The 228513-nt window shown below is 68.1% G+C and carries 191 protein-coding genes, 3 tRNA genes, 3 rRNA genes and 1 pseudogene (2 of these 198 cut by a window edge); 98 read left to right on the top strand and 100 right to left on the bottom strand.

Annotated elements, in window-relative coordinates:
- The 3 genes in view from ACZ5PP_RS19610 to ACZ5PP_RS19620 are tightly spaced (at most 23 nt apart) and all read left to right on the top strand, a layout consistent with a single transcriptional unit that may run on beyond the window.
- A protein-coding gene (locus tag ACZ5PP_RS19610) for a methionine ABC transporter ATP-binding protein (RefSeq protein ID WP_004308711.1) crosses the window boundary here: on the top strand, positions 1–736 show its 3' portion. The gene continues 293 nt to the left of window position 1, outside the view; the window shows 736 of its 1029 coding nt (coding positions 294–1029); the start codon falls outside the window, past its left edge; the stop codon is at positions 734–736.
- Positions 736–1395 carry a methionine ABC transporter permease gene (locus tag ACZ5PP_RS19615; RefSeq protein ID WP_004308713.1) on the top strand — a complete coding sequence of 220 codons (660 nt, stop codon included), beginning with the start codon at positions 736–738 and terminating at the stop codon, positions 1393–1395. The genes ACZ5PP_RS19610 and ACZ5PP_RS19615 overlap by 1 nt, the downstream gene beginning before the upstream one ends.
- Before the next feature lie 23 nt (positions 1396–1418).
- Positions 1419–2219 (top strand): MetQ/NlpA family ABC transporter substrate-binding protein, encoded by an 801-nt coding sequence (locus ACZ5PP_RS19620; protein WP_043742872.1) that lies wholly within the window; start codon positions 1419–1421, stop codon positions 2217–2219.
- A 241-nt stretch (positions 2220–2460) separates the two neighbouring features.
- Here ACZ5PP_RS19620 and ACZ5PP_RS19625 read toward each other — a convergent pair whose 3' ends face one another.
- The 6 genes from ACZ5PP_RS19625 to ACZ5PP_RS19650 all read right to left on the bottom strand — a co-directional run bounded on the left by ACZ5PP_RS19625 (position 2461) and on the right by ACZ5PP_RS19650 (position 10785).
- On the bottom strand, positions 2461–3672 hold the full coding sequence (locus ACZ5PP_RS19625; protein WP_464826495.1) for an FAD-dependent monooxygenase: 1212 nt from the start codon (positions 3670–3672) through the stop codon (positions 2461–2463).
- Complete coding sequence (locus tag ACZ5PP_RS19630; protein WP_043742870.1) at positions 3665–5008, bottom strand: aminopeptidase P N-terminal domain-containing protein; 1344 nt, start codon at positions 5006–5008, stop codon at positions 3665–3667. The genes ACZ5PP_RS19625 and ACZ5PP_RS19630 overlap by 8 nt, the downstream gene beginning before the upstream one ends.
- Positions 5009–5051: 43 nt before the next feature.
- The gene (locus tag ACZ5PP_RS19635) at positions 5052–6398 is read right to left on the bottom strand and encodes a virulence factor family protein (protein WP_043742869.1); all 1347 of its coding nucleotides are present in this window, start codon (positions 6396–6398) and stop codon (positions 5052–5054) included.
- Positions 6395–8980, bottom strand: a complete 2586-nt coding sequence (gene mprF / locus ACZ5PP_RS19640) for a bifunctional lysylphosphatidylglycerol flippase/synthetase MprF (protein WP_052484382.1) — start codon at positions 8978–8980, stop codon at positions 6395–6397. The genes ACZ5PP_RS19635 and mprF overlap by 4 nt, the downstream gene beginning before the upstream one ends.
- Positions 8977–9663 (bottom strand): N-acetylmuramate alpha-1-phosphate uridylyltransferase MurU, encoded by a 687-nt coding sequence (murU, locus tag ACZ5PP_RS19645; protein ID WP_464827070.1) that lies wholly within the window; start codon positions 9661–9663, stop codon positions 8977–8979. Before murU ends, mprF begins: the two co-directional genes overlap by 4 nt.
- 81 nt (positions 9664–9744) lie before the next feature.
- Positions 9745–10785: an aminoglycoside phosphotransferase family protein gene (locus ACZ5PP_RS19650; RefSeq protein WP_464826496.1), complete on the bottom strand. Its 1041-nt coding sequence runs from the start codon at positions 10783–10785 to the stop codon at positions 9745–9747.
- 102 nt (positions 10786–10887) lie between these two features.
- On the opposite strand from ACZ5PP_RS19650, the gene ACZ5PP_RS19655 reads away from it, so the two are divergent.
- From ACZ5PP_RS19655 to rsmA, 4 genes are read left to right on the top strand one after another with little or no spacing between them, the layout of a single operon-like run.
- Positions 10888–13422, top strand: a complete 2535-nt coding sequence (locus tag ACZ5PP_RS19655) for an LPS-assembly protein LptD (RefSeq protein WP_464826497.1) — start codon at positions 10888–10890, stop codon at positions 13420–13422.
- Between the two features lie 30 nt (positions 13423–13452).
- Positions 13453–14769, top strand: a complete 1317-nt coding sequence (locus tag ACZ5PP_RS19660) for a peptidylprolyl isomerase (RefSeq protein WP_004299811.1) — start codon at positions 13453–13455, stop codon at positions 14767–14769.
- Positions 14766–15782, top strand: coding sequence for a 4-hydroxythreonine-4-phosphate dehydrogenase PdxA (pdxA, locus tag ACZ5PP_RS19665; protein WP_464826498.1), 1017 nt, complete (start codon positions 14766–14768; stop codon positions 15780–15782). The genes ACZ5PP_RS19660 and pdxA overlap by 4 nt, the downstream gene beginning before the upstream one ends.
- 43 nt (positions 15783–15825) lie before the next feature.
- Positions 15826–16644 (top strand): 16S rRNA (adenine(1518)-N(6)/adenine(1519)-N(6))-dimethyltransferase RsmA, encoded by an 819-nt coding sequence (rsmA, locus tag ACZ5PP_RS19670; protein WP_012585021.1) that lies wholly within the window; start codon positions 15826–15828, stop codon positions 16642–16644.
- 67 nt (positions 16645–16711) lie between these two features.
- Here rsmA and ACZ5PP_RS19675 read toward each other — a convergent pair whose 3' ends face one another.
- From ACZ5PP_RS19675 to ACZ5PP_RS19700, 6 genes are all read right to left on the bottom strand, one after another.
- Positions 16712–16903, bottom strand: coding sequence for a YgaP family membrane protein (locus tag ACZ5PP_RS19675; RefSeq protein ID WP_004299818.1), 192 nt, complete (start codon positions 16901–16903; stop codon positions 16712–16714).
- Positions 16904–17050: 147 nt separating this feature from the next.
- Positions 17051–17737 carry a Crp/Fnr family transcriptional regulator gene (locus ACZ5PP_RS19680; RefSeq protein WP_464826499.1) on the bottom strand — a complete coding sequence of 229 codons (687 nt, stop codon included), beginning with the start codon at positions 17735–17737 and terminating at the stop codon, positions 17051–17053.
- 4 nt (positions 17738–17741) lie between these two features.
- Positions 17742–18506, bottom strand: a complete 765-nt coding sequence (gene xth, locus ACZ5PP_RS19685; protein WP_464826500.1) for an exodeoxyribonuclease III — start codon at positions 18504–18506, stop codon at positions 17742–17744.
- Positions 18507–18575: 69 nt separating this feature from the next.
- Positions 18576–18953: a hypothetical protein gene (locus tag ACZ5PP_RS19690; protein WP_464826501.1), complete on the bottom strand. Its 378-nt coding sequence runs from the start codon at positions 18951–18953 to the stop codon at positions 18576–18578.
- A gap of 34 nt (positions 18954–18987) precedes the next feature.
- Complete coding sequence (locus ACZ5PP_RS19695; protein ID WP_464826502.1) at positions 18988–19722, bottom strand: hypothetical protein; 735 nt, start codon at positions 19720–19722, stop codon at positions 18988–18990.
- Positions 19723–19730: 8 nt separating this feature from the next.
- Positions 19731–20291 (bottom strand): YidH family protein, encoded by a 561-nt coding sequence (locus tag ACZ5PP_RS19700; RefSeq protein WP_464826503.1) that lies wholly within the window; start codon positions 20289–20291, stop codon positions 19731–19733.
- A gap of 254 nt (positions 20292–20545) precedes the next feature.
- Here ACZ5PP_RS19700 and ACZ5PP_RS19705 point away from each other — a divergent pair, with 254 nt between their 5' ends.
- The 12 genes from ACZ5PP_RS19705 (at position 20546) to ACZ5PP_RS19760 (ending at position 34608) form a co-directional block, all read left to right on the top strand.
- Positions 20546–22813: a GAF domain-containing sensor histidine kinase gene (locus ACZ5PP_RS19705; protein ID WP_464826504.1), complete on the top strand. Its 2268-nt coding sequence runs from the start codon at positions 20546–20548 to the stop codon at positions 22811–22813.
- A gap of 34 nt (positions 22814–22847) precedes the next feature.
- Positions 22848–23591 (top strand): response regulator transcription factor, encoded by a 744-nt coding sequence (locus ACZ5PP_RS19710; RefSeq protein WP_276661010.1) that lies wholly within the window; start codon positions 22848–22850, stop codon positions 23589–23591.
- Between the two features lie 135 nt (positions 23592–23726).
- Positions 23727–24122 (top strand): response regulator transcription factor, encoded by a 396-nt coding sequence (locus ACZ5PP_RS19715; protein WP_276661006.1) that lies wholly within the window; start codon positions 23727–23729, stop codon positions 24120–24122.
- A gap of 122 nt (positions 24123–24244) precedes the next feature.
- Entirely contained in the window at positions 24245–24880 is a 636-nt protein-coding gene (locus ACZ5PP_RS19720) for a DUF3313 domain-containing protein (protein ID WP_043742852.1), read from the top strand.
- A gap of 99 nt (positions 24881–24979) precedes the next feature.
- Positions 24980–25816, top strand: coding sequence for a DUF2092 domain-containing protein (locus ACZ5PP_RS19725; RefSeq protein ID WP_012585029.1), 837 nt, complete (start codon positions 24980–24982; stop codon positions 25814–25816).
- Positions 25813–26742 carry a hypothetical protein gene (locus tag ACZ5PP_RS19730; RefSeq protein WP_043742851.1) on the top strand — a complete coding sequence of 310 codons (930 nt, stop codon included), beginning with the start codon at positions 25813–25815 and terminating at the stop codon, positions 26740–26742. The genes ACZ5PP_RS19725 and ACZ5PP_RS19730 overlap by 4 nt, the downstream gene beginning before the upstream one ends.
- 89 nt (positions 26743–26831) lie before the next feature.
- Positions 26832–27665, top strand: a complete 834-nt coding sequence (locus ACZ5PP_RS19735) for a hypothetical protein (RefSeq protein ID WP_043742849.1) — start codon at positions 26832–26834, stop codon at positions 27663–27665.
- 72 nt (positions 27666–27737) lie between these two features.
- Positions 27738–28316: a lipid-binding SYLF domain-containing protein gene (locus ACZ5PP_RS19740; RefSeq protein ID WP_052484379.1), complete on the top strand. Its 579-nt coding sequence runs from the start codon at positions 27738–27740 to the stop codon at positions 28314–28316.
- A 225-nt stretch (positions 28317–28541) separates the two neighbouring features.
- The gene (locus ACZ5PP_RS19745; protein ID WP_231570640.1) at positions 28542–29354 is read left to right on the top strand and encodes an Lnb N-terminal periplasmic domain-containing protein; all 813 of its coding nucleotides are present in this window, start codon (positions 28542–28544) and stop codon (positions 29352–29354) included.
- Positions 29355–29473: 119 nt separating this feature from the next.
- Positions 29474–31660, top strand: a complete 2187-nt coding sequence (locus ACZ5PP_RS19750; RefSeq protein ID WP_052484378.1) for a patatin-like phospholipase family protein — start codon at positions 29474–29476, stop codon at positions 31658–31660.
- Positions 31661–31723: 63 nt separating this feature from the next.
- On the top strand, positions 31724–33403 hold the full coding sequence (locus ACZ5PP_RS19755; protein WP_052484377.1) for a mechanosensitive ion channel family protein: 1680 nt from the start codon (positions 31724–31726) through the stop codon (positions 33401–33403).
- Entirely contained in the window at positions 33400–34608 is a 1209-nt protein-coding gene (locus tag ACZ5PP_RS19760; protein WP_043742845.1) for a hypothetical protein, read from the top strand. The genes ACZ5PP_RS19755 and ACZ5PP_RS19760 overlap by 4 nt, the downstream gene beginning before the upstream one ends.
- A 211-nt stretch (positions 34609–34819) precedes the next feature.
- On the opposite strand, the gene tnpC (ACZ5PP_RS19765) is transcribed toward ACZ5PP_RS19760, so the two are convergent.
- From tnpC (ACZ5PP_RS19765) to ACZ5PP_RS19790, 6 genes are all read right to left on the bottom strand, one after another.
- A complete protein-coding gene (gene tnpC / locus ACZ5PP_RS19765; RefSeq protein WP_012584783.1) occupies positions 34820–36565 on the bottom strand; it encodes an IS66 family transposase in 1746 nt (581 codons plus the stop codon).
- Positions 36566–36587: 22 nt separating this feature from the next.
- The gene (gene tnpB / locus ACZ5PP_RS19770) at positions 36588–36947 is read right to left on the bottom strand and encodes an IS66 family insertion sequence element accessory protein TnpB (RefSeq protein ID WP_012584784.1); all 360 of its coding nucleotides are present in this window, start codon (positions 36945–36947) and stop codon (positions 36588–36590) included.
- The gene (gene tnpA, locus ACZ5PP_RS19775) at positions 36947–37264 is read right to left on the bottom strand and encodes an IS66 family insertion sequence element accessory protein TnpA (protein ID WP_012584785.1); all 318 of its coding nucleotides are present in this window, start codon (positions 37262–37264) and stop codon (positions 36947–36949) included. Before tnpA ends, tnpB begins: the two co-directional genes overlap by 1 nt.
- Positions 37265–37314: 50 nt before the next feature.
- A complete protein-coding gene (locus tag ACZ5PP_RS19780) occupies positions 37315–38253 on the bottom strand; it encodes a DUF1214 domain-containing protein (protein ID WP_464826505.1) in 939 nt (312 codons plus the stop codon).
- A 47-nt stretch (positions 38254–38300) separates the two neighbouring features.
- On the bottom strand, positions 38301–39689 hold the full coding sequence (locus tag ACZ5PP_RS19785; protein ID WP_464826506.1) for a carbohydrate porin: 1389 nt from the start codon (positions 39687–39689) through the stop codon (positions 38301–38303).
- Positions 39690–39772: 83 nt separating this feature from the next.
- A complete protein-coding gene (locus ACZ5PP_RS19790; protein WP_464826507.1) occupies positions 39773–41443 on the bottom strand; it encodes a sulfatase-like hydrolase/transferase in 1671 nt (556 codons plus the stop codon).
- A 200-nt stretch (positions 41444–41643) separates the two neighbouring features.
- Here ACZ5PP_RS19790 and ACZ5PP_RS19795 point away from each other — a divergent pair, with 200 nt between their 5' ends.
- Together ACZ5PP_RS19795 and ACZ5PP_RS19800 are read left to right on the top strand one after the other, a co-directional pair.
- The gene (locus ACZ5PP_RS19795) at positions 41644–42888 is read left to right on the top strand and encodes an anaerobic sulfatase maturase (protein ID WP_464826508.1); all 1245 of its coding nucleotides are present in this window, start codon (positions 41644–41646) and stop codon (positions 42886–42888) included.
- A 145-nt stretch (positions 42889–43033) separates the two neighbouring features.
- Positions 43034–45403, top strand: a complete 2370-nt coding sequence (locus tag ACZ5PP_RS19800; protein WP_464826509.1) for an arylsulfatase — start codon at positions 43034–43036, stop codon at positions 45401–45403.
- 95 nt (positions 45404–45498) lie between these two features.
- Here the strand turns inward: ACZ5PP_RS19800 and ACZ5PP_RS19805 are convergent, their stop codons facing one another.
- The 3 genes from ACZ5PP_RS19805 to ACZ5PP_RS19815 form a co-directional block, all read right to left on the bottom strand.
- A complete protein-coding gene (locus ACZ5PP_RS19805) occupies positions 45499–47607 on the bottom strand; it encodes a M3 family metallopeptidase (RefSeq protein WP_464826510.1) in 2109 nt (702 codons plus the stop codon).
- Between the two features lie 110 nt (positions 47608–47717).
- Positions 47718–48491, bottom strand: coding sequence for a DUF2189 domain-containing protein (locus ACZ5PP_RS19810; RefSeq protein WP_464826511.1), 774 nt, complete (start codon positions 48489–48491; stop codon positions 47718–47720).
- Between the two features lie 301 nt (positions 48492–48792).
- Entirely contained in the window at positions 48793–49728 is a 936-nt protein-coding gene (locus tag ACZ5PP_RS19815) for a phosphoribosylaminoimidazolesuccinocarboxamide synthase (protein WP_464826512.1), read from the bottom strand.
- 342 nt (positions 49729–50070) lie between these two features.
- Between ACZ5PP_RS19815 and ACZ5PP_RS19820 the strand changes: the two genes are divergently transcribed.
- A complete protein-coding gene (locus ACZ5PP_RS19820; RefSeq protein WP_464827071.1) occupies positions 50071–50517 on the top strand; it encodes a YbhB/YbcL family Raf kinase inhibitor-like protein in 447 nt (148 codons plus the stop codon).
- Between the two features lie 320 nt (positions 50518–50837).
- Here the strand turns inward: ACZ5PP_RS19820 and ACZ5PP_RS19825 are convergent, their stop codons facing one another.
- On the bottom strand, positions 50838–51956 hold the full coding sequence (locus ACZ5PP_RS19825) for an ISAs1-like element ISTha1 family transposase (protein WP_464826513.1): 1119 nt from the start codon (positions 51954–51956) through the stop codon (positions 50838–50840).
- Positions 51957–52056: 100 nt separating this feature from the next.
- Here ACZ5PP_RS19825 and ACZ5PP_RS19830 point away from each other — a divergent pair, with 100 nt between their 5' ends.
- Together ACZ5PP_RS19830 and ACZ5PP_RS19835 are read left to right on the top strand one after the other, a co-directional pair.
- Positions 52057–52488 (top strand): rhodanese-like domain-containing protein, encoded by a 432-nt coding sequence (locus ACZ5PP_RS19830; RefSeq protein WP_464826514.1) that lies wholly within the window; start codon positions 52057–52059, stop codon positions 52486–52488.
- Between the two features lie 175 nt (positions 52489–52663).
- Positions 52664–53209 (top strand): hypothetical protein, encoded by a 546-nt coding sequence (locus ACZ5PP_RS19835; RefSeq protein WP_004299838.1) that lies wholly within the window; start codon positions 52664–52666, stop codon positions 53207–53209.
- A gap of 115 nt (positions 53210–53324) precedes the next feature.
- Here ACZ5PP_RS19835 and ACZ5PP_RS19840 read toward each other — a convergent pair whose 3' ends face one another.
- Positions 53325–53987 carry a dioxygenase family protein gene (locus ACZ5PP_RS19840; protein WP_004299840.1) on the bottom strand — a complete coding sequence of 221 codons (663 nt, stop codon included), beginning with the start codon at positions 53985–53987 and terminating at the stop codon, positions 53325–53327.
- Positions 53988–54172: 185 nt separating this feature from the next.
- On the opposite strand from ACZ5PP_RS19840, the gene ACZ5PP_RS19845 reads away from it, so the two are divergent.
- Positions 54173–55279: an Acg family FMN-binding oxidoreductase gene (locus ACZ5PP_RS19845; protein ID WP_464826515.1), complete on the top strand. Its 1107-nt coding sequence runs from the start codon at positions 54173–54175 to the stop codon at positions 55277–55279.
- Positions 55280–55304: 25 nt separating this feature from the next.
- Here ACZ5PP_RS19845 and ACZ5PP_RS19850 read toward each other — a convergent pair whose 3' ends face one another.
- The 3 genes from ACZ5PP_RS19850 to pyk form a co-directional block, all read right to left on the bottom strand.
- Positions 55305–56606: a DUF3422 family protein gene (locus tag ACZ5PP_RS19850; protein ID WP_464826516.1), complete on the bottom strand. Its 1302-nt coding sequence runs from the start codon at positions 56604–56606 to the stop codon at positions 55305–55307.
- A gap of 133 nt (positions 56607–56739) precedes the next feature.
- Positions 56740–57804 carry a class II fructose-bisphosphate aldolase gene (fba, locus tag ACZ5PP_RS19855; protein ID WP_004299846.1) on the bottom strand — a complete coding sequence of 355 codons (1065 nt, stop codon included), beginning with the start codon at positions 57802–57804 and terminating at the stop codon, positions 56740–56742.
- 107 nt (positions 57805–57911) lie between these two features.
- Complete coding sequence (gene pyk / locus ACZ5PP_RS19860; protein WP_004299849.1) at positions 57912–59366, bottom strand: pyruvate kinase; 1455 nt, start codon at positions 59364–59366, stop codon at positions 57912–57914.
- A 177-nt stretch (positions 59367–59543) separates the two neighbouring features.
- Here pyk and ACZ5PP_RS19865 point away from each other — a divergent pair, with 177 nt between their 5' ends.
- From ACZ5PP_RS19865 to ACZ5PP_RS19880, 4 genes are all read left to right on the top strand, one after another.
- On the top strand, positions 59544–60662 hold the full coding sequence (locus ACZ5PP_RS19865; protein WP_464826517.1) for an SGNH/GDSL hydrolase family protein: 1119 nt from the start codon (positions 59544–59546) through the stop codon (positions 60660–60662).
- A gap of 186 nt (positions 60663–60848) precedes the next feature.
- Positions 60849–61613, top strand: coding sequence for a fumarate reductase cytochrome b subunit (locus ACZ5PP_RS19870; protein WP_012585047.1), 765 nt, complete (start codon positions 60849–60851; stop codon positions 61611–61613).
- A complete protein-coding gene (locus ACZ5PP_RS19875; protein ID WP_464826518.1) occupies positions 61610–63613 on the top strand; it encodes a fumarate reductase flavoprotein subunit in 2004 nt (667 codons plus the stop codon). Before ACZ5PP_RS19870 ends, ACZ5PP_RS19875 begins: the two co-directional genes overlap by 4 nt.
- Positions 63610–64347 carry a fumarate reductase iron-sulfur subunit gene (locus ACZ5PP_RS19880; RefSeq protein ID WP_464826519.1) on the top strand — a complete coding sequence of 246 codons (738 nt, stop codon included), beginning with the start codon at positions 63610–63612 and terminating at the stop codon, positions 64345–64347. Before ACZ5PP_RS19875 ends, ACZ5PP_RS19880 begins: the two co-directional genes overlap by 4 nt.
- 353 nt (positions 64348–64700) lie before the next feature.
- Here ACZ5PP_RS19880 and ACZ5PP_RS19885 read toward each other — a convergent pair whose 3' ends face one another.
- From ACZ5PP_RS19885 to ACZ5PP_RS19905, 5 genes are all read right to left on the bottom strand, one after another.
- Positions 64701–65885 carry a phosphoglycerate kinase gene (locus ACZ5PP_RS19885; protein WP_464826520.1) on the bottom strand — a complete coding sequence of 395 codons (1185 nt, stop codon included), beginning with the start codon at positions 65883–65885 and terminating at the stop codon, positions 64701–64703.
- A 76-nt stretch (positions 65886–65961) separates the two neighbouring features.
- Positions 65962–66990: a type I glyceraldehyde-3-phosphate dehydrogenase gene (gene gap / locus ACZ5PP_RS19890; RefSeq protein ID WP_004299859.1), complete on the bottom strand. Its 1029-nt coding sequence runs from the start codon at positions 66988–66990 to the stop codon at positions 65962–65964.
- Positions 66991–67127: 137 nt separating this feature from the next.
- Entirely contained in the window at positions 67128–69155 is a 2028-nt protein-coding gene (gene tkt / locus ACZ5PP_RS19895) for a transketolase (protein WP_464826521.1), read from the bottom strand.
- Positions 69156–69600: 445 nt separating this feature from the next.
- Positions 69601–70476 (bottom strand): phosphoribulokinase, encoded by an 876-nt coding sequence (locus tag ACZ5PP_RS19900; RefSeq protein WP_004299865.1) that lies wholly within the window; start codon positions 70474–70476, stop codon positions 69601–69603.
- Between the two features lie 70 nt (positions 70477–70546).
- Positions 70547–71356: an inositol monophosphatase family protein gene (locus ACZ5PP_RS19905; protein WP_004299867.1), complete on the bottom strand. Its 810-nt coding sequence runs from the start codon at positions 71354–71356 to the stop codon at positions 70547–70549.
- Positions 71357–71426: 70 nt separating this feature from the next.
- On the opposite strand from ACZ5PP_RS19905, the gene ACZ5PP_RS19910 reads away from it, so the two are divergent.
- A complete protein-coding gene (locus ACZ5PP_RS19910) occupies positions 71427–72149 on the top strand; it encodes a 16S rRNA (uracil(1498)-N(3))-methyltransferase (protein ID WP_043742833.1) in 723 nt (240 codons plus the stop codon).
- Positions 72150–72176: 27 nt separating this feature from the next.
- Here the strand turns inward: ACZ5PP_RS19910 and ACZ5PP_RS19915 are convergent, their stop codons facing one another.
- The 13 genes from ACZ5PP_RS19915 to paaN form a co-directional block, all read right to left on the bottom strand.
- Positions 72177–74837 carry a bifunctional acetate--CoA ligase family protein/GNAT family N-acetyltransferase gene (locus ACZ5PP_RS19915; protein ID WP_004299871.1) on the bottom strand — a complete coding sequence of 887 codons (2661 nt, stop codon included), beginning with the start codon at positions 74835–74837 and terminating at the stop codon, positions 72177–72179.
- Positions 74838–75010: 173 nt separating this feature from the next.
- Positions 75011–76108 (bottom strand): 2Fe-2S iron-sulfur cluster-binding protein, encoded by a 1098-nt coding sequence (locus ACZ5PP_RS19920; RefSeq protein ID WP_012585051.1) that lies wholly within the window; start codon positions 76106–76108, stop codon positions 75011–75013.
- Positions 76109–76127: 19 nt separating this feature from the next.
- On the bottom strand, positions 76128–76640 hold the full coding sequence (gene paaD / locus ACZ5PP_RS19925) for a 1,2-phenylacetyl-CoA epoxidase subunit PaaD (RefSeq protein WP_004299873.1): 513 nt from the start codon (positions 76638–76640) through the stop codon (positions 76128–76130).
- A gap of 11 nt (positions 76641–76651) precedes the next feature.
- Positions 76652–77434: a 1,2-phenylacetyl-CoA epoxidase subunit PaaC gene (paaC, locus tag ACZ5PP_RS19930; protein WP_004299874.1), complete on the bottom strand. Its 783-nt coding sequence runs from the start codon at positions 77432–77434 to the stop codon at positions 76652–76654.
- Entirely contained in the window at positions 77434–77730 is a 297-nt protein-coding gene (gene paaB / locus ACZ5PP_RS19935) for a 1,2-phenylacetyl-CoA epoxidase subunit PaaB (protein ID WP_004299876.1), read from the bottom strand. The genes paaC and paaB overlap by 1 nt, the downstream gene beginning before the upstream one ends.
- Positions 77727–78734 carry a 1,2-phenylacetyl-CoA epoxidase subunit PaaA gene (paaA, locus tag ACZ5PP_RS19940; protein WP_004299878.1) on the bottom strand — a complete coding sequence of 336 codons (1008 nt, stop codon included), beginning with the start codon at positions 78732–78734 and terminating at the stop codon, positions 77727–77729. Before paaA ends, paaB begins: the two co-directional genes overlap by 4 nt.
- Positions 78735–78850: 116 nt before the next feature.
- Positions 78851–79636, bottom strand: coding sequence for an enoyl-CoA hydratase/isomerase family protein (locus tag ACZ5PP_RS19945; RefSeq protein ID WP_004299879.1), 786 nt, complete (start codon positions 79634–79636; stop codon positions 78851–78853).
- Between the two features lie 15 nt (positions 79637–79651).
- Complete coding sequence (gene pcaF, locus ACZ5PP_RS19950) at positions 79652–80857, bottom strand: 3-oxoadipyl-CoA thiolase (RefSeq protein WP_004299880.1); 1206 nt, start codon at positions 80855–80857, stop codon at positions 79652–79654.
- A gap of 10 nt (positions 80858–80867) precedes the next feature.
- Positions 80868–82193 (bottom strand): phenylacetate--CoA ligase PaaK, encoded by a 1326-nt coding sequence (gene paaK / locus ACZ5PP_RS19955; protein WP_004299881.1) that lies wholly within the window; start codon positions 82191–82193, stop codon positions 80868–80870.
- 51 nt (positions 82194–82244) lie between these two features.
- Positions 82245–82712 carry a hydroxyphenylacetyl-CoA thioesterase PaaI gene (paaI, locus tag ACZ5PP_RS19960; RefSeq protein ID WP_004299883.1) on the bottom strand — a complete coding sequence of 156 codons (468 nt, stop codon included), beginning with the start codon at positions 82710–82712 and terminating at the stop codon, positions 82245–82247.
- Positions 82705–84264, bottom strand: a complete 1560-nt coding sequence (paaH, locus tag ACZ5PP_RS19965; RefSeq protein WP_004299885.1) for a 3-hydroxyacyl-CoA dehydrogenase PaaH — start codon at positions 84262–84264, stop codon at positions 82705–82707. The genes paaI and paaH overlap by 8 nt, the downstream gene beginning before the upstream one ends.
- On the bottom strand, positions 84261–85055 hold the full coding sequence (gene paaG, locus ACZ5PP_RS19970) for a 2-(1,2-epoxy-1,2-dihydrophenyl)acetyl-CoA isomerase PaaG (protein ID WP_004299887.1): 795 nt from the start codon (positions 85053–85055) through the stop codon (positions 84261–84263). Before paaG ends, paaH begins: the two co-directional genes overlap by 4 nt.
- A 10-nt stretch (positions 85056–85065) precedes the next feature.
- The gene (gene paaN, locus ACZ5PP_RS19975) at positions 85066–86733 is read right to left on the bottom strand and encodes a phenylacetic acid degradation protein PaaN (RefSeq protein WP_004299889.1); all 1668 of its coding nucleotides are present in this window, start codon (positions 86731–86733) and stop codon (positions 85066–85068) included.
- A gap of 473 nt (positions 86734–87206) precedes the next feature.
- On the opposite strand from paaN, the gene paaX reads away from it, so the two are divergent.
- The gene (gene paaX / locus ACZ5PP_RS19980) at positions 87207–88157 is read left to right on the top strand and encodes a phenylacetic acid degradation operon negative regulatory protein PaaX (RefSeq protein WP_197068745.1); all 951 of its coding nucleotides are present in this window, start codon (positions 87207–87209) and stop codon (positions 88155–88157) included.
- Positions 88158–88255: 98 nt separating this feature from the next.
- Here the strand turns inward: paaX and paaY are convergent, their stop codons facing one another.
- Positions 88256–88873 carry a phenylacetic acid degradation protein PaaY gene (paaY, locus tag ACZ5PP_RS19985; RefSeq protein ID WP_464826522.1) on the bottom strand — a complete coding sequence of 206 codons (618 nt, stop codon included), beginning with the start codon at positions 88871–88873 and terminating at the stop codon, positions 88256–88258.
- A gap of 83 nt (positions 88874–88956) precedes the next feature.
- On the opposite strand from paaY, the gene ACZ5PP_RS19990 reads away from it, so the two are divergent.
- The 9 genes from ACZ5PP_RS19990 to ACZ5PP_RS20030 all read left to right on the top strand — a co-directional run bounded on the left by ACZ5PP_RS19990 (position 88957) and on the right by ACZ5PP_RS20030 (position 98688).
- Positions 88957–89772 (top strand): IclR family transcriptional regulator, encoded by an 816-nt coding sequence (locus ACZ5PP_RS19990; protein ID WP_012585059.1) that lies wholly within the window; start codon positions 88957–88959, stop codon positions 89770–89772.
- A 198-nt stretch (positions 89773–89970) separates the two neighbouring features.
- Entirely contained in the window at positions 89971–91119 is a 1149-nt protein-coding gene (locus ACZ5PP_RS19995; RefSeq protein ID WP_004313989.1) for an ABC transporter substrate-binding protein, read from the top strand.
- A gap of 114 nt (positions 91120–91233) precedes the next feature.
- The gene (locus ACZ5PP_RS20000) at positions 91234–92271 is read left to right on the top strand and encodes a branched-chain amino acid ABC transporter permease (protein WP_012585060.1); all 1038 of its coding nucleotides are present in this window, start codon (positions 91234–91236) and stop codon (positions 92269–92271) included.
- Positions 92268–94061: a branched-chain amino acid ABC transporter ATP-binding protein/permease gene (locus ACZ5PP_RS20005; RefSeq protein ID WP_004313986.1), complete on the top strand. Its 1794-nt coding sequence runs from the start codon at positions 92268–92270 to the stop codon at positions 94059–94061. The genes ACZ5PP_RS20000 and ACZ5PP_RS20005 overlap by 4 nt, the downstream gene beginning before the upstream one ends.
- A gap of 14 nt (positions 94062–94075) precedes the next feature.
- Positions 94076–94870 (top strand): ABC transporter ATP-binding protein, encoded by a 795-nt coding sequence (locus ACZ5PP_RS20010; RefSeq protein ID WP_040829257.1) that lies wholly within the window; start codon positions 94076–94078, stop codon positions 94868–94870.
- Positions 94871–94909: 39 nt separating this feature from the next.
- Positions 94910–95509 (top strand): hemerythrin domain-containing protein, encoded by a 600-nt coding sequence (locus ACZ5PP_RS20015; RefSeq protein WP_004313984.1) that lies wholly within the window; start codon positions 94910–94912, stop codon positions 95507–95509.
- A gap of 171 nt (positions 95510–95680) precedes the next feature.
- The gene (gene argA / locus ACZ5PP_RS20020; RefSeq protein WP_004313983.1) at positions 95681–96997 is read left to right on the top strand and encodes an amino-acid N-acetyltransferase; all 1317 of its coding nucleotides are present in this window, start codon (positions 95681–95683) and stop codon (positions 96995–96997) included.
- Positions 96994–98412, top strand: a complete 1419-nt coding sequence (locus tag ACZ5PP_RS20025) for a diguanylate cyclase (protein WP_004313982.1) — start codon at positions 96994–96996, stop codon at positions 98410–98412. The genes argA and ACZ5PP_RS20025 overlap by 4 nt, the downstream gene beginning before the upstream one ends.
- A 3-nt stretch (positions 98413–98415) precedes the next feature.
- The gene (locus ACZ5PP_RS20030; RefSeq protein WP_004313981.1) at positions 98416–98688 is read left to right on the top strand and encodes an oxidative damage protection protein; all 273 of its coding nucleotides are present in this window, start codon (positions 98416–98418) and stop codon (positions 98686–98688) included.
- A gap of 60 nt (positions 98689–98748) precedes the next feature.
- Here the strand turns inward: ACZ5PP_RS20030 and phoU are convergent, their stop codons facing one another.
- The 6 genes from phoU to ACZ5PP_RS20060 form a co-directional block, all read right to left on the bottom strand.
- Positions 98749–99441 (bottom strand): phosphate signaling complex protein PhoU, encoded by a 693-nt coding sequence (gene phoU / locus ACZ5PP_RS20035; RefSeq protein ID WP_004313978.1) that lies wholly within the window; start codon positions 99439–99441, stop codon positions 98749–98751.
- A gap of 89 nt (positions 99442–99530) precedes the next feature.
- Positions 99531–100193 (bottom strand): ribose-5-phosphate isomerase RpiA, encoded by a 663-nt coding sequence (rpiA, locus tag ACZ5PP_RS20040; protein WP_004313976.1) that lies wholly within the window; start codon positions 100191–100193, stop codon positions 99531–99533.
- A 56-nt stretch (positions 100194–100249) separates the two neighbouring features.
- The gene (moeA, locus tag ACZ5PP_RS20045) at positions 100250–101497 is read right to left on the bottom strand and encodes a molybdopterin molybdotransferase MoeA (protein WP_464826523.1); all 1248 of its coding nucleotides are present in this window, start codon (positions 101495–101497) and stop codon (positions 100250–100252) included.
- Positions 101498–101546: 49 nt separating this feature from the next.
- Positions 101547–102731 (bottom strand): c-type cytochrome biogenesis protein CcsB, encoded by a 1185-nt coding sequence (ccsB, locus tag ACZ5PP_RS20050; RefSeq protein ID WP_012585063.1) that lies wholly within the window; start codon positions 102729–102731, stop codon positions 101547–101549.
- The gene (locus tag ACZ5PP_RS20055; protein ID WP_043742825.1) at positions 102728–104812 is read right to left on the bottom strand and encodes a cytochrome c biogenesis protein ResB; all 2085 of its coding nucleotides are present in this window, start codon (positions 104810–104812) and stop codon (positions 102728–102730) included. Before ACZ5PP_RS20055 ends, ccsB begins: the two co-directional genes overlap by 4 nt.
- Positions 104813–104938: 126 nt before the next feature.
- Positions 104939–105568 carry a c-type cytochrome gene (locus ACZ5PP_RS20060; protein ID WP_012585065.1) on the bottom strand — a complete coding sequence of 210 codons (630 nt, stop codon included), beginning with the start codon at positions 105566–105568 and terminating at the stop codon, positions 104939–104941.
- Positions 105569–105691: 123 nt separating this feature from the next.
- On the opposite strand from ACZ5PP_RS20060, the gene yihA reads away from it, so the two are divergent.
- From yihA to ACZ5PP_RS20075, 3 genes are all read left to right on the top strand, one after another.
- The gene (gene yihA / locus ACZ5PP_RS20065) at positions 105692–106351 is read left to right on the top strand and encodes a ribosome biogenesis GTP-binding protein YihA/YsxC (RefSeq protein ID WP_012585066.1); all 660 of its coding nucleotides are present in this window, start codon (positions 105692–105694) and stop codon (positions 106349–106351) included.
- A 286-nt stretch (positions 106352–106637) separates the two neighbouring features.
- The gene (gene hemB / locus ACZ5PP_RS20070) at positions 106638–107654 is read left to right on the top strand and encodes a porphobilinogen synthase (protein WP_004326638.1); all 1017 of its coding nucleotides are present in this window, start codon (positions 106638–106640) and stop codon (positions 107652–107654) included.
- Positions 107654–108151, top strand: a complete 498-nt coding sequence (locus ACZ5PP_RS20075) for a GNAT family N-acetyltransferase (protein ID WP_012585067.1) — start codon at positions 107654–107656, stop codon at positions 108149–108151. Before hemB ends, ACZ5PP_RS20075 begins: the two co-directional genes overlap by 1 nt.
- Before the next feature lie 69 nt (positions 108152–108220).
- Here ACZ5PP_RS20075 and ACZ5PP_RS20080 read toward each other — a convergent pair whose 3' ends face one another.
- Genes ACZ5PP_RS20080 through bioB form a run of 3 tightly spaced genes read right to left on the bottom strand, consistent with a single transcriptional unit; the run spans position 108221 to position 110865 of the window.
- Positions 108221–108871: a pyrimidine 5'-nucleotidase gene (locus ACZ5PP_RS20080; RefSeq protein ID WP_012585068.1), complete on the bottom strand. Its 651-nt coding sequence runs from the start codon at positions 108869–108871 to the stop codon at positions 108221–108223.
- 39 nt (positions 108872–108910) lie between these two features.
- On the bottom strand, positions 108911–109873 hold the full coding sequence (locus ACZ5PP_RS20085; RefSeq protein ID WP_012585069.1) for a methyltransferase domain-containing protein: 963 nt from the start codon (positions 109871–109873) through the stop codon (positions 108911–108913).
- 11 nt (positions 109874–109884) lie between these two features.
- Complete coding sequence (gene bioB, locus ACZ5PP_RS20090) at positions 109885–110865, bottom strand: biotin synthase BioB (RefSeq protein WP_004329059.1); 981 nt, start codon at positions 110863–110865, stop codon at positions 109885–109887.
- Positions 110866–110929: 64 nt separating this feature from the next.
- Here bioB and ACZ5PP_RS20095 point away from each other — a divergent pair, with 64 nt between their 5' ends.
- Positions 110930–111661 (top strand): ComF family protein, encoded by a 732-nt coding sequence (locus tag ACZ5PP_RS20095; protein ID WP_041589632.1) that lies wholly within the window; start codon positions 110930–110932, stop codon positions 111659–111661.
- Positions 111662–111798: 137 nt separating this feature from the next.
- Positions 111799–112275, top strand: a complete 477-nt coding sequence (locus tag ACZ5PP_RS20100; protein WP_004326033.1) for a tRNA (cytidine(34)-2'-O)-methyltransferase — start codon at positions 111799–111801, stop codon at positions 112273–112275.
- Between the two features lie 26 nt (positions 112276–112301).
- Here ACZ5PP_RS20100 and ACZ5PP_RS20105 read toward each other — a convergent pair whose 3' ends face one another.
- The 6 genes from ACZ5PP_RS20105 to ACZ5PP_RS20130 all read right to left on the bottom strand — a co-directional run bounded on the left by ACZ5PP_RS20105 (position 112302) and on the right by ACZ5PP_RS20130 (position 115438).
- Positions 112302–113303, bottom strand: coding sequence for an NAD(P)H-dependent glycerol-3-phosphate dehydrogenase (locus ACZ5PP_RS20105; protein WP_012585072.1), 1002 nt, complete (start codon positions 113301–113303; stop codon positions 112302–112304).
- Complete coding sequence (locus ACZ5PP_RS20110) at positions 113291–113788, bottom strand: SH3 domain-containing protein (protein ID WP_012585073.1); 498 nt, start codon at positions 113786–113788, stop codon at positions 113291–113293. The genes ACZ5PP_RS20105 and ACZ5PP_RS20110 overlap by 13 nt, the downstream gene beginning before the upstream one ends.
- 10 nt (positions 113789–113798) lie before the next feature.
- Positions 113799–114263: a protein-export chaperone SecB gene (gene secB / locus ACZ5PP_RS20115; protein ID WP_004326030.1), complete on the bottom strand. Its 465-nt coding sequence runs from the start codon at positions 114261–114263 to the stop codon at positions 113799–113801.
- Between the two features lie 124 nt (positions 114264–114387).
- The gene (gene grxC, locus ACZ5PP_RS20120; RefSeq protein ID WP_004326029.1) at positions 114388–114657 is read right to left on the bottom strand and encodes a glutaredoxin 3; all 270 of its coding nucleotides are present in this window, start codon (positions 114655–114657) and stop codon (positions 114388–114390) included.
- 2 nt (positions 114658–114659) lie between these two features.
- Positions 114660–115076 (bottom strand): rhodanese-like domain-containing protein, encoded by a 417-nt coding sequence (locus ACZ5PP_RS20125; protein ID WP_004326028.1) that lies wholly within the window; start codon positions 115074–115076, stop codon positions 114660–114662.
- Between the two features lie 32 nt (positions 115077–115108).
- On the bottom strand, positions 115109–115438 hold the full coding sequence (locus tag ACZ5PP_RS20130; protein WP_004326027.1) for an ArsR/SmtB family transcription factor: 330 nt from the start codon (positions 115436–115438) through the stop codon (positions 115109–115111).
- A gap of 207 nt (positions 115439–115645) precedes the next feature.
- Between ACZ5PP_RS20130 and ACZ5PP_RS20135 the strand changes: the two genes are divergently transcribed.
- The 4 genes from ACZ5PP_RS20135 to ACZ5PP_RS20150 are packed head-to-tail and all read left to right on the top strand — an operon-like array spanning position 115646 to position 119854.
- Complete coding sequence (locus ACZ5PP_RS20135; RefSeq protein ID WP_012585074.1) at positions 115646–117091, top strand: murein hydrolase activator EnvC family protein; 1446 nt, start codon at positions 115646–115648, stop codon at positions 117089–117091.
- A 44-nt stretch (positions 117092–117135) separates the two neighbouring features.
- Positions 117136–118587: a S41 family peptidase gene (locus ACZ5PP_RS20140; RefSeq protein WP_004313510.1), complete on the top strand. Its 1452-nt coding sequence runs from the start codon at positions 117136–117138 to the stop codon at positions 118585–118587.
- Positions 118588–118614: 27 nt separating this feature from the next.
- The gene (locus tag ACZ5PP_RS20145; RefSeq protein ID WP_004313512.1) at positions 118615–119064 is read left to right on the top strand and encodes a hypothetical protein; all 450 of its coding nucleotides are present in this window, start codon (positions 118615–118617) and stop codon (positions 119062–119064) included.
- A gap of 7 nt (positions 119065–119071) precedes the next feature.
- Positions 119072–119854, top strand: a complete 783-nt coding sequence (locus ACZ5PP_RS20150) for a HesA/MoeB/ThiF family protein (RefSeq protein ID WP_004313514.1) — start codon at positions 119072–119074, stop codon at positions 119852–119854.
- Here ACZ5PP_RS20150 and ribD read toward each other — a convergent pair.
- The 7 genes from ribD to ACZ5PP_RS20185 form a co-directional block, all read right to left on the bottom strand.
- Positions 119840–120937, bottom strand: coding sequence for a bifunctional diaminohydroxyphosphoribosylaminopyrimidine deaminase/5-amino-6-(5-phosphoribosylamino)uracil reductase RibD (gene ribD / locus ACZ5PP_RS20155; protein WP_276656908.1), 1098 nt, complete (start codon positions 120935–120937; stop codon positions 119840–119842). The two genes, ACZ5PP_RS20150 and ribD, sit on opposite strands and share 15 nt — an antisense overlap.
- Positions 120918–121430 carry a transcriptional regulator NrdR gene (gene nrdR / locus ACZ5PP_RS20160; protein ID WP_004313518.1) on the bottom strand — a complete coding sequence of 171 codons (513 nt, stop codon included), beginning with the start codon at positions 121428–121430 and terminating at the stop codon, positions 120918–120920. Before nrdR ends, ribD begins: the two co-directional genes overlap by 20 nt.
- A gap of 60 nt (positions 121431–121490) precedes the next feature.
- Complete coding sequence (glyA, locus tag ACZ5PP_RS20165) at positions 121491–122741, bottom strand: serine hydroxymethyltransferase (RefSeq protein WP_012585076.1); 1251 nt, start codon at positions 122739–122741, stop codon at positions 121491–121493.
- 150 nt (positions 122742–122891) lie between these two features.
- Entirely contained in the window at positions 122892–124679 is a 1788-nt protein-coding gene (locus ACZ5PP_RS20170) for a TRAP transporter large permease (protein WP_464826524.1), read from the bottom strand.
- Positions 124676–125278, bottom strand: a complete 603-nt coding sequence (locus ACZ5PP_RS20175) for a TRAP transporter small permease subunit (protein ID WP_464826525.1) — start codon at positions 125276–125278, stop codon at positions 124676–124678. The genes ACZ5PP_RS20170 and ACZ5PP_RS20175 overlap by 4 nt, the downstream gene beginning before the upstream one ends.
- Positions 125279–125408: 130 nt before the next feature.
- Positions 125409–126491, bottom strand: coding sequence for a TRAP transporter substrate-binding protein (locus ACZ5PP_RS20180; RefSeq protein ID WP_464826526.1), 1083 nt, complete (start codon positions 126489–126491; stop codon positions 125409–125411).
- Positions 126492–126625: 134 nt separating this feature from the next.
- Positions 126626–127300, bottom strand: coding sequence for a histidine phosphatase family protein (locus ACZ5PP_RS20185; protein ID WP_012585080.1), 675 nt, complete (start codon positions 127298–127300; stop codon positions 126626–126628).
- A 120-nt stretch (positions 127301–127420) separates the two neighbouring features.
- Between ACZ5PP_RS20185 and ACZ5PP_RS20190 the strand changes: the two genes are divergently transcribed.
- Positions 127421–128017, top strand: a complete 597-nt coding sequence (locus ACZ5PP_RS20190) for a TRAP transporter small permease subunit (protein WP_012585081.1) — start codon at positions 127421–127423, stop codon at positions 128015–128017.
- Positions 128014–129657, top strand: coding sequence for a TRAP transporter large permease (locus ACZ5PP_RS20195; protein ID WP_043742818.1), 1644 nt, complete (start codon positions 128014–128016; stop codon positions 129655–129657). Before ACZ5PP_RS20190 ends, ACZ5PP_RS20195 begins: the two co-directional genes overlap by 4 nt.
- Positions 129658–129721: 64 nt before the next feature.
- Here the strand turns inward: ACZ5PP_RS20195 and ACZ5PP_RS20200 are convergent, their stop codons facing one another.
- Both ACZ5PP_RS20200 and pmbA read right to left on the bottom strand, forming a co-directional pair.
- Positions 129722–130828, bottom strand: coding sequence for a TRAP transporter substrate-binding protein (locus ACZ5PP_RS20200; protein WP_043742816.1), 1107 nt, complete (start codon positions 130826–130828; stop codon positions 129722–129724).
- Positions 130829–130944: 116 nt separating this feature from the next.
- Positions 130945–132291, bottom strand: coding sequence for a metalloprotease PmbA (gene pmbA, locus ACZ5PP_RS20205; RefSeq protein WP_012585083.1), 1347 nt, complete (start codon positions 132289–132291; stop codon positions 130945–130947).
- A gap of 65 nt (positions 132292–132356) precedes the next feature.
- Between pmbA and yjgA the strand changes: the two genes are divergently transcribed.
- The 3 genes from yjgA to ACZ5PP_RS20220 are packed head-to-tail and all read left to right on the top strand — an operon-like array spanning position 132357 to position 134802.
- On the top strand, positions 132357–132941 hold the full coding sequence (gene yjgA / locus ACZ5PP_RS20210; RefSeq protein WP_004313537.1) for a ribosome biogenesis factor YjgA: 585 nt from the start codon (positions 132357–132359) through the stop codon (positions 132939–132941).
- Positions 132938–133528 carry a molybdopterin adenylyltransferase gene (gene mog, locus ACZ5PP_RS20215; protein ID WP_004313539.1) on the top strand — a complete coding sequence of 197 codons (591 nt, stop codon included), beginning with the start codon at positions 132938–132940 and terminating at the stop codon, positions 133526–133528. The genes yjgA and mog overlap by 4 nt, the downstream gene beginning before the upstream one ends.
- A gap of 23 nt (positions 133529–133551) precedes the next feature.
- Positions 133552–134802 (top strand): methyltransferase domain-containing protein, encoded by a 1251-nt coding sequence (locus ACZ5PP_RS20220; RefSeq protein ID WP_464827072.1) that lies wholly within the window; start codon positions 133552–133554, stop codon positions 134800–134802.
- 39 nt (positions 134803–134841) lie between these two features.
- Here the strand turns inward: ACZ5PP_RS20220 and ACZ5PP_RS20225 are convergent, their stop codons facing one another.
- Together ACZ5PP_RS20225 and msrP are read right to left on the bottom strand one after the other, a co-directional pair.
- Positions 134842–135525 (bottom strand): protein-methionine-sulfoxide reductase heme-binding subunit MsrQ, encoded by a 684-nt coding sequence (locus ACZ5PP_RS20225; RefSeq protein ID WP_004325147.1) that lies wholly within the window; start codon positions 135523–135525, stop codon positions 134842–134844.
- 25 nt (positions 135526–135550) lie between these two features.
- Complete coding sequence (gene msrP / locus ACZ5PP_RS20230; protein WP_004325145.1) at positions 135551–136486, bottom strand: protein-methionine-sulfoxide reductase catalytic subunit MsrP; 936 nt, start codon at positions 136484–136486, stop codon at positions 135551–135553.
- A 180-nt stretch (positions 136487–136666) separates the two neighbouring features.
- On the opposite strand from msrP, the gene aroG reads away from it, so the two are divergent.
- From aroG to ACZ5PP_RS20245, 3 genes are all read left to right on the top strand, one after another.
- The gene (gene aroG / locus ACZ5PP_RS20235) at positions 136667–137749 is read left to right on the top strand and encodes a 3-deoxy-7-phosphoheptulonate synthase AroG (RefSeq protein WP_004325143.1); all 1083 of its coding nucleotides are present in this window, start codon (positions 136667–136669) and stop codon (positions 137747–137749) included.
- A gap of 85 nt (positions 137750–137834) precedes the next feature.
- Positions 137835–138944 (top strand): DNA polymerase IV, encoded by a 1110-nt coding sequence (gene dinB / locus ACZ5PP_RS20240; RefSeq protein ID WP_004325141.1) that lies wholly within the window; start codon positions 137835–137837, stop codon positions 138942–138944.
- 13 nt (positions 138945–138957) lie between these two features.
- Positions 138958–140919: an ABC transporter ATP-binding protein gene (locus ACZ5PP_RS20245; RefSeq protein ID WP_464826527.1), complete on the top strand. Its 1962-nt coding sequence runs from the start codon at positions 138958–138960 to the stop codon at positions 140917–140919.
- 159 nt (positions 140920–141078) lie between these two features.
- Here the strand turns inward: ACZ5PP_RS20245 and ACZ5PP_RS20250 are convergent, their stop codons facing one another.
- Positions 141079–141630 (bottom strand): cob(I)yrinic acid a,c-diamide adenosyltransferase, encoded by a 552-nt coding sequence (locus tag ACZ5PP_RS20250; protein ID WP_004324319.1) that lies wholly within the window; start codon positions 141628–141630, stop codon positions 141079–141081.
- 122 nt (positions 141631–141752) lie between these two features.
- On the opposite strand from ACZ5PP_RS20250, the gene ACZ5PP_RS20255 reads away from it, so the two are divergent.
- From ACZ5PP_RS20255 to ACZ5PP_RS20280, 6 genes are all read left to right on the top strand, one after another.
- Positions 141753–142016 carry a ribbon-helix-helix protein, CopG family gene (locus tag ACZ5PP_RS20255; RefSeq protein WP_004324317.1) on the top strand — a complete coding sequence of 88 codons (264 nt, stop codon included), beginning with the start codon at positions 141753–141755 and terminating at the stop codon, positions 142014–142016.
- Entirely contained in the window at positions 141997–142413 is a 417-nt protein-coding gene (locus tag ACZ5PP_RS20260; RefSeq protein WP_287470620.1) for a type II toxin-antitoxin system VapC family toxin, read from the top strand. Before ACZ5PP_RS20255 ends, ACZ5PP_RS20260 begins: the two co-directional genes overlap by 20 nt.
- 1 nt (position 142414) lies before the next feature.
- Positions 142415–145036: an alanine--tRNA ligase gene (alaS, locus tag ACZ5PP_RS20265; protein ID WP_464826528.1), complete on the top strand. Its 2622-nt coding sequence runs from the start codon at positions 142415–142417 to the stop codon at positions 145034–145036.
- A 208-nt stretch (positions 145037–145244) separates the two neighbouring features.
- Positions 145245–145487, top strand: coding sequence for a type II toxin-antitoxin system Phd/YefM family antitoxin (locus tag ACZ5PP_RS20270; protein WP_004324311.1), 243 nt, complete (start codon positions 145245–145247; stop codon positions 145485–145487).
- A gap of 2 nt (positions 145488–145489) precedes the next feature.
- Entirely contained in the window at positions 145490–145876 is a 387-nt protein-coding gene (locus ACZ5PP_RS20275) for a type II toxin-antitoxin system VapC family toxin (RefSeq protein ID WP_004324309.1), read from the top strand.
- Between the two features lie 16 nt (positions 145877–145892).
- On the top strand, positions 145893–146297 hold the full coding sequence (locus ACZ5PP_RS20280) for an FKBP-type peptidyl-prolyl cis-trans isomerase (RefSeq protein WP_004324307.1): 405 nt from the start codon (positions 145893–145895) through the stop codon (positions 146295–146297).
- 16 nt (positions 146298–146313) lie between these two features.
- Here the strand turns inward: ACZ5PP_RS20280 and ACZ5PP_RS20285 are convergent, their stop codons facing one another.
- The gene (locus tag ACZ5PP_RS20285; protein ID WP_043742805.1) at positions 146314–147120 is read right to left on the bottom strand and encodes an ion transporter; all 807 of its coding nucleotides are present in this window, start codon (positions 147118–147120) and stop codon (positions 146314–146316) included.
- Positions 147121–147325: 205 nt separating this feature from the next.
- Positions 147326–148303, bottom strand: a complete 978-nt coding sequence (locus ACZ5PP_RS20290) for a TerC family protein (protein ID WP_012585088.1) — start codon at positions 148301–148303, stop codon at positions 147326–147328.
- Positions 148304–148725: 422 nt separating this feature from the next.
- Here ACZ5PP_RS20290 and ACZ5PP_RS20295 point away from each other — a divergent pair, with 422 nt between their 5' ends.
- Both ACZ5PP_RS20295 and ACZ5PP_RS20300 read left to right on the top strand, forming a co-directional pair.
- Positions 148726–150069 carry a hemolysin family protein gene (locus ACZ5PP_RS20295; protein WP_004323555.1) on the top strand — a complete coding sequence of 448 codons (1344 nt, stop codon included), beginning with the start codon at positions 148726–148728 and terminating at the stop codon, positions 150067–150069.
- Positions 150066–151187, top strand: a complete 1122-nt coding sequence (locus ACZ5PP_RS20300; RefSeq protein WP_012585089.1) for an AI-2E family transporter — start codon at positions 150066–150068, stop codon at positions 151185–151187. Before ACZ5PP_RS20295 ends, ACZ5PP_RS20300 begins: the two co-directional genes overlap by 4 nt.
- A 387-nt stretch (positions 151188–151574) precedes the next feature.
- Here the strand turns inward: ACZ5PP_RS20300 and ACZ5PP_RS20305 are convergent, their stop codons facing one another.
- Positions 151575–152354: a ParA family protein gene (locus tag ACZ5PP_RS20305; RefSeq protein ID WP_004323553.1), complete on the bottom strand. Its 780-nt coding sequence runs from the start codon at positions 152352–152354 to the stop codon at positions 151575–151577.
- A 350-nt stretch (positions 152355–152704) separates the two neighbouring features.
- On the opposite strand from ACZ5PP_RS20305, the gene ACZ5PP_RS20310 reads away from it, so the two are divergent.
- The 4 genes from ACZ5PP_RS20310 (at position 152705) to dnaE (ending at position 160957) form a co-directional block, all read left to right on the top strand.
- Positions 152705–154999 (top strand): NADP-dependent malic enzyme, encoded by a 2295-nt coding sequence (locus ACZ5PP_RS20310; RefSeq protein WP_004323552.1) that lies wholly within the window; start codon positions 152705–152707, stop codon positions 154997–154999.
- A 124-nt stretch (positions 155000–155123) separates the two neighbouring features.
- Positions 155124–156347: a phospholipase A gene (locus ACZ5PP_RS20315; protein WP_464826529.1), complete on the top strand. Its 1224-nt coding sequence runs from the start codon at positions 155124–155126 to the stop codon at positions 156345–156347.
- Between the two features lie 67 nt (positions 156348–156414).
- The gene (locus tag ACZ5PP_RS20320; RefSeq protein ID WP_043742800.1) at positions 156415–157389 is read left to right on the top strand and encodes a quinone oxidoreductase family protein; all 975 of its coding nucleotides are present in this window, start codon (positions 156415–156417) and stop codon (positions 157387–157389) included.
- A 43-nt stretch (positions 157390–157432) separates the two neighbouring features.
- Positions 157433–160957 (top strand): DNA polymerase III subunit alpha, encoded by a 3525-nt coding sequence (gene dnaE, locus ACZ5PP_RS20325; protein WP_012585092.1) that lies wholly within the window; start codon positions 157433–157435, stop codon positions 160955–160957.
- A 219-nt stretch (positions 160958–161176) separates the two neighbouring features.
- Here the strand turns inward: dnaE and ACZ5PP_RS20330 are convergent, their stop codons facing one another.
- The 4 genes from ACZ5PP_RS20330 to ACZ5PP_RS20345 all read right to left on the bottom strand — a co-directional run bounded on the left by ACZ5PP_RS20330 (position 161177) and on the right by ACZ5PP_RS20345 (position 166283).
- The gene (locus ACZ5PP_RS20330) at positions 161177–161545 is read right to left on the bottom strand and encodes an acylphosphatase (RefSeq protein WP_370695913.1); all 369 of its coding nucleotides are present in this window, start codon (positions 161543–161545) and stop codon (positions 161177–161179) included.
- Positions 161538–163229, bottom strand: coding sequence for a SulP family inorganic anion transporter (locus tag ACZ5PP_RS20335; protein WP_004312333.1), 1692 nt, complete (start codon positions 163227–163229; stop codon positions 161538–161540). The genes ACZ5PP_RS20330 and ACZ5PP_RS20335 overlap by 8 nt, the downstream gene beginning before the upstream one ends.
- Positions 163230–163401: 172 nt before the next feature.
- Positions 163402–165603 carry a methionine--tRNA ligase gene (gene metG / locus ACZ5PP_RS20340; RefSeq protein WP_012585093.1) on the bottom strand — a complete coding sequence of 734 codons (2202 nt, stop codon included), beginning with the start codon at positions 165601–165603 and terminating at the stop codon, positions 163402–163404.
- Positions 165604–165680: 77 nt separating this feature from the next.
- A complete protein-coding gene (locus ACZ5PP_RS20345; protein WP_004312330.1) occupies positions 165681–166283 on the bottom strand; it encodes an OmpA family protein in 603 nt (200 codons plus the stop codon).
- Positions 166284–166445: 162 nt separating this feature from the next.
- Between ACZ5PP_RS20345 and apbC the strand changes: the two genes are divergently transcribed.
- From apbC to ACZ5PP_RS20360, 3 genes are all read left to right on the top strand, one after another.
- Positions 166446–167537, top strand: coding sequence for an iron-sulfur cluster carrier protein ApbC (apbC, locus tag ACZ5PP_RS20350; RefSeq protein ID WP_004312329.1), 1092 nt, complete (start codon positions 166446–166448; stop codon positions 167535–167537).
- A gap of 191 nt (positions 167538–167728) precedes the next feature.
- Positions 167729–168295 (top strand): dCTP deaminase, encoded by a 567-nt coding sequence (dcd, locus tag ACZ5PP_RS20355; protein WP_004312328.1) that lies wholly within the window; start codon positions 167729–167731, stop codon positions 168293–168295.
- A gap of 149 nt (positions 168296–168444) precedes the next feature.
- Positions 168445–170688, top strand: coding sequence for an arginine/lysine/ornithine decarboxylase (locus ACZ5PP_RS20360; RefSeq protein ID WP_004312326.1), 2244 nt, complete (start codon positions 168445–168447; stop codon positions 170686–170688).
- Between the two features lie 93 nt (positions 170689–170781).
- Here the strand turns inward: ACZ5PP_RS20360 and ACZ5PP_RS20365 are convergent, their stop codons facing one another.
- Both ACZ5PP_RS20365 and ACZ5PP_RS20370 read right to left on the bottom strand, forming a co-directional pair.
- Positions 170782–171276 (bottom strand): dihydrofolate reductase, encoded by a 495-nt coding sequence (locus tag ACZ5PP_RS20365; protein WP_004312324.1) that lies wholly within the window; start codon positions 171274–171276, stop codon positions 170782–170784.
- The gene (locus ACZ5PP_RS20370; protein ID WP_004312322.1) at positions 171273–172067 is read right to left on the bottom strand and encodes a thymidylate synthase; all 795 of its coding nucleotides are present in this window, start codon (positions 172065–172067) and stop codon (positions 171273–171275) included. The genes ACZ5PP_RS20365 and ACZ5PP_RS20370 overlap by 4 nt, the downstream gene beginning before the upstream one ends.
- A gap of 200 nt (positions 172068–172267) precedes the next feature.
- On the opposite strand from ACZ5PP_RS20370, the gene ACZ5PP_RS20375 reads away from it, so the two are divergent.
- From ACZ5PP_RS20375 to rrf, 6 genes are all read left to right on the top strand, one after another.
- Complete coding sequence (locus ACZ5PP_RS20375; protein WP_012585094.1) at positions 172268–173668, top strand: hypothetical protein; 1401 nt, start codon at positions 172268–172270, stop codon at positions 173666–173668.
- A gap of 567 nt (positions 173669–174235) precedes the next feature.
- Positions 174236–175774: ribosomal RNA gene (locus ACZ5PP_RS20380) — 16S ribosomal RNA — on the top strand.
- 71 nt (positions 175775–175845) lie between these two features.
- Positions 175846–175922 (top strand) — tRNA-Ile (locus tag ACZ5PP_RS20385).
- Between the two features lie 22 nt (positions 175923–175944).
- Positions 175945–176020 (top strand) — tRNA-Ala (locus tag ACZ5PP_RS20390).
- 289 nt (positions 176021–176309) lie between these two features.
- Positions 176310–179196 (top strand): 23S ribosomal RNA (locus tag ACZ5PP_RS20395).
- A 117-nt stretch (positions 179197–179313) separates the two neighbouring features.
- A 5S ribosomal RNA gene (gene rrf / locus ACZ5PP_RS20400) occupies positions 179314–179427 on the top strand.
- Together the 16S, 23S and 5S rRNA genes with 2 tRNA genes alongside form the textbook arrangement of a ribosomal RNA operon.
- A 129-nt stretch (positions 179428–179556) precedes the next feature.
- Here the strand turns inward: rrf and tnpC (ACZ5PP_RS20405) are convergent.
- Both tnpC (ACZ5PP_RS20405) and ACZ5PP_RS20410 read right to left on the bottom strand, forming a co-directional pair.
- Positions 179557–180879, bottom strand: a pseudogene (tnpC, locus tag ACZ5PP_RS20405) (IS66 family transposase).
- Positions 180880–181362: 483 nt separating this feature from the next.
- Positions 181363–181812, bottom strand: coding sequence for a MaoC family dehydratase (locus ACZ5PP_RS20410; RefSeq protein WP_004313762.1), 450 nt, complete (start codon positions 181810–181812; stop codon positions 181363–181365).
- A 304-nt stretch (positions 181813–182116) separates the two neighbouring features.
- Between ACZ5PP_RS20410 and ACZ5PP_RS20415 the strand changes: the two genes are divergently transcribed.
- From ACZ5PP_RS20415 to ACZ5PP_RS20440, 6 genes are all read left to right on the top strand, one after another.
- Positions 182117–183502: a TIGR03013 family XrtA/PEP-CTERM system glycosyltransferase gene (locus tag ACZ5PP_RS20415; protein WP_004313763.1), complete on the top strand. Its 1386-nt coding sequence runs from the start codon at positions 182117–182119 to the stop codon at positions 183500–183502.
- A gap of 78 nt (positions 183503–183580) precedes the next feature.
- Positions 183581–185650 (top strand): XrtA/PEP-CTERM system histidine kinase PrsK, encoded by a 2070-nt coding sequence (gene prsK / locus ACZ5PP_RS20420; RefSeq protein ID WP_012585095.1) that lies wholly within the window; start codon positions 183581–183583, stop codon positions 185648–185650.
- A 3-nt stretch (positions 185651–185653) separates the two neighbouring features.
- Positions 185654–187027 carry a PEP-CTERM-box response regulator transcription factor gene (gene prsR / locus ACZ5PP_RS20425; RefSeq protein WP_004313767.1) on the top strand — a complete coding sequence of 458 codons (1374 nt, stop codon included), beginning with the start codon at positions 185654–185656 and terminating at the stop codon, positions 187025–187027.
- Positions 187024–189828 carry an XrtA/PEP-CTERM system TPR-repeat protein PrsT gene (gene prsT, locus ACZ5PP_RS20430; RefSeq protein WP_004313769.1) on the top strand — a complete coding sequence of 935 codons (2805 nt, stop codon included), beginning with the start codon at positions 187024–187026 and terminating at the stop codon, positions 189826–189828. The genes prsR and prsT (ACZ5PP_RS20430) overlap by 4 nt, the downstream gene beginning before the upstream one ends.
- A 51-nt stretch (positions 189829–189879) precedes the next feature.
- Positions 189880–190845 (top strand): lytic transglycosylase domain-containing protein, encoded by a 966-nt coding sequence (locus ACZ5PP_RS20435; protein ID WP_012585096.1) that lies wholly within the window; start codon positions 189880–189882, stop codon positions 190843–190845.
- Positions 190842–191639 (top strand): S1 family peptidase, encoded by a 798-nt coding sequence (locus ACZ5PP_RS20440; RefSeq protein WP_004313772.1) that lies wholly within the window; start codon positions 190842–190844, stop codon positions 191637–191639. Before ACZ5PP_RS20435 ends, ACZ5PP_RS20440 begins: the two co-directional genes overlap by 4 nt.
- A gap of 25 nt (positions 191640–191664) precedes the next feature.
- On the opposite strand, the gene ACZ5PP_RS20445 is transcribed toward ACZ5PP_RS20440, so the two are convergent.
- The 3 genes from ACZ5PP_RS20445 to ACZ5PP_RS20455 form a co-directional block, all read right to left on the bottom strand.
- Entirely contained in the window at positions 191665–192324 is a 660-nt protein-coding gene (locus tag ACZ5PP_RS20445; protein ID WP_004313774.1) for an HAD family hydrolase, read from the bottom strand.
- 99 nt (positions 192325–192423) lie between these two features.
- Positions 192424–192498: transfer RNA gene (locus ACZ5PP_RS20450), tRNA-Arg, on the bottom strand.
- 18 nt (positions 192499–192516) lie between these two features.
- Complete coding sequence (locus tag ACZ5PP_RS20455; protein ID WP_464826530.1) at positions 192517–194556, bottom strand: site-specific recombinase; 2040 nt, start codon at positions 194554–194556, stop codon at positions 192517–192519.
- Positions 194557–194737: 181 nt separating this feature from the next.
- On the opposite strand from ACZ5PP_RS20455, the gene ACZ5PP_RS20460 reads away from it, so the two are divergent.
- Together ACZ5PP_RS20460 and ACZ5PP_RS20465 are read left to right on the top strand one after the other, a co-directional pair.
- Positions 194738–196672, top strand: coding sequence for an ATP-binding cassette domain-containing protein (locus ACZ5PP_RS20460; protein ID WP_374617220.1), 1935 nt, complete (start codon positions 194738–194740; stop codon positions 196670–196672).
- Between the two features lie 46 nt (positions 196673–196718).
- Entirely contained in the window at positions 196719–197153 is a 435-nt protein-coding gene (locus tag ACZ5PP_RS20465) for a hypothetical protein (RefSeq protein WP_464826531.1), read from the top strand.
- 50 nt (positions 197154–197203) lie between these two features.
- On the opposite strand, the gene ACZ5PP_RS20470 is transcribed toward ACZ5PP_RS20465, so the two are convergent.
- Positions 197204–198106, bottom strand: a complete 903-nt coding sequence (locus tag ACZ5PP_RS20470) for a hypothetical protein (RefSeq protein WP_273424136.1) — start codon at positions 198104–198106, stop codon at positions 197204–197206.
- A 142-nt stretch (positions 198107–198248) separates the two neighbouring features.
- Positions 198249–198824 carry a LemA family protein gene (locus ACZ5PP_RS20475; RefSeq protein WP_004308960.1) on the bottom strand — a complete coding sequence of 192 codons (576 nt, stop codon included), beginning with the start codon at positions 198822–198824 and terminating at the stop codon, positions 198249–198251.
- Between the two features lie 110 nt (positions 198825–198934).
- On the opposite strand from ACZ5PP_RS20475, the gene ACZ5PP_RS20480 reads away from it, so the two are divergent.
- The gene (locus tag ACZ5PP_RS20480; RefSeq protein WP_004308961.1) at positions 198935–200152 is read left to right on the top strand and encodes an MFS transporter; all 1218 of its coding nucleotides are present in this window, start codon (positions 198935–198937) and stop codon (positions 200150–200152) included.
- Positions 200149–200277: a hypothetical protein gene (locus tag ACZ5PP_RS20485; protein ID WP_012585101.1), complete on the top strand. Its 129-nt coding sequence runs from the start codon at positions 200149–200151 to the stop codon at positions 200275–200277. Before ACZ5PP_RS20480 ends, ACZ5PP_RS20485 begins: the two co-directional genes overlap by 4 nt.
- Positions 200278–200786: 509 nt before the next feature.
- Here ACZ5PP_RS20485 and ACZ5PP_RS20490 read toward each other — a convergent pair.
- On the bottom strand, positions 200787–201650 hold the full coding sequence (locus ACZ5PP_RS20490) for an HDOD domain-containing protein (protein WP_273423474.1): 864 nt from the start codon (positions 201648–201650) through the stop codon (positions 200787–200789).
- Between the two features lie 183 nt (positions 201651–201833).
- Here ACZ5PP_RS20490 and ACZ5PP_RS20495 point away from each other — a divergent pair, with 183 nt between their 5' ends.
- From ACZ5PP_RS20495 to ACZ5PP_RS20505, 3 genes are all read left to right on the top strand, one after another.
- A complete protein-coding gene (locus ACZ5PP_RS20495; protein WP_004308963.1) occupies positions 201834–202829 on the top strand; it encodes an oxidoreductase in 996 nt (331 codons plus the stop codon).
- A 13-nt stretch (positions 202830–202842) separates the two neighbouring features.
- Complete coding sequence (locus ACZ5PP_RS20500; RefSeq protein ID WP_464826532.1) at positions 202843–204018, top strand: GGDEF domain-containing response regulator; 1176 nt, start codon at positions 202843–202845, stop codon at positions 204016–204018.
- Between the two features lie 136 nt (positions 204019–204154).
- Positions 204155–206047 (top strand): propionate--CoA ligase, encoded by a 1893-nt coding sequence (locus ACZ5PP_RS20505; protein ID WP_287477740.1) that lies wholly within the window; start codon positions 204155–204157, stop codon positions 206045–206047.
- 118 nt (positions 206048–206165) lie between these two features.
- On the opposite strand, the gene ACZ5PP_RS20510 is transcribed toward ACZ5PP_RS20505, so the two are convergent.
- The 3 genes from ACZ5PP_RS20510 to ACZ5PP_RS20520 are packed head-to-tail and all read right to left on the bottom strand — an operon-like array spanning position 206166 to position 209524.
- A complete protein-coding gene (locus ACZ5PP_RS20510; RefSeq protein ID WP_273423479.1) occupies positions 206166–206957 on the bottom strand; it encodes a PEP-CTERM/exosortase system-associated acyltransferase in 792 nt (263 codons plus the stop codon).
- A gap of 21 nt (positions 206958–206978) precedes the next feature.
- Complete coding sequence (locus ACZ5PP_RS20515; protein WP_464826533.1) at positions 206979–208193, bottom strand: ABC transporter permease; 1215 nt, start codon at positions 208191–208193, stop codon at positions 206979–206981.
- Positions 208194–208198: 5 nt separating this feature from the next.
- Entirely contained in the window at positions 208199–209524 is a 1326-nt protein-coding gene (locus tag ACZ5PP_RS20520) for an ABC transporter permease (protein WP_287477742.1), read from the bottom strand.
- On the opposite strand from ACZ5PP_RS20520, the gene ACZ5PP_RS20525 reads away from it, so the two are divergent.
- From ACZ5PP_RS20525 to ltrA (ACZ5PP_RS20550), 6 genes are all read left to right on the top strand, one after another.
- Positions 209510–210406 carry a ThiF family adenylyltransferase gene (locus ACZ5PP_RS20525; protein WP_004308972.1) on the top strand — a complete coding sequence of 299 codons (897 nt, stop codon included), beginning with the start codon at positions 209510–209512 and terminating at the stop codon, positions 210404–210406. The genes ACZ5PP_RS20520 and ACZ5PP_RS20525 overlap by 15 nt on opposite strands.
- Positions 210393–211487, top strand: a complete 1095-nt coding sequence (locus ACZ5PP_RS20530; protein WP_004308973.1) for a nitroreductase family protein — start codon at positions 210393–210395, stop codon at positions 211485–211487. The genes ACZ5PP_RS20525 and ACZ5PP_RS20530 overlap by 14 nt, the downstream gene beginning before the upstream one ends.
- A gap of 18 nt (positions 211488–211505) precedes the next feature.
- Complete coding sequence (locus ACZ5PP_RS20535) at positions 211506–212162, top strand: DapH/DapD/GlmU-related protein (protein ID WP_004308974.1); 657 nt, start codon at positions 211506–211508, stop codon at positions 212160–212162.
- A gap of 209 nt (positions 212163–212371) precedes the next feature.
- A complete protein-coding gene (locus ACZ5PP_RS20540; RefSeq protein WP_273423514.1) occupies positions 212372–213367 on the top strand; it encodes a PEP-CTERM sorting domain-containing protein in 996 nt (331 codons plus the stop codon).
- Between the two features lie 613 nt (positions 213368–213980).
- The gene (ltrA, locus tag ACZ5PP_RS20545) at positions 213981–215237 is read left to right on the top strand and encodes a group II intron reverse transcriptase/maturase (RefSeq protein WP_464826108.1); all 1257 of its coding nucleotides are present in this window, start codon (positions 213981–213983) and stop codon (positions 215235–215237) included.
- A 630-nt stretch (positions 215238–215867) separates the two neighbouring features.
- Positions 215868–217124 (top strand): group II intron reverse transcriptase/maturase, encoded by a 1257-nt coding sequence (gene ltrA / locus ACZ5PP_RS20550; RefSeq protein WP_464826108.1) that lies wholly within the window; start codon positions 215868–215870, stop codon positions 217122–217124.
- Positions 217125–217344: 220 nt separating this feature from the next.
- Here ltrA (ACZ5PP_RS20550) and prsT (ACZ5PP_RS20555) read toward each other — a convergent pair whose 3' ends face one another.
- From prsT (ACZ5PP_RS20555) to ACZ5PP_RS20590, 8 genes are all read right to left on the bottom strand, one after another.
- Positions 217345–220140, bottom strand: a complete 2796-nt coding sequence (gene prsT, locus ACZ5PP_RS20555) for an XrtA/PEP-CTERM system TPR-repeat protein PrsT (RefSeq protein WP_273423515.1) — start codon at positions 220138–220140, stop codon at positions 217345–217347.
- Positions 220141–220160: 20 nt separating this feature from the next.
- Positions 220161–221285 (bottom strand): glycosyltransferase, encoded by a 1125-nt coding sequence (locus ACZ5PP_RS20560; RefSeq protein WP_276661037.1) that lies wholly within the window; start codon positions 221283–221285, stop codon positions 220161–220163.
- A 206-nt stretch (positions 221286–221491) separates the two neighbouring features.
- Complete coding sequence (gene proB, locus ACZ5PP_RS20565) at positions 221492–222607, bottom strand: glutamate 5-kinase (protein WP_464826534.1); 1116 nt, start codon at positions 222605–222607, stop codon at positions 221492–221494.
- 44 nt (positions 222608–222651) lie between these two features.
- Entirely contained in the window at positions 222652–223845 is a 1194-nt protein-coding gene (cgtA, locus tag ACZ5PP_RS20570) for an Obg family GTPase CgtA (RefSeq protein ID WP_043745143.1), read from the bottom strand.
- A 110-nt stretch (positions 223846–223955) separates the two neighbouring features.
- Positions 223956–224219, bottom strand: coding sequence for a 50S ribosomal protein L27 (gene rpmA / locus ACZ5PP_RS20575; protein WP_004322888.1), 264 nt, complete (start codon positions 224217–224219; stop codon positions 223956–223958).
- A 20-nt stretch (positions 224220–224239) separates the two neighbouring features.
- Positions 224240–224551: a 50S ribosomal protein L21 gene (gene rplU / locus ACZ5PP_RS20580; RefSeq protein ID WP_004322886.1), complete on the bottom strand. Its 312-nt coding sequence runs from the start codon at positions 224549–224551 to the stop codon at positions 224240–224242.
- A gap of 129 nt (positions 224552–224680) precedes the next feature.
- Positions 224681–226396 carry a SulP family inorganic anion transporter gene (locus ACZ5PP_RS20585; protein WP_287472764.1) on the bottom strand — a complete coding sequence of 572 codons (1716 nt, stop codon included), beginning with the start codon at positions 226394–226396 and terminating at the stop codon, positions 224681–224683.
- 207 nt (positions 226397–226603) lie between these two features.
- Positions 226604–227758 (bottom strand): PEP-CTERM sorting domain-containing protein, encoded by a 1155-nt coding sequence (locus tag ACZ5PP_RS20590; RefSeq protein WP_464826535.1) that lies wholly within the window; start codon positions 227756–227758, stop codon positions 226604–226606.
- A 487-nt stretch (positions 227759–228245) separates the two neighbouring features.
- Between ACZ5PP_RS20590 and ACZ5PP_RS20595 the strand changes: the two genes are divergently transcribed.
- Positions 228246–228513 carry the beginning of a LysR substrate-binding domain-containing protein gene (locus tag ACZ5PP_RS20595; protein WP_004322881.1) on the top strand. Its footprint extends 614 nt past the window's final position, so the window shows 268 of its 882 coding nt (coding positions 1–268); it begins with the start codon at positions 228246–228248; its stop codon lies off the right edge, out of view.

The following is a 228513-nucleotide window of genomic DNA, read 5'->3' on the forward strand; positions in this document are numbered from 1 at the left end:
GACCGTCGCCGACAACATCGACTGGCCCCTGAAGGCGACCGGGCACACGAATGCCGCCGAGCGTGCGGAGAGGGTGAAGGAGCTGCTCGCGCTGGTCGGACTGTCCGAGCAGGGGCACAAGTATCCGTCGCAACTGTCGGGCGGGCAGAAGCAGCGCGTGGGCATCGCGCGCGCGCTCGCCAACCGGCCGCAGATCCTGCTGTGCGACGAGGCGACCTCGGCGCTCGACCCCGAGACCACCCAGTCCATCCTGCGCCTGCTGCTCGACATCAACCGCCAGCTCGGCCTCACGATCGTGCTGATCACCCACGAGATGCAGGTCATCCGCACCATCTGCGACCGCGTCGCGGTGATCGACGGCGGGCGCATCGTCGAGTCGGGCAGGGTGGCCGACGTCTTCCTGCACCCGCGGCATCCGGTCACGCGCAGCATGGTGGCGCAGAGCGACGCGCTCGCCGCGGCGAGCTTCGATCCGGCGCACGCCTACATGAAGGACAAGCTGCGCGGCACGCTGGTGCGCCTGACCTACATCGGCGACGTCACCTACCAGCCCATCCTGAGCCGCATCATGGCGGGCGCGAAGGTGCAGATCACGATCCTGCAGGGCGAGGTCTCGAGCATCAAGGACGTCCCTTTCGGCCAGCTGCTGCTCGAGCTCGAGGGCAGCGAGGACGACATCCGCGAGGTGTTCGCCGAGCTCGACCGCCACCAGATCCACCACGAGGTGCTGCAGTAATGGACCTGTCCGTCATCGACTGGAGCGACATCTGGATCGCGACCTGGGAGACCCTGGTCATGACCGGGGTGTCGCTGCTCTTCACCATCCTGCTCGGCCTGCCGCTGGGCATCCTGCTGTTCGTCACCGCCAGGCGCCAGCTGCTGGAGCAGGGCTTCGTCTATACGGTGCTGTCCTTCGTGGTCAACGTGCTGCGCTCGGTGCCCTTCCTGATCCTCTTGATCGTGATGATCCCGGTCACGGTGATCCTGATCGGCACCTCGCTCGGGGTCGAGGGCGCGATCCCGCCGCTGGTGGTGGGCACCGCGCCCTTCTTCGCGCGCCTGGTCGAGAACGTGCTGCGCGAGGTCGACCGCGGCGTCATCGAGGCCTGCCAGGCGATGGGCATCCGCACGCATCGCATCATCTTCGGTGCGCTGCTGCCCGAGGCCCTGCCCGGGCTGATCGCCGCGGTCACCGTGACGGCGATCACCTTGATGTCCTATGCTGCGATGTCCGGCGTGATCGGCGGCGGCGGCCTCGGCGACCTCGCGATCCGTTTCGGCTATCAGCGCTTCCAGACCGAGGTGATGGTGATCACCGTCGCCCTGCTGGTCGTGCTCGTCCAGATCATCCAGTACTCGGGCGACCGCCTGGTGCTGTATTTCACCCGCAAGTGATCCCCACGAAGGAGACTTCAACGATGTCGTTTACCCTGCGCAAACTCCTGGCGGCCGCCCTCGGCACGCTCACCCTGGCCGCCGGCACCGCCGCCGTGGCCGCCGACCGCCTGGTCATCGCCGCCACCCCGGTGCCGCACGCCGAGATCCTCGAGTTCGTCAAGCCGATGCTGGCCAAGGAGGGCGTGGAACTCGAGATCAAGGTGTTCACCGACTACGTCCAGCCCTCGATGCAGACCAACGAGAAGCGCGTCGACGGCAACTTCTTCCTGCACCAGCCCTACCTCGACGCGTTCAAGCAGAAGCAGAAGAACGACATCCAGACCGTGGTCGCCAAGGTCCACGTCGAGCCGCTGGGCGCCTACTCGGCCAAGCACAAGTCGGTGGCCGCCATCCCCGAGGGCGCGACGGTGGCGATCCCGAACGATCCGTCCAACTCGGGCCGCGCGCTGCTGCTGATGGCCAGGAACGGCCTCATCACGCTGAAGGACCTGAACAACATCTCGGCCACCCAGAAGGACATCGCCGACAACCCGAAGAAGCTCAAGATCCGCGAGCTCGAGGCTGCGACCCTGCCGCGCGTGCTCAACCAGGTCGACCTGGCGGTGATCAACACCAACTACGCGATCGAGGCCAAGCTCAACCCGGTCAAGGACTCGCTGTTCATCGAGGACGCCACCTCGCCCTACGCCAACCTGCTGGTGGCGCGCGAGGACAACGCGACCAGCCCGGCGATCAAGAAGCTCGCCGCCGCGCTGAACTCGCCCGAGGTCAGGCAGTTCCTCGCCGACAAATACCAGGGCGCGGTGGTGCCGGCGTTCTGATCGGTCGAGCCGCGGCGGTCTTGCAGGAGCGACGCGCGTCGCGACCGGCGGTGCCGGATGCGACCGGCGTTGGCGGGCGCGCAGCGGCTGCAATCGCGACTCGCGTCGCTCCCACGATCGCGACTCGCGTCGCTCCCACGATCGACATCTGTCCGCGCGCCAAGTTGCGGTGGTTCTCGTAGGAGCGACGCAAGTCGCGATTCGGGCGGCGCGTGAACCGCGGTGCTGCGGCCGCCCGGCATCACGGCCAGGCGCGCGCCCCGAACATCATGCGGCGTGCGACGAAGTTGCGCAGCGGTGGAATCAGGTCGAGGGCGAACAGCGCCGCGCCGCGCGCATGCCGCAGCGGTGCGAAGTCGTTGCTGAACACCCGCACCAGGGTGTCGGTGAAACGCATCGTGCCGAGGCGGTCCAGGGCGCGGGCGTTCGCATAGCCTGCGAGGATGGAAGTGGCGCCGGCGTCGAATAGGCTCGCAGCCGGGTCGTCGGAACGCTGTCGAGCCGCCTCGCTTGCGCGCAGCAGCGCGTCGGCAAGCGCCCACACATCCCGCAGCGCGAGGTTGAAGCCCTGTCCGGCGACCGGGTGCAGGGTCTGCGCGGCGTTGCCGAGCCACACCGTGCGCTGGGCGATGGTCGAGCGCCGGTAGCGCAGCACGAGCGGGTAGCGCAGGCGCGGACCGACGCCGGTGAGGCGCGCGCGGCCGCCGATGTGGGCCTGCAGGCGGGCGAGGTAGGCGGCATCGTCGAGCGCCAGCAGTTCGTCGGCCGTCGCGGGGCGGGCGACATGCACCAGCGCGTAGCCCTCGCCCTTGGGCAGCAGCGCCACCGGGCCCTGCGGGGTGAAGCGCTCGAAGGCGGTGTGGCGATGTCCGCCCGCGACCTGCACGTCGGCGATGAGCGCGTGCTGGCCGTAGTCGTGCTCGACCACGTTGGGGTCGCCCGCGCGCAGGCCACCCTCGGCGCAGGCCGCCAGGCGGGCGCGCAGGGTGGGGGCGGGCCGGCCGGCACCGGCCAGGCTGGCGATCACGTCGTCCTCGCCCGCGGCCAGGTTGGTGATCTCGGTCTCGTCGAACACCGGGATGCCCGCTGCATCGACCGCCTTGCGCAGGGCCGCGGCGAGCGCGCCGGCCGAGGCGACGTAGCCGAGCGCGGGCAGTTCGTGCTCGGCGGCGTCGATCAGGGTGCGGCCGAGCCCGCCCTGGTGCGAGATGTGGATGTGCTCGATCGCCGTGCTCGGCAGCCCATTCCACACGCCCAGTCGCTGCAGCGTGAGCCGGGTGCCGTGGGCGAGCGCGAGGTCGCGCGGGTCGCGCGCCACCGCCTCGCGCGTGCGCGCGTCGGCGAGCACGATGTCGAGGCCGGCGTACTTCAAGGTGAGCGCCAACGCCAGGCCGACCGGGCCGGCGCCGACGATCAGCAGGTCATGGATGCGGTCGGGAGCGTTGTCAGCCATGACGGAGGTCCCGCATCAAGGCCTCGATGTCCGCGACCGCCTTGGGCGCGTCCCCGGTGATCAGCTCGCAGCCGCCGGCGGTGACGACCGCGTCGTCCTCGATGCGGATGCCGATGTTCCAGAAGGCCTCGGGCACGTCGTCGGCGGGACGGATGTAGCAGCCCGGCTCGATGGTCAGCACCATTCCTTCGACCAGCGGCCGCCACTCGCCGCCGAGCTTGTATTCGCCGGCGTCGTGCACGTCCATGCCCAGCCAGTGGCCGGTGCGGTGCATGTAGAAGCGGCGATAGTCGCCGTTCTCGAGCACGCCGTCCAGGCTGCCCTGGAGGAGGCCGAGGTCGAGCATGCCCTGGGCGAGCACCTTCACCGCGGCGTCGTGCGGCTGGTTCCAGTGCGCGCCGGGGCGGGTGGCCTCGCGCGCGGCGGCCTGGGCGGCGAGCACGAGCTCGTAGACCTCGCGCTGCGGGCCGGAGAAGCGGCCGTTCACCGGGAAGGTCCGGGTGATGTCGGAGGCGTAGCCGTCGAGCTCGCAGCCGGCGTCGATCAGCAACAGGTCGCCGTCGCGCAGGATCTGGTCGTTGTCGACGTAGTGCAGCACGCAGGCGTTGGCGCCGCCGGCGACGATGCTGGTGTAGGCGGGGGCCTGGCTGCCGGCGGCGCGGAAGGCGTGCAGCAGCTCGGCCTCGATCTCGTATTCGAAGCGCCGCGGGCGGGTGGCGCGCATGGCGCGGCAGTGGGCGTCGGCCGAGATGCGGGCGGCGCGGCGCATCGTGGCGAGCTCGGAAGCGTCCTTGACGAGGCGCATCTCGTCGAGTTCGGCGCGCAGGTCGCGCACGGAATGCGGCGGGGTGAGGCCGCTGCGGGCCTTGTCGCGCACGGCGTTGAGCGCGCCGAGTACGCGCGCGTCCCAGTCGTTGTCGTAGCCGAGGCTGGTCCACAGCAGGGGCTGGTCGGCGAGGTAGTCGGGGAGGCGCCTTTCGAGGTCGCCGATGGTCCACGCCTCGTCGAAGCCGAAGGCCGCGCGCGCCGCGTCGGGGCCCCAGCGGTAGCCGTCCCAGATCTCGCGTTCCTCGTTCTTCTCGCGGCAGAACAGGATCTGCTTCGCCTCCTTGCCCGCCACCAGCACGACCACGGCCTCGGGTTCGCGGAAGGCGGTGAGGTAGTAGAAGTAGCTGTCGTGGCGGTAGGCGTAGTGGGCGTCGCGGTTGCGCACGCGCTCGGGGGCGGTGGGCAGGATGGCGACGCCGCCGCCGGCGGTCTGCATGCGCTGCAGCAGGCGGGCGCGGCGGGCGCGGAAGGGAGTGGTGTCCATGGGGGCGGTGCCGGGTGCGTTCATGGGCGGAATTATGTCACGCGGCGACGCTGCGGGCCGCTTGCGCCTAATGCGGCGAACGCCGCTCCACGCCGTGCAGGATGCGGCGGGCGAGGGCTTCGTAGTCGCCGTCGAAATGGTGTCCGCCGCTGGTGCGGATGATCTCTGCCCCGGCGCCCAGGCCCGTGCAGGCGGCCTCGTCGTCTTCGTCGCCCTGGAAGCACTGCAGCAGGCGCTGATCGATGCGCAGCGCTTCGGGCAGGGTCGGCACGCTGTCCTCGCGCGCGTGGCCGAGCCATTCGGAGACCGTGACCTCGAAGCTCGCGCGGGTTGCGAACCCGAGCAGCGAGATCTGCACGACGCGACCCTTCATGTCGGCCGGCAGGCGGTTGTAGAGCGCGGGAAGGACGTCCGCGCCGAAGGAGTAGCCGATCAGCACGACGCGCGTGGCCTTCCACCGCCTGGCGTAGGCGTCGATGATGCGGGCGAGATCGCGCGCGCCCTGTTCGGGCGAGCGCTGCGACCAGAAGTAGCGCAGCACGTCCACGCCTACCACCGGCAAGCCCTCGCGTTGCAGCAGCGCGGCGACGTCCTTGTCGAGGTCCCGCCAGCCGCCGTCGCCCGAGTAGAGGATGGCGAAGGCGCCCGTGCCCGGGCCGGGCGCGGGGAGTTCGACCAGCGGCAGGTCGCCGAGCGCGTCGTCCTGGCGTGGATGCCCGGCGCGACCGACTCCGGCCAGCAGCGCGGCGGCGGGCTTTTCGGGGCTGTCGGTGACCTGCACGTCGTGCCGCCCCGCCGCGAGCCGGGCGACGAGCGTGTGTGTGGCCTGGCCCGCGTCCGTGCTGGCGATCAATTCCACCGAGAAGGGCAGGGGCGGCGGCATCAGCCTTGCGGTGCCGTCGGTCGGCCGGCCGTCGTGGCCGCATAGCGCCCGGCGCAGTGCGGCTGCGGGCAGCGGGTCGACCGCGACCGCTCCGGCGAGGGTCGCGGCCGCAGCCTGGTCGGCGACCGCGAGCGCCATCGTCCCGCCTTCGCCGACCCCCGCCAGCACCGGGAAATGGTAGGCATGGGCGCCCGTCTGGCGCTGGAGTTCGTGGCTGACCGCCTCGATCTCGCCGATCAGGATGCTGCAGTCGTCGTGGCGCGCCCGCATGCGTCGCATCACGCCTGCCAGGTCGATGCCGATCACCACGAAGCCCTGCTTCGCCAGCGCCTCCGCCGCGCCGCGCTCGGGGCCGTCCCAGCCGTCCGCGTCCGAGAACAGCACCACGGCGCCGGTGGGCGGCGTGGCGGGGAGGATCTTCAGCGGCGCGCCGATCGTCATCTCGGGATCCGCGGCGGACGTGCCCGGCGCGCCTGCGGACAGCATGGCGGCCAGGGCGAGGGACGCGAGGAATCGATGGGGCAGGTTCATTTGCCGATCACTCCCTTGAGCCCGCCGCTGATCAGCACGGTGATGTCCGCCAGCGCGAGCATGGGGTTGATGCCACCCGCCACCGCAAGGTAGCGGGGCTGCCACTCGGGCAGGAACTTGGCCTTGAAGGCGCGCAGGCCGCTGAAGTTGTAGAAGCGTTCGCCGTGCTCGAACACCGTCCTGCCGACGCGGTGCCAGATCGGCGCGGCCGCGCTCGCCGACAGGCCGGACAGCGGTGCCATGCCGAGCAGGAACCATTCGTAGCCTTCGCGCTGGAAGTGCAGGATCAGGTGCAGCAGCAGCGCCTCCATCGCGCCGTTGGGCGCGTCGGCGGAAAAGCGCATCATGTCGACGGTGGCCTCCTGCTTGAGGTCGGTGAGCAGCACGTTGGCGAAGGCCACGACGCGCCCTTCCTGGCGCAGCAGGGCGACGGGCTGGCGGCGCACGTAGGCCGGGTCGAAGGCGCCGAGCGAGAAGCGCTTCTCGCGCGCCTTGTGCTGCGCGAGCCATGCACCCGAGAGTGCGGAGAGCTCGTCCATGCAGGCGTCCAGCGCCGGTCCGGAAAGGATCTCGAAGCTCAGGCCCATGCGCTCGGCGCGGTTGAGCGATTGTCGCAGGCTGGCGCGCTTGCCGCCCTTGAGGTCGAACTCGGAGAGTCGGACGCGCGCCTCCTCGCCGAGCTTGAACGCCATCAGGCCGGCATCCGCGTAGAGGCCGAGCGATTCGGGGGCGACCTGGTAGAAGACCGCACGACCGCCGGCATGACGGGCCAGTTCGGCGAAGTTCCACACCAGCTCCGGCCAGGTCTCGCGCGGGCCGATCGGATCGGACAGGGCGACCCAGGAACGCCCCTGGATCGCGTACATGATGAAGGCGCGGCCATCCTCGGAAAACAGCAGGCGCTTGTCGCCCATGGCGACCAGGCCCGCGTCGACGTGGGCCTGGGCGGCGACGATCCGGCGGGCGCGCTCGAGCGCTTCTTCATCCGGCAGGGCCGAGCGCACCCCGACCGGCTTCATCAGCGTCCACCATGCGCCCAGGCCGGCGGTGAGTGTGATGCCGATCAGCGCCCGCAGGCTGCGCGGTGCCTCGCTGTAGAACTCGAACTGCCACCACAGCGAGTGGCTGTAATCCACGTCCTTGTAGACGAACAGCAGGATCGCGACCGCCGTCACCAGCAGCACGCCCATCGCGGCGAGCCAGCCCGGCGCCATCGCCTGATGGAGTAGCGAGGCGTGGCGCGAGAAGGCGCGCCGCGAGGCGAGCAGGGCCGCGAACAGGGCCGTCAACATCAGCGCCTCGCCGAGGGCCAGGCCCTTGAAGAAGGCCAAGATGGCCGACAGCGGAACGACGATCACGGCCAGCCACCAGGCGCCGTCGAGGCGGTACACCAGCCCGCGCGCGATGATCAGCAAGGCCATGCCGAGCACGCTGCCGAGGAAGTGGGCGCCTTCGAGCAGCGGCAGCGGCACCACGTCGCTCAGCACGTCCAGGGCCTCCTCGCTCGCCGGGGTGACCCCCGAGAACACCAGCACTGCGCCGAGCACCAGGGTGAATGCGCCGATCAAGGGGGGCGCCAGGCGGTGCCCGGCCTTCAGGGCCGCGGCCATCAGCGGCGTCCGGGCCGCCTTGCGCAGCTCCAGCGCGGTGATCAGCAGCACCGCCAGGATCAGCGGCGCCAGGTGGTAGATCACGCGGTAGAGGATGAGTGCGCTCAGGATCTGGTCGATCGGCAGGCGTCCGTTCAGCGCGGCGACGATCACCGTCTCGAACACCCCCAGGCCGGCCGGCACGTGGCTCACCACGCCGAGGCCGACGGCGACCGTGTAGATCGCGACGAAGGCCGGCAGGTCGATGCTGCCGGCGGGCAGCAGCACCCACAGCACGGTGGCCGAGGCGCCGATGTCGACGATGGTCGCGACCAGCTGGCGGACCATCTGGCGCCACGAGGGCAGGCGTGCAGGAGAGCCGAACAGGCTCACCGTCCTGCCCTCTCCAGCGGCCAGGCAGAGCGCCACGAAGGCGGCCAGCATGCCGCCGCCGATCAGCTGCAGCACGAACGGCGCGACCGACAGCATGGCCAGTTCATCGGCGGCGACGAGCAGACCGATGGCCGCCGTCGCCGCCAGCCCGATCGCGAAGGCGGCGGTGACGAAGGCGACGATGCGGGCGACCTCGTCGGGCTCCAGGCCGTAGGGCGTGTAGAAGCGGTAGCGGATCGCGCCGGCGGTCAGCGGCCCGAAGCCGACCGTGTTGCCCACCGAGTAGGCGCAGAACGAGGTCAGCGCGACGACGTTGCGCGGGACCTTGCGGTCGATGAAGTCGAGCGCGCCGAGGTCGTACACCATCAGGGCGACGAAGCTGAGCAGGGTGCAGCCGAGCGCGATGGCGAGCGCCCGGTCCGGCGTCGCGGCGAGTGCCGCCTCGACCTCGGCATACGACACCTCGCCGACGAGGTGGCTGACGGCCGTCCAGGCGAGCGCGAGGACGAGCACGGCCAGGGCGGGGACCACGGCCGGGCGGATGCGTCTGGCTTGATCGAGCACGGTCTCGATCAGGCGCTTGGCTTTATCGGTGTTCAAGAGGGCCTCTTGTGTTGGAGCTCGCGGTCGAGTTCGGCCAGGCGCTGCGGCGTGCCGACGTCGATCCAGCGTCCGCCGTGGCGCCGGCCGGTGACCTTGTGTGCGGCCATCGCTGCGCGCAGCAGGGGGGCGAGTTTGGCGGGGGTGTCGTCGGCGAGGCCGGTGAACAGCGCGGGGTGGTAGGCGCCGAGGCCGGAGAAGGTCAGCCGCGGCGGGCCGTCGGCGTGGACCAGGCCGTCCGGGTCGAGGCGGAAGTCACCTTCGGGGTGGTGCGCGGGGTTGTCCACCAGCAGCAGGTGGGCGAGCGCGCCGTCGGCGCGCAGGTCCGCGGCGGCAACGCGCAGGGCGGCGAAGTCGGCGTCACAGAACACGTCGCCATTGACCACGACGAAGGGGGCGTCACCGAGCAGCGGCAGGGCGTGGCGGATGCCACCGGCGGTCTCCAGCGCGCTGGCCTCGGGCGACCACGCGATGCGCACGCCGAAGGCCGCGCCGTCACCGAGCGCTCCTTCGAGCCGGTGGCCGAGGTGGGCGTGGTTGATGACGAGCTCGCGGAAGCCGGCGGCGCGCAGGCGTTCGATGTGCCACACGATCAGCGGCTTGCCGCCCGCCTCGAGCAGCGGCTTGGGGGTGTGGTCGGTGAGCGGGCGCATGCGCTCTCCGCGACCGGCGGCGAGGATCATCGCTCGGGTCATGGTGTCTCGGCTGAAGGGGCGCGTGGGCAGGCGCAGGCTGGCACCGCGGTAGGGGCCGCGGCGCGTCGTTCAGAAGGTGTAGCCGACCTGGGTGTCCTCGGGCTCGAGGCGGTCGAGCAGCTTCAACAGCGGAGCGAGGTCGCGCCAGCGCTTGCAGGCGCGGCGCAGGTAATCCATGACCAGCGGCATGTCGGCGAGGTAGCCGTCCTTGCCGTCGCGGTGGTACAGGCGCGCGAAGATGCCGAGCACCTTGATGTGGCGCTGCACGCCCATCCACTCGAAGTCGCGGTGGAAGTCGGAGAACTCCGCCCGCACCGGCAGGCCGAGCTTCTTCGCGGTCTCCCAGTAGCGGATCAGCAGGTCGAGGATGAACTCCTCGTCCCCGCGGATGTAGGCGTCCTTGAACAGCGACACCAGGTCGTAGCTGATCGGGCCGTAGACCGCGTCCTGAAAGTCGATGATCCCGGGGTTGGCGCCGCGGCCTTCGGCGGGGTCGAGCAGCATCAGGTTGCGCGAGTGGTAGTCGCGATGCACGAAGACCTGCGGCTCGGCGAGGTTGACCGCGAGGATGCGCTCGAACGCCGTGTTCAGCATCGCCGTCTCGGCCTCGGTGAGCGCGACGCCCTTGTGGCGGGCGATGTACCACTCGGGGAAGAGCTGCAGCTCGCGCAGCAGCAGGGCGCGGTCGTACTCGGGCAGCACGCCGGGGCGGCTGGCGCACTGGATGGCGGCGAGCGCGCCGAGGGCGTCGGCGTACAGGTGATGTGCGGTTCGGACGGCTTGCGGCGCATCGTCCTGCGTCTTCAGGGCTTGCAGGTAGGTCGTCGAGCCGAGGTCGGAGAGCAGCAGGAAGCCCTGCTCGAGATCGTGCGCGAGCACGTCCGGCACGTGGGCGCCGGCGGCGCGGAAAAGCTCCGCGACGTGCAGCCAGGGGCGCACGTCCTCCTTCTCGGGCGGGGCGTCCATGACGACGCGCGAGGGACTGCCGTCGGCGAAGGTGGCGCGGAAGTAGCGCCGGAAGCTGGCGTCGGCCGAGGCCGGGGCGAGTTCGAAGGACTGGCCGGGCAGGACACTGGCGAGCCAGGTCCGGAGTTGTTCGAGGCGATGCAAGCCGGATCTCCGCGGGGGTTCGTGTACAATCCGCGAGTTTATCAACACGGTGGTTCGGGTGGGCAGTCGCGCACCGCGAACGACGGCAAGGGCTTGATCCGCATGCTTCCGAATACGCGCATTCGACTGATTCCACTGCTCCTGCTGGGCCTGTCGGGCGCTGCATTCGCGCAAACCATGCCCGCGCTTCGGGTGGCGCCCGAGCTGCTGCGCCAGGCGTCGCCGGCCACGCCGGAGCGACCCGCGACGCCGGTGCAGGCCTCCCCCGCGGCGGCCTCTGCCACGCCACCCCCGGCTGCACCCGCTCCGACCCCGGCGCCCGTCTCCGCACCCGCGGCCGTCGCACCCGCACCGGCACCCGCACCGGCACCCGCACCGGCACCCGCACCGGCACCCGCGGCCGTCGCCAAGCCGCCGGTGGTCGCCGCGCCTGCCCCCGCCGTCGAGCGACCCGCGCTCGCCCCGGGCGAGACCGCGGTCAGCGCGCTGCGCATCCATGGCGAGCGCGGGATCGAGCTGGTCGCCGAGGGCGAGGCCGAGCTGCAGCGCGACGACACCCTGCTCACCGCCGACCGCGTCACCTATCGCGAGCCGACCGACGAGGTGCTCGCCGAGGGACACGTGGTGCTGAGCCGCGGTGGCGACACGATCCGCGGGCCGAAGGCCACGCTGGTGGTGGGCGACCGTGTCGGCAGCTTCGAGACGCCGACCTACGAGCTCTCGCGTGCGCGTCCGCCCGCGCTCGCCGGCGACGCGCCGCGCACCGTGGCCGGCAGCGGCGAGGCCGATCTGCTGCGCCTGGAGGGCGAGAACCAGTACCGCCTCGCCAACGCGACCTGGACCACCTGCAGCCCGCAGGACCCGGACTGGTACATCAAGGCGCGCGAGCTCGAGCTCGACTACGACCGCGAGGTCGGCACCGCCCACGCCAGCTCGATCGTGTTCATGGACACGCCGATCTTCTGGATGCCCTGGGCCGAATTCCCGCTCAGCGGCCAGCGCCAGTCGGGGCTGCTGCCGCCCACCTTCGGCTCGTCGAACAAGACCGGGGTGGACTTCACCCAGCCGTACTACTGGAATATCGCACCCAACTACGACGCGACCCTGGCGCCGCGCATCATGACCCGGCGCGGCGTCCAGTTCGGCGGCGAGTTGCGCTATCTCGGCGAGGACTCCCAGGGCACCACGCGCCTCGAGTGGATGCCGAACGACAAGGTGACCGGCGAGGAGCGCAGGCTCGGCTCGATCCAGCACCAGCAGCGCTTCGCCCCCAACTTCTACGGCACGCTCGACCTCAACGCGGTGTCCGACGACGGCTACTTCGAGGACCTGTCCTCCAACATCGGCGTGGCCTCGCGGGTCAACCTGCTGCGCGAGGGGCGGCTGATCTACACGGGCGGCTGGTGGACCGCCTCCGCGCTGGCGCAGCGCTACCAGACGCTGAACCCGGATCCGGACGTGCGCAACGTCGAGCCCTATCGCCGCCTGCCGCAGTTGCGCCTCGACGCCGTGCGCGCCGACCTCGCCGGCGGCATGGCCGGCCTGCTCGAGACCGAGTTCGTCCGTTTCGCCCATCGAGAGAGGGATCGCGACGAGGCCGCGCGCGTCGTCGCCTATCCGCAGCTGTCGTTGCCGATGCAGGGCGCGGCCTGGTTCGTCACGCCCAAGGCGGGCGTGCATTACACCAGCTACGACATCGACCGCGTCGCGGCGACTTCCGGCAAGCCCGAATCGATCACGCGCTCGGTCCCGATCGTCTCGCTCGACTCCGGCCTGTTCTTCGAGCGCGAGACGAACTATTTCGGCAGCGACTACCTGCAGACGCTCGAGCCGCGGCTGTTCTACCTGCGCGTGCCGAGCCGCGAGCAGTCGGACATCCCGCTCTTCGACACCAACCGCTTCGACGTCGGTTTCGCGCAGATCTTCGCCGAGAACCGCTACTCGGGCAGCGACCGCATCGGCGACGCCAACGACCTCACCGCGGCGCTTACCACCCGCTTCATCGATGCGGAGACCGGGGTCGAGCGCCTGCGCGCGCTGATCGGCCAGCGCTACTACTTCTCCGACCAGAAAGTCTATCTGTACGACGAGGACGAACTGCGCCGCGCCGGCACCGGCAACGAAATCCTCGCCGGTCTCGGCGGACGCATCACCAGCACGGTGACGGTGGATTCCTACGCCCAGTACAACACCGAGACCAGCCGCACCGAGCGCCTCAACGCGAGCGTGCGCTACCAGCCCGGCTTCGCGCGCACCCTCAACCTGAGCTACCGCTACGCGCCCAACCTGCGTGTCGATCAAGACATCGTCGGCCTCGAGGACATCGACGTCTCCGGCCAGTGGCCGCTCGCGCGCCAGTGGTACGGCGTCGGTCGAGTCACCCACTCGCTCAAGGACGACCGCATCACCGAGGCGGTCGCGGGTATCGAGTACGACGGCGGCTGCTGGGTGTTCCGCACCGCGGTGCATCGCTTCGCGATCGACGAGGACGACGTGACCAACGCCATCTTCATCCAGCTCGAACTGAACGACCTCGCCGGGATCGGCTCGAATCCGCTCAGCCTGATCAAGCGCAGCGTCCCCGGCTATGGCAAGATCAACGACTCCTCGGCCAACCGCGTGTTCGGCAACAACTGAAGCCGGTTCCGCGCTTCCACCTCCAAACACATGAAACGACTCCTTTTCCGCTCCCGCGTCGCAATCGCCATCGGCCTCGCGGCCACCACGCTCGCGCTGCCGGTGCATTCCGCGCCGCGCGCGGTCGAGGTCGACCGCATCGTCGCGGTCGTCAACAACGAGGTCATCACCGGCCTCGAGCTGCGCGCGCGCATCGAGCAGACCCGCCGCCAGCTCGCCCGCCAGGGCGCCCAGCTTCCCCCCGAGGAAGTCCTGCAGCGCCAGCTGCTCGAGCGCCTGATCGTCGAGCGTGCCCAGCTCCAGCTCGCGCGCGAGTCCTCGCTGCGCGTGGACGACGTCACGCTCGACCGCGCGATCGAGCGCATCGCCTCGAACAACAAGCTCTCGATCGACCAGTTGCGCGCCACGCTGGAGAAGGATGGCGTCACGTGGAGCCGCTTCCGCGACGAGATCCGCAGCGAGATCCTGCTCACCCGCCTGCGCGAACGCGAGGTCGACAGCCGCATCGTCGTCACCGACGCCGAGATCGACAACTTCATCGCCAACAACCCGGACGCCTTCTCCGGCCAGGAGTTCGCCGTCGCCCACATCCTGCTGCGCACGCCCGAGGGCGCCTCGCCGCAGCAGGTCGAGGCGGTGGCCAGGCGCGCCGAGCAGGTGATGGCGCGGCTGCGCTCGGGCGAGGACTTCGCCCGCGTCGCCGCCGAGGTCTCCGACGCGCCCGACGGCCTGCAGGGCGGCAGCCTGGGCTGGCGCCCGCTCGATCGCCTGCCGGCCCTGTTCGCCGACGCCGTGCGCCGCATGCGCCCGGGCGAGACTTCGCCGGTGCTGCGCAGCGCCGCCGGCCTGCACATCGTGCGCCTGGTCGACGCGCGCGGCGGCGGTGCGGCGGCGGTGCAGAAGCTCGAGCAGACGCGCGCGCGCCACATCCTGATCAAGACCTCCGAGGTCCTCTCCGACGCCGATGCGGAGGCCCGCCTGCTGGCGATCCGCGAACGCGTGGTCAATGGCGCCGACTTCGCCGAGCTGGCCAAGGCGAGTTCGGCCGACCTCTCCGCCGCCCGCGGCGGCGATCTCGGCTGGCTCAACCCGGGCGACACCGTGCCCGAGTTCGAGCGCGCGATGAACGCGCTGCGGCCGGGTGAGGTCAGCGCGCCGGTGCGCTCGCCTTTCGGCTGGCATCTGATCCAGCTCGTGGAGCGCCGCATGCAGGACGTCACCGACGAGCGCAAGCGCGCCGCCGCGCGTCAGGCCCTGCGCGAACGCAAGGCCGAGCAGGCCTACGAGGACTGGTTGCGCCAGCTGCGCGACAGCACCTACGTCGACTACCGCATCGAGCGCGAATGAGTGTCGCCGCGGAAGCGGGGCGCAGGCTCGTCGCCATCACCAGCGGCGAGCCCGCGGGGGTCGGCCCCGAGCTGTGCCTGCGCCTGGCCGAGCGCGCCTGGCCGCTGCGCCCGGTGGTGCTCGCCGACATCGGGTTGATGCGTGCGCGAGCCGTGGCGCTCGACAGCGCTGTGGGCGTGGTCGAATTCGACGCCGCGCGGCCCGCGCCCGAGGGCGCGGTCGAGGTGCTGCATCTGCCGCTCGCGGCGCCTTCCCGGGCCGGCGTGCTCGATCCGGCCAACGGCGCCTACGTGTTGCGCTTGCTCGACCGCGCGATCGCCGGCTGCCTGCAGGGCGAGTTCACCGCCATGGTCACCGCGCCGGTGCACAAGGGTGTGATCTGCGAGGGTCTCGGCGCCCACGAGACCATGCCCTTCACCGGCCACACCGAATACCTCGCCGAGCACACCGGCACGCCGCGGGTGGTGATGATGCTGGTGGGCGGCGGCCTGCGCGTCGCGCTGGCGACCACCCACCTGCCGCTCGCCGCGGTGCCGGCGGCGATCACGCCGCAGGTGCTCGAAGAGACCCTGCGCATCCTGCACGCCGACCTGCGCCGCCACTTCGGCCTCGCCGCGCCGCGCATCCTGGTCGCCGGGCTCAACCCGCACGCGGGCGAGGGCGGCCACATGGGGCGCGAGGAGATCGACGTCATCATCCCGGTGCTCGAGCGCCTGCGTGCCGAGGGCATGCAGCTGGTCGGCCCGTTGCCCGCCGACACCCTGTTCGTGCCGCACACGCTGGCGCAGGGCGATGCGGTGCTGGCGATGTACCACGACCAGGGCCTGCCGGTGCTCAAGCACGCCAGCTTCGGCGGCGGCGTCAACGTCACGCTCGGCCTGCCGATCATCCGCACTTCCGTAGACCACGGCACCGCGCTCGACCTCGCCGGCAGCGGCCGCGCCGATCCGGGCAGCCTGTTCGCCGCGCTCGAGCTGGCGATCGCGATGACGCAGGCGCGCGCCGCCGCCTGAGCGCGGCGCAGCCAGGCCGGGCTGCCCCGGCGAAAGGAAATCCATGCACGACTTCGACACCGACGGCCATCGCGCGCGCAAGCGCTTCGGCCAGAACTTCCTCTCCGACCCCAACATCATCCGCAAGATCATCGACGGCATCCGCCCGCAGCCGGGCGAGCTGATGGTCGAGATCGGCCCCGGCCTGGGGGCGATGACCGACCCGCTGATCGAGCGTCTCGGCCACCTGCACGTGGTCGAGATCGACCGCGACCTCATCGCCCGCCTGCACGAGCGCTACACGCCGGCGCAGCTCACGGTGCACGAGGGCGACGCGCTGAAGTTCGACTTCGGCAGCCTTTGCGCTGGCGAGGAGGGGGGCGTCGGGCCCAGGCTGCGCATCGTCGGCAACCTGCCCTACAACATCTCCACCCCCATCCTGTTCCACCTCGCCGGCTTTGCCGACCAGGTCAAGGACATGACCTTCATGCTGCAGAAGGAGGTGGTGATGCGCATGGTGGCCGAGCCCGGCACCGAGGAGTACGGACGGCTGTCGGTGATGCTGCAGTACCGCTTCCGCATGGGGCGGCTGTTCGACGTGCCGCCGGGCGCCTTCCGTCCGGCGCCCAAGGTGATGTCCAGCATCGTGCGCATGGCGCCGCTGCCGGCGGAGCAGCTCGGCGCGCGCGACGAGGCCTTGCTCGGGCGCATCGTCGCCGCCGCCTTCGGCCAGCGCCGCAAGACCCTGCGCAACACCTTGCGCGAGTTCATCGACGACGCCGGGCTGCAGGCGCTCGGGATCGACCCCGGGCTGCGTGGCGAGAAGCTGTCGGTGGAGCAGTACGTCGCGATCGCGAATGCGTGCGCGGGGCGAGAGGGGTGAGGCGCCAAGTCGAGAGGCGCGTGAAAAAGCCGGCGGTGCGCCGGCTTTTTCGTGGGGTGGGGCGTGCTTACTTCTTGCCGAGCGGGCAGGTGTTCATGCCCAGCATCGTATAGGCGGGGCACCAGCCGAGCAGGCCGGTGGCGAGCGGGACGATGCCGATCCAGGCCCACACCGGGCCGCCGAACACCGCCCAGGCGAGCAGCGCGATACCGGCCACGATGCGAAGGATCTTGTCGGCGCCACCAACGTTCGTTTTCATGTGTGTTCTCCTTGGATCGGATGAGGTGAGTGGCCGGATTGGACCACGCCCGGCCGGCTGCGGTCTGTAACCGAGGTTACACAGCCCGTACCCGATCCGGGATGCTACGCCGGTCCGCCCGGGAGCGGGATCCCGGAGGTAGGTGGCTCAGGCCGCGCCCTTGCCCTCGGCGGCCATGCGGCGCAGTCCCGGCGGGTCGATGATCTCGACCTGCTCGCGCGCGAGCTTGACCAGGCCTTGTTCGGCGAAGCTCTTGAGCAGCCGGCTGACGATCTCGCGCACGCTGCCGAGCTCGTCGGCGAGCTGCTGGTGGGTGACGTGCAGCACCCGGCCCTTGCCGAGCAGCAGCGCCGCGAGGCGCTGGTCGAGCTTGCGGAAGGCGACCTCCTCGATGAGCTGCATCAGGTCGGCGATGCGCTCGGCAAACAGGTGGAAGACGAAGTCGCGGAAGGGGCGTTCGCCCATCAGCTCGTCGAACACCGCCTTCGGCAGCAGCATCAGCAGGGTGTCGGACTCGGTGACGCCGCGCGCGTTGTAGTCCTCGTGGCCGAGCAGGCAGGATGAGGAGATGATGCAGGTCTCGCCCGGGCCGACGCGGTAGAGCGGCAGCTCGCGCCCGCTCGGCGCGCACTTGCTCACCCGCACCGTGCCCTCGACCACGAAGGGAAAGCCCTCGCAGGCCTGGCGGTCGTCGAATAGCATCGCGCCCGCGGGCACGTGCATCCAGTGCGCGCTTTGCAGCAGGCGGGTGCGCGCCGGTGCCGACAGCTCGGCCAGCACCGGGTAGCGGGCTTCGAGGCGCCCGGCGTCGGTCGGGGAGGTGCTGGCGCTCATCGCTTCAGGCCAGTTCCAGCACCACCGGCGCGTGGTCCGACGGCCGCTCGAGGCGGCGCGGTTCCTTGTCGACCACGCAGCTGCGGCAGGCCGCGCGCAACGCCGGAGACACCAGCAGGTGGTCGATGCGCAGGCCGAAGTTGCGCCGGAAGGCCATCATCCGGTAGTCCCACCACGAGAACGCGCGCTCGGGCTGCTCGAAGAGGCGGAAGGCGTCGATCAGGCCGAGGTCCTGCAGCGCGCGGAAGGCGGCGCGTTCGGGCGCGGAGACGTGGATCTCGTCCTTCCAGTCGGGGTGGGCGTCGCGGTCCTCGGGCGCGATGTTGAAATCGCCGGCCAGCACCAGGCGTTCGTGCGTCTTCAGCTCCTCGCGCAGCCAGTCGGTCAGCGCCGCGAGCCAGCGCAGCTTGTACTCGAACTTGTCCGAACCCACCGCCTGGCCGTTGGGGAAGTAGCCGCACACCACACGCACGCCCGCGATGGTGGCGGCGATGATGCGCTTCTGCTCGTCCTCGAAGCCGGGGATGTTGCGCACCACGCTGGCCTCGGCGATCGGCTGCGGGCTCAGGATGGCGACGCCGTTGTAGGTCTTCTGGCCGATGAAGACGGCGTGGTAGCCGGCGGCTTCAAGCTCGGCGACCGGGAAGGCCTTGTCCTCGAGCTTCAGTTCCTGCAGGCACAGCGCATCAGGGCGGTTGGTGGCGAGCCAGTCGAGGACCTGGGGCAGGCGGACCTTGAGCGAGTTGACGTTCCAGGTGGCGATCTTCATCTGTGGCATCGGCAATTGAAGCAAGGCCCGCCATTGTAAGCCGCCGCTTCATAAGTCGCCGGTTCGTGATCAGTGCTTTCTGGCAATGCGGGTGACCAGCCCGCGCAGAAGCAGGTAGGGCAGGATCGCCAGCGTGAAGGCGACGAGGATGACTTCGGCCGGATACACGAAGCGCAGCACGATGATCTGGTACACGACGTCGAGCACGACGGCGAGGATGAACACCTTGCCGACGCTCTTCCAGCCATCCTTCAACATGTCTACCCGGTGCTCCGGGCTGGTCGCCAGTGCCCAGAAGTAGGGCGGCTTGCCGGTTCGGGCATCAAGCAGCCCGGCCTTGATGGCGAAGATCGCCGCCATGAGCGGTTGCAGCAGCAGGCGGAACTTCAGCGGGCCGCTCACGCGATCGCTCATGTTGTCGAGGATGCGCATCCAGATGTCGTCCATTGCTGGTTTCTCCGTAAAAAGAGGAAGGTCGCCGTCAGCCCAGCGGCAGCAGGATGAGGCCGTAGAGGAGGCCGCCCGTGATGAAGGGCCAGAAGCGGCCATCCTTTTCCGTCGGCAGTTCCAGGATCAGGCTGTTCATGATCACGGCGCCCGACAGAAAGGCGAGCAGCAGCGGGATCAGGCTCGCCGGCAGGTCGAGCAGCGCCGCGCTTGCCCAGCCGGCGAGGGCCATGCCCGCGAGGATGAAGCGACCGCTGCGGTAGTAGTCGTCACCGTATTCGTGGCTCAGTTCGCGGTTGATCGCGACACAGTGGAAGCCCATGGCCACCGCGTACAGCTCGATGGCGGCGTGATGCGCTTCGAGTCCGCGCAGCAGCAGATAGCCCATCAGCCAGGCGTAGGCGGCGAAGCCCCCGATCTGGATCTGGAAGTCCAGGCGATCCGGCTTGCCCTCGCGCGCGCTCAACTGGCGCGTATGGAAGTGCCGGATGCCGTAGAAGCTCAGGAATCCGGCCAGGGCCAGGTAGTAGATCGCCTTGCCTTCGTACGGCAGCGCCATGGCGGCAGCTTCCGTGAACGCATGGCGTGCGCCGTGGAGTTCCGGCATGACGTGAAGAAAGACGTAGGCGGCCGCCATTCCTCCGCCGAACGAGGTGAGGCTGCGCGGCGTGAGCAGCCGGCCGAGAATGTGCGTGCGCTCGCCGACGACGAAGGTGGCTGCCAGCAGCACCGCCGCGAAACCCGTTTCGAGAAGGCTGTGGGCTTCCATGCCGCCGCTCAGAGCAGGTGCGCGATGATGCTCACGAACACGCCCAGGCCCACGAAGGAGATGATCAGCGCCATGATGAACGACGGGCGCTTCCAGATGGCGATCGAGGCGACGGGCCGCATGCCCTTGATTGAAAACCAGTACTCGACGGTGCCCATGACCATCGCCAGGGTGCCGAGCCCGACGAGGAAGAGGCCTACGTTGCGCGGGTCATATTGCTGGGCGACCAAATTGACGTCGCCGCCCTTGAGCCCCTCGAGCACCTTGTAGATGGTGAAGCCGAAGCTGATCATCGACAATGCGGTGCGCAGCCACGCCATCAGCGTGCGATCGGCGCCCATCACCGTGCGCTTGATGGCGAGGACGGTGCGGTCTTCGGCAAGCTCGTTGGACGACTTGAGCTCGTGTGCGAGCGCCTTGGCCGCCTTGGTCTCGCTGGCCTGGGGGCGTCCGGGGCCTGCACCCGAGAACACGCCCTTCAGCTTTCCGGTCAGGGACGGGTGGGATGGCGGCGTTTTGCGGCTCGAGGCCAGTGCGCCGTCCGCTGCTCGCTTGTCGTCGTCTGTCACATCGGACTCCTGCACAGAGGGCCATCTGCTTGTGATAAAAGCGGGTCGGGGGGTGATCGGGGGATTAGCGAACCCGCCATGCTGCGCCCGGCGCGCGCTCGAGAGGCCCGCAGATCGGATTGCTCGCACCTTACGCGCAGCGCTTCGTCGAGGGCATTGGACCTTGGGCTTAGTCGGGCCGGGGTGCCCGACGATCACCGCTGTTTGCGCTGGGCTCGTCAGTCGAGTCGGTTTCTAACGGAGTCTTGGCATCGATGTTGAACGCGACGGAAGCCGGCTCGCCGGACAACCAGGGCGCCAATGCGTGCGCCGACGCGCAAGGGCGCACAAGTGCTGCCGCCGCGGACAATTTCAGCTTCCTGGCGCTGGCGTCGGCGCTCTCCTCCAGCCTCGTTCGCGCCCAGTCCGCGGAGCTCGATGAACAGGTCCGTAATGCCTTGCAGCGCATCGTCGAGTTCTTCGATGCGGATCGGGGCATCCTGTGCGTCGTGGCGCATGCCGACCGCCGTGTGCTGATCCGCGACTGCGTGCAGCGGGGCGGCGCGAACCTGCCGTTGAGCACGCCGGATGCGGGGGCGATCTTCCCGTGGCTTTTCGACGAAGTCGTTGTCCGGGGGCGCGTGGTGAGCATTCCGTCGATCGATCGACTGCCGCCCGCAGCAGCGCTCGATCGCGCCGGCCTGAGCGGCTGGCAAGTCCGGTCTGCCCTGTTCGTTCCCATCTCGCATGCAGGCGGGGTCGAGTTCGTGCTCGGGCTGGGCTGCAGTCGTGACGACCCGGGCTGGACCGACGAGACGATCGGCCGCCTGTGTCTGCTCGGGGAAACGCTTGCCGGTGCGCTGCGGCATCAGGCCCTCGAACAGAAGCAGGCCGACTCGCTGCGCTTCGAGCGGGTGATCGCCGATGCGTGCGCGCGCTTCGCAGGAGCGTGGTCGGATCAGATCGACACGGAGATCGAGCGCGCCCTGAAGGACGTGCTCGATTTCACCGGGGCCGATCAGGCCGGATTTTTCGCCACGGTGGAGACCCCCGGGCATCTCCGGCTGACCCATCTGAATCATGCGGAGGGCATCGTTCCGGCTGAAAAGCAGGTGGTGCCCTATGATCGCATCTGCCCTTGGTTGTATGACATGGTCGTGAATCAGCGCCGCCTTTATTGCTTTCACCGCTGGGACGAGATCCCCATCGAGGCCGAGGTCGATCGTCGCTATCTCGAGATGAAGGGGACGCGCTCGGGCCTCTACATTCCCTACGTCGTCGGCGGTGAGGTGCGGCACGTCTTTGCGCTGATCAGCAACACCGCCGAAATGCGCTGGGCGCCGGTGCTCGTCGAGCGCATTCAGGCATTGGGGGGCGCTTTTGTGAGTGCGCTGGCGCGCAAAAGCGTCTTCGACGCCCTGCGGCGCAACGAAGAAGGCCTGCGCGAGGCGCAGCGCATCGCGGGGCTCGGCAGTTGGGAGTGGGACGTGCAGACCGATGCGGTGTGGACCTCGCCGCAGACCGATCTGATCCTCGGCTCGAAAGCGGGGTCGTTCAAGGCCTTCATGAACAGGGTCCCCGAAGACGAGAGGCCTGCACTGACGCAGGCCGTCGAGGCCTGCCTGTCGGGGGTGCCTGTCCGCCAGCGCATCCAGCACCGCATCCTCGCTGCGGGTGGGGAAGAGCGTTTCGTCGAGAACCATTTCGAGCGGATCGCGGGCGGCCCGGCCTCCGGGCCGCGTGTCTTCGGCACGCTGCAGGACATCACGCTTCGCCGCCGCGACGAACTCGAGCTCGAGGGCCTGCGCGCGGAACGCTGGCATGCCGATCGCGTCGCGCAGATCGCGGTGATGACCTCGTCGCTGGCGCACGAGCTGAGCCAGCCGCTCACTGCCATCCTCAGCAATGCGCAGGCCGGGCTGCGAATGCTCAGGGCCGGTGCCTTGCCCGCCGAGGAAGGCGAGGCGATCCTCGAGGACATCGTGGCCGACGACAAGCGTGCCGCTCAGGTCATCGAATCCCTGCGTGCGATGCTGCGCCGCCGGCCCACCGAGCGCCAGCGCGTGGAGATCGCGCAACTGGTGCGGGACGTCATGGGCCTGATGCATAGCGAACTGGTCATGAACGATGTGCGGTTCGAGCTCGATTTGCTTGCCGAGGGCTGCATCGAGGTCGATCGGGCGCAGATCCAGCAGGTCCTCATCAACCTGATCATGAACGGCATCGAGGCCATGCACGAGCTTCCGCCCGGCGGCCGCCTGCTGAGCCTGACGGTGACGCGAGACGAGCGTGGGGGAGTGAAGTTTTCCGTCGCGGACGTCGGCCATGGGCTGGACGTCGAGGACCCGGGCGAGTTGTTCCAGCCCTACTGGACGACCAAGGCGACGGGCATCGGCATGGGGCTTGCGATCTGCCGGTCGATCGTCGAGGCGCAGGGCGGGAAAATCCGGGGCGAGAACAACGCGGGCCCGGGGGCGACCTTCAGCTTCACCTTGCCCGCGCGCGCTGATCGATCGGGGATCGCGCATTCATTCTCCGGCTAAGATGCAGCCTTGCCCTGTGTCAGGAACTTTGCAGATGCTGCGGTCCGACCCCGACGCGCCGGTGATCGCCGGTGAGCCCACGATCTTCGTCGTCGATGACGATGACAGCCTGCGCCGAGGCCTTGTGCGGCTCTTGCGTGCGGCCGGTTTCAAGGTCGAGGCTTTCGGTTCGGCGCCCGAATTCCTGCAACGCCTGCCCATCATCGAGCATGGATGCATGCTGCTCGACGTGCAGATGCCCGTCGTGACGGGGCCGGACCTGCACGGCGAACTGCTGGCGCGCGGCATCGCCTTACCGGTCGTGTACCTCACGGCACATGGCGATCTGCCCACCGGCATCCGGGCAATGAAGAACGGCGCGGTCGATTTTCTGCAAAAGCCGGTAGACGAGTCCGTGCTGGTCGAGACCCTGCGCGAGGCGCTTGCACGCCACGCCGTGCTGCAATCCAGGGACCAGCAGGTCGACGAGATCGCCGACCGTCTCGCGGCGCTCTCGGGCAGGGAGCGCGAGGTGCTCAAGCTCGTCATCGACGGCCGCCTCAACAAGCAGATCGCCGATGACCTGGGGATCTCGATCAAGACCGTCAAGGTCCATCGCGCCAATATGATGAAGACCATGGCCGTGCGTTCGGTGGCCGAGCTCGTGCATCTGTGCGAGCTGGCCTCGAGCGGATCGGGCGAGTGTCTCTTCGGCGCTCGCACGGGGCCGCACTGCGCGCGCCGTGCCTGCCTGAATTCGGGCGGCCGTTGCGAAAGGGCGCCTCGCCCGCGGGCTTGACCCAGCCCAGGCCTGTGGCCCAGGCCGTGTCGAGGGATCTTGCCCAGGCTGGGGATAGGACCAAGGTCCAATGGCGCGGTTTCGCCTCTGCCAATACCGTCCTGATACTCCATCAACCGGTGCCCAGGGGCTGTCATGGCGGCTGCGTTCTGCGTGTATGTCGTCGACGATGACGAATCCGTCCGCAAGGCGCTGTCCAGGCTGTTGTGCGCCAGCGGATATCAGGTCAAGGCCTATGCCCAGGGCGAGCAGTTCCTCGCCGAGCTGGCGCCCGATGCGGTGGGCTGTCTTCTGCTCGACATGACGATGCCCAGGCTCTCCGGGCTGCAGACGCAGATCCGGATGCGCGAGTTGGGGCGCGATCTTCCGGTCGTCGCCGTGTCGGCACTCGACGACAACCAGGTCCGCGAGCGCGCCCGCGAGCTGGGCGCCCGTTTCTTCCTGCGCAAGCCGGTCGATGACCAGGCGCTGATGGACGCCATCGCCTGGGTCAGCGCCGGCGACGCCGGCACCCCGCGCGCCCTGCGCTAGGACCAAGGTCTAATGGCATGCGGGTGGGCCGGTCCGTAGAGTGGCAGCGAGCATTGCCGCGGGTGGGGCCTCGGCGCTCCAGAGCCCCCGCGGTGTCCGATTCCGCAACTTCAGGAGGCAGCATGTTCGCCAAGCGCGCACTTTTCATTGCAGGGCTTCTTTTCGTGTCGGCGCAGCAGGCGTTTGCTGCCGACACCCGATTCATCGACAACATGCCCGAGCTGGTCAAGGACGCCGATCGGCCGGGAGCGATGATCTGGACGAAGCCGGGTCTCGACCGTTCGGCCTATACCAGGGTGATGATGGCGCCCGTGCAGATCTTCATCAGCCCGGATTCACCCTATCAGGGGATCGATCCGAACGAGATGAAGGTGCTGGCCGACAGTTTTCACGAGGCTCTGGTCAGGACGCTCGAGCCCGAGATCCCGGTGTTGAGTCAGGGCGGTCCGGGCGTGATCTACCTCCGTTCGGCGATCACCAACGTGAAGCTGAGCGAGCCCAAGCGCGGCCTGCTGAGCTACACGCCGGTGGGCTTCGTCGTGCATGCGGTCGCCAGTGCGACGGGCGCACGGGTGTCCATGAACGAGGCCGCACTCGAGGTCGAGATGCTCGACGCGGTCAGCGGCGAGCGCCTGGGCGTGCTCATCGACAAGGCCCCCAAGGCGCCTGAAGGTGACGCCCTGTCGTGGGACACGATCAAGAGCAACTTCACCTTCTACGCCGAGCGCTTCAAGGCGCGCATGCTGGCGGGCAAGTGAGGCAGGCGGGGCGAGCGGGCGCCCCGTGCCGTTCGAGCCTGGTTCGTGCGGCGCAGGTGCCCTTTTCCCCAGTGTCGGTTTTCAATTCGAGGACGCGTGATGTTGCGATCCAGTTTGGTGTTGGCGGCGTCGCTGTTTGCGGCGGGCGCCGTGCATGCGCAGGGGGCGCCTTCCGGCCAGGAGCCGGGCGGCGTGATGGTTGCCGAGAGCGTCGGGCAGCAGTTCGCACGCGATCGCCTGCTCGAGATGGCCAGGACGCTCGGCGCTGCCGAGCGCTTCAGCGTCTCGCTGAACGTCGCGTACGACGTCGTTCAGGACAATGGGCAAAAGATCGAGTTCGGTGAAATCCGCGAGCTCGAGGTTCAGCGCCCGGACAAGGTCCGCATCGCGGAGTCGGCGGGTGATGGCAGCCAGGATCTGATCCTGTTCGACGGCAAGTCGATCACGGTGCTGGACGGCGCGACGAGCGTGTTCGCGCAGGCGCCGCAGCCGGGCGACATCGATGCCTCGGTCAGGTATTTCGTCCGCGACCTGCAGATGCGCATGCCGCTCGCGCCCTTGCTGTTGACGGATTTTGCCGGCGAACTGCAGCGCCGGGTTCGCAGCATCGACTATGTGGGCCTGACCGACATTCTCGGCAAACCGGCCCACCACATTGCGGCCCGCACCGCGCAGGCCGATTTCCAGGTGTGGATCGCCGACGGCGAGCAGCCCACGCCCCTGCGCATCGTGATGACCTATCCGGCGTCGGAGGGACATCCGCAGTTCCGGGCCGATTTCTCCAAGTGGGATCTGGCGCCGAGCTTCGCCGCAGACCGCTTTGAATTCAAGCCGAGTGCGGATGCGCGGCAGATCATCTTCGCCGTCCAGCTCGTCGCGCCGCCTGACGCCGGCGAGTCCGCGGAAGGTGCCGTCACAGAAGGAGTCAAGCCATGAAAGCAGGCAAACAGGCGCGCGTGATGTCGATGGCGGTGCTTGCGCTCCTCGTCTCGGGCATGTTTGTGGTGCAGGACGTGCAAGCCCGCGAGACCAGGGCGGCCGGTGCATCCGCCCGGACTGCCGGCGCGCCGCAGGCGAGCAAGAGCTTTTCGCGTCAGGGAACTGCATCGGCAGGCAGCTTCGCCGGAAGCCGTTCGGCGACGGCCACGGTGTCCACACAGCCTCGCCAGGCACGACCGGCCGGCACGACCTCGGCCAATCAGGCTTCGCGCCAGAGCGCGGCCTCGAGCACCAGTTCGGCCAACCAGGCCGCGCGCCAAAGTGCGGCCTCGGGCACGAGTTCGGCGAACCAGGCGCAGCGCCAGAGTGCGGCGGCGGAAAACCAGCAGCAGCGCCAGTCGACCAGTTCGGCGAACCAGGCGCAACGCCAGCAGGCGTCGAACGAGAACGTCGAGACGCGCCAGGCCGGCGCGACGGCGCGGCAGCAGGCACGACCCGCATATCCGGCCGCCGCCTATCCGCCGGGCTACCGTCCGCCGGCAGCCGGCTACTATCCGCCCCCGCCGCCGGGCTACTACTACGACAACGACGATGACGACTGGGATGCCGGGTCGGCCGCCGTCGGCTTCATCGGGGGCGCTGTCGTTGGCGCGGTGGTGACGGACGCAGCGCACAGCAGCACGTCGACCTCCAGTGCGCCCCCGCCGCCGGCAAGCTCCGCCCCCGCGCCTGCGCCTGCGCCCGCTCCGGCGCCTGCGCCCGCCCCGGTGGCGGCGGCCGGGCTGCCATGTGCGCCCGACGTGAGCTCGGTCAATGGCGTCACCTACTACCGTTGCGGCGAGTCCTACTACATGCAGGCCTACGGGCCTTCGGGGCCGGTCTACATGCCGGTGCAGCCACCCGAGCAGGCGCCGGCGAAGTAGGTGTGCAGGTGTGAGTCCGGGACGGTGCGCCCACACGGGTGCCGTCCCGGACTGATCCACTGAATGTTGAAGATTCAGGAATCATGTGCATGAACGAATGCAAGGCGTACGCAGGCGCCGCGCGTGCGGTGCTGCCGACCCTGCTGGCGGTGCTTGGCCTGGCGATGAGCCCGGCTGCCAGCGCGGACTCTGATGCCGAACTGGCCATGAAAGCGCAAAACCCGATTTCCGCCATGATCAGCTTTCCTCTGCAGCTCAACTACGACGAGGGCTACGGCGCGACGGGAGACGGCAAGAAGTGGGTGCTCAATCTCCGGCCGGTGGTTCCCTTCGATCTCAACGAGGACTGGAACCTGATTTCGCGCACCATCGTGCCGCTGATCGATCAGGAGGACTTCGCCGCTGGCGGCACACTCGATGAGTCCGGTTTGGGCGACGTGCAGCAGAACCTTTTCTTTTCACCCAAGGCGCCGACCGCGGGCGGCTGGATCTGGGGCGTCGGCCCGGCGCTCCTGTTGCCGACCGCGAGTGACAAGGTGCTCGGAGGCGAGAAATGGGCGCTCGGGCCGACCGCGGTCGTGGTCAAGCAGGCGAACGGCTGGACCTACGGCGTGCTCGGCAACCACCTTTGGTCGGTGGCGGGTGAGGATGATCGGGACGACATCAGCGCGAGCCTGATTCAGCCTTTCTTCGGCTACACGACGCGCACCTCCACCACCTTCATGATCAACACCGAGTCGACCTACGACTGGAAGACCGAGACCTGGTCGGTGCCGGTCAACCTGATGGCGACGCAGATGCTGCGCGTCGGCGGGCAGCCGCTGACGCTGCAGGCGGGCGCGCGCTACTGGGCAGACAGCCCGGATGGCGGCCCGGACGGCTGGGGCTTCCGCTTTGCCGTGACCTTCCTGTTTCCGAAGTGATGGGCGCCTGTTCCATTTTTCAGCGGCCTGATGCCGCGCCAAACCAACCGATTACCTGAAGGAGCTCAATCCATGTACGCGAGAACCATTCCGACGACCATTCCCGCAGCCGGCAAGCTGATCCGGCTCGCCATGACGCTGCTGGCCTTCCTGGCGGTCGGCGCGGCTCACGCCGATTCCGCTCGCGAGATCGATGCCCATGCCGATGCAGCGCTGTCCGAGTTTCGCAGGACGGTGAAGGGGGCCGACGAGTATCTGGCCGCGGCGAAGGGGGTGCTGGTGATTCCCGAGGTCAAGAAGGTCGGCCTCGTGGTCGGCGGCCAGTGGGGCGACGGCGCCCTGCGAATCGGTGGGAAGACGGTCGATTACTACCGCCTGGCGGCCGCATCGGTGGGCTTCCAGGCCGGCGTCCAGCAGGCGAACTACCTGTTCATTTTCCTGACCGAGGCGGCCTTGAACGACTTCCGCACCGGCAAGGGCTGGGATGCCGGGATCGACGCGGGTGTAACGCTGATCGACGAGAGCGTGGGCGCATCGGTCGATACGCTCAAGGCCAAGTCGTCGGTCGTGGCCTTCATCTTCGGCAAGGAAGGCCTGATGGGCGGCTACTCGCTCAAAGGCCAGAAGCTGACCAAGTTCAAGCCGGAGTGATCGGCGGTCGATAGGGGCGCGCAGATGCCGCGGAGAGCTCTTTGCATTGCGGGGCGCGTCCTGCTCGTATTGCTGGTGTCGGGTGTAACGGCCTGGGGTGCCTTGGCCTTGTTGTATTCGAGTACCACCAACGCCCTGGCTAGCGCCGTGCTGGCCGGAGCGTTCCTTCTCTGCGGGCTGCTCACCGCCCTTGCCGTGGGCGCGCGGCGCCGGGCAAGGGCGGCCGTGACCGGCTTTGCCCTGCTGTTCGCCGTGCTGCTCGGATGGTGGAGCGGCATCGAGCCCGCCAACGATCGCGACTGGCAGCCTGACGTCGCCCGGCTCGCACATGCCGAGATCAATGGCGATCTGGTTACCGTGCGCAACGTGCGCAATTTCGCCTACCGCAGCGAGACCGACTACACGCCGCATTATTACGACCGGACCTACGACCTCGGCAAGCTGCGCTCGGTGGACCTGATCGCGGTGTACTGGATGGGGCCGGCCATTGCGCACACGATCCTGAGCTTCGGTTTCGAAGGTGGTGAACAGCTCGCCATCTCGATCGAGACGCGCAAGGAACGAGGCGAGACCTACTCCACCACGCGCGGCTTCTTCAAGCAGTACGAGCTCCATTACGTCGTGGCCGACGAGCGTGACGTGGTCCGCCTGCGTACCAGCTACCGCAAGGACCCGCCGGAGGATGTGTACGTTTATCGCCTGCACGGCCCGCTCGAGAATGGGCGGCGGGTGTTCCTGCAGTACATGCAGCGCATCAACGACCTCCAGGCGAAGCCCGAGTTCTACAACACCCTGATCGACAACTGCACGACCGGCATCTGGATGAACGCGCGCATCAATCCGGGCCATGTTCCGCTGTCGTGGAAGGTTTTCGCCAGCGGTTACCTGCCGGAGTATCTGCATGGCGTGGGCATGCTGGCGCCGGGGGTGCCATTCGCCGAACTGCAACGCCTGGGGTATATAAATCCGCGCGCACGGGCGGCAGGCGATGCGGAGGATTTCTCCCGCCTGATCCGTGTCGGCTTGCCCGGCCAGTAAGCGGGCGCGCATCGGGTGCGGCTTCGCCGCGCCCTGCAATCGATTGAATCGAAGGGGGAGTGATGGGAATGCGGCCGGGAAGGACATGGTGGGCGGGAACCTCGATCCTGAGCTTTGCAGTGGTCATCGTGCTGGGTTCTTCGATGGCGGTCGCGCGCGCCGGGGAGCGAGTCTCTGCCGAGCCGGCCAGGCCGAAGATCGGGCTGGTGCTCGCTGGCGGTGGCGCCAAGGGGGCCGCGCACGTCGGCGTGCTCAAGGTGCTCGAAGAGATGCGGATCCCGATCGACGTCGTGGTCGGCACCAGCATGGGCTCGATCGTCGGCGGGCTGTACGCGTCGGGCATGCGCCCGGACGACATCGAGCGCGCGATCCGGGAGATCGACTGGGTCGATGTGTTCGAGGATGCGCCGGATCGGGCCGATCGCTCCTTCCGGCGCAAGGCGGACGATGCCCTGTATGTGTTCAAGGCCAAGCCGGGCTTCAGCGACGGCAAGATCAAGTTGCCGCTGGCCGTGGTGCAGGGGCAGAAGTTCGACCTGGAATTGAACCGCCTGACCCAGGGTGTTTCCGCCGTCGGCGACTTCGACAAGCTGCCCATCCCCTTCCGCGCGGTGGCGGCCGACCTCGAGACCGGGGATCAGGTGGTGCTGAAGTCGGGCAGTCTTCCGCGTGCGCTGCGCGCGAGCATGGCGGTGCCCGGCGCCTTCTATCCGGTCGAGATGGATGGGCGCCTGCTCGTCGATGGCGGTATCGCGAACAACATCCCGATCAGCGTGGCGCGCGAGCTGGGGGCCGACGTGGTGATCGTGTCGGAACTCGGCACGGAGATGTTGACGCGCGACGAGATCGAGTCCGGCCTCGACGTCGCGGCACAGATGGTGAATTTCCTCTTCGTCATCAATTCGCGCCAGCAGCTCAGGACGCTGGCGGAGGACGACGTCCAGATCTCGGTCCAGTTGGGCGACATCGGCGCCGGCAGCTTCGGCCGGATCCGCGAAGCGATTCCGCTCGGCGAGCAGGCCGCGAGGGGCGCAGCGGACAAGCTGAACCGCTACGCACTCGCCGAGCCGGATTACCGGCAGCATGTGGCCGCGCGAAGCCAGCCGGGAGCGGGGCCGCGGCAGGTCGACTTCGTTCGCATTGAGAACCAGTCGGGCGTCAGTGACGAGGTCATCGCCGCGCACCTCTCGGTAAAGGTTGGCGAGCCGCTCGATGTGGCCGAGCTCGAGCACAACATCCAGCAGATCTATGGCCTCGAGATCTTCGAGTCGGTGCGTTATGCACTGGTCGAGGAGGATGGCAAATCCGGTGTCGTCGTGCAGGCGAAGGAGAAATCGTGGGGCCCCGGCTACCTGCAGACGGGCCTGATCACCTCGAGCAATTTCGAGGGCGACGCGGTGTTCCGGCTGGGCCTGACCTACACGCGCACGGCGATGAACCCGCTCAACGGAGAATGGCGCACCGGCCTGCAGATCGGCGACGAGCCGGGCCTGTTCACCGAGATCTTCCAGCCCTTCGACCCCGGTGCGCGCTATTTCGGCTTTGCAAGGGCCGGCTACCAGACCCGCAACGTGAATACCTTCGACGACGACGACAACAAGATCGCGGAGATGCGCGTGAGGGGGTTCGGTGCGGAACTGGGCGTCGGCCGGCAGTTCGGGACCTGGGGCGAGGTGAGGCTGGGATACCTGCGGCGTACGGGCGACATCGAGGTCGGGATCGGGGCACCGATGCCGGCACGGGATTTCGAGACCGGCGAGGTGTTCCTGCGGCTGACCGACGACAAGCTCGACAGCCTGTACTTCCCGCGCACCGGCCACGCTGCCCGCGCCGAGTGGCGGATGTCGCGCCGCGACCTGGGGGCCGACACCGACTTCGATCAGGCGGACTACGGCTTCCTGCTCGCCAACTCCTGGGGGCGCCACACGCTGCTCGGCGGCCTGGAGGTGAAGGCGACCATCGACGGCACCGCCCCTGTGCAGAGCCAGCAACGCCTCGGCGGCTTCCTGCGCCTGTCCGGGTTCGAGGAGGGACGGCTGAGCGGGCAGCAGTCCGGCCTCGCGCGCCTGATCTACATGCGCCGGATCAACGATATCCAGCAGTTCAAGGCCTATGCGGGCGCCAGCCTGGAGGCGGGCAATGTGTGGGCGGACAGCGGCGACATCTTCGGCGGCGACCACATCGTCGGCGGCAGCCTGTTCATCGGTGCCGATACGCCGATCGGACCGCTGTATTTCGCGTACGGCCATAACGACTCGGGCAAGGGCAGCGTCTACCTTTACCTCGGGCCCTTGTTCAGCTTCTAGCGCGATCGAGCGGGGCGGATACGCCGAGGATCGAGGTGTGGACGATGCCTGGAGGGATGGAAAATGCTGAATAAAGGTATTCAGTGGCTGTCTGTCTGCTCCTTGCTCTTCGCCCTCGCCTGGGCGGCGGCGGCCGGCGCGGCGGACGTCCGCACGCAGGGTCCCGAGGCGGACGACGAGGTCAGCGTGGAGGTCGTCGTCGACGGTGCGGTGCTGTTCAGGGTCCGCGGCACGTCGGCCTTTCCCGCCGAAAAGCGCGCCCAGTTGGTCGCCGAGCGCATCGTCGCGCTCGCCGCCGACCCCGGCTTCAAGCGCGAGGATCTGCGCATCGACGAGTCGCAACCCGGTGTGGCGCAGGTCATGGCGGGGAACACGCGCATGATGGCCATCCATGCTGCCGACGCGGAACTCGAGGGGGTCGATGCGCGTACGCTCGCCACGACGGTCGTCCACCGTGTCGGCGAAGCGGTCGAGGTCTGGCGGCATGATCGCCTGCCGGCGACTCTGGTGCGCAACGGGCTGTACGCGGTCGGCGCGACGCTTGCCCTTGGGCTGGGGTTCTGGGTGGGAGCGCTGCTCATGCGCCGTTGGCGCCGGTTCACCGAGCAGCGCATCGGCACCCGGATCCACGACGTCAAGGTCTTCGGCTTCCGGGTAGTCGGCGCCCGGCAGATGTGGGCGGCGCTCACCAGCGTGCTGAACCTGCTGTGGCTCGCGGCCGTGCTGGTGGCTCTCCATGTCTATTTCGGCTCCGTGCTGCTGCTGTTTCCGTGGACCCGCGGCTTCGCCATCGACCTCATCGCCCTGGTCGTCAAGCCGCTGCGCACCTTCGCGGTCGGCTTGGTCGCGGCGCTGCCGGATCTGATCTTCCTCGCGGTGCTTTTCGTCCTGGTCCGCTATGCGCTGAGGCTGATCAAGCACTTTTTCGACAATGTGGGGGCGGGCCGCCTCACCCTCGCGGACTTCGAGCCGGACTGGGCCCTGCCGACGTATCGCCTCGTCAAGGTGCTGCTGATCGCCATCGCCGCCGCGGTCGCCTATCCCTACATCCCGGGGTCGGACTCCGATGCCTTCAAGGGCATGTCCCTGCTGCTGGGGGTGATCGTCTCGCTGGGTTCGTCGTCGGTGATCGGCAACATCATCGCCGGCTACACGATGACGTATCGCCGGGTGTTCAAGCTGGGTGATCGCGTGCGGATCGGGGAGTACATCGGCGACGTGCATGAGGCCCGCCTGCTCGTGACCCATTTGCGCACGCTGAAGAACGAGATCGTGGCGATCCCCAATTCGATGATCCTCGGCAGCGAGGTGGTCAATTACAGCAAGCTGGCGGGCAAGATGGGGCTGATCCTGCACACGAACGTCGGCATCGGCTACGAGACGCCGTGGCGTCAGGTGGAAGCCATGCTGCTCGAGGCCGCGGCGCGCACGTCCGGTCTGCTGCGCGAGCCGCCGCCTTTCGTGATTCACCAGAAGCTGGGCGACTTCTGCGTCGACTATGAGATCAACGCCTACTGCAAGGACGCGCACGCCATGTACGGCCTGTACAACGTGCTGCACCGCAACATCCTCGACGTCTTCAACGAGTATGGCGTGCAGATCATGACTCCGGCCTACGAGGGCGATCCGGACGAGCCGAAGCTCGTGCCGCGCGAGCGGTGGTATGCGGCGCCTGCGCAGCCTACTGCCGCGGCTACCGGAGCGCCGAACGCCGTGCCACTGCAACACGAGGACAACAGATGAGCCACTGGAGTGCGCCGCAGGCGGACGCTGACGGCGATCGCGCGTATTTTTCTCCCGTACTGGGCGGTCCGCTGTTCAGGCTGTTCTGCCGTACTCATCTGTCGACCGACGAGCTCCTGCTCCTAAGGCGCAGGATCGTCGTTGTTGCGTTCGTTGCCTGGCTGCCGCTGCTGCTGCTGTCGGTCATCGAGGGCAGGGCGGTGGGGGCGGGCGTTCCTGTCCCGTTCTTCTACGACTTCGCGGTTCACATCCGGTTTATGGTGGCGCTGCCCTTGTTGTTCGTCGCCGAGTTCGTGGCGCACCAGCGCCTGCGCCCGGTGGTAAAGGCCTTCGAGGCGCGAGGCCTGATTCCCTTCGATGCCCGCGAGTGCTTCGATACCGCCCTCGGCTCGGCCTTCAAGGCGCGAAACTCGGTGGTCGCGGAGCTGGTGATCATTGCGCTGGTGTATGCCGTGGGCGTTCTGGTGGTGTTGAAGCACTACGTCCCGATCGACGGCACGACCTGGTTCTCGGAACTGTCACCGGGCGGCGCCGAACTGTCGATGGCGGGCCTCTGGTACGGTTTCGTGAGCCTGCCCATCTTCCAGTTCCTGATGCTGCGCTGGTACTACCGGGTCTTCATCTGGGCGCGCTTCATGTGGCAGGTGTCGCGCCTCCCGCTCCGCCTGGTACCGACCCACCCGGACCGCGCCGGCGGTCTCGGTTTCCTTGCCCATTCGATCAGCGCGTTCGCGCTGCTGGCCCTGGCGCATAGCGTCGTGCTTGCCGGCCAGTTGCTCAATCGCATCGTGCATCGCGGCGCCAGCCTGCCCGATTTCGCGCTCGAGATTGGTGCGATGGTGGTGGTTTTGCTGCTGCTGGCGCTGGCGCCGCTGGCGGTGTTCGCCGGGCAACTCGCGCAACTGAGGCGGACGGGGCTCGACGAGTATGGCGTCCTCGCGCAGCGCCTGGCCGGCGAGTTCGACACCAAGTGGGTGCGCGGCGGCGCCCCGGCCGACGAGCCGCTCCTGGGCAGCCCGGATATCTCGGCCCTTGCCGACATGGGGGGCAGCTACGAGGTCATCGAGAACATGCGCTCGGTGCCGATCGCCCCCGAGGCGCTGATCCCGCTGGTGGTGGCGATCCTGCTGCCGATGCTTCCGCTCACCCTCACCATGATGCCGCTCGACGCGCTGGTGAAGGCGTTGGTCGGCCTGATGTTCTGAGACTGGGAAGCGAGCTCTCGGAGAGCAAATCCGGCACTGAACTGTGCCGGATTTGCTCTTCTCCTACTTCGTCGGTTGGGCGACCGGGAACTTCCAGGTGCCGTCGATGATTTCCTTGCGCGGCTGATACATGCGGACGATGTAGTTCCAGCCCGGGGTGATCGGCACATTGTTGGTAAGCGCTCCACGAACCCCATCCTTCCCGGGCTCTTTACGCCGTGATCAACTGCTCAGCCTTGAGATTCCAGGGCAGGAGGGCCTCGAAATGTTCGACGTTGGTCGCGGTGGGCAAGGCGCGCAGCACGTGGCGCAGCCACAGATACGGCTCGAAGCCGTTGGCCTTGGCGGTTTCGACCAGCGAGTAGAGGAGTGCGCTGGCACGCGCACCGGCCTGAGTGTCCGAGAAGAGCCATGCCTTTCTCCCGACCACGAAGGGACGGATGGCGTTTTCGGCGGGGTTGTTGTCGATCGGCAGATCGCCGCGCTCGAGGTAGCGCGTCAGACGCGGCCACTGCCGATGCAGGTAGCCCAGGGCACCCCCGAGCACCGAGGTGGGCGGCACGGTGGGGAGCACTTGGTCGAGCCAACGGCGCAGTTCGTCGATGACGGCGCGGCTTCTGCTCTGGCGTAGCGCCAGGCGCTGGGCGTCGTTCAGTTCGCGCGCGTCCTTCTCGATGGCGTAGAGCTTGCCGATCAGGGCCAGCGCTTCGTGGGCGCGGCCGCGCTTGCCGGCAGGCAGCACCTTGCTGGCATCGACGAAACGACGTCGCGCGTGCACCCAGCAACCGAGCCGGGTCACCCCTTCGGTGAAGGCAATTGCGCCGTAGCTCTCGAGCCCGTCGGCCATCAGATGCCCCTTCCAGCCTTCGAGCAGGCGTAAGGGCACCGCCTGCGCGCGGCTCGGATCGTACTCGAAGAGGACCACCGGCTTGCCCGGCGGTCCGCCGCGCTGCACCCACATCTGGCTCTTGCTCGTGGCTGCCCGGCCAGGCTCCTTGAGCACCTGCACCGGGGTTTCGTCCATGTGGATGACGTCGTGCCCGAGCAGCACGTCGCGCATCAGGTTGGCGAGCGGCTGCAGCGCCTGGGCGGTACCGATCACCCAGCGCGCCAGGGTCTGGCGCGGCACAAGCACGCCTGCGCGAGCGAGCACGTACTCGAAACGCGCCAGCGGCAGCCCATCGACGTACTTGATGACGATCAGCAAGGCCAGCAGGTCGTTGCTGGCGTTGCTCTTGGGCAGCACCTGCGCCGGGGCGCGGGCGGTGACCGGCGCCTGGTCGCCCTCGGGGCAGCCGTAGCGCTTGCGGATATGGCGCAGCACACGCACCTGCATCGGGACGATGTCGAGCTGTTCGCTGACGTCCTGGCCGATCTCGACCATGGGCGTGCCGCAGGCGCAGGTGCGCTCGGCCTCGGGGACGTCATGGACGACGTCGATGCGCGGCAGCTCGATGGGCAAGGGCTTGCGCTTACCACGCGCCTTCTTCTTGCCGGTGTCGGCGGACGCCTCACCCGTCGTCTCGGTGGCCGGCGGCGGCAAGGTTGCGGTGTCGAGCGCCTCGGGTGCGGACTCGGCCAGCGCCTCGGCCTCGTCGAAGAGCCAGGCCTGGCCCGCGTGCGATTCGCTGCTGGGCCCGAACATGCGCCGACGCGCCAGGCGAAGCTGCTCGTAGAGCTCGAGGATGCGTGCCTCGAAGGCCTTTTGCAGTTCAGCCTCCCGCGCATCGAAGGCTCTTTGGCGTTCAGCCTCCCGCGCATCGAAGACTTTCTGGAGTGCGGCCTCACGGGCCTCGAAGGCTGCCTGCCGTTCGGCTTCACGCGTCTCGAAGGCACGCTGCTGTGCCAGCAACAAGGCTTTGAGCGTTGCTGGATCGTCGGGCAACAGCTCGGCCAGGACGGATGCGCACACGCCAACGGAAGGGTTCGAGCGAGGGGCGGCGGTACGTTGCGGCATGCCGGAATTATACCCGATCACGCTACGTAACTGATTGGTATTGCAGCGTTTTATGCGGCCTTGCCGCCCACAGATCGAAGCCCTCAAGCAGCCATTCGAGCTCCTTCATCGTCAGTACGCAGGTGGGCTCGCCCGCCTCGGCCGCCGGCCAGGCGAAGCGCTCGGCTTCGAGCCGCTTGTACCAGAGGCAAAAGCCGTTGCGGTGCCAGTACAGCGCCTTGAGCTTGTCGCGGCGACGGTTGATGAACAGGTACAGTGCGTCGCCGAACGGGTTCAGCCCCAGCTCCTGCTCGACCAGTGCCGACAGTCCGCCGATGGATTTGCGAAAGTCGATCGCCGGCCGGTACAGATACACCGCACCGATCGAATGCCCCGGGTGCATCAGCGCCCCCGCTCGGCAAGGGCCACCGACAGCGCGGCCAGCCAGTCGACGCCGGGCAGCATCGCGCATTCGAGCCGCAACTGCGCGTCGATCACCACCGTGCAGCCCGCGCGGGGCGTCATCGAGGGTTCGATCTGGATCGGGACGAATCCGCCAAGCTTGGCGCGGCTACGACGGCCACCGGCCACCAGGCGCTTGCGCCACTGGTAGAGCGCCTGCGGCGACAGCCCCTCGCGCTCGGCGTACGCCTTCGTGGTGATGCCCTCGGCTTCGATTGCCGACAGGTGCGACAACCAGAACGTACTGCGCTCCGACATGCTCGTGCTCCCCGAAAAACGGAAGCCGAAGCATGAGGGCTCAACGGGGGCTACGTAAGGATGGGGTTCGTGGAGCGCTTACCATTGTTGAGCGCATCGGTGCCAGCGCCGAAGTGGATGGTCACGCTCCCGTCCTGGTTCTTCTTGGCCGTCACGTTGTTGTGCGAGTAGACGTTCTGGTCGTTCTTCTCCATGAAGCCGTCTTTGTTGTAAACGGTGATGGACCAGAAGCCATCGACAGGCACGTCCTTGACCGTGACCGAATGGGGCGTCTTGCCGTCGTTCTCCGCAGGCACAACGTTGTCGTAAATGGCGGCTTCTTCCGGATTCCCGCCCCAGCCGAAGGCCGTGCCGAGCAGGTGGCTGATCGGATCGAGCTTGGCCTTGTCACCGAACATGCCCTTGGCGCTGGTCCGGGTCGCCGCCAGAACGTTGATGGCATCGCGGACCTTCTTCAGTGAGGCCTCATCCCATTCCGGAATCTCGAACTTCCCTGGGGCCGCCTGCTTCACCACGATCTTGTCCTGCAGGGCGTTGGCCGCTTTGATATCAGTCGGGTCGTTTGAATCGACGAAGGTGCGGAAGAGCACGATCATGTAGCGCGTGCCCATCTTCTCCTGGGTGAAGGTGAACTCGCCCGCGCCGTGCTCTGCGGGCAGCATCGAGTGGTCCTGGTTGATGACCAGCATCGATTGGAATCGCCCCCCGGTTTCCGGCTTGACGATGGTGACCGGTGCGGAGAGGTCGAAGACGCCGGCGGAATACAGCGTGTCGCGATTCATGCGAATCACGTCCTGCCTGTCGATCGGCACGGGCATGCGGATGTGGATGAGTTTGCCCAGCGCGCCCTGCCTGACGTAGCGGTCGAGCGTCATGTCGGTCTCGGCGCGCACGAAGCTGTCCACCGTGACCTTCTCCGCCGCGAAACCGGCGCCTGGGTCGAGTCCCATGATTCCAGTGACTGCGGCGATCATCAGGTATCTGTTCATGCTCGTAAGTCCCTTCCCGGCTGGTTTGCGGAGCGTTGGCGTCCCGTTCAGAAGCGTACGCCGACCCGCACGCCTGCGATGTAGGCGGTGTCCAGGTCTTCGAAGCCGGGTGCGCTCGCGTTGAACACCTTGTTCAGCCCTTGGGAGACGACCTGCAGGCTGGGAGTGATGCTCAGCCAGGGGGTGATCGAGGCCTTGTAGTACAGCTCGACGACGTCTTCGTGATCGAGGCCGAGGTTGAAGCGATCGCGCAGGTAGGGCACGAAGTGGTCGCTGAACTCGGTGCGCGCCCAGCCGAGGCCGAAGTCGTCGTTCGGCCGGCCCGGCACCACGCCCTTGCCGACCAGCCCGAGCGAGTAGCTGTAGCGGATCGGGTTCGCCTTGCCGTCACTTACGCCGACGCTGAAGAAGGTGCCGATGCCGCGCTTCGGGTCACCCGCGGGCTGCCAGACGAACTGTTCGAAGCTGTAGACGGCGGCCCAGGTTTCGCTTTCCTTGTTCAAGGGGTCGGGGGGAATCTTGGCGGCCACGGGATGCGCGTCGAGGATCTCGCTGAGGATCGGGCCGGGGTTGCCGAGGCGCGGGAAGTGCGCGGTGAGCAGAAGTCCGGCGATGTTGGACGGATCCTGGACGAGCGAGGTGCGGTCCTTGTTGCTCCAGGCGACGGTCAGGTTCTGGTGGCCCGGGAGGCCCCAGGGCCGGATCTTCAGGTCCGCGCTGGCGAGCGCCATGATGCCGTCGTCGAAGGCATTGCTCAGGTTGTCGTTCTTGATCGTGCCGTTCGCATCCAGCACCATGCCGGCCAGCGTCACGTCGTGCGAGGGCAGGTACAGCGCGCCGATCCCATACGCCGACAGCGGAACCATGGCGAGCGCGAGTGGCATGTTTATGCCCGTGTTCTGGAAGCCGGTGGTGTAGTCGCCATGCAGCACGTTGGTCGGCGCGATGGCGTTGATCTTGCCCAGGAACACGCCGAAATGCTGGCTGAGGAACTGCGTGTAGGTGAGCTCCTGCACGCCGGTGTCCGGGGTGATGGTCGGCAGCATCCACGACAGGTTGGCCGGCACGATGGCGCCGGTTTCCTTCAGCAGCGTGTCGCCGAAGCTGGTCACGGTCTGGAGCTTGAAGAAGCCGCCGGGCCACAGCCCCAGCTTCTGCGTATCCACGTTGAGGGTGAGGATCGCGTTGCCCCAGTCGCCGCTGGCGCTGTCGCGCCCGCCGCTGGTGATCTTCTGCGGCATCCAGTACACGTCCATGTCGAGGACGACCCCCTTCTTCGCCATGTCGTCGCGCGCACCGCCCCAGTTGCCGGTCAGGCGGGCGCGGGATTCGAGATCGCCGCCCCAGGTGTCGGGCGTGTCGTAGGGCATGGCCTGCAGCGGCATGGACGTGCCGAGCGCGGAGATCAAGGCGCCGAGTCCAAGGGTTTTCTTCATTTTTCCGGTCTCTTTTTCAGGTTGTCCATGGGGCGGCAGGGCCTTGCCCGACCGCCCCGGAAGGGGCCAGATCAGCGTGCGAGTCAGAGGTCGTGCACCGCGGGGGTCGCCACCCAGCCGCCATCCACGCCGCCCGGCAGCATCTGGCCGACGTCCTCGCCGACTTCCTCGTCGATCAGCCGGTTGAGCTTGTCGTTCATCATGAGCAGCAGCGCGGCGTTCTTGACCGGGTCCTGGGCAAGGTTGTCGACTTCGTCCGGGTCGTTCTGGAGGTCGAACAGCTCGACGTCGTTGAGTGCGAACAGCTCGTCGATCGACGTCGGCCGGTTGTGCTGCTTGGGCGAAAAGTAGCGGGTGAACTGGTAGCGGCCGTCGAACACGCTGCGGATCGCGCCGCGCTTGCTCAGGTCGGGGCGCAGGCCGGATTCCTTGATCTTCGCCGCGCCACCCGGCTGTGCAAGGAGCGCGCTGGCCTTCTGCAGGAAGCTGCCGTCCAGCGAGGCGAACATGTTGAAGCAGTACAACTGCCCGTCGCGCACGGTGTCGACGTTCGCCTGTTCCGGCGCGGCGAGCACGGGCGAGAAGTCCTTGCCCGGCAGCGTCTGGGCGATTGCCGCCTTTGTCTCCGGGCTCGCGTTGGTGAGCGCGATCAGGGTCGGCGCGAGGTCGAGGTGGGTGGTCACGGCCTTGCAGCGCTTGCCCCCCGCAAAGGCCGGATGCGCCACGATCAAGGGCACGTTGTTCTGCTCGCGATAGGAGGTGGCACCCTTGCCGGTCATCTGGTGTGCGCCACCGAGTTCGCCGTGGTCCGAGGTCAGGATGACGATGGTGTTCGAAGCCAGCCCGCGGTCCTCCAGTTCGTCGAGCAGCGTCATGATGTGACGGTCGACGTCCTGCAAGGCGTTCAGGTAGAAGTTGTGGCGCTTGCGCCAGCGCCATTCCTCGTTCGTCGGGATCACGCCGGTCATGACGTCGTTGCCGATGGTGTGGTCGATGTGCGCGGCGGGGCGTCCGGGGGCGTCGATCGGCTGCTTGAAGCTGGCGGGAAGGTCGATGTCCCACTGCTTCTTGTACATCGCGTGCTCCGGATCGCCGGCGAGGTGGGTCAGATGGTGCTTGCCCTGCACGGGCTGGCCGGGCTCGTCGGTGTTGTAGAACATCACGTCGTGCGGGTTGACCAGGTTCACCGCGAGGAACCACGGCTTCTGCTGCTCGGCGAGCTCCGCGGCCTTGCTGCGCAACCAGCTCGCCGCGGCGGCGGCGATCAAGCCGTCGTGCAGGTAGCCGCCCTGAGTGTGCGCGATGATGTCGCCGACGCCGAGGTAGTCGGAAAAGCCGTAGGCCTCCATCTCCTTGGTGAAGATCTTCTGCGGCGCCGCGAGCGTGTTGTCGGTCTCGAACTCGCGGGTCAGGTGCCACTTGCCCTTGTAGGCGGTGTAGTAGCCGGCCTCGCGCATCATGTGCCCGAGCGTCTTGATGTCGGTGGACATGCTGCTGATCCAGGGGAAGTTCGTGTTGTCGAACATCCTGGTCTGCTGGATGTGGCGGCCGGTGTAGATCACCGAGCGCGAGGGGGTGCACACGCAGGAGTTGATGCGGTGGTTCTCGAACACCACACCATTCTTGGCCAGGCGCTCGCGTGCCGGAAGCGTATAGCCGGCGGGCAGTTCGTCAGGGCGGAAGTAACGCTCCTGATCGGTAAGGATGAACACGATGTTGTACGGTGCGCCTTGTCCTTGCTCGACGATGCTCATGACGCCAGCCTCCAGTGTGATCTGTCGGTCCATCTTAGGAGAAGGCCATGGGCCTGACGATGGGACCAAGGTCTAATTCACCCTTGCCGACGGACGGGTTAGGGTTGGCGTCGTGGGTATCGTGGGATGTTCCTGCCAAGGAGCTGGTCATGCGCGCTGCCCGGAGATGAAGACCGCTCGCCAGGCGAAGGAACGCGCAGATGCAAACGAACCTGTCCCAATATCACCTGCTGGCCAAGCCCGCGGGCGCCGCGTGCAACCTGGGGTGCCAGTACTGCTTTTTCCTGTCGAAGGAAAACCTGTACCACGGTGATAGCCACCTCATGGACGAGGCCACGCTCGACAGCTATATCCGGCAGTTGATGGAGTCCTCGCTCGGGCCGCAGGTCGATGTCGCGTGGCAGGGCGGTGAGCCGATGCTGCGCGGGCTGGATTTCTACAAGCGCTCGGTGGAGCTTGCCGCGCGTTACCGGAAGCCTCATCAGCAGATCCTCCACACCATCCAGACCAACGGCACACTGATCGACGATGCGTGGGCGCGCTTCTTCAAGCGGCACAACTATCTGGTCGGAATCAGCATCGACGGGCCGCGCGCCATGCACGACGCCTATCGTGTCACCAGGAAGGGCGAGGGCAGCTTCGACGCGGTGATTCGCGGCTGGAATCTGCTGCGCAAGCATGGGGTGGATGTGAACATCCTGTGCACCGTCCATGCGGCCAACCAGGATCATCCGCTCGAGGTCTACCGCTTCTTCCGCGACGAGCTGCAGGCGGAATACATCCAGCTCATTCCCATCGTCGAACGCGCGACACCCGACACCCTCGCTGTCGCCAACCAGGGCTGGGGCGGGCTCAAGGGCACGGATCGTCCGCTCTACCGGCAGGAAGGCAGCCTGGTCACCGAGCGCACCGTGAATGCGGAGAAGTTCGGGCAGTTCCTCAACGGCATCTTCGACGAATGGGTCCGGCGCGACGTCGGCAAGGTCTATGTGACGACCTTCGACATCGCCCTCGGCAGCTGGCTCGGGCACCACAACGCCTGCATCGTCTCGCCCACCTGCGGCGAAGCGCTGGCGCTGGAGCACAACGGCGACGTCTATTCCTGCGACCACTTCGTCGAGCCCGATCACCTGCTCGGCAACCTCAAGGACACGCCGCTGGGCGGGCTGGTGCGGTCGGAAAAACAACGCCGCTTCGGCCAGGCCAAGTACGACACCCTGCCCAGGTACTGCCGGGAATGCCCGGTGCTGTTCGCCTGCTACGGCGAATGCCCGCGCAACCGCTTCATCAGGACGCCTGACGGCGAGCAGGGGCTGAACTACCTGTGCGCGGGCTACAAGGGCTTCTTCACCCACATCGACCCGGCGATGAAGACCATGGCGAGCCTGCTCAGGCAGGGGCGCTATGCCGACGAGATCATGGACCTCGCGGGCGCTACGCCCTGAGTCCCGCGTCCAGCGCGGGTCGGCCCGACTGGGACCAAGGTCCAATGGCGCCGGCATGGCCGGCGCCTACACTGCCTGAGCACAGCGCCTCCTCGGCGGGCGACAAGGCGGCGCACAAGCCCACGTTCATGCAAGGAGTTCGATGATGAGCAAGCAGGACAGGAAACCCCGTACCCATCTTCCGATGCGCAACACCGCGCCGGCGCGCTTCGTCTCGTACGACGCCAAGGATCCGGATACGGTCACGACCCCGATCGAGCAACTGCGTCCGCCTGAGGGCGCGCCGAACGTGCTGATCGTGCTCATCGACGACTGCGGCTTCGGTGCGCCCAGCACCTTCGGCGGCCCCTGCGCCACGCCGTTTGCCGACAAGCTGGCCGCGGGCGGCCTCCGCTACAACCGCTTCCACACCACCGCGATCTGCTCGGCCACGCGCCAGTCCCTGCTCACCGGCCGCAACCACCACAACGCCGGCATGGCCGGCATCACCGAGATCGCCACCGGCCAGCCGGGCTACTCCTCGGTGCTGCCCAACTCGATGGCGCCGCTGGCCAAGACGCTCAAGCTCAACGGCTACAACACGGCACAGTTCGGCAAGTGTCACGAGGTGCCGGTGTGGCAGTCGAGCCCGGTCGGCCCCTTCGACCAGTGGCCCACGGGCGGTGGCGGCTTCGAGTACTTCTACGGCTTCATCGGTGGCGAGGCGCACCAGTGGTATCCCGCGCTCGTCGAGGGCACCACCCCGGTCGCGCCGCCGAAGACGCCCGAGGAGGGTTACCACCTGATGGAGGACATGACCGACAAGGCCATCGGCTGGATCCAGCAGCAGAAGGCCCTCTCGCCCGACAAGCCCTTCTTCGCCTATTTCGCGCCCGGCGCCACCCACGCGCCGCACCATGTGCCCAAGGAATGGGCCGACAAGTACAAGGGCAAGTTCGACGCCGGCTGGGACAAGCTGCGCGAGGAGATCTTCGCCCGCCAGAAGAAGCTCGGCGTCATTCCTGCCGACTGCGAACTCACTGCCCGGCCCAAGGACGTTCCCGGCTGGGACGACATGCCCGAGGCGTTCAAGCCGGTGCTGCGTCGGCAGATGGAGGTCTATGCGGGCTTCCTCGAGTTCACCGACCATCACGTGGGCCGCCTGTTCGAGGCGATCGAGAATCTCGGCATCGCCGACGACACGCTGGTGTATTACATCATCGGCGACAACGGCGCCTCGGCCGAGGGCTCGTTCAACGGCTGCTTCAACGAGATGAGCTACTTCAACGGCCTGCAGTCCCTCGAGACCGCCGAGTATCTGACGGAGCGCATCGACAAGCTCGGCGGGCCGGAGTCGTACAACCACTTCGCGGTGGGCTGGGCGCATGCGCTGAACACGCCCTACCAGTGGACCAAGCAGGTCGCCTCGCACTTCGGCGGGACGCGCAACGGCACCATCGTGCACTGGCCGAAGGGCATCCAGGCCAAGGGCGAGTTGCGCACGCACTTTGCCCACGTGATCGACGTGGCGCCGACCATCCTGGAGGCGGCGGGCATTCCCGAGCCGGTCTCGGTCGACGGCATCCAGCAGGACCCGATCGACGGGGTCAGCATGCTGAAGACGTTCAACGACGCCAGGGCGCCGGAAGTCCACGAGACGCAGTACTTCGAGGTCATGGGCAACCGCGCCATCTATCACAAGGGCTGGACCGCGGTGACCAAGCACTACACGCCGTGGATTCCGAACGTGAAGCCCGCGCTCGACGACGACGTCTGGGAGCTCTACGACACCACCACGGACTGGGCACAGTCCAAGGATCTGTCGAAGGAGATGCCGGACAAGCTGCGCGAACTGCAGCGCCTGTGGATCATCGAGGCGACGCGCAACAAGGTGCTGCCGATCGATGACCGGATGTTCGAGAAGATCAATCCGGACACCGCCGGCCGGCCGACGCTGGTGAAGGGCAAGACCCAGCTCCTGGCCGGTGGCATGAGCCACCTGGGTGAGAACTGTGTCCTCAACATCAAGAACAAGTCGCACTCCGTCACCGCAGCGATCGTGGTGCCGCAAGGCGGGGCAGAGGGCGTCATCATCGCGCAGGGCGCCGATATCGGCGGCTGGAGCCTGTATGCCAAGGGCGGCAAGCTCAAGTACTGCTACAACTGGGGCGGCTTCAAGCACTTCATGATCGAAGGCGCTTCGGTCATGGCTCCGGGCGAGCATCAGGTGCGCATGGAGTTCGCCTACGCCGGTGGCGGCCTCGGCAAGGGCGGCAAGGTGACGCTGTACGTCGATGGCCAGAAGGACGGCGAAGGTGAAGTCGGCGCAACGCTGGCGATGATCTTCTCCGCCGACGACGGTCTGGATGTCGGCAAGGACGGCGGCTCGGCGGTATCGCCGGACTACAAGCCTGGCAACAATTCCTTCAACGGCAAGGTGAAGGGCGTGCAACTCGCGATCGACGAGGCCGCGGAAGACCTGGATCACCTGCTCGATCCGGTGGACGTCATCCGGATGGCGATGGCCCGTCAGTAAGGGCCTGCCGGCCCGCAGCCTGCACGGGCTGCCAGTCAGCCAAGCGGCGTCGCTGTGATCGCGACGCCGCTTGCACGTTCAGCAGCCAGTTTGCGTCATGCCTGCGCCACCATGCCGCTGTGGCGCAGCAGCGCGTCGACCCTGGGCTCGCGGCCGCGGAAGGCCTTGAAGGATTCCAGCGCCGGGCGGCTGCCGCCCACCGCCAGGATCTCGCGCCAGAAGCGCTCGCCGGTCTCGGGGTCGAGCAGGCTGCCCTTGCCGGCGCCGGCTTCCTCGAAGGCCGCGAAGGCGTCGGCCGACAGCACCTCGGCCCACTTGTAGCTGTAGTAGCCCGCCGCGTAGCCGCCGGCGAAGATGTGCGAGAAGCTGTGCGGGAAGCGGTGCCAGGCAGGCGGGATCATCACCGCCACCTCGCGGCGCACCTCGTCGAGCAGGGCCATCACGCGTTCGATTGCGACCGGGCCGGCAGAGGCCTCCACCTCGCCGTGCAGGCGCAGGTCGAACATCGAGAACTCGAGCTGGCGCACGGTCTGCATGCCGCTCTGGAAGTTCTTGGCGGCGATCATCTTGTCGTACAGCGCGCGCGGCAGCGGCTCGCCGGTATCGACGTGCGCGGTCATGCCCTGCAGCACGTCCCACTCCCAGCAGAAGTTCTCCATGAACTGGCTGGGCAGTTCGACCGCATCCCACTCCACGCCGTGAATGCCGGACACCGCGAGCTCGTCCACCTGGGTGAGCAGGTGGTGCAGGCCGTGGCCGCACTCGTGGAAGAGGGTGAGCACGTCGTCGTGGGTGAAGGTGGCCGGTTTGCCACCCACCGGGCCGGGGAAGTTGCACACCAGGTAGGCCACCGGCGTGTCGCTGCCCCAGGTGTTGCAGTGGCGGCTGCGTGCCGAATCCATCCACGCGCCGCCGCGCTTGGTGCTGCGCGCATGCAGGTCGAGGTAGAAGTGGCCGACGAGTTCCGGACCGTTCGCGCCTTCCTTCTCGATGCGGAAGAAGCGCACGTCCGGGTCCCAGCTCGGCGCCTCGTCGGGCAGGATGTCGACGCGGTAGAGCGCGCGGATCACGCCGAACAGGCCGTCGAGCACCTTGGGCTCGGGGAAGTACTGCTTCACCTCCTGGTCGGAGTAGGCGTAGCGCTTCTCGCGCAATTTCTCGGAGGCGTAGGCCACGTCCCAGGGTTCGAGGGTGTCTAGGCCCAGCTCGGCCTTGGCGAAGGCCTTGAGTTCTTCCAGGTCCTTCTCGGCGAAGGGCTTGGCCTTGGCGGCGAGGTCGCGCAGGAAGCCGAGCACCTGCTCCGGCGTGTCGGCCATCTTGGGCACCAGCGACACCTCGGCGAAGTTGCGATAGCCGAGCATGCGCGCTTCTTCGTCGCGCAGCGCGAGGATGCGGCCGATCAGCGGGCCGTTGTCGAGTTCCGGGTTGCCGAGCTCGGAGGCGCGGGTGGCGTAGGCGCGGTACATGCGCGCGCGCAGCTCGCGATCGTCGGCGTACTGCATCACCGGCAGGTAGGAGGGCATCTGCAGGGTGAACTTCCAGCCTTCCTTGCCCTCGGCCTCTGCGGCGGCGCGGGCGGCCTGGCGTGCGTCGTCGGGGATGCCGGATAAGCCGGATTCATCGGTGATCCACTCCGCGTGCGCGTTGGTGGCGTCGAGCAGGTTCTCGGAGAACTTGGCGGCGAGCTGGGATTGCTCTTCCTGGATCTCCTGGAAGCGCGGCTTCTGTTCGTCGGGCAGCTCGGCGCCGGAGAGGCGGAAGTCGCGCAGCGCGTGCTCGAGGATGCGCTGGCGCACCGGAGACAGGGTGGCGAACTCGGGGCTGTCGTGCAGGGCCTTGTACTTCTCGAACAGCGCGAGGTCTTGCCCGACCTCGGCATAGAAGCGCGAGATCTCGGGCAGCATCGCGTTGTAGGCCTCCCGCCACTCGGGCACGTCGAACACGCTGTGCAGGTGGCCGACCACGCCCCAGGCGCGGCCGAGGCGCTCGCCGGCCTCTTCCATCGGTGCGACGAAGCCGTCCCAGCTCGGGGTGGCGGGGTCGGCGGTGAGGCGTTCGATGAGCGCACGATTCTCGTCGATGAGGCCGCGGATCGCGGGCTCGACGTGCTCGGGCCGGATGTCGGCGAAGCGCGGCATGCCGGCGAAGTCGAGCAGGGGATTGGCGTTGGGAGTGGAAGTGGAAATGGACGTGCTGTCGTGCATCTTCGACCTTGTCTGTTCGTTCCGGCCTCGCCGGGCAAGGCGGCTATTCTGCCGCAAAAAAGACGGCGGGCGCCGCGTACGACGCCCGCCGCCGCCTGAACTGCGTGTACTCAGCGGACCACGTCGCGATAGGCGTGCCAGGTGGCGTGACCCACCAGCGGCAGCAGGACGGCCATGCCGATCATCATGGTGGCGAAGCCGATGCCGACCAGGACGACGATCAGCAAGGCCCACAGCATCATCGTGTCGAAATTGGTCTGCACCGCGCGCAGGCTGGTCATCGCCGCAGTGATGGTGTCGGTGTCGCGGTCCAGCACCATCGGAATCGCGATCGCGGAGAGCGAGAACACGACGATCGCCAGCACGGCGCCGACGACGACGTAGGCGGCGAGGAAGTACAGGTTGTCGCCCGACCCCAGGATGCCGCTGACGAAGTTCGTCACGTTGCTGACCTCGCCCCGATAGAACAGCGCGAACAGGATGGCCGAGATGCGCTCCCAGGCGATCAGTGCGATGGCGAGGAAGGCGCCGAACATCGCGAGACCGTCGGCACTGCGGACGAGCCCCCGTACCGATGCGGCGAAGGAGACCTTCTCTCCCTTCTCGTGGTGACGCGAAATCTCGTACAGACCCGCAGCCGCGATCGGGCCGACCAGCATGAATCCCGAGATCGCCGCCATGAACAGATAGGGCTTGTCCGCCGCGTAGGACAGGATCAGGTAGCCGATCGCAGCCAGGATCACGCCGTAGGAGAGGCTTGCGGCGAGGTTCTCGCGCATGTCGTTCCAGCCCATGCGCAGCCACTGCAGCGGCCGCTCCGTGCCGACGGAGCGGATCTGGGGCAGGTTGAAATGTTGATCCAGCGAGTCGTAGGGCTTGTCCATGATCGTCTCCGCAGGTTCTTCGTTATGTTTGACGTGTCGTCCGTGGATGGGATCGACGCGCATGGAAAAGTGCGCGTGATGCCTCGGGCGGTCGTGTTCTTAGAATAGGACAGGCGCGAAGAGTTCGCGAATGAGAGCTATTCTTTATCCAGATAGGGCGTGGCTATGCTGCGCGCGGCACGGTCCCCAGCAGCGGGCGGCTCGGGTTCGTGAAACCTGCGGCCGATTCGGATGGACGCAGAAAGGAACAAGGGGCACCCCGTGGGGCGCCCCTTGTCGACGTCCTGTGCGCCCGCGGCGCTCAGTCCAGCTTGCGGCCGGTCAGGCGTTCGTAGGCCTCGCGGTATTTGGCCGCGGTGTGCTCGATGACCTCGGCGGGCAGCTTCGGTGCCGGCGGCGCCTTGTTCCAGTCCAGCGTCTCCAGGTAGTCGCGCACGTATTGCTTGTCGAAGGAGGGCGGGCTGATGCCCTCGCGGTAGCCGTCCGCCGGCCAGAAGCGCGAGGAGTCGGGGGTCAGCGCCTCGTCGATCAGGTGCAGCGTGCCGGCGGCGTCGATGCCGAACTCGAACTTGGTGTCGGCGATCAGGATGCCGCGGGTCGCGGCGAACTCGGCCGCCTCGGAATACAGCGCGATCGCCGCGGCGCGCGCCTCGTCGGCGAGCTGGGCGCCGGTCTTGCCGGTGCCGGTCAGCGCGTCCTTCATCAGCGCCTCGCAGCGCGCCTGCGCCTGCGCGAAGGAGATGTTCTCGTCGTGCTCGCCCATATCGGCCTTGGACGAGGGCGTGAAGATCGGTGCCGGCAGCTTCGCCGCCTGCTGCAGGCCCGCCGGCAGCGCGATGCCGCAGATCGCGCCGGTGGCCTGGTAGTCCTTCCAGCCCGAGCCGATCACGTAGCCGCGCACGACCGCCTCGATCGGCAGCGGCTTCAGGCGCTTGACCACCAGCGCGCGCCCGCGCACCTGTTCGCGCTCGTTTTGGGCGACGACGGTTTCGGGGTCGATGCCGGTGAGCTGGTTGGGCAGGATGTGGCCGAGCCGGTCGAACCAGAAGTTCGCCAGCGCCACCAGCACGCGGCCCTTGTCGGGAATCGGGTCGGGCAGGACCACGTCGAAGGCCGACAGGCGATCGCTGGTCACGATGAGCAGCTTGTCGGCATCGACGGCATAGATGTCGCGCACCTTGCCGCGGCCGAGCAGCGGCAGGCTCTGGATGGAAGTCTCGAAAATGGGCGTCGCCACGGTGGGGCCTCGGGTTGCTGGCAAAGCCGGGATTATAGGGGAGGGCGCGGCAACGCGCTGAGCTCCTCCCGTGACAGCACCGTGTGGGACACGGACCGGCGTCTTCGACCGCAGCGGCGCCCATCTCGCGAGGATGGCGTAGCGCGGGGAAGCGCACGAACGCGTACCCAATAAACGTATTGCTGTCCGGTTCGCAAGCTGCAATGCTAGGGCCGAACGCGTTCCCGCATCTCGTCGAGCAAGCGCAAGGCCTACCGCGGCGGGGCGGGCGGCTCGTTCCGAGACGAACACCGCGGTCCCCGCGGCGTTGCGCGATCGAGCCGCGCAGCGACGGTGACCACCATGTTCGATTTCTCAATCCTGCCCGAAGGAGCAAGCATGCGTAAGGTACTACTCGCTGCCGTTCTCACCTCCGCTCTGCCCGCTCTTGCGCAGTCAGGTCTTACTGTCGATTGGGAATGGAAGCGTGCTCATCGATGCAGTTCAACATCCCCAAGTATCGAGGTCGCCGGAATTCCAGAGGGTACAACGACGCTTTCGATTACGCTGGTTGATCACGATGCCCGCCATTTTGACCATGGGGGAGGTAGCGTGGCACATGACGGTAGCCCACAGGCTTCAATCCCTGAGGGGGCATTGAAGAACTACAGGGGTCCTTGCCCGCCCAATTTTTCCAGCTTCGGCCACGACTATGAATTTACCGTCCGTGCCATTGCAGCGGACAGCCAGGCAGAACTTGCACGAGGTAACAAGACAAAAACGTTCTCGGCAGCCGTAGTCAAGCAGTAGGTGGAATCAAATGCAGCGATCCGCGGGACGCTACGCGATCGAGTCGCGCAGCGCCGCCGAGCTCGCAGGTTGGATCTTTGATTTTATTTTGAGGTGGTCATGATTCGAGCACTTGTCTTTTCCCTCATTGGCTTTTTCCCAGTTCTCGTTTTCGGGCAAGTGCCATTTCCTCCGTTACCACAGCCAAACACCGCCTTTTCCTTTGAAGACAAGGATTGGAACGTCGAACCCACAACGGAACCAAGGAGCGGCCGCCCTCATGCTCCCACGCCAACGTCCATTCCTGGCGCGCGGGTGATAAGCAGGGCCTCCGCACTCGCCTAGCATATCGCCCGGATCCCCAGCATGCGCTCCCGCACCCCGTCATCCCACGCCGCCCCCTTGCGCTTGAGCCGAAGGCTGCTCTTGCGCGTGTCGGTCTTGTCGGCACGGATGATGTTGAGCGCGATCTTGCGCAGCAGCGAAAGGTTCTGCGGCGCGTTGTCCTTGGCCACCGTGCTGGCGTCCTCGCTGAAGCTGACATCGAGGATCCAATGAAGCCGGTTCTCCACACCCCAATGCGCACGTACCGCTGCCGCCAGTTGCTCGGCGCTCAGTGCGCGCGAACTGATGTAGTAACGCCGCTCGAGATCGGATTGCTTGTCGCCGACCACCCGCATCGAGTCGATGCGCCCGATCGTCACGCACTTGGGCCAGTCGGCCAGATCGACGATGCCCTTGGCCGAGAGCACCGAGGCGATCTGCCCGACGGTGCGGCCGTGGCCGCGCTCGACCAGCGAACTGCGGTCGACCGACTCGACGCCGTGCTGATCGATGAAGGCGGTCTCGATCGCTTCGAGCAGCTTGGGCTGGTTGCCCTTGACCATCAGCAGGTAGTCGCCTTTCTTCGCAACGATCTGTTTGGCAATGCTTTTCTGGCAGCCCATGGCGTCGATCGTGACCAGCAGCCCCTTGATCGAGAGCGCCTCCAGCAACTCCGGAATCGCGGTGATCTCGTTGCTCTTGGCGGCGACCTTCTCCTGGCCGAGCACCAGTCCCAACTCGGTGGCGAAGGCGCTGACCATGTGGATCGCGCTCTCGCCGCCGCTGCCCGAGCCGCGCACGGTCTTGCCGTCAATTGCGATCGTGCCGGCGAGGCCCGCATCGTCGCTGAGCGCACCGACCACGCCGCCCACCCAGCGCCGGAACATGTTCTCGAACTGCTTCGGATCGAGCGCACGCAGGATCCGAAGGAAGGTCTCCTCGGACGGGATGCCGTTCTTGAGCACGAGGAAGCGACGCAGCCACGCCTGCTTGGTGCGTGCCCAGAAAGTGATGTCCTCGACCGTGTCGCAGTCCGAGAGCACGGCGGCGATCAGGATCACCAGGATCTCCCGGAAGTCGTGCAAGGTGCCGTTGCTCGGCTTGCGCGGATCATCGATTTCGTCCAGACAACTCATCAGGGAACCCCTTTGCGCCGCACTCACGCTCTTCGCCCAAAAGACGAGAGTAGACGTGATTTTCGAAGGGTTTACAAGATGAATGCATAAGGCGTTGAATGTGAACGACTATTTTCAGGTGGATATGCGGTCAGGGAAAATGCATTCCGAGTGCGGAGGCCCTGGGGTGATAAGGACGCTCGAACTCAAGGCGCTTCTTGATGCAAGCAACAACGTTGTGGTGGTTGATGTGCTTGATTCGAAGACCAGAAAATCTGTTCCTGGAGCTTTCTGGTTATCGGGTGCCGGCGATGGGCGATTTTTCGCCGCGGAGAAAAGCAGATTTGCCGCAGCCTTGGAGAAACTGACTGGCGGTGACAAGACCCGTCCTCTGGTTTTTCTTTGCATCAGCTCAGAGTGTTGGCTGTCTTACAACGCGTCGCTGCATGCGCTCAAGGCGGGCTACAAGGATGTCATTTGGTATCGCGGCGGCACCAATTCATGGACGGGCGCCAGCCTCGAATGGAGCGAGCCCGAGAGTGTCAGCTGGTAGCCGGCCAGGTTCAATTGGGAACGCATTGGTCACGGCTCATGCCGTTCCGCCAGCGCCGACATTTGCTTGGTCCCATCCATCCGCCAAACTGCGGGTGCATTCCCGGCCGCATCAGTCGGCGTCGATGCAGAAGGAGCGCTGGAATCATCAAACGCCAGAAACAGGGAGCTTCGCCATGGCAGGTTTCGACATCAGGAACGATACGATCTGGCCGCTGGAGATCTCGCTCGGAATGCTGAGTCCGCTGTACTGGGGCTTGACCGAGCCCGCCCAGACCTTCTCCAGAAGCACGGGCGCGGTCTGGTTCACCATTCAGGCCACGGTGGCGCTGGACCACAAGGAGCACATCACGACGGCCGGGGCGGTCTTCGATGTCTTCAAGAACATCCTCTTCCCGCAGGTGATGCTCGGCAATTGGCTCATCAATGGCGAAATGCTCGCCGGATCGCATGGCATCACCGAGGACGTGGCCCAGGCCCTGGGCGCAAAGCGGCCGATCACGATCAAGGGCCGGCCGCTCGACGAGATGTCGACCGAAGATGCGATCGCGGGTTTGCAGGGAATCTTCACCCATGACAGGTCGCGCGTCTCGAAGGCGGGATGCTATGCGGGCTGGAGCGGGCACAAGCAGTACGTCGTCAGCGGCGGGCCGACGCTGCAGGTCAGGGCTGGCGGCGTGGAACTCGTGTCGGGTACGCCGCTGTCCATCGTGAAGCTGTAGGCGCGCCGAGACCTTGGCACCGGACCGCGACGTCGTCACGGTGAATGTCGCGTGTGCTCGTAGCACGAGGACGAAAGACCGCGAACGGCCCGGCCTGCGGGTCTCCCGGAGAGCCTCAGGCCGTGCTCGCCTCGAACAGTCCCGCCAGCGCCGGCGCCAGCACGAAGTCGAACTCCGCCGCCAGCGTGGCGATAGGATCGTCCGCCGCGACGAAGTCCGCCAGCAGCAGCGGGCGCAGCGCCTCGGGCACGCGCATGAAGAGGCCGTCGCGCTGGTTGAGCGGTTCGCCGGCGACATAGATCTGGGTGACGAAGGGACGCCCGCCTTCCTGGAACACCGCGGCGTGGATGTGCGGCGTGCGGCCGGGATAGGGCACCGGGCGGATGGTGCGGAAGCGGTAGCGCCCGTCGGCGTCGGTGACGGTGTGGCCGAAGCCCTGGAAGTCCGGGTCCTCCTCCACTTCGGCGCGATCGCGCGGGTGGCGGTAGCGGCCGTTGGCGTCGCATTGCCAGATCTCCACGCGCAGGCCGGCCAGCGGGCGGCCGTCGAGGTCGAGCACGCGGCCCGACAGGTCGGCGATCTGCCCGGCGGCACGACCGCTGCGGCCTTCGACCCGGGTGAGGTCGTTGTCCTTGTGCAGCGGCGGGGTGACCGGGTAGAAGGGGCCGGGCATCTGGCTCGGCGTCAGCACGCGCTGCGCCGCGGCGAGCGGCGCGGAGAGCAGGGTGGCGCTGCCGCCGAGGACGAGGCGGCGGCGGAGTCCGGAATGGTGCGACATGCTTGCGGCTCCGGCTGTGGACATGCCGTGAAGACCGTCGCGGTGGGGCGCGGTTCCGCGCGTGCCCGGACGCGCGCGTCGGGCTTGGCGGGCGGTGGGGGCGCAGGCGGCGCAGGCGGTCTCGCGCCTGCCCGCAGGCGCGTCCAGACTGCCTTGGAGATTGGGTGGTCGGACGGAGGCGGGGCATGGAGCGAAGACGGTTCATCGGCGCCGCGGCGCTGGCCGGGCTGGGGGTGGCGGGCGGGGCCGGCGTCCTTTCCCATCGGCAGAGCGTGGCGGTCTACGAGGCAGCAGCGGGTACGACGTGGCGCCATGGCGAGCCGGCGCAGCGGGACACGCGTGCGGCACTGCGCGAGCTCGTGCGCTACGCCACCCTTGCGCCGTCCAGCCACAACACGCAGTGCTGGAAGTTCGCGCTGGCGGAGCGGTCGGTTTCCATTCTCCCCGACTACTCGCGGCGCTGCCCGGTGGTGGATCCCGACGATCACCACCTCTTCGTCAGCCTGGGCTGCGCTGCCGAGAACATCGTGCAGGCGGCGCCGGCGATGGGCTTCCACTGCGAGGCCGCCTTCGACGGGGAGGCCGCCGAGGTCCTGAACTGCGCGCTGGCGCCCGCGCCGAGCCGACGAACCGCCCTGTTCGAGGCCATTCCGCAGCGTCAATCGACCCGCGGCGAGTTCGACTCGCGGCCGCTTTCGAACGAGGAGCTGCGGCGGCTCGAGGCGGCCGGCTCGGGCAGGGGCGTGAGCGTGCGCCTGCTCACCGGGGCGCAGGCGTTGGAACGCGTCCTGGAGTTCGTCGTCGCCGGGAACACGGCGCAGATGCGGGACCCGGCGTTCGTGCGCGAGCTGAAGGCGTGGATCCGCTTCAACGGCAGCGATGCGGCGCGCACCGGCGACGGCCTGTTCGCAGGGGCGTCCGGAAATCCCGCGGCCCCCGCCTGGCTGGGCGGCCTGCTGTTCGATGCCTTCTTCACCGAGGCGGCCGAGAACGACAAGTACGAGCGGCAGGTCCGCAGCGCCGCGGGGATCGCGGTGTTCGTCTCGGAGCGCGACGATCGCGCGCACTGGATCGAGGCGGGGCGTTGCTTCCAGCGCTTTGCGCTGCAGGCGACCGCGATCGGCGTCCGCACGGCGCATCTCAACCAGCCGGTCGAGCTCGCCACGCTGCGCCCCGCCTTTGCCGCCGACCTGGGCATCACGAACGGCCGGCCGGATCTGGTGATCCGTTTCGGCAGGGGGCCGGCGATGCCCCGATCCCTGCGCCGTCCGCTCGACGCCGTGCTGCTGTGAGGGGCGGCGCCCGCCGCCGGCCACCTTACAGGTGGGCCTGGCCGTCCTCTTCCGTGCCGAGCAGCTTGCGCATCCGCCGCAGCCCCATGTAGACGATACCGGCGATGACCGGGATCGACACCGCGGTGAGCACCTCCGGCGTCAGCGGCTCGATCAGGTGCTTTGCGCCCTTGGCGACGTAGTTCACCAGCTGCGAGGCGTAGTAGGTGATCGCCACCACCGACAGCCCTTCAACGGTCTCCTGAAGGTGGAGCTGGATCTTGGCGCGGCGGTTCATCTGCGCGAGCAGCTCCTGGTTCTGGCGCTCGATCTCGATGTCGACGCGGGTGCGCAGCAGCTGCGAGTTGCGTGCGATGCGGCCGGAGAGGTCGTCCTGGCGGCGCGCGATCGAGGTACAGGTGTCGATCGCGGGGACGAGGCCGCGGTCCATGAACTCGCCGATCGGGGAGAAGCCGGGCAGGCGCTGTTCGCGCAGGTCGTCGATGCGCTGGCGCACCAGGCGGTAGTAGGCCGCGGCGGCGCCGAAGCGGAAGGTGGTGCGCGCCACCGAGCGCTCGACCTCGGCGGCCAGGCGCGACAGGCGGGCGAGCACCGCGCGGTCGTCCTCGGCGCTGCGCGACCGGCCCATGCCGTCCATGAGGTCGGCGAGCTCGTCCTCGGCGCGCGAGACCAGGCGGCCGGTGTCCTTGGCCACCGGGAAGGCGAGCAGCGCCATGACGCGGTAGGTCTCGATCTCGACCAGGCGCTGGGCGATGCGGCCGGCCTGGCGCGGGGTGAAGCCCTTGTCGAGCAGCAGGAAGTGCGAGAAGCCGTCGTGCAGGTGGAAGTCGGTGAGCACCCAGCCGGCGCCGTCCGAGACGCCGGAGGCGACCAGCGCCTGGCCGTGGCGCGACTGCTGGTGCAGCACCGTCTCCAGCGGCATCTCGCCGACGTCGCGCAGCTCGATGTGGGTGGCGGCGATCAGCAGGCCGGGGATGGCCTTGCGCCAGGCCGCGGGCACGTGCAGCAGGGCGTAGTCGTCGGGGCTGTCGTCGGGCTCGATGCGGCGGAAGAAGCAGTAGCTGGAGAACTCGTTGTGGCGCTCCCACTTCAGCCGGAAACCCTCGGCCTCGAGCAGCACGTGGCCCGAGTCGATGTCCGGCGCGGGCTGGCCGAGCTGCCCGGCCAGCGCCGCGAGGTGGTCCGCCTCGCGCCCGGCGCTGCCTTCGTGGTGCAGGAAGGCGAGGTAGGTGACGAATTCCGGGGTGTCCAGCGGCACCGGCGGGCGCGCGTGCACCTCGTCGCTGAGCGTCTGGCGCAGGGGGTGCTGTTCGAAGAGGGAGGACATGGTGGCTCGCAGAGCAGTCGGCGGCGGGTTGGATGAGGGCGACGCGATCGAAGACAATGGATCCACGGCCGCTTGAAGCGACGACCGCGCCAGCTGGCGCGGTCGTCGCTTCAAGCATGTGCTCCGCGCTGGTTCAGCGCACGATCTGGCTCAGCTCGCCGGCCTTGTAACGCGCCGCGATCTTGTCGAGCGCGACGGGCTTGATCTTCGAGGCCATGCCGGCGCAGCCGAAGGCTTCGTAGCGCGCCTTGCAGACCAGCTTGGCGGCCTCGCGCGCGGGCTTGTTGTACTCGCGCGGGTCGAACTTCGACGGGTTCTCGAACATGAACTTGCGGATCGCCCCGGTCATGGCGAGGCGGATGTCGGTGTCGATGTTGATCTTGCGCACGCCGTACTTGATGCCCTGGACGATCTCCTCGACCGGCACGCCGTAGGTCTCCTTCATGTCGCCGCCGTACTGGCGGATGATCTCGAGGAGCTCCTGCGGCACCGAGGAGGAGCCGTGCATCACCAGATGGGTGTTGGGGATGCGGGCATGGATGGCCTTGACGCGCTCGATGGCGAGGATGTCGCCGGTGGGCTTGCGGGTGAACTTGTAGGCGCCGTGGCTGGTGCCGATGGCGATGGCGAGCGCGTCGCAGTCGGTCTGCTTGACGAAGTCGGCGGCCTGGTCGGGGTCGGTGAGCATCTGGCTGTGGTCGAGCGTGCCCTCGGCGCCGACGCCGTCTTCCTCGCCGGCCTGACCGGTCTCGAGCGAGCCGAGGCAGCCAAGCTCGGCCTCGACGCTGACGCCGATCGCGTGCGAGAACTTGACCACCTCGCGGGTGACGGCGACGTTGTATTCGTAGGAGGAGGGCGTCTTGCCGTCTTCCAGCAACGACCCGTCCATCATCACGCTCGAGAAGCCCGAGCGGATCGCACCCATGCAGATCGCCGGCGACTGGCCGTGATCCTGGTGCATGACGACCGGGATGTGCGGATAGGCCTCGATCGCGGCATCGATGAGGTGGCGCAGGAAGGCTTCGCCCGCGTATTTGCGCGCGCCGGCCGAGGCCTGCATGATCACCGGGGCGTCGCACTCGGCGGCCGCTTCCATGATCGCCTGCACCTGTTCGAGGTTGTTCACGTTGAAGGCGGGCAGGCCATAGCTGTGTTCGGCGGCGTGGTCGAGCAGCTGGCGCATGGAAACGAGGGGCATGGAATCTCTCCGGAAAAGGCCGCCGGGCGGGGCGGCCGGACGATCGAAAATTCTATTTTAGCGTGTGCGCGGGGACGCTGACCGTGTCTCCCGTCGCGGACGGGTATTCAGACGGGGTCGTCGAGCGTGCCGGGGCGGTGGTGTTCGCCCACGCGCACGATCTTGAGCGTGTTGGTGCCACCCGCGCTGCCGATCGGCTCGCCGATGGTGAGCACGATGAGGTCGCCGTAATCGACCACGCCCTGCTCGAGCAGGACCTGCTCCGCCTCCCACAGCAGCACGTCGCGGTCCTGGTGGGTCTGGCTCATCAGCAGCGGATGGACCTCGCGGTAGAGCGTCATCTGGTTGCGCGCCGAGACCTCGGGGGTGAGCGCGTAGATCGGCACGCCGGCGATCAGGCGGCTCATCCACAGCGCGGTCGAGCCGGTCTGGGTGAGCGAGGCGATCGCCTTGACCTTGAGATGGTAGGCGGTCCAGATTGCCGCCATCGCGATCGACTGGTCGATGCGGGTGAACACGCGGTCGAGCATCTCGCGGTCGAGCCCGGTGTCGTAGGACTTCTCCGCCTCCAGGCAGACCCGGCTCATGGCCTCGACCACCTCCACCGGGTACTTGCCGGCGGCGGTCTCGGCCGACAGCATCACCGCGTCGGTGCCGTCGAGCACCGCGTTGGCCACGTCGGAGACCTCGGCGCGGGTGGGCACCGGGCTGGTGATCATGGATTCCATCATCTGCGTGGCGGTGATGGTGAGCTTGTTGCGGTCGCGCGCAGCGCGGATCATCTTCTTCTGCAGCGCCGGCACCGCGGCGTCGCCCACCTCCACCGCGAGGTCGCCGCGCGCCACCATGATGCCGTCGGAGGCGTCGAGGATCTCGTCGAGGTTGGCCACCGCCTCGGTGCGCTCGATCTTGGCGATCAGCAGCGCCGAACAGCCGGCGGCGCGCATGAGCTGGCGCGCCATGTACATGTCGGCTGCGCTCTTGGGGAAGGACACCGCGACGAAGTCCACGCCGATCAGCGCGGCGGTGCGGATGTCGTCCATGTCCTTGGCGGTGAGCGCGGGCGCGGTGAGCCCGCCGCCCTGGCGGTTGATGCCCTTGTTGTTGGACAGCTCGCCGCCCACCTTCACCGTGGTGTGGATCTCGTGGCCGAGCACGCGCTGCACGGTGAGCTTGAGGCGGCCGTCGTCGAGCAGCAGCACGTCGCCCGGCTTCACGTCCTTGGGCAGGTCCTTGTAGTCGAGGCCGACGCGCTGGACGTTGCCGAGCTCGCAGCGGGCGTCGAGGATGAAGGGCGCGTCGCGGGTCAGCGTCACGCGGCCTTCCTCGAACTTGCCGACGCGGATCTTGGGGCCCTGCAGGTCGGCGAGGATGCCGATCGGGCGGCCGGCGCGCGCGGAGGCGTCGCGGATGGTCTCGGCGCGGGCGACGTGGTCCTCGGGCTTGCCATGGGAGAAGTTCATCCGCACCACGTCGAGGCCGGCGTGCACCATGCGCTCGAGGGTGAGGAGGTCGGACGAGGCGGGGCCGAGGGTGGCGACGATCTTGGTGTGGCGGGACATCCGGGCTGCTCCGGTCGGTGGCGTGCCCGCATTCTAGCAGCGCGGCCGCGACGGCGACTTCGCGCGCACCGTACGCGAGGCTTGCGGATCGGCCTGCATGGCATATATTGGATGAAGTCTGTTCACGGATGGCGCCCGGGTACCGGAGCCAGCCTCGCCACCCACTGGAGGAGCGTCATGGCCCTACCCGGCAAACCGAGCCGTCGCACAGCCGCGATGGCGGTGTCGAGCGTCGTGTTGTGCATGCTGTCCGCAAGCGCGGCGGCCGTGCCGTCCAGCCTGTACGTGTTCGGCGACAGCCTCTCGGACAACGGCAACCTGTATGCCTGGACTTCGAATCCGTCGAATCCGGTGACCTTCGGCTTGCCGATCCCGGTGTCGCCCCCCTATGAGCAGGAAACCTTCACCAATGGCCCGGTATACGCGGAGCGCCTTTGGGACAGGCTCGGCCTTCCCGGGGAGCTCGCTCCGGCGGCGCTGCCGGGCGGCACGAACCATGCGGTAGGCGGGGCGCGCTCGCGCTACCACTCCTTCGATGTCGGCCCCGACGGCCTGCCGCCGCTCGTGTGGCCCGCCAACTTCGCGTCCTTCAGCCTGACCGGACAGTTCCAGGGCTACCGCGACGGGCTCGCCGGTGGCGCTGCGGACGCGTCGGCGCTGTATCTGGTCTGGGCCGGTGCGAACGACCTGCAGGACGTGCTCCGGCTCGCCCAGCTGAGCGGCCCCGCCGCGGCCGGTGCGCGGCTGGCCGAGGCGGTCGGCGATGTGGCCGGCGTGATCGGCGGGCTGGTCGGCCTGGGCGCGCGCCAGCTCCTCGTGCCCACGGTGCCGGACATCGGCGCGCTGCCGGTGGTGGCCGCCTTCGGTGCGCAGGCCCAGGGAATCGCCCGCCAGTACAGCATCGCGTTCAACCAGGCGATCGACCAGGCCTTGCAGTCCTTCGCCGGCATCCCCGCACTCGAGGTGCTGCGCTTCGATGCGTTCGGGCTGCTCGACGAGGTCGTCCGCGATCCCGCGGCGAACGGCTTCACCGACATCGACACGGCCTGCCTGCAGGGGCTGTACATCGCGCCGACGCCCGGTGCGCCCGCACCGACGATCTGCTCGAATCCGGACGAGCATCTGTTCTGGGACGTGGTGCATCCGTCGGCGGCCGCCCATGTGATCCTCGCGGACGAGATGTACCGCGAGGTGCGCACCGCCTTCGTGCCCGAGCCCCCGCTGCCGGCGCTGCTCGTGGTGGGCGCGTTGTTCCTCGGCGTTATTCGTCGCCTGCGGCTGACCAGGCCGCTGTAGGCGTCGGGAGCGCGCAGCTTCGTGCGCGGCGGCGCGCTTCGCCTTTCGGGCTGTTGCATTGCGGCAACGGGGGGCGTGACTTAATCCACTGAATGAGACTTTGCGCGGCGTCGGGCGCGGCGATCTGGGTTGTGCACTGCGGCATCCGTTGTATAGTGTGCTGCCTGTCCTGCACATCGCATCTTCATGACGCTCCCGCGACCTTGCGCAGCTTCGGCCGCCTCGCCCTGGCCGGCACGCCTGGATCTGCTCCAGAGCCTGTCCGGCCTCGCCCTCGCCCTCTTCATGTGGCTGCACATGGGCTTCGTGTCCGCGATCCTGATCAGCGCGGACTTCGCGTGGGCGGTGGCGCGTTTCTTCGAGGGCTACTTCTTCCTGCCGCGTCCGCAGGCGTGGCTGGTGACGGCCTTCGTCGCTTCGATCGCGCTCCTGTTCGCCCTGCATGCGCTGCTGGCGCTGCGCAGGTTTCCCGCCGACTGGCGCCAGTACCGCATCGCCGCGCGCCACGGCAGCCGTCTGCGCCATGGCGACACGACGCTGTGGTTCGTGCAGGTGGCGACCGGCTTCGCGATGTTCTTCCTCGCGCCGGTGCATCTGTACGCCATGTTCATGCATCCCGACCTCATCGGCCCTTACGAGTCCGCCGATCGCGTGTGGACCGGCGGCTTCTGGCCGCTCTATCTCGCCTTGCTGTTCGCAGTCGAGGTGCATGGCAGCGTGGGCCTGTACCGCCTGGCGGTGAAGTGGGGCTGGTTCGAGGGCCGCGACGCGCGCACGACGCGGCGCCGGCTGAAGCTGGCGATGTGGGGCCTGATCGCCTTCCTGCTCACGCTGGGGCTGACCACGCTGTTGGCGGAGATCCGCATGGGCATCGAGCATGCGCCGCGCGCCGGCGAGCGCTACGTACCGACCTGGCAGCGCAGCCCGACTGCGGTGGAGGAGGCGCGATGAGGATCGAATACACCGACGTGCTGGTGGTGGGCGGCGGCCTGGCCGGCCTGCGCACCGCGGTGGGCGCGGCAAGGCGCCGGCTGCGGGTCGAGGTGCTGTCGCTGGTGCCGGCCAAGCGCTCGCACTCGGTGGCGGCGCAGGGCGGCATGCAGGCGAGCCTGGGCAACGCCTTCAAGGGCATGGGCGACAACGAGGACGTGCACTTCGGCGACACCGTGCGCGGCTCGGACTGGGGCTGCGACCAGCTCGTCGCGCGCATGTTCGCCCACATGGCGCCCAAGGCGGTGCGCGAGCTCGCGGCCTGGGGCGTGCCCTGGAACCGCGTGCAGCGCGGCGCCCACGAGGTGGTCATCAACGGCGAGCGCGTCACGCTGACCGAGCGCGACGAGGCCCACGGCCTCATCACCGCGCGCGACTTCGGCGGCACGCGCAAGTGGCGCACCTGCTACACCGCCGACGGCACCGGCCACACCATGCTCTACGCGCTCGGCGACCGCGCGGTGGCCGAGCGCGTCCCGGTGCGCGACCGCAGCGAGGCGGTGGCGCTGGTCCACGACGGCGGGCGCTGCCAGGGCGCGGTGGTGCGCGACCTGGAGACGGGCGAGCTGTACGCCATCCTGGCCGCCGCCACGGTGATCGCCACGGGCGGCTTCGGCCGCATCTGGGGCATCTCCACCAACGCGATCATCAACGAGGGCATGGGGGCTGCGATCGCGCTCGAGACCGGGGTGGCGCGCCTGGGCAACATGGAGGCGGTGCAGTTCCACCCCACCGCGATCGTGCCCGCCGGCATTCTCGTCACCGAGGGCTGCCGCGGCGACGGCGGCCTGCTGCGCGACGTCGACGGCCACCGCTTCATGCCCGACTACGAGCCGGAGAAGGCCGAGCTCGCCTCGCGTGACGTGGTCTCGCGGCGCATGGCCGAGCACATGCGCCGCGGCAAGGGCGTCAAGTCGGCCGCCGGCGAGCACCTGTGGCTGGACATCGCGGTGCTCGGCGCCGCCCATATCGACCACAAGCTGCGCGAGGTGAAGGACATCTGCCGCCACTTCCTCGGCATCGACCCGGCGCGCGACTGGATCCCGGTGCGGCCGACCCAGCACTACTCGATGGGCGGCATCCGCACCGACCACCGCGGCGAGTCGCCCTCGCTGCGCGGCCTGTTCGCGGTGGGCGAGGCGGCGTGCTGGGACCTGCACGGCTTCAACCGCCTCGGCGGCAACTCGCTCGCCGAGACGGTGGTGGCGGGCATGCTGGTGGGCGAGTACGTCGCCGACTTTGTGGAGTCGCACGCCGGCGCGCTGCAGTTGTCGCCCGGGCTGGCGCGCGACTTCGTCGGCCGCGAGCGCGCTGCCCTGGAGGCGATCGCGGCGCGTCCGGCGCCCGCGCCGGGCGCGGACAACGTCGCCTCGCTGCGGCGCGGGATGGAGGCGACCATGACCGAGCACGTCGGCCTGTTCCGTAACGAGGCGGGGCTGCGCACGGCGGTCGCCACGCTGGTCGACCTGCACGCGCGCGCGCAGCGGGTCGGCATCGCCAGCCGCCACCTCGACGCCAATCCGGAGCTGGTGGCCGCCTACCGGCTGCCGCGCATGCTGGCGTTGGCGCTGTGCGCCGCGCAGGGCGCGCTCGAGCGCCGCGAGAGCCGCGGTGCGCACGCGCGCGAAGACTACCCGGCACGCAACGACCGCGACTGGCTGCGGCGCACGCTGGCCTGGTGGCCGGTGGGCGCCGCCACGCCGGTGCTGGAATACGAGCCGATCCGGGTCGAGAGCATGGAGCTGCCGCCCGGATTCCGCGGCTATGGCACGCGCAACATCGTCGAGCATCCGGCCACCGCGCTGCGCGAGGCCGAGCTCGAGTCCATCCGTGCCCGTCTCGAAGGCGCGGGGGGTGCCCCGCTGCAGGCCGCGCTGCTGGATTTCCGCGCACGCCTGCCCGAACGCTATCGAGGCGACAACGAACGCATCGCCGACATCGAAGAGGGAGCGCCGCGATGAGCCGCCGCCTGAAGATCTCGATCTTCCGCCACAACCCGCGCGACCCCCGGAGCGTGCCGCGCCTGGTCGACTACGAGCTCGACGAGCAGCCGGGCATGACGCTCTTCATCGCGCTCAACGCGATCCGCGACACGCAGGCGCCCGACCTCAACTTCGACTTCGTGTGCCGCGCCGGCGTGTGCGGGGCGTGCGCGATGGTGATCGACGGCCGCCCCGGGCTGGCCTGCCGCACGCTGACGAGCACGCTGCAGGCGGCGTTCAGCCTCTATCCGCTGCCGGTGTTCCGCCTCGTGGCGGACCTGTCGGTGGATACCGGGAGCTGGATGCGCGAGCTCGCCGAGCGCCTGCAGACCTGGGTGCATCTCGACGCGGAGCCCGATCTCGATCGCCTGGAGGCGCGCATGGAGCCGGCGCTGGCCGAGGCGGTCTACGAGCTCGACCGCTGCATCGAATGCGGCTGCTGCATCGCCGCCTGCGCCACCGCGCAGATGCGCGAGGGCTTCGTCGGCGCGGTCGGTCTCGAGAAGATCGCGCGCTTCCGCCTCGACCCGGCGGATACGCGCGACGACGCCGACTTCTACGAGCTCGTCGGCAACGACGAGGGCATCTTCGGCTGCATGAGCCTGCTCGCCTGCAACGACCTCTGTCCCAAGGAGCTGCCCCTGCAGACCCAGCTCGCCTGGCTGCGCCGCAAGATGGCCGGGCAAGGGGTACGCTGGCTGCGGCGGGGATGAATCGAGCGCCGCAATCGCGACTCGCGTCGCTCCTACACCCCACCCGAGACGCCGCCGGTCTTGCAGGAGCGACGCCAGTCGCGATCCCGGCCACGCGGTATTTGCAGGCCGTGCGTCGCCCGCCGGAGCGCCCGATCGCGACTTGCGTCGCTCCCACGACAACCGTCGCGCTCCGGCCAGCGCCTGGAATTGCTTGTAGGAGCGACGCCAGTCGCGATCCGGCGCAATAGGCCAGCGCGGCCTGAATTCCAGGCGCCGCGATCGCGACTGGCGTCGTTCCTTCACCCCACCCGAGACGCCGCGGGCCTTGCAGGAGCGACGCCAGTCGCGATCCGGCGGTGACGGATCGGGGCTCAGTCCTTGAAGCGTGCCTCCAGCGCCGCGATCGCGGGCAGGGTCTTGCCCTCGAGGAACTCGAGGAAGGCGCCGCCGCCGGTGGAGATGTAGCCCACGTCCTCGGCGATGTGGAACTTGGCGATCGCCGCCAGGGTGTCGCCGCCGCCGGCGATCGAGAAGGCCTCGGAGTGGGCGATGGCCGAGGCCATCATCTTGGTGCCGCCGGCGAACTGGGGCAGCTCGAACACGCCGACCGGGCCGTTCCACACGATGGTCCCGGCGTTGGCGATGATCTCGGAGAGCTTGGCGGCGGTCTTGGGGCCGACGTCGAGGATGCGGTCGTGGGCGCCGACTTCTTCCACCGGGATGCGGTTGGCACGCGCCAGCGCGGAGACCTCGTCGGCGACGACGACGTCGACCGGCAGCGGTACCTCGGCGCCCCGCGCCTTCATCATGTCCATGATCGCCTGCGCTTCCTTGACCAGCTCGGGCTCGGCGAGCGACTCGCCGATGCGCTTGCCGGAGGCGAGCAGGAAGGTGTTGGCGATGCCGCCGCCGACGATGAGCTGGTCCACCTTGTGGGCGAGCGACTTCAGGATGGTGAGCTTGGACGAGACCTTGGAGCCGCCCACGATCGCCACCAGCGGGCGCTGCGGGGATTGCAGGGCCTTGCCGAGCGCGTCGATCTCGGCGCCCATCAGGATGCCGGCGCAGGCCACCGGGGCGAAGCGGGCGATGCCGTGGGTGGTGGCCTCGGCGCGGTGGGCGGTGCCGAAGGCGTCATTGACATAGACGTCGCAGAGCGCGGCCATCTTCCTGGCCAGCTCTTCGTTGTCCTTCTTCTCGCCCTTGTTGCAGCGGCAGTTCTCGAGCAGGACGACCTCGCCCGGCTTGACCTCGAAGCCGCCCTCGACCCAGTCGGACACCAGGCGCACCGGGCGGTGCAGCAGCTGGCCGAGGCGCACCGCGACCGGGGCCAGGGTGTCGTCGGGGCCGACCGTGCCTTCGGTGGGGCGGCCGAGGTGGGAGGTGACCATCACCGCGGCGCCGTTGTCCAGGCAGTACTGGATCGAGGGCAGCGAGGCGCGGATGCGGGTGTCCTCGGTGATGTTGCCGGCGTCGTCCTGCGGCACGTTGAGGTCGGCGCGGATGAAGACCTTCTTGCCGCGCACGTCGAGTTCGGTGAGTTTCTTGACTTGCATGATTCGCTCGTTCCCGGAAAAACGCCCTGCGGGGCAGGGCGTCGGTTCGACTGGATGTCCGTGTGTCGCCTGGCGCTTACTTGGCGTTGCAGAAGGCGCGCGCGGCGTCGAGCATGCGGCAGGAGTAGCCCCACTCGTTGTCGTACCAGGCCAGCACCTTGACCAGCACCGAGCCGTCCTCGCCCTGGATGACGCGGGTCTGGGTGGCGTCGAAGGTGGAGGACACGGTGGTGTGGTTGAAGTCGGAGGACACCAGCGGCTCGGTGTTGACCGCCAGGATGCCCTTGAGCGGGCCGTTGGCCGCGGCGGTCATCAGCGCGTTGATCTCTTCCTTGGTGGTGGCGCGCTCGGCGGTGAAGGTGAGGTCGACCAGCGAGACGTTGATCGTGGGCACGCGCAGGGCGAAGCCATCGACCTTGCCGACCAGCTGCGGCAGCACCAGGCCGACGGCCTTGGCGGCACCGGTCTTGGTCGGGATGATGTTGGCAGCGGCGGCGCGGGCGCGGCGCAGGTCCTTGTGGCGCACGTCCACGGTCACCTGGTCGTTGGTGTAGGCGTGGATGGTGGTCATCAGGCCCTGCTTGATGCCGACGCTGTCGGCCAGGATCTTGGCGACCGGGGCCAGGCAGTTGGTGGTGCAGGAGGCGTTGGAGACCACGGTCATGTCGCCGCGCAGCACTTCCTCGTTCACGCCCATCACGATGGTGGTGTCGACGTCGTCGCCGCCCGGGGCGGAGATCAGCACGCGGCGGGCGCCCTGGTCGAGCAGGGCCTGGGCCTTGGCCTTGGTGGTGTAGGCGCCGGTGCATTCGAGCAGCACGTCCACGCCGTGGCTGCCCCAGTTCACGCCCTTGGGGTCCTTGGTGGAGTAGAAGGGGATCTTCTTGCCGTCGATGATGATGACGTTCTCGCCCTCGGTCTCGACCGAGGTGGCGAAGCGGCCGTGGGTGGTGTCGTACTTGAGCAGGTGGGCGTTGGTGGCCAGATCGCCCGAGGCGTTGATGGCGACCACTTCGAACTCGTTCTGCAGGCCCTGCTCGTAGATGGCGCGCAGCGTGCAGCGACCGATACGACCGAAACCGTTGATGGCGACCTTGATGCTCATCCTTGCTTCTCCCTGAGATAACGGTGGAAAACCGCGTGATTTGTGTTTGCCGATGCCCTGCCGGTCCGTGCGGGACCGTGTCCTGATGTGCAGCGGGAGCGATCCGTTTCCGGAACCGCTCCCGCGCCAGGGTCTCGTCAGAGCACCGACTTCACTGCCTGCACCACCGCCTCCGCGGTGATGCCGAAATACTTGAAGAGCTCGCCCGCCGGGGCCGACTCGCCGAAGCGGTCGATGCCGATCACGCGGCCTTCGAGGCCGACGTACTTGTACCAGCCGTCGGTCGTGCCGGCCTCGACCGCGACGCGCGGCAGGCCGGCGGGCAGCACGCTCGCCTTGTACGCGGCGTCCTGGCGGTCGAAGACGTTGGTCGAGGGCATGGACACCACGCGCACCGCGACACCCTGCTCGGCGAGGGTTTTCTGCGCGGCCATGGCGAGCGCGACCTCGGAGCCGGTGGCGAGGATCACCGCCTGCGGCTTGCCGCCATTCACGCCGGCCGGGGCCTCCGACAGCACGTAGCCACCCTTGCGGATCGCCGCGACCTGATCGGAAGTGCGTGCCTGGAAGGGAAGGTTCTGGCGCGAGAAGCACAGGCTGGTCGGGCCATCCTTGCGCTCGATCGCGTTCGCCCACGCCACGGCCGACTCGGTGGTGTCGCAGGGACGCCACACGTCCATGTTGGGGATCAGGCGCAGCGTGGCGGTCTGTTCCACCGGTTGGTGAGTGGGACCGTCCTCGCCGAGGCCGATCGAATCGTGCGTGAACACGAAGATCTGGCGCACCTTCATCAGTGCGGCCATGCGCAGGGCGTTGCGCGCGTACTCGCTGAACATCAGGAAGGTGGCGGTGTAGGGGATGAGACCGCCGTGCAGGCTGATGCCGTTGGCGATCGCCGCCATGCCGAATTCGCGCACGCCGTAATAGACGTAGTTGCCGCCGCTGGTCTTGCTGACGCCCTTTGCGCCCGACCACAGCGTGAGGTTGGAGCCGGCGAGGTCGGCCGAGCCGCCGAGGAGTTCGGGCAGCCTGGGTGCGTAGGCCTCGATGGCGTTCTGGCTGGCCTTGCGGGTGGCGATGGTCTCGGCCTTGTCGACGACCTTGGCGAGCACCGCGGCGACGTGGGCGTCCCAGTCGGCGGGCAGCTCGCCGGCCATGCGGCGTTCGAACTCGGCGGCGAGCTCGGGGTGGGCGGCGCGGTAGGCGGCGAAGGCGGCGTTCCATTGCGCCTCGAGCGAGGCGCCCTTGGTGCGCGCGTCCCAGGCCGCGTAGACGTCGGCCGGGATGTGGAAGGGCGGGTGGTTCCAGCCGATGTGGGCGCGCGCGGCCTCGATCTCGGCGGCACCGAGCGGGGCGCCATGCACGTCGTGGCTGTCCTGCTTGTTGGGCGCGCCGGCGCCGATGATGGTCTTGCAGCAGATCAGCGTGGGCTGGGCGGTGTTGGCCTTGGCCTGCTGGAGGGCGGCCTCGATGGCGACCGGGTCATGGCCCTGGACGTCGCGGATGACCTGCCATCCGTAGGCTTCGAACCTCTTCGGGGTGTCGTCGGTGAACCAGCCGTCGACATGGCCGTCGATGGAGATGTTGTTGTCGTCGTAGAACGCGACCAGCTTGCCCAGGCCCCAGGTGCCGGCGAGCGAGCAGGCTTCGTGCGAGATGCCTTCCATCAGGCAGCCGTCGCCGAGGAAGACATAGGTGTGGTGGTCGACCACCTCGTGGCCGGGGCGGTTGAACTCGGCGGCGAGGATCTTCTCGGCGAGCGCCATGCCGACGGCGTTGGTGATGCCCTGGCCGAGCGGACCGGTGGTGGTCTCGATGCCGGGGGCGTAGCCGTATTCGGGGTGGCCGGGGGTCTTGCTGTGGAGCTGGCGGAAACGCTTGAGCTCCTCGATCGGCAGGTCGTAGCCGGTGAGGTGCAGCAGCGCGTAGATCAGCATCGAGCCGTGGCCGTTGGAGAGCACGAAGCGGTCGCGGTCGGCCCACTTGGGGTTGGCCGGATTGTGGCGCAGGTGGTGGCGCCACAGCACCTCGGCGATCTCGGCCATGCCCATCGGCGCGCCGGGATGGCCGGAGTTGGCCTGCTGCACCGCGTCCATCGCGAGGGCGCGGATGGCGCCGGTGATGGGGTTGAAGACCGGGGGCTGGACGTTGCGGGTCGACTGCATGCTGTTTTCGGGCCGGAGGCCGCCATCGGGAAAGTTCGGAATTATCCCTTAAAAGACCCCGGGGATGCCAATGTTGCGTTGCGGCAATGTTGCGCCGGGCGAGGGGCTTTCGCGGGGCGGTGGGCGCGGCTTGGAATCGGTCACGGGGTCCGAGGAGGGGCGGCGTCGATTCGGTCGCGGGGTCGGGATGGTGTGCGCCGCCTGCACTCGCGGCCCTTCGCTGCGCTCCGGGCTGCCCTCGGCGGAGGCCGCCGCGGGGGCGGCGACGCAAACTCGTCGCTGCGCTCCTCAAACATGCGTCGCCTTGTTTCCCCCGCGACGCCCTCCACCTCGGCGCTCCTGAAGTTGGCCCACACCACCCCGCCCCCGCGACCTCGCGCGGAGTGGGGCTGGGGGGCTGGTCGGTGTGCTGCCGAGGCAGGCTGCCGGGGAATTCCGTCGCGCCTCACACCCACTGGCGGCGGCGTTCCATCAGCTTCCAGATCAGCGGGGTGAGGATCAGCTGCATGGCGAGGTCGAGCTTGCCGCCGGGGATCACGATGGTGTTGGCGCGGCTCATGAAGGCGTCGTGGATCATGCGCAGCAGGTAGGGGAAGTCGACTCCGCGCGGGTCCTTGAAGCGGATCACCACCATGGACTCGTCCTGGGTGGGCACGTCGCGCGCGATGAAGGGGTTGGAGGTGTCGACCACCGGCACGCGCTGGAAGTTGATGTGGGTGCGGGCGAACTGCGGGACGATGTAGTGCACATAGTCGTGCATGCGGCGCAGGATGGTGTCCTGCACGGCCTCGGCGGTGTAGCCGCGCAGCTTGGTGTCGCGGTGCAGCTTCTGGATCCACTCGAGGTTGATGATGGGCACGACGCCGATCAGCAGGTCGACGTGGCTGGCGATGTCGGCCTCGTCGGTGACGAGTGCGCCGTGCAGGCCCTCGTAGAACAGGCAGTCGGTGCCGACCGGGAGATCTTCCCACTCGGTGAAGGTGCCGAGCGGCAGGTTCCAGCGCATCGCCTCGGCTTCGTTGTGGATGTAGTAGCGGCGGCGGCCGGTGGCGGCCTCGCCGTAGGCGCGGAAGAGGCTCTCGAGCTCGGAGAGCAGGTTGGCTTCCGGCCCGAAGTGGCTGATCCCGCGCAGGCCCGCACGCTCGGCTTCCTCGATCAGCGTCTTCATCTCGGCGCGGGTGTGGCGGTGGAAGCTGTCGCCCTCGACGATGGCGGCGTTGACGTTCTCGCGGTGGAAGATCGCTTCGAAGGTGTGCTTGACCGTGGTGGTGCCGGCGCCGGACGAGCCGGTGACGGCGATGATCGGGTGCTTCATGGACATGATGGGTTCCGCCGCTGGCGAGTCGGTTTCGACACGGATTCTGCACCGCAATAAAGCGCGGTGCGAGCCATCAGGAGCGCGCCTTGACCCAGGCCGACCATTCGGCGAACAGCGCCGGGCTGGTGGCGGCGATGACGCCGCGCTTGATCGCCGGGCCGGACATCAGCACGCCGCCGTCGAGCGCCTCGGCGATGCCGCCGGCTTCGGCGAGGATCAGGCGGCCGGCGGCGTAGTCCCACAGCATCTGCCCGCCGTGCAGGTAGACGTCGAGCCGGCCGGCGGCGACAAAGCACCATTCGAGGGCGCTGGAGCCGAAGTTGCGCTGCGAGTAGTAGGGCGGACGCACCGCGAGCTCGTCGCCGAGGTGGTGGCTGATGCGCTTGAAGTCGACGCCGGCGACGGCGTCGCGCAACTCGGTGGCGCCTGCGCGCAGCGGCAGCTCGGTGCCGTTGAGGAAGGCGCCGGCGCCGCGGGCGGCGTAGAAGGATTCGTCGGTGATCGGGTTGTACACCACGCCGATCACCGGCTCGTGGTCGATCAGATAGGCGATCGACACCGCGAACAGGGGGATGCCGTTGGCGAAGTTGGTGGTGCCGTCGATCGGGTCGATGCACCACAGGCCGCGCGCGCCTTCCTTCCACAGCGCGGCCTGCTCGGCCGCGGTCATCTCCTCGCCGAGCACGGCGCCGGGCAGGAAGGCGGGCAGGGCCTCGCTGAAGCGCTGCTGCGAGGCCATGTCGGCCTCGGTGAACAGCGAACCGTCGGCCTTGCGGTTGCGCGCGGACTTCAGGTAGCGCGGAAGGATCTCGGCGCGCGCGATGTCGCGCACCATCGATTCGAGGGCGCGGGCACGGGCGAGGCGGTGGGCGGCGGTGGGCATGGCGGGCTCCTTGCCGGCGGGCGGCGGGAGAGGGGCTGGGGGCGAGGGGAGCTGGGCCTATAATCTTACGATGATTTCACGATTCCACTTTCCGGATCGCCTGCCCGCGGGCGGCGAGGTGGCGCTCCCCGAGGCGCTCGCCCACCATGCGCTGCGGGTGTTGCGCCTGCGCGATGGCGAGGCGGTGGTGCTGTTCGACGGCAGCGGCGGAGAGGTCGATGCGCGCCTGGCCGTGCGCGGCAAGGCGGTGTTCGCTCGGCTCGGCGAGGCGCGTGCGGTCGAACGCGAGTCGCCGTTGCGCATCGTGCTGGTGCAGGCGCTGGCTTCGGGCGACAAGATGGACTGGGTGGTGCAGAAGGCGGTGGAGCTCGGCGTGCATGCGATCCAGCCGGTGCAGGCCGAGCGCTCGGTGCTGCGTCTGGCGGCCGAGCGTGCCGACAAGCGCGTCGCGCACTGGCAGCAGGTCGCGATCGCGGCCTGCGAGCAGTGCGGGCGCAACCGCGTCCCCGAGATTCGCCCCCTGCAGCCGCTCGCACACTGGCTGGGCGCGCATCGCGCGGCGCCCGGCTACGTGCTTGCGCCCGGCGGGGCCAAGGGCTTTGCCGACGAACCCGAGCCGAAGGACGAGGTGCACCTGCTGGTCGGGCCGGAGGGTGGCTGGAGCGAGGGCGAGATGGCGGCCTTCGACGCCGCCGGTTGCCGGCGCGTGCGGCTCGGGCCGCGCGTGCTGCGCACCGAGACCGCGGGCCTCGCCGCCGTGGCGGCGCTGCAGGCGCGCTGGGGCGATTATTGAGCGGCCGTCTGCGCCGCTGCGGACGCGCTACTTGCCATGCAGCACCTTCACCACCCGGCGCAACGCGCTCTCTTCCGGGTGGGGCTGCACGAGGAAGCCGAGGCCGTGCATCAGGCGCAGCATCTTGGCGTTCTTGCCCAGCACGTCGCCGAAGATGTTGCGATAGCCCTTGCCGCGCGCGACCTCGATGAGGGCACCCATGAGTCGGCGGCCCAGTCCGTGGCGTTGCCAGTCGTCGGCCACGACCAGGGCGAACTCGACCGATTCGCCGTCGGCGGCGAGGGAATAGCGGGCGCTGCCCACCATGTGCTCGGCGCCGGCGTCGTCGATGGTGGTGGCGATCAGCGCCATCTCGCGGTCGTAGTCGATCTGCGTGAAGCGTGCGACCAGCGCCGGGCTGAGCTCCTGCAGCTCTTCCATGAAGCGCATGAAGCGGGTCTCGGCGCTCAGTCCGTCGAAGAAGCCCAGCACCAGGTTGGCATCCTCCGGGCGCACCGGACGCGTACGTACGGCACGACCGTCGCCGACCTTCCAGTCCTGGACGAGGTGCAGCGGATAGGGGTGGATCGCCATGTGCGCGTAGCGGTCGCTGCCGGCGGGAAGGCCCTGGTCGATGACGACGCGGGCATCGGCCGCGATGGCGCCGTCGCCGTCGATGAACAAGGGGTCGATCGCGAGCTCGCGCACCCAGGGCAGCTCGCACACGAGGTCGGACACCGACACCAGCACCTGCTCGATGGCGGCGCGGTTGAGCGCGCCGCCCTGGCTGCGCGGGCCCTGTGCGGCCGCCGGGATGGCCGAGTCGATGAGGTCGCGGGCCAGCACGGGGTTCAGCGGTGGCAGCGCGAAGGTGCGCGGCGCGGAGGCGTCCTGCGCGCCGAGGCTGATCACCGGACCGAAGATCGCGTCGCGATGCACCTGGATGCGGAAGGCGCGCGCCTGCGGCCGGTACAGATAGGGCTCGATCGACACGCCGTTGATCTGCACCTCGGGGTGGCGCAGGCGCACCGCGTCGACGATGTCGTGGAAGGCGCTCCACACCGACTCGGCGGTGTTGAGGTTGAGGCGCACGCCGCCGGATTCGGACTTGCTCGCCAGCTCGGGAGCGTCGACCTTCATCGCCACCGGAAAACCCGCCTGCTCGGCGACGAACAAGGCCTCGGTGGCGTCGCGGGCGACGGTGGTGTGCGTGACCGGGATGCCGAAGCTGCGCAGCAGCGCCTTGGACTCCATCGCCGAGAGGATATGGCGACGCTGGTTGAGCAGGGTCTCGATCAGCACGCGCGCACCACCCGTGCGGCGGTAGGCGGCGGCGCTGCCGCCGCCGGCGGTCTGCAGCAGCAGGGTCTGGTTGTGGTGAAAGCGCGAGATGTTGTGGAACAGCTCGATCGCCGCCTCGGGCGAACTGAACACCGGCAGCCCGGCCCGGGCGAGCAGCGCGCGCGCCTCGGCGACCTGGCCGCCGCCCATCCAGCAGCAGCACAGCTGGAGCCGCACCTGGGCGGCGAGGTCGATGATGTCCTGCGCCACCTCGACCGGATCGACGAGCGCGTGCGGCGACAGGATCACCAGCACGTTGGAAACCGCGGCGTCCTCGGAGAGGGCGAGGATGGCGTCGCGGTACAGCTGCGCGCTGGCGTCGCCGCCGAGGTCGAGCGGGTTGTGGGAGTGCCGCTCGCGTCCGCCGAGGCGCTCGAGCGTGGCGACCGTCGGCGAGCCCAGCCCGACGAGTCCGGTGCCGAGGTCCTTGGCGCGGTCGGCGGCGAGATCGGCCGGACCGCTGCCGTTGGAGACGATGGCGAGGCTGTCCTCGCGCGGTCGAAAGCCGCAGGACAAGGCCTTGGCGGCGAAGAAGAGCTGGTCGATGTTCTGCACCCGCACCACGCCGGCGCGGCGCATCGCCGCGTCGAAGACCACGTCGGCGAGGCCGGCGTTGTCCGCGTCGGCGGCGTTGTTGTCGCTGCGACCGTGGCGGCCGGCCTTGAGCAGGATGATCGGCTTGACGCGCGCGGCCGAGCGCAGTGCGCTCATGAACTGGCGGGCGTTGCGGATGTGATCGACGTGCAGCAGGATGTAGCGCGTCTGCGTGTCGTGGATCAGGTACTCCAGCGTTTCCCCGTAGTCGATGTCCACCGTGCCGCCGAGCGAGATGACCGAAGAGAAGCCGACGTCGTTGGTCAACGCCCAGTCGAGCACGACCGAGCACATCGCGCCCGACTGCGAGATCAGGGCGATCTCGCCGGGCTTGACGGCGATGCGGGTGAGCGCGGCATTGATCCCGCTGCCGGGGCGTGCGATGCCCAGGCTGCCGGGCCCGATCAGGCGCAGCCGGGTCTCGCGCGCGGTCTCGACGATGCGGCGCTCGAGTGCGTTCCCGCTGGCGCTGATGATGACCGCGTTGCGTACGCCGCTGCGGCCGCACTGTGCGGTGACGCTGTGCAGCATGCGCGCGGGGGTGGCGATGATGGCGAGATCGACCGGTCGGCCGATGTCCTCGACCGAGCGGTGGCAGGGATGGTCCTGGATGCTGCCGTACTTCGGGTTGACCGCGTACAGGGTGCCGCGATAGCCGCCTTCGACCAGGTTGCGGAAGATGACGCGGCCGACGGACCCGGGTGCGTCGGACGCGCCGATGACGGCGATCGAGGACGGTTCGAAGGCGGTGCTGAGAGCGTGGGAGCCGGCCATGATCTTCGCGCTGGAAAGTGGATGAGGTCTAAAGGGATAGCAGGCCGCCGCCCTTTCGGCGTTGACCTGCGTCAGGGGCGCGCGGCCGCGTCTCCGTCCGCGAAGGAAAACGGCCGTCGAGACGGCCGTCGGAAGCTGCTGCGCGCGCGGACGCCGTCGGCCCGCAGATCGTGTCAGCGCTCGTCGAAGCTGATCTTGAGGCGCTTGGTGGTGGCGCGCGCCTGGCAGCTCAGCACGTAGCCCTGCGCGACTTCGTCGGCCTCGAGGGTGAAGTTCTTGTCCATCACGACTTCGCCCTCCGTCACCTTGGCGCGGCAGGTGCAGCACACGCCGGCCTTGCACGAGAAGGGGAGGTCGAGGCCGGCATTGAGGCCGGCGTCGAGCAGGTGCTCGTCGGGGCCGATCGCGATCTCGTGCTCCTTGCCGTCGAGCACCAGGACCATGGTGATGTCCTTGGTCGCGGCCGCGACGGCCTCGGCGGTGCTCGAGGCGCCGACCGGGTGGGCGCCGGCGGGCAGGTTGGCGGTGAAGCGCTCGGTGCGGATACGGTCGGCGGGCACGCCGGCCTCGACCAGCGCGGTCTCGGTGGCGGTGATCATTTCGTCGGGGCCGCAGATGAAGACCTCGTCCATGCTGCCCACCGGCAGCAGGGCGTCGATGATCGCGCGCACCTTGGGACCGTCGATGCGCCCCTGCAGCAGGTCCACTTCCTGGGCCTGGCGCGACAGCACGTGGATCATGGTCAGGCGGTCGCGGTAGCGGTCCTTGAGGTCCTGCAGATCCTCGTTGAACATCACCGTGGACATGCGACGGTTGCCGTAGATCAGCGTGAACTTCGAGTCCGGCTGTTCTTCCAGCGTGCTCGCGGCGATCGACAGGATCGGGGTGATGCCCGAGCCGGCGGCGAAGCCGACGCGGTGGATGGCGCGCTTCTTCTTGACCACGAAGCGGCCGTCAGGCGGCATCACCTGCAGGGTGTCGCCGGCCTTGATGGCGCGCGTGGCCCAGTTCGAGAACAGGCCGCCTTCCACCGGGCGGATGCCGATCTCGAGCTCGCCCTCGCGTGCCAGGCGGCTGCGCGGGCTGCTGATCGAGTAGTTGCGGCGCACGTCCTGGCCATCGATGGTGGCGCGCAGGGTGAGGAACTGGCCCGGCTCGAAGGCGAAGCGCTCGCGCTCGGCCTCGGGGATGGCGAAGGTGATCGCCACCGCGCCGGCGGCCTCGGGGCTCACGCGCTTGATGGCGAGTTCTTGGAAACGGGGGGCTGACATGGCGTCTGGGCTCCGGCTCTTAATAGGGTTTGAAATAGTCGAAGGGCTCCTGGCAGTCGAGGCACTTGTACAGCGCCTTGCAGGCCGTGGAGCCGAACTCGGAGGTGACGACGGTGTGGGTGGAGCCGCACTGCGGACAGGCGACCGCCGCGGTCGGCTGCCGGCGCACGAACTTCAGCACGCTGACCTCGGCGCCGCCGCTGCTGCCGCAGGTGCGGTGGGGCGGGGCGATGCCATAGGCGCGCAGCTTTTCCTTGGCCTCGTCGCTCATCCAGTCGGTGGTCCAGGCCGGCGCGAGCTGGGTGATCACCCGCGCCGCGATGCCGGCCTGTTCCAGGCTCGCACGCACGTCGTCCTCGATCTGCCCCATGGCGGGGCAGCCGCTGTAGGTCGGGGTGATGACCACCTCGATGCCCTCCGCCGTCTCCCGCACATCCCGCAGGATGCCCAGCTCGCGCAGGGTCACCACCGGGATCTCCGGGTCCGTCAGGGGCTCCAGGGTGGCCCAGACCTTGTCCACGACGCTGCTCATGGCCTTCGCCCTTACCAGGTGGCGCCCGGGTGGGCGCGGGCCAGACCCTGCATCTCGCCGAGCAGGTAGCTCAGATGCTCGGAGTGCAGGCCGATCTTGCCCTCGGTCACGTAACCGTGGAAGTTCGGGCGGGTCAGGGTGGCTTCGGCCAGCGCCTCGTTGACGAGCGCGTCCCAGGCCGGGCGCAGCGCCCATACGTCGATGCCGATCTTGGCCGCCACCGCGGCGCCTTCGGCCGGGCTGGTGGTCCAGAACTCCTCGGTGTAGGGCATGAGGTGGTTCACCGCCGCCTGCGCGCGGGCGTGCGACTCCTCGGTGCCGTCGCCCATGCGCACCAGCCAGTCACGCGAGTGGTGCAGGTGGTAGCTGGTTTCCTTCAGCGACTTGGCGGCGATCGCGGCGAGGCTGGCGTCGGCGGACTGCTGCAGGCCGTCCCACACGTGCACCATCAGCGCCGAATACAGGAAGTTGCGCACGATCGTGGTGGCGTAGTCGCGGTCGGCCGCGGCGTAGCCGACCAGCGCGCCGTGGTGCGGGAGCTCCAGCAGCGTGTAGTTGCGGAACTCGTGCGGGCCGCGGAAATAGGCCAGCTTGTCCTCGGTGGCGTCGCCGCCCTTCAGCTCGGCGGCGCGCTGGTACAGCAGGCGCGCCTGGCCGATGAGGTCGAGGCTGACGTTGGCCAGCGCCATGTCTTCTTCCAGGATGGGGCCGTGCCCGCACCATTCGGCGTTGCGCTGGCCGAGCACGACGGCGTTGTCGGCCAGGTGCAGCAGGTAGTCGATCGGCGTGCTCATTACATGTGCCCCACTTCTTCAGGGATCTCGTAGAAGGTCGGATGGCGGTAGATCTTGTCGGCCGCGGGGTCGAAGAGCTCGCCCTTGTCGTCCGGGTTGCTGGCGGTGATGGCGACCGAGGGCACCACCCAGATGCTCACGCCTTCCTGGCGGCGGGTGTACACGTCGCGCGCCATGTGCAGGGCCTGGGCCGCGTCGGCCGCGTGCAGGCTGCCGCAGTGCTTGTGCTCGAGGCCTTGCTTGCTGCGGACGAAGACTTCCCAGAGGGGCCAATCCTTGAGTGCGGGGGTGTTCATGCTGCCTCCTTCAGTGCGCGTTCTTTTTGCTTGCGGGCATAGGCCTGGGCCGCGTCGCGGACCCACTGGCCATCGTTGTGTGCCTTGACCCGGGTGGCCAGGCGTTCCTTGTTGCACGGTCCGTTGCCTTCGACGGTGTTCCAGAACTCGGCCCAGTCGATCTGGCCGTAGTCGTAGTGGCCGCGCGCCTCGTTCCACTTGAGGTCGGGGTCGGGCAGGGTCACGCCCAGCACCTTGGCCTGCGGCACGGTGGCGTCGATGAACTTCTGGCGCAGGTCGTCGTTGCTGATGCGCTTGATGCCCCAGCGCATGCCTTGCGCGCTGTGCGGGCTGTCGGCATCCGGCGGCCCGAACATGGCCAGGCACTTCCACCAGTAGCGGTTGACCGCGTCCTGCACCATCGCGCGCTGCTCGTCGGTGCCCTTCATCATCACCAGCAGGGCCTCGTAGCCCTGGCGCTGGTGGAAGGATTCCTCCTTGCACACGCGCACCATGGCGCGCGCGTAGGGGCCGTAGGAGCAGCGGCACAGCGGGACCTGGTTCATGATCGCCGCGCCATCGACCAGCCAGCCGATCACGCCGACGTCGGCCCAGTTGAGCGTCGGGTAATTGAAGATCGAGCTGTACTTGGCCTTGCCCGAGTGCAGGCCTTCGAGCATCTGGTCGCGGCTGGTGCCCAGCGTCTCGGCGGCGGAGTACAGGTAGAGGCCGTGGCCGCCCTCGTCCTGGACCTTGGCGATCAGGATGGCCTTGCGCTTGAGGCTGGGCGCGCGCGAGATCCAGTTGCCCTCCGGCAGCATGCCGACGATCTCGCTGTGGGCGTGCTGGCTGATCTGGCGCACCAGCGTCTTGCGGTAGGCCTCGGGCATCCAGTCCTGCGGCTCGATGCGCCCGTCGGCGTCGATGCGGGCCTCGAAGGCGGCTTCCTGCTCGCTCGTCGCATTGGAGACCGCTGCGAGTTTCTTTCCGGAATCGTCCGGAATGTCCATTGCCTGGGTGTACATGTGTTTCCTCCTAGCAAACACCGCACCGGGAAATACCGGCACGGAACGCGGGGTGCGCATGGCTGTGACCCCGCCTCCTCCTCAAAGGTCCGCCACGCCCGGGGCGCGGCGGGTGTTCATTGCATCCACGCCGGCGAGCGCTTCTCGAAGAAGGCCGTGAAGCCTTCGCGGGCTTCGGCGGTGGCGCGCTGGCGCGCGATGCGGCCGGCGGTCTCCTCGGCGACGGCGTCGTCGATCGGACGCCCGGCCAGCGCGGCGATCAGCTGCTTGGCGGCAAGCTGGGCCTGCGGGCCGCAGGCGAGCAGGGCCTGCACGAGGCGATCGACCGCGGCGTCGAGTTCATCCAGCGTGACGACCTCGCCGACCAGGCCCATGGCCTTGGCCTCGGCGGCGCCGAAGCGTTCGGCGCTCTGGAAGTAGCGCAGGGCGTGGCGCGGGCCGATGGCGCGCAGCACGTAGGGGCTGATCACCGCGGGGATGATGCCGAACTTGACCTCGGAGGTCGCGAAGCTGGCATCGTCCGCGGCGATCGCCATGTCGCAGGCGGCGGTGAGGCCGGTGCCGCCACCGAGCGCCGCGCCCTGCACGCGCGCGATGGTCGGCTTCGACATCCCCGACAGCGTGCGCAGCATGGCGGCGAACTTGCGCGAGTCGGCGAGGTTCTCCGCCTCGGTGCTGTCCGAGGCGCGGCGCATCCAGTTGAGGTCGGCACCGGCCGAGAAGTGCTTGCCACGCCCGGCCAGCACCACCACGCGCACGCCGGCATCGGCGTCGAGTTCGGCGCAGGCGGCCGCCAGCTCGGCGATGAGCTGCTCGTTGAAGGCGTTGAACACTGCCGGCCGATCCATCCAGATCGTCGCGACGGCGCCGCGGCGCTCGATGGCGAGGGTTTCGTAGTTCATGGACTGTCCCGTGCCTCAGACGCGCTCGATGATCATCGCGATGCCCTGGCCGACGCCGATGCACATCGTGCACAGCGCGTAGCGGCCATTGCGGCGCTGCAGCTCGTAGGCCGCCGTGGTGACCAGGCGGGCGCCGCTCATGCCCAGCGGGTGGCCCAGGGCGATGGCGCCGCCATTGGGGTTCACGCGTTCTTCGTCGTCGGCGAGGCCGAGGTCGCGCAGCACGGCGAGGCCTTGTGCCGCGAAAGCCTCGTTGAGTTCGATCACATCCATCTGATCGAGCGTGAGGCCCGCCTTGGCGAGCACCTTGCGCACCGCGGGCGCGGGGCCGAAGCCCATGATGCGCGGCGCCACGCCGGCGGTGGCCATGGCGACGACGCGGGCGCGCGGGGTCAGGCCATGCTTCGCGGCGGCGGCGTCGGAGGCCAGCAGCAGCGCGCAGGCGCCGTCATTGACGCCCGAGGCGTTGCCGGCGGTGACGCTGAGCTCGGGGCCATTGACGCCCTTGAGCTTGGCCAGCATCTCCAGCGTGGTTTCGGGGCGCGGATGCTCGTCGGTGTCGAAGACGATCGGGTCGCCCTTCTTGCGCGGGATCACCACCGGCACCAGCTCGTCCTTGAAGCGACCGGCGGCGTGGGCGGCGGCCCAGCGCTGCTGCGAGCGCAGCGCGAAGGCGTCCTGATCGGCGCGCGAGATGTCGAAGTCGGCGGCGACGTTGTCCGCGGTCTGCGGCATCGAGTGCGTCTCGTACAGCTTCTTCATCAGCGGGTTGATGAAGCGCCAGCCGATGGTGGTGTCGTAGATCGCGGCGCTGCGCGAGAAGGCCGACTCGGCCTTGCCCATCACGAAGGGCGCGCGCGACATGCTCTCGACGCCGCCGGCGATCATCAGCTCGGTCTCGCCCGACTTGATCGAGCGCGCGGCCAGGCCGATGGCGTCCATGCCCGAGCCGCACAGGCGGTTGACCGTGGTGCCGGGCACCTCGATCGGCAGCCCGGCGAGCAGGCCGGACATGCGCGCGACGTTGCGGTTGTCCTCGCCGGCCTGGTTGGCGCAGCCGTAGATGATGTCTTCGACCGCGGTCCAGTCGACCTGGGGGTTGCGGGTCATCAGGGCCTTGAGCGGCACGGCGCCGAGGTCGTCGGCACGCACGGAGGCCAGGGTGCCGCCGTAGCGGCCGATGGGGGTGCGGATGGCGTCGCAGATGAATGCTTGAGTCATGGCCAGCTCCTTACAGTTGCTTCGGGCGCTGGTCGATGACGCGGCGGGCCTTGCCGGTCAGCGTGCGCGGAATGGCTTCGAACTCCATCACGTTCACCTTGGTGGAGATGCCGATGATGGTCTTGATGTGGTGCTGCAGCTCGCGTGCGATGTTCTCGGTCTCGGTGCGGCTGAGCTTGCCGGAGAGTTCGCGCTGGACCTCGACGCGGATCTCGACGTTGTCGAGATGGCCGTCGCGCGTGAGCACGATCTGGTAGTTCCCCGACAGGCGGCGGTCGCGCATGATCTGCTCCTCGATCTGGGTCGGGAACACGTTCACGCCGCGCACGATCAGCATGTCGTCCGAGCGCCCGGTGATCTTGCCGATGCGGCGGAACGAGCGCGCGGTCGGCGGCAGCAGGCGGGTGAGGTCGCGGGTGCGGTAGCGGATGACCGGGAAGGCTTCCTTGGTGAGCGAGGTGAACACGAGCTCGCCTTCCTCGCCGTCGGGCAGCACTTCGCCGGTGTCGGGATCGATGATCTCGGGATAGAAGTGGTCTTCCCAGATCACCGGGCCGTCCTTGGTCTCGATGCACTCGCTGGCCACGCCCGGGCCCATGACCTCGGTGAGGCCGTAGATGTCGATGGCGTCGATGCCGAGCTTGCGCTCGATCTCGCTGCGCATGCCTTCGCCCCAGGGCTCGGCGCCGAAGATGCCGATCTTCAGCGAGATGTCCTCGGGCTTGATGTTCAGGCGCTCGAACTCCTCGGCGATCACCAGCGAGTAGGACGGCGTGACCATGATCGCGTCGGGGCGGAAGTCCATGATCTGCTGCACCTGCTTCTCGGTCTGGCCGCCGGACATCGGCACCGCCGTGCAGCCGGCACGCTCGATGCCGTAGTGGGCGCCGAGGCCGCCGGTGAACATGCCGTAGCCGTAGGCGTTGTGCACCATGTCGCCGGCACGCACGCCGGCCGCGCGCAGCGAGCGGGCGACCACGTCGGCCCAGTTGTCGAGGTCGCGCTTCGTGTAGCCGACGACGACCGACTTGCCGGTGGTGCCGCTGGAGGCGTGCAGGCGGGCGACCTTGTCGCGCGGCACGGCGAACAGGCCGAAGGGGTAGTTGTCGCGCAGGTCCGTCTTCGTCATGAAGGGGAACTTCGCGAGGTCGGCCAGCGACTGGAGGTCGTCGGGATGCACGCCCGCTTCCTCGCAGCGCTTGCGGTAGGGCGCGACGTTGTCGTAGGTGTGGCGCACCGACCACTGCAGGCGCTGCAGCTGCAGGGCGGAAATTTCGTCGCGGCTGGCGGTCTCGATCGGGTCGAGGTCGCCGGGGCGGGGGCTCTTCACGGGCATGGTGTGGTCTCCTCTGTCTCTCTACGTGTGCTTGGGGCCGCGCGGACCCGTCTAGGCATTCTCTGCGGCGAGTCCGGCGATCACCTCGCCGGAGATACGGTAGCTCTTGCCCCGGAACAGGGCGATGGTGTTGCCTGCGCTGTCGCGCACGGTGACGTCATAGACGCCGGTGCGACCGGCCAGCGTGCGCTCCACGGCCTCGGCCTGCAAGGTGTCGCCTTCGCGCCCGGTGGCGACGAAGTCGATGTTGCATCCGGACGCCACGGTGTTGCGGTTGTAGGCGTTGCAGGCGTAGGCGAAGGCGGTGTCGGCCAGGGTGAAGATGAGGCCGCCGTGGCAGATGTGGTGGCCGTTCACCATGTCGCCGCGCACCGTCATGCTGACCCTGGAGCGGCCGGGACCGACGTGCTCGATGCGCATGCCGAGCGCCTGGGCGGTACGGTCGCGCGACCACATCGCCGCGGTCACGGCCTCGGCCAGGGCCTGCGGATCGGTCGGGATGGGCTGCGCATCAGTCATGGATCTTCTTTCCGGCGAACACGCGCTGCTGGATCAGCGGGGACACGCGATAGCGGTCCTCGCCGTAGAAGCGGGCGAGGTTGGCGAGTACGGCGCAGATCGCCGGCAGGCCGACGCGGTCGGCCCATTCCAGCGGTCCGCGCGGGTAATTGACGCCGAGCTTCATCGCCGCATCGGCGCCGGCGGCATCGCACACCCCCTGGTTGACCGCGTCGGCCGCTTCGTTGGCGAGCATCGCGACGGTGCGCATCACTGCCAGTCCCGGGGTGTCGCCCAGGCGGCAGACCTCGAAGCCGGCCGCCTGCAGCAGGCTGATCGCGGCGCCGACCGCGGGCGCGAAGCAGTTGATCGCGGCGCCGACCGCGATGCGGCCGGCGGTGGCGTAGTCCAGTGCGAGGTCGATCAGCACCACGTTGGCGATGCCCATCTCGGTGGCGCGTTGCGTGGCGGTGCGGCCGTCGGTGACGAAGATCACCGCGCCCCCCGTCTCGGCGATGCGACCGTCGTTGGCTTCGCCCCAGGTATGGGGGATGTTGCGCTCGAAGAGGCGGTCGGCGAGCGCATGCACGGCGGCCGAATGGCCGTGCAGCACGATCTCGTCCGGTGCGTGCTGCGCCACCGCGACCTGGGGTGCGGGGCGCGCGGCGCCCTCGCGGTAGTCGTAGAAGCCGCGGCCCGACTTGCGACCGAAAAAGCCGGCGTCGACCAGCTCCTGCTGGATCAGCGAGGGCGTGAAGCGCGCATCGTTGTAGAAGGCGTTCCACACCGAGCGTGTGACGGCGAAATTGACGTCGTGGCCGATCATGTCCATCAGCTCGAACGGCCCCATGCGGAAACCGCCGGCGTCGCGCATGATCGCGTCGAGTGTGGCGCAGTCGCCACCGCCTTCGTTGAGGATGCGCAGCGCCTCGGCGTAGTAGGGACGGGCGACGCGGTTGACGATGAAGCCCGGCGTCGAGCGCGCATGCACCGGCGTCTTGCCCCAGGCCGCGGCGGTGGCGAACAGGGTGTCGGCGACCACGCGCGCGGTGGCGAGGCCGGAGACGATCTCGACCAGCTTCATCAGCGGCGCCGGGTTGAAGAAGTGCAGGCCGGCCAGGCGTTCGGGGCGCTGCAGGGCGGCGCCGATCGAGGTCACCGAGATCGACGAGGTGTTGGTGCCGAAGATGCAGTCGGCGCCGACGATGTTCTCCAGGTCGCCGTACAGCTTCTGCTTGGCTTCGAGGTTCTCGACGATGGCCTCGACCACCAGTGCGGCGTCGGCGAGCTCGGCCAGCTGGTCGACGGCGATCAGGCGTTCAGCGGCCGCCTGCGCGGCTTCGGTGCTCATCTTGCCCTTGTCGGCGAGCTTGCCGAACTGGGCACGGATGCCTTCGATCGCCTTGGCGGCGGCGCCCGGACGGTTGTCGAGCAGCTTGACCACGTGGCCGGCCGCGGCCGCCACCTGGGCGATGCCGGCGCCCATGGCGCCGGTGCCGACCACGGCGACGACAGCCGAGGCGGGCAGCGGCTGCGCGGCGGACTTGGAGATCTGGGTGTCGGTCACGCTCATTCCCCGGTGAACTTCGGTGCGCGCTTTTCCATGAAGGCGGCGACGCCTTCGGCGTAGTCGGGGCTCCAGCCCAGCTCGCGCATGAAGCCGCCCTCGAAGGAGAGCTGCTGCTCCAGCGTATGGCCGGCCGCGGCGTGCATGGCCTGGCGGGTGCGCACCAGGGCCTTGGTCGGCATGGCGGCGAGCTGCGCGGCGAGCGCGTCCACCTTTGCAGCGAACTCGGCATCGTCGTACGCCGCCCAGATCAGGCCCCAGTCGGCGGCCTTCTCGGCGGGCAGCTTGTCGGCGAGCATCGCCAGGCCCATCGCGCGCGCCATGCCGACGCGCTGCGGCAGGAACCAGGTGCCGCCGGTGTCGGGTACGAGTCCGATCTTGCTGAAGGCCTGCAGGAAGGAGGCCGACTTCGCCGCCACCACCAGATCGCAGGCGAGCGCCACGCTGGCGCCGGCGCCGGCGGCGATGCCGTTGACCGCGGCGATGGTGGGCACGCGCAGGTTCTGCAGGCGCAGCACGAGCGGCTTGTAGTTCTTTTCGACGACGTTGCCGATGTCGGGCATCTTGCCGCCCACCGACGCCATGTCGGGATCGGCCAGATCCTGGCCGGCGCAGAAGGCGCGGCCGGCGCCGGTGAGCACCAGCACGCGCGCGGCCTTGTCGGCGTGGACGCGGTCGAGCGCGTCGCGCAGCTCGGCGTGCATCTCGCCGGTGAAGCTGTTGAGCTTGTCGGGGCGGTTCAGCGTCAGGCGGGCGACGCCCGCCTCCACTGCAAACTGGATGTTGTTGTATTCCACGGACGGATCCTCAGACGTGGTAGCGGCGCTGGACGACGCGGAAGCGGTTGGCGACGAAGGCGGAATCCGAATACGAGGCGTTGGCCGACGGGTTGCCGCCGGTGCCGTGGTAATCGGAGAAGGCCGCCGACTGGTTCACGAACACGCCGCCGGTGAGGTTGATCGACAGCGCGACCTTGCCGCGCCAGGTGGCTTCGGTCATCGCGTCGATGACGTCCTGCCTCGTGGAGTAGAGCCCGACGGTGAGCGCGCCGTGGGTCCTGACCACACGCTCGGAGAGCGCGATCCCTGCGGCGGTGTCGGCGACCTTGACGATGAAGCTGATCGGGCCGAAGCGCTCTTCCATGTAGGCCTTCTCGTCGGCGGCGTCGCAGGCGAGCAGCACCGGGGTGCGCACCTTGGCGCCCGGGAACTCGGGGTTGTCGAGCTTCTGCGAGGCCAGCACGACCTTGCCCAGCGCGCCGCTGTTGGCGATGTCGATGCGTTCGGCGGTGTCGGCGGACTGGATCGCGCCGAGCACGGCGTGGGCGACCTCGGGTTTGGACAGGAAGCGCTCGACCGCACGGGCGAGGTCGGCGCAGACCTCGTCGTAGCTCTTGTGGCCGTCCTCGGTGTCGATCCCGCCCGCGGGCACGAAGATCGCCTGCGAGGTGGTGCACATCTGGCCGGAATACAGCGAGAGCGTGAAGGCGAGGTTGCCCAGCATCGCCTTGTAGGAGTCCGTCGAGTCGATGACGATGTTGTTCACGCCGGCGAGCTCTGCATAGACCTGGGCCTGGCGGCAGTTGTCGATCAGCCACTGGCCGAACACGTTGCTGCCGGTGAAGTCGACCGACTGCACCGCCGGGTGGGTGGCGAGCGCCTGGGTGACGCTGCGCTGGGTGGCCACGCACAGGCTCACCAGGTTGGGGTCGATGCCGTTCTCGGCGAGCACGGTGCGGATCGTGCGCACGGTGATCGCCGCCGGCAGGATGGCATTGCTGTGCGCCTTGACGATGACCGCGTTGCCGGTGGCGAGCGCGGCGAACAGGCCCGGGTAGGTGTTCCAGGTCGGGAAGGTGCCGCAGCCGATCACCAGGCCCACGCCGCGGCCGACGATCTGGAAGTGCTTCTTCATGACCAGCGCCGGGTTCTTGCCCTGGGGCTTCTCCCAGGTGGTCTCGGCCGGCACGAAGCTCTGCTCGCGCCAGGCGTAGGTCACGGCCTCGAGGCCGCGATCCTGGGCGTGCGGGCCGCCGGCCTGGAAGGCCATCATCCAGCCCTGGCCGGTGGTCATCATGACCGCGTGGGCGATCTCAAAGCTCTGCTTGTTCAGGCGCTGGAGGATTTCCAGGCAGATGCCGGTGCGGCCGTCGGCGCCCACCGCCTGCCAGCCCTTCATCGCCTCGAGCCCGGCGGCGATCAGCGTCTCCGGGTCGCACACCGGATAGCGCACATCGAGCGCCACGCCATAGGGCGAGCTCTCGCCGCCATGCCAGCCCGTCTGGCCCGGCTGCCCGAGCTCGAACGGCTTGCCCAGGTGCGCCTCGAAGGCGCGCTTGCCCTCGTCCGGCGCCGCCTCGCCATAGAGCTTGGGGCTCGGCATCTCGGGGAAGGCAGACCAATAGCCGCGCGTGGCGATGGCGTCGAGGGCGCTTTCGAGGGTGGCGCGGTGCTTTTCGAGCAAGGGGTGGGGCATGGGTCTCTCCGAGTGGGTGGTCTTGTGCTTCAAACGATACAAATCGATTTGATAAATGTCAATACTAGGTATCTATTCTTGAGGGGGTGATCACCTCAAGTTTTGATAGGCGAAACACGTTTAAATATAAGGAAGTCGTTTATAAACAGTGGTATATGTGAAAATTGTCGGGGTGTTCCGGCAGCCGTAGCCAGTCGAAAAACCCATGGCGTCCGCTGCTTTGGGCTTGATGTGATACAAAAATACATATAAAAATGTAGTATTAGTATCGTATTAATCTCCTTGCTGCCTTGCCCTCCCGCGCACTCGCCCGCACGCATCCAGGCTTCGTGCCCGCGGAATCGGCGTGGCGCTCGTCCTCGAGCCTTGCGTACGCGAGTGCGGCGGCCTCGAAAGCGCGCTCCGGCGCTAGGCGCATCTGCCCGGAATCGATAGACTTCTGGCCCCCAACCGCAGCGCGAACAAGCTCGTCCGTGACCACTTCCATCCAAGATCGCCTTGAAGCGTTCCGCAAGCAAGATCGCGTGCAGGCCGGGTCGCTGATCATTTCCGTCTTCGGCGACGCCGTGCTGCCCCGAGGCGGACGCATCTGGCTGGGCAGCCTGATCCGCTTGCTCGAGCCGCTTGGGCTCAACGAGCGTCTCGTCCGCACATCGGTGTTTCGGCTTGCGCGCGATGAATGGCTGGTCAGCGAGCCTTGCGGCCGCCGTACGGACTATATGCTGACGCCTTCCGGTCTGCAGCGTATCGAGGAGGCGTCGCGCCGCATCTACGCTTCCGCTGCGCAGGGCTGGGATCGTCGCTGGCGGCTGATCCTCGCCGTCGGCGAGCTTGCGGCCAAGGACCGCGAACGCCTGCGCAGGGCGCTGTTCTGGCAGGGCTTCGGCGCCCTCGACGGGGACTGCTTCGTGCATCCGAGCGCGGACCTCATCACCGCCTTCGACGCGCTCGTCGGGGAGGGGTTGGGTGGGCTGCTGCCGCGGCTCAAGCCCCTGATGGCTGCGGATGCGGCCCTGGGTGCGGCGGCCAGCGACGCCGACCTGGTGCATGCGGCATGGAATCTCGAGCGCCTGGCGCAGACCTACCGCGAATTCGTCGACTGCTACCAGCCCGTGCTGGCCCAGCTCCGCGATGGCGCCAGCGAGTCCGGGGATGAGAACGCCTTCCTCATGCGGATGCTGCTGATCCACGACTACCGCCGCCTGCTGCTGCGCGATCCCGGATTGCCCGACGTGCTGCTGGCGAGCGACTGGCCGGGGCAGCGTGCGCGGCTGCTGTGCCGCGAACTCTACCGTCGGCTGCTGGTGCCGTCCGAGCGCCATATCGACGCTCACCTCCGCCTCGCCGACGGCCGCACGCCCGAGGCGTCGCCCCGCCTTCTCGCGCGCTTCCAGGACGCCGACCCGCTGCGCGGCGCCGCCTGAGCGCCGCCAGCCTCTTCCCGCCGGTCGGCGCGCGGCGACCGGGGTGGGGGCGTGCGGGACGCGTTCATGGCCGTGCCGCCCTGCGTGCGCCGCCGGCCTCAGCCTTCCCGCCTCCGCAGTTCCACCAGCGGCACCACGTCCGGCATGTGGATGCGCTTGCGCCCGGGCTCGACCGTCGCGAGCGGCACGGTCTCTTCCATCGTGGCCAGGCTGCGGCGGGTGAGGTCCTGGTAGGTCGCGGTTCCGGAGCTCTTCCAGCGCATCTCCTCCTCGGAGAGCGCGCGGATCGCCTTGGCCGGCATGCCGGCGATCAACATGCGCGGCGGCATCTCGACGCCGGCCTTGACGAAGGCCGCCGCGGCGACGATCGATGACTCGCCGATCACCGCGTTGTCCATGATCACGGCGTTCATGCCGACCAAGGCGTTGCGGCCCACCCTGCAGCCGTGCAGCACGGCGCCGTGGCCGATGTGTCCGTCCTCCTCGACCACCGTATCGGTGCCGGGAAAGCCATGCATCACGCAGGTGTCCTGCAGGTTCGAGCCGCGCTCCAGGATCAGTCGCCCGAAGTCGCCGCGCAGGCTTGCGCAAGGCCCGACGTAGCAGTCCGGGCCCACGATCACGTCGCCGATCAGCACGGCCGACGGGTGCACGTAGGCGGTCGGATCCACCACCGGCACGATGCCGTCGATCGCATAGACTTTCAGCTGATTCATCCTTGTTCTCCTCCGCTCGGACTTATGTTACATATAAAGGAAAGATTTCTTCAATAAGTAATTTTATCGGTGAGGGGGCTTCGATGAGCGACGAACTCGACGGCAAGCACGGCGTGCAATCTCTCGAGGTGGGCATGAGCATCCTCCGCGCCATGGTCACCGGCAAGCGCTCCATGATGCTCAAGGACATCGCCCAGGCCGCCGACATGCCGCCCTCGAAGGCGCACCGCTATCTGGTCAGCCTGATCCGCAGCGGACTCGTCGAACAGGACCGGCTCACCTCGCGCTACGACCTCGGTCCCTTCGCCCTCAACCTCGGCCTGGTCGCCCTCGACCGCGTCGACCGGATCCGTCTCGGCTTGAGCGCGATCGGCGATTTGCGCGATCTCACCAACGAGACCGTCGCGCTCGCCGTCTGGAGCGATCGAGGGCCGGTCGTCGTGCGCTGGGAGCGTCCCCGTCGTCCGATCACCGTCAATGTGCTGACCGGCACCAGCCTCAGCCTGCTGAGCTCGGCCGCCGGGCGCGTCTTCGCCGCATGGCTGCCCGAGCAGCAGACCGAAGCGCTGCTGCGCGCCGAGCTCGAATCCGGTCGGGTGCCCGCGGGCCTTGCCACCCTCGACGACGCGCGCCGGCTGCTCGCCGAGGTCCGCGCGCGGGGTGTGGCGGTGATTTCCAGCGGCTATTTCGCCCGCGGCGTCGAGGCTGCGGCGGCCCCGGTGTTCAACTTCAAGAACGAGATCAACATGAGCATCGCCCTCGTGGGCGTCGAGGGCACGCTGGATCTCCTCCCGCACAGTCCCGTGCTCCAGGCGCTGAAGGAGGCCTGCGACGCGCTGTCGCGGCGACTCGGCGCGACCCTTCTCCCGGGTGTCGAGTCGGGCGACCACGCGACCTGAGGGGTGGGTGCGGCGGGAGGTTGCGCACAGCAGGAGCCGGATACTTTTGGAATTGATACAAAGTTTCTGCTTGACGGAATCTTTTGTATCAATTCTAATAACTAGAACGCGTTCTGCAATGCAGAACTTGCGCGCCCCGAGCGCTGCGCCCCCGGCGCGCCGGCCCCCTCGCACCGCACAACCACTGGAGGAGACACCATGAAGTTGCGTAACACCCTGCTGGCCGCCCTCGGCCTCGCCTTCGCCGCCACTGCCGCCCATGCCGAGATCAAGGTCGGTGTCGTGCTCTCGGCCACCGGCCCCGCCGCTTCGCTGGGTATCCCGGAAAAGAACACGATCGCGCTGCTGCCGGCCACCATCGGCGGCGAAAAGGTGAGCTACATCGTGCTCGACGACGCCTCCGACACCACCACGGCGGTCAAGAACGCCCGCAAGCTGACCGTCGAGGACGGCGTCGATGTGATCATCGGCTCCACCACCAGCCCCGCTTCGCTGGCCATGGTCGACGTCGCCGCCGAGACGAAGACGCCGATGATCTCGATGGCCGCGTCGGCGCGCATCGTCGCGCCGATGGACGACAAGAAGCGCTGGGTCTTCAAGACCCCCCAGAACGACCAGCAGATGGCGTCGGCGATCGTCGAGCACATGGTCGCCAACAAGGTGAAGAAGGTGTCCTTCATCGGCTTCGCCAACGCCTACGGCGAGGGCTGGTACGAGCAGTTCAAGAAGCTGGCCGAAGCCAAGGGCATCGAGATCGCCGCCAGCGAGCGCTTCAACCCGGCCGACACCTCGGTGACCGGCCAGGCGCTCAAGCTGATGTCGGTGAAGCCGGACGCGGTGTTCATCGCCGGCTCGGGCACGCCCTCGGCGCTGCCGCAGAAGACGCTGCGCGAGCGCGGCTACAAGGGGCCGATCTACCAGACCCACGGCGTGGCCAACAACGACTTCCTGCGCATCTGCGGCAAGGACTGCGAAGGCACGCTGCTGCCGGTCGGCCCGGTGCAGATGGCGCGCAGCCTGCCCGACAGCCACCCCGTCAAGGCGAGCGCGCTGGCCTACGTGGAGAAGTACGAGGCCGCCAACGGCGCGGGCTCGGTGTCGAGCTTCGGGGCCTACGCGTGGGATGCCGGGGTGTTGCTGCAGGCGGCCGTCCCTGCCGCGCTCAAGGCGGCCAAGCCGGGCTCGGCGGAGTTCCGCACGGCGCTGCGCGATGCGCTCGAGGGCGTGAAGGAAGTCGCCGGCGCCACCGGCATCTACACGATGAGCCCCGACGATCACCTCGGCCTGGACGACCGCTCGCGCGTGATGATCGAGATCCGCAACGGCACCTGGTCGCTGCTGAAGTAAGCATCCCCCTCCGCGGCGGGGCGCCTGGCGTCCCGCCGCGCGTCTGTCGGGGATTTCCGACACATCGAATCAATCACGGCGGTCCGCGAGGCACCGCCGAGACGAGGCATTTCCATGGATATGTCAATTGCATTGATCCTGTCGCAGGACGGGATCACCAACGGCGCGATCTACGCGCTGCTGGCGCTGGCGCTGGTGCTGGTGTTCGCGGTCACGCGGGTGATCTTCATCCAGCAGGGCGAGTTCGTGGCCTACGGGGCGCTGACGCTGGCGATGATGCAGTCGGGCGTGTTGCCGGCCACGGTGTGGATGCTGGTGGCGATGGGAGCGCTGGTCACGGTGCTCGACGGCGGGCTCGCGCTCAAGGCGGGGCAGGGCCGGCGTGCCGCGAGCGTGGCGGGCTGGAACCTGGGCTATCCGCTGGCGCTCGCCGCGGTGGTCGGCGGGCTGGCGGTCAAGGAGCTGCCGCTGGCGGTGCAGGTGCTGCTGACGCTGGCGATCGTGGTGCCGATGGGGCCGATGATGTACCGCCTGATGTACCAGCCGATCGCATCGGCGCCGGTGCTGGTGCTCCTGATCGTCTCGGTGGCGCTGCATATCGCGATGGTGGGCCTGGGACTGCTGTTCTTCGGAGCGGAAGGCCAGCGCACGCCGGCGTTCAGCGAGTTCAGCCTCGAGCTCGGCCCGCTGATGGTCTCCGCGCAGACGCTGTGGGTGGTGGTGGTGTCGGTGCTGCTGATCGTGGCGCTGTACCAGTTCTTCGAACGCACGCTCTACGGCAAGGCCTTGCGCGCCACCGCGATCAACCGCGTCGGTGCACAGCTCATGGGGATCTCGCCCACGCTCGCCGGCAAGCTGACGTTCTTCCTCGCCGCCTTCATCGGTGCGCTTTCGGGCGTGCTGATCGCCCCGATCACCACGATCTACTACGACACCGGCTTCCTGATCGGCCTCAAGGGGTTCGTCGCCGCCATCATCGGCGGCCTGGCGAGTTATCCGCTGGCCGCCGTGGGTGCGCTCGCCGTGGGGCTGCTCGAAGCCTTCGCGTCGTTCTGGGCCAGCGCCTACAAGGAAGTCATCGTGTTCACCCTGATCATTCCCGTGCTGCTGTGGCGCTCGCTGCGTAGCCACCACGTGGAGGAAGAAGAATGAGAACCGACCGTCTGGTCCTGGGGGCCTTTCTCGCCCTGCTGCTGCTGGTGCCGGCGATCCTGTCGCCGTATTACGTGACGCTGCTGAACTACATCGGCCTGTATGCGATGGTTGCGCTCGGCCTGGTGCTGCTCACCGGGGTGGGCGGACTGACCAGCTTCGGCCAGGCCGCCTTCGTGGGTCTGGGCGCCTACACCACCGCGGCGCTCACCACCGCGACCGACCTGCCGGGATGGCTCGCCTGGGCGGGGACTTCGCCCTGGCTCACCCTGGCGGTCGGGCTGCTGCTGACCGCCCTGGTCGCGGTGCTGATCGGCTCGCTCACCCTGAAGCTCTCGGGGCACTTCCTGCCCCTGGGCACGATCGCGTGGGGCATCAGCCTGTACTTCCTCTTCGGCACCATGGAGAGCCTGGGCGGCCACACCGGCATCAGCGGCATTCCGGCCATCGGGCTGCTGGGCTGGACGCTGGACGAGGGCGGCGAGATCTATTACCTGATCTGGGCCTTCCTGCTCGTCGCCATGCTCACCACCCACAACCTGCTCGACTCGCGCGAGGGGCGTGCGATCCGCGCCCTCAAGGGCGGCCGCGTGATGGCAGAGGCGATGGGCGTGGACACCTCGCGCTCGCGCATGGTGATCTTCGTGATCGCGGCGCTGCTGGCGTGCGCCTCGGGCTGGCTGTATGCGCACATGCAGCGCTTCGTGAACCCGACCCCGTTCGGCGTGCATATCGGCATCGAGTACCTCTTCATGGCGGTGGTCGGCGGCGCCGGCTACGTGTGGGGGGCGATCGTGGGCGCGGGCGTCATCACCGTGCTCAAGCAGTGGCTGCAGAACTGGCTGCCCAGCCTGCTCGGCGCCACCGGCAACTTCGAGACCATCGTGTTCGGCCTGCTGATGGTGCTGGTGTTGCACCGCGCCCGCGAGGGCCTGTGGCCGATCCTCAAGAAACTGGTGCCGGTGCGTGCGCTCCGCAAGACCATCGACCCCGACGCCGAACCGCTGCCGCGGCGCACCCTGCCGAAGGCGGGCGAGCTGATCCTCGAGGCCAAGGACGTCACGCGCCGGTTCGGCGGCCTTATCGCCAACAACAACATGAGCCTGGAGGTGCGCGCAGGCGAGATCCTCGCGCTCATCGGCCCCAACGGCGCGGGCAAGAGCACGATGTTCAACCAGATCTCGGGCGTCGACACCCCGACCTCGGGCGAGGTGCTGTTCCTGGGCAAGCCGGTGGCGGGCCACGACTCGCGCGAGATCGCCCGCATGGGCATGAGCCGCACCTTCCAGCACGTGAAGCTGCTGCCGACGATGAGCGTGCTCGAGAACGTGGCGATCGGCGCCCACCTCAGGAGCGACAAGGGCGTGTTGAGCTCGGCCTGGCGCCTGGACCGCGCGGAAGAGGCCCGCATCCTCAAGGAAGCCGCCCGTCAGATCGAGCGCGTGGGCCTGGCCGAGTACATGTACGAGGAGGCCGGCAGCCTCGCCCTGGGCCAGCAGCGCATCCTGGAGATCGCGCGTGCGCTGTGCGCCGACCCCTGCCTGCTGCTGCTCGACGAGCCCGCGGCCGGCCTGCGCTTCAGGGAGAAGGAGGCGCTCGGCGAGTTGCTCCGGAAGCTGCGCGCGGAGGGCATGGCGACCCTGATCGTGGAGCACGACATGGACTTCGTGATGAGCCTGGTCGATCGCGTGGTGGTGATGGAGTTCGGCCAGAAGATCGCCGAGGGCCTGCCCGACGAGATCCAGCAGAACCCGGCGGTGCTCGAGGCCTATCTGGGCGGTGTGGAATGAGCGGGGAGAACGCGATGAATAAGCAGACGCAAGGCAGCGCCGCATCCTCTAACGCGGACGCGAAGAACCCGGTGCTCGAGGTCAAGGACCTGTGCGTGTCCTACGGCAAGGTCGAGGCGCTCACCGATGCCAGCCTCACCGTCGGCGAGGGCCAGATCGTCACCGTGATCGGCCCCAACGGCGCGGGCAAGACGACGATGCTGTCGGCGATCATGGGCGTGCTCGGCTCGCGCGGCCAGGTCGCCTTCGACGGCAGCGTGGAAGGCGTGCCCGAGGTCGAACGCATGGTCGCGCGCGGCATGACCCTGGTGCCCGAGAAGCGCGAGCTCTTCGGCGAGATGAGCGTCGAGGACAACCTGGTGCTGGGCGCCTTCCAGCGCTATCGCATGGGCAAGCGCGATCACGCGCAGACGCTCGAGGAGGTCTATGCGCTCTTCCCGCGCCTCAAGGAGCGCCGCAGCCAGGCCGCAGGCACCATGTCGGGCGGCGAGCGCCAGATGCTTGCGGTGGGCCGCGCGCTGATGGCCAAGCCCAAGCTGCTGATGCTCGACGAGCCCAGCCTGGGGCTGGCGCCGCTGATCGTGCGCGAGATCTTCCGCATCATCAGCGAGCTGCGCCGGCGCGGGGTGTCGATCCTGCTCGTCGAGCAGAACGCGCGCGCCGCGCTGCAGGTGGCCGACTACGCCTACGTGCTCGAGACGGGCCAGATCGCCATGCAGGGCCCGGCGCACGAGCTCGCGGACGATCCGCGCGTGATCGAGGCCTACCTCGGGCTCGGCGGCAAGCACCAGGCGATGCTGTCGACCTGAGCCACCCGCCCTCAGCTCCCCACGGAAAAGGACAAGACCATGGACGCGATGCGCATCCTGATGGACGAACACCAGTCGCTGGCGGCGATCATCCACGCCATCCGGCACATGATCGGCGAGATCGATGCCGGCCGCCTGCGCCCGGATCACAAGCTGCTCGAGGCGATGGTGCATTACCTCGACGCCTACCCCGAGAAGCGCCACCACCCCAAGGAAGATGCCTTCCTGTTCGGGCCGCTGCGTGCCCGCACGCACGACGCGGACGCCGCGCTCGACCGGCTCGAGGCCGAACACGCCCAGGCCGACGCCCGCATCGCGGTGCTCGAGGCCGCGGTCAAGGGCTACGCGCAGGACCCCGTCGGCGGCTTCGAGGCCTTCAAGACCGCCTTCAACGACTACGCCGCGTTCTATCGCAACCACATGATGACCGAGGAGCGCGAGGTGCTGCCGCAGATCCGCAAGCACTTCACCGCAGAGGACTGGGCGCGCGCCAACGCCGGCTTCATCGCCGACGATCCCCTCGGCGGCACGCGCGCCAGTGCCCGGGCGGGCGAGGAGGACTTCGCGCAGATCTTCTCCAGGCTCGTCGCCGCCGCGCCGGCGCCGATCGGCTTGGGGGCGGGACCGTACAAGGGCTGAACGCGCGCGCCCGCGTTCCACGCCGGTGCCCGGCCGGGCTAGAATCCGTCGTCGATTCCAGTCCGCCGGGTCGCCCCATGTGTGTCCGGCCCCAACAGCGGTGAATGCGTGAGCGCCGAAAACAGCAGTTCCAGTCCCGAAACCTCCTCTCCTTCCCCGGCCGTTCCACGCGTGGATGACGCCACGGCCCAGTTCGTGGCCTGGGTGCGCGGCGCGGCGCCCTACATCCACGCCTTCCGCGGCCGCACCTTCGTCGTCGGCTTCGGCGGCGAGGTCGCCGCCGGCAAGCGCGCACAAAGCCTCGCCTACGACTGCAACCTGCTCGCCGCGCTCGGCATCCGCCTGGTGCTGGTGCATGGCGCGCGACCGCAGATCGATGCCGAGCTCGCCCGCCGCGGGCTCGAGCCGCGTTTCCACCACGGCCTGCGCGTGACCGACGCCGATGCGCTCGAATGCGTCAAGTCGGCGATGGCGGTGACCCGCTTCGAGGTCGAGGCGCTGCTCTCGCAGGGCCTGCCCAACACCCCGATGGCGGGCAGCTACATCCGCGTCACCGGGGGCAACTTCATCACCGCGCGGCCGGTGGGCGTTGTCGATGGCGTCGATTACCAATACACCGGCGCGGTGCGCAAGATCATCGCCGAGGAGATCAACGCCGACCTCGACCAGCAGAACGTGGTGCTGATCACCCCGCTCGGCGTCTCGCCCGCGGGCGAGATCTTCAATCTCGCGATGGAGGAGGTGGCCGAGGCGGTGGCGGTGGCGCTCAAGGCCGAGAAGCTGATCTACCTGTGCGATGCGCCCGGCCTGCTCGGCGAGGATGGCCAGCTCGTCGAGTCGGTCACCGCCGACGAGGCGCAGGGCAAGCTCGAGACGGGCGAGGGGCTCACCGAAGACCTGCACCTGTTCCTGCCGTGCGCGATCCGTGCGGTGAAGAAGGGGGTGGCGCGCTGCCACCTGATCGATCACGACCTCGACGGCGGCCTGCTGCTCGAGTTCTTCACGCATGCGGGCGTCGGCACGGTGGTGTCGCGCGACCCGCTGTTCCGCCTGCGCGAGGCCACGGTCGAGGACGTTGCCGCTCTCGTCGCGCTGATCTCGCCGATGGAGGCCGACGGCACCCTGGTGCGGCGCGGGCGCGAGCTGCTGGAGCAGGAGATCGAGCGCTTCACCGTCGTCGAGCACGACGGCGTGCTGGTGGGCTGCGCGGCGCTGTATCCGTTCAGCGAGGACAACGCCGCCGAGCTCGCCTGCCTGGCGGTGACGCCGGAGTATCGCCGCGCCGGTCTCGGCGACCAGCTCCTCAAGCGCATCGAGCGGCGCGCGCGCGTGCAGCGGCTCGAGCGCCTGTTCGTGCTCACGACCCGCACCGCGCACTGGTTCCGCGAGCGCGGCTTCAGCGAGATCGGCCCCGAGGCCCTGCCGCGGCAGAAGCGCGAACTCTACAACTTCCAGCGTCGCTCGAAGGTGTTCGTCAAGCCGCTATGAGCGCCTGCCCGGCACCCGGCAAGGCGGAGGACGCCGAACTGCTCGCCGAGATCGCGCTCGGCGTGCGCAGCGTCGAGGCGATCTTCCTGCCCGGGCTCGCGCTGCGCTGGATCAGCCCCTCGATCGAGGCGCTTACCGGCTTCACGGCGGCGGATTGCGTCGCGGCGGCCGACCCCTTCGAACTCCTGGTGTTCGAGGACGATCGCGTGTTCTGCCGGCGGATGGCGCAGCGGGTCGCTGCGGAGGAATCCGCCCAGGCCTTCGAGCTGCGCCTGCGCGCACGGGATGGGCGGGCGGTTTGGGTGCAGACGCACTGGCGGCCGCGCGCCGACGGCGGCCTGCGCCTGTCGGCCGAGCACATCCAGGCGCGCAAGGAGACCGAATTCACCCTGCTTGAGACGGTGGCCGAGCTGCGCCGCCAGGAGGCGCTGCGCGAGCTCTACCTCGTGCGCAGCAACGACGAGCGCCAGCGCCTGGCTGCGCTGCTGAACCTGATCCGGCTCGGCATCCTGTTCATCGACCACGACCGCCGCGTGCTCTACCACAACCGTGCGATGCTGGCGATCTGGGGCTATCCCCCCGACACCGTGCTCGTCGGCTGCCGCGACGCGGTGCTCAAGGAGCGTGCGCCGGTCGTGCTCGCCGATCCGGCGGGCTATCTCGCCCACATCCATCGCACCGTGCGGGCCAAGCAGTCGATCAGCGAAGAGTACGAGTTCCGGTTCGCCGACGGGCGCATCGCCACCGACCGTTCGGCGGTGGTCGCGGGCGGGGAAGCCGGGCGGCGCATCGGCCGGCTGTGGATCTACGAGGACGTGACCGTGGCGCGGCGCACCTCGATGCAGCTCGTCGAGCTCGCCGAACGCGACGAACTCACCGGTCTCTACAATCGCCGTCGCTTCCATGAAGAACTCGGTCGCATGCTCGCGGACGCCGGGCGTCGCGGCAGCCGGCTCGGCCTCCTCGCCTTCGATCTGGACGGTTTCAAGCCGATCAACGACTCCTTCGGCCACCAGGCCGGCGACGAGGTGCTCGTTCGCCTCGCGCGGGAACTCGGGCGCACCGTGCGCCGCAACGAGACCTTGTTCCGCATCGGCGGCGACGAGTTCGCCCTGCTCGTGCCCGAGGGCAGCACGGAGGGCCTGTGCGAACTCGCCCACCGCCTGGTGGAGACGGTGGGCGCGATGCGCTTCGTCTTCGAGGGCCGCGCGGCGCGCGTCACCGCCAGCGTGGGCATCGCGCGCTTTCCCGACAACGCGCGCGAGGGCGAGGCCCTGGTCGCCGCCGCCGACGAGGCGCTCTATCGCGCCAAGTCGGAGGGGCGCAATCGCGCCGCGGTGTCCGGGAGGCGGGCCGACGAATCGGCTAGAATGCCGTCCTCGAACCCCGATGAACCCGCAAGCAGAGAGGATTGAACAATGGCTCGCATGGTGAACTGCGTGAAACTCGGTCGCGAGGCCGAAGGCCTGGACCTGCCACCGGTGCCCGGCGCGCTCGGCAAGCGCATCTTCGAGAACGTCTCGAAGGAAGCCTGGCAGCAGTGGGTCAAGTACCAGACCATGCTGATCAACGAGAACCGCCTGAACCTGATGGACGCGCGCGCGCGCAAGTACCTCGCCGAGCAGATGGAGAAGCACTTCTTCGAAGGTGGCGCCGACCAGGTGGCCGGCTACGTCCCGCCGCAGGCGTAAGCCCGGATCGCCGATGTAAAAAAGGGGAGCCGCAAGCTCCCCTTTTTCATGCCTGACGCCTCAGCCCCTGCCGAGCTGCGCCTGCGACTTCTCGAAGCGCACGTCCTCGCCGCGCGCCACGAACACCACGTGCTCGGCGATGTTCATCGCGTGGTCGCCGACGCGCTCGATCGCCTTGGCGATGAAGAGCATCTCGAGGCAGCTCGAGATCGTGCGCGGGTCTTCCATCATGTAGGTGATGAGCTGGCGCATCACGCCCTTGAAGCCGGCGTCGATCTCCGCGTCCTTGCGGCGCAGGTCCTCGATGCCTTCCGGATTCACCCGCGCGAAGGCGTCAAGCGAGGCGCGCAGCAGTTCGAGCGCGAGCTCCACCGCCTGGGTGAGGCCCACGCGCGGCACGAAGGGGGTTTCGGCGCTGTGCAGGCGGCGCGCCGCCTTGGCGATCTTCTTCGCCTCGTCGCCGATGCGCTCGAGGTCGGAGGCGATCTTGATCACCGCCAGCACCAGGCGCAGGTCGCCGGCGGCCGGCTGGCGCTTGGCGATGATGTGGCTGCAGTCGTCGTCGAGCTCGACCTGCGCGAGGTTGATCGGCTTGTCGCCTTCGATCACGGTGTCGAGCAGGTCGAGCTGGCCGCTGCGCAGGCCCTCGATCGCCTTGACGACCTGCGCCTCCGCCAGGCCGCCCATGTTGAGGACGCCACGGCGGATTTCTTCGAGTTCGATGTCGTACTGTCTGAGAGTGTGTTCTGTCATGTTCGCCACGATCCAGTCCGGGAAGCGCGCAGGCTAACAGGCGATTGTTAAGGTTTTGTTGCCTGCAACACGGCTGCCATGCAGGTCGCTCACCGTGCGTCCAGCCGTTGCACGCCGCCGGGGGCGGCGAGCAGCAGCACGTCGGCGCCGCGCACGGCGAAGAGCCCGTTGGTGACCACACCGACGATCTGGTTGATCCGCATCTCGATGGTGACGGGGTCGGTGATCGACAGCCCATGCACGTCGAGGATCAGGTTGCCGTTGTCGGTGACGAAGCCCTCGCGCAGCCTGGGCTCGCCGCCGAGCGCGCGCAGCTCGCGGGCGACGTGGCTGCGGGCCATCGGGATCACCTCGATCGGCAGCGGGAAGCGGCCGAGCACCTCGACCTTCTTGCTCGCGTCGCAGATGCACACGAAGCGCTCGGACACTGCGGCGACGATCTTCTCGCGGGTCAGTGCGCCGCCGCCGCCCTTGATCATCGCGAAGCCGCCGTCGATCTCGTCGGCGCCGTCTACATACACCGGCAGCGACTCGATGCCGTCGAGGTCGAACACCTCGATGCCGTGCGCGCGCAGGCGTTGCGTGCTCGCTTCGGAGCTGGAGACCGCGCCGCGGATGCGATCGCGCATGCCGGCGAGCGCATCGATGAAGTGGTTGACGGTGGAGCCGGTGCCGACGCCGACGATGCTGCCTTCGACCACGTGGTCGAGAGCGGCGTAGGCGGCGGCTTTCTTGAGTTCGTCCTGGGTCATGTGCGCGAGGAAGGGATGAGGTGGGAAGGGGAAAGGGGGAGGGGGAAGCCGGCCGCTCAGACGATGCCGTGGAAGGGTTGCACGAGGACGGTGTCGCCTTCTCTCACGGCGGTGCAGTCGGCCGGCAGCACGACGAAGCAGTCGGCCTCGGACATGGAGCTCAGCACGCCGGAGCCCTGGGCGCCGGCGGGCGCCACGGCAAGCGCCTCGCCGCTGCGCTGCAGGCGGCCGCGCAGGTACTCGACGCGACCCGGCTGCTTGCGCATCGAGAAGGCGGCGCGCACGGGGAAGCGCTCGGGCGCGGGCAGCGGTGCGACGCCCATGAGCTGGAGCAGCGCGTCCTGCACGAACTGGTAGAAGGTGACCATCACCGCCACCGGGTTGCCGGGCAGCCCGAACAGCACCGCATCGCCGATGCGGCCGAAGGCCATCGGCCGCCCGGGCTTGATCGCGAGCTTCCAGAACGCCACCTCCCCCATGCGGTTCATCATCTCGCGGATGAAGTCGGCCTCGCCGACCGACACGCCGCCGCTGGTGATGATCACGTCGGCGGCCTGGGCGGCCTCGCGGAAGGCCTCCTCGAGCGCCTCCGGGCGGTCCGGCACGACGCCGAGGTCGAGGAGCTCGCAGCCCAGGCGGGTGAGCACGCCGTGCAGGGTGTAGCGGTTGCTGTCGTAGACCTCGCCGGGGCCGAGCGGGCGGCCGATCGAGGCGATCTCGTCGCCGGTGGACATCACCGCCACGCGCAGGCGGCGGCGCACGCACACCTCGGCGATGCCGAGCGAGGCGATCAGGCCGAGTTCGGCGGGACCGCAGCGCTTGCCCGCGGGGATCGCGACCCCGCCCTCGGCGAGGTCCTCGCCGGCGCGGCGCAGGTTCTGGCCCTTCTTCTGCCCGATGGGGATGAACACGCGCTCGTGCTCGCGACGGGCGACTTCCTGCACGACGATGGTGTCGGCGCCCTGAGGGATGGTGGCGCCGGTCATGATGCGCACGGCCTGGCCGGCGCCGACCATGCCCGAGAAGGGTCGGCCTGCGAAGGCGGTGCCGACCACCGCGAGCGCGCTCTCGCCATCGGCCGAGAGGTCGGCGGCGCGCACCGCGTAGCCGTCCATCGCGGAGTTGTCGTGCGCGGGCACGTTGCACGGCGCGATCACGTCCTCGGCGAGCACGCGGCCGAGCGCGGCGCGTACCGCGACGCGCTCGCGCCCGGCGATCGGGGTGAGCGCGCCGAGGATCGCGGCGCGCGCGGCATCGACGGCGAGGAAGCTGCGGTCGTCGCCGCCTGCGGGATTGGGATTCATGCTTCGGGTCCGTCCTCGATGGGCGACCGCGCTGCGAGCCCCGGCGCGCTCACAGCGCACCGTAGGAGTGCAGGCCGGTCAGGAACATGTTGACGCCGATGAAGGCGAAGGTGGTGACGAGCAGGCCCACCACCGCCCACCATGCCAGCACCGCGCCGCGCAGGCCCTTGGTCAGGCGCATGTGCAGCCAGGTCGCGTAGTTGAGCCACACGATCAGCGCCCAGGTCTCCTTCGGGTCCCACTGCCAGTAGGTGCCCCAGGCCTCGGCCGCCCACAGCGCGCCGAGGATGGTGGCGATGGTGAAGAAGGCGAAGCCGATCGCGATCGCCTTGTACATCACGTCCTCGAGCACGCGCAAGGGCGGCAGGCGGGAGGCGAGGATGCCGCGCTCGGCGAGCAGGTAGGCGGTGCCGACCATGGCCGAGACCGCGAAGGCGCCGTAGCCGATGAAGTTGGTCGGCACGTGCACCTTCATCCAGTAGGACTGCAGCGCCGGGATCAGCGGCTGGATCTCGTGCGCTTCGCGGGTGAAGGTGTACCAGAGCAGGAAGGCCACCGCGGCCGAGATCACGATCATCACGAAGGCGCCCATGCGCCGCGTGGCGTAGCGACCCTCGTAGTAGAGGTAGAGCAGCGCCGTCATCAGCGCGAACAGCACGAAGACCTCGTACAGGTTGCTGATCGGGATGTGGCCGATCTCGGGGCCGAGCAGGTAGGACTCGTACCAGCGCACGAAGAGGCCGGTGGTGCCCATGACCGCGGCGATCCAGGTCAGCGCCGAGCCGGTGCGCTCGGCGAAGTCGCTGCGTGCGAGCAGGCCCAGCCAGTACGCGCCCGTGGCGATGAAGATCAGCGCGCTCATCCACATGATCGCGGTCTGGCTGGAGATCAGGTACTTGAGCAGGAAGGTCTGCTCGGCGCGCGCGAGATCGCCTTGGTAGAGCGCGATGCTCGCCAGCGCAAGCAGCGCCACCGCGGCGAGGAAGGCGCGGAAGGGCTTCCACTGCCAGCCGATCACGGCGAGCACCGGCACTTGCAGCACCAGGATGAGATCGTCGTATACGTCCATCACCGGGTGGTAGCGGACGAGCGCGAAGGCCGCGCCCAGCATCAGCGCGAGCGCGTACAGCCAGTCGAAGGCGCCGAGCCGGCGCAGCAGCGGCGTGTGCGGCCGGAGCGCGGCGGGGGCCGGACCGGCCGGGGTGGCGGGGGAGGGGCGGGCGATTTCCATCATGCACTTTCTCGGGGTTCGGATGCGGGCACGGGGGCGCCGAGCATGGCGGCGAGGCCTTCGACGTGTTGGCGGAAGGCCTCGTCGACGTCGAGCGCCCTGCGATTGGAAGACATCGCGACCAGCGCCTCGTTCGGCTTCACCAGCACGAACAGGCGACGTTCGCGGATGTAGAGCATCGCGAACACGCCCAGCACCAACAGCAGCGCGCCCAGATAGACGAGCGGCATGCCCGGCGAGCGCGTCGCCTGCAGCACGGTGGCGTGACGCTCTTCGAAGCCGTCGAGCTGAAGCCAGGCAGGCGCGCCGTAGAACTGGCTGTCGGAGATCGCCGCGATGGTGTCGTTGACGAAGGTGGCGCGCGCCGGGTCGAGCTGCAGCGGCGGTTCGCCACCGGCCTCGCGGTGCAGCATCCATGCCTCCCAGGCGAGCCCCTGCAGGATGCGCACCAGCACGTCGGCGGCCGGGCCGCGTTCGGCCTCGGGCACGGACTTCTCGATGAAGCCGCCGAGTGTCTCGTAGCCCTTCTCGGCGAACAGCCCGAGGGTCTGCCGGGCCGACTGCACCAGGGCCTCGCGCATCGCGTCCTGGCCGCGACCGGCGGGGAAGCTGCGCGCGGCGAAGCGGGCGACCAGAGCGTCGCGCTGCGCGGGGTCGAGCAGGCGGTCGCGGATCGCGAACCAGGCATCCACTCCGCCGCGCTCGTCGAGGGGGATGCGCATGTAGCGGAAGGCGTCGGCCTGCGCGTCGCGCAGGCCGGTGTAGAGGAACCAGCGCCCGCCCTGCTCGATCGGCAGCATGTAGTTGTGGAACTCGCGCGCCTGGCCGGCGGGGTCGCGCAGCTTGAAGGTGAAGCTGGGGCCGATGTTGCGCAGGTCGCGCACCTCCGCGCCTTTGGCGCCGCTGCCGAGGTGGCGCTGCAGCTTGTCCATGCCGCGCGGCGCGGCCTCGCCTTCGTCGCCTTGCCCGCCCTCGTTGCCGCGCATGTCCTCGACGTTGAAGGCCCGGAAGTCGGTGAATTCCAGCGTATAGGAGAAGCCCGCGGCGCCGTCGGCGAACGCCAGGCTTTCGCCCACCACGCCCTCGATCTCGCGCAGCACCCCGGGACGGCCAGGCAGCAGGCTGCGCGCCTTGATCGCCAGCTTCGAGCCGCCATCCTCGAAGCTCGACTGGTAGAGGGTGATGCCGTCGACGGTGAGCGGGTGGTTGACCTCGATGGTGTGCCGCGTCGTCTGGCCGCTCGACCGGTCGGTGATGCGGATGTCGCTGGCGAAGCGCTTGGGCATGCCGTTCTGGTAGTGCTCGATGTGGAACTTGTCGAGCGTGACGTTGAAGGGCAGTTCCTGCAGCAGGATGCCGTCGGCCAGGCCGAGCACCGCGAAGCTGGTGCTGCGGCCCTCGGGGATGAAGACGTCGCCGCGGAAGCTCGGGTTGCCCGTGCCGAGACGGGCCGACGGTGGAATGTTTGCGATGACCTGGTCGCCCGCGGTGGTGTGCTTGTCGCCCAGCCACACCTGCAGGCGCAGCGGCAGGTTGCCGTCGAGCAGGCCGCCGATGCAGATCAGCACGATCGCGCCGTGGGCGAGGAAGTAGCCGATGCGTCCGGCGCTGCCCTGGCGGGCGGCGAGCAGGGTGCCTTCGCCGTTGTCGGCGACCCGGCTGGTGAAGCCGGCGTGCGCGAGGTAGGCCTGCGCGCGCTCCACCGCGTCGGCGAGGGGCTGCGCGGGCACGAGGCTGACGCGGTGGGCGAAGCTGCGCAGCGAGGCCTCGCGCGCGCGCTCGCGGAAGCTGCGCATCTCGCGCAGCATCGGCGCGGTCTGGCGCACGATGCACAGCGTGGTCGACAGCACCAGGAAGGCGAGGATGACGAGGAACCAGCCGGCGTTGTACACGGAGTACAGGCCGAGCTTCTCGAAGACGGGGAACCAGAACGGACCGAACTGGTTGAGATAGGCGTTGAAGGGTTCGTTCTGGCGAACGACCGTTCCCACCACCGACGCGATCGACAGGATCGTCAGCAGGGAGATGGCAAAACGCATCGAGCTGAAGAGCTCGAAGAGGGCGCGCGCGATGCCGCTATGCATCCGGACCTCGGAGAAAGACGGACGCCAGCGTCGCAGGGCGTGCGGCGCTGGCGCGCGATGCAGACGATCGCCCCCGCCCGCCCCCACGCGGCTCGGCGGTGGGGGCTGCGCAGGGCTGGCGCAGGGTCAGCGCAGGCCGGTCGCGTAGTCGGCGACGGCCTTGATCTCCGGATCGGTCATCTTGAGCGCGATGGTGCGCATCATGCCGTTCGGGTCGTTTGCGCGCACGCCGTCGCGGAAGGCCTTCATCTGCGCTTCGGTGTATTCGGCGAACTGGCCGGACAGGCGCGGATATTGCGCCGGCATGCCCGCTCCGGCGGGGCCGTGGCAGGCGGCACAGGCGGGGACGCCCTTGGCGGGGATGCCCGCGCGCCAGATCTTCTGGCCGAGGTCGATGGTGCCGAGGCTCTTGGCCGGCTCAGGCTTCTGCTCGAAGCTGGCGAAGTACTTGGCGAGGCCGCGCATGTCGGCTTCCTCGAGGCCGGCGACCATCGCGCCCATGATCGCGTTCTCACGCACCGGCGGATTGCCGTTCCAGCCCTTGAACTCGCGCAGCTGCTTGAAGAGGTAATCCTCGTGCTGGCCGGCAAGCTTGGGGTTGGCCGGGAGCTGGCTGTTGCCGTCGGCGCTGTGACAGGCCGCGCAGACCGTCTCGGCGGTCTGCTTGGCCTTTTCGAGGTCCGGGGCCTGGTCCTGGGCCTGAAGGCCGCCGGCGACCAGCAGAAGCGACGAGAGCAGCAGGGAACGCTTGATCATGATGTCCTCGGAAAGCCGTGAGTGATTGTTTCAAACGCGGTATTCTAATACACGAACGCCTGATTGCGCGATGCGATGAGGTCTGTTCGCCGCGCAAGGCGCGGTTTTCAGTGATCTTCCTCCATGCCTCTGTTCCGCAACGCAACATTCGAAATCTCGATCGCCAAGCCTTCGGGCCTGCCACCGCCCTCGGGCGCGGAGATCGCCTTCGCCGGGCGCTCCAACGCCGGCAAGTCGAGCGCGATCAACACCCTCGCCGGTCACGTGCGCTTGGCCTACGTGTCGAAGACGCCCGGGCGCACGCAGCTGATCAACTTCTTCCGTCTCAACAACGGCGCGCTGCTCGTCGATCTGCCCGGCTACGGCTACGCCGCGGTGCCCGAGAAGATCCGCCGCCAGTGGTCGGGGCTGATCGAGACCTACCTGCGTACCCGCGAGAGCCTGATCGGACTCGTGCTGATCATGGACAGCCGCCATCCGCTCACGCCTCTCGACCGCAACATGATCGATTGGTTCGCGCCCTCGGGCAGGCCGATGCACGTGCTGCTCACCAAGAGCGACAAGCTCTCGCGCGGCGCCGCCGCGGCGACCCTGCAGGAGGTGCGTCGCGCGCTCGAGCCGCTCGGGCCGCAGGTCACCGTGCAGCTGTTTTCCAGCCTGAAGAAGAGCGGGGTGGAGGAGGTCGAGCGCGTGATCGGCGGCTGGCTGGTGCCAGCCGGCACGGTGGGCGGCGACCTCGCCGACAGGCCTGCCGGCGCGGTCGATGCGCCGCCGGGCGCATAAACAAAAGCCCCCGACCAGGGGACGTAGTCGGGGGCGAAAATGCCTCACCAGGCGTGAGGCACCCGCTCAGGGAGGTGAAGCGGGAGATGGCCGGCCTGGGGGCACGGCGCCATCTGCCTGCTAAGATGAGCTCCTGACGTGAAAGTTCCGCAAGCCGCGCGCACGGCCCTGCCGGCGTGCGCGGTTGCGCTGGCCGTGCGTGAGGTGATCCGCGCGCGCCCTGCGGTCGGCGCCCGCCGCCGCACGTCCCCGCCGCACGTTCCACAACGACCTGCTAGAGACCGAGATGCGACCCACTGGAGCCTTTCCCGCGACCCGCATGCGCCGCATGCGCCGTGACGAATTTTCCCGCCGTCTGATGCGCGAGCACGTACTCACCGCCAACGACCTGATCTATCCGGTGTTCGTGCTCGACGGCACCGACCGCAGCGAGGCCGTGCCCTCGATGCCCGGTGTCGAGCGTGTGAGCATCGACCGGCTGTTGGGCGTGGCCGAGGAGGCGATGCGCCTGGGCGTGCCGGCGCTCGCGCTGTTCCCGGTGATCGACCGCGCCGGCAAGACCCCCGGCGCCGAGGAGGCCTGGAATCCGGAGGGCTTGGTGCCGCGCACCGTGCAGGCGCTCAAGGCGAACTTCCCCGACCTGGGCGTGATCACCGACGTGGCGCTCGATCCCTACACCAGCCACGGCCAGGACGGTCTCATCGACCCCGCCGACCCGCGCGGCTACGTGATGAACGACGAGACCCTGGAGGCGCTCGCCAAGCAGGCCCTGTGCCACGCCCAGGCCGGCGCCGATGTCGTGGCGCCTTCCGACATGATGGATGGCCGCATCGGCCGCATCCGCGCCGAGCTGGACGGCGCGGGCCACATCCACACCCGCATCCTGGCCTACTCTGCAAAGTACGCCTCGAGCTTCTACGGCCCCTTCCGCGACGCGGTGGGCTCGGCCGGCAACCTCGGCAAGGGCAACAAGCACACCTATCAGATGGACCCGGGCAACAGCGACGAGGCCCTCCGCGAGGTCGAGCTCGATATCGCCGAGGGTGCCGACATGTTCATGGTGAAGCCCGGCATGCCCTACCTCGACATCGTGCGCCGCGTGAAGCAGGAGCTGCAGGTGCCGACCTACGCCTACCAGGTCAGCGGCGAGTACGCCATGCTCAAGGCCGCCGCGGCCAACGGCTGGCTGGACGAGAGGGCGTGCGCGCTCGAGGCCCTGCTGTCCTTCAAGCGCGCCGGCGCCGACGGCATCCTGACCTATTTCGCGCTCGACGCGGCGCGCTGGCTTAAGGCCGGCGCCTGATGACGGCGCGGCCGGTCCTGCGGCCGTTGTGCGCGGCCGACCTGCCGGACGTGCTGGCGATCCAGCGCGCGGCCTACGGCGACGGCTACCAGGAGTCGGCCGCGGTGCTCGGGCGCAAGCTCGAACTCGCGCCGCAGGCGTGCTGGCTCGCGCAGGCGGACGGTGCGGCGGTGGGCTACGTGTTCGCCCATCCCTGGGACGATGCCGACGCGCCGCCCCTGCATGCGCCGCTGCGAGCCTTGCCGGCACGCGCCGGGCATGGCTTCGTTCATGACCTCGCGGTGGTGCCGGCGGCGCGCGGGCTGGGCGTGGCGGCAGCGCTGTTCGGTCGCGTGCGCGACTGGTCGGCCGCCGCGGGGCATCGCGGACTGCGCCTGGTGGCGCTCGCCGATGCGGTGCCGTTCTGGGCACGCCAAGGCTTCGCCGCGCTGCCGGCGGTGCTGCCGGCGGGCTATGGCGAGGACGCCTGCCTGATGGAGCGTGCGCTGCGCGACTGAGCCAGCGCGGACGTGCCGGCCAGCCTCGAGCGCCGTCGCGCGCGCTCCTGGCCGCACGCGTTCTTCTTCTCAGCGCACCTGCAGCCGCCCGAGCTGGCGGCGCAGCGCGAGGATGTTGGGGATGCGCAGGTCCACGTAGGCCGGCGTGCGCAGCCCGCCGCCCACCAGCACGGTACGCATGCCGAGGCGCTTGGCGGTGCGCAGGTTGACGGCCGAATCTTCCAGCATGATGCATTGCGCGGCGTTCAGGCGCCGGCGCTGGAGCAGGCCGCGGTAGGCGCGGATGCCGGGCTTGGGGTGGTAGTCGAGATCCTCGATGCCGACCACGTCCTCGAACAGGCGGCGCACGCCCATGATCTCCAGCACAGCCTCGGCGTAATGGCGCGGTGCGTTGGAGAACACGATGCGCCGCCCCGGCAGGGCGCGCAGCATGCCGCGCAGCGCGCGCTCGAACACCATCATCTCGTGCAGGCGGTCGAAGCGGTGGGTCTCGACGAGGAAGTGGTCGGGGTCGGTGCCGTGGTGGCGCATCAGGCCGAGCATGGTGGCTCCGTAGCGGTGCCAGTACTGCATGCGCAGCGCGTTGGCCTCGTCGAGGGCGAGCCCGAGGTGCTGCTCGAGGTAGCGCGTCATGCTGCGGTTGATGTGCGGGAAGATGTGCGGACTGGCGTTGTGCAGGGTGTTGTCGAGGTCGAACAGCCAGACGGGACGGGAGGACATCTTCTTCGCTCGGGGCAGGATCGTGCGGGGAGGAGGGGCTCAGCGCGCGGGCGGGCGGGGCTGGAAGCGCATGATGGCGCGTCCGTCCGCGGTGGTCTTCGGGGCGGGCTTCCAGGCGTGGCCCTGGATGATCTCGAAGCTCGCCGGCAGGCGGCCGTCGTGGCGCAGGCGCTCGTAGGCGGCGCGCGCAGCCTCCCAGCCGGTCCGGCCGGAGAGCCCGCGCGGGCGAGTGCTGGCGGCGTTGTTGCCACCGCTCGCGCGCAGGTCGGCGAAGAGGCCGTCGAGGTCGGCGTAGGTCAGGGTCAGCATCTCCATGTCCATGACCGGGTCGCTGAAGCCGGCCTGCACCAGCGCGTCGCCGAGGTCGTGCATGTCGATGAAGCGGTGCACCCGCTCACCCGCCGTGGCGGGCAGCGCGGCGCGCAGCTCGCGCAGGGTGTCGGGGCCGAGCGTCGAGAACATGAAGAGCCCGTCCACCTGCAGCGTGCGGTGCACCTCGCGGAAGGCGGGCAGCGGGTCGTCGAGCGCCGGCAGCATCAGGTTGGACCACACCAGCCCGAGGCTGGCGTGCGCCAGCGGCAGCGCACACGCGTCGGCGACGAAATGCGGCGCCGCGGCGGGGCGCCCGCCGATCAGGCGGCGCAGCAGCCCGCCGCCCTGCGGGCGCAGGCGCGCGCGCGCGCGGGCGAGCATCGCGGGCGCGAAGTCGGCAGCGAGCAGGGTGGCCGCGGGGAAGCGTTCGGCCAGGCGCGGCAGGTCTGCCCCGGTGCCACAGCCGAGGTCGAGCACGCGCTGCGGACTCAGGCGGATGTAGTCGAGGCGCTCGTCCATGCGCCGCGCGACCTCGCGCGCCAGCGCGTCGGCGCCGTCGCAGTGCGGCGCGGCGCGCTCGAAGCGGCGGCGCAGCAGGCTGCGGTCGAGGGCGAAGCCCGGCGCGGCGGGGGCCTGCCCGGGGGGGGCGTCCCGGGCGCTGACGTCCTGGCCGGGGGTGGGGGTGTCCATGCGCTCGCCGCTCAAATTGCGCGCAGGCCGAGGCGCGCGAACAGGCGGTCGTCGCGGTCGGCGTCGGGGTTGTCGGTGGTGAGCAGGCGCTCGCCGTAGAACATCGAGTTGGCGCCCGCCAGGAAGCACAGCGCCTGCAGCTCGTCGCTCATCTCGCCGCGGCCGGCGGACAGGCGCACGTAGCTGCTCGGCATGGTGATGCGCGCGGCGGCGATCGTGCGCACGAATTCGAAGGGGTCGAGCGCCCCGGCGCCCGCGAGCGGCGTGCCCGGGACCTGGACCAGGTTGTTGATCGGCACCGACTCGGGCGGCGCCGGCAGGTTGGCGAGCTGGGCGATCAGCGCGGCGCGCTGGCGGCGGTTCTCGCCCATGCCGACGATGCCGCCGCTGCATACGTTGATGCCGGCGCCGCGCACCTTGTCGAGGGTGTCGAGGCGGTCCTGCAGGGTGTGGGTGGTGATCACCCGGCCGTAGAAGTCGGGTGCGGTGTCGAGGTTGTGGTTGTAGTAGTCGAGGCCGGCGTCGGCGAGCTGCTCGGCCTGGCCTTCCTTCAGCATGCCCAGGGTCACGCAGGTCTGCAGGCCGAGCGCCTTCACCTCGCGCACCATCTCGAGCACCGGGGCGAGGTCCTGGTCCTTCGGCCCGCGCCAGGCGGCACCCATGCAGAAGCGGCTGGCGCCGCGCGCCTTGGCCGCGCGCGCGTTGGCGAGCACCTCGTCGACCGGGAGCAGGCGCTGGCGGGCGAGACCGCTGTCGTGGCGGGCGGACTGCGAGCAGTAGCCGCAGTCTTCCGAGCAGCCGCCGGTCTTGATCGAGAGCAGGGTGGAGCGTTGCACTTCCTGCGGGTCGAAGTGGCTGCGATGCACCTGCTGGGCGCGGAAGACGAGCTCGAGCAGGGGCAGCTCGAAGAGCGCCTCGACCTCGGCGGTCGCCCACTGGTGGCGGGACGGGGGCGCTGCGGGGCGTTCGATCGTCGCGGAAGTCGTTGTCATGTAATGCTTTCCAGGCTGTAATTACGAATTACGAGGCCCGCATGTTCTTCCATCGGTGGAAATCTTGTCAAATTCACTGCATCCCCTCCGCGTCCTGTTCAACCATGCGATGGACGTGCTCGCGCCGCAGGACTGCTTCGTCTGCGGTGCGACGAGCGGCGGCGAGGCCGTCTGTGCCGCCTGTGCCGACGAGCTGCCGCGGCGTCCTTCCACCGCGTGCCCGCAATGCGGCCTGCCCGGCCTGGATGGTGGCCGTTGCGGCGCCTGCCGGCGCAGCGCGCCGGCCTTCGATGCGACGCGGGCGGTGTTCGATTTCGCCTTCCCGGTCGACGCGATGATCCATGCCCTCAAGTACCGCCACCAGCTCGCGGTGGGCCGTTACCTTGGCGATGCGTTGGCCCGATGCGGCGCCGATTTCGCTGCGGAAGACGGCGCGGGGGCCGATCTCGTGCTGCCGATGCCGCTGCATCCGCGCAGGCTCGCCGAGCGCGGCTTCAACCAGGCGGTGGAGCTGGCGCGCGGATTCGCGCGTGCGCGCGACCTGCCGCTCGGGCTCGCCGTCGTGCGCAAGCTGCGCGACCTGCCGGCGCAGGCCGGGCTCGACCGCGAGGCCCGCCTGCGCAGCCCGCGCGGCGCCTTCGAGTGCGTGGAGGACCTGAGCGGGCGCAGGGTGATCGTGGTCGACGACGTGATGACCACCGGCGCCACGCTCGACGAGCTTGCGCGCTGCCTCAAGGGGCGAGGGGCGAGCTGGGTCGGCAACCTGGTCGTGGCGCGCACGCCTTCGCCCTCTTGAGCCCGCGGTGGTGGCGGCCTGCTAGACTCGCCGGCCGGCGGCTCCGCTGCACTCGCTTCGGCTTGCGGAGCGGTCTTGCCGCAGCCGATTTCCGCCCGGCCATGCACCTGCACCCGGCCAACCTTGGCTATCCAGCGATGTTCGAGATCGTCCTCTACCAGCCCGAGATCCCGCCCAACACCGGCAACGTGATCCGCCTCGCCGCCAACACCGGCTGCCGCCTCCATCTGGTGGCGCCGCTCGGCTTCGACCTGTCGGACAAGCAGCTCGCCCGCGCCGGCCTGGACTACCACGATCTCACCTGCCTGACCGTGCATCCCGACTGGGCGCACTGCCGCGAGGTGCTCGCCGGGCGGCGCATGTTCGCCATGAGCACGCGTGCGAGCCGGCGTCACGACCGTGTGGATTTCCAGCCTGGCGATGCGCTGCTCTTCGGTCCCGAGAGCCGCGGCCTGCCCGAGGAGATCCTGCGCGAGTTCGCGCCCGAGCGGCGGGTGCGCATCCCGATGCGCCCGACCAACCGCAGCGTCAATCTGTCGAACGCGGTGGCGGTGGTGGTGTACGAGGGCTGGCGCCAGCACGACTTTGCCGGCGCCGTCGCGCAGGGCGACTGAGCCGAGCCGAGCCGCGCCGCGCGCGCTCACTCCGCGCGCGGGTCGCGTGCGAGCAGGCGCTCCACGGCGCCGCGCGCGTCGAGTCCGTGATGGAGGAGAGCGTCGATGGCTTCGCAGATCGGCATCTCGACGCCATGGCGGCGGGCGAGGCCGACCACCTCGCGTGCGGTCGACACGCCCTCGGCAACGTGGCCGAGCTGGCGCAGGATGTCGGCGAGGCCCTTGCCCTCGGCCAGCGCCAGGCCGACGCGGCGGTTGCGCGAGAGGTCGCCGGTGCAGGTGAGAATCAGGTCGCCCATGCCGGCCAGGCCCATCAGGGTCTCGCCGCGCGCGCCGAGCGCACGCGCGAGGCGGGCGATCTCGGCCAAGCCGCGGGTGATCAGGGCGGCGCGCGCATTGAGTCCGAAGCCCATGCCGTCGGAGACGCCGGCGGCGATCGCCATGACGTTCTTGACCGCGCCGCCGACCTCGCAGCCCACCAGATCGGTGTTGGCGTAGATGCGCAGGCGGGGCTGGTGCAGCACGCCCACCCAGTGGCGGGCGAAATCGGCGTCGTGTGCCGCCAGCGCGATCGCCGCGGGCAGGCCGCGCGCGACCTCGGCGGCGAAGCTCGGGCCGGTGAGTACGCCACTCGCGGACCCGGCGCCGCACTCCTCGGCGACGATCTCGTGCGGCAGCTTGCCGGTGCCGGCCTCGAAGCCCTTGCAGGCCCACAGCAGCGCACGCCCGGGAGCGAGCCGACGCAGCTCGCGCACCGTGGTGCGCAGGCCGGCGAGGGGGGTGACGACCAGATGCAGCTCGGCCTGCGCTGCGGCGCGCGCGAAGTCGGCCTCGACCGCGAGCGTGTCGCGCAGGCGGACACCGCGCAGGTAGCGGGTGTTCTCGTGGATGCGGGCGATCTCTTCGAGCTGGCCGCGGTCGCGGCCCCACAGGACCACCTCGTGGCTGGCGGAAAAGGCTTGGGCGAGCGCGGTGCCCCAGGCGCCCGCGCCGAACACGGCGATGCGGCGGCGGCTCACAGTCCCCATACCTCGCTGGCGTGCACGTAGCCTTCGAAGCCCTCGACGTGGCGCACGCGCGCCCAGCCCTCGCTGGCGGGTTCGAGCAGTTCGAGGACGACGTTGCGCGTGGCTTCGAAGGCGGGCGCGGCGGTCTCCTGCGCGGCGCGGCGCACGATCGCGCGCTCCGCGGTGACGATGACCGTCCGGCGCGTGACGAGGGCGCCGCCCTCGACCCAGCCGAACCCGCCGGCAGGGTCGCGCACGCGCATCCAGCCGTCCTCGCGCACGACGATCTCGACCGGTGTGCCCGGGCGCAGGCGGAACAGCGCCTCGGCATCCGGCGCCGGCTGCTCGCGCAGCAGGGTCGAAGCCGCGACCGAGCGGTATTCGATCGCCTGCGCGGCGACCGGCAAGGCCGCGCCGCCCAGGGGGGCGAACACGGCGAGCATCAGGAGCGCGCGGCCGAGCGGCGCCGAAGGTATCTGCGGGGACGGACGGCGCGCGCGCTTCATGCGGGACGCCTCACTGGATGGGAACTTCGCCGTTCGCCTGCTCGATGGCCTGCTGGCGTTGCGCCTGGTAGAGCGATTCGAAATTGACCGGCGAAAGCAGCACCGGCTGGAAACCGGCACGGGTGACCGCGTCCGACACCGCCTCGCGGGCGTAGGGGAAGAGGATGTTGGGGCAGCCGATCATCATCACCGGCTCCAGCTCACCCTCGGGGAGGTTGCGGATCTGGAAGATGCCGGCCTGCGCGACCTCGACCAGGAAGAGGTTGCGTTCCTCGCCGATGCGGGCGTTGACGGTGACGGTCAGGGTGACTTCGTACACGCCTTCCTCGACCACCTGGCCTTCGGTACGCAGTTGCACGTTCACCTGCGGGGTCTCGCGCTCGAGGAAGATCTGCGGGGCACCCGGCACCTCGACCGAGAGGTCCTTGACGTAGAGTTTTTCGATCGAGAAGACGGGTTGGGTGTTTTCGCTCATGAATCGGGTTCCGGTTTGGGTGGGTACGGCCGCGCCTGCGGCCGCGGGGAAAAAGGATGCTCGGCGGGGAGCGTCGGAGATGGGGGGCGGGGGCGTCTCGCGTGCCGCGGGTACGAACCCGCGCTCAGGCGCTCTCGCCGCGCAGCAGCGCAGCGAGCCTGCCGCCGCGCTCGAGGGCGAGGAGATCGTCGCAGCCGCCCACATGGTAGTCGCCGATGAAGATCTGCGGAACGGTGCGGCGTCCGCTCAGCTTCATCATCTCCTCGCGACGCGAGGGGTCGAGATCGACGCGGATCTTGTCCAGCCCGACCACGCCCTTGTCGAGCAGCAATTGCTCGGCGCGGATGCAGTAGGGGCAGGTGGCGGTCGCGTACATGCGGATCGGAGGCTGCATGCTCACTTCCTCTTGCGGCTGACGGGCTGCCCCGCCTTCTGCCACTCCATCATGCCGCCGCGCAGGTTGTAGATGCGGTTGAATCCGGCCTTGCGCAGCGCGCCTGCGGCGCTGTTCGAGCGCGCGCCGGTGGTGCAGCAAAGGATGACCGGGTGGTCCTTCCACTTTTCCATCTCCTTGCCGCGGCGCTCGATCTCGCCGGCGGGGATGTGGCGCGCGTTGGGGATGTGGCCCTGGGCGTACTCGCCCTGCTCGCGCACGTCGATGACGATCGCGTCCTCGCGGTTGACGAGGAGGGTCGCCTCCACGGGCGAGAGCTGGGTGTCGTCGCCGCGGCTGCGCACGAGTTCGACCATCAGCCAGGTGCCCGAGGCGGCGGCGAGCGCCGCCCAGTACCAGTTGTGTTGCAGGAATTCCACGAAGGGGATGCTCCGGTTGCGGGGTTGGGGGGTCAGCGTTCGGCGTCGTCGTCGGCGCAGAAGACCTCGCGCATCAGCACGATCAGCTGCAGGGTGCGCTCGTCGCCGACGCGGTAATAGACGCGGTTGGCGTCCTTGCGCGTCTGCAGCACACCCTTGTCGCGCAGGATGGCGAGATGCTGGGAGATGTTGCTCTGCGAGGTTCCCACCGCGTCGACGATGTCCTGCACGCATTCTTCGCCGCTGCCGAGCACACAGAGGATCTTCAGGCGCAGGGGATGCGCGATCGCCTTGAGCGCGCGGGCGGCGGTCTCGATGTGTTCGTGCTTGTCGATCAGGGTGGTGATTGCGTCTTTGTCCACGATGGGGCCGGCAGAACCAAAGCGCTAGTATAAAATAACGCGTTGTCCCGATGCATGAGAGATCTCGCGTCCGAGCGGCCGCGTGCCGGTCACGAGCCGCCGCCTCGCGCACCCTTCACCGCATCGGGTCCCTTGTCCGACTGCCCTCCGTCCTCGCCCCCGTCCAGCATTGCTCGCCCCTCGCAACTCTCCGCGGATCCCACCCCGTTGTCGCCCAGAAGCCTGAAGTCGCCGATCGCAGGCGCGTGCATCGCCGCGCTCGCCGCCCTCCTTGTCGTGCCCGGCCCGGCCTTCGCCCAGGCCGGCGGCGAGATCGCCGAGCGGCGCTCCGACCTCGACGAGCTCAAGCAGCGTATCCGCGAGTTGCAGGAGGAGATGGCGAAGGCGGAGGCCGATCGCACCAGCGCGCAGAAGGCGCTGGTCGACTCCGAGCGTTCGGTGTCGCGCGCCGTACGCGAGCTCGCCCGCATCGAGGGCGAGCGCAGGAACGCCGAGAAGCGGCTCGCGGTGCTCGAAGGCGAGCAGCGCGAGACCGCCGCGCGCATCGACGCCCGCCGCGGTGAGCTCGCCGACTGGGTGCGTCGCCACTACGTGCATGGCGCGGCCGACGGTGTGGCGCCGCTGCTGTCGGCACGCGACCCCAACCAGCTCGCGCGCGACGCGCACTACCTGGAGCACCTTGGTCGCGCCCGCCTGGAGCTCATCGAAGGCCTGCGCACCGACCTCTCCGAGACCCGGCGCCGCGCCGACGAGATCAGCGCCCGCCGCGATCGTCTCGCCACGCTCGAGAGCGAGCAGCGCGACCGCCAGCAGCAGCTGCAGACCGAGCAGTCGCGGCGCAAGGCCGCGCTCGCCGAGGTGAGCCGCGAGCTGCAGGCGAAGAAGAGCGAGGTCGATGCGCTGCAGCAGGACGAACAGCGTCTCGGCAAGCTCATCGAGACCCTCGCTCGCCGCGCCCGCCTCGCCGCCGCGCGCGAGGCCGCACGCCGTGAAGCGGAGCAGCGCGAGGCCGAACGCCGCGCCGCCGCGCAGCGCGAGGCCGAACGTCGCGAAGCCGCGCAGCGCGAGGCGGAGCGCCGTGCGGCGCGGGCACGCGCCGAGCACGAACAGCGTGGCGAGACCGCAGCGCGCGCGGAGCCGGCGCCGGTGCCACGCCTCGAGGCGCCGCCGCCGGCACGGGTGGAGCGTGCGCAGCGCCCCGAGCCGGTGGTCGGCGAGGTCCGCGACGCCGCCAGTGCCACGCCCACCGGCGTGCGCTTCAACCAGCTGCGTGGGCAGCTGCGCTTTCCGGTGCGCGGAGAACTCGTGGGCCGCTTCGGTGCTCCAAGGGCGGAGGGTGGAACCACCTGGAAGGGCGTGTTCATCCGCGCCGGCAACGGTGCCGAAGTGCGTTCGGTGGCCGGCGGGGAAGTGGTCTTCTCGGACTGGTTGCGCGGGTACGGCAACCTCATCATCGTCGACCACGGCAGCGACTACCTGACCATCTACGGCAACAACGATTCCCTGCTCAAGGAAGTGGGCGATCGCGTCGGCGGTGGCGAGCCGATCGCCAGCGTGGGCGCCGCCGGGGTGGGCAACGATTCGGGTTTATACTTCGAGATCCGTCACCAGGGGCAGCCGCTCGATCCGATGCAATGGATGCGGCTCAACTAGACGGGACGGCCGACCGGGGCGGTCGGCGCACTACTGGAGTTCTCATGCGCAGCAGCAAGCTGAAACAGTTCGGCCTCGTCATGACCGGCATGGTGGCCGGGATCATGATCAGCCTCAATTTCTCCGCCAACGCCGACCGCAGCGCGCCCCTGCCGCTGCCGGTCGACGAGTTGCGCGCCTATGCCGACGTCTTCAACGCGATCAAGCAAGGCTACGTCGAGCCGGTGGAGGACAAGAAGCTGATCACCGACTCGATCAGCGGCATGCTCTCCGGGCTGGATCCGCACTCCGCCTATCTCGACGCCGAGGCCTTCAAGGACCTCCAGGTCGGCACCCAGGGCGAATTCGGCGGTCTCGGCATCGAGGTCGGCATGGAAGACGGCTTCGTCAAGGTGATCTCGCCGATCGAGGATACTCCGGCCTTCCGCGCCGGTGTGCTGGCGGGCGACCTGATCGTCAAGCTGGACGACACCCCGGTCAAGGGCATGAGCCTCAACGACGCGGTCAAGCGCATGCGCGGCAAGCCGCGCACCGACATCATCCTCACGATCATGCGCAAGGGGCAGTCGCAGCCGATCGTGATCAAGCTGACGCGCGAAGTCATCAAGGTGCAGAGCGTCAAGTCCAAGGTGGTGGAGCCCGGCTACGCCTACCTGCGCATCGCGCAGTTCCAGGAGAACACCGCCGCGTCGGTGGTCGAGCATCTGGCCAAGCTCGGCGCTCAGGGCCCGGTGCAGGGCCTGGTACTCGACCTGCGCAACGACCCTGGCGGCCTGCTGCACGGCGCCGTGGGCGTGTCGGCGGCCTTCCTGCCCGAAGAGACCCTCGTGGTGAGCACCGACGGCCGCACCGAGGACGCCAAGCGCGAGTACCGCGCCATCCAGGCCGACTACCTGCGCGGCACCCGCGACGACTTCCTGCGCCGCCTGCCGGCCTATGCGCGCGACGTGCCGATGGTGGTGCTGGTGAACGCGGGCTCGGCCTCGGCCTCGGAGATCGTCGCCGGCGCGCTGCAGGATCACAAGCGCGCCAGGGTGATCGGCACGCAGACCTTCGGCAAGGGCTCGGTGCAGACCATCCTGCCGCTCAACAACAACACCGCGATCAAGCTCACCACCGCACGCTACTACACGCCGAGCGGGCGCTCGATCCAGGCCAAGGGCATCGCGCCCGACATCGTCGTCGAGGAGACCGCCAACGGGTCCGGCCGCCGCGTGCGCGAGGCCGATCTGCTGGGGCATCTCGAGAACGACAAGGGTGCCGTGGAGGCCGCGAAGGCCGCTGCCGGCAAGGCGGACGGCGCGCCGGCGGAAGAAACCGCGGCCGAGACCGCGCGCTTCGAGCTCGCGGGCGACAACGACCACCAGCTCAAGCAGGCGATCCGCCTGCTCAAGGGCGAGGACATCGCCCACGCCGCGCCGGCCGTCGAGGCCGAAGCGGCCGGGGGACAGGCCGCGGCGGCCGGGGCCGCGCAGCCTGCGGCGGCGAAACAGTAAGCCGGGAGTCCGGCCGGGGGGACGATCATGCGCAGGGAAACTGCCTACAAGCTGGCGGGCCGGCATCACGACCGGCCCTTGCCGGGCGCCGATATCCACAAGCATCGCGAGATCCGCTTCAAGCCGCTCCCGCCCGGGCAGGTGGAGCGCGCCTGGAAGTCGCTGCAACTGCTCAAGGGCCTGCAGCTCGAGCGCACCGACGATCCGCTGGGAATCGTGGTGCGCTACTCGGTGCTCGACTATTCGCTCGAGTCGCTCGAGGACGCGCTGCGCGAGGCCGGCTTTGCGCTGGAGAATTCGCTCTACATCAAGCTGGTGCGGGCACTCGTGTATTTCAGCGAGGAGACCCAGCGCCACAACCTGCTGTCGCCCGAACGCCTGATCAAGCAGTCCAACGAGGTCTACATCCAGGCCTGGGACCACCACGTGCATGGCGACCACGACGACACCCCGCTCGAACTGCGCGAATACAAGTAATCGGGCGATGAACGACGACCAGCTGCTGCGCTACAGCCGCCACATCCTGCTGCCCGAGATCGACGTCGAAGGCCAGCAGGCCCTGCTCGACGCGCGCGCGCTGGTGGTCGGCGCGGGCGGGCTGGGCTCGCCCGCGGCGATGTACCTTGCCGCCGCCGGGGTCGGCACCCTCGTGCTCGCCGACCACGATACGGTCGATCTCACCAACCTGCAGCGCCAGATCATGCACTCGGCCGACATGGTCGGCCTGCCCAAGGTCGCCTCGGCACGTGCCACGCTGCACCGGCTCAACCCGCAGACCCGGCTCGAGCCGATCCAGGCGCGCCTGGAGGGCGAGGCACTCGAGGCCGAGGTGGGGCGCGCCGACGTGGTGCTCGATTGCACCGACAACTTCGCCACCCGCCACGCCATCAATCGCGCCTGCGTGAAGCACCGCAAGCCGCTGGTGTCGGGCGCGGCGATCCGCTTCGACGGTCAGGTCTCGGTGTTCGACCTGCGCAAGCCCGACAGCGGCTGCTACCACTGCCTGTTCCCGGAAGGCGAGGACATCGAGGAGGTGCGCTGTGCGGTGATGGGCGTGTTCGCCCCCATCGTCGGCATCGTCGGCACCATCCAGGCTGCCGAGGCGCTCAAGGTCCTCATCGGTTGCGGGCGCACGCTCGACGGCCGCTTGCTGCTGCTCGACGGCTTGTCGATGGAATGGCGCAGTGTCGCGCTCGGGCGCGACCCCGGCTGCGCGGTGTGCGGGACGGCGCGATGCGCCGGAGCGGTGGAATCAGCCCTGCGCTAGCGGTCGCGCGATCAGGCGCAGGTCGGGGCCGATGCGGCGCAGGTCGCGGATGTCCAGCCTTGTGGCGCCTTCCAGGCGGGTGAGCGCGGGCAGGTTGAAGAGCCCCTGCGCGGCGTCGCCGACCAGCATCGGCGCCAGGTAGATCAGCAGCTCGTCCACGCAGCCCTCGCGCAGCAGCGAGCCGTTGAGCTTGAAGCCGGCCTCGACGTGCAGCTCGTTGATGCCGCGCTCGCCCAGCAGGCGCAGCAGCGCACCCAGATCCACCTTGCCGGCCGCGTTGGGCACGAAGACGATCTCGTGGCCGGCCGCGCGCAGCATGTCGATGCGGGCTTGATCCGTGCTGCCGGTGGCGATCAGGATGGGTTCGCCCTGCAGGATGCGGGCCTGCGGCGACACCTCCAGGCGCGCATCGACCAGGATGCGCAGCGGCTGGCGTTCGCAGGGCACGTCGCGCACGCCGAGTTGCGGATCGTCCTCGCGCACCGTGCCGATGCCGGTCAGGATCGCGCATGCGCGCGCGCGCCAGCGGTGGCCGTCGCGGCGTGCGGCCGGGCCGGTGATCCACTGGCTGACGCCGTTGTCGAGCGCGCTCTTGCCGTCGAGCGTGCCGGCGACCTTGAGCCGCACCCAGGGCCGACCGCGCGTCATGCGTGAAACGAAGCCGATGTTGAGCTCTTGCGCCGCCTCGGCGAGCAGGCCGTGCGCGGTGGCGATGCCGGAAGCGCGCAGGCGGGCGAGACCGCGCCCGGCGACGAGCGGGTTGGGGTCTTCCATGGCGGCGATCACGCGCGCCACGCCGGCCTCGATCAGCGCGTCGGCGCAGGGTGGGGTGCGGCCGAAGTGCGAGCACGGCTCCAGGGTGACGTAGGCGGTGGCACCGCGCGCGGCCGCTCCGGCCTGGCGCAGCGCGTGGACTTCGGCGTGGGCCTCGCCGGCGCGCGCGTGCCAGCCCTCGCCGACGGTCGTGCCGTCGCGCACGATCACACAGCCCACGCGCGGGTTGGGCGAGGTGGTGTCGAGGCCGCGGGCGGCGAGCTGCAGCGCGCGCGCCATGGCGGCGTGGTCAGCCGCCGAAAAGGTCATGTCCGGGGTCCGCTCCGCCCTTGTCGGCCTTGCCGCGCCGCGGGCGCGTCTGCACCTCGCGGATCACCTCGGCGAACTCGTCGACGTCGGCGAAGTTGCGATACACCGACGCGAAGCGGATGTAGGCCACCTTGTCGAGCTTCTTGAGTTCCTTCATGACCAGCTCGCCGATCTTCTCGCTCGGGACTTCCTGTTCGCCCATGGCGAGCAGGCGCGCCTCGATGCGGTCCACCGCAGCGTCGATGGCCTCGATGGTGACCGGGCGCTTGCGTAGCGCCAGCTTCATGCTGCCGGCGAGCTTGGCGTGGTCGAACTCGGTGCGGTTGCCGTTGCGCTTGACGATGTGAGGCATCTTGAGGTCGATGCGCTCATACGTGGTGAAGCGCTTGTCGCACTTGACGCAGCGACGGCGACGCCGGACGACATCGCCGTCCTCGTTCTCGCGCGTGTCGGTGACCTGGGTGTTGGGGTCAGCGCAGAAGGGGCATTTCATGGCCGGAAGGCGGCGCCGGGCGGGGCGGGTGCCATTGCGGCGCCCGCTCCGCCGAACGGCTTACTTGCCGTAGACCGGGAACTTCGCGCACAGCTCGGCCACCTGGCCGCGCACGCGCGCGATCACCGTCTCGTCCTGCGGTGCGTCGAGCACGTCGGCGATCAGGTGGGCGATCTTCTCGGCCTCGATCTCGGTGAAGCCGCGCGTGGTCATCGCCGGCGAGCCGAGGCGGATGCCCGAGGTGGTGAAGGGCTTCTCGGGGTCATTCGGGATCGAGTTCTTGTTCACCGTGATGTGGGCGCTGCCCAGCACCGCCTCGGCGGCCTTGCCGGTGATCTTCTTGTTGCGCAGGTCGACCAGGAAGACGTGGCTCTCGGTGCGGCCGGAGACGATGCGCAGGCCGCGCTCCTCGGACAGCACGCGTGCCATCACGCGGGCGTTGGCGATCACCTGCTCCTGGTAGTCGCGGAACGCGGGCGAGGCCGCCTCCTTGAAGGCCACCGCCTTGGCCGCGATGACGTGCATCAGCGGGCCGCCCTGCAGGCCGGGGAAGATCGCCGAGTTGAGCGCCTTCTCGTGCTCGGCCTTCATCAGGATGATGCCGCCGCGCGGGCCGCGCAGGGTCTTGTGGGTGGTCGAGGTGACGACGTCGGCGTGCGGCACCGGGTTGGGGTAGAAGCCCGCGGCGATGAGGCCGGCGTAGTGCGCCATGTCGACCCAGAAGATCGCGCCGACTTCCTTGGCGATCTTCGCGAAGCGCTCGAAGTCGATGCGCAGCGCGTAGGCCGAGGCGCCGGCGATGATGATCTTCGGCTTGTGCTCGCGCGCCAGCGCTTCCATCTTGTCGTAGTCGATCTCTTCCTTGGCGTCGAGACCGTAGGCGACCACGTTGAACCACTTGCCGGACATGTTCAGCGGCATGCCGTGGGTGAGGTGGCCGCCTTCGGCCAGGCTCATGCCCATGATGGTGTCGCCCGGCTTGGCGAAGGCCATCAGCACGGCCTGGTTGGCCTGCGAGCCGGAGTTCGGCTGCACGTTGGCGGCCTCGGCGCCGAACAGCGCCTTGAGGCGGTCGATGGCCAGCTGCTCGGCGATGTCGACGTGTTCGCAGCCGCCGTAGTAGCGCTTGCCCGGGTAACCCTCGGCGTACTTGTTGGTGAGCTGGGAGCCTTGGGCTTCCATCACCGCGTGGGAGACGTAGTTTTCGGAGGCGATCAGTTCGATGTGGTCTTCCTGGCGCTTGTTTTCGGCCTGGATGGCGGACCACAGCTCGGGATCGACTTTGGCGAGGGTGTCTTGCGAAGAGAACATGGCGTCTGCTTACCGGATGGGGTTGGGCGGAATCGAGGGGATTCGGACGCGCGATTCTAGCATGCGGCGATGCACGAAAAAGCGGCGGGCGCCCGTCGGGCGCCCGCCGCCGGCAGGGCGGCGGCCTTACCAGCCGCGCTGCTGCGTGCCTTAGCCCTCGTTGCCTGCGGCCGCTGCGGGCTCTCCTGAAGGGGGCGTGCCGCTGCCCTCCGGCGCTGCGCTGCCGGGGGGGTCCGCAGGCGATGCCCCGCCACCCCAGCTGTCGGACTGCTGCGCGCCCCAGCCGCCACCGTCGCCGCCACCGTCGACCTTGATCTCGATGGTGTCGAGGTCGACCTCCATCTTCTTGTCCAGCGTGAAGGTCACCAGGCCCGGGAACGCGATCAAGGCCACCACCATGACGATCTGCATCAGCACGAAGGGGATCGAGCCGGCGTAGATGTCCATCGTCTTGACGCCGGCCACGCGCTTCTTCGTCACGCGGTCGAGGTAGTCCTTCGCTGGCGCCACGCTGCGCAGATAGAACAGCGCGAAGCCGAAGGGCGGGGTCAGGAAGGAGGTCTGCAGGTTCATCGCCAGCAGCACGCCGAACCACACCAGGTCGATGCCCAGCTTGTCGGCGACCGGCGCCAGCAGCGGGATCAGGATGAAGGCGATCTCGAAGAAGTCGATGAAGAAGCCGAGGAAGAAGATCACCGTGTTCACGAACACCAGGAAGCCGATCTCGCCGCCGGGCAGCTTGTCGAACAGGTGCTCGACCCAGATCGGACCATCGACCGCGGTGAAGGTGAAGCTGAAGATCGTCGAGCCGATGAGGATGAACAGCACGAAGCACGACAGCCGCGCGGTGGCTTCGAGGCCGTGCTTGAGCAGCGCCATGTCGAGCTTGCCGCGCGAGAACGCCATGATCATGCCGCCCACCGCGCCCATCGCGCCGCCCTCGGTCGGGGTGGCCACGCCGAGGAAGATGGTTCCGAGTACGAGGAAGATCAGCGCCAGCGGCGGAATGAGCACGAAGGTCACGCGCTCGGTGATGCGCGACAGCAGGCCCATGCCGGTGAGCTTGTTGATCATCGCGGCGACGAAGGCGAACAGGGTGCCGCCGGTGAGTGCCACGACGATGGTCTCGTCCATCGCCGGCTTGACCTCGGCGCCCTTGAGGGCGGACAGGATCTCGCCGTAGTACATGCCGAAGGTGACCGCGACGACGGTGACGAACACGGTGAACACGCCGAGCGAGCGCATGCCCGAGCTGCCGTCCGGCTCGCGGTAGGTGCGCGCCTCGGGCGGCAGGGCGGGGACCATGGCAGGCTTGAAGATCGCCAGGCCGATGATGAACAGCACATACAGGCCGATCAGCATGAAGGCCGGGATGAAGGCGCCCTTGTAGAGGTCGCCGACGCTGCGGCCCAGCTGGTCGGCGATCACGATCAGCACCAGCGAGGGGGGCACGATCTGCGCCAGCGTGCCCGAGGCGGTGATCGCGCCGCTCGCGATCGCAGGGCTGTAGCCGTAGCGCAGCATGATCGGCAGCGAGATCAGGCCCATCGAGATCACCGCGGCGGCGACCACGCCGGTGGTCGCCGCGAGCAGGGCGCCGACGAAGATCACCGCCAGCGCGAGCCCGCCGCGGATCGGCCCGAACACCTGGCCGACGGTGTCGAGCAGCTCCTCGGCCATGCCGCTGCGTTCGAGCACCAGGCCCATCAGCGTGAAGAAGGGAATCGCGAGCAGGGTGTCGTTCTGGATGATGCCGAAGACGCGCAGCGGCAGCGCCTGGAAGATGCTGGGCGACAACAGGCCGATCTCGACGCCGATGAAGCCGAACAGCAGCCCGCAGGCGGCGAGGGCGAAGGCGACCGGGAAGCCGGTGAGCAGGAACAGCAGCAGCGACCCGAACATCAGTTCGGGGGCGTGGGCAGTGAAGAGTTCGATCATTTCCGCACCTCGCCGGCGTCGTCATGATGGGGTTGGGCGTGTTCGGCGTCGTGCGCCTCGTTGCTCTCGTGCGCACCGTGCAGCAGCGGGTTGGGCGCCTTGCCCTGCAGGAAGGCGAAGCGCTTGATCAGCTCCGAGATCGCCTGCAGGCCGAGCAGCGCGAAGCCGAACGGCACCAGGGCATACACCGGCCAGCGGATCAGGCCGCCGGCGTTCGACGACATCTCGCCGGACACGTAGGCGCCCACCACCACTGGCCAGGCGAACTGGATCATGAACCAGCACAGCGGCAGCAGGAAAACGATGATCCCGGCGATGTCGATGACCATGCGCGTGCGCATCGACAGCTTGCCGGCGAGCACATCGATGCGCACGTGGGCGTTCTGCAGAAAGGTGTAGCCGGCGCCGAGCAGGAAGACCGCCCCGAAGAGGTACCACTGGATCTCGAGGAAGGCGTTGGAGCCGATGTTGAAGGCCTTGCGTGCGACCGCATTGGAGGCGCTGATCAGCGCTGCGGCGAGTACCAGCCAGATGATGAACCGGCCGAGGAATCGGCTCATGGCATCGATGGCGTGTGACAAGCGGAGTAGGGTGTCCATGGGGATCGCCTTAAAGCTTGCGTGCAAGAAAAAGCCGAGCTTTGCAGGGGAGCGCGCTCGGCGGAACGGGGGGTGCGGGGAGGGTGATCGATCGCCGGACGCTCATGGTGCGCGGTCGGCGATCGCTGCCTCAGAGTTTCTGCGCGGCCAGATACTGCGCGTAGTTGCCTTCGGCAACCGCCTCCCACTGCACGGCGTCGGCGAGGAAGCGGCTGTAGTCGGGGTAGATCTTCTTCCAGTTGGCGTTCTTCTCGTTCAGCTCGGCGTACACCTCGCGCGAAGCCTTGAATGCGCCGTCCATGAAGTCCTTCGGGAAGCGCGACAGCTTGGCGCCTTCGGCGATGAGCTGCTTGAGCGAGGACGGGTTGCGGGCGTCGTAGCGTGCCTGGCAGGTGGCGTGGGCGGCGCGGCTGGCCTGCTCGATGATCGCCTTGTACTCGGCCGGCAGGCCGTTCCACTGCTTGTCGTTGATGTAGATCGAGAACTGCGTGCTGCCTTCCCACCACGCCGGGAAGTAGTAGTGTTGCGCGACCTTGTGCAGGCCCAGCTTGAGGTCGTCGTAGGGGCCGATCCATTCGGCGGCGTCGATCGTGCCCTTTTCCAGCGACTGGTAGATCTCGCCAGCCGGGATGTTCTGCGGCACCGCGCCGAGCTTGGCGAGCACGCGGCCACCGAAGCCGCCGATGCGCATCTTCAGGCCTTCGAAGTCCTTGACCGACTTGATCTCCTTGCGGAACCAGCCGCCCATCTGCGCGCCGGTGTTGCCGCAGGGGAAGTTCACGATGTTGAACTGGGCGTAGAACTCGCGCATCAGCTTGAGGCCGTTGCCTTCGAACATCCACGCGCTCATCGCGCGCGAGGTCATGCCGAAGGGGATGGTGCAGTCGAAGGCGAAGGTCTCGTCCTTGCCGAAGAAGTAGTAGGGCGCGGTGTGTGCGCACTCGATGGTGCCCTGCTGCACGGCATCGACCACGCCGAAGGCGGGTACGAGTTCGCCCGCCGGGTGCACCGAGATCACGAACTTGCCGCCGGTTGCATCGGAAACGTACTTGGCGAATGCCTCGCTTGCACCGAACACGGTGTCCAGGGACTTCGGAAAGCTGGAGGCCAGGCGCCAGCGGATCTGCTGTTGAGCGTTGACGATGGCCGGTGCGGTGCCGGCGGCGAGAATGCCGGCCATGCCGGCGCCCTGCAGGAATTTACGACGTTCCACGGTGTCTCCTTGTCGCGTGAGGTGTGATGTGTGATCGAAACCTTCGATGCGATTATAGGAAGACCCGATTCCGGGCCGTAATCCACGGAAAACCCTAATGGCGGTCGTCTACGTCATTTTCGATGCGCTTCGCATCAGGTTCCGGGCAGTTCGTCCAATGCGTCGGCGAGGTGACGCTCGTCGGCCCATGCGATCAACCGCCAGCTTCCGGCCGTGTGTTCGATCCAGTTGAGCGCGGCGTTCGGGATCGCGAAATCGCGCACGCCCTCGAGCGTCTTGCCGGTGGCCAGGCGGTGGGCGATGTCGAGCACGCCGCCGTGGGTCACCACCACCACCGACTCGCCGGCGTGGCGTGCGGCGATCTCCTCCAGTGCCGCATGCACGCGCGCGGCGAGCCCGTGCAGGCTCTCGCCGCCGCCGTCGAGCGCCACTTGCGGATCGCGCTTCCTGAAGTGCTGCCAGGCCTGCGGCTGCTGGTGTTCCGCTTCCTCGAAGGTCAGTCCCTGCAGCACCCCGTAGTGACGCTCGCGCAGGCGTGCGTCGTGGGTGGCGGCGAGGCCGTGTGCGCGCGTGACCGCGTCGGCCGTCTGGCGCGCGCGCTGCAGGTCGCTGCTGTAGAGCGCGGCAAAGCGTTCGCCGGCGCGCGCGAGGCTGCGCGCGGTGGCCTCGGCCTGGGACAGGCCGCGCGGATTGAGCGGCACGTCGATGTGGCCCTGCAGGCGGCGCTCGGCATTCCAGGCGGTCTCACCGTGGCGTACGAGGCAGATCCGGCAAGCAAGTGCGGATTGTGTCGAGTTTCGTGTTTTCATCGTGATCGGCAAGCTGTCGCCCGGCGAGGGCGGCCCTTGTGGGATAATCGAGATTTTAAGGCCTGCCGGCTCGCAAAGCGGCACCGGGCGGCGTCCCGCCCCGGTTTCCGGAGTTTTCCCGTGTCTTCTCTGCTGCGCTTATCCCGCTTGATCGACTGGATCAACGAACGGGTCGGACGCGCCGTGATGTGGCTGGTGCTGGTCGCCGTGGTGATCAGCGCCGGCAACGCCCTCGTCCGCAAGCTGTTTAACACAAGTTCCAACGCCCTGCTCGAGATCCAGTGGTACCTGTTCGCCGCGATCTTCATGCTCGCCGCGGGCTACACCTTCCTGCGCAACGAGCACGTGCGCATCGACATCCTCACCAGCCGGCTGTCGCCGCGTGGGCAGAACGTCGTGGACATCGTCGGCATCCTGTTCTTCCTGCTGCCGATGGCCGGGCTGATCCTGTGGCTGTCGTGGCCGATCGTGATGACCTCGCTCGCCTCGGGCGAGATGTCGCAGAACTCCGGCGGCCTGATCCGCTGGCCGGTCAAGATGATGCTGCCGCTCGGTCTCGGCCTGCTCGTGCTGCAGGCCTTCTCCGAGCTGGTCAAGCGCATCGCCTTCCTCGCCGGCCACGGCCCCGACCCGTTGCAGAAGAAGTCCTCCGGCGCAGCGACCGCGGACCTGGTCGCAGCGATCAAGGCGCAGCGCGAGGGGAGGGTGGAGCCATGACCGAGTTCGTCGTCGCCAACATGGCGCCGCTGATGTTCGCGTCCATGATCCTCTTCCTGCTGTTCGGCTTTCCGGTGGCGTTTGCGCTCGCGGCCAACGGCATCCTGTTCGGCCTCGTCGGCATCGAGCTCGGCCTGCTCCACGGTGCGCTGTTCCAGGCGCTGCCGGAGCGCATCTTCGGCATCATGGCCAACGACACCCTGCTCGCGGTGCCTTTCTTCACCTTCATGGGGCTGATCCTCGAGCGCAGCGGCATGGCCGAGGATCTGCTCGACACCATCGGTCAGTTGTTCGGGCCGATCCGCGGCGGCCTCGCCTTCGCGGTGATTTTCGTCGGCGCGCTGCTCGCGGCGACCACCGGCGTGGTCGCGGCCTCGGTGATCTCGATGGGTCTGATCTCGCTGCCGATCATGATGCGCTACGGCTACGACCATCGCCTCGCCACCGGCGTGATCGCCGCCTCCGGGACGCTGGCGCAGATCATCCCGCCCTCGCTGGTGCTGATCGTGATGGCCGACCAGCTCGGCCGCAGCGTCGGCGACATGTATCAAGGCGCGCTGGTCCCGGGCTTGGTCCTCACCGGCCTGTATGTGGTCTATGTCGCGGTGGTGGCGATCTTCCGGCCGTCGCTCGCGCCGGCGATGCCGCCCGAGGCGCGGACGCTGCGCGAGCCCGATGGCGCCAGCGGGTTGCGCTCGCTGGCCCTGCTGACCGTGGTCGCGGGCGCCGGCGCCTGGCTCTTCGCCAGCCAGATCTATCGCGCCGATGCACCGCGCGACGAGGTGGTGGTGGTGTCGGCGATGGCCGGGATCGGCATCGCGTTCGTGGCAGCGATGGTCAACCGCATCTTCGGCATCGGCCTGCTGTCGCGCATGGCCGAGCGCGTGACCTTCGTGCTGATCCCGCCGCTCGGGCTGATCTTCCTCGTCCTCGGCACCATCTTCATCGGCGTCGCGACGCCGACCGAGGGCGGTGCGATGGGGGCCCTCGGCGCGGTGCTGATGGCGCTCGCGCGCCGGCGCCTGTCGCTGCCGCTGCTCAGGCAGGCGATGGATTCGACCACCAAGCTGTCGTGCTTCGTGGTCTTCATCCTGATCGGCTCCAGCGTGTTCGGCCTCACCTTCCGCGGTGTCAACGGCGACCTCTGGGTCGAGCACCTGATGACCTCGCTGCCCGGCGGGCAGACCGGCTTCCTGGTCGCGGTGAACCTGCTCGTCTTCGTGCTCGCCTTCTTCCTCGACTACTTCGAGCTCGCCTTCATCATCGTGCCCCTGCTCGCGCCGGTGGCGGACAAGCTCGGCATCGACCTGATCTGGTTCGGCGTGCTGCTGGCGGTGAACATGCAGACCTCCTTCCTGCATCCGCCCTTCGGCTTCGCGCTCTTCTTCCTGCGCTCGGTGGCGTCGGAGAAGGTGAAGACGGCGTCGATCTACTGGGGTGCGGTGCCCTTCGTGATCATCCAGCTCGTCATGGTCGGCCTCATCATCGCCTTCCCCGGCCTGGTGTCCTACGGCGACGCGGGCGCCAAGCCGGCGCAGCAGCAGGAACTCGACCTCGAGCAACTGCTGCAGGGCGGCGGCGGGGCCGCAGCGGCGGGCGATTCGAACGCCGACCTGATGCGGAAACTGCAGGGCGACTGAGTGCGCGCACCATGAAAAAAGCCGGGCATGCCCGGCTTTTTTTGCGCCTGAAGCCTGAAGCCCGTCAGCGCACCGACTGCATGAAGCGGTCGAAGCCCGCCTCGGCGACGCTGAACCACGCGTTCTGCGACTTGCGGTACTTCTCGAACTCGGCGTAGATCTTGGCCCACGCCGGGTTCTTCGCAGCCTCCTCGGCGTACAGCTCGCGCGAGATGTCGAAGGCCTTCTTCATGATCTCGTTGGAGAAGTTCTGCAGCTTGACGCCCTGCGCGAGCAGGCGGGCGAGCGCCTGCGGGTTCTTGTGGTCGTACATCGCGGTCATCTGGATGTGCGCCTCGCGCGAGGCGGCGCGGAAGGCGGCCTGGTATTCCTTGGGCAGCTTGTCCCACTCGGCCTTGTTCACATAGAAGTGCACCACCGGGCCCGGCTCCCACCAGCCCGGCGAGTAGTAGTGGGGCGCGACCTTGTAGAAGCCGAGCTTCTCGTCGTCGTAGGGGGCGACCCACTCGGCGGCGTCGATGGTGCCCTTCTCGAGCGAGGGGTAGATGTCCGAGCCGGCGATCTGCTGCGGGATCGCGCCCATGCGCGACATGATCTCGCCGGCGATGCCGGCGATGCGGATCTTCAGGCCCTTGATGTCCTCCAGGGTGTTGATCTGCTTGCGGTACCAGCCGCCCATCTGCACGCCGGTGTTGCCGCCGAGGAAGGAATACACGTTGTAAGTGCCGTAGAACTCGTCGAGCAGCTCCTGGCCGCCGCCGCCGATGATCCAGGCGTCCATCTGGCGCGCGTTCATGCCGAAGGGCACGGCGGTGCCGAAGGCGAAGGTCTTGTCCTTGCCGACGTAGTAGTAGGAGCACGAGTGGCACATCTCGACCGTGCCCTGCTGCACCGCGTCGAGCGCCTGCAGGCCGGGGACGATCTCGCCGGCCGGGAAGATGCGGATGTCGAACTTGCCGCCGGTGATCTCGCGCAGGCGGTTGGCGAGCAGTTCGGCGCTGCCGTACAGGGTGTCGATGCTCTTGGGGAAGCTCGAGGTCATGCGCCACTTGATCTCGGGCAGGCCGGTCTGGACGGCGGGGGCGGCGACGGCCGCGGTGGAGGCGACGCCTGCGGCGGCACCGGCGGCAAGGCCGACGCTGGCCTTCTTGAGGAATGAACGACGTTCCACGATTTCTCCTTGTGTTCGGGGGTGGATTCCAGCGAATTCAGCGAACGATTATAGACGCCGCTCGCGCAACGGGACGGAAAGGTACCGCGCTGGCGGGATGAAGTCCGGACACCGGCTCAGCGCCCGGCGACCTTCATGCGCTCGATCAGCACCGAGCCGCACAGCTTGGCGCCGCGCGGCAGGGCGTCGTTACCCACCGCGACGATGCCGCGGAACATGTCGCGCAGGTTGCCGGCGATGGTGATCTCCTCGACAGCGTGCTTGATGCGGCCCTTCTCCACCCAGAAGCCTGCCGCACCGCGCGAGTAATCGCCCGTGACGTAGTTCACGCCGTGGCCGAGCAGCTCGGTCACGAGCAGGCCGCGGTCCATCTGCCGGATCAGTCCGGCGAGGTCCTGCTCGCCGGGCTTCACGATCAGGTTGTGCGAGCCGCCGGCGTTGGCGGTGGTCTGCAGGCCGAGCTTGCGCGCCGAATAGGCGGAGAGGAAGTAGCCGTTCAGCACCCCGTCGGTGACCACCTCGCGGTCGCGGGTGGCCACGCCGTCGCCGTCGAAGGGGCTGGAGCCGAAGGCCTTCTTCAGGTGCGGGCGCTCGGCGATGCTCACCACCGGCGAGAACACCTGCTTGCCGAGGCTGTCGAGCAGGAAGCTCGACTTGCGGTAGAGCGAGCCGCCGCTCACCGCCTGCACGAAGTTGCCGACGAGCGCCACCGCGAGCTGCGCCTCGAACAGCACCGGCACCTCGCAGGTGCGGATCTTCTTCGCACCCAGGCGCGCCAGCGCGCGCTCGCCGGCGCGCCGGCCAACCTCCTCGGCCACCATCAGCTCGGCAGGGTCGCGCCGCGAGTCGTACCAGTATTCGCGCTGCATGGCGTCGCCCTCGCCGGCGATCACCGAGCACGACAGACCGTGGCGGGTGGTGGCGTAGCCGCCGAGGAAGCCGTGGCTGTTCGCCGACACGAAGTGCGACTGCTGGATCGAGGTGTTGGCGCCCTCCGAGTTGCCGATCTTCGGGCTGACCGCGAAGGCGGCGTCCTCGCAGCGGCGGGCGAGTTCGATGGCCTGCGCGACGTCGATGTTCCACGGATGGAAGAGGTCGAGCTCGGGCATGTCCTTCGCCTTCGCCATCAGCGCCGCGTCGGCCAGCCCGGCGCAGGGGTCGGGCGCGGTGAAGCGCGCGATCGAGAGCGCGGCGTCCACCGTGGCCTTGAGCGCCTTCTTCGAGAAGTCGGAGGTGCTCGCGTAGCCGCGCTGCTGGCCGAGGTACACCGTGACGCCCACCCCCTTGTCGCGGTTGTACTCGATGGTGTCGACCTCGCCGCGGCGCACCGCGACCGACTGGCCGAAGCCCTCGGAGACGTCGGTCTCGCACGACGAGGCGCCGTGCTTGCGGGCGTATTTCAGGATGTCGGTGGCGATCTCGGCGAGATGCGCCTGCGAGAAGGAGAAGCCTTGGCTGGACATGGGCGGGCCGGGTGCGTGCAAAGGCTATAATCTTACCCCGATCGAGCCAGCCCCCCATGCAAGCAATGCGCCACCACCATTCCGACCCCGCGGACGAGGACGATTTTCCCGAGCCGCCGAGCAAGAGCAGCCGCAAGCGCGAGATGCAGGCGCTGCAGGACCTCGGCGAGCAACTCGTCGCGCTCTCGCCCGAGCGCCTCAAGAAGGTGCCGCTGCCCGAGACCCTGTACGAGGCCATCCGCGCCGCCCAGGGTTTCAAGATGGAGGCGCGCCGCCGCCAGCTGCAGTACATCGGCAAGCTGATGCGCAAGATCGACCCCGAGCCCATTCAGGCCCAACTCGACATCTTCGCCGGCAACTCCGCCGCCGAGGTGGCGAAGATGCACCGCCTCGAGCGCCTGCGCGAGCAGCTGCTCGAAGACGAGCAGACCATCGGCACCATCGCCGAGACCTGGCCCGAGGCCGACCTGCAATACCTGCGCACCCTGCGCCGCAACGCGCTCAAGGAGCGCGAGGCCGCCAAGCCGCCGAAGTCCTTCCGCGAGATCTTCCGCGTGCTGCGCGAGCTGCAGGAAGCCCGCGACGCCGCCGCCGAGGCGGCGGAGACCCCGTCCGACGAGGACGCCGCAGAACAGGGACCGAACTCATGAGCGAACACATCCGCATCGGCCTCGTGTCGATAAGCGACCGCGCCTCCGAGGGCACCTACGAAGACCAGGGCATCCCCGCGCTGAAAGACTGGCTGGGCAGGGCGCTCACGTCGCCGTGGAGCGCCGAGACCCGGCTGATCCCCGACGAGCGTGCGTTGATCGAGCGCACCCTGGTGGAGCTGGTCGACCGGGCCGGCTGCAACCTCGTGCTCACCACGGGCGGCACCGGTCCGGCGGTGCGCGACGTGACCCCCGAGGCCACGCTCGCGATCGGTGACAAGGAGATGCCCGGCTTCGGCGAGGAGATGCGCCGCATCAGCCTGAACTTCGTACCCACCGCGATCCTGTCGCGCCAGGTCGCGGTGATCCGCGGCAAGTGCCTCATCATCAACCTGCCCGGCCAGCCCAAGTCGATCCGCGAAACCCTCGAAGGCGTGCGCGACGCCGACGGCAGCGTGCGCCACGTCGGCATCTTCGCCGCAGTGCCGTACTGCATCGACCTCGTCGGCGGTCCGTATGTCGAGACCGACGACGCGATGATCAAGGCCTTCCGCCCCAAGCACGCGATGCGGCCGAAGCAGGCGTGAGCACCTCGAGCGCAGCGGCGACGCTGACCTGGGAAGAGCTTGCGGACGACGGCAGCGTGCGCCGCTGCAGTGCGCGCTGGCGTTCCGAGAGCGGCCAGGCGCCACCGCGCCGGGTGGTGATCGCCGACGACACCACCAAGGCCGATGCGGCCTGGCGCCTGGCCTGCGAGGGCAGCGCCCTGCTGTGGCGCGGCGACTACCACAACGCCCGCCAGCTGCTGCAGGCGATGGCGCGCCGCGCCGACGCGCGCGCGCGGAAACCGGGCAGGGCGGCCAAGCCGGGCAAGGCGCCGGCCACGCCCGCCGAGGCCTTCCACCTCCACCGCATGGCGCAGGCGCAGCGCGCGCGCGCCCTGGGCATGCTGCTGATCCCCTTCGAGGCCGGCGTGCGCATTCCGCTGCGGCGCGCGCCCGAGGTCGCCGAAGTCGTCGCCGAGGCGGTCGCCGGCACAGCGGATGCGGACCTCGCTGCGGCACCCTTCGTGATGTCGCTGCGCGAGCTGCTCGGCCTCGTCGGCGCGCACGAGTGGCGGCGCAAGGGCGTCGCCATCCCTGCGCTCGGCGAGCGCATCCACCCCTGGTACGGCGTTTATTCGCCGATCCGCGGCGAATACCTGGACCTGATCGCGCGCGCGCCGCTGCCCGCGACCACGCTCGCCTTCGACATCGGTACCGGCACCGGCGTCATCGCCGCGCTGCTCGCGCGCCGCGGGGTGGCGCGCGTGGTGGCCACCGACGTGTCGCCGCGTGCGCTGGGTTGCGCGCAGCAGAACCTCGCGCGCCTCGGGTTGCTGGCCGGGGCCGCGGCGGACGAGGGCGCCCCGGGCACAACCTCCTGCACGATCCCGGGCGCCGCTGCGCCCGAACTTCAGGTTTCCGCCGGCCGCGTGCAGTTGCTCCAGGCCGATCTCTTCCCGCCCGGCCGCGCGCCGCTGGTGGTGTGCAACCCGCCCTGGGTGCCGGCCAAGCCGAGCTCGGCGATCGAGTACGCGGTCTACGACCCCGACAGCCGCATGCTGCGCGGCTTCCTCGCCGGCCTGGCGGAACACGTGGAGGAAGGTGGCGAGGGCTGGCTGATCCTGTCGGACCTCGCCGAACACCTCGGCCTGCGCAGTCGCGCCGAGCTTCTCGGCTGGATCGAGGCCGCGGGACTGCGCGTCCTCGGACGCGAGGACATCCGTCCGCGCCACGGCAAGGCGGCCGATGCGGACGATCCGCTGCATGCGGCGCGCGCGGCGGAAACGACCTCGCTCTGGCGCCTGGCTCCGCGCTGAGGCGTGGCGCCGCCGGGCCCGACGGCGCCGCGGTGCCGCCTACTGCCGCGGCACCAGCCGGATCACCTTCTTCTCCAGGTGCTTCGCCGGCGGCGGCACCGAGAGCTGCCGCCGGCGTTCGAGTTCGCGCCACCAGCCGCGCAGGCCGAGCAGCACGGCGAGGATGCTCGCGTAGAGCAGCGGACGCCCGATGTCCGCCTTCACCAGCCACCAGAAGTGCACCACGGCGAAGATCGCGATCGCATAGACAGAGCGGTGCAGCGACTGCCAGCGGCGCCCGCCGAGGCGTCGGATCGCGAAGCTGTTCGAGGTCGCGGCGAGCGGAATGAGCAGCACGAAGGCGGCGAAGCCCACGGTGATGAAGGGGCGGTCGAGGATGTCGAGGGCGATCGCGTTCCAGTCGAAGAACTGGTCCAGCCACAGATAGATCGCGAAGTGCCCGAGCGCGTACGCGAACGCGAAGAGGCCGAGCATGCGGCGCAGGCGCAGCAGCCAGTGCAGGCCGCTGAAGCGGCGCAGCGGCGTTACGGCGAGTGTGATCAGCAGCAGGCGCAGCGTCCATTCCCCGCTCGCGCGCGTGATCGTCTCGATCGGGTTGGCGCCGAGCGCGTTCGCCTGCCAGCCGAGCGCAAGGTTCACTGCGGGCAGCAGGCAGAGGGCGAACACGATCGCCTTGAAGGCGACGATCGTGCCCGCGGAGGGGCTTCTGAGGGAAAGATTCATCGTTGCGGTCGGCGGGATGCAGTGCTCAGTAGAACTTCTTCAGGTCCATGCCCTGGTACAGGCTCGCGACCTGCTCCGCATAGCCGTTGAACATCTGCGTCGGGCGCTTGCGCAGCTCGCCGATGCGGCGCTCGGTAGCCTGGCTCCAGCGCGGATGGCGCACCTCGGGGTTCACGTTGGAGTAGAACCCGTACTCCTGCGGCGCGAACTTGTTCCACGCGGTCGCCGGCTCCTTCTCGGTCAGGCGGATGGTGACGATCGACTTGGCGCTCTTGAAGCCGTATTTCCACGGCACCACCAGGCGCAGCGGCGCGCCGTTCTGCTTGGGCAGCGCCTCGCCGTACACGCCTACCGCGAGCAGGGTCAGCGGGTGCAAGGCCTCGTCCAGGCGCAGGCCCTCGGTGTAGGGCCAGTCGAGCACGTCGCGGATCATGATCTTCGGATCGTAGTGGGTGACGAACTCGACGTACTTGGCGCTGCCCAGGGGCTCGACCTCCTTCAGCAGCGCGGCGAGCGGGAAGCCCACCCAGGGCACCACCATGGACCAGCCTTCGACGCAGCGCAGGCGGTAGATGCGTTCTTCCAGCGGTGCCAGGCGCAGCAGCTCGTCGATGTCGAAGCGGCGCGGCTTGCCGACCAGGCCCTCCACACGCACCGTCCACGGGCGCACCTCCATCTTGTGGGCGTTGCGCGCCGGATCGGCCTTGTCGGTGCCGAACTCGTAGAAGTTGTTGTAGCCGGTGACCGCGTCGCGCTCGCTGAGCGGTTCGGTCGTGCTCAGTGCCGAGGGCACGGTCTGCAGCCGGGTCGATGCGCGCGCGGCGCCGGGCAGGCCGTGCCACAGCGCCGCGCCCGCCACCAGCCCGGTGCCGCTGCGCGCGAGGAAGTTGCGACGGCGCTCGAACAGGCTGCGCGGGGTGATTTCGGAGGGCGGGACGTCGGCGGGCTTGTGGATCAGCATGATTGCGGACTCGTCTGGAACGGAGGATTCGGTGGTGCGCGGCGGGCGGCAGTGTACGAACAGACGCGCGCCGCGCCGATCGGTTCATCCCATCCGGCCTATAGTCTGCATTGCGTCCAGCCATGCTCGCCTTTCCGCTAGAATCAGGCATCCCAGCAAAGATCCGAGAAAGAGCCTCGCATGTCCGCCTCCATCAAACTCCACATCGACGACGTCCGCATCCAGGAGATCAAGGAGCTCGTGCCGCCCGCGCACGTGCTGCGTGAATACCCTGCCACGCCGAAGGCGGCCGAGGTTGCCTACGAGGCGCGCCAGGCGATCCATCGCATCCTGTACGGCGCCGACGATCGTCTGCTGGTGGTGATCGGCCCGTGCTCGATCCACGATGCCAAGGCGGCGCTGGAGTATGCGCACAAGCTCAAGGCCGAGGCCGAGCGCGTCAAGGACGACCTGCTGATCGTGATGCGGGTGTATTTCGAGAAGCCGCGCACCACCGTGGGCTGGAAGGGCCTGATCAACGATCCCGGGCTGGACAACAGCTTCCGCATCAACGACGGCGTGCGTCTGGCACGCAAGCTGCTGTGGGAGGTGAACGAGATCGGCCTGCCCGCCGGCACCGAGTTCCTCGACATGATCACCCCGCAGTACATCGCCGACCTGATCGCCTGGGGCGCGATCGGCGCGCGCACCACCGAGAGCCAGGTGCACCGCGAGCTCGCCTCCGGCCTGTCCTGCCCGGTAGGCTTCAAGAACGGCACCGACGGCAACCTGCGCATCGCCGCCGACGCGATCAAGGCCGCGCAGGCGCCGCACCACTTCCTGTCGGTGACCAAGGCCGGGCACTCGGCGATCGTGTCGACCCGCGGCAACGAGGATTGCCACGCCATCCTGCGCGGCGGCAAGGAGCCCAACTTCGACGCCGACAGCGTCGAGGCCGCCAGCCGCGAGCTCGCCGCGGCCGGAGTGTGCAACAAGGTCATGGTCGACTTCTCCCACGGCAACAGCCGCAAGCAGCACCGCCTGCAGATCGAGGTGGCGAAGAACGTCGCCGCCCAGCTTGCCGCCGGTGACGACCGCATCATGGGCGTGATGGTCGAGTCGCACCTCAAGGAAGGCCGCCAGGACCTCGTCCCGGGCAAGGAGCTCGAGTACGGCAAGAGCGTCACCGACGCCTGCATCGGCTGGGAAGACAGCATCGACGTGCTCGACATCCTCGCCGAGGGTGTGCGCCAGCGCCGCGTCAAGCGCGCCGCCGAGTTCTGAGCGCGGGCGCCGTTCGCTCGGCCTGCCCCCGGCGGGTCCGTCCGCCCCTGGCGCCTCACTCCCGACTCCTCACGCGCGCGGGCGCATGCGCAAGATCATCCACTGCGATTGCGACTGCTTCTACGCGTCGGTCGAGATGCGCGACGACCCCACGCTGCGCGGCAGGCCGGTCGCGGTGGGCGGGCGCGCCGAGACGCGCGGCGTCATCGCAACCTGCAACTACGAGGCGCGCGCCTTCGGCGTGCATTCGGCGATGCCCACCGCGCGTGCGCTGCAGCTGTGCCCGCAGCTCGTCCTGCTGGCGCCCGACTTCGAGCGCTACCGCGAGGCCTCGCGCCGCATCCTGGCGATCTACCACGACTACACGGCGCTGGTGGAGCCGCTCTCGCTCGACGAGGCCTACCTCGACGTGACCGGGGTCGAGCGCTGCCGCGGCTCGGCCTCGCTGATGGCGCAGGAGATCCGCGCGCGCATCCGCGCCGAGGTCGGCATCACCGCGTCGGCGGGCATCGCCCCCAACAAGTTCATCGCCAAGGTGGCGAGCGACTGGAACAAGCCCGACGGCCAGTTCGTGGTGCGGCCGCAGGACGTCGACGCCTTCGTCGCCGCGTTGCCGGTGAAGAAGATCTTCGGCGTCGGCAAGGTCACCGCGGCCAGGCTCGCCCGCCTGGGCGCGCACACCTGCGCCGACCTGCGCGCCTGGAGCGTGGCGGAGCTCACACGCGAGTTCGGCAGCTTCGGCGCCAGCCTGCACCGCCTGTGCCGCGGCATCGACGAGCGCCCGGTGCAGCCCGACCGCGTGCGCAAGTCGCTTTCGGTCGAGACCACCTACACGCCCGACCTGCACGACCTCGCCGCCTGCCGAGCGGGCTTGCTGGCGCTGCTGGAAGACTTCCTCCGCCGCTTCGAGCGCGCGCGCGATCGCCCGCCGGTGCACAAGGCCTTCGTCAAGGTGCGCTTTTCCGACTTCAGCCGCACCACCGCCGAGTGCATCGCCAGCGCGCCCGACCAGGCCACCTGGCTGCGCCTGCTCGACGAGGCGCATGCGCGCAAGGCGCTGCCGGTGCGCCTGCTCGGCGTCGGCGTGCGCTTCGCCGAGGACGAGGGCGGCGAGCGGCCGGCGCAGATCCCGCTATTCGATCCCGAATCCGATCCCAACCCCGATCCCGCGCGCGCAGCGGCGGAACCCCACTGACGCGGAGCCTGCGATGCCCGACCTCGAAACCAGCGCGGCCGCGGCCGAACCCCCGCCCGCGCCGCAGCCGCCTGCGGTCGCCGGCGAGCAGCCGGTGGGCATCGGCGCGCTCTACCGCGCGCTGTGGGAGCACGCCGCAGGCGCGCGCCAGTTGCTTCTCTACGCCTTCCTGCTGCTGCTCGCGTCTCAGCTCTTCAAGCTCGCCGTGCCCTGGCTGGCGGGCAACGCGATCAACCACATCCAGTCCGGCGGGCTGGAGGGCATGAGCGAGGCCGGGCGCTGGCTCGGCATGGTGTTCGCGGCCATCGTCGCGAGCTGGCTGCTGCACGGGCCGGGGCGCATTCTCGAACGCAACGTGGCGCTCAAGGTGCGTGAGCGCCTGTCGGCGCTGCTCGTGGGGCGCCTGCTCGCCGCGCCGCTGGCCTGGCACGAGCGCCACCACTCCGGCGAGACCACCCACCGCATGCAGCAGAGCACGCACGCGCTCTACGACTTCGCGCAGAGCCAGTTCATCTACCTGCAGAACACCGTGCGCCTGGTGGGGCCGATCGTGGCGCTGTGGCTGATCTCGCCGCTGGTGGGTGCGGTGGCCCTGGTCGGCTACGGCCTCATCGGCCTGCTCATCACCCGCTTCGACCGCGTGATGATGCGCGTGGCGGTGGAGGAGAACCGCGCCGAGCGCGCCTACTCCGCGACCCTGGTCGATGTGCTCGGCAACGTGCTGTCGGTGCTCGCGCTGCGCCGCGGCGAGGGCGTGGCGCGGCTGATCGGCGAGCGCCTGGCGGCGGTGTTCGGGCCGCTGAAGAAGAGCATCGTGCTCAACGAGGCCAAGTGGTGCGCGGTGGATCTGCTCGCGAGCGCGCTGTGGTGCGTGCTGGTCGGAGTGTATGCGGCCGAGGCCGCGGGTGTGTTCGGCTTCGGCGCGGCCGCGGGCGGGGCTGCGGCGGCGGCCGGCACGATCGCGCTCGGCAAGGTCTTCATGGTGTACGAGTACTCGCAGCAGGCCGGCGGGGTGATCACCGCGATCGCGGCGCACTTCCAGTCGCTCGCGCGCCAGCGTGCCGACTACGCCGCGGCCGAGCCGCTGTTGTCCGCCGCGCCGGCGCCGCGTCCGGCCGACGGCGAGGACATCGCCGCCTCGGGTTGGCGCACGTTGAGCCTGGAGGGCGTGCGCTTCGCCCATGGCGACGGGCGCGCGAGCGCGCTCGAGCTCGACCGCCTGGCGCTCGTGCGCGGCCGCCGCTACGCCCTGGTCGGCCCGAGCGGCGCGGGCAAGACCACGCTGCTGCGCCTGCTCGCCGGGCTGGACGCGCCCATGGCGGGTGTCCTGTCGATCGACGGCGAGGCGGTGCCCGCAGCCGCCACCGCGGCGGTCGTCGGCGAGCGCGTTCCCAGCGCTGGCGGCTTGCCGAGCGACGCCGGGGGGCTGGCGGCGATGCCGGCGCGTCTGCGCCATCTCGCCACCCTGATCCCGCAGCAGGCCGAGATGTTCGACGGCACGCTGGCCGAGAACCTGCTGCTCGGTGCCGGTCGCACGCCCGAGCGCATCGAGGCCGCGCTGCATGCGGCGTGCGCAGACTCCGTGGTCGAGGGCCTGGCGCAGGGGCTGGACACGCGGGTGGTGGAGGGGGGCGCGAACTGGTCCGGCGGGCAGCGCCAGCGCCTCGCGCTCGCCCGCGGCGTGCTCGCCGCCGCAGGCACCAGCCTGCTGCTGCTCGACGAACCCACCAGCAGCCTGGACCCGGAGACCGAGGCGCGCGTCTACCAGCGCCTGTTCGCGCATTTCCCGGACGCGGCGCTGGTGTCCTCGGTGCACCGCCTGCACCTGCTCGATCGTTTCGACGAGGTCATCCTGATGCGCGCCGGCCGCATCGAGGCGGTCGGCCGCGCCTGGGAGCTGGCGCAGAGTTCGGCCTTGTTCCGCGAACTCCTCGCCGCCCAGGCGGTGAGCGGAGAGGAGGCGTCGCAGGGGTGAAGCCGGGGAGCGGCACGCGCTGCACCCCGTCCGGGCGCGCCGGCATGAGCGACGCCCGTCGCGATCGGGCGCTTCCGGGGCGGAGGCGCGGATTCCAAGCGCCGCAATCGCGACTCGCGTCGCTCCTACGAGAAACGACGTGGCTGCGGGAGGCGGCCCTCAGGCATTCTTCCGCTTTTGCCAAAGCACGTCGCCGCGGCCGCCGGCGCGGTTGAGCACGCGGCCGAGCACGAAGAGGAGGTCGGAGAGGCGGTTGAGGTACTGGCGCGGGGCGTCATTCACCGACTCCTCGAGCGCCAGCGCCACCAGCGCGCGCTCGGCGCGGCGGCACACCGTGCGGGCGTGGTGGGCGTAGGCGGCGGCGCGGGTGCCGCCGGGCAGGATGAAGTCCTTGAGCGGCTCGAGCGGTTCGTTGAAGCGGTCGAGCTCTTCTTCAAGGTGCGTCACCTGCTTGCCGGTGATCATGCTCATGCCCGGGATGCACACCTCGCCGCCGAGGTCGAAGAGGTCGTGCTGCACGTTGGTCAGCAGCACGCGCACGTCCTCGGGCAGCTCCTCGCACAGCAGCAGGCCGATGATGGCGTTGGTCTCGTCGACCTCGCCCAGGGCGTGGATGCGCAGGCTGTTCTTGGAGACGCGCTTGCCGTCGCCCAGGCCGGTGGTGCCGGCGTCGCCGGTGCGGGTGTAGATCTTGGAGAGCCGATTGCCCATGTTGTCCTCCTGTCCGGGGTGGTTGTCGTAACGCATAATTATAGGCGTCATGGGCGGAAATTGACTTCGATCGCAGCGCGTCATACGATGCATTACGTTGTGTAATACAGGAGGCCGGCCCCATGACCCTGTCGATCCGTCTCGATCCCGAGCTCGAGTCCGAACTCGCGCGTGCCGCCGCGCAGACCGGCCGCAGCAAGAGCGAGCTGGTCAAGGCCAGCCTGCGCGAATACCTCGCCCGGCTTGCGCCGCGCAAGACGCCCTACGAGCTCGGCAAGGACCTGTTCGGCGATCCGTCCGCCACGGCGGCGACGCTCGATCTCACCAGCAAGGACCGCGTCCGTAGCACCATCGTGGAGCGGCTGCGTGCTGAGAACGATCGCTGACTCCGGGCCGCTGATCGCGCTGTTCGAGCCCGCCGAGTGCAACCACGTACGCGTGCGCCGCTTCATCGAGAACTACGAGGGGGCGCTGCTGACCACCTGGCCGGTGCTGACCGAAGTCGGTCATATGCTCGGTCATTCGGTCGATCGCCAGCTCGCCTTCCTGCAATGGGTGGAGCGTGGTGGCGTGGAGGTGACGACCCCCGGCGCGGGCGCCGTCTCGCTGATCCGCCAGCTCTCCGAAAAATACCGCGACCTGCCGATGGATATCGCCGGCGGGTCGCTGATCGTGCTCGCGCTCGAGAGTGGTGTGCGCGACATCCTGACACTCGACCGGGACTTCGACGTCTATCGTCTCCCCGATCGCTCCCGATTCAACAACGTCCTGGCCACGACCTGACATGAAATCCGCTGAAATCCGCGACGCCTTCCTCAAGTTCTTCGAATCCAAGGGCCACCAGATCGTGGCCTCCAGTTCGCTCGTGCCGCACGAGGACCCGACGCTGCTGTTCACCAACGCCGGCATGAACCAGTTCAAGGACGTGTTCCTCGGCTTCGACAAGCGTCCCTACACCCGCGCCACCACCTCGCAGAAGTGCGTGCGCGCCGGCGGCAAGCACAACGACCTCGAGAACGTCGGCTACACCGCGCGCCACCACACCTTCTTCGAGATGCTCGGCAACTTCAGCTTCGGCGACTACTTCAAGCGCGACGCCATCGCCTACGCCTGGGAGCTGCTGACCGAGGTCTTCAAGCTGCCCAAGGACAGGCTCTGGGTCACGGTGTATGCCGAGGACGACGAGGCCTACGACATCTGGACCAAGGAGGTCGGCGTGCCGGCGGAGCGCGTGATCCGCATCGGCGACAACAAGGGCGCGCGCTACGCCTCGGACAACTTCTGGATGATGGGCGACACCGGCCCTTGCGGCCCGTGCACCGAGATCTTCTACGACCACGGCGACCACATCTGGGGCGGCCCCCCGGGATCGCCCGAGGAAGATGGCGACCGCTACATCGAGATCTGGAACAACGTGTTCATGCAGTTCAACCGCGACGAGCAGGGCGTGATGCATCCGCTGCCCAAGCCCTCGGTGGACACCGGCATGGGCCTGGAGCGCATCTCGGCGGTGCTGCAGCATGTGCACGCCAACTACGAGATCGACCTGTTCCAGGCGCTGATCAAGGCGGCGGCGCGGGAAACCTGCAGTGCCGACATGGACTCGCCCTCGCTGAAGGTGCTGGCCGACCACATCCGCGCCTGCTCCTTCCTGATCGCCGACGGCGTGACCCCGGGCAACGAGGGCCGCGGCTACGTGCTGCGCCGCATCATCCGCCGCGCCATCCGCCACGGCTACAAGCTCGGCGCGCGCGCCGCGTTTTTCCACAAGATGGTGCCCGACCTGGTCGCCGAGATGGGCAGCGCCTATCCCGAGCTGAAGGACGGCGAGCGCCGCATCATGGACGTGCTGCGCCAGGAAGAAGAGCGCTTCTTCTCCACCATTGAGAATGGCATGGCGATCGTCGAGGCCGAGCTCGCCGCGATGGAAGCAGCGGGCAAGAAGGTCTTCGACGGCGACACCGCCTTCAAGCTGCACGACACCTTCGGCTTCCCGCTCGACCTCACCGCCGACATCTGCCGCGAACGCGAGGTCACCGTCGACGCGCTCGCCTTCGATGCCGCGATGGCGCGCCAGAAGGAGCAGGCGCGCGCCGCCGGCAAGTTCAAGATGGCCGCCAACCTGGAATACGACGGCCCCGAGACCACCTTCCACGGCTACACGCTGCTGGAAGAGAAGGGCAACATCCTCGCGCTGTACAAGGACGGCGCTCCGGTCAATGAGCTGCTCGAGGGCGAGATGGGTGTGGTCGTGCTCGACCACACCCCGTTCTATGCCGAGTCCGGCGGCCAGGTCGGCGACCGCGGCGAGCTGCGCGCCGCCGCCGGCATCTTCGGCGTGGAAGACACGCAGAAGATCCAGGCCGCGGTGTTCGGCCATCACGGCGTGGTGCGCACCGGCAAGCTGGCGGTCGGGCAGGGCGTGGTCGCGCGGGTGGACGTCGCCGCGCGCGCCGCCACCGCGCGCAACCACTCGGTCACCCACCTGATGCACAAGGCGCTGCGGGAAGTGCTTGGCGCCCACGTGCAGCAGAAGGGCTCGCTGGTCGATCCCGACAAGACCCGCTTCGACTTCGCCCACACCGCGCCGATGAGCGCCGAGGAGATCCGCGAGGTCGAGGAGATCGTCAACCGCGAGATCCTCGCCAACGCCGCCACGCAGGCCGAGGTGATGGCGCTGGAGGCGGCGCAGAAGTCGGGCGCGATGATGCTGTTCGGCGAGAAGTACGCCGACGAGGTGCGTGTGCTGTCGATCGGCACGTCGAAGGAGCTGTGCGGCGGCACCCACGTGGCGCGCACCGGCGACATCGGCCTGTTCAAGATCGTCGGAGAGGGCGGTGTCGCCGCCGGCATCCGCCGCGTCGAGGCGATCACCGGCGAGAACGCGCTGCGCTACGCCCAGGAGCAGGAGCGCCGCGTGCAGGGCATGTCGGCGCTGCTCAAGGTCCAGCCCGACGAGGTCGCCGAGCGCGTCGCCGGCATCCTCGACAACGTTCGTGCGCTGGAGAAGGAACTGGCCCGCCTCAAGAGCAAGCTCGCGGCCAGCCAGGGCGACGAGCTGGTGAGTCAGGCGGTCGAGATCAAAGGCATCAGGGTGCTCGCCGCCCTGCTCGAAGGCGCCGACGCGCCGACCCTGCGCGACACCATGGACAAGCTCAAGGACAAGCTCAAGTCGGCCGCGATCGTGCTCGCCGCGGTCGCCGACGGCAAGGTCAGCCTGATCGCGGGCGTCACCGCCGACCACACCGCCAAGGTCAAGGCTGGCGAGCTGGTCAACTTCGTCGCCCAGCAGGTCGGCGGCAAGGGCGGCGGCCGCCCCGACATGGCCCAGGCCGGCGGCACCCAGCCGGAGAACCTGGCGGCGGCGCTGGCGGGGGTGAAGGACTGGGTGGCCGGGAAGCTGTAAGCGCGATCTTCAGCGCGGCGAGCGCGAGCGGCGCGCGTTTGCGATCCGGCCTTGCATGCAGGACGACGCCCGGCGATTGCCGGGCGTCGTTTTTCGAGACGGGCTCCGGCGCAGGCGGTGCCGTCGGTGCAATGGAGAATCCCGCGAACGCTCGTTTGCAGGAAAAGATTAGCCAGACTAGACTAAACAAGTGTCCGAGGAGGCCTCCATGCAATCCGTAAATATGCTGCAGGCAAAGTCATCCTTGTCCCGCCTGGTGGAGGCGATCGAGTCCGGCCGGGAGCGCGAGATCGTCATCGCCCGCAACGGCCGTCCTGCCGCGCGGCTCGTTCCGATGGAGAGCGCGTCCGTGGGGCCGCGCATCGGGGTGGCCAAGGGCAGGTTCGAGGTGCCCGACGACATCGACGCCAGCAACGAGGACGTCGCCAGGCTGTTCCTCGCCGGAGGCTGATCTTGAATCTGCTTCTGGATACGCATGTCGCGCTGTGGGCCATCACCGACCACCCCAGGCTGCCGCAGGCCGCGCGCGATCTGATCCTGTCGCCCAAAACGACGGTATGGGTCAGCGTCGCAAGCGTCTGGGAGATCGCCATCAAGCATGCGCTCGGGCGTGGAGACATGCCGGTGTCCAGCCGGGATGCCGTGTGCTATTTCACCGCCTCGGGGTATCGCCTCCTGGCGATCGAGCCCGAGCACGTCGTGGCGGTCGAGACCTTGCCCGCGCATCATCAGGACCCTTTCGACCGTCTTCTGGTGGCACAAGCACTGGTCGAGCCGATGCGCCTGGTCACGCACGATCGTTTCGTGGCGCTCTACAGCGACACCATCATCAAGATCTGAATCTCCGGAGTCCGACATGCGCCGACTGCTTTCCCTCCTCGCCCTGCTTCCCCTTGCCGCTGCGATCGCAGCCGGGCCGCAGACCACGACCTTGCCCTCGGGCGTCACCGTCGAGACCTACCGCGTGGGCGAGACCGGCGCGCCGCCGACGCTGGCCGACGTGGTGCGGGTGCACTACCAGGGCACGCTCGCCGACGGCAAGGAGTTCGACAGCTCCTACAGCCGCGGCCGCCCGGCGGAGCTGCCGCTGGAGGCCCTGGTGCCGTGCTGGAAGGAAGTGCTGCAGCAGATGAGGCCGGGCGGCGCGGTGCGCATCGTATGTCCGCCGGAGACCGCCTACGGCAGTCGCGGCGTGCCCGGCCGCATCCCGCCCGACAGCACGCTGAACTTCGTGATCGAGCTGCTCGAGGTCAAGCGCTGAGGCGGTCGGTGCCGCGTCAGGCGGTGGGTGGGCGCTCGCCACCGGCCCCCCGCAGCGCGGCCAGCTCGGCGCGGATCGCGCGCAGTTCGGCGACCACCGCGTCGTGGTCCACGCCGACCAGCTCGCGGGTCTGCTCCTGCTCCTCGTGTTCGACCGCGCTCATCGAATCGACCACGATGGCGATGAAGAGGTTGAGCACGGCGAAGGTGGTGAGCAGGATGAAGAGGACGAAGAAGATCCACGCGTAGGGATAGGCCTCCATGACCGGGCGGGCGATGCCCATCGACCACGACTCCAGGGTCATGACCTGGAACAGGGTGTAGAAGGATTCGCCGATGCTTCCGAACCACTCCGGGAAGCTCGCGCCGAAGAGCTTGGTGCTCATCACCGCGGCGACGTAGAACACGAGCAGCAGCAGGGTGAGCACCGAGCTCATGCCGGGGATGGCGCGCAGCAGCGCATTGACGACCTTGCGCATCGAGGGCACCACCGACACCAGGCGCAGCGCGCGCAGGATGCGCAAGGAGCGCAGCACCTGCAGGCCTTCGCCGGTGGGGGCGAGGGTGATCGCGACGATGGTGAAGTCGAACACGTTCCAGCCGCTGCGGAAGAAGCGCAGGCGGTAGACGTAGAGCTTGAGCGCGAGCTCGACCACGAACACCGCAAGCGCGGCGCGGTCGAGCGCGAGCAGCAGTCCGCCCGCCTGTTGCATGGCGGTGGGCGAGGTCTCGAGGCCGAGGGTGATCGCGTTGATGACGATCACCATGACGATGAAGCGCTGGAAGGCGGCGGATTCGACGAGGCGTTGCAGGGTGACGGTCATGTCGGGTCGGGGGGAGGTAGGGGGGCGGTAGGGGTAGGGGATTCAGGGGGGGCGGCACCTGCTTTTCCGGCGGGATCGCGACTTGCGTCGCTCCTACCGTGCAGCCCGACATTTCGGGCTGGTTCTCGTGGGAGCGACGCAAGTCGCGATGGCGGGATGGGGGCGGCGACGCGGCGCCCGGCGCCCCCAACCCGCCCGCTGCGCGTCAGCCCGCGTTGATCCTGGCGGCTTCCTTCTCCTTGCGCGCCGTGTACCACAGGCTCGCGAACACCGAGCAGGCCAGGATGGTGGCGACCACCGACAACGAGACCAGCACCGGGATCTTCACCCACTCCACGATCAGCATCTTGGTGCCGATGAAGACCAGGATGGCCGCCAGTCCGTACTTGAGCAGCTCGAAGCGGTCGCCGAGGTCGGCGAGCAGGAAGTACATCGCGCGCAGGCCGAGGATGGCGAACAGGTTCGAGGTCAGCACGATGAAGGGGTCGGTGGTGATCGCGAAGATCGCCGGGATGCTGTCGACCGCGAAGATCACGTCGGAGATTTCGACCAGCACCAGGGCGAGAAAGAGTGGCGTCATCATGCGCACGCCGTCGCGCACGACGAAGAAGCGCTCGCCCTCGAGCTTCTCGGTGATCGGGTAGTGATTGCGGATCCAGCGGATGAGCGGGTTCTTGTCCAGGTCGGGGTCGTGCTCGGAGAACCACGCCATCTTGATGCCGGTGACGATCAGGAAGGCGCCGAAGACGTAAAGCAGCCAGTGGAACTCGCTGATCAGCCAGCTGCCTGCGAAGATCATGATCGTGCGCAGCACGATCGCGCCGACGATGCCGTACAGCAGCACGCGGCGCTGCAACTCGAGCGGCACCGCGAAGAAGCTGAAGATCATCATCCACACGAAGACGTTGTCGACCGCCAGCGACTTCTCGACCAGGTAGCCGGTGACGAAGGCGGTCGTCTGCTCGTTGGCGACCGCACGCCCGAGCGTGCCGTCGAGATACCACCACAGCCCGGCGGCGAACAGCATCGCCACGGTGACCCAGGCGAGCGACCAGCCTGCCGCCTCCTTCAACGACACCCGGTGTTGCTTGCCGCCACCGAAGGCGAACAAGTCGACAAGCAGCATCGTTCCCACGATGGCGGCAAAGGCCGCCCACATCCACCACGTTCCGATCGATTCCATCGCGCGCTCCGCAGAAAACAAAAAAGGTCTGTTCCCGACGGACACAGACCCTGGCGCGCTGCGATGCACGGACCTTGCCCATCGGGCAAGGTCTCGCTTGCAACGAACGAATGGATCCGTTCGTTGCCCCCGGCACCGGGAGACGGTCTGAAGACCGATCTGCCGTATTGACGATGCCGGAGCGGAAAAGCTACTCCCCTTGATGAACGGGATTGTGTCTGTTGCACTGCGGGAGTGTCAACGCCGGCGTTTCGGGTCGCCGCGAGCAAGGGGTTCGTGGTGTTGCGCTGCAGCAGCGGGCGAGCGTGGCGCGTGGTCGCGCGGTCGACACCCCGTGTCCGCTGGGGCATCATCGGCGGCGTTCGGCCCGCCCGTCATGCCCGGGGGCCCGCCGGCGCCCCTCTCTCAACCACCTCGAACCCATGGAAATCCTCTTTCTGATCGGCCTCATCGTCCTCAACGGCGTCTTCGCCATGTCCGAGATCGCGCTCGTCACCGCGCGTCGGGCACGGCTCGCGCGGCTCGCCGAGGAGGGCGACGGCGCGGCCGAGGTGGCGATCAAGCTCGGCGAGGACCCGACCCGCTTCCTGTCGACGATCCAGATCGGCATCACCTCGATCGGCGTGCTCAACGGCATCGTCGGCGAGGCCGCGCTCGCCGGCCCGCTCTCCGACTGGTTGCAGGTGCTCGGCATGGAGCAGCGGGTGAGCGAGATCGGCTCCACCGTGCTGGTCGTGGTGGTGATCACCTATGTGTCGATCGTGGTCGGCGAGCTGGTGCCCAAGCGCATCGGGCAGATCGACCCCGAGGGGATCGCCCGCCTGGTGGCGCGGCCGATGAATGTGCTGTCGATCGCCTCGCGGCCCTTCGTCTACCTGCTCGCCGGCTCCACCGCGCTGCTGCTGCGCATCATGGGCCAGCGCGAGAGCACCGGGCCGAGCGTGACCGAGGAGGAGATCCACGCCATGCTGGTCGAGGGCTCCGAGGCCGGCGTGATCGAGAAGAGCGAGCACGACATGGTGCGCAACGTGTTCCGCCTCGACGACCGCCAGATCGGCTCGCTGATGGTGCCGCGCGCGGACATCGTGTCGCTCGACCTCGAGCGGCCGCTGGAGGAGAACCTCGAGCTGGTGGCGTCCTCGTCCTACTCCAGCTTCCCGGTGTGCCGCGGCGGGCTCGACGACATCCTCGGCATTGCCAGCGCCAAGAAGCTCTTCAACCAGTCCCTGCGCGGCGAGCCGATCGACCTCGCCAGGGAGCTGCAGCCTGCGGTGTACGTGCCCGAGTCGCTGACCGGCATGGAGCTGCTCGATCAGTTCCGCTCTTCCGGCACCTACACCGTGTTCGTGATCGACGAGTACGGCGAGATCCAGGGCATGGTCACGCTGCACGACGTGATCGAGTCGGTGACCGGCGAGTTCCTGCCGCACGACACCGAGGAGGCCTGGGCGGTGCAGCGCGAGGACGGCTCCTGGCTGCTCGACGGCCTGATCCCGATCGTCGAGCTCAAGGACCGCCTGGGCATCAAGACCGTGCCGGAAGAGGAGAAGGGGCGCTACCACACGCTGTCGGGCATGGTGATGTGGCTGCTCGGCCGCCTGCCGGGCACCGGCGACATCGCCACCTGGGAGAACTGGCGCTTCGAGGTGATCGACCTCGACGGCAAGCGTATCGACAAGGTGCTGGCGAGCCGCCTGCCCGAGCCGGCCGACGAGATCGGCGCCGAGCAGGAGGCCAGCCCGGAAGATCGGGGCGAGACCGCATGATCGACCAGGTCGCGGAGAAGGTCGTCCGCCGCGTCATCCTCGGCTTCCTGCTCGGCGGCCTGCTGTTGCTGAGCTATGCGGTGCTGCACCTGTTCATCGTGCCGGTGGCGTGGGCGGTGATCATCGCCTATGCCACGTGGACGCCTTACCGCCAGCTGCGCTCGCGGTTACCGCGCTATCCCACGATCAGCGCGCTGCTGATGACGCTTTTGCTGAGCGCCGCCTTCGTGCTGCCCGCGCTGTGGATCGGCATGCTGCTGCGCACCGAGGTCGGTGTCGCGATCGCCGCGGTGACCGCGCAGATCCGCGAGGGCGCCTTCGTGCTGCCCGAGTTCGTCCGCACGCTGCCGTGGATCGGCGACGACCTGCAGGCGATGGTGGGCGAGCTCACCCGCGAGCCGGAGGCGCTGCGCGCGCAACTCACCGAGTGGGTGCGCCAGGGCAGCGACCTCGCGCTGACGCTGATCGGCGACGTCGGGCGCAACGCGGCCAAGCTGGGTTTCGCACTCATCACCGTGTTCTTCCTCTACCGCGACGGCGAGCGCGTGCTCGAGCAGGTGGTGGCGGTGCTGCGCCGCTTCCTCGGCGAGCGCCTGGACCCCTATCTCTCCGCGGTGGGCGGGATGACCAAGGCGGTGGTGTGGGGCCTGATCGCGACCGCGATCGGCCAGGGTTTCGTCGCCGGGCTGGGCTACTGGTGGGCGGGCGTGCCGGCACCGGTGCTGATGGGGGCGATCACCGCCGTGATCGCGATGATCCCCTTCGGCACGCCCTTCGCGTGGGGCTCGATCGGCGCCTGGCTGCTGCTCACCGGCAACACCGTCGAGGGCATCGGGCTGCTGCTGTGGGGCGCGCTGGTGGTGAGCTGGGTGGATAACCTGGTGCGTCCGCTGGTGATCAGCAATGCCACCCGCATCCCCTTCCTGCTGGTGATGTTCGGCGTGCTCGGCGGGCTGTCCGCGTTCGGGCTGGTCGGCCTGTTCCTCGGGCCGGTGGTGCTGGCAGTGCTGATGGCGGTGTGGGGCGAGTGGCTGGAGGAGTCGGAGTTCGCGCGCCTTGCGGCGATCGGAGCGCCCGCGGGCGCGAGGGAGGAGGTGGAGCGCGGCGGTCGGTCCTGAGCCGCCGATCGCGACTCGCGTCGCTCCTACAGGAAACGTCGAAGCGCGCGGTCGCCCCGTAGGAGGCGGCGCAAGTCGCGATTGCCACGGTTCCGTCGGCACGGCACCCGGTTCGCGCCGGGATCGCGACTCGCGTCGCTCCTACAGGAAACGTCGAAGCGCGCGGTCGCCCCGTAGGAGCGACGCAAGTCGCGATTGCCACGGTTCCGTCGGCACGGCGCCCGGTTCGCGCCCGGATCGCGACTCGCGTCGCTCCTACAGGAAACGTCGAAGCGCGCGGTCGCCCCGTAGGAGCGACGCAAGTCGCGATTGCCACGGTTCCGTCGGCACGGCGCCCGGTTCGCGCCGGGATCGCGACTCGCGTCGCTCCTGCGGAAAGCGCGAGGCTCAGGTGCCGTACTTGCGCGCCAGGGTATCGTGCAGCGCGACGAACTCCTGCGACAGCTTGTGCTTGGGGTCGAGGTGGATCATCGGCTTGGCCTGCTCGTGCGATTCCTTGATCCTGATCGAGGCCGACAGGTAGGGCTGCAGCACCGGCAGACCCTCGTCGATGAGTTCCTGGACCACCTTTTGCGGCAGGCTCGCGCGCGGCTGGAACTGGTTGACCACGATGCCCTCGACCTCGAGGGCGCGGTTGTGGTCGGCCTTGATCTCTTCCACGTTCGCGAGCAGCGAGTACAGCGCCTTGCGCGAGAACTCGTCGCAGTCGAAAGGGATCAGGCAGGCATCGGCGGCGATCAGCGCCGAGCGGGTGAAGAAGTTGAGCGCCGGGGGGGTGTCGATGAAGACGCAGTCGAAGTCCTTCGCCAGCTCCTCCAGCGCATCGCGCAGCTTGTAGATCTTGTAGCGCGACTCGAGCTTGGATTGCAGCTCCTCGAGCTGCGGATGCGAGGGCATCACGTGCAGGCGCTCGAAGGGGGTGGCGACGACGAAGTCCTTGGTGCCGCGCGGGTTGAGCTTGAAGTTGAGCGTCTGGTCGAAAAAATCGGCGAGCGTCGCATCCAGGACGTCCACGCCGGCACCGAGCAGGTACTGGGTGGAGTTGCCCTGCGGGTCGAGGTCCACCACCAGGGTGCGCTTGCCCTGGGCGGCGGCGATCGCCGCGAGGTTGCAGGTGATCGTCGACTTGCCGACACCGCCCTTCTGATTGAATACCACCCGTCGCATCGCCTTCTCCCCTGTCGTCATGTGCGCGCGGCTGCTCGCCGGCCCCGCATTCTGCCAAAAACCGGCGCCTCCGGCGCGCCAGGCACCGGCAAAGCTCGATTCCAGGGTGATCCTGCGCATAAGCGGCGGGCGTGTCCAAGGCCGGGGTGCTGGAGTACACTTCGGGGGCGTCGGTCGCTGGCGATCCCGAGCCGGACGACGCCAACAAGAACAAGCAGGTCTGCGTTCGATTCCCGAGCAGGTCCTCCGTCCCGGGCTGCAAGCCCCGGGCGGGCGGGTGCTGCGTCGCGATTCCGGCCCGGCCTCGACGACCTCATATCGATTACCTCATAGACACGAGAGGGGAGAACATGGATCAGGATTTCATCACCGCAGCGCTCGACTATCACCGCTCGCCGACGCGCGGCAAGATCTCGGTGGTGCCCACCAAGGGCCTCACCAACCAGCGCGATCTCGCGCTCGCCTATTCGCCCGGCGTGGCCGCGGCCTGCGACGCGATCGTCGCCGACCCTGCCGAAGCCTTCGAGCTCACCAGTCGCGGCAACCTCGTCGCCGTGGTCACCAACGGCACCGCGGTGCTCGGCCTGGGCAACATCGGCCCGCTCGCCTCCAAGCCGGTCATGGAAGGCAAGGGTTGCCTGTTCAAGAAGTTCGCCAACATCGACGTCTTCGACATCGAGCTGGCCGAGAACGACCCCGACAAGCTGATCGAGATCATCGCCGCGCTCGAGCCCACGCTCGGCGGCATCAACCTCGAGGACATCAAGGCGCCCGAGTGCTTCTACATCGAGAAGAAGCTGCGCGAGCGCATGAAGATCCCCGTCTTCCACGACGACCAGCACGGCACCGCGATCATTTCGGCTGCCGGCCTGGTCAACGGTCTCAAGGTGGTCGGCAAGAACATCGCCGACGTCAAGCTGGTGTGCTCCGGCGCCGGTGCCGCGGCGATCGCCTGCCTCGACATGATGGTCAGCGTGGGCCTGCGCCGCGAGAACATCTATGTGTGCGACTCCAAGGGCGTCATCTACGAGGGCCGCGAGCCCAACATGGAGCCGACCAAGGCGCGCTACGCGCAGAAGACCGAGGGCCGCGCGCTGGGCGACGTGATCGCCGGCGCCGACGTCTTCCTGGGCTTGTCGACCGCGGGCGTGCTCAAGCCCGAGATGGTGGCGAAGATGGCTGCCAAGCCGCTGATCTTCGCGCTCGCCAACCCGAACCCCGAGATCCTGCCGGCCGACGCCAAGGCCGTGCGTCCCGACTGCATCGTGGCCACGGGCCGTTCGGACTTCCCGAACCAGGTCAATAACGTGCTGTGCTTCCCCTTCATCTTCCGGGGTGCGCTCGACGTCGGCGCGACCACGATCAACGAGGAGATGAAGCTCGCCTGCGTGAAGGCGATCGCCGAGCTGGCCGAGGCCGAGGCGAGCGACATCGTCGCCAGCGCCTACGGCGGCCAGGAGCTCAGCTTCGGTTCCGAGTACATCATCCCGAAGCCCTTCGATCCGCGCCTGATCGTCAAGATCGCGCCCGCGGTGGCGAAGGCGGCGATGGATTCGGGCGTGGCGACCAAGCCGATCGCCGACCTCGAGGCCTACGCCTCCAGCCTCAACGCCTTCGTCTACCAGTCCGGCATCGTCATGAAGCCGGTGTTCTCGGCCGCCAAGGCGGTGCCGCTGGAGCAGAAGCGCGTGATCTACGCCGAGGGTGAGGACGAGCGCGTGCTGCACGCGGTGCGCGTGGTGCTGGACGAAGGCCTGGCGCGTCCGATCCTCATCGGTCGCCCCGAGGTCATCGAGATGCGGATCAAGAAGATCGGCCTCAACCTCAAGCCCGAGCGCGACTTCGAGATCGTGAATCCGGAGTCCGACCCGCGCTATCGCGAGTTGTGGACCGAGTACTACAAGCTCATGAAGCGCGACGGGGTCACCCCCGACCTGGCCAAAGCCAAGATCCGCCGCGACACCACCCTGATCGGGGTCATGATGCTGCGCCGCGGCGATGCCGATGCGCTGGTGTGCGGCACCTTCGGCTCCTACGACTACCACCTCAAGCAGGTGGCGGACGTGATCGGGCTGGCGCCGGGCGCCAAGCAGTTCGCGGCGATGAACCTGCTGCTGCTCACCAAGCGCATGCTGGCGATCACCGACACCTATGTGAATGAGAACCCGAGTGCGGAGGAAGTCGCCGAGATCGCCCGCATGGCGTCCGACGAACTGCGCCGCTTCGGTATCGAGCCGAGCGTGGCGCTGTTGTCGCATTCCAACTTCGGCAGCTCGAACTCGGCTTCGGCGCGCAAGATGCGCCGCGCCTGCGAGATCCTGCGCGAGACCTCGCCCGACCTCAACGTCGATGGCGAGATGCACGGCGATGCCGCGCTCTCCGAGGAGATCCGCGACAAGCTGCATCCGGATTCGGGCCTGAAGGGCGAGGCCAACCTGCTGGTGATGCCCAACCTGGACGCCGCCAACATCTCGTTCAACCTGATGAAGGTGGCCAATGGCGACGGCGTCTCGGTGGGTCCGATCCTGCTGGGCGCGGCCAAGCCGGTGCACATCGTGACCCCCTCGGCCACCGTGCGCCGCCTGGTCAACATGACCGCGCTCGCCGTGGTCGATGCCAAGGAGTCGCGCAACGCCGGGGCCTGATGCCTGCTGGCGGCGCCGCCTCCGCACGAGCCTCGCACGAGGAGGTTCGCGCGGCGTTTTCCCGGGGGCAGTCCTGCGAGGGGCTGCCCCGCTTTGTTTCCTTCGTTCCCGCCAGGCGATCGCCATGCCGAAAACTTCCTCCCCGCGCCCGCTGCTGCTCGCCGGCGCGCTCGCCCTGGCCGCGCCGGCCGCGTTCGCCGCCGACTGGCTGCTCGCCACCTCCAGCCCGCAGGTCGTGCCGGGCCAGCGCTTCGAAGTCGTGGTGATCGGCGAGGGCCGCGCGGCGGATTGGCCGGCGCGGCTGCCGGCGAGCATCGAGCTGTCGGGTGGCGGGCCGCGCATCGCGGTCGAGCTGGTGGCGATCGGCAGGCCCGCGGCGGGGGGCGGCCAGCGCCGCTATTTCGCACGCTGGCCGATGGAGGTCACCGGGGTGGCGGCGCTCGCGCTCGTCGGTCGGCCTTCGGCCCGCGTGCTGCTCGACGCCGGGACGGCGGCCGATGTGGCTACGGCGGCCACCGCGTCGACCGCCATCCCGCCGGTCGCCGCGGCCGGCACGACGGCGGTCGCCCCAGCGGCCGCGGTGGCGCCGATGGCGCCGGTGGCGGCGGTGCCGTCCGATGCGGCGCCGGTCGAGCCGTCGGGCTTCGGCTTCCACGAGCCGATGTACTTCCTCATCGGCGGTCGCGACCCGGTGTCGGCGCGCTTCCAGTTCAGCTTCCGCTACCGCATTTTCGACGACCAGGGCGTGGTGGCGGAGACGATCCCGGTGGCGAGCGGGCTCTACTTCGGCTTCACCCAGACCTCGCTGTGGGACCTGCAGTCCGAGTCCAAGCCCTTCCGCGATTCGAGCTTCCGCCCCTCGCTGTTCTACCGCTTCGCGCTCGACGACCCGCAAAAGCGCGGCTCGCTGGCGCTCTCCGGGGGCTACGAGCATGAATCCAACGGCAAGGAGGACATGCCCTCGCGCAGCATCGACACGCTCTTCGTGCGCGCCGACGCGCGCCTGCGCGTGGACGAAGCGGGCACCTACCTCGGCGTCGTCCCCAAGGCGTGGACCTACCTCGATCGCGAGGACAACCCCGACATCGCGCGCTACCGCGGCCACGCCGAGCTCGGCCTGCGCCTCGGCCGCGACGACGGCTGGCTGTTCTCCACGCTGATCCGGCGCGGCACCGAGGGCAAGATGGGCACCCAGTACGACCTGTCCTATCCGATCCGGCGCAGCGTGTTTTCCGGCGTGGGCGCCTTCGTGCATCTGCAGGCCTTCAAGGGCTATGGCGAGACCCTGCTCGAATACGACGAGAACAAGGAAGCGCAGTACCGCATCGGGGTCTCGCTGGTACGCTAAGATCACCCGACGCCGCGCGGCCGGGCTCCCTCCGACGCCGCGCGCAAGGAATCCCGAGGAGAATCCGATGACCCATGCGATCCGAATCCACCGCACCGGCGGCCCCGAAGTCCTGCAGTGGGAGGCCGTCGAGCTGCCGCCACCCGCGACCGGCGAGGTGCGCCTGCGCCACCATGCGGTGGGGCTCAACTTCATCGACACCTATCACCGCAGTGGCCTGTACCCGCTGACGCTGCCGTCCGGGCTTGGCATGGAGGGGGCGGGCGTGGTGGAGGCGGTCGGCGACGGTGTCGCCGAACTGAAGGTGGGCGACCGCGTGGCCTATACCAGCGGCCCGCTCGATGCCTATGCCGAGGCGCGCAACATCGAGGCGCGCCACCTGGTGCCGTTGCCGGACGACATCTCCTTCGAGCAGGGCGCGGCGATGATGCTGCAGGGCATTACCGCACAATACCTGTTGCACGCCACCTACCCGGTCAAGGCGGGCGAGACCATCCTGGTGCATGCGGCGGCGGGTGGGGTCGGCTCGATCCTGGTGCAGTGGGCGAAGCAGCTCGGCGCAACCGTGATCGGCACCGTGGGCAACGATGACAAGGCGCAGCGCGCGCGCGTGCTCGGCTGCGACCACGTCATCGTGTACTCGCGCGAGAACTTCCCCGAGCGCGTGCGCGCGCTCACTGGCGGCGAAGGCGTCGCGGTGGTGTACGATTCGGTCGGGCGCGACACCTTCCTCGATTCGGTCGCCTGTCTGCGCCGCCGCGGCACCATGGTGAGCTACGGCAACGCCACCGGTCCGGTCGCCGCCTTCGATTGCGCCTTGCTGCACAAGGCGGGCTCGGTCTATGTCACTCGGCCCGGGCTGCCCGACTACATCGCCAGCCGCGCGGAGCTCGTCGAACGCGCCGCGGCGCTGTTCGAGGTGGTGCGCAGCGGCCAGGTGAGGATCGAGATCCTGCAGCGCTATGCGCTGAAGGACGCGGCCCAGGCGCACCGCGACCTCGAGGCGCGCAAGACCACCGGCTCGACGGTGCTGTTGCCCTGAGTGTCGGCGGCGGGGGCGGGCGGCGTCGGGTAAAATCCGCGCCATGAATCCTGCTGCCCCCTCCACGGCCGAAGCGCCCATCGTGCCGAGCGCTCCGCGCTTCGTGCATCTCCGCCTGCACTCCGAATATTCGATCACCGACGGCATCGTCCAGCTCGACCAGGCGATCGCCGCCGCCGCGGCCGACGGCATGCCGGCGCTCGGCGTCTCCGATCTCGCCAACCTGTTCGGCATGGTCAAGTTCTACAAGGGCGCGCGCGGCAAGGGCATCAAGCCCATCGTCGGCGTGGACGCCTGGATCCGCAACGAGGCCGAGCGCGACAAGCCGCAGCGCGTGCTGCTCATCTGCAAGAACCGCGCGGGCTATGGTCAGCTGTGCGAGCTGCTGACGCGCGCCTACCTCGAGAACAAGCACCGCGGCCGCGCCGAGATGCGCCGCGAGTGGTTCGAGAATGGTGCCGCAAGCGCGCTGCTGTGCCTGTCGGGTGCGATGAGCGGCGACATCGGCGCGGCGATCGCGGCCGGCAACCTCGCGCTCGCCGAACAGCTCGCGGCCGACTGGGCGCGGCTGTTTCCGGACGCCTTCTACATCGAGATCCAGCGCGCCGGGCATCCCGGCACCGAGTCCTACATCCGCCACGCGGTGGAACTCGCCGGCCGGCTCGGCCTGCCGGTGGTGGCGACCCACCCGGTGCAGTTCCTCAAGCGCGAGGATTTCAAGGCACACGAGGCGCGCGTCTGCATCGCGCAGGGCTACGTGCTCGCCGACAAGCGCCGGCCGCGCGACTTCACCGAGGAGCAGTACCTCAAGAGCCAGGCGGAGATGTGCGAGCTCTTCGCCGATCTGCCCGAGGCGCTCGAGAACGCGGTCGAGATCGCGCGCCGCTGCTCGCTCACCGTGCAACTCGGCAAGAACTTCCTGCCCCTGTTCCCGACGCCCGAGGGCATGACGCTCGACGACTTCCTCGTCGCGGAGGCGAAGAAGGGGCTGGAGGAGCGCCTCGCCCAGCTCTACCCGCACCCGGAGGAGCGCGAGCGTCAGCGCCCGCGCTACGAGCAGCGGCTGAAGTTCGAGACCGACACCATCATCCAGATGGGCTTCCCCGGCTACTTCCTGATCGTGGCCGACTTCATCCAGTGGGGCAAGAACAACGGCGTGCCGGTCGGACCGGGGCGGGGCTCCGGCGCGGGCTCGCTGGTGGCCTACTCGCTCAAGATCACCGACATCGACCCCCTCGAGTACGCGCTGCTGTTCGAGCGCTTCCTCAACCCCGAGCGGGTGTCGATGCCCGACTTCGACATCGACTTCTGCCAGGACAACCGCTACCGCGTCATCGAGTACGTGCGCGAGCGCTACGGCAAGGACGCGGTGAGCCAGATCGCCACCTTCGGCACCATGGCCTCGAAGGCGGTGGTGCGCGACGTCGGCCGCGTGCTGGATCTGCCTTACGGCCTGTGCGACCGCCTCTCCAAGCTGATCCCGATCGAGGGCGCCAAGCCCGTCTCGCTGAACAAGGCCTACGAGATGGAGCCGCAGATCGGCGAGATGATGGCCGACGGCAACGACGGCGAGTCGGTGCGCGACCTGTGGAGCCTGGCGCAGCCGCTGGAGGGCTTGAGCCGCAACGTCGGCATGCACGCCGGCGGCGTGCTGATCGCGCCCGGCAAGCTCACCGACTTCTGTCCGCTCTACATCGCCGACGGCGACGACGCCACGCCGGTGTCGCAGTTCGACAAGGACGACGTCGAAGCCGTGGGCCTGGTCAAGTTCGACTTCCTCGGCCTGCGCAACCTGACCATCATCGAGCTCGCGCTGGAGTACGTGGCGCGCCTGGAGGGCAGCCGTCCGGACCTGATGAGCCTGGGCTTCGAGGATCCCGCCGCCTACCAGATCCTCAAGGACGCCAACACCACGGCGATCTTCCAGGTCGAATCGGACGGCATGAAGAAGCTGCTCAAGAAGCTCGCGCCCGACCGCTTCGAGGACATCATCGCGGTGCTCGCGCTCTACCGTCCCGGCCCGCTCGGCTCGGGCATGGTGGACGACTTCATCCTGCGCAAGAAGGGCCAGCAGGAGATCGACTACTTCCACCCCGACCTCAAGGCCTGCCTGGAGCCGACCTACGGCGTGATCGTGTACCAGGAACAGGTGATGCAGATCTCCCAGATCATCGGGGGCTACACGCTTGGCGGTGCCGACATGCTGCGCCGCGCGATGGGCAAGAAGAAGGCCGACGAGATGGCCAAGCACCGCGCCACCATCGCCGAGGGTGCGAAGCAGAAGGGCTATGACCCGGCGCTCGCCGAGCAGCTCTTCGACCTGATGACCAAGTTCGCGGAGTACGGCTTCAACAAGTCGCACACCGCGGCCTACGCGGTGGTCACCTACCACACCGCCTGGCTCAAGGCGCACCACTGCGCGGCCTTCATGGCGGCGACGATGTCGTCCGACCTGGACAACACCGATACCGTCAAGATCTTCTACGAAGACACGCTCGCCAACGGCATCAAGGTGCTGCCGCCGGATGTCAACGCCTCCGACTACCGCTTCGTGCCGGTGGATCGCAAGATCATCCGCTACGGCCTGGGCGCGGTGAAGGGCGTGGGCGAGCCTGCGGTGCGCGCGATCCTCGCCGCGCACGAGAAGGGCGGAGACTTCCGCGACCTGTTCGATTTCTGCGAGCGCGTCGATCGCCGCATGGTAAACCGCCGCGTCATCGAGGCGCTGATCCGCGCCGGCGCGATGGACACCCTGCCGGGCCACAAGGGCCTGGACCGCGCGCAGCTGATGGCGACCGTCGCGCTGGCGATGGAGGCGGCCGAACAGGCGGCGGCCAACGCGATGCAGGGTGGGCTCTTCGACCTGATGCCGGAGGCCGCGGGCGCGGCGCCCGAGTTCGCCAAGGTGCGTGCGTGGACCGAGCGCGAGCGCCTCAAGGAAGAGAAGCTCGCGATCGGCTTCTTCCTCTCCGGCCATCCCTTCAACGCCTTCAAGCCCGAGGTGCGCCGCTTCGTGCGCCGCACGCTGGCGCAGCTCGAGCCCTCGCGCGACATCACCATGCTGGCCGGCGTGGTGATGGAGCAGCGCACCAAGGTCGGCAACCGCGGCAAGATGGCCTTCGTGCTGCTCGACGACGGTACCGAGCCGCGCGAGGTCACGGTGTATTCCGAGGTGCTGGAGGCGAGCCGCGGCAAGATCGTCACCGACGAGGTGCTGGTGGTGGAGGCCAAGGTGAGCAACGACGATTTCTCCGGTGGCCTGCGCATCAACGCCGACCGCCTGCTCACCCTCGGCGAGGCGCGCAGCCGTTTCGCACGCGCGCTGTCGCTACGCATCGACGGCGAGCTTGCCGCCAGCGGCGGTGCGGCGGGCGCGGCCGGCAAGCTGCAGACCCTGCTCGAGCCCTTCCGCGAGGGCGGCTGCCCGATCCGCGTCCGCTATCGCAACGCCGCCGCCGAAGCCGAGCTCCCGCTCGGCGACGGGTGGCGCGTGCGCCTGGACGACGCGCTGCTGGAGAGCCTGCGCGAATGGCTGCCGGGCGAGGCGGTCGAGGTGGTGTACCCCTGAGGCGCCGCCCGGTGCGGTGACGACTGCGGCGTGGAATGGAGGCGCTGCAATCGCGACTTGCGTCGCTCCCACGGGAATCGAACATGCGCTGGGGGTCTGCGGGTTTTCGTAGGAGCGACGCAAGTCGCGATCACAGCGCATGAACTCCCACGGCGCGCAACGGGCGCGCCGCGTCGCCGTCGCGGAAGTCGAGGGCGCTTCGTTCGGGTCGGGCTGTGCTCAAACCGTCGGACGCTGCTCGAAGCCGGTGAGGCGCTCGAGTTCGGCCTCGAACACCTCCACCCGCGACACGCGCGCATTCTCCGGGCCCCGGTGGGCCCAGGCGACGAAGGTTTCGACCTTGACGAGCGGGCCGATCGCGAGCGCCTCGACCGTTCCGTCGCTGCGGTTGCGCACCCAGCCCGAGAGGCCGAGGCGCGCCGCCTCGGCGGTCGCGCTGCCGCGATACCAGACGCCCTGCACCCTGCCGTGGATGCGCAGGCGGCGGGCGATGGCGTCCGCCGCCGGCGCGCTTGCAGCGGGCAGCGGTGATTTCCCGTCGGGCATGCTCGAGTGCTGTTCAGGCGTGGGCGATTTCCGCTCAGGCATAGGCGATCTCCGGCTCGCGCCCGCTCAGGCGCTGGGCGCGGATCAGCGCCTCGGTGAGGTTGGCGGCGATGTTGTCGTCGCCGAGCTTGTCGCTGAAGCCCGAGCGGAACACGATCGAGCCGGGTTGCGAGTTGAGTCCGCACAGCACGAGGTGGGCGCCGCGCTTCTGCAGGTTGCGGTGCAGGGTCTGCAGGATGTCCAGGCCGGTGGTGTCGATGTTGATCACCTTGTCGAGGTCCAGCACGACCACCTCGGGGTGGCCGGGCAGCCCGAGCAGCAGGTTCTCGAGCTTGTTGGCGGCGCCGAAGAAGAGGCTGCCCTTGAGCTTGTAGGCGACGATGCGCGGCGTGCCGTCGGGGTGGGACAAGGCTTCGACGCCATAGAAGTCTTCCAGTGGCACGCGGTCGATGCGGGTGAGGTCGGACATGCGGTAGATGAAGAATAGGCTCGCGAGCGCCATCCCGATCTCGACCGCCAGGGTGAGGTCGAACACCACGGTGATGAAGAAGGTGCCGAGCAGGATGGTGCGGTAGTTGAGCGAGTAGCGCGCGAGCTCCTTCGGCGCGAAGGCGTGCCACTCTCCCATGTTGATCGACACGATGACCACGATCGCCGACAGCGTGGCGAGCGGGATGTGGCTGGCGAGCGGGGCGAGCGCGAGCACGATCGCGAGCAGCACGCCGGCGTGGATCATGCCGGCGATCGGGGTGCGTCCGCCGGTGCGGATGTTGGTCGCGGTGCGCGCGATCGCGCCGGTGGCGGCGAAGCCGCCGAAGAGCGGCGCGGCGACGTTGGCGATGCCCTGCGCCATCAGCTCCTGGTTGGGGTCGTGGCGGTCGTCGATCTGGCTGTCGGCGACGCGCGCCGAGAGGAGCGACTCGATCGCGCCGAGCAGCGCGATCGTGATCGCCGGCGCGATCAGCTTGCCGAGCGTGGACAGGCTCAGTTCCGGCAGGCCGAAGGGGGGAATTTCCTGCGGGATGCCGCCGAAGCGGCTGCCGATGGTGTCGACCGGGAGCGCGATCAGGGCGTTGATCGCGGTCAGGATGATCAGTACCGCGAGCGGGCCGGGCAGGCGGCGCATCCACGCGGTCTTCACGGCCTGGCGGTTCCACGCCACCAGGATCGCGAGCGACACGAGCGCCACCGCCACCGTGGGCAGGTGCAGCGTGGGCAGCGCCGCGGCGAGCGCCCCCATCTTGGCGAAGAACTCGCCCGGCAGGTCGGCGATCTGCAGGCCGAGGAAGTCCTTGATCTGCGAGATGAAGATCACCACCGCGATGCCGTTGGTGAAGCCGATCACGACCGACAGCGGGATGAAGCGGATCATGTTGCCCAGGCGCAGCGCGCCCATGGCGAACAGCAGCACGCCCGACATCATGGTGGCGATGAGCAGGTTCTGCACGCCGAGGTCGGCGACGATGGCGTAGATGATCGGGATGAAGGCGCCGGTGGGCCCGCCGATCTGCACCTTGGAGCCACCAAGGAAGGCGATCAGGAAGCCGGCGACGATCGCGGTCCAGATGCCCGCGGTAGGCGACATGCCACTGGCGATCGCGAACGCCATCGCGAGCGGCAGCGCGAGCACGCCCACGGTGATGCCCGAGGAGAGGTCGCCGACGAAGGTCGCACGGCTGTAGCCGGGCAGGGTGTCGAAGAGCTTGGGACGGAAGTCGAGTTTCATGTTGTCTCCGCTGCGTACTGGTTCAGGACGGGGCGCGAGGCCCGGGCGGCGCCGCCGCCATCGAGGGCAGGCAGGCGGCGCGGAGCACGGAGACGGTCACCCTCGGCCGGCGTGATGCAGGACGATCCAGCGTTTCGAGGGTGTGAGCGGCATGACGGCGACTCGGTGCGGCTTACTTCACCTTCATGCCGGGGTGCGCGCCGGCGTCGGGCGAGAGCAGGAAGATCCCTGGCGTGCTGCCGGCAGCGTCGGAGGCGGCGAGCACCATGCCCTCGCTCATGCCGAACTTCATCTTGCGCGGTGCGAGGTTGGCGACCATCACCGTCAGGCGCCCGATGAGCGTCGCCGGGTCGTAGGCCGACTTGATGCCCGCGAAGACCTGGCGCGGTTTCGGGTTGCCGGACTCGTCGGCCTCGCCGATGTCGAGCGCAAGCCGGATCAGTTTGTCGGCGCCTTCGACGTGCTGGGCATCGACGATCCTCGCGATGCGCAGCTCGACCTTGGTGAAATCGTCGATCGTGATATGCGGCGAGGCGGTCTCCGCAGCCTGGGCCGAATGCTGCTGTTTCTCGGCGTGGCGCTGCTGCGAGGACGCCGCCTCGGTGTCCTTGGCAGGCTCGTCTGTCTTCGCGGGCACCGCCGTCGCCGGGGCGAGCGACTCGCGGTTGGCCTCGAGCAGGGCGTCGATCTGCTTGCGCTCGACGCGGGTCATCAGGTGGCTGTAGGCCTGGATGGCATGGCCGGCAGGCAGCGCCGCCCAGTCGCCCTGCCAGTCCATGGCCGGGATGGCGAGGAAGGTTTCGACCTGCGCGGCGAGCGCCGGCAGCACCGGCTTCAGGTAGCGGGTGAGGTCGCGGAACATGGTCAGCGCGGTGCTGCACACCGTGTGCAGGCGGGCTTCCTGGCCTTCCTGCCTGGCGAGTTCCCAGGGCTTGTGGTCGTTCACGTACTGGTTGGCGAGGTCGGCCAAGCGCATGACCTCGCGCAGCGCGCGGCTGTAGTCGCGCTCCTCGAACGCGGTGGCGACTCGGCCCTCGCTCCAGGCGGCGGCGAACTCGGCACAGGCGGCGGCGTCGGCCTCACCCAGGCGGCCGTCGAAGCGCTTGCCGATGAAGCCGGCGCAGCGGCTGGCGATGTTCACGAACTTGCCCACGAGCTCGGAATTGACCTTGGCGATCATGTCGTCGAGGTTGAGGTCGACGTCCTCCATGGTGCCGTTCGACTTGCCGGCGAAGTAGTAGCGCAGCCACTCGGGGTCGAGCTTCTGCGCGATGTAGGAGTGCGCGGTGATGAAGGTGCCGCGGCTCTTGCTCATCTTGGCGCCGTCGACGGTGAGGAAGCCGTTCACGCACAGCCGGCTGGGCGTGGCGTAGCCGGCGAACTTCAGCATCGCGGGCCAGAACAGGGCGTGGAAGTAGAGGATGTCCTTGCCGATGAAGTGCACCATCTCGGTGCCGGCCGCGGCGGCGCGGGCGGCGTCGGTGTAGTCCTCGACGGCGATCGTCTCGCCCGCGGCGGCGCGCTTGGCAGCGAGGTTGCGGAAGCTGGCGAGGTAGCCGATCGGTGCGTCCAGCCACACATAGAAGTACTTGCCCGGCGCACCCGGAATCTCGAAGCCGAAGTAGGGTGCGTCGCGCGAGATGTCCCAGTCGGAGAGCGTGTTCTCGCCTTCCTCAGTTGCGTTTTCTCCGAGCCACTCCTTCATCTTGTTGGCGGCTTCCATCTGCAGGCGGCGCTCGCCGGCGGCGTTGGTTCCGCGCGTCCATTCGCGCAGGAAGGCGACCGCGCGTTCGTCCGACAGACGGAAGAAGTAGTGCTCCGAGGTCTTCAGCACCGGCTTGGCGCCGGACACCGCGGAATAGGGGTTCTTGAGCTCGGTGGGGGCGTAGGCCGCGCCGCAGGCCTCGCAGTTGTCGCCGTACTGGTCGGGGGCGCCGCACTTCGGGCACTCGCCCTTGATGAAGCGGTCGGGGAGGAACATCTCCTTGACCGGGTCGTAGTACTGCTCGATCGAGCGTGTGTCGATCAGGCCGCCCGCCTTCAGTCTGGCGTAGATGTCCTCGGCATAGAAACGGTTCTCGGCGCTGTGCGTCGAGTGGTAATTGTCGAATGCGACGCCGAAGGCGGTGAAGTCGCGCAGGTGCTCGCCGTGCACGCGCTCGATGAGCTGCTCGGGCGTGAGCCCTTCCTTTTCGGCGCGCAGCATGACCGGCGTGCCGTGGGTGTCGTCCGCGCACACGTAGTGCACCGAGTGGCCGCGCATGCGCTGGTAGCGCACCCAGATGTCGGCCTGGATGTAGCCCACGAGGTGGCCGAGGTGGATGTCGCCGTTGGCGTAGGGCAGGGCGTTGGTGACGAGGAGCTTGCGGGACATGATGGGTGCGGGAACCGGTGCCGGATAAAGTCGAGAGTTTAGCAAAGCGGCACGCGATGCCGCGCCGTGGCGCGCGCTCAGGGCATGCGCGAGAGGATCAGCTCGATGCGGCGGTTGCGCACGCGGCCTTCCTCGGTGGCGTTGGACGTGAGCGGATCGGCCTCGCCGCGACCGTCGGCGGCGAGGCGGTCGAGGGCGATGCCGCGCTCGCGCAGCCACGCCACCACTGCCTCCGCGCGCGCGATCGACAGGCGCAGGTTGACCATCTCGCTGCCTTGGCTGTCGGTGTGGCCGACCACCCGCACCGCCACTCCGGCCTCGGCCGCGAGCGCGGGCGCGAGCGCGTCGAGCGCGCGTCCGAGCGTCGGACGGATTGCCGGACTGCCGCTGGCGAAGCCGTCGGCGACCGGGATCTGCACGCGGAAGCCCGTGTCGCCGGCGCTGCCGATCTCGACTCCCGCGAGGCCGGTGGTGGCCTTGGCGAGCTGCTCGCGAAGTGCGGCCCAGGACGGTTCGGGCGGTGCGGTCCGCACCAGCGCATGGCGGTGGATCGCGTCGGTGGCCGTGCCATTGCCGCCAGGGCTGGCGCAGGCGGCGAGGAGGCCGGCGAGCAGGGTGGCGGACACGAGGGCCGTCGGGAAGCCGGGTCTGTGGCGGGAATTGCGCAAAGTCATGTGCATGTGGCGCCTGCATGCGGCGCGCGGGAAATTCGTCGAACGGGGTCGGGTGCGGGGGCGGGCGAGAAACCCTGCGCAGAACGCGGATGAGTCCGGCGCTGCGCTCCGGTATGATTCTGCCGCTTCCACCCGGCGGCGGGTGCACCGATTTTCGAGGAAAACGCGATGAGTCTTGATCAGCAAACCGTAACCGAAGCGCTCAAGCAGGTGATCGATCCCAACACCGGCAAGGATTTCGTGGCGGGGCGCAGCATCCGCAACCTGTCGGTGCAGGGTGGCGAGGTCCGCTTCGACGTCGAGCTCGGCTACCCGGCGAAGAGCCAGCACGATCCGATCCGCGCGCTGCTGAGCGAGGCCGTGGCCAAGCTGCCGGGCGTGGAGCGCGTCGCCGTGACGGTGTCTAGCAAGGTGGTCGCGCACGCGGTGCAGCAGGGCGTCAAGCTGCTGCCGGGCGTGCGCAACATCATCGCGGTGGCCTCGGGCAAGGGCGGCGTGGGCAAGAGCACGACCGCGGTGAACCTCGCGCTCGCGTTGTCGGCCGAAGGTGCCCGCGTCGGCCTGCTCGACGCCGACATCTACGGTCCCTCGCAGCCACAGATGCTGGGCATCGGCGACCAGCGCCCGGTGTCGGAGGACGGCAAGACCATGACCCCGCTGCAGGCCTTCGGGCTGCAGGCGATGTCGATCGGCTTCCTGATCGACCCCGATACGCCGATGGTGTGGCGCGGCCCGATGGCCACGCAGGCGCTCAACCAGATGCTCAAGGACACCGCCTGGGACGACCTCGACTACCTCGTCATCGACATGCCCCCGGGCACCGGCGACATCCAGCTCACCCTGTCGCAGAGCGTGCCGGTGACCGGCGCGGTGATCGTCACCACGCCGCAGGACATCGCGCTGCTTGACGCGCGCAAGGGCGTGAAGATGTTCGAGAAGGTGGGCGTGCCCATCCTCGGCGTGGTCGAGAACATGAGCATCCACATCTGCTCGAAGTGCGGCCACGAGGAGCACATCTTCGGCCAGGGTGGCGGCGAGAAGATGTGCGCGGACTTCAAGGTGCCCTTCCTCGGTGCGCTGCCGCTCGACATCCAGATCCGCACCGAGGCCGACAGCGGCGCGCCCACCGTGGTCGCCGATCCGGATGGCCGCATCGCCTCGATCTACAAGCAGATCGCGCGCAAGGTGGCGGTGCGCATCGCCGAGCGCTCGAAGGACATGACGCACAAGTTCCCCAACATCGTGTTCAAGTCCGCCTGATTGCGCAGGCCGCGCCCGTCCGTAGCGGCGGGCGCGCACGTCGAGCGTGCCCGCCGTGCGCCAACTTCGCGCGATCCGGCCGCGATTCGTTTTCCCTCCGCCTTTCGTCCGCCGCTTGCCTGCCTTACACTACGCGGCTTTTCACGGACGGCCTCCGCCGCCCGCACCGCAACCCGCCGGAAGACGCGCCCATGTCCATCAAGTCCGACAAGTGGATCCGCCGCATGGCCGAACAGGCCCGCATGATCGAGCCCTTCGCGCCGGAACTGGTGCGCAGCAACGACACCGGCCGCATCGTGTCCTACGGCACCTCGAGCTATGGCTACGACGTGCGCGTGGCGAACGAATTCAAGATCTTCACCAACATCAACTCGACCATCGTCGACCCCAAGGACTTCGATGCGCGCAACTTCGTCGACTTCACCGGCGACGTGTGCATCATCCCGCCGAACTCCTTTGCACTCGCGCGCACGGTCGAGTACTTCCGCATTCCGCGCAGCGTGCTGACCGTGTGCCTGGGCAAAAGCACCTACGCGCGCTGCGGCATCATCGTGAACGTCACCCCGCTCGAGCCCGAGTGGGAAGGCCACGTGACCCTCGAGTTCTCCAACACCACGCCGCTGCCGGCGAAGATCTACGCCAACGAGGGCGTGGCGCAGATGCTGTTCTTCGAGTCGGACGAGGTGTGCGAGACCTCGTACAGGGATCGCGGCGGCAAGTACCTCGGGCAGACCGGCGTCACCCTGCCCAAGATCTGAGCGCCTTCGCTTCGCCGACCTTCCTCCACGGGGCCGCCTGACGGCCCCTTGTGCTTTTTCGAACCAATTTCGGTAACGCGCGGGCAATCTTCGCCGGAGTACACTGCCGGCTTTACCCGGCCCGCACGGACCCGCTGGAGACGACCAGGATGAGATTCCACTTCCCCATCATCATCATCGACGAGGACTTCCGCTCGGAGAACACCTCGGGACTGGGGATCCGCGCGCTCGCCAAGGCGATCGAGGAAGAGGGCATGGAAGTGCTCGGCGTCACCAGCTACGGCGACCTGACGTCCTTCGCGCAGCAGCAGAGCCGTGGCTCGACCTTCATCCTGTCGATCGACGACGAGGAGTTCTCCTCGCCCGAGGCCTCGGCCAAGGCGATCGCCGACCTGCGCGCGTTTGTCGTCGAGATCCGCTTCCGCAACGCCGACATCCCGATCTTCCTGCACGGCGAGACGCGCACCACGCGCCACATCCCCAACGACGTGCTGCGCGAGATGCACGGCTTCATCCACATGTTCGAGGACACGCCGGAGTTCATCGCGCGCTACGTGGTGCGCGAGGCGAAGAACTATCTCGATTCGCTGGCGCCGCCCTTCTTCCGCGCGCTGGTGCACTACGCGGCCGACAGCTCGTACTCGTGGCACTGCCCGGGGCACTCGGGTGGCGTTGCTTTTCTGAAAAGCCCGGTGGGGCAGATGTTCCACCAGTTCTTCGGCGAGAACATGCTGCGCGCGGACGTGTGCAATGCGGTCGACGAACTCGGCCAGCTGCTCGACCACACCGGGCCGGTGGCGGCCTCGGAGCGCAACGCGGCGCGCATCTTCAACTGCGACCACCTGTACTTCGTCACCAACGGCACGTCGACGTCGAACAAGATGGTCTGGCACACCACGGTGGCGCCCGGCGACATCGTGGTCGTCGACCGCAACTGCCACAAGTCCATCCTCCACTCGATCATCATGACCGGCGCGGTGCCGGTGTTCCTGACGCCGACGCGCAACCACTACGGCATCATCGGCCCGATCCCGCTGGAGGAGTTCTCAATGGAGAACATCCGCAAGAAGATCGAGGCCAACCCCTTCGCGCGCGAGGCGAAGAACAAGAAGCCGCGCATCCTCACCATCACCCAGTCGACCTACGACGGCGTGGTGTACAACGTCGAGGCCATCAAGGAGCTGCTCGACGGCGAGATCGACACCCTGCACTTCGATGAAGCCTGGCTGCCGCACGCCGCCTTCCACGACTTCTACGGCGACTATCACGCGATCGGCGCCGATCGTCCGCGCTGCCGCGAGTCGATGGTGTTCGCCACCCAGTCCACCCACAAGCTGCTCGCCGGACTCAGCCAGGCCTCGCAGATCCTGGTGCAGGACTCGCAGACCCGCAGGCTCGACCGCGACATCTTCAACGAGGCCTACCTCATGCATACCTCGACCTCGCCGCAGTACGCGATCATCGCGTCCTGTGACGTGGCGGCGGCGATGATGGAGGCGCCGGGCGGCACCGCACTGGTCAATGAATCGCTCTCCGAGGCGGTGGAGTTCCGTCGCGCGATGCGCAAGGTGGACGCCGAATTCGGCGACGACGAATGGTGGTTCCAGGTCTGGGGGCCGGAGTACCTGGCCGAGGAGGGCATCGGCGAGCGCGACGACTGGACGCTGAAGGCCGGCGAGCGCTGGCATGGCTTCGGCAACCTGGCCGAGGGCTTCAACATCCTCGACCCGATCAAGGCAACGATCATCACCCCGGGCCTGAACATGGACGGCGACTTCGCCGAACACACCGGCATCCCGGCGGCGATCGTCACCAAGTACCTCGCGGAGCACGGCATCATCGTCGAGAAGACCGGCCTGTACTCCTTCTTCATCATGTTCACCATCGGCATCACCAAGGGCCGCTGGAATACGATGGTGACCGAGCTGCAGCAGTTCAAGGACGACTACGACCGCAACCAGCCGCTGTGGCGCGTGATGCCCGAATTCATCGCCAAGCATCCGCGCTACGAGCGCGTCGGGCTCAAGGATCTGTGCGACCAGATCCACAGCTTCTACAAGGCCAACGACGTCGCCCGACTGACCACCGAGATGTATCTGTCGGACATGGTGCCGGCGATGAAGCCCGCCGACGCCTTCGCCAAGATGGCGCACCGCGAGATCGAGCGCGTGGCGCTCGACGAGCTCGAGGGCCGCGTCACCGCGATGCTGGTCACGCCCTATCCGCCGGGCATCCCGCTGCTGATCCCGGGCGAGCGCTTCAACGCGACGATCGTGCGCTACCTCAAGTTCGCGCGCGACTTCAACGCCCGCTTCCCCGGCTTCGAGACCGACATCCACGGCCTGGTCAAGGGCGAGGACGGGCGCTACCACGTGGATTGCGTGAAGGGCTGAGCCGCTCCCGCCGCAGGGGGTGTCGAATGACGAGGGGCGCGCGATGCGGCCCTTGTCGTTTCTGCGGCAGGGCAGTCGGCGCGGCCGTCGGGCTCAGCGCCGGCAGTAGCGCACGAAATCGAAGTCGAAGGCGTTGTCGGCGTCGGCGTGGTGTGTCTCGCGACGCTCCTCGACGAACCGCGCCGGATCGACGGCGGGGAAGTGCGCATCGCCCTCGACGTCGGCTTTCACCTCGGTGAGCTCGAGGCGGTCGGCGAGGGGAAGCAGCTGGGCGTAAAGTTGGGCGCCGCCGATCACGAACAGTGTCTGGGCCTCGCCGGCCGCGGCGATCGCGGCCGCGGGGTCGGCGAAGCATTCGGCGCCTTCGGCACGGTAATCCGGCGTACGGCTCACCACGAGGTTGCGCCGTCCTGGCAGCGGGCGGCCGAGCGATTGCCAGGTCTTGCGCCCCATCAGGATCGGGTGCCCCAGGGTGAGGGCACGGAAATGCTGCAGGTCGGCCTTCAGCCGCCAGGGCAGCTCGTTATCGCGGCCGATCGTGCCGTTGCGCGCGACCGCGGCGATGAGGACGATCTCGGGCTTCTTCATACCGCCACCGGGGCCTTGATGTGCGGATGCGGGTCGTAGCCTTCGAGCGCGATGTCCTCGAAGCGGAAGCCGAAGAGGTCGCGCACTGCGGGGTTCAGGCGCAGCGTCGGCAGGGGGCGCGGGGCGCGCTCGAGCTGCTCCCGCGCCTGCCTCAGGTGGTTGCTGTAGAGGTGGCAGTCGCCACCGGTCCACACGAAATCGCCCGCTTCGAGCTCGCACACCTGCGCCACCATGTGGGTGAGCAGGGCATAGGAGGCGATGTTGAAGGGCACGCCGAGGAAGATGTCCGCGCTGCGCTGGTAGAGCTGGCACGACAGGCGACCGCCGGCGACGTAGAACTGGAAGAGCGCGTGGCAGGGCGGCAGGGCCATGGCGTCGACTTCGCCCGGATTCCATGCCGAGACGAGATGGCGGCGCGAATCCGGGGTGCGCCGGATGCTTTCGACGACGCGTGCGATCTGGTCGACGCTGCGCCCGTCTGCGGTCTCCCAGCGCCGCCACTGCTTGCCGTACACCGGGCCAAGCTCGCCGTCGGCGTCCGCCCATTCGTCCCAGATCGACACGCCGTTTTCTCTCAGGTAGCGGATGTTGGTGTCGCCCTGCAGGAACCACAGCAACTCGTGGATGATCGAGCGCGTGTGCAGCTTCTTGGTGGTCAGGAGCGGAAAACCGTCCTGCAGGCGGAAGCGCATCTGCCAGCCGAACACCGACAGGGTTCCGGTGCCGGTGCGGTCGGTCTTGGGGTCGCCGTGCTCGAGCACATGGCGCATCAGGTCGAGGTACTGTCGCATCGTCGCTCCCGGAAAAGGCGAGATTCTACTGTGCAGGGCGAAGGATCTGTGATGGCGGTGGCGATACGATCGCTTCGTCCCGGCGTGTATGCGGTGGACATCGCCGTGGACGCTGGTTCAGAATGTGACGAAATCTTTCGTGCGACGCCTGTTTTCCCTGGGGAACACAGGCAGGGCGCGGTTTGTGCGGAGAAAGCCCTTTGGACCAGCCCAGGACGCTCGACTACACGCCTGCCGGTGTGCTCGCTGGTGGAGGCAACCCGGTCGCGGGCCTGGAGGCGGCGACTGCGACGCTGCGGGCATTGTACAAACCGGGAAGCCAGAAGACGGAGGTCGCGGGCTTGCATGTGGTGTCCAGCTTCGACGACGCCTTGCGTGAAGCAGTCGAGCGCTCGGCGCCGGTCGGGGTGCGCGCTCTGGCAGGCGCCGCGCCCGAGCGTGACCACGCGTGGTGGGTGCGTTGGCTCGCAGGGGTCCGGGATGCCTGGATGGCAGTGTGCGATGGCTATTGGTGTCTCTCGCCGTCGAACTCGGTGGCCGCCTCCGAAGAGATCCGGTTGCGTCTCGCGAGCAGCGTGGTCGAGGCGCTGAAGTGGTCCGCCTGCGATCGCTTCGGCCCCGAGGAGGTGCTCTGGGGGCGCATCGGCCAGTTGTTCTCTTCCTCGCCGCAGGCCCGCGACAGCGTCGTCGGCGGAGACTTGCACAGCATCGGGCGCGAATACCTGCGCGCGGTCGCCCACTACAGCATCAACCTCGATCAGGTCGAGCTCGAGATGGGCGTCGCGCTCGGGCACGTGGTGGATATTTGCCTTCCGTTTCTCTCCCTCGATCGGCGCGCGGCGGATGTTCCGCAGTATGTGGTCATCCCCGAGGAGGGAACCATCCCGGTGCGCCAGATGGGCAAGCACCGGGATGGCGAGTGGCGTTTCGCCCCGTGGGCGGCGGGGGAGTTGCTGACCGAGTTCTCGAGGCAGCTCGCGCGCTCGATCGTGCCCGCTCCGTTCGGGCGCCTGCCACTCGAGCATGCCCGCGCAGCCGTCGAATACCTGCGCATGCAGTGGTCGCATACCCCTCCGGTGCGCACACGACGCCGTTACGCCCAGGAGGCGAGCGCAGATATCGCGCGGGGATTGCACGCCTGTGCCGCGGTGATCGGCGGGCAGCCCTTGCCGGTGCCGCGAAACTGGAGGGTGGTCGATTTCAGTCGCAGCGGCCTGCAGATTGTCGCCAACAGCGACCCGACGCGCGCGTGGCCAGACATCGGTGAACTCCTCGGCATCCATTTCGTGGACGGCGAAGGCTGGCAGCTTGGCATCGTGCGCCGGTTGCGCATGTGGGCTGCGCACGCGGGTCTGGGCATCGAGTTGCTGGCTCGCAGTCCGACGCTCGGCGTGATCGATGACGGTCGCGCCAGCGTGGACGGCATCCTGTGCGATCTCCCGAGCAAGGGCGAGGCCTTGCGCGTCTTGATGCCCGCCAATGCGCCTGCGCTCGCCGAGCCGGTCTTCGTCAAGACCGCGGGGGCGGTCCATAAACTACGCTCGCTCGGTGTTCTCCGGCGCGAAGCCGGTTATCAACTGCAGGTGTTCCAGGTTCTGTAAGTCCTTAGGCGCTCCTTGGCCGATCCGACCGGCCGTTCGCGGTTGTCGGATGCAAGGGGGGGGGCGGGGATTTCTTTGGTTGGCGTCGTGCGAGGGCGACGCAGGTCGAGTGTGCTTGGCGTGGATGGCCTGTGGTTTTGCGCGGCGTGGTGCTTGCGGCTGGTGTGCTGGTGCGGGTGTTCCTGGATTGGTCGGAGAGGTTTTTTGTTGTTTTTTTCTTGACGTCAGGATTTGGTTGTCTATAATGCGCACCTCTTCCAGCGCAGCGGTGCTTGAGTTCAGGCGCAGCGGGGCGGGAAGGGAGAGGCAGTCGGGTGTTGCGGGTCTTGTTGTTCCGTGTTTTTGGCGGGGCGGCGCAAAAAAGATTCGCGAGATGCTTGACAGGGCGATGTAGGTTCTACATAATCTCGCTTCTTCGCTGCGGCAACGCAGCGATTCTTTAAAAACTTGGACAACCGATAAGTGTGGGTGCTTGGTTGTTGTGGTCGGCGACTTTGGTCGCATAGGTATCACAATGATTGGTGCTCATGCTGATGTAAGTCAGTATTTTGAGTACTTTGCTGGATTGAACTTAAGAGTTTGATCCTGGCTCAGATTGAACGCTGGCGGCATGCTTTACACATGCAAGTCGAACGGCAGCGGGGGCTTCGGCCTGCCGGCGAGTGGCGAACGGGTGAGTAATGCATCGGAACGTGCCCATGTCGTGGGGGATAACGTAGCGAAAGCTACGCTAATACCGCATACGCCCTGAGGGGGAAAGCGGGGGATTCTTCGGAACCTCGCGCGATTGGAGCGGCCGATGTCGGATTAGCTAGTAGGTGAGGTAAAGGCTCACCTAGGCGACGATCCGTAGCGGGTCTGAGAGGATGATCCGCCACACTGGGACTGAGACACGGCCCAGACTCCTACGGGAGGCAGCAGTGGGGAATTTTGGACAATGGGCGCAAGCCTGATCCAGCCATGCCGCGTGAGTGAAGAAGGCCTTCGGGTTGTAAAGCTCTTTCGGCCGGGAAGAAATCGTGGTCTCTAACATAGGCCATGGATGACGGTACCGGACTAAGAAGCACCGGCTAACTACGTGCCAGCAGCCGCGGTAATACGTAGGGTGCGAGCGTTAATCGGAATTACTGGGCGTAAAGCGTGCGCAGGCGGTTTTGTAAGACAGATGTGAAATCCCCGGGCTTAACCTGGGAACTGCGTTTGTGACTGCAAGGCTAGAGTACGGCAGAGGGGGGTGGAATTCCTGGTGTAGCAGTGAAATGCGTAGAGATCAGGAGGAACACCGATGGCGAAGGCAGCCCCCTGGGCCTGTACTGACGCTCATGCACGAAAGCGTGGGGAGCAAACAGGATTAGATACCCTGGTAGTCCACGCCCTAAACGATGTCGACTAGTCGTTCGGAGCAGCAATGCACTGAGTGACGCAGCTAACGCGTGAAGTCGACCGCCTGGGGAGTACGGCCGCAAGGTTAAAACTCAAAGGAATTGACGGGGACCCGCACAAGCGGTGGATGATGTGGATTAATTCGATGCAACGCGAAAAACCTTACCTACCCTTGACATGTCTGGAACCTTGCTGAGAGGCGAGGGTGCCTTCGGGAGCCAGAACACAGGTGCTGCATGGCTGTCGTCAGCTCGTGTCGTGAGATGTTGGGTTAAGTCCCGCAACGAGCGCAACCCTTGTCACTAGTTGCCATCATTTGGTTGGGCACTCTAGTGAGACTGCCGGTGACAAACCGGAGGAAGGTGGGGATGACGTCAAGTCCTCATGGCCCTTATGGGTAGGGCTTCACACGTCATACAATGGTCGGTACAGAGGGTTGCCAAGCCGCGAGGTGGAGCCAATCCCTTAAAGCCGATCGTAGTCCGGATCGTAGTCTGCAACTCGACTACGTGAAGTCGGAATCGCTAGTAATCGCAGATCAGCATGCTGCGGTGAATACGTTCCCGGGTCTTGTACACACCGCCCGTCACACCATGGGAGTGGGTTTCACCAGAAGTAGGTAGCTTAACCTTCGGGAGGGCGCTTACCACGGTGAGATTCATGACTGGGGTGAAGTCGTAACAAGGTAGCCGTATCGGAAGGTGCGGCTGGATCACCTCCTTTCAAGAGATCAGGCCATGATGGCCAAGTATCCACAACTTATCGGTTGTTCAGGCGAGAAGAGCCTCGGATGAGGGTCTGTAGCTCAGCTGGTTAGAGCACCGTCTTGATAAGGCGGGGGTCGTTGGTTCGAACCCAACCAGACCCACCAATCAAGGGTTGCTCGAGACAGGGGGGCTGTAGCTCAGCTGGGAGAGCGGCGGCTTTGCAAGCCGTAGGTCGTCGGTTCGATCCCGACCAGCTCCACCAGGACTGTCCAAGCAACAGGTTCGAGAAGTAAGAGATGTCGATGGCGCTCGAAGATCGTGGCGTCGTCATCTCTTACTTCTTGGTCGGCAGCTTCGGCTGTCGCGCGTAGAGGTTTGCTCTTTAACAAAGTGGAAGAAGTGTAGTACGTACCGAGCCGGTGCGTACTGCAAGTTGTGTGATTGCATCGATCCAGGCTGAGCTTGTCAGCGCAGGCTGGATCGCACAAACGAGTTCGTTCCTGTACGCGGGCCTTCGGGATGGCAACATCGAAGAGGGTCCAAGGTTATAGGATCAAGCGACTAAGTGCATGTGGTGGATGCCTTGGCGATCACAGGCGATGAAGGACGTGTAAGCCTGCGAAAAGCGTGGGGGAGCTGGCAATAGAGCATTGATCCCACGATGTCCGAATGGGGAAACCCGGCCCGCAAGGGTCATCTCACACTGAATACATAGGTGTGTAGAGGCGAACCGAGCGAACTGAAACATCTAAGTAGCTCGAGGAAAAGAAATCAACCGAGATTCCGTAAGTAGTGGCGAGCGAACACGGAAGAGCCTGCACGACTAAACCATCAGCTTAGCAAAACGGTCTGGAAAGTCCGACGATACAGGGTGATAGTCCCGTATGCGAAAAGCCGGTGGCGGGTCTGAGCGTGCGACAAGTAGGGCGGGACACGAGAAATCCTGTCTGAAGATGGGGGGACCATCCTCCAAGGCTAAATACTCGTGATCGACCGATAGTGAACCAGTACCGTGAGGGAAAGGCGAAAAGAACCCCGGGAGGGGAGTGAAATAGATCCTGAAACCGCATGCATACAAACAGTGGGAGCCTCGAAAGGGGTGACTGCGTACCTTTTGTATAATGGGTCAGCGACTTACGTTCAGTTGCGAGCTTAACCGAATAGGGGAGGCGTAGCGAAAGCGAGTCTGATAAGGGCGTCAGAGTAGCTGGGCGTAGACCCGAAACCGGATGATCTATCCATGGCCAGGATGAAGGTGCCGTAACAGGTACTGGAGGTCCGAACCCACTAACGTTGAAAAGTTAGGGGATGAGCTGTGGATAGGGGTGAAAGGCTAAACAAATCCGGAAATAGCTGGTTCTCCCCGAAAACTATTTAGGTAGTGCGTCGTACGGACACTTGCGGGGGTAGAGCACTGTAATCGTTGGGGGGGTCATTGCGATCTACCCCGCGATAGCAAACTCCGAATACCGCAAAGTGATATACGGCAGACAGACATCGGGTGCTAACGTCCGGTGTCAAGAGGGAAACAACCCAGACCGCCAGCTAAGGTCCCAAATGCATGGCTAAGTGGCAAACGAGGTGGGAAGGCATAGACAGCTAGGAGGTTGGCTTAGAAGCAGCCATCCTTTAAAGAAAGCGTAATAGCTCACTAGTCGAGTCGTCCTGCGCGGAAGATGTAACGGGGCTCAAGCCATGAACCGAAGCTGCGGATGTGTCTTTGACACGTGGTAGGGGAGCGTTCCGTAAGCCTGCGAAGGTGTCTCGTAAGGGATGCTGGAGGTATCGGAAGTGCGAATGCTGACATGAGTAGCGATAAAGGGTGTGAAAAGCACCCTCGCCGTAAGCCCAAGGTTTCCTGCGCAACGTTCATCGGCGCAGGGTGAGTCGGCCCCTAAGGCGAGGCAGAAATGCGTAGTCGATGGGAAACAGGTCAATATTCCTGTACCGCTCTTAGATGCGATGGGGGGACGGAGAAGGTTAGCTCGGCCATCTGTTGGAATAGGTGGTTTAAGCGTGTAGTCGTGCCGCGTAGGCAAATCCGCGTGGCTTAGATGAGGCGTGATGACGAGGATCCTCGGATCCGAAGCGAGTGATACCCAGCTTCCAGGAAAAGCCTCTAAGCTTCAGTCTAAGAGTGACCGTACCGCAAACCGACACAGGTGGGCTGGTAGAGAATACCAAGGCGCTTGAGAGAACTCAGGAGAAGGAACTCGGCAAATTGATACCGTAACTTCGGGAGAAGGTATGCCCCTGGTACGTGAAGGCCCTCGCGGCCGGAGCGGAACGGGGTCGCAGAGAATCGGTGGCTGCGACTGTTTATTAAAAACACAGCACTCTGCAAACACGAAAGTGGACGTATAGGGTGTGACGCCTGCCCGGTGCCGGAAGGTTAAGTGATGGGGTGCAAGCTCTTGATCGAAGCCCCGGTAAACGGCGGCCGTAACTATAACGGTCCTAAGGTAGCGAAATTCCTTGTCGGGTAAGTTCCGACCTGCACGAATGGCGTAACGATGGCCACACTGTCTCCTCCTGAGACTCAGCGAAGTTGAAATGTTTGTGAAGATGCAATCTCCCCGCGGCTAGACGGAAAGACCCCATGAACCTTTACTGTAGCTTTGCATTGGACTTTGACGGGACTTGTGTAGGATAGGTGGGAGGCTTTGAAACCGGGACGCCAGTTCCGGTGGAGCCAACCTTGAAATACCACCCTGGTGTCGTCGAGGTTCTAACCCAGGCCTGTGAATCCAGGTCGGGGACCGTGCATGGTGGGCAGTTTGACTGGGGCGGTCTCCTCCCAAAAGGTAACGGAGGAGTACGAAGGTCACCTAGGTACGGTCGGACATCGTACTGATAGTGCAATGGCAAAAGGTGGCTTGACTGCGAGACCCACAAGTCGAGCAGGTGCGAAAGCAGGTCATAGTGATCCGGTGGTTCTGTATGGAAGGGCCATCGCTCAACGGATAAAAGGTACTCTGGGGATAACAGGCTGATTCCGCCCAAGAGTTCACATCGACGGCGGAGTTTGGCACCTCGATGTCGGCTCATCACATCCTGGGGCTGTAGCCGGTCCCAAGGGTATGGCTGTTCGCCATTTAAAGTGGTACGTGAGCTGGGTTTAAAACGTCGTGAGACAGTTTGGTCCCTATCTGCCGTGGGCGCTGGAAGTTTGAGAGGGCCTGCTCCTAGTACGAGAGGACCGGAGTGGACGCACCCCTGGTGTACCGGTTGTGACGCCAGTCGCATCGCCGGGTAGCTATGTGCGGAAGAGATAACCGCTGAAAGCATCTAAGCGGGAAACTCGCCTCAAGATGAGACTTCCCCGGGGCCTCGAGCCCCCTGAAGGGTCGTTGAAGACCACAACGTTGATAGGCCGGGTGTGTAAGCGTGGCAACACGTTCAGCTAACCGGTACTAATTGCCCGTGTGGCTTGATCCTATAACCTTCAAAACAAAACGAACTCAACCCCCTGGTTGCCAAAACAACGCAACCAGACAATCACACAACACTTCTTCCTAACTTTGGCCTGCAAACCACGCAGGCAACAAGTCAAAGTCTGACGACCATAGCTGTGTGGAACCACCCCTTCCCTTCCCGAACAGGACCGTGAAACGCACATGCGCCGATGATAGTGAGGTCCGCCCTCGTGAAAGTAGGTCATCGTCAGACTAACCACACCAACACAACGCCCCACGCACACATCCGTGCCTGGGGCGTCGTGCCGTCTACGCAGAACGCAGGGGTTGAGCCCCCGCGGATCCGTCGTAAGCACCCGGCAAACCCATCTTGTCGTGTCGCTCATGCGCAGGCGGCCGGCTGCCTGCGATGCGGCAGCAGCGCCCCGATCCGGCTATGGGGCTGCGTCGGCAGCCATTCGAGCACATCCTTCAGGTACGCAAAGGGCCCGTGCCCGTTGAGCTGCGCCGACTGATGGCGCGGGCGATGCCCGAGCCGTTGGGCACTTGGGTGCGCCGCGCGAGCAACCGCGCATGCAGGCGTTCAAGGAGGGGGCGGGCCTTCACGTCCCGTAGGCGCTGCCGGGCGTCGATGTCCAGTTCGGCTGCCTCACGTTCGATCCCATACAGCTCACCGACGGCTTCGAGCGCCTGGCTCTTCTCTTGGGTGGTGAGATCGAAGAACTTGCGCCGCGCGTGCGCCATGCAGCCGGCTTCCTTCACGCGCAGGGCGATCAGCGCCCCTGGGTTCGGCGTAGTCGTCACAGATCAGCGTGCTGCGCCACTCACCCAGGAATGCCTGGGCGTGACGGCCTGCGCGGCTGTCGGCGGAGTCGTAGACCACCGCCTTGATCGGACCGAACGCCCCGACGCCGTAGGACCACAGGTAGGCGCGGTGCGTCTTGCCCGCACCCGGGTCGAGCATCACCACCGGGGGGCGTCCGCGTGCAGCACGGGGTGCGCCAGTACGCCGGCCTTGGGCGCATCGACCAGAGCGGCTGCAGATGCACGCCGCTCTGGCCCACCCACTGGGCCAGCGGCGATTGCGGGATCGCCAACCCGGCCCGACCGAAGATGCCTTCCTGCCGGTAGAGTGGCAAAAGGTCCTGATACCTCGCGACCAGCACTTGGACGAGCAGCCCGGCAGTCGGGATGCCCTTGTCGATGATGTGCGCCGGCACGGGTGCCTGCACGAGGGTCTCGCATGAATCGCACGCCCACTTGTCCCGGATGTGGCGCTCGACGGTGAAGTGGCCCGGGGTGTAGTCGAGCGTCTCGGCAACGTCCTTGCCGATGCGGCGCATCTGGCAGCCGCAGGCGCAGGTGGTCGAGTAGGGTTCGTCATGGATCTCGGTGGGCGGCTGCTCGGGCGGCAACGGATGCGCCGGGCCTGTCCCTTGGGCTGCTGGCTCTTGCTGGTATCCGGTTAAAGTTGCTCGAGCTCTTCGCTCATCGCCGCCAGGGCGGCCTAGGCGGTCTCCTCGAAGAGTTGCGCCTGCTCGGTGGAGAGGCGCTCGGCCTTCACGCCGGAGAGATGACGTTTGTGCAGCGCCAGCTCATGCGTGAGCCGCTCGATCTTGGTCTGGCGCCACACGAGCTCGCGCTCCTGACCGATGAGCAGGTGGCGCAAGGCATCGGCATCCAGTTGATCGAGGTCGGCGGGCAGCGGCCTGGAGCGGCCATTCGAGCTCAATGCGGGCGTTGCCACGCTGCGCTTCGAGGCGGATCGCCAACGTTTCGACGGCGGGAGCCACCTGCACGGCTACAAAGCCCGGCTCAGCCAATGGCGGGCGTTCAGCGCAGAGCGGCTTGCGAGGACTCGGTGGCTCGATGCCGCGCTCGCGCATCCAGCGGTGGACCCGGTTGGCGTTCAGGCCGTTGGCCAGAGCCAGGCCGGCCACCGAGACGCCGGGCTCACGACAGGCCGAGACCACAGACTGCTTGAAGGCTTCGCTGTGCGTGCGCCGACTCCGGCGCGGGATAACCACATCCATCGTGTCCACCATCGAACTTGATGGACACGATCTTCAATGGGATAAGCAGACGGCGGAAGGTGGGTTCGCCGGGGGCTTAGAGCTGGGTGGCGAGATTTCTGCAGGTGCCTCGCACGGCCTCTGCAGGGAGCCGCGCGAGGCGAGGGCATGCTCGATCAGGTGCGCGCCGGTACGAGGATTTCAGCCTCGCCATCCATGACCACCTTGTCTCCAACTGTGCAGACGGTCGAGAAAACCGCGCGGCGCTTCTCTGCCTTCAATTCCTTGACGGTGACACGCGCGACAACGGTGTCACCGATCTTGACGGGCGCCTTGAATTTCAGGCTCTGGGACAGGTAGATGCAGCCGGGGCCGGGCAGGCGGGTGCCGAAGACGGCCGAGATGAGGCCGGCGGAGAGCATTCCGTGGGCGATCCGGCCGCCGAACATCGTACTCGCAGCGAACTCCTCGTCCAGATGGACCGGGTTGGTGTCGCCCGATACGCCGGCGAACATCAGGATGTCGGCCTCGCTCACCGTACGTGAGACCGAGGCGGTACGGCCAATGTGAAGGTCCTCGAAACTGAGGCCGTAGACTTCGCTGAAATCGCGTTGAGCTTGAGTCATGTACTTCTCCTTGTGTGAAACGGTGCTCCGGTAACGGACCGACGCTACAAGCTTCGCATGCTAAAATCAACCTTGGATGCTGCGCTGCCGCATTTGCCGCAAGGCCAGGCGGGCGTTTCGTGCGATTTTGCTCGGTGTGCTCGAGGCGGTTTGCTCCACCCGCCCTCGCCGTGAAGTGAGTCACAGGTGTCCTGCCGGTGATTGTCTAAGCTTAGGCACGATCAGGAGCCGGGCGATCCCTCCGCGATAAGCACTCCCGGCGCCCAGGGTTCCGACCCTTCCCAACACATGCAGAGGCCCCTCGATGCTGAAGGTGTTCAGCCACTACCTTCCCACGCACACCCTGCAGCAGGTGCTGTTCGACGCCTTGACGCTTTTTGCGGTGGTGCTTGCAGCGGTTGCGGTACTCGTGACGCCGACAAGCGCGGTCGACTGGGCAATCTGCATTCCATCGGCGCTTACCTTCGCTGCAAGCATGATCGCCCTCAATGCGGCGATGGGTTTGTACCGACCGGTGTATCAGCGTTCCCATCGGCAGACCTTCGCGCGCGTCGCCCTGTCGCTGACCGTGAGCGTACCAGTGGCCTACCTCGTGTTCGGGCTGTTGCCGTGGTCCGAAATTGCCCCGCACTCCCTGCAGCTCAGCGTATTGCTGTTGCTCTGTTCGCTGTTGCTGGTCCGCGGGCTGGTCAATCAGCGCCAGGCCTCTGCCCTTTTCGTGCCGCGCGTGCTGATCGTGGGTACCGGCCGTGACGCGCGCATGGTGCAACAGGACCTGGTCCGTCCGCTGCAGCGCAGCGTGGAAGTGGTCGGCTTTCTTCCGGTGGGGGGAAACGAACGGGTCGAGGTGGAGCAGCACGCCGTGTTGCCACCGGGCAGCTTGCTGGAGGTGGTGCGCAACCTGCGTGTGGACGAGGTGATCGTCGCGGTGCGCGAACGTCGGGGGGGAGTGCTCTCCTTGCGCGAACTGCTGGACTGCAAGTTGCTCGGAACGCGCATCCTCGATCTGTCGACCTTCTTCGAGCGCGTGCAGGGGCAAGTGAGGCTGGATTCGCTGCGGGCGAGCTGGCTGATCTATGGTGACGGCTTCCGCCAAGGCTGGACGCGAACCTTCGTCAAGCGTTGTTTCGACCTCGTCGTCGGGACCGCGCTCCTGCTCGTGGCCTTGCCGATCATGGTGCTCACTGCGCTGTTGATCCTGCTGGAGGATGGCGCGCCGATCTTTTACTCGCAGGAGCGTGTGGGACGCGGTGGGAAGCCGTTCCGTGTCATCAAGTTCCGCAGCATGCGGCGTGACGCCGAGAAGGACGGCAAGCCGCGGTGGGCGACTTCGAACGACGATCGAGTGACACGCGTCGGGCGTTTCATCCGCAAGCTGCGTATCGATGAGCTTCCGCAGCTGTTCAACGTGCTCAAGGGCGACATGAGTCTGGTCGGCCCGCGCCCGGAGCGCCCCTATTTTGTGGACCAGCTTACCCAGCAGATTCCGTTCTATGCGGTGCGGCACTGCGTCAAGCCCGGCGTCACCGGGTGGGCGCAGGTTCGTTACCAGTACGGGGCTTCGGTCGACGATGCCGCGGAGAAGCTCCAGTACGATCTGTATTACGTGAAGAACCACTCGCTGATCCTGGATACCCTTGTCCTCTTCGAGACGGTGAGGGTCGTCCTGACCGGTGAAGGCGCGCACTGAGCGGCCGCGTGAGACTGCGGGCTCGCTTGGACGGGGGTACGGCGCAGTTCGCACGAATGCGTGACAGGGGAGAGGGGCGTGCTTGAGGTTGCGATCTGGAGTTATGGGGTTGCGGCCGTAGCCTTCCTCATCTTCGCGCTGTACATCTTCCTCGCGTGGCGGGGCGCGCTGCCGGGTGGGGCCTTGTTCGCGGCCGTGGCGATTTCCGGTCTGTGGGCGGGTCTTTCGGCGCTCGAGGCCAGGGGCGCTTGGCCGTTTTCCGGTGCCCTCGCCGTCGCGCTCGATCTGCTCAGGGGCGCGGCCTGGTACGTGTTCCTGATTGTGCTGTCCCGCCCGTTGTGGGGGCGGTGGATGCGCTGGCCGGCGTATGTGGCGCTCGCGGTGGTGGTGGCGCAGGTGCTCGCGCTCGCGCTCGAGTCGGCGGGCGTCACCGGAGGGTTGCCGATCGCGCCGGCGATCGGTGCCTGGCTGATGCACGCGATCGTCGGCCTGATGCTTGTGGAACAGCTCTACCGGGGCATGCCCGCCGTCTCGCGCTGGGGTTTGAAGCCGCTTTGCCTCGCGCTGGCGGCGGGCTACATCTTCGAACTGTACCTCTTCGCCGATGCCCTCCTGTTCTCGCGCATCGATGCGGATGTCTGGGCAGCGCGCGGCATCGCGCACGCCCTGCTCATCCCGCTGATCGCAATCGCGGGGACGCGCAGTCCCTCATGGACCCTGCGGATGTCCGTATCGCGCGAGATCGTCTTCCATTCGACCGCGCTCGCCGGCGCCGGCCTCTATTTGCTCGTGATCGCCGCTGCGGCCTATTACGTGCGCTTCTTCGGCGGCGATTGGGGGCGCGCACTGCAGATGGCATTGCTCTTCGCCGGCCTGGTGGTCCTCGGCGCGCTGCTGTTTTCGGGCGCCGTGCGCGCGCGCCTGCGGGTCTTCATCAGCAAGCACCTCTTTCCGTACCGCTACGATTACCGGAGCGAGTGGTTGCGCTTCACCCAGGCCCTGTCGACCGTCGACCGCAGTCTCGATCTGGGTCAATCGGTCATCAAGGCGCTGTCGGATCTTGTCGAGAGCCCTGGAGGGTCGCTCTGGCTGGCCGATGCCTACGGCAAGTGCCGGCCGCATTCGCGCTTCAACCAGCCCCCGATCGACGTGGTCGAGGCGCTCGATTCGCCGCTGTGCGGGTTCCTTGCCCGCAGCGGCTGGGTGATCAACCTCGAGGAGTATCGCGTGCAGCCCGGACGCTACCAGGGTCTGGTGCTGCCGGACTGGCTGTCACGGCTCGACGAGGCATGGCTGGTGATCCCGCTGCAGACCGCCGAGCGCCTGATCGGCTTCGTCGTACTGGGTTCGCCGCGGACCCCCTTCGACATCGACTGGGAAGTCCTCGATCTCCTCAAGACGGCGCAGCGTCAGGCCGCAGGCTATCTGGACCGTATGCTCGCGGCCGAGGCCTTGCTGGAGGCACGCAAGTTCGACTCCTTCAACCGCATGTCGGCCTTCGTGGTCCATGACCTGAAGAACCTCGTCGCCCAGTTGTCGCTGATGCTCAAGAACGCCCAGCGCCACCGCGACAACCCCGAGTTCCAGCAAGACATGCTGGATACGGTGGCGAACGTCGAGGCGCGCATGCGCGGGCTGATGACGCAGTTGCAGGAGAAGCGCTCGATCGACCCGCCGCGCGCGGTGGATCTCCCCGCGCTGCTGCGCGCGGTGTGCGAGTCCAAGCGTGGCCAGTCGCCCGTGATCGAGCTCGTGTGCGCAGCCGCGGGGCCGGTGGAGGTCAGTGCGCACCCGCAGCGGCTGGAGAGAATCATCGGTCATGTCGTGCAAAATGCACTGGATGCCACGGCACAGGATGGTAAGGTGGTTCTCAGTCTCGCTGCCGGGAAGGACGGGCGGGCGAACGTGGTCGTCGAGGACGACGGCTGTGGGATGAGTCCTGAATTCGTCCGCGAACGGCTGTCCCGTCCCTTCCAGACCACCAAGTCGAGCGGGATGGGGATCGGGGTCTACGAGACCCGGCAGTACCTCGAGGAGATCGGTGGCGCGCTGCACTACGACAGCGAAGTCGGGCGCGGCACCCGCGTCAGTATCGAACTCCCCCGCATCCGGCGCGAGGACGGGCAATCTACCGCGATGGGCATATAGAACGTGAATTCGACGCAAGACAAGCAGCGTACTCTCCTGATCGTCGAGGACGACCTCGCGCTGCAAAAGCAGATGCGATGGGCGTTCGACGCCAGCGAGACCGTGGTCGCGAGCGACCGCGAGAGCGCGATCGCGCAGCTGCGCAAACACGAACCTGCGGTGGTGACCATGGACCTCGGCCTGCCGCCAGCGCCCGACGACGTCAGCGAGGGCTTCAAGCTCCTGCGCGAGATCCTCACGCTCGCGCCCGATACCAAGGTCATCGTGCTCACGGGCCAGCATGACCGCGAGAACGCGATCAAGGCGGTGGGCCTGGGCGCCTACGACTTCTTCGCCAAGCCCTTCGAGCCCGAGCTGCTCAATCTCACCATCGAGCGCGCCTTCCGCATGCACGACCTGCAGAGGGAGAACGCCCGCCTCGCCGCGCTCGAGGGCAGCCCGCTCTCCGGACTGCTCACCCGCGATCCCGGGATGCTCAAGGTCTGCCGCACGATCGAGAAGCTCGCCTCGGCCTCCGCCACGGTCGCGCTGCTCGGCGAGAGCGGTACCGGCAAGGAGATCCTCGCGCGCGGCCTGCACATGCGCTCCGCCCGCGCCCGCGAGCGCTTCGTGGCGATCAACTGCGCCGCCATTCCCGATGCCTTGCTCGAGAGCGAGCTGTTCGGCTATGAGAAGGGCGCCTTCACCGGCGCAGTGAAACAGACCCTCGGCAAGATCGAGACGGCCAACGGGGGTACCCTCTTCCTCGACGAGATCGGCGACCTGCCGCTCGCGCTGCAGGCCAAGCTGCTGCGTTTCCTGCAGGAGCGCTCGATCGAGCGCATCGGCGGGCGCGAGGAGATCCCGGTCGACGTCCGCATCGTGTGTGCCACCCATCGCAACCTCAAGGCGCAGATCCAGGCCGGGGTCTTCCGCGAGGACCTGTACTATCGGCTTGCCGAGATCGTCATCGAAATCCCGCCCCTGCGCGAGCGCGACGGCGACGCGACCTATCTCGCGCATGCCTTCGCACAGCGCTTCGCCAAGGAGAACGGCCGGCGCACGCCCATCTTCACGGACGACGCCCTCTCGGCGATCGAGGCGCACCGCTGGCCGGGCAACGTGCGCGAGCTGGAAAACTGCATCAAGCGTGCGGTGATCATGGCCGATGGCGAATGCATCGCAGCCGAAGACCTCGGCCTCGCGGCGGGGGACGAAGACCTTTCGATCTTCAACCTGCGCCAGGTCCGGGAGGATGCCGAGCGTGCCGCCGTGCTCAAGGTCATCGCCCGCACCAACGGCAACATCGCCCGCGCCGCCGAGATCCTCGGTGTCAGCCGCCCCTCCCTGTACGATCTATTGAGCCGCTTCGGACTCAAGAAGGAGAATGCTTCGTGAGCGAAAACCGCACCGTCCGTCACCACCCGCGCTGGTCCCGGCCCATTCGGGGCATCGCCGTCGCCGCGTTCTCGGCGCTCGTTCTTGTCGGTTGTGGCGAGACGCCCGAGCAGATGCTCGCCTCGGCGAAGTCCTTTCTGGAGAAGCAGGACTTCGACGCGGCCGGCATCCAGCTCAAGAATGCCCTGCAGGAAAACGCCAATCTCGCCGAGGCGCGTTTTCTCCTCGGGCGGGTCAACCTGCGTCAGGGCAACGTCGCTGGCGCGGTCAAGGAGCTCGAGCGGGCGCTCGAGCTCGGCTACCCGCGCGACGCGGTCGCCGCCGAACTTGCGCCGGCGCTGGTGCGGGCGGGCGAGTTCGACCGGCTTCTCGCGGAGTTCGGCGATCCTCGGGTGACCGCGCCCGCGACGATCGCCATCGTCCAGGCTGCGCTGGGCGATGCGCATCTGGCGCGGCGGGAGATCGACAAGGCGCAGGCGGCCTATCTCCAGGCGCTCGGGGTGAACGCCGACGAGCACGGGGCGCGGATTGGATTCGCACGCACCGCGGCGATCAAGGGTGATCTGAAGGCAGCGGAAGAGGCCGTACGGGAGGTCATCGCACGCGCGCCGCAGGTCGCCGATGCGCATGCGTTGCTCGGCGACCTGCTCGTTGCCCGCGGCGATCTGTCGCAGGGGCTCGCCGCCTTGCGCGAAGCCGTGCGTCTGCAACCGGGGACGGTGGCCAACCATTACGCGCTCGTCACCCTTCTGCTTCGCCAGAACGCCATCGCCGAGGCCGATGCCGCCCTCGACGCGATGAAGTCGGCGGTGGGCAGGCACCCCTTCACGCGTTACCTCCTAGCGCTGCGGGATTACCGCGAGAATCGCCTCGTGGAAGCCCGCGACGCGCTCATGCAGGTGCTCAAGGAGTCGCCCGGGCTGCTCGTCGCCGAACTGCTCGCAGGCGTCGTGCATTTGCGGCTGAACGATCACGAGATCGCGCGTGCCCATCTCGACCGGGTTCTCCAGGCCGCGCCGGGAAATCTCGTCGCTCGCCAGGCGTTGGTGGCCTCGCACCTCGCCACCGGCGAGTCGAAGCGTGCGCTCGAGCTCGTCCAGCCCGCGCTCCAGGTTCCGCAGCCGAGTGCCCGCCTGCTCGGCCTGGCAGGGCAGGTGTACATCGCCAATGGGGATTTCGAGCGTGCCGAGGACTATTTCGAACGGGCGGCGAAGGCAGCACCGGCGGACGTGCGTGCGCGAACGCGCCTTGGGGTCGCGCGCATGGCCGTCGGCGACGCGGATGCCGGCTTCACCGAACTCGAGGAAGCCTCCCGGATGGATGAGGGCGGCATCCAGGCCGATCTAGCCCTCGTCGTCGGGCATCTGCGCAGGGGCGACGCGAAAAAGGCGCTCGCCGCACAGGCCGAACTCGAGCGCAAGCAGCCGGACAATGCGCTCGTGCACAATCTTCGTGGCGGGCTGATGCTGGCCACGCGCAACATTCCTGCTGCGCGTGCAGCGTTCGAGAAGGCACTCGCGAAGCAGCCCACCTATCTCTCCGCCGCGGTCAGCCTGGCGCGGCTCGATCTGGCCGAGCGCCGTCCCGAGATGGCCATCGGGCGCATCAAGGCGGTGGTCGATCGCGACCCCAGGAGTGTCGAGGCCTTGCTGACCTTCGCCGAGATGCAGCGTCTCACCGGCGCCGCGCCGATCGAGGTGCTCGGAACGCTGGAGCGTGCCGAGGCCGTCTCGCCCGGGGCCCCGGTCGTCGGTCTGGCAACCATCCAGCACCATCTCTCCGAAGGGCAGCCTGCGGAAGCACTGCGGGTGGCGCAGAAGCTCGCGACCGCGCATCCGAACGATCCGCGCGCGATCGAGGCGCTCGCGCGCGCGCAGTTCGCCGCGGGGGACAGCCAGCAAGCGATTTCCGCGCTCAATCGGCTGGTCGGGCTATTGCCCGAGTCGCCGCTTCCGCTCGTTGCGCTGGCGGACATGCATCGTGCACTGATGGACGGACAGGCGGCGGAGCAGGCCTTGCGCAAGGCCTTGGGGATCGCCCCCGACTCCATGGACGTCCGCCAGCGCCTGATCGCCCTGGCGCTGCAGCGCAAGGACCCGCAGGGTGCGTTGCGTCTTGCCCGCGAGGCCCAGTCGCGGCAGCCCGAGCTTCCTGCAGGCTACCTGCTCGAGGGCGACGTGCATGCGGTGGGCAGCCAGTGGCCCGATGCCGCGGAGGCTTATCGCAAGGCGCTCGAGCGCAAGGGTGGAGGCACGGCTGCGGTACGCCTGCATTCGGCCCTTCTCCGCGCAGACCGCAGGGCCGATGCGAATCGCATGTCCGAGGGGTGGCTGAAGGCGAATCCGACGGATCTCGTGCTGCGTGGCCATCTTGGCGAACTGGCCCTGAGCGAGAAACGGTATGCGGATGCGGCCAGGATCTTTGCGCGCATGGCCGAGATGGCGCCGCAGAACCCGATCATCCTGAACAATCTGGCCTGGGCCGCCAACGAAGCGAAGGACCCGAAGGCGCTGGAGTATGCCGAGCAGGCTCTGCGCCTCGCCCCGGACAACCCGGCGATCATCGATACCGTGGGCACCATCCAGGTCGCCAGCGGGGCGGTCGATGCCGGCCTGGCCAACCTGCGGCGCGCGGTGTCGATCGGTCCCGACCTGCTGCCGCTGCAGCTGAACCTCGTGAAGGCGCTCGCCAAGGCCGGACGCAAGGACGAGGCGCGCAGCCAGCTCGATGCGCTGATGCCGCGCCTGCAGGAGGGCACCCCGATGCATCAGGAGGCGCGTGCGCTGCAAGCGTCGCTCTGATCCCCCGATCCCAGGGTTGGCGATCCAGCGTGGCGTGTGCGATAAAGAGTCATGGACAAGACAAGTTGCCCGGTCCCGGTCGGCAGGATTGCGCGGCCACGCCTCCGGCGCCTTCCACGGCTGCTGGGGTTGGCGGTCGCGCTGGCCTCGACCGTTTGCGCCGCGGCCGGTGAGGGCGCGTTCGAGCGTGCGCTCGCCGAGCAGGCGCGCTATCTCGCCACCGAGGCGCTGGCCTACGAACACGGCGAGGGCGTGCCGCGCGACCAGTCGTATGCGGCCTTGCTCTACTGCGAGTCCGCGCGCCTCGGCGATAGCGAGGGCATGTACGCGCTTGGCTGGATGTACGCCAACGGCCGTGGCGTCGAGCGCAACGACGCCTACGCCGGCACGCTCTTCGCGATGGCGGCCGCGAAAGGCGATGAACATGCGCAGCGCATGTTGCGGTACACCGGCGAATACACCGGTGACGTACCGGACTGCCTGCACACGCCTTCGACCCAGATCGTGCAGCGCTGGCCGGTCGAGGCGCTGATCGCGCGCCTGCCGCCGGTGCGTCAGGCGGTTGCGCGCATGCTCGCCGAGCTGGCCCCCAAGTACGGCGTGCGCCCCGAGTTCGCCCTCGCGATCGGGCTGACCGAGTCGGCCCTGAACCCCGACGCGCTCTCGCCCAAGAACGCGATGGGCGTCATGCAGCTCATCCCCGCCACGGCCGAGCGCTTCAATGTCGGCAAGCCCTACGATCCCGAGCAGAACATCCGTGGCGGCCTCGCCTACCTGCGCTGGCTGCTGGCCTATTTCGAGGGCGACATCGCGCTCGCCGCAGCGGCCTACAACGCCGGAGAGGGTGCGGTGGACCGCTATCGGGGGGTGCCGCCGTATCGCGAGACGCGTGCCTACGTGGAGCGCATCCTGCGTCACGTCGGTCAGGATCGCCATCCCTACGACAGCCGCGTGGTCCCCCCCAGCCCGATGTTGCGCAAGCTCCGCCTCGCTCTGGAAGAGGAACACGAGTCATGAATCCCCGCCCGGAGACGCGTGCGCGGCGTCGGCTGCTGGCCTGCGCGCTCGCCCTTCCCGCCGCGCTCGCCCTGGCCCCGATCGCACGTGCCGAGCTGGCGTCCACGCTGGCGCGCGTCAAGCCCTCGGTCGTCGCCGTCGGTACCTATCAGCGTACACGCAGCCCGGCCTTCCAGTTCCGTGGTACCGGCTTTGCGGTCGGCGACGGCATGCTGGTCGCCACCAATGCCCATGTCCTGCCTGACGAGATCGACGGCGCGAAGATGGAGGCGCTCGTCATCGTGCTTCCGGGCGACGACCTCACCGGAGCGGTGCGACCGGTGAAGGTGGTGGCCACGGAGCGCGCGCAGGATCTCGCCTTGCTCCGGCTCGAAGGCGGGCCGCCGCTGCCTGCGCTTCGTCTCGCCGGCGGGGGCGGCGTGGTCGAGGGCCAGGAGGTCGCCTTCACCGGCTTCCCGATCGGTGCCGTGCTCGGCATGACCCCGGTGACGCACCGCGGCATCGTCTCGGCGATCACGCCGATCGCGATTCCTCAGGCCAATTCTCGCGATCTCAACCCGGCGCTCATCCGGCGTCTCGCCACCGATCCGTTCCGCGTCTACCAGCTCGACGCCACCGCCTATCCGGGCAACAGTGGCAGCCCGCTCTACGATCCCGCCAGTGGCGAGGTGATCGGCGTGCTCAACATGGTGTTCGTGAAGTCGACCAAGGAAAAGGTGCTCGCCGATCCGTCGGGCATCAGCTACGCCATCCCCGTCGAGTACCTGCAGCGCCTGATCGCCGGCCGGAACTAGGCGCGCACGAGCATGCCCGCAAGCGTCAGGCGTCGCCCAGAATCGCGTCGACGAGCGCCGCCGGGCTGGCCACCGCGCGCCAGTGCGGCGCCATCTCGGTCGACTCCAGGCTGCCGTAACCCCAGGTCGCGGCGATGAAGGGCAGCCGGTTGGCGTCGGCCGATTCGCCGTCCTCGCTGCGGTCGCCCACATAGACCGCATCGCCACGGGCGATGCCGCGATCCTGCAGCAGGCGCGCGATCATCGAGGCCTTGTCGGGCAGGCGTGGCTCGAACAGGTCGAGCGCATACACCGCGGCGAAATACCCGCTCCAGCCCAGGTGCTCGAGGATCAGTCGTGTCGGCAGCAGGCGCTTGTTGGTCGCGATCGAGAGCGTGCAGCCGGCCGCGCCGAGGCGGCGCAGCATCGCGTCGACGCCGGCGTAGGCCGCGGTCTGGCGGTAGCCGCGGCTGTCGTAGCTCGCCTTGAAGCCGGCTGCGAGCGCGTCGATCACCCCGATGTCGGTGGTCCCGGCGAGCATGCGCAGGGTCTCGAGCAGCGGCGGGCCGACGATGCCCGCGTCGATCGCGATCACCGGCTGGTGACCCGTGCTGGCGAAGGCGTCGCGGTAGCTCGCGAGGATGGCGGGGGCGGAGTCGATCAGGGTGCCGTCGAGGTCGAACAGCACCTGGGAGTAGCGGGGCATCGGGCTCGTGCGATCGGGAAGCACGCCTCCGGTCCCCGAATCGAGCGCCTGCCGAGCAAGCCGCGACCAACCGTTTACAACACCGAAAACGCGAATGAGTGGTCCCGTCACCAGGAATCGAACCTGGATCTGGCGCTTAGGAGGCGCCCGTTCTATCCATTGAACTATGACGAGGACTCGGGGACGCGCATTCTAGCCGTTCGGCGGCGTCGGACCAAGCGCGCTTTGATCCACGCCTTGGTCTGTGCGTGGCGGGAACAGGAAGGCATGGGGCGTGCGCAGCAGGCGGCGCAGCAGCAGGCCGCCGAGCGAGCGGCTCTGCGCGAAGGTGATGCGGCGTGCGCGCATCGCCACGCTAAGCGTCAGCGCGAAGCTCACCGTCAGGTTGGTGAGGCCGATCAGCAGCACGCCGGCGAAGGCGATCGCCGCGGTCGTCAGCGGGATCGAGAAGTCGAGTGCCGCCGCGGCGTAGCCGAGGTAGGCCGACGAGAAGGCGATGTGGCGGATGTCGATCGGCAGGCCGAACAGTACCCCCAGGCCGGTGGCGCCGCCGAGCAGGAAACCGAAGAAGAAGTTGCCGACGAGGGCACCGATGTTCTGCTCGACGTAGTCCGCGAGCTTGCGCAGGCGGCGCTCGCCGAGCAGGCGGCGCAGGCCGCGCAGTTGGGTGAGCCGCTGCGGAATGCGGTTGTAGGCCGAGAGGTTGTCGTAATAGGCGGCGATCAGCCCCGACGTGAACAGGCACACGCCTGCGATCGCGGCGAAGAACAGCGCGCCGCCCAGCGGGTGGATCTCGTCCAGCAGCTTGTGCGCCTTCTCCGGGGGGATGAAATGGCTGCCGGTGGCGAGGTGGATCAGCACGCCCACGCCGATCGCCACCGGGATCGCCACCCCGATGTTGCCAAGGATGGCGCCGATCTGGCTGCGGATCGTGCGCACGATCAGGTCGGCGAGTGCCTCCAGGTCGCGCGTCTTGCCCCTGGCCTCGCCGATCGAGGCGGCGATCGCGTTCGCGGTCATCGCCGGCTGCTTGGTCGCGACCGTGCCGCCGAGCATGTGGATCAGCATGAAGCCGAGGCCGTAGTTCAGGCAGAAGGACAGCAGCTCGTTGAGCGGTGCCATGCCCTGGCTGCCGAGCACGAGCTTGTTCGCCGCCATGAAGGCGATGATCAGCCCGCCGAGCGCGGCCGATGCGAACAGCCCGAAATACTCGCTGCGCGAACTGGTGATGTAGTGCTCGCCGGTGCGGCTCGCGCTCTCGGTCATGCGCAGCGACAGCAGCTCGACGTTCTGGCCCCAGTAGTCGGAGAGGATGTTCTTGCGGCACTCGGCGCGCACCAGGGTCTTGAACAAGCGCACGATGCGGGGCGCGGCGTCCTCGACCACGCGCCGGATGCGCAGCTCGCCGAGCAGCGCGATGAGCTCGTGGATGCGCTCCAGGTGCTGGCGCAGGCGCTCGAGCTTGAAGGTCAGCGTCAGGCTGGTGCCCACCCGCATCGCGCGCTTGCGCACCCGCTGCAGCACCTCGTCGCACTGGTGCAGCATCACGGTGAGGTGCTTGTCGTCGGCGATCAGGGCGCCCGGGGTGGTCCACCACGCCTTGTAGTGGCCGATGTAGGCGAGCAGCTCGGCGTTCTGCGCGAGGAAGGGGGATTCGTGCTCCTCGAGGTGGGGATCGATGCGCACCAGCTCGCGGTCGAGCCCGATCGCCGAGACGTGGAAGGAGAGCACGCGCAGCGACTCGAGGATCTCGCCCACCGCGCTCGGCAGCGGGCTGGCGTCTTCCTCGAACATCGGGGTCTGGTGTCCGACCAGCAGGCGGAGGAAGTCCTGCCAGGCCTCGTCCGCGATGGCGCGCACCCAGACTTCGTCATCCACGCGGTGGAAGACCGCGGAGAGGAGGTCCTTGAGGTGGGTGGTGTCGAGCAGCTCGGGCAGCATGCGGCTGCCGAACCTGCGCGAGGTCTCGGAGAAGAACCCGGTCGAGGGCAGGAGGCCGGAGGAGACGTACATCGTCACCTGCTTGCGCTCGGCGAAGAGCTCCAGCACCGCCGTGCGCAGGTTCGCCAGCAGATCGGGCCGGCGCGCGAGCAGGTTACCGAGTTCGCGCAAGTTCCCGGTGGCCTGGTCGGTGTCGGTCGGGCGCGCGGGGCGCAGCTTGTCGACCAGTGCGGACCACAGCCGGACCGGATCCTGGTCCGGCTGGCCGAAGCGTTCGAGCAGTTTTTCCATTCGTTTCCCGTGTTCCGTATCCGCCTCGCGGCCGCGCCAGGCGCGACCGTCGCGCGCTGAACCGGGTCGCCGCGCGGCGGTTTTGTGCACTGCATTATGCGGGATTCCGCCGGAGCCGCCAGCGCGGGGCTAGAATCGCCACCCCGATCCGACCCGCGGCCCGCGCGCCGTGCCCGCCAAGATGCCGCTCCTCGCCGTAGATAACGCCTGCCTCGCCTTCGGTCACGTCGACCTGCTCGATCACGTGAGCTTCCAGCTCGACGCCGGGGAGCGCGTGGCGCTCATCGGGCGCAACGGCTCGGGCAAGTCCAGCCTTCTGCGCGCGCTCGCCGGCCAGGCGGCGCTCGATGATGGCACAGTGTGGCGGCAGGCTGAAATGGTCACGGCATACGTGCCGCAGGAGCCGGATTTCGAGCTCGGGCGCGACGTCTTCGAGACCATCGCCGACGGCCTGGGCGCCGCCGCCCGCCTGCTCGTCGACTACCATGCTGCCATGCTGGAGGTCGCCGAGCACGCCAGCCCCGAGGCCATGGCCCGGCTGGACGGCCTGCAGCATGCGGTCGAGGCCGCGGGCGGCTGGCGGCTCAACCAGCGCGTCGAGCAGGTGGTCGCCCGACTCGGACTCGACCCGGCGGCAAAGGTTTCCAGCCTCTCCGGCGGCGGCGTCAAGCGCGTGGCGCTGGCGCGCGCGCTGGTCGCCGAGCCCGACCTGCTGCTACTCGACGAACCCACCAACCACCTCGACCTCGACGGCATCCTGTGGCTCGAAGGGCTGATCCGCGACTTCCGCGGTGCCGTCATCGTCATCACCCACGACCGCGTCTTCCTCGACAACGTCGCCACCCGCATCATCGAGCTCGACCGCGGCCGGCTGGCGAGCTACCCGGGGCGCTTCTCCGACTACCAGCGCCGCAAGGCGGAAGAGCTCGAAGCCGAGGAGAAGGCCGCCGCGCGCTTCGACAAGTTCCTCGCCCAGGAGGAGGTGTGGATCCGCAAGGGCGTGGAGGCCCGGCGCACCCGCAACGAAGGCCGCGTGCGTCGGCTCGAGGCCCTGCGCAACGCGCGCGCCGCGCGTCGCGACCGCCTCGGCGACGTCAGCCTGGCGGTCGACACCGGCGACAAGAGCGGCCAGATGGTCGCGGAGCTCACCGACGTCTCCAAGCGCTACGGCGACAAGGTGGTGGTGCGCGATTTCTCCACCCGCATCCTGCGCGGCGATCGCATCGGCTTCATCGGCCCCAACGGCGCCGGCAAGACCACGCTGTTGAAGCTCATCCTCGGCGAGGTCGAGCCCGACGCGGGCACGGTGCGCCGCGGCACCCGGCAGACGGTGGCCTATTTCGACCAGCTGCGGGCCCAGCTCGACCCCGAGCTGCCGCTCACCGAGGTCATCAGCCCGGGCTCGGATTTCGTCGAGATCGGCGGCGAGAAGAAGCACGTCATCGGCTACCTCGGCGACTTCCTGTTCGCGCCGCAGCGCGCGCGCTCACCGGTCAAGTCGCTCTCCGGCGGCGAGCGCAACCGCCTGCTGCTGGCGCGTCTGTTCGCCCGCCCGGCCAACGTGCTGGTGCTCGACGAGCCCACCAACGACCTCGACATCGAGACCCTCGACCTGCTGGAGGAGCTGCTTGCCGGCTACGACGGCACGCTCTTCCTCGTCAGCCACGACCGCGCCTTCCTCGACAACGTGGTCACCCAGGTGATCGCCGCCGAGGGCGACGGGCGTTGGAGCGAATACGCCGGCGGCTACGGCGACTGGCAGCGCGTTCAGGCACGGCGTGCCGAGGAGGCTGCCGCGCGCGAGGCGACGGCGCGCGAGAGCGCCAGGCGCAGCGCTCCGCCCACGGACAAGGCGCGCGCCGCCGAGCCCAAGGCCGCGAACCGCCCGACCAAGCTGTCCTTCAACGAAAAGCGCGAGCTCGAGGCCTTGCCCGAGCGCATCGCCGCGCTCGAGGACGAGCAGACCGCGTTGCACGCGCGCATGGCCGACCCGGCGCTGTACCAGAACGCCCCGCAGGAGGTCGCGCAGATCAAGGCGCGGATGGAGGCGCTGGACGGCGAGATCGAGACCGCGATGCTGCGCTGGGAAGAGCTCGAGTCGCGCGCGGCAGGTTGAGCGCGAGGCGGGCCGCGGCGCGGATGACCCGCGCCGTAATCGCGACTTGCGTCGCTCCTACGAACCCGGCGCCGCGAAGACCGCCGCGCTTGCGGAGCCGCGCCGTAATCGCGACTTGCGTCGCTCCTACGGAACCGGCGCCACGAAGACCGCCGCGCTTGCGGAGCCGCGCCGTAATCGCGACTTGCGTCGCTCCTACGAAACCGGCGCCGCGAAGACCGCCGCGCTGACGGAGCCGCGCCGTGATCGCGACTTGCGTCGCTCCTACGACACCGGCGCCGCGAAGACGGCCGCGCTGACGGAGCCGCGCCGTAATCGCGACTTGCGTCGCTCCTACGGAACCGGCGCCGCGAAGACCGCCGCGCTGACGGAGCCGCGCCGTAATCGCGACTTGCGTCGCTCCTACGAAACCGGCGCCACGAAGACCGCCGCGCTGACGGAGCCGCGCCGTAGGAGCGACGCAAGTCGCGATCCACGGTGACGAACCGTCCACCGTGCCGGGCAAGGGCGCCGCGACTTCTGCGGCCCGCGCTAGAACACGCCGATCTGCCCGAACCACGCCGTCGCCGCGCTGGCGCCGAGGAAGACCGCGGCGTGGAAGGCGGCGATCCAGCGGTACTGGCGACCGATGCGCTCGGGGTCGAGGTCCGAGATCAGGTACAGGCGGCCGCCGCTCGGCGGGCGCATCAGGTGCAGCTCCGGCGCGGCGAGCGCCTCGGCCTGGCGCTGGCGCACCTCGCGACGCGCCTGGGCGCGGGCGAGCTCCCACTCGCGCAGGTCGATCTCGCCGTCGCCGTCGAGGTCGAAGCGCTGCAGCAGGGCGGGGCGGTCGGCCTTCCAGGCGGTGAGCAGCTCGCGCACCTCGGTCGTGGTGTCGGTGCGCACGTCGGCGCTGCCCAGGGTGGCGAAGTCGCCGATCACATAGAGCTTGTCGTGCTCGATCAGAGACCATTGCGTGTAGCGCAGATCGTCGCGCACGAACACGTCGCGTCGCCGCACCAGCATCTCCGCGCCCTCCGGGTCGACCACACAGCGCGCGCTGCCGTCGTCGAGCAGAAAGGAGGACGCGCTGGTGTCCGTGCTCACCACCCGCCACTCGCCGTTGCGCTGGCGGCGCTCGATGCGCAGGCGGTACCACAGCACCGGCAGCGCATTCACCGGCGACAGCAGCGGATCGCCGTCCAGCGGCGCGGCGCGGCCCCGCAGTTCGGTGTAGCCCTGCGCCGCCGAGACGATGCGCGCGGTCGGGGTGTCGGCGATCAGGCGCGCGTGGCGCAGCGCGCGCAGAGTGCCGAGCAGGCCGGTGCCGAGCAGCACCGCGAGCGCGGCCAGGCTGCCCGGGCCGGGGCCCAGGCGCAGTGCGAGTGCGATCGCGCCGAGCTGGATGGCCGGTAACGCGAGGTCTGCCCGCAGGTGGCGAAGGTGCACGAGCATGGTGGGGTACCGGGTGGTGTCGATCGCGGCGGGGCGAGCGGGCCTGCGTGCGCTGCGGCAAGATCGCCGACGGGCCCGGGGCCGGTTCCGCGCCGGTCCGGTTCGTCCGCGACGCCGATCGTGCGGCGCTCGCCACGCGCGCTCAGCTGCCGAACAGCGCCTTCAGATCGACATCCGCCTTCTCAGCGATGCTGAACTGCAGCAGCGGCTGCTCGCTGTAGCCGAGCGGGCGCGCGATCAGCAGGTCGGGGAACTGCTCGATGCGCACGTTGTGTACATTGACCGCCTCGTTGTACCACTCGCGGCGGTCGGCGATGGCGTTCTCGAGCGCGGTGATGCGGCTCTGCAGCTGCATGAAGTGCTCGTTGGCGCGCAGCTCGGGGTAGGCCTCGGCGACCGCGAAGATCTGCCCCAGCCCGCTGCGCAACAGCTGCTCGGCGGCACCGAGCGCGGGCACGTCGTGGGTCTCGCGCGCCTGGGCGACGCGCGCGCGCGCCTCGGTCACGCGCGCGAGCGTGTCCTGCTCGAACTGCTTGTACTGGCGGCACACCTCGACCAGCTTGGGGAGTTCGTCGTGGCGCTGCTTGAGCAGCACGTCGATGTTGGCCCAGGCCTTGGCGAGGTTGTGCTTGAGCTGCACTAGGCCGTTGTAGATCACCACGCCGTACACCAGCGTGAGGACGACGAGGCCGAGGAGGACTGCGCTGCCGATGCTCATTGCGGGGACTCCATTGCGAATGCGCGCATCTTATACTCGCGCCCTCGCGCCACGTGTTGCGCATGCCACGGTGGCGGCGAATCGCCTCCCTCGCAGCGGAAATTCCCATTTTGCTCTTCTCGTCTTCCTCCCTTCCCGTCTTCCTGCGCCGCCCCGCGGTCGTCATGGCCTGCGGCGCGCTGATCCTCACGCTGGCCATGGGCGTGCGCCACACCGGCGGCCTGTTCCTGCAGCCGATGACGCTCGACCACGGCTGGTCGCGCGAGCTGTTCTCCTTCTCGATCGCGCTGCAGAACCTGCTGTGGGGCGTGTTCCAGCCCTTCGCCGGCGCCTTCGCCGACCGCCACGGCGCCGGCCGCACCCTGGTGGGCGGGGCGCTGCTCTACATCCTGGGCCTGGTGATCATGGCTCACGCCGACAGCGCGCTCGGCCTCAACCTCGGCGCCGGCCTGCTGATCGGCATGGGCCTCTCGGGCACCACCTTCAGCGTGGTGCTGGGCGTGATCGGGCGCATGGCCGCGCCGGAGAAGCGCAGCCTCGCGCTCGGCATCGCCTCGGCCGGCGGCAGCTTCGGCCAGTTCGCGGTGCTGCCGGTGGGACAGGGGCTGATCACCGCCTTCGGCTGGCAGGACGCGCTGCTGTGGATGGCGGTGGGCATCGCCTTCATCATCCCGCTCGCCGCCGCGGTCACCGGCACCAGCGAGCGCGGCGGCGGTGTCGAACAGTCGCTGCGCCAGGCGCTCGCCGAGGCGATGCGCACGCCGAGCTTCCACTTCCTGTTCTGGAGCTTCTTCGTGTGCGGCTTCCAGACCGCCTTCGTCATGCTGCATCTGCCCGCCTACGTGGTCGACATGGGTCTGTCGGCCAACATCGGCATGAGCGCGGTGGCGATGATCGGGCTGTTCAACATCTTCGGCTCCTTCCTGTCGGGCTGGCTGGGCGGCCTCTACAGCAAGAAGTGGCTGCTGGCGTGGATCTACGCGTTGCGTATCGTGGCCATCCTGGCGCTGATGCTGTTCCCGCTCAGCCCGCTCACGCTCTACGTCTTCGCCGCGGTGATGGGCCTGCTGTGGCTGGGCACGGTGCCGCTCACCAGCGGCCTGGTCGGCCACATCTTCGGCCTGCGCTACGTCGGCATGCTGTACGGCATCGTCTTCCTCGGCCACCAGATCGGCGGCTTCCTGGGGGCCTGGCTGGGCGGGCGCATCTTCGACCTCAGCGGCTCGTACGAGATGGCGTGGTGGCTGTCGATCGCGCTCTCGGTGATGGCGGCGGCGCTGTCGCTGCCGGTGCGCGAGGCGCCGCTCGCAAGGCTGGCGGCGCGATGAGGAAGGGCCTGCTGCGGCTGGCGCTCGTCGTGCTGGGGGCGCTCGCGCTCGGCCTGCTCTTCGCCGCCTACCAGCAGCCGGCGCTGCTGCTCGATTTCGGCAACCTGATCCTGCTGTGCGGGTGAGCGTCTGGACGGCTGCAGTCGCGACTCGCGTCGCTCCTACGGCGCGCCGAACCGCCTCGACCGCCCCCGAAGCCGCGCCGCCTTTCGCAGGAGCGACGCGAGTCGAGATTACTTTTCGCAGGAGCGACGCGAGTCGAGATTACGGCCCACGAGCCAGCACCGTCCGCTCATCCCGGCCCTCCCGCCCGATCGCGACTCGCGTCGCTACGGCGCGCCGCGGTGGTGTCGGGCGGGCGGCGATCGCGACTTGCGTCGCTCCGGGTCGCCGCGGTGGTTTCGGCAGGTTTCGGCGCCGCGGCGGTTTTCGTAGGAGCGACGCAAGTCGCGATGTCAGAGCCCCGGACGCGCGGCGGTTTTCGTAGGAGCGACGCAAGTCGCGATTCCGGCAGCGGACGTGCTGCGGCGCGCATCCGCTGTCGATCGGGTCGGTCCATGACCACAGTGCCGCTGCGGGCGCCGCCGGGGTCCTGCAAGCGTCACTCCCGGCGCGCCGAACCCGCCCTGCGCATTCACTCCGGCGGCACGTCCGGCAGCAGGCGGGCGCGCAGCTCGGAGGGAACCCCCAGGCGCTGCAGCAGGCTCTCGCGCGGCTGGTGCAGCAGCGCTTCGAGCTCGGCCAGATCATCTGCCAGCGTCGGGCTCGTCCATCCGCGCGCCTGGTGGCGGGCGAAGCGGGCGGCCAGCGTGATCGTGCGCACGCGCGGGTTGTCGGCGTGACCGCTGTCGAGCAGCCCGGCGAGCAGCTCCGGCAGCCGCCAGGCGTCGATCAATGCGTTCTGGAGCTCCGCCGCGCTGACGCCGAACACGTCACGCTGAACCTCCGCCGCGGAGCGCGCGGGTTCGGCCTGGCGGCGTGCGATCGCCTCCAGGGTGAGCGTGGGGGCGTGGATCGCGCACACGATCTCCGTGGCCTCGCGCAGCAGGGTGGCGACGGTGATCTCCTGCACCTCGTGATCGCGCCGCATCGTCGCGAACTCGCGCGCGAGCGTGGCTGCCCGGCGTGCGCGCGCGATCAGCTTGAGCGCCACGACGAGCGCCTTCGGGTGCGCCGCGAGGGTGTCTTCCACCGTGGGAAGATCGGAGAAGGTGGCGAAGAACGGCTCCACGCCCAGCATCAGCACCGCGCGCTCGATGGTGGTGATGTCGTGGTTCTGCGAGGCGCGCCGGTTCGCCTCGAGATGCGTGAGCAGGCGCAAGGTCATCAGCGGATCGGCCAGCACCACCGCGGCGATCTCGCGTGCGCCCGGCGCAGGATCCGCGCTGCGCAGTTCCTCGAAGGCGCGTACGGTGTGGCGCAGGACGGGCAGTCCGGCGCGGGTGAAGGCGTCGATGTAGGCTGCGGAGGAGGGCAGGGGGCTGGGCAGCAGGGGCATGTTCGCGGTCTCTGGCGCGGTCGGGTGGCGGTGGTGCGGCGCATGGAATCAAACCGGGATGACGGCCGCCGCGGCGCAAACTTGAGGCGAGCGCGCCGTGTTCGGGCAGATTCGCAGTTGCGGCTATAATTATGAATCAACGCAGCCTCCAGGCTGGCCGCCACATCGACAGGAGACTTCCGCATGAATCCCTTCAAGGCCTTCGTGATCGACCAGGACGAGAACCGCAAGGTGGTCGGCGGCATGCGCACGATGAGCGCCGACCAGCTCGATGCGGGCGAGGTGACGATCCGCGTCCACTACTCCAGCATCAACTACAAGGACGCGCTCGCTGCGACCGGCGCCGGCAAGATCATCCGTCGCTTCCCCTGCGTCGGCGGCATCGACCTGTGCGGCGAAGTGGTCGACAGCGCCGATGCGCGCTTCAGGCCGGGCGACAAGGTGATCGCCACCAGCTTCGACATCGGGGTCGCCCACCATGGCGGCTATGCCGAGTACGCGCGCGTGCCGGCGGGCTGGGTCGTGCCCTTGCCGGCGGGGCTCGATCTCTTCGAGGCGATGGCGCTGGGCACCGCGGGCTTCACCGCCGCGCTCGGCATCGTGCGCATGGAGGACAACGGCCTCGCCCCGGCCAACGGGCCGGTGGTGGTCACCGGCGCCACGGGTGGCGTCGGCGCGCTGGCCATCGACATGCTGGCGCAGCTCGGTTACCACGTGGTCGCGCTCACCGGCAAGGATGCCGAGGCCGACTACCTGAAGATGCTCGGCGCGGCGGAGATCCTGCCGCGCTCCTCCATCGACTTCGACAAGGTGCGACCGCTCGAGGCGGCGCGCTGGGCCGGCGCGGTGGATAACGTCGGCGGGCAGATCCTGCACTGGGTGCTGGCGACCATGAAGCAGGCCGGCACGGTGGCGAGCATCGGCAACGCGGCGAGCTTCAACGTCGATACCACGGTGTTCCCGCTCATCCTGCGCGGGGTGAGCCTGCTCGGGGTGGATTCGGGCTACATGGGCTTCCCGACCCGGCAGCGCGTTTGGGAGCGCCTGGCCACCGACCTCAAGCCGCGCCACCTCGCCGCGATCACGCGCACGATCGACTTCGACGCGTTGCCGGGCGCCTTCGACGACTTCATCCACGGCCGCGTCAAGGGGCGCACCGTCGTGCGCATCGGCGCCTGAGCCGACGAACGCCATGGACCCGGGCGCGCTGACGACGGACGGGGACGGCAGGCTGCCGCGCATCCTCGTCGTGGACGACTCGCGCATGGTGCGCGCGTCCATCGTCAAGCACATCCGCGGTCGTTTCGAGGCGCGCGAGGAGCCCGACGGCGAGGCCGCCTGGGAGGCGCTGCTGGTCGATCCGGCGATCGAGATCGTGCTCACCGACATCGGCATGCCGCGCCTGGACGGCTACGGCCTGCTCGGGCGCCTGCGTGCCTCGAAGCTGCCGCGGGTGCGCGACCTGCCGGTGGTGATCATCTCCGGCGACGAGGACGAGTCCGCGCGCGCGCGCGCGCTCGCCCTCGGCGCCAACGGCTTCGTCACCAAGGGCACGGGCGGAGTCGAGCTGCTCGCCACGCTGATGTCGCTGCTGCGCCTGTCCAAGGCGCAGGGCGAACTCGAGCGCAGCCGCGCCGCGCTCGAGCGCCAGAGCCCGGTCGACCCCGAGTCGGGCCTGGCGACCGAGGCCTACCTCGAGCATCACGGCGCCCAGGCCGTGGCCGAGGCGCGCCGGCGCCAGGCCGACATCGGCGCGATGGTGATCGAGATCGACCAGTTCGACGAGCTCGCAACGCGCTACGGCGTGCAGGTGGTGCAGCTCATCCTGCGCAAGCTCGGCAAGCTGGTGAGCGGGCGCATCCGCGCCGAGGACACCTTGTCGCAGCACGGCCAGGCCTGCTTCGCGCTGCTGTCGCCGGGCATCGACCGCGTGTCCACCTGCGCCTTCGCGCTGCGCCTGCGCGCCAGCGTCGAGAAGCTGGTGATGGCCTACCGCGACGAGCGCATCCGCGTGACCCTGAGCATCGGCGTCGCCAGCGCGGTCACCGACGGTCGCGAGGCCATCGGCGCGCTGCTCGCGCTCGCCCGGGAGCGCGCCACGCAGGCGCACACGGCGGGTGGCAACCGCGTCGTCGCCGAGGGCGGCGAGGTCGACCCGGCGGCGATCGAACGCGAGCTTGCGCGCGTCCCCAGCGTCGATGGCGCGCTGCGCCTGCTGCGCGCCGGCGCGCGTGACGAGGTGGCCGGGCAGTTGCCCGAGCTCGTCGGGGCGCTGCTGCCGCTGCTCGAATTGCTAGAATCCAGGCTTCAATCCGGATTACCGCTCGCAAGACTCCGCGAGTTCCACGACAAGGGCGGGGGCGGATGAGTGGAGGGCGGCCGCACCCGCAGGCCGTCCCCAACAGGTGTGCCCGCGGGCTTCGCTGCGCTGTCCCGGCGCCGCGCTGCCGGTGGCACGTCGAGTTCGACAACACGATCATTGAAGGCAGAAGGGAGAGGAAGCAATGACCGATTACCAGCAGTTCCACCGCCGTTCCATCGAAGACCGCGACGGCTTTTGGGCCGAGCAGGCGCAGCTCGTGCACTGGAACAAGCCCGCGGAGAAGATCTGCGACTATTCCAAGCCGCCATTCGTCAAGTGGTTCAAGGGGGGCGAGACCAACCTGTGCTACAACGCCGTCGATCGCCACGCCGCCGCGCGCCCGAACGACCGTGCGCTGGTGTATATCTCGACCGAGACCGACGAGGAGAAGGTCTATTCCTTCGCCGAGCTGCAGCGCGAGGTCGAGCGCATGGCGGCGATCTACCAGGAGCTCGGCGTCAAGCGCGGCGATCGCGTGCTGATTTACATGCCGATGATCGCCGAGGCCGCGTTTGCCATGCTGGCCTGCGCGCGCATCGGCGCGATCCACTCGGTGGTGTTCGGCGGTTTCGCGGCCGGCTCGCTCGCCACCCGCATCGACGACGCCAAGCCGGTGCTGATGGTCAGCTCGGATGCCGGCATGCGCAACGGCAAGCCGGTGCCCTACAAGCACCTGGTGGATGAAGCCTGCAAGCTCGCCGAATTCCCGCCCGCCAAGGTGCTGATCGTCGATCGCGGCCTGGACAAGGGCTTCCCCAAGGTGGAAGGCCGTGACGTCGACTACGCCGAGCTGCGTGCCAGGCACCTGGACGCCAAGGTCCCGGTCGTGTGGCTCGAGTCCTCCGAGCCGAGCTACATCCTGTACACCTCCGGCACCACCGGCAAGCCCAAGGGCGTGCAGCGCGACACCGGCGGCTACACCGTGGCCCTGACCGCGTCGATGAAGCACATCTTCACCGGCGGCGCGGGCGAGACCATGTTCTCGACCTCGGACATCGGCTGGGTGGTCGGCCACAGCTACATCATCTATGGCCCGCTGCTCGCGGGCATGGCCACGATCATGTACGAGGGCACGCCGCTGCGCCCCGACGCCGGCATCTGGTGGCAGATCGTCGAGAAGTACAAGGTCACGGTGATGTTCTCCGCGCCCACCGCGGTGCGCGTGCTCAAGAAGCAGGACCCGGCCTTCCTCAAGAAGTACGACCTGTCCTCGCTCAAGCACCTGTTCCTCGCCGGCGAGCCGCTCGACGAGACCAGCCACCAGTGGATCATGGAAGAGCTCGGCATCCCGGTCATCGACAACTACTGGCAGACCGAGACCGGCTGGCCGATGCTCGCCATCTGCCGCGGCGTGGAAGACAGCCCGATCAAGCTCGGCTCGCCCGCCTTCCCGGTCTATGGCTACGACCTGCGCATCTTCCGCGAGGACGGCACCGAGTGCGGCGCCAACGAGAAAGGCATCGTCGGCATCGTGCCGCCGCTGCCGCCGGGCTGCCTGTCCACCGTGTGGGGCCAGGACGACCGCTTCGTCAGCACCTACTTCAGCCTGTTCACCGAGCCGGTGGTGTATTCCTCGTCCGACTGGGGCATCAAGGACGACAAGGGCTACTACACCATCCTCGGCCGCATGGACGACGTGATCAACGTCGCCGGCCACCGTCTCGGGACCCGCGAGATCGAGGAGGCGGTGCAGACCCACCCGGCGATCGCCGAGGTGGCGGTGGTGGGCGTGGCCGACGAGTTGAAGGGCCAGATGCCGATGGCCTTCGCGGTGGTCAAGAACGCCGCCGATGTCGACACGCCCGAGAAGCGTGCCGCGCTCGAGAAGGAGGTCATGAAGAAGGTGGACGAGAGCCTGGGTGCGATCGCGCGTCCGGCGCGGGTGCACTTCATCGGCGGCCTGCCCAAGACGCGTTCGGGCAAGATGCTGCGGCGCTCGATCCAGGCGCTGGCTGAGGGACGCGACGCCGGCGACCTGACCACGATCGACGATCCGAGCACGCTCGAGCAGATCAAGGCGGCCTTGAAGAGCTGAGCGTCCTTGCCGCGCTGCGGCCCGTCCCGGGCCTGCAGCGCTGAAAAAGGCCTTTGGCCACGGGCGATGCTCCGTGGCCAAAGGCCTTTTCTTTCATGCCCGCAGGGGCGCGGGCGGACTACCCGTTGTGGGTGGTGGGCAAGCCTTGCTGGCCCTTGCCCCGCCCGGCCTCCTCGAACCCGCGCCCGATCTCCGCGCGTACCCGCTGCCACAAGGGGTGCAGGATGGGACGCATGTTGCGGATGATCTCGTCGACGTGCATCACCGAGGGAATGCGCCGTCCGCGGTGCTCGATCGCCTGCCCGATCTGGATGACCTCGACCCCGAGCTTGGTGAAATGCGCGGCGAGGCGCGGCTCGGTGAGCACGAACACGGTGTCGATGCCGCTGCAATCGGCCAGCGCCACGGCGCCCAGCAGCAGGCTCGTCGGCACGAAGGGAAAACGCGGCCGATCCCCGTCTGAGAAGTCCGAGCTGTCGATGTGGACCGGGGTGTGCTCCTCGCCGCGGCGACGCCGGTAATCCCGGTGCACCGCCAGCCTGGAGATCTCGGCGATGCGTTCGCGCGGCAGCCGGGCCGGGTCGATGATCGACCGATCCAGCGCCGCGGCGCAGGAAACCTCGAAGGGCAGGGGCGCGGCCGGGTCGCGCGGATCCGTCAGCACGACCCGGGTGCACCCGACCGGCCGGAAGGGTGCGGTCGCGGTCCTGAGCAGGCAATGGACGCTGCGGGCGTCGTAGTGGTCGATCTCCCGACCGTCCGGGCGCGTGCTCTCGAATTGCAGGTCCTCGCAGTACACGCTGTGACGGATGCGGAAGACCTCGTCCTTCAGGCCGTCGTCGAGTGCCGCGTCGATGCGGAAGTACTTGCTGAACCCCTCGCCGAGGTTGAGGTGGTCGATGAGCTGCATGGTGGTATGCCCTTTCGATGTTCAGATTCGCTGGCGCAGCGCTTCCACCAGTTCCGTCCTGGAAACCCGGCGAGCTGGAAAGATCGCGGCCAGTGCGGTCGCCACCACGCCGATCAGGAATGCGGTGGCGACGTTGGCGGCGTCGAGGCGGATCATCGCGGTGTATCCCGTATTGGCGCTCGGTGGGGGCGGCATCGGGATCCCGATTGCGGAGATCGCGAGCGCCAGCCCGATTCCAATGATCGCACCGAGCGTGCCGCCGATCAGGCCGAGAAACGTGTTTTCCAGCAGGATCAGGCGGAATATGTCACGTTGCCGGTTGCCCAGGGCCTGCAGGGTGCCGAATTCCCCCAGGCGCTCGAAGGCGCTCATGTTCACCGTGTTCGCCACCGAGAGCAGGACCATCACCAGGATGATCACCTGCAGCACCCCGAACTGACGGTCGTAGAGCTGCAGCGTCTTCTCGTAGAAATCCGACAGCTGCTTCCAGCTGAAGGCTTCGAGCCCGCTGCCGGCGAGTTGCGCCTGGATCGTGGCGAGCGCAGCGTCGGTGTCGCGTGTGTGGTGCAGCGTCACGACGAGCTGGTTGGCGCCTGCGGTTGCGAGGAGTTCCTGTGCCGCGGCGAGCGGAATCCGCAGCGCACGTGCGTCGAAGTCGCGCGAGAAGCTCTGGAAGATGCCGACGACCTCGAGGTCGACCGTGTTGAGCGCGCCGCCGGCCGTATTCACGAGCAAGGTCACCTGATCGCCCACCTTCAGCGCAAGCGACTGGGCCACGCCCTGGCCGACGATCATCCCGAACGCGTCGGCATCGCTCAGCGGCCTTCCGGAGACCATCTTCAGGAAGCTGCCCAGGCGGGCTTCCTTCTCCGGCTCGACGCCCTCGCCGACGATCGCCAGGTCGCGCTTGCCGTTGTTGAGCAGCCCCGAAAAACTCAGGCGGCTGGAGACGTCGCGCACCTGTGGGGTGTTCGCGATGCGTGCAGCCAGGGGCGCGGGATCGTCGATCAGGTAGCGGTCCGGCTGGCGACTGCCCTTCTCGCGAAAGCCCTCGCGAAACACCTGCACGTGCCCGGTCTCGGACTGGATGATCGCCTCGCCGAGCTGCACGAAGATGTCCTTCACGAACCCGCCGGAGAGGATCAGCCCGGTCACGCCGAAGACGATCGCGACGAGCGTCACCACGCTGCGGATGCGCTGGCGGAAGATGTTGCGCAGGGCGAGCTTGAAGAGCATTGGCGTCAGGCGTGGTGGCGGAGGGCGTCGACGATGTTCATGCGCGACGCCTTCCAGGCCGGAAGGATGCTCGCGACAACCGTGGCGAGGAAGGCGAGCAGGAAGCCTTGCAGTGCGAGCGCGGCGGAAATGTCGATCCGCCCGGTGTAGCCGCGCGACATGCCTGGCGGCGGCGGCATCGGTATGCCGACGAACGAGATGAGCTCTCCGAGTGCGAGCGCGATTCCGACGCCGAGGACGCCGGCGACCACGCCGAGCACCACGCCTTCCCAGACGAACAGGCCGAGGATGCCGAGCCGGCGTACGCCGAGCGCCATGGACGTCCCGATCTCCGTGGTGCGTTCGATCACGGCCATCGAGAGCGTGTTGGAGATGCTGAGCACGACGATGACCGCGATCAGCAGCAGGACCGCGTTCACCTGGGTTCCGAAGAGTTCGACCGTCTTGTTGTAGAAGTCCGCCAGCTCGATCCACGGGACGATCTCGTACCGATCGGCCGGCAGGGCCGCCCGGAACGCGGCGATGGCCGCATCCGTGTGCGCGGTGTCGTCGAGCAGTACCACCCAGCTGGTCGCACCGTCGACCCGCATCAGGCGACGGGCAGCCTCGATCGGGACGCGGATCGCGGTGTCGTCGTAGGCCTTCACCGGGGTCGCGAAGATGCCGGCCACCTTCAGTTCCACCGCGTTGACTCCACCGGATGCGGTCGTCGCCATGAGGACCACGGAGTCTCCAGGGTGTGCGCCGAGGTTCGCGGCCAGGCCCTCGCCGAGCACGGCCGCATCCGCTCCGGCGCTGGCGAGGTCGCTGCCCGCCAGCGTGGTGATGCCGCCGCTCAGCGGGATCTCGGCCTGCGCGTCCACGCCTTCGCCGATGAAGGAGATGGTCGCGTCATTGATGCTGACCAGGCCGGTGAACGCCAGGCGGGGAGCGACGGTGCGGATGTCGAAGGTTGGCCCGCCGCGGATGACCGAGAGGTCGCCGTCGAGCAGGAAGCGATAGGGATCGCTGGCGCCGTCGCGGAAATAGCCGGGACGGGTGATCTGCACATGCCCCAGCTGGGACTGGATGACCCCTTCCCTCATCCCCCACAGCACCCAGTTGATGAACCCCCCGGCGAGCAGAAACGAGACCACGCCGCCACAGATGATGGCGAGCGCCAGCAAGGTCCGCCGTCGATGTCGCGTCAGGTTGAGCGCTGCGATGCGGGCCTGCTGAATGGAATTGCGGACGAAGGCGCTCCACATTGCGGTGTGTGCTCGAGGTGGGATTGTTATCATAGCTTTCAAGCTAAGACCGAGGAAGGAGGCCTGTCGATGGGCGGTGACCATTTTGCATACGATGCGGCGTTCTCGCGCAACATCGGCTGGGTCACGGAGGCGGAGCAGGCCACGCTTCGGCGCAAGCGCATCGCCATCGCCGGCATGGGTGGCGTCGGCGGCGGTCATCTGCTTACCTTGGCGCGGCTCGGGATCGGGGCGTTCAACATCGCCGACTTCGATACGTTCGACATCGTCAACTTCAACCGCCAGGCCGGGGCGCTCGTTTCCTCGCTTGGCAGGCCCAAGGTCGAGGTCCTCGCCGGCATGGCGCGCGACATCAATCCCGAATGCGCGCTGCGCGTGTTTCCGCAGGGCGTGTCCGACGCCAATCTGGACGAATTCCTGGCGGGGGTCGACCTGTACGTCGATGCGCTCGATTTCTTCGCATTCGACATCCGTCGGGCCGTGTTCGCGGCCTGCCGCCGCCTCGGCATCCCCGCTGTCACTGCGGCCCCCCTGGGGATCGGTGCAGCGGTACTGATCTTCCTGCCCGACGGAATGTCGTTCGAGGAGTACTTCCGCCTCGAGGGCTGCGACGAGGAAGAGATGGCGATGCGCTTCCTGCTGGGGCTGTCGCCGGCGATGCTGCAGCTCGGCTACCTTGCCGATCCCGACAGGGTGAATCTGGCCGAGCGCCGCGGCCCCTCCACGATCGCAGCATGCCAGATATGTGCCGGGGTGATCGCGACCGAGGCCTTGAAGATCCTGCTCGGGCGCGGGGGGGTGCGGGCGGCCCCGTGGGGGTATCAGTTCGATGCCTACAAGCTGCGACTCGCGCGGACCTGGCGCCCGGGCGGCAATCGCAATCCCCTCCAGCGCATCGCCTTGTGGTTCGTTCGACGGCAACTGGAAAAAATGAAGGCGAAGGGAGGTGCTCATGTCCGACCGTGACACTCTGGTCCGCATCCTCGAGCTGGGACGCTGGGCACCGAGCGGGGACAACACCCAGCCATGGCGTTTCGAGATCGTGGAGGACGGTCTCGTCCTGGTCCACGGTTTCGACACGCGCGACGAGGTCGTCTACGACTTCGCCGGCCGCGCCAGCCACATCGCGCACGGCGCGCTGCTCGAAACCCTGCGCATCGCCGCCAGCGGCCATGGCTGCGTGGCCACCTGGGCATTGCGCTCCGGCGGCGACGATCGCCGCCCGGTGTATGAGGTGCGCGTACGGCGTGCGCAAGGGGTGCCGGTCGATCCGCTCTTCCCGTTCATCGAACAGCGCGTCGTGCAGCGACGCCCGATGCGCACCACTCCGCTGACGGCCGACCAGCGCAAGGCATTGAGCGCCTCGGTGGGCGACGCCTACGAGCTTCGCCTGTTCGAGACCTTCTCCGCGCGCGCCGCGGTGGCGCGGCTGCTGTGGGACAACGCGCGCATCCGGCTCACCTGCCCCGAGGCCTTCGAGGTTCATCGGCACGTGATCGAATGGGGCGCCCGCTTCAGCGAGGACAGGATCCCGGAGCAGGCCGTCGGGGTCGATCCGCTCACCGCCCGGCTCATGCGCTGGGTGATGCGCAGCTGGGAGCGGGTCGACTTCTTCAACAAGTACCTGATGGGCACCCTGGCGCCACGCCTCCAGCTCGACCTCCTGCCGGCCCTGGGTTGTGCGGCGCACCTGTGCGTGCTCGCGCGGCAGCGCCCGGCGGGCATGCTCGATTACGTCGGGGCGGGGATCGCCATGCAGCGCCTGTGGTTGACCGCGCACGCGGTCGGCTTGCACCTGCAGCCCGAGATGACGCCGGTCATCTTCAACTGGTATGCGGGCGCGGGTTGCAGCCTCTCGCGCCGGCCGGGCATCGACGATCGGGTGCGGCTGCTGGCAGGTCGCCTGGGTTCGCTGCTCGGTGCGGATGCGGCAGGCGGGCTGGTCGTGATGGGCAGGGTCGGGGTGTCGTCTCCGCCCGCGTCGCGCTCGACGCGCAAGGCGCTCGCCGCGCTGATGCTGGAGCGGGATGGCGCGGGTCCGCGCTAGGCGCCATGGAGTGAAACGATGCGACAGATTTCGTTGCCACAGGTCGGCGTCTTCATGGCGCTCTTCATCCTGGTCCTCCTGCTTGCGGCGGCAACCTCGTATTGGGGGCTGGGTTCCTTGCCGCTGGGGGATTTCCGTGGCGTAGTCCTGCTGCTTGGGGGCGTCGTCGCGATGTATGTGTGGGCCTTTGTCGCGTACCGGCTTTTCCTGAAGGCGATGCCGCTCGCCGAGGGCGAACTGGAGCCGGGGTCGCGGGCGGAATTCGCCGCCCAGGTGAACATTCTCTTCTATCTCCTGCTGTTCAACTCCCTGATCCGCACGCACTTCCTGCCGGTGCCGCTGATGCGGTTGGTGTACCTCGCGCTGGGGGCGCGTCTCGGCCCCAACACCTATAGCGCGGGCACGCTGCTCGACCCGCCGCTGACCGAGTTCGGCGCGAACTGCATCATCGGCCACGATGCCGTGCTGTATGCGCACGCGATCGAGGGAAGCCGCTTCGCGCTGGCCAGGATCCGCATCGGCGACGGGGTGACGATCGGGGCCATGGCGGTGGTCATGTCGGGGGTCGCCATCGGCGACGGCGCCATCGTGTCGGCAGGTGCGGTCGTGCTCAAGGATACGAAGATCGGCGCGGGCGAGGTCTGGGGCGGCGTTCCCGCCAGGCGCTTGCGCTGACCGGGTGTCGGAATTTTTTACACTCGCCTTCCGAGTAGGCCTCCCTTCTGCCGGGGATTAAATTCAAAGTGTTGAAAATAAAAGATAAAAAAAAGCTGGCCCGCGTTTTGCTTTAGAAGAGTCACAGGGCTTGCCTCGATAGCTGCCCTGCCGCCCAGCTAGGGTGCTCGGCAAGGCAAAAGCAAAGCGAAAACCGAAAGGAGAAAGACATGAAACTGATCAAAACGACCCTGGCTACCGGTATTGCGGCCGCGCTTGCCCTGGGTGTGGCCGGACAGGCGAACGCCAGTGTGTACGCCAGTTCCAGCCTGAAAATCCAGGAGTTCTCGGTGAGCATCACCGGTCTGGCGGCGAACCCGATCCAGTCGTACGAATTCCAGGTCACCAACACGGCGACCCTGAACGGTGCGAGTTCGCCCACCCAGTCCAACAACTGCTCGGGAAGCACTCCGGGTACGGGTTGCAACACCACCCCGTCGCTCGATGCGACCGCTGCGAACGCGCCGGGCAGCACCATCATCCGCGCCAACAACGACTTCTCCTTCTTCGGGCCGGGTACGGAGACGTATTCGAACTCCGACTCCGTGATCTACACCTCGGAGCTTGGCAACGGAGTGGCGAGTTCCACCGCGCAGATCGCCGAGTCCGAGCTCCAGGGCAACGGCGCCGCGCGTTCCAGTGCCGAAATCACCTCGAACACCGGTTTCGTCTTCACGTTCCTCGTGTCGGGCACCGGCAAGCTCGTGCTTTCGTTCGAGGCCGACCCGAGCCTGTATGCCGAGATCAACCAGCTCGCCTTTACCAGCGGTTCGGCGCAGGCGAACATGAACGCGTCCTTCAGCCTGACGAAGAACGACGGCACCAGCGAGGTGAACTGGACCCCGAACGGTACGGCCGCGAACAACGACTGCGAGGTGAGCGGTTCCGTCGCCAGCGTGACTTGCGCCGAGGATAACGACAACGTCGACCTGAACCGTAACATCTCCGTCAGCGCGAACCCGGCCACGGTGCAGTACAGCCGCGCCGCGGGCTGGAGCTTGATGGGCATCACCGTGGATGGCCTGACCGACGGTGCCTGGACCCTTGCGTTCAACGGCAACACCTCGACCTCCACGCGCACCGTGCCCGAGCCCAGCGTGCTTGCCCTGCTGGGCATCGCGATCGCCGGCATGGGTGCCGTGAGCCGCCGCCGCAAGCTCGTCTGATCCGGAGGCACTCGCAACAGAAAAGGCGCGGTCTGGACCGCGCCTTTTTTATTGGTGCGCCCGGCAGGGCGCACTCACTTGGAGGTGAAAGTCCTCTACTCGCCCGGCAAGGGGAAGAGTTAGCTGAACGGCAAGGGTGTCGCGGGTAACTGCGAATCTGGAGGAAGCCGAAGGCAAAGCGCTGGCCTGACGAACAGGAAGCGGATAGGAGGCGCTGCAGCGGGGTGAGGCGGCCAATATTGTCAAAGCCCGAAACTTGCACGGAACGCTGTGACGTATATCCGACAGGTATAAGCGTGAAGGTGGGTGCGTCATACCCGGGGAGATCCTCACGGGTGCCGTTGTGCTACTGACGTCGTGAGGCGTTGGGATGCGCGTGAGGAAGTCAGCAGAGGCCATAGTAGCCGCCGGGATGGGGCGAAGGGCTGAACATGGAAGAACGCGAGTAGGCGAACGTTTCTCGATGAAGCCGAGGAAGACAGAAGCCCATCGGCCAGATGGGGCGCAGGCAGCGGATTCCGGACGGTATCCGGAGGGGGCTGGGCTGCGTGTCGAGGTGGAGTCGGCGGACGTTGAGCGGACGAAAGCGGAGTTGGAGCGGGCAAGCGGGCTGATGGAAGCCGTGTGTGAGCGCGGCAACCTGTGGCTTGCGTACGAGCGGGTGATCCGCAACAAGGGTGCAGCCGGTGTCGATGGCATCGGGGTATCCGAGTTCAAGGCTCATCTGCAGCAACACTGGCCGACGATCAAGGCCAAGCTGCTGGCGGGGACGTACATCCCGCAAGCGGTGCGCCGGGTGGATATTCCGAAGCCCCAAGGCGGGATGAGGACGCTCGGCATACCGACGCTGACGGATCGACTGATCCAGCAAGCGTTGCATCAGGTGCTCTCACCGATCTTCGAGGTGGCGTTCTCCGAGTCGAGCTACGGCTTCCGACCGGGGCGATCTGCCCATCAGGCGGTCAAGGCGGCGCAGCGGTATGTGGCTCAAGGTCGTCGCGTCGTGGTGGATATGGATCTGGAGAAGTTCTTCGACCGGGTCAATCACGACATTCTGATGGCGAAGTTGGCGAAGAAGATCGGGGACGGGCGGGTACTGAAGCTGATCCGACGGTATCTGGAAGCGGGGATGATGGCAGAGGGCGTCGTCAGCCCGCGGACGCAGGGTACGCCGCAAGGCGGCCCCTTGAGTCCGCTGCTGTCGAACATTCTGCTGACAGAATTGGATCGGGAGCTGGAGCGCCGGGGCCACGCGTTCTGTCGCTATGCGGACGACTGCAACATCTACGTCAGAAGTCAGGCGGCAGGCGAGCGTGTCCTGGGCGGTATTACCCAGTTTCTGTCCGAGCGGCTCAAGCTCACGGTCAACGAGGCCAAGAGCGCGGTCGCACGACCGTGGGAGCGGAAGTTTCTGGGCTACAGCCTGACTTGGCACAAGGCCCCGAAGCTGCGGATTGCGCCGACTAGCCTGAAACGGCTGGAGGACAAGATTCGCGAGGTGCTCAAAGGTGCGAGGGGGCGTAGTGTGCGGCGCACGATCGAAGAACTGAATCCGGTGCTACGGGGTTGGGCAGCGTACTTCAAGCTGACCGAGACCAAGCGGGCGCTGGAAGAGATCGACGGTTGGCTCCGGCGCAAGCTGCGCTGCATCCTGTGGCGGCAGTGGAAGCGCCCTTATACTCGCGCCAGAAACCTGATGAAGGCGGGGCTGAAGGAGGAGCGGGCGTTTCGCTCCGCGTTCAACCAACGCGGGCCGTGGTGGAACAGTGGCGCTAGCCACATGAACGCGGCCTTCCCGAAAGTCTTCTTTGATCGTTTGGGGCTGGTGTCGCTGCTCGATACGACGCGACGACTCCAGTGTCTTTCATGAACCGCCGTATGCGGAACCGCACGTACGGTGGTGTGAGAGGGCGACGGGGGTGACCCCGTCCCCTACTCGATGTGCGCCCGGCAGGGCGCACTCACTTGGAGGTGAAAGTCCTCTACTCGCCCGGCAAGGGGAAGAGTTAGCTGAACGGCAAGGGTGTCGCGGGTAACTGCGAATCTGGAGGAAGCCGAAGGCAAAGCGCTGGCCTGACGAACAGGAAGCGGATAGGAGGCGCTGCAGCGGGGTGAGGCGGCCAATATTGTCAAAGCCCGAAACTTGCACGGAACGCTGTGACGTATATCCGACAGGTATAAGCGTGAAGGTGGGTGCGTCATACCCGGGGAGATCCTCACGGGTGCCGTTGTGCTACTGACGTCGTGAGGCGTTGGGATGCGCGTGAGGAAGTCAGCAGAGGCCATAGTAGCCGCCGGGATGGGGCGAAGGGCTGAACATGGAAGAACGCGAGTAGGCGAACGTTTCTCGATGAAGCCGAGGAAGACAGAAGCCCATCGGCCAGATGGGGCGCAGGCAGCGGATTCCGGACGGTATCCGGAGGGGGCTGGGCTGCGTGTCGAGGTGGAGTCGGCGGACGTTGAGCGGACGAAAGCGGAGTTGGAGCGGGCAAGCGGGCTGATGGAAGCCGTGTGTGAGCGCGGCAACCTGTGGCTTGCGTACGAGCGGGTGATCCGCAACAAGGGTGCAGCCGGTGTCGATGGCATCGGGGTATCCGAGTTCAAGGCTCATCTGCAGCAACACTGGCCGACGATCAAGGCCAAGCTGCTGGCGGGGACGTACATCCCGCAAGCGGTGCGCCGGGTGGATATTCCGAAGCCCCAAGGCGGGATGAGGACGCTCGGCATACCGACGCTGACGGATCGACTGATCCAGCAAGCGTTGCATCAGGTGCTCTCACCGATCTTCGAGGTGGCGTTCTCCGAGTCGAGCTACGGCTTCCGACCGGGGCGATCTGCCCATCAGGCGGTCAAGGCGGCGCAGCGGTATGTGGCTCAAGGTCGTCGCGTCGTGGTGGATATGGATCTGGAGAAGTTCTTCGACCGGGTCAATCACGACATTCTGATGGCGAAGTTGGCGAAGAAGATCGGGGACGGGCGGGTACTGAAGCTGATCCGACGGTATCTGGAAGCGGGGATGATGGCAGAGGGCGTCGTCAGCCCGCGGACGCAGGGTACGCCGCAAGGCGGCCCCTTGAGTCCGCTGCTGTCGAACATTCTGCTGACAGAATTGGATCGGGAGCTGGAGCGCCGGGGCCACGCGTTCTGTCGCTATGCGGACGACTGCAACATCTACGTCAGAAGTCAGGCGGCAGGCGAGCGTGTCCTGGGCGGTATTACCCAGTTTCTGTCCGAGCGGCTCAAGCTCACGGTCAACGAGGCCAAGAGCGCGGTCGCACGACCGTGGGAGCGGAAGTTTCTGGGCTACAGCCTGACTTGGCACAAGGCCCCGAAGCTGCGGATTGCGCCGACTAGCCTGAAACGGCTGGAGGACAAGATTCGCGAGGTGCTCAAAGGTGCGAGGGGGCGTAGTGTGCGGCGCACGATCGAAGAACTGAATCCGGTGCTACGGGGTTGGGCAGCGTACTTCAAGCTGACCGAGACCAAGCGGGCGCTGGAAGAGATCGACGGTTGGCTCCGGCGCAAGCTGCGCTGCATCCTGTGGCGGCAGTGGAAGCGCCCTTATACTCGCGCCAGAAACCTGATGAAGGCGGGGCTGAAGGAGGAGCGGGCGTTTCGCTCCGCGTTCAACCAACGCGGGCCGTGGTGGAACAGTGGCGCTAGCCACATGAACGCGGCCTTCCCGAAAGTCTTCTTTGATCGTTTGGGGCTGGTGTCGCTGCTCGATACGACGCGACGACTCCAGTGTCTTTCATGAACCGCCGTATGCGGAACCGCACGTACGGTGGTGTGAGAGGGCGACGGGGGTGACCCCGTCCCCTACTCGATGTGTCGTGCGCCCTTGTGCAGCGCGGCCCGATTTCTCCCGGCGAAGAAAAGCCGCATGCCCGCGGGCCGGCGGCTTCGAAGCGCTTGCGGGAGGGGCTCCAGGGTACCCCGGTCGCGCGCATCCCGCGACCGGGTCGATGCAATGCGGCTTACTTGCTCGTCCGTGCGCCCGACTGCTCGAGCAGCTCGCGCGCCTGGCGGGCCTCGGCGGATTTGGGGAACTTCTCCATCACCGTGCGCAAGACCTGATGGGCTTCGGCACGTTGTTCGCGCTCCAGCAGGACGGTGGCGAGGTGCATCTGGATCTCCGGCCGCTCGGGCGCGCGTTGTGACGCCTCGCGGATCAGGTTGTACGCACGCAGGCGGTCGCCGCCCTTGAGCGTCAGCATGGCCAGGGTGTCGAGCACGTCGGGGTCGGTCGGGGCGAGATTCTGCGCGCGCTGGGCGTACTCCATCGCCTTGGCCCGATCCTTGTCGCGATGGAGCCAGGCGATGTTGTTCAGTGCGGGGACGTAGCTCGGATAGGTCTCGAGGATGCGGGCGTAGACGGCGATCGCGTCGGCGTCCCGGGAGAGCGCGAGGTGGCTGCCTGCCAGTTCCATCAGGACGCCCAGGTCTTGCGGGTGCTCCTTCAGCCAGCCCTCCAGCACCGCCAGGCCCGCCTCGGTCTTGGTCTGCAGTAGCAGCGAGCGTGCCAGGAGGATGGTCATCTCGGCGTCCGGACGTTTGCGCAGGGCCGCCGCGAAGCTTTCTTCCGCCTTCGCCGGATTGCCGGTCCCGAGCGCGAACCACCCCTCGATGCCCAGCACCTCGATCTGTTCGCCGAACTCGGGTCGGAGCTTGTCGAGCTTCTGCCGCGCCTTGTCGAGATCTCCCGCGCGCACGAGCATCTTGATCTCTCCCACCCGTGCGGGCAGGTAGAGCCGGTCGAGCTGAACCGCACGCTGCAGTTCCTGGCGCGCCTGCGCCGTCTCGCCGCTCCGCGCCAGCGTGTCGCCGAGCAGGAAACGGGCGGTCGCGGAGTCGGGCTCGACCCTGACCCACTGCTCGAAGCTGGCGCGTGCGGCGGCCACGTTACCCGTCAGCATCTGCGCTTTCCCCCTCGATTCGAGCAGTCCCGGCCGGCTATGGAGCTGCGCCTCGGGGCGGTTCCCCGTGATCTCGATCACGCGGGCGAGATTGCCGGCGTTCAGGTGCGCCGCGGCGAGCCGCTCCGCGGCCACGAGCGCGTCCGGGTTGCTCTTGACCACGCCCTCGAGGACGTCGAGCGCCTTCTTCGCGTCGCCGCCCTGGCCGACGATCGTGGCCAGCATCAGGGCGGCCTCTTCCTGTTCCGGGCGAGCCTTCAGCAGCCCCTCGAGGAGTTCCTTCGCGCGTGCGGTCTTGCCTTCGTTCAGTTCCAGCTGTGCCAGGTTGCGCGCCGCGGAGGGCTCGTTCGGCTGCAATGCAAGTGTCTTGACCAGCGCGGCGCGTGCGAGATCCCACTCTCCGCCGCTCAGGTGACAGGCTGCGACCAGATTGAGCGGGTCGACCTTGTCGGGGTGTTGCTCGTGAATCCGGTTCGCCTGTTCGAGCGCCGCCCGGATCCGCCCCTTGCGGAAGTCGTTCAGGGCTGCGAGGAGCGCGCGAGAGTAGTCGTCCGTCGCGGCGTCGGGACGTGTCGTCTTGATGACATCGAAATCCTGCCCGGCGACCAGCTTCGCGACCATCAGCATCTGCTGGGCATCCGGCGAGTCGGGAGTGAGCGCGGCGATCTTGCGGGCGTACTCCACGCCCTTGTCCTTGTCGCCCTCGAGCATCGACAGCGTTGCCAGCATGCGCAGCGTGGTGGGATCGGACGGGGCATTGTGTAGCGCCGACTCGAGCATTCGGCGCGCCGACGCGTATTCCGAGCGACCGATCTGGATCGATCCGAGCAGCTCGCGGACGCCGCTCGAACGCGGAAGGCGGGCGTGCAGGCTCTTGGCGTGCTCCAGGGCCTGTTCGGTCTGTCCGAGCTGGAAGCGCGTGGTGGCGAGATACATCCGGTTCGCGAGGAAGGCGGGGTCGGCGGCGTAGCAGGCCTCGAAGGCATTGGCCGCCTCTGCGTACTTGGCCTGGTGGAAGAGGATGAGTCCCTGCACATAGCTCACGTACGGGCTCGCCTTGAAGCCGCTCTGGCGGAGCGCGTCGATGTCGGCCTGGGCTTCCGCGAACTTCTTCAGTTCCACTCTCGCGAGCGCGCGCCTTGCCCGGTCGAGGCTCGGGTGGCTGCGGTACTTCAGCGCATTGGTGTAGGCGATCTCCGCCTGCTCAGGCTTGCCCGTGGCGAGTTCGAGTTCGCCTAGCGCCCCCCAGGCCTCCGCAGAGGCGGGATCCACCGCGAGCGCGCGGTCGATCCAGGGGCGGACCTGATCGTAATCGCGCTTGCCAAGGTGCAGGATGGCCATGCCGACGAGCGCGGTGGTCGCCTTGGGGTCGATCTCCAGGGCTCTCGCGAGTACGGGCTGGGCGGGCTCCGGATTGCCGTTCAGGATGAGCGCCTGGCCGCGCAGGCCCAGGAGCAGGGCCCGATCCTTGGGGGCCATGTCGTTGGGGGGGATCGAGGTCTCGGCCAGCGCCCGGTCCATCGCGCCCTGGAGGAGGATCGCCCGCACCAGGCTCAGCTGCGCGGTGGCGCGCGGCAGGCCGTACTGGATCGCCACCCGGATGTCCTTCTCCGCACGGGCGGCGTCGCCCGACTTCAGCGCAATCTGCGCCATGAGCCAGCGGGCCTCGACCATGTTCGGCTTGCTGCTCAGCGCGTTCGTCACTTCGACCGAGGCGGCCTGAAGGTTGCCCTTGTCGAACTCCGCCTGCGCCTTCGCGACGAATTCCTCGGGGGAGGATGGGCCGCAGCCGGCAAGCGCGAGCTGGATGGCCGCAGCGACGGATGCCAGCCTGAGGCGGCGGAGAGTCTTGTGCATGGTCATGGTCCTTGACGATTTCAGTTCCGTGGCGCGCTGCCCTGCAGCAGGCCTTGTATCGAATGCGCGAACGTCGCGCTGGCGGTGCGCTTCGCGGCGGCGGTCGCGAGGTCGCGCGCGCGCGCGCCGTAGGGCGCGTGCGTCAGCAGCGCCCGCGCAGCGGCGCGAAGGCGCGCGGGTCGGGCACGGTCGCCGCGGACGAGGATTCCCGCACCAAACTCCTCGACCGCCCGCATGTTGAGGAACTGGTCCATGTTGGATGCGATCCCCAGCACGGGGACCCCGTGGGCCAGCGCCTGGTTGGTCGTCGGGCTTCCTCCGTTGCACACGACCAGGCTCGCCAGTCGGCAAACCTGATCGCCCGGCAGGTAGTCGAAGATCCGCGTCGATGAGGAGCGCAATTCAGCAGGGATCTTTCTCCCCGCCGTGGTGACCACGATCTCGCAGTCGAACGCCCCGAGGGCCTCGATGACGCCGCCCAGCACGCCGACGTCGCCCGAGCTCCCCATCGTGACATAGACGAGCGGCCTTCCCGACCTTGCGAACTCAAGCGGCGCATCGGCGGGTGGCGACCACGAGATCGGGCCGATGAAGCTCGCGTGCCGGGATTCCATGAGCTCGGGGAAGAGCTCCGGAAAATTGGCAAAGAGCCTGAGATCCGCATCCGTATAGCAGCGGCGCAGATCGTGTCCGAGCGATGGCAGCCCGTGGTGCGCGCGCAGGCGCTCGAGAGGCAGGGTGTGCAGGCGCATGGCCAGGGGGGCGACGTAGCGGAACAGCAGGCTTGCCAGCGGGATGGGCGTGAAACGGGTGAACGAGAGTACAGGAAGCGGGGGCTGCGACGGATACTCGGGGCTCCAGTATGCATCGCAGATCGTGACGTAAGGCACGTTGCGCAGCCTGGCGCTGACCGAAAGCGAGAGGCGGAAATCGCCGACGACGACGTCCGGCCGTTCGGCATCGATCAGGGCGAGGTCCTGCTCGACGTAGGCCGACAGCGTGGCGTAGTCGTACAGGGGGCGCCCGTGCTCGAGACGCCGGGCGAACACGCTGGCGTCCTGGCAGGCGAGATCGAGCGTGCGAAAAGGACCCCCGGCGGTGAGCCAGGCGAAGCCCGAGGGGCGCGCGAGCACGACCTCGAACACGTCGGGATCCAGGCCTTGCGCGAGGACGCAGGGGCGCGCGACGTGCGCCAGCGTCGCGCCTTCGGCGAGGAAGAGGAGTTTCAGGGGCGAAGCCGGCATGGAGGATCTTGCGGAGGCGGCGGTCGAGGTCTGTCCATGATAGAACAACGGCTTCGCGATCGCGGCCGGCCCGCAGCGGTGCGGGGGGACGCGGAGCTGGCGCGGGTCTAGTACAGGATCATGTTGTCCCGATGCACCAGTTCCGGCTCGTCGAGGTAGCCGATCAGGTTCGCGATCTCCGCGGTCGGCTTGCGCGCGATGCGCCGGCATTCCGAAGCGGAGTAGTTCACCAGCCCGCGCGCGACTTCCTCGCCGGCCAGGTTGCGGCAGGCCACCACCGCGCCGCGCTCGAAATCCCCACGCGCCTCGACCACGCCCACCGGCAGCAGGCTCTTGCCGCTTTTCAACGCCGCCACCGCGCCGTCGTCGATGACGAGGTCGCCGGCGAGCTGCAGGTGGTCGGCCAGCCACTGCTTGCGTGCCTGCAGCGGCGTGCTGCTGGCGTAGAGCAGGGTGCCGAGCGCCTCGCCCGCGGCCAGGCGCAGGATGGGGTCGGGCTCGCGGCCGCTGGCGATGCAGGTGTGCGCCCCGCTGCGCGCGGCGCGCTGGGCGGCGCGGATCTTGGTGATCATGCCGCCCTTGCTGATCGCGCTGCCCGAGCCGCCGGCCATGGCCTCGTACTGGCGGTCCTCGGCGCGGCCCTCGCCGATCAGCGTGGCGGCCGGGTCCTTGCGCGGGTCGGCGGTGTACAGGCCCTGCTGGTCGGTGAGGATGATGAGCGCCTCGGCCTCGATGAGGTTGGCGACGAGCGCGCCGAGGGTGTCGTTGTCGCCGAACTTGATCTCATCGGTGACCACGGTGTCGTTCTCGTTGATGATCGGCACCACGCCGAGCGCGAGCAGCGTCGTGAGGGTGCTGCGCGCGTTGAGGTAGCGGCTGCGGTCGGCGAGATCCTCGTGGGTGAGCAGGATCTGCGCGGTGTGCAGGCCGTGGCGCGAGAAGGCCTTTTCGTAGGCTTCCACCAGTCCCATCTGGCCGACCGCGGCGGCGGCCTGCAGCTTGCTCATCTCGGTCGGGCGCTTCGCCCAGCCCAGGCGCTGCATGCCGGCGGCGATCGCGCCCGAGGACACGAGCGCGATCTCGCGGCCCTCGGCGCGCAGCGCGGCGATCTGGCGCGCCCAGGCGTTGAGCGCGTCCTTGTCGAGACCGGCGCCGTTGTTGGTGACGAGTGCGGAGCCGACCTTGACCACGAGGCGGCGGGCGTTGCGGAGCTTGGTTCTCATCGGGGTGCGTGCGGGCAGCGGAGAGGGTGGGGGGCGGAATCAGGTCAGCGCGACGGCGGGGAGTCGTCTTCTTCGGAGTCGAGCGCATCCTCGGGCCGTTCGTCGTCTTCGTCGAGCAGGGCTTCGCGCTCGTAGGCGGCGTCGGCTGCCGCGCGCGCGGCCTCGGCCGCGGCGAGACGAGCGGCCTCGGCGGCGACGCGCTCGGCGCGCTCGGCCTCGATGCGGGCGCGCTCGGCGTCGAGCAGGTCCTGGATCGCGAAGATCAGCGCCTGGGTGCCTTCGCCCTTCATGGCGGAGATCTGGAAGTGGCGTTCGACCGGCCCGTAGGCTTCGAGGAAGGCGGCCACGCGTTCGGCGCGCTCTTCCTCGGGGATGAGGTCGAGCTTGTTGAGCACCAGCCAGCGCGGCTTGTTGTACAGCGCCTCGTCGTACTTGCGCAGCTCCTCGGCGATGGCCTTGGCGTCCGCGACCGGATCGGCCTCGGGATCGAAGGGGGCGAGGTCGACCAGGTGCAGCAGCAGGTGGGTGCGCTGCAGGTGGCGCAGGAACTGGTGGCCCAGCCCGGCGCCCTCGGCCGCGCCCTCGATCAGGCCGGGGATGTCGGCGATCACGAAGCTGCGCGCCTCGCTGGTGCGCACCACGCCGAGGTTGGGTGCGAGCGTGGTGAAGGGGTAGTCGGCGACCTTGGGCTTGGCCGCGGAGACGCTGCGGATGAAGGTGGACTTGCCGGCGTTGGGCATGCCGAGCAGGCCGACGTCGGCGAGCACCTTGAGCTCCAGGTGCAGGTTGCGGTACTCGCCTTCCTGGCCCATCGTCTTCTTGCGCGGGGCGCGGTTGGTGCTGGACTTGAAGTGGATGTTGCCCAGGCCGCCGCGGCCGCCCTGGGCGATGAGTACGGTCTTGCCGTCCTCATCGAGGTCGGCGACGAGCTCGCCGCTGTCGAGGTCCTTGATCACCGTGCCGACCGGGAAGCGCAGCGTGATGTCGTCGCCGCCCTTGCCGTAGCAGTCGCGGCTGCCGCCGTTCTCGCCGCGCTCGGCGCGGAAGCTGCGGGTGTAGCGATAGTCGATCAGGGTGTTGAGGTTGCGGTCGGCCACGGCGTACACGCTGCCGCCACGGCCGCCGTCGCCACCGCTCGGGCCGCCCTTGGGGATGTACTTCTCGCGGCGGAAGGTGGCCGCGCCGTTGCCGCCGTCGCCGGCGTACACCTCGATGCGGGCTTCGTCAAAGAACTTCATGCCTGATCAACCTCTTGGCGGGGCAGGCCGGCAGGCGCACCCCGAAAATGAAAAAGCCCTACCACCGGGATAGGGCTTTCGATGCTGCGATGCGGACCGGAGCGCGCGTTTCAGGCCGCTTCCGGCACGATGATCACGGTGCGACGACGCGACGGGCCCTTGACCGCGAACTGCACGACGCCGTTCTTGAGCGCGAACAGGGTGTGGTCCTTGCCGATGCCGACGTTGTCGCCAGGGTGGTATTCGGTGCCGCGCTGGCGAACGATGATGTTGCCGGCGAGCACGAACTGGCCACCGTAGCGCTTGACGCCGAGGCGTTTCGATTCCGAGTCGCGGCCGTTACGCGAACTACCGCCAGCTTTTTTGTGTGCCATGTCGGATTACCCCCTGCGCCTTAGGCCGAAATCGCTTCGATGCGAAGCTCGGTGTAGTTCTGACGATGCCCCTGGTGCTTCTGGTAGTGCTTGCGGCGGCGCATCTTGAAAATCTTGATCTTGTCGTGACGGCCGTGGGAGACCACGGTCGCCTTGACGGAAGCTCCGGCCACAACGGGCGTGCCGATCTTGACGGCATCGCCTTCACCGACCATGAAGACCTGGTCGATGGTGATCTCGGAACCCACGTCGGCCGGTATCTGTTCTACCTTGATCTTTTCGCCGGCAGCGACGCGATACTGCTTGCCACCGGTTTTTATCACCGCGTACATGGTGTTGCTCCAGTTGATGGGTCTGCGAAGAATCGCGCACTATACGAACACGCGGCAGGAAAGTCAATGAAAACAATGTCCGGACCTGCGTTCCCAGCGTATCCGGGCACATGTAAGAAAATCCGACACTCACGGGGCCGGGGCGCTCGCCGCGGGCCCTGCCGCGGCCAGGGCCGGCTGCAGGGCGTCCAGGGCCTGGTGCTCCGTGCGATAGTTCGAATGCGCGCTGATGCGCGTCCACACGCCGTCGCGCTCCATGGCGTCGATCACCTGCTTCTTGAGTCCGCAGAAGGCGATCGTCTGACCCTGGCCGTGGAAGCGCTCGACCAGACTGGCGAGGGTGTGCAGGCCGGTGGCGTCGATCGCGTTGATGCCGGCGGCCGAGACCAGCACGACGCGCACGCTCTCCTGCGCGCGCGCGGCGCCGAGCATGGCGTCCTCGAAGGTGGCGGCGGTGACGAAACTGAGCGGGCCGTCGAAACGCAGGATCACCAGCCGGGGATGCGGGTGGTGCAGGCCGAAGCGCTCGCGGTCGCGGTAGGTGCCGTCCTCGTGCAGGCCGAGCAGCGCCACGCGCGGACGCATGCCGCGATACACCAGCAGCGCGAGCGACAGGATCAGGCCGGTGAACACCCCGTTCTGGATGTTGGGCGCGAAGGCGAGGGTGGCGAGGAAGGTGATCGCCGCGGCGGCGCCGTCGTCGCGGCTCGCACGCCAGGCGCGCCGCATCACTCCGGTGTCGATCAGCCCGGCGACCGCCTGCAGTATGATCGCCGCCAGCACCGGCTTGGGCAGGTGCCACAGCAGCGGGGTGAGCCACAGCAGGGCGGCCAGCACGAAGGCGGCGGTGACCAGCGAGGACAGGCCGGTGCGCGCCTCGTTGGCGTAGTTGAGCGCCGAGCGCGAGAACGAGGCGCTCACCGGCAGGCCGCCGGTGAAGGCGGCGGCGAGCTTGCCCAGGCCCTGGCCGACGAGCTCCTGGTCCTGGTTCCAAGGCTGGCGGGTGCGGCCGCAGATCAGCTTGGCGCTCGAGGCCGCCTCCATGAAGCTCACCATGGCCACCACGAAGGCGGCCGGCAGCAGCGCGGCGATCAGCTCCGGGCGCAGCGGCGGCAGGCTGAAGCGGGGCAGGCCGGCCGGCACTGCGCCCACCACCGCTCCGCCTTGGGCAGCGAAGCCGGTCCAGGCCGATAGCGCGATCGTCGCCGCCACCACCAGCGGCACGCCGGGCAAGCGCGGCCACAGGCGCTTGAGCCCCACCAGCACGGCCAGGCTGCCGACGCCGAAGGCCGCCGCGGCGGGCTGCAGTGCGTCGAGCCCTCCGAGCGCACGCACGAAATCGACCAGCAGGTGATCGGAGTGCGGCATGGCCAAGCCGAGTAGCGGAGGGATCTGGGTCAGGCAGATGATCAGCGCGGCGGCGTTGACGAAGCCCATCAGCACCGGCACCGACAGCAGATTGAGCAGCCAGCCCAGGCGCAGCACACCGAGCGCGAGCTGGATCAAACCCGACAGCAGCGCCAGCAGCAGGGCGAGCCCGACGAGGTCACCCCCGGCGGTCGCGCCCAGCGGCAGGATGCTCGCGCCCACGAGCAGGCTGGTGAGCGCCACCGGCCCGGTGGAGAGCTGGCCGCAGGAACCGAACAGCGCAGCGACCACCGCCGGCAGCAGCGCGGCGTAGAGGCCGATGTGCGGCGGCAGCCCGGCGAGCTTGGCGTAGGCGAGCGCCTGCGGAATCAGCACCAGCGCGACCGTGATGCCGGCGACGAGGTCGCCGCGCAGCCCATGCTCGCGCCATTGCGCAGGCCAGGCGAGGAAGGGCAGGTGCGGATGTGGGGAGGGCATCGGCCGGAGGATTCCCGAGGGCGGGGGGGTGTGGCCCCCTGTCGTCCGGGGGATTCCATCTTAGCCGTGAAACGGGGGGGCGGCCCAGGCGCCCGAAAAGAGTTCGGGCAGCGGCGCGGGACGCGCGGCTGCCCGAAGTGGAGCCGGCAGGGCCGGATCCGGACGAGGCTCGGTGAGGGTTTTCGCTGCCGCGGTGGCCGCGATGCCTCAGGACTTGCGGGAGCGGCGGGCGGCCGCGAAACCCAGCAGACCCGAGCCGAGCAGCGCCAGGGTGCCGGGTTCCGGCACGCGTTGCGTCGCCAGGCGGGTGCTGATGAAGACCTGTTCGAAGTTGTTGTCCTGCGACACCGCGGTGCCGTAACCGACGCAGGAGTCGTTTCCCCGCGTGTCGATGGTGAATGGCGGGCTGACGCAGCCGTAGCGCAGGTCGACCCGCATCACGTAGTCGTCGAGATTGGCATTCGCCGCCATCAGGCCGCCGATGTAATCGTCGAGTTCGGGAATGGTGATCGCGTAGGGGGCCTGGTTCTCGCCGAGGTTGTGATTGATCGCATCGAAGCTGCCGGCGCTGGCGGTGGTGCAATCGACCAGCGTGCTGGTGGTCTTGTCGACGCACACCTGGCCGCCCGACATGGCGAAGTCGGTGATCTCGGGGGCGTTGCTCTCGCTGGTATAGACCGTGACGTCACCATACGGGACACCGCCTCCGACCGGCGGGGGGCCGTAACCCGGGGCGGGCAGGTCGCCGATGCCGTCGCCGTCGCGCTGTTCGCTCGTGCGCGGGTCGTTGGTCACGTCGAAGGTCTTGTAGACCGTCGTGCCGGCGAGGTTGGTCAGCGTCACGCGGGCCCAGACGGCGAGGTTCTGCGTCAGGCCGTCGTTGCTGTTGGGTTCGTTGTTCACAAAGAAGAACGTCATCAGGTTCTTCGAGAAGTCGAAGCTCTGGTCGAGTGCGCCGAGCGTCGCATCCCAGGTGTTGGTCTTGTCGCCGGTGAAGGTGGCGTTCTTGTTGCCATCGCTGCCCGGCTCGTTGGCGGAGGTCATCGTGAAGAACAGCTCGTTGTTCGCCGCGTCGAAGGCGTCGTCGATGTTCGCGTTCTCGTTGTCGATGTGGCCGCCGGCCCCCTGGACGATGTAGATGCGCGGGTCGGTCTCACTCGCACCCGGGGAGCCCTTGACGTTGTAAGGACAGCCGGGGCCGTATTCCTTTCCGCACGCGAAATAATTGGCCACCGCCAGCGAATAGCTGTTGCCATCGCCGTACGTGACGTAACCGAGCCCGTTGAGGTCGACCAATGCGGCCGATGCGGACGATGCGCCGAGCGCGGCGAGCATTGCGACGACCAGGTTTTTGGCTTTCATGGCACTCCCTCCTACAGGTGTATGGAGATCTCGTAGCAAATCGTGTGCCAATAATGCAAGTATCTGTTTTTTAGATATTTTAATTTTTAGATTTTTCTTCTTCAGCAGCCTGTGTAAAAAAAATCGACACCCGGATCCAGCCTACTTGTGGAGATCCGAACGGGTTCCAAGCGAAGGGATATGCGAAAGGCAATTCCTTTGCGGCGCCTTTTCCGATGGCCATGGAAAGTAACTCGGAGTTGCCGATGTACTATGAAAAATTAATTCGATAAATGCCTGAAGAATAATTGCGGCACGAATGAAGTGGCCGGGCCGATCCGGCGCTTCGTCCTGCGACCGGGAGAATGACGCTCTCGCGCCACAGCAGGATGCGCGCACCCGAAACTCGGCGCGGGAGGGAAGGTGGGTGGGGGCGTCGCAGTGCAGGCAGCGGGGCTGCGGGGGCATAATCGGGGACATCCTTCCGAACGGGCCCCGAGCCGCGACCATGGCGCTCCGCCGCATCCCGCCCATCCAGTGCCTGCTCACCTTCGAGGCGGTCGCGCGCCTGCGCAGCGCGAGCCGTGCGGCCGAGGAGCTCTGCGTGACCGTCAGCGCGGTCAGCCATCGCCTGCGCCAGCTCGAGTCCCATCTGGGCGTGCGGCTCTTCTCGCGCAGCGACTTCACCCCGACCGCCGAGGGGGCGGCCTACCTGCAGCAGGTCGGTGTCGCGCTCGCGGCGCTGCGCGAATTGCCGGGCGAGCGCGCGCCGGGTG

Source organism: Thauera sp. DNT-1, assembly GCF_055393985.1.

Coding starts and splice junctions, on each gene's coding strand:
- ACZ5PP_RS19615 (WP_004308713.1), top strand. CDS start 736: ATGGACCTGTCCGTCATCGACTGGAGCGACATCTGGATCGCGACCTGG.
- ACZ5PP_RS19620 (WP_043742872.1), top strand. CDS start 1,419: ATGTCGTTTACCCTGCGCAAACTCCTGGCGGCCGCCCTCGGCACGCTC.
- ACZ5PP_RS19625 (WP_464826495.1), bottom strand. CDS start 3,672: ATGGCTGACAACGCTCCCGACCGCATCCATGACCTGCTGATCGTCGGC.
- ACZ5PP_RS19630 (WP_043742870.1), bottom strand. CDS start 5,008: ATGAACGCACCCGGCACCGCCCCCATGGACACCACTCCCTTCCGCGCC.
- ACZ5PP_RS19635 (WP_043742869.1), bottom strand. CDS start 6,398: ATGAACCTGCCCCATCGATTCCTCGCGTCCCTCGCCCTGGCCGCCATG.
- murU (WP_464827070.1), bottom strand. CDS start 9,663: ATGATCCTCGCCGCCGGTCGCGGAGAGCGCATGCGCCCGCTCACCGAC.
- ACZ5PP_RS19655 (WP_464826497.1), top strand. CDS start 10,888: ATGCTTCCGAATACGCGCATTCGACTGATTCCACTGCTCCTGCTGGGC.
- ACZ5PP_RS19660 (WP_004299811.1), top strand. CDS start 13,453: ATGAAACGACTCCTTTTCCGCTCCCGCGTCGCAATCGCCATCGGCCTC.
- pdxA (WP_464826498.1), top strand. CDS start 14,766: ATGAGTGTCGCCGCGGAAGCGGGGCGCAGGCTCGTCGCCATCACCAGC.
- rsmA (WP_012585021.1), top strand. CDS start 15,826: ATGCACGACTTCGACACCGACGGCCATCGCGCGCGCAAGCGCTTCGGC.
- ACZ5PP_RS19675 (WP_004299818.1), bottom strand. CDS start 16,903: ATGAAAACGAACGTTGGTGGCGCCGACAAGATCCTTCGCATCGTGGCC.
- ACZ5PP_RS19680 (WP_464826499.1), bottom strand. CDS start 17,737: ATGAGCGCCAGCACCTCCCCGACCGACGCCGGGCGCCTCGAAGCCCGC.
- xth (WP_464826500.1), bottom strand. CDS start 18,506: ATGAAGATCGCCACCTGGAACGTCAACTCGCTCAAGGTCCGCCTGCCC.
- ACZ5PP_RS19690 (WP_464826501.1), bottom strand. CDS start 18,953: ATGGACGACATCTGGATGCGCATCCTCGACAACATGAGCGATCGCGTG.
- ACZ5PP_RS19695 (WP_464826502.1), bottom strand. CDS start 19,722: ATGGAAGCCCACAGCCTTCTCGAAACGGGTTTCGCGGCGGTGCTGCTG.
- ACZ5PP_RS19705 (WP_464826504.1), top strand. CDS start 20,546: ATGTTGAACGCGACGGAAGCCGGCTCGCCGGACAACCAGGGCGCCAAT.
- ACZ5PP_RS19710 (WP_276661010.1), top strand. CDS start 22,848: ATGCTGCGGTCCGACCCCGACGCGCCGGTGATCGCCGGTGAGCCCACG.
- ACZ5PP_RS19715 (WP_276661006.1), top strand. CDS start 23,727: ATGGCGGCTGCGTTCTGCGTGTATGTCGTCGACGATGACGAATCCGTC.
- ACZ5PP_RS19720 (WP_043742852.1), top strand. CDS start 24,245: ATGTTCGCCAAGCGCGCACTTTTCATTGCAGGGCTTCTTTTCGTGTCG.
- ACZ5PP_RS19725 (WP_012585029.1), top strand. CDS start 24,980: ATGTTGCGATCCAGTTTGGTGTTGGCGGCGTCGCTGTTTGCGGCGGGC.
- ACZ5PP_RS19730 (WP_043742851.1), top strand. CDS start 25,813: ATGAAAGCAGGCAAACAGGCGCGCGTGATGTCGATGGCGGTGCTTGCG.
- ACZ5PP_RS19735 (WP_043742849.1), top strand. CDS start 26,832: ATGAACGAATGCAAGGCGTACGCAGGCGCCGCGCGTGCGGTGCTGCCG.
- ACZ5PP_RS19740 (WP_052484379.1), top strand. CDS start 27,738: ATGTACGCGAGAACCATTCCGACGACCATTCCCGCAGCCGGCAAGCTG.
- ACZ5PP_RS19755 (WP_052484377.1), top strand. CDS start 31,724: ATGCTGAATAAAGGTATTCAGTGGCTGTCTGTCTGCTCCTTGCTCTTC.
- ACZ5PP_RS19760 (WP_043742845.1), top strand. CDS start 33,400: ATGAGCCACTGGAGTGCGCCGCAGGCGGACGCTGACGGCGATCGCGCG.
- tnpC (WP_012584783.1), bottom strand. CDS start 36,565: ATGCCGCAACGTACCGCCGCCCCTCGCTCGAACCCTTCCGTTGGCGTG.
- tnpB (WP_012584784.1), bottom strand. CDS start 36,947: ATGCACCCGGGGCATTCGATCGGTGCGGTGTATCTGTACCGGCCGGCG.
- tnpA (WP_012584785.1), bottom strand. CDS start 37,264: ATGTCGGAGCGCAGTACGTTCTGGTTGTCGCACCTGTCGGCAATCGAA.
- ACZ5PP_RS19780 (WP_464826505.1), bottom strand. CDS start 38,253: ATGAACAGATACCTGATGATCGCCGCAGTCACTGGAATCATGGGACTC.
- ACZ5PP_RS19785 (WP_464826506.1), bottom strand. CDS start 39,689: ATGAAGAAAACCCTTGGACTCGGCGCCTTGATCTCCGCGCTCGGCACG.
- ACZ5PP_RS19790 (WP_464826507.1), bottom strand. CDS start 41,443: ATGAGCATCGTCGAGCAAGGACAAGGCGCACCGTACAACATCGTGTTC.
- ACZ5PP_RS19795 (WP_464826508.1), top strand. CDS start 41,644: ATGCAAACGAACCTGTCCCAATATCACCTGCTGGCCAAGCCCGCGGGC.
- ACZ5PP_RS19800 (WP_464826509.1), top strand. CDS start 43,034: ATGAGCAAGCAGGACAGGAAACCCCGTACCCATCTTCCGATGCGCAAC.
- ACZ5PP_RS19805 (WP_464826510.1), bottom strand. CDS start 47,607: ATGCACGACAGCACGTCCATTTCCACTTCCACTCCCAACGCCAATCCC.
- ACZ5PP_RS19810 (WP_464826511.1), bottom strand. CDS start 48,491: ATGGACAAGCCCTACGACTCGCTGGATCAACATTTCAACCTGCCCCAG.
- ACZ5PP_RS19820 (WP_464827071.1), top strand. CDS start 50,071: ATGTTCGATTTCTCAATCCTGCCCGAAGGAGCAAGCATGCGTAAGGTA.
- ACZ5PP_RS19825 (WP_464826513.1), bottom strand. CDS start 51,956: ATGAGTTGTCTGGACGAAATCGATGATCCGCGCAAGCCGAGCAACGGC.
- ACZ5PP_RS19835 (WP_004299838.1), top strand. CDS start 52,664: ATGGCAGGTTTCGACATCAGGAACGATACGATCTGGCCGCTGGAGATC.
- ACZ5PP_RS19840 (WP_004299840.1), bottom strand. CDS start 53,987: ATGTCGCACCATTCCGGACTCCGCCGCCGCCTCGTCCTCGGCGGCAGC.
- ACZ5PP_RS19845 (WP_464826515.1), top strand. CDS start 54,173: ATGGAGCGAAGACGGTTCATCGGCGCCGCGGCGCTGGCCGGGCTGGGG.
- ACZ5PP_RS19850 (WP_464826516.1), bottom strand. CDS start 56,606: ATGTCCTCCCTCTTCGAACAGCACCCCCTGCGCCAGACGCTCAGCGAC.
- fba (WP_004299846.1), bottom strand. CDS start 57,804: ATGCCCCTCGTTTCCATGCGCCAGCTGCTCGACCACGCCGCCGAACAC.
- pyk (WP_004299849.1), bottom strand. CDS start 59,366: ATGTCCCGCCACACCAAGATCGTCGCCACCCTCGGCCCCGCCTCGTCC.
- ACZ5PP_RS19865 (WP_464826517.1), top strand. CDS start 59,544: ATGGCCCTACCCGGCAAACCGAGCCGTCGCACAGCCGCGATGGCGGTG.
- ACZ5PP_RS19870 (WP_012585047.1), top strand. CDS start 60,849: ATGACGCTCCCGCGACCTTGCGCAGCTTCGGCCGCCTCGCCCTGGCCG.
- ACZ5PP_RS19875 (WP_464826518.1), top strand. CDS start 61,610: ATGAGGATCGAATACACCGACGTGCTGGTGGTGGGCGGCGGCCTGGCC.
- ACZ5PP_RS19880 (WP_464826519.1), top strand. CDS start 63,610: ATGAGCCGCCGCCTGAAGATCTCGATCTTCCGCCACAACCCGCGCGAC.
- ACZ5PP_RS19885 (WP_464826520.1), bottom strand. CDS start 65,885: ATGCAAGTCAAGAAACTCACCGAACTCGACGTGCGCGGCAAGAAGGTC.
- gap (WP_004299859.1), bottom strand. CDS start 66,990: ATGAGCATCAAGGTCGCCATCAACGGTTTCGGTCGTATCGGTCGCTGC.
- tkt (WP_464826521.1), bottom strand. CDS start 69,155: ATGCAGTCGACCCGCAACGTCCAGCCCCCGGTCTTCAACCCCATCACC.
- ACZ5PP_RS19900 (WP_004299865.1), bottom strand. CDS start 70,476: ATGTCCATGAAGCACCCGATCATCGCCGTCACCGGCTCGTCCGGCGCC.
- ACZ5PP_RS19905 (WP_004299867.1), bottom strand. CDS start 71,356: ATGCCCACCGCCGCCCACCGCCTCGCCCGTGCCCGCGCCCTCGAATCG.
- ACZ5PP_RS19910 (WP_043742833.1), top strand. CDS start 71,427: ATGATTTCACGATTCCACTTTCCGGATCGCCTGCCCGCGGGCGGCGAG.
- ACZ5PP_RS19915 (WP_004299871.1), bottom strand. CDS start 74,837: ATGGCCGGCTCCCACGCTCTCAGCACCGCCTTCGAACCGTCCTCGATC.
- ACZ5PP_RS19920 (WP_012585051.1), bottom strand. CDS start 76,108: ATGTCAGCCCCCCGTTTCCAAGAACTCGCCATCAAGCGCGTGAGCCCC.
- paaD (WP_004299873.1), bottom strand. CDS start 76,640: ATGAGCAGCGTCGTGGACAAGGTCTGGGCCACCCTGGAGCCCCTGACG.
- paaC (WP_004299874.1), bottom strand. CDS start 77,434: ATGAGCACGCCGATCGACTACCTGCTGCACCTGGCCGACAACGCCGTC.
- paaB (WP_004299876.1), bottom strand. CDS start 77,730: ATGAACACCCCCGCACTCAAGGATTGGCCCCTCTGGGAAGTCTTCGTC.
- paaA (WP_004299878.1), bottom strand. CDS start 78,734: ATGTACACCCAGGCAATGGACATTCCGGACGATTCCGGAAAGAAACTC.
- ACZ5PP_RS19945 (WP_004299879.1), bottom strand. CDS start 79,636: ATGAACTACGAAACCCTCGCCATCGAGCGCCGCGGCGCCGTCGCGACG.
- pcaF (WP_004299880.1), bottom strand. CDS start 80,857: ATGACTCAAGCATTCATCTGCGACGCCATCCGCACCCCCATCGGCCGC.
- paaK (WP_004299881.1), bottom strand. CDS start 82,193: ATGCCCGTGAAGAGCCCCCGCCCCGGCGACCTCGACCCGATCGAGACC.
- paaI (WP_004299883.1), bottom strand. CDS start 82,712: ATGACTGATGCGCAGCCCATCCCGACCGATCCGCAGGCCCTGGCCGAG.
- paaH (WP_004299885.1), bottom strand. CDS start 84,264: ATGAGCGTGACCGACACCCAGATCTCCAAGTCCGCCGCGCAGCCGCTG.
- paaN (WP_004299889.1), bottom strand. CDS start 86,733: ATGCCCCACCCCTTGCTCGAAAAGCACCGCGCCACCCTCGAAAGCGCC.
- paaY (WP_464826522.1), bottom strand. CDS start 88,873: ATGAATCAGCTGAAAGTCTATGCGATCGACGGCATCGTGCCGGTGGTG.
- ACZ5PP_RS19990 (WP_012585059.1), top strand. CDS start 88,957: ATGAGCGACGAACTCGACGGCAAGCACGGCGTGCAATCTCTCGAGGTG.
- ACZ5PP_RS19995 (WP_004313989.1), top strand. CDS start 89,971: ATGAAGTTGCGTAACACCCTGCTGGCCGCCCTCGGCCTCGCCTTCGCC.
- ACZ5PP_RS20000 (WP_012585060.1), top strand. CDS start 91,234: ATGGATATGTCAATTGCATTGATCCTGTCGCAGGACGGGATCACCAAC.
- ACZ5PP_RS20005 (WP_004313986.1), top strand. CDS start 92,268: ATGAGAACCGACCGTCTGGTCCTGGGGGCCTTTCTCGCCCTGCTGCTG.
- ACZ5PP_RS20010 (WP_040829257.1), top strand. CDS start 94,076: ATGAATAAGCAGACGCAAGGCAGCGCCGCATCCTCTAACGCGGACGCG.
- ACZ5PP_RS20015 (WP_004313984.1), top strand. CDS start 94,910: ATGGACGCGATGCGCATCCTGATGGACGAACACCAGTCGCTGGCGGCG.
- ACZ5PP_RS20025 (WP_004313982.1), top strand. CDS start 96,994: ATGAGCGCCTGCCCGGCACCCGGCAAGGCGGAGGACGCCGAACTGCTC.
- ACZ5PP_RS20030 (WP_004313981.1), top strand. CDS start 98,416: ATGGCTCGCATGGTGAACTGCGTGAAACTCGGTCGCGAGGCCGAAGGC.
- phoU (WP_004313978.1), bottom strand. CDS start 99,441: ATGACAGAACACACTCTCAGACAGTACGACATCGAACTCGAAGAAATC.
- rpiA (WP_004313976.1), bottom strand. CDS start 100,193: ATGACCCAGGACGAACTCAAGAAAGCCGCCGCCTACGCCGCTCTCGAC.
- moeA (WP_464826523.1), bottom strand. CDS start 101,497: ATGAATCCCAATCCCGCAGGCGGCGACGACCGCAGCTTCCTCGCCGTC.
- ccsB (WP_012585063.1), bottom strand. CDS start 102,731: ATGATGGAAATCGCCCGCCCCTCCCCCGCCACCCCGGCCGGTCCGGCC.
- ACZ5PP_RS20055 (WP_043742825.1), bottom strand. CDS start 104,812: ATGCATAGCGGCATCGCGCGCGCCCTCTTCGAGCTCTTCAGCTCGATG.
- ACZ5PP_RS20060 (WP_012585065.1), bottom strand. CDS start 105,568: ATGATCAAGCGTTCCCTGCTGCTCTCGTCGCTTCTGCTGGTCGCCGGC.
- yihA (WP_012585066.1), top strand. CDS start 105,692: ATGCCTCTGTTCCGCAACGCAACATTCGAAATCTCGATCGCCAAGCCT.
- hemB (WP_004326638.1), top strand. CDS start 106,638: ATGCGACCCACTGGAGCCTTTCCCGCGACCCGCATGCGCCGCATGCGC.
- ACZ5PP_RS20075 (WP_012585067.1), top strand. CDS start 107,654: ATGACGGCGCGGCCGGTCCTGCGGCCGTTGTGCGCGGCCGACCTGCCG.
- ACZ5PP_RS20080 (WP_012585068.1), bottom strand. CDS start 108,871: ATGTCCTCCCGTCCCGTCTGGCTGTTCGACCTCGACAACACCCTGCAC.
- ACZ5PP_RS20085 (WP_012585069.1), bottom strand. CDS start 109,873: ATGGACACCCCCACCCCCGGCCAGGACGTCAGCGCCCGGGACGCCCCC.
- bioB (WP_004329059.1), bottom strand. CDS start 110,865: ATGACAACGACTTCCGCGACGATCGAACGCCCCGCAGCGCCCCCGTCC.
- ACZ5PP_RS20100 (WP_004326033.1), top strand. CDS start 111,799: ATGTTCGAGATCGTCCTCTACCAGCCCGAGATCCCGCCCAACACCGGC.
- ACZ5PP_RS20105 (WP_012585072.1), bottom strand. CDS start 113,303: ATGGGGACTGTGAGCCGCCGCCGCATCGCCGTGTTCGGCGCGGGCGCC.
- ACZ5PP_RS20110 (WP_012585073.1), bottom strand. CDS start 113,788: ATGAAGCGCGCGCGCCGTCCGTCCCCGCAGATACCTTCGGCGCCGCTC.
- secB (WP_004326030.1), bottom strand. CDS start 114,263: ATGAGCGAAAACACCCAACCCGTCTTCTCGATCGAAAAACTCTACGTC.
- grxC (WP_004326029.1), bottom strand. CDS start 114,657: ATGCAGCCTCCGATCCGCATGTACGCGACCGCCACCTGCCCCTACTGC.
- ACZ5PP_RS20140 (WP_004313510.1), top strand. CDS start 117,136: ATGCGCAGCAGCAAGCTGAAACAGTTCGGCCTCGTCATGACCGGCATG.
- ACZ5PP_RS20145 (WP_004313512.1), top strand. CDS start 118,615: ATGCGCAGGGAAACTGCCTACAAGCTGGCGGGCCGGCATCACGACCGG.
- ACZ5PP_RS20150 (WP_004313514.1), top strand. CDS start 119,072: ATGAACGACGACCAGCTGCTGCGCTACAGCCGCCACATCCTGCTGCCC.
- ribD (WP_276656908.1), bottom strand. CDS start 120,937: ATGACCTTTTCGGCGGCTGACCACGCCGCCATGGCGCGCGCGCTGCAG.
- nrdR (WP_004313518.1), bottom strand. CDS start 121,430: ATGAAATGCCCCTTCTGCGCTGACCCCAACACCCAGGTCACCGACACG.
- glyA (WP_012585076.1), bottom strand. CDS start 122,741: ATGTTCTCTTCGCAAGACACCCTCGCCAAAGTCGATCCCGAGCTGTGG.
- ACZ5PP_RS20170 (WP_464826524.1), bottom strand. CDS start 124,679: ATGATCGAACTCTTCACTGCCCACGCCCCCGAACTGATGTTCGGGTCG.
- ACZ5PP_RS20175 (WP_464826525.1), bottom strand. CDS start 125,278: ATGGACACCCTACTCCGCTTGTCACACGCCATCGATGCCATGAGCCGA.
- ACZ5PP_RS20185 (WP_012585080.1), bottom strand. CDS start 127,300: ATGAAAACACGAAACTCGACACAATCCGCACTTGCTTGCCGGATCTGC.
- ACZ5PP_RS20195 (WP_043742818.1), top strand. CDS start 128,014: ATGACCGAGTTCGTCGTCGCCAACATGGCGCCGCTGATGTTCGCGTCC.
- pmbA (WP_012585083.1), bottom strand. CDS start 132,291: ATGTCCAGCCAAGGCTTCTCCTTCTCGCAGGCGCATCTCGCCGAGATC.
- yjgA (WP_004313537.1), top strand. CDS start 132,357: ATGCGCCACCACCATTCCGACCCCGCGGACGAGGACGATTTTCCCGAG.
- mog (WP_004313539.1), top strand. CDS start 132,938: ATGAGCGAACACATCCGCATCGGCCTCGTGTCGATAAGCGACCGCGCC.
- ACZ5PP_RS20225 (WP_004325147.1), bottom strand. CDS start 135,525: ATGAATCTTTCCCTCAGAAGCCCCTCCGCGGGCACGATCGTCGCCTTC.
- msrP (WP_004325145.1), bottom strand. CDS start 136,486: ATGCTGATCCACAAGCCCGCCGACGTCCCGCCCTCCGAAATCACCCCG.
- aroG (WP_004325143.1), top strand. CDS start 136,667: ATGTCCGCCTCCATCAAACTCCACATCGACGACGTCCGCATCCAGGAG.
- dinB (WP_004325141.1), top strand. CDS start 137,835: ATGCGCAAGATCATCCACTGCGATTGCGACTGCTTCTACGCGTCGGTC.
- ACZ5PP_RS20245 (WP_464826527.1), top strand. CDS start 138,958: ATGCCCGACCTCGAAACCAGCGCGGCCGCGGCCGAACCCCCGCCCGCG.
- ACZ5PP_RS20250 (WP_004324319.1), bottom strand. CDS start 141,630: ATGGGCAATCGGCTCTCCAAGATCTACACCCGCACCGGCGACGCCGGC.
- ACZ5PP_RS20255 (WP_004324317.1), top strand. CDS start 141,753: ATGACCCTGTCGATCCGTCTCGATCCCGAGCTCGAGTCCGAACTCGCG.
- alaS (WP_464826528.1), top strand. CDS start 142,415: ATGAAATCCGCTGAAATCCGCGACGCCTTCCTCAAGTTCTTCGAATCC.
- ACZ5PP_RS20270 (WP_004324311.1), top strand. CDS start 145,245: ATGCAATCCGTAAATATGCTGCAGGCAAAGTCATCCTTGTCCCGCCTG.
- ACZ5PP_RS20280 (WP_004324307.1), top strand. CDS start 145,893: ATGCGCCGACTGCTTTCCCTCCTCGCCCTGCTTCCCCTTGCCGCTGCG.
- ACZ5PP_RS20285 (WP_043742805.1), bottom strand. CDS start 147,120: ATGACCGTCACCCTGCAACGCCTCGTCGAATCCGCCGCCTTCCAGCGC.
- ACZ5PP_RS20290 (WP_012585088.1), bottom strand. CDS start 148,303: ATGGAATCGATCGGAACGTGGTGGATGTGGGCGGCCTTTGCCGCCATC.
- ACZ5PP_RS20295 (WP_004323555.1), top strand. CDS start 148,726: ATGGAAATCCTCTTTCTGATCGGCCTCATCGTCCTCAACGGCGTCTTC.
- ACZ5PP_RS20300 (WP_012585089.1), top strand. CDS start 150,066: ATGATCGACCAGGTCGCGGAGAAGGTCGTCCGCCGCGTCATCCTCGGC.
- ACZ5PP_RS20305 (WP_004323553.1), bottom strand. CDS start 152,354: ATGCGACGGGTGGTATTCAATCAGAAGGGCGGTGTCGGCAAGTCGACG.
- ACZ5PP_RS20310 (WP_004323552.1), top strand. CDS start 152,705: ATGGATCAGGATTTCATCACCGCAGCGCTCGACTATCACCGCTCGCCG.
- ACZ5PP_RS20315 (WP_464826529.1), top strand. CDS start 155,124: ATGCCGAAAACTTCCTCCCCGCGCCCGCTGCTGCTCGCCGGCGCGCTC.
- ACZ5PP_RS20320 (WP_043742800.1), top strand. CDS start 156,415: ATGACCCATGCGATCCGAATCCACCGCACCGGCGGCCCCGAAGTCCTG.
- dnaE (WP_012585092.1), top strand. CDS start 157,433: ATGAATCCTGCTGCCCCCTCCACGGCCGAAGCGCCCATCGTGCCGAGC.
- ACZ5PP_RS20330 (WP_370695913.1), bottom strand. CDS start 161,545: ATGCCTGAGCGGAAATCGCCCACGCCTGAACAGCACTCGAGCATGCCC.
- ACZ5PP_RS20335 (WP_004312333.1), bottom strand. CDS start 163,229: ATGAAACTCGACTTCCGTCCCAAGCTCTTCGACACCCTGCCCGGCTAC.
- metG (WP_012585093.1), bottom strand. CDS start 165,603: ATGTCCCGCAAGCTCCTCGTCACCAACGCCCTGCCCTACGCCAACGGC.
- ACZ5PP_RS20345 (WP_004312330.1), bottom strand. CDS start 166,283: ATGCACATGACTTTGCGCAATTCCCGCCACAGACCCGGCTTCCCGACG.
- apbC (WP_004312329.1), top strand. CDS start 166,446: ATGAGTCTTGATCAGCAAACCGTAACCGAAGCGCTCAAGCAGGTGATC.
- dcd (WP_004312328.1), top strand. CDS start 167,729: ATGTCCATCAAGTCCGACAAGTGGATCCGCCGCATGGCCGAACAGGCC.
- ACZ5PP_RS20360 (WP_004312326.1), top strand. CDS start 168,445: ATGAGATTCCACTTCCCCATCATCATCATCGACGAGGACTTCCGCTCG.
- ACZ5PP_RS20365 (WP_004312324.1), bottom strand. CDS start 171,276: ATGAAGAAGCCCGAGATCGTCCTCATCGCCGCGGTCGCGCGCAACGGC.
- ACZ5PP_RS20370 (WP_004312322.1), bottom strand. CDS start 172,067: ATGCGACAGTACCTCGACCTGATGCGCCATGTGCTCGAGCACGGCGAC.
- ACZ5PP_RS20410 (WP_004313762.1), bottom strand. CDS start 181,812: ATGACTCAAGCTCAACGCGATTTCAGCGAAGTCTACGGCCTCAGTTTC.
- ACZ5PP_RS20415 (WP_004313763.1), top strand. CDS start 182,117: ATGCTGAAGGTGTTCAGCCACTACCTTCCCACGCACACCCTGCAGCAG.
- ACZ5PP_RS20435 (WP_012585096.1), top strand. CDS start 189,880: ATGGACAAGACAAGTTGCCCGGTCCCGGTCGGCAGGATTGCGCGGCCA.
- ACZ5PP_RS20440 (WP_004313772.1), top strand. CDS start 190,842: ATGAATCCCCGCCCGGAGACGCGTGCGCGGCGTCGGCTGCTGGCCTGC.
- ACZ5PP_RS20445 (WP_004313774.1), bottom strand. CDS start 192,324: ATGCCCCGCTACTCCCAGGTGCTGTTCGACCTCGACGGCACCCTGATC.
- ACZ5PP_RS20455 (WP_464826530.1), bottom strand. CDS start 194,556: ATGGAAAAACTGCTCGAACGCTTCGGCCAGCCGGACCAGGATCCGGTC.
- ACZ5PP_RS20460 (WP_374617220.1), top strand. CDS start 194,738: ATGCCGCTCCTCGCCGTAGATAACGCCTGCCTCGCCTTCGGTCACGTC.
- ACZ5PP_RS20470 (WP_273424136.1), bottom strand. CDS start 198,106: ATGCTCGTGCACCTTCGCCACCTGCGGGCAGACCTCGCGTTACCGGCC.
- ACZ5PP_RS20475 (WP_004308960.1), bottom strand. CDS start 198,824: ATGAGCATCGGCAGCGCAGTCCTCCTCGGCCTCGTCGTCCTCACGCTG.
- ACZ5PP_RS20485 (WP_012585101.1), top strand. CDS start 200,149: ATGAGGAAGGGCCTGCTGCGGCTGGCGCTCGTCGTGCTGGGGGCGCTC.
- ACZ5PP_RS20490 (WP_273423474.1), bottom strand. CDS start 201,650: ATGCCCCTGCTGCCCAGCCCCCTGCCCTCCTCCGCAGCCTACATCGAC.
- ACZ5PP_RS20495 (WP_004308963.1), top strand. CDS start 201,834: ATGAATCCCTTCAAGGCCTTCGTGATCGACCAGGACGAGAACCGCAAG.
- ACZ5PP_RS20500 (WP_464826532.1), top strand. CDS start 202,843: ATGGACCCGGGCGCGCTGACGACGGACGGGGACGGCAGGCTGCCGCGC.
- ACZ5PP_RS20505 (WP_287477740.1), top strand. CDS start 204,155: ATGACCGATTACCAGCAGTTCCACCGCCGTTCCATCGAAGACCGCGAC.
- ACZ5PP_RS20510 (WP_273423479.1), bottom strand. CDS start 206,957: ATGCAGCTCATCGACCACCTCAACCTCGGCGAGGGGTTCAGCAAGTAC.
- ACZ5PP_RS20515 (WP_464826533.1), bottom strand. CDS start 208,193: ATGCTCTTCAAGCTCGCCCTGCGCAACATCTTCCGCCAGCGCATCCGC.
- ACZ5PP_RS20525 (WP_004308972.1), top strand. CDS start 209,510: ATGGGCGGTGACCATTTTGCATACGATGCGGCGTTCTCGCGCAACATC.
- ACZ5PP_RS20520 (WP_287477742.1), bottom strand. CDS start 209,524: ATGGTCACCGCCCATCGACAGGCCTCCTTCCTCGGTCTTAGCTTGAAA.
- ACZ5PP_RS20530 (WP_004308973.1), top strand. CDS start 210,393: ATGTCCGACCGTGACACTCTGGTCCGCATCCTCGAGCTGGGACGCTGG.
- ACZ5PP_RS20535 (WP_004308974.1), top strand. CDS start 211,506: ATGCGACAGATTTCGTTGCCACAGGTCGGCGTCTTCATGGCGCTCTTC.
- ACZ5PP_RS20540 (WP_273423514.1), top strand. CDS start 212,372: ATGAAACTGATCAAAACGACCCTGGCTACCGGTATTGCGGCCGCGCTT.
- ltrA (WP_464826108.1), top strand. CDS start 213,981: ATGGAAGCCGTGTGTGAGCGCGGCAACCTGTGGCTTGCGTACGAGCGG.
- ltrA (WP_464826108.1), top strand. CDS start 215,868: ATGGAAGCCGTGTGTGAGCGCGGCAACCTGTGGCTTGCGTACGAGCGG.
- prsT (WP_273423515.1), bottom strand. CDS start 220,140: ATGCACAAGACTCTCCGCCGCCTCAGGCTGGCATCCGTCGCTGCGGCC.
- proB (WP_464826534.1), bottom strand. CDS start 222,607: ATGAGAACCAAGCTCCGCAACGCCCGCCGCCTCGTGGTCAAGGTCGGC.
- cgtA (WP_043745143.1), bottom strand. CDS start 223,845: ATGAAGTTCTTTGACGAAGCCCGCATCGAGGTGTACGCCGGCGACGGC.
- rpmA (WP_004322888.1), bottom strand. CDS start 224,219: ATGGCACACAAAAAAGCTGGCGGTAGTTCGCGTAACGGCCGCGACTCG.
- rplU (WP_004322886.1), bottom strand. CDS start 224,551: ATGTACGCGGTGATAAAAACCGGTGGCAAGCAGTATCGCGTCGCTGCC.
- ACZ5PP_RS20585 (WP_287472764.1), bottom strand. CDS start 226,396: ATGCCCTCCCCACATCCGCACCTGCCCTTCCTCGCCTGGCCTGCGCAA.
- ACZ5PP_RS20590 (WP_464826535.1), bottom strand. CDS start 227,758: ATGAAAGCCAAAAACCTGGTCGTCGCAATGCTCGCCGCGCTCGGCGCA.